Origin of the sequence: Kosakonia oryzendophytica (assembly GCF_027886705.1) — a bacterium.
Lineage (GTDB): Bacteria > Pseudomonadota > Gammaproteobacteria > Enterobacterales > Enterobacteriaceae > Kosakonia > Kosakonia oryzendophytica.
The window spans coordinates 3,730,338-3,961,023 of record NZ_CP115659.1 but is presented as its reverse complement, the minus strand read 5'-3'; the positions used below and the strand labels follow the sequence as shown (position 1 = coordinate 3,961,023).

Here is a 230,686-nt window from a genome sequence, read left to right as displayed (position 1 = left end):
GCCACTGCTGGATCGTATGGAAGTGATCCGTCTTTCCGGTTACACCGAAGACGAAAAACTGAACATTGCCAAACGCCATCTGTTGACAAAACAGATTGAGCGTAACGCTCTGAAAGAAAACGAATTAACGGTGGATGACAGCGCAATCGTCGGCATTATCCGTTACTACACCCGTGAAGCGGGTGTGCGTGGTCTGGAGCGTGAAATCTCTAAACTGTGTCGTAAGGCGGTTAAACAGCTGCTGCTGGATCCGTCCCTCAAACACATCGAGATTAATGGTGACAACCTGCATGACTATCTGGGCGTTCAGCGCTTCGACTATGGTCGCGCTGATGACGAAAACCGCGTGGGTCAGGTCACCGGTCTGGCGTGGACGGAAGTTGGCGGCGACCTGCTGACCATCGAAACCGCGTGTGTACCGGGTAAAGGCAAACTGACTTATACCGGCTCACTGGGCGAAGTGATGCAGGAGTCTATCCAGGCGGCGCTTACGGTCGTGCGCGCGCGTGCGGAGAAACTGGGCATTAACGGTGATTTCTACGAAAAACGTGATATTCACGTTCACGTTCCGGAAGGGGCGACGCCGAAAGATGGCCCGAGCGCAGGTATTGCGATGTGCACCGCACTGGTTTCCTGCCTGACCGGTAACCCGGTTCGTGCGGATGTGGCGATGACGGGTGAAATAACCCTGCGTGGTCAGGTTCTGCCGATCGGCGGTTTGAAGGAAAAACTGCTGGCTGCGCACCGGGGTGGCATTAAGACTGTTCTGATTCCTTACGAAAACAAACGTGACTTGGAAGAGATTCCGGATAATGTCGTCGCTGATTTGGATATTCATCCGGTTAAGCGTATTGAGGAAGTTTTGAGCCTTGCGTTGCAGAATGAACCCTTTGGTATGCAGGTTGCGACGGTAAAATAGTGACCTCGCGCAAAGTGCGTTGATAAAAACAAGGCTGGTGAGTGATTTCGTACTTGCCAGCCTTTTTTTGTATAGCTAATTTAGATTGCTGGTTGGGTGTGTCATCAACAACTGGTGTTGTAAGGGCATGAGAGGCCTGATATAACTGCTGCGCGGTCGCGCTGTGAAGGATGCAGGTGCGATATAAATTATAAAGAGAGGAAGAGAAGAGTGAATAAATCTCAACTGATAGACAAGATTGCCGCAGGTGCTGATATCTCTAAAGCTGCGGCTGGACGTGCGTTAGATGCTTTAATTGCTTCCGTGACCGAATCACTGAAATCCGGGGACGATGTGGCACTGGTAGGTTTTGGTACTTTCGCGGTTAAAGAGCGTGCTGCCCGTACTGGCCGCAACCCTCAGACCGGCAAAGAAATTACCATCGCCGCAGCGAAAGTTCCGGGGTTCCGCGCAGGTAAGGCACTGAAAGACGCGGTAAACTGATCGTTTATCCCTTGAGGGATAGCGGTAAATATCAAGGGCGCATCGCGAGATGTGCCTTTTTTTTTGTCCGAATGTACTTTCTGCGAGTTTATCCGCATTGTGGGCTAACAATTGCCCCGTTTTCTTGTCAGAATACGCGTTCACGCGCAGCGGGCAACTGTGCTGCCTGAGATATAAAGTCACCTACAGCGGAGTGTTGTTACACCATGATGGACAATTTACGCGCGGCGGCGAATCACGTCGTGCTCAAAATCATTCTGGGTTTGATTATCGTGTCATTCATTTTGACTGGCGTGGGTAACTACCTGATTGGCGGTAACAATAATTATGCCGCAGAAGTTAATGGCCAGGAGATTGGCCGCGCACAGTTTGAAAACGCCGTGACCGGTGAACGTAACCGTATGGCACAGCAGTTGGGCGATCGGTTTTCCGAACTGGCTGCTAACGAAAACTACATGAAATCTGTACGTCAGCAGGTGCTTAATCGCATGATTGACGAAGCGCTGCTGGACCAGTACGCCAAAAAATTACACCTTGGTATCAGCGATGAGCAGGTGAAAAAAGCCATTTTCTCGACCCAGGCTTTCCAGTCCAATGGCAAATTTGATAATGCCCGTTTCAACGCTCTGGTAAATCAAATGGGCATGAGCGCCGATCAATACGCGCAAGCATTACGTAACCAGTTAACCTCCCAGCAGTTGATCAATGCGGTCGCAGGCACCGATTTTATGCTGAAAGGTGAAACGGATGAGCTGGCGGCGCTGGTCGCTCAGCAGCGCGTTGTGCGCCAGGCGGTGATTGACGTTAATGCACTGGCGGCCAAACAGACTGCCAGCGATCAGGAAATTGCCAGCTATTACGATCAGAACAAGAGCCGTTTTGTTTCGCCAGAGCAGTTCCGCGTGAGCTACATCAAGCTGGATGCGGCCGCGATGCAGGAAAACGCCAGTGATGCGGAAATTCAGGCTTACTACGATCAGCATCAGGATCAGTTCACTCAGCCACAGCGTAATCGTTACAGCATTATTCAGACCAAAACGGAAGACGAAGCCAGGGCCGTACTGGATGAGCTGAATAAAGGCGCTGATTTCGCAACCGTCGCAAAGGCGAAATCGTCTGACATTATCTCTGCCCGTAATGGCGGTGATATGGGATGGCTGGAAGAGGGTACAACCCCGGATGAGCTGAAAAACGCCGGTCTCAAAGAGAAAGGCCAGCTGTCTGGTGTGATCAAATCTTCTGTCGGTTTCCTTGTTGCGCGTCTTGATGACATTCAGCCCGCGCAGATTAAGCCGCTTAACGATGTGCGCAGCGAACTGGCAGAGAAAGTGAAGCAGGAAAAAGCGCTGGATGCCTGGTATGCACTGCAACAGAAAGTGAGCGAAGCCGCGAGCAATGATAATGAATCTCTGGCCGGCGCAGAGCAGGCAGCAGGTGCTAAAGCCGTGCAGACCGGGTGGTTTGGTCGCGATAATCTGCCGGAAGAGCTGAACTTTAAACCCGTGAGCGACGCTATTTTCAATGGTGGTCTGGTTGGACAGAACGGCGCGCCAGGCAGTAACTCCGATATCATTACTGTTGATGGTGACCGCGCATTCGTGCTGCGTATTACCGACCACAAAGCTGAATCCATCAAACCGCTGGATGATGTAAAAGCGCAGGTTAGCGAGATCGTGAAGCATACCAAAGCAGAGCAGCAGGCGAAGCTGGATGCGGAAAAACTGGTTAGCGACCTGAAAGCGGGTAAAGGTGATGATGCACTGAAAGCGGCAAATCTGAGCTTCAGTCAGGCAAAAACGCTGGGCCGTGTCAGCCAGGATCCGATCAGCCAGGCTGCCTTTAACCTGCCGTTGCCAGCGCAGGATAAACCCTCCTTCGGCACTGCCAGCGATCAGCAGGGCAACGTTGTGATTATCGCGCTGGATGAAGTTAAAGCAGGCAGCATGCCGGATGCGCAGAAGAAAGCGATGGTTCAGGGCATCACGCAGAATAATGCGCAGATCGCTTTTGAAGCACTGATGAGTAATTTGCGTAAAGAAGCCAAAATCAAACTTGGCAGCATGGCTGAGCAGCAGTAAGCCGCAAGAGGTTCGAAGAACCTCTCAAAAATTTGCAACGTTTTGCAATCTTCAAAGGCCGCTTTCGCGGCCTTTTCCATTTTATGATTTTGCCGTTTGTCCGTTCTTACTCTCCTGGGTATCGTTGCCTTGCTTTTGAAAACAAAGGAGAAAACAGGATGAAACATGGAATCAAAGCACTTTTAATTACCCTTACCGTTGCGTGCTCGGCTCTGAGTTATAGCGCCCTTGCCGCACCAGCAGCAGGGGCAAAACCGCCGATTACACAGAGCAAAAGCGATGCCTCTTCTTCACTACAGGCAAAAGCGCAGGATTCAGCAAAAACCACGGAAGAGGAGGGTGGTGCCCGGATCAGCATTAATAGCGCAAGTGCGGAAGAGCTGGCGAGAGTGATGAATGGCGTCGGTCTTAAGAAGGCACAAGCTATTATCAGCTACAGGGATGAATACGGTCCCTTCAAGACGCTGGAGGATCTTAAACAGGTGCCAGGAATGGGGGGCGCGCTGGTTGAACGCAACCTGGCGCACCTGAAACTGTAAGGTGCTTGCGTAGTCGAAAATCTTTGCCAGAATAAAGAGGTCATACCAGTATGACCTCTGTCTCTATAACAATAAACGGTAAAGGTTAACGCGCTATGCAGACTCAAATCAAAGTTCGTGGTTTCCATCTTGATGTGTACCAGCACGTCAATAATGCCCGCTATCTTGAATTCCTCGAAGAAGCACGCTGGGACGGACTGGAAAACAATGACAGTTTTAAGTGGATGACCGCCAACAACATCGCTTTTGTGGTGGTCAATATCAACATTAACTATCGTCGTCCGGCGGTGCTTGGCGATGTGTTAACCGTGACCAGCCACGTTCAGCAGATCAATGGCAAAAGCGGGGTGTTGAGTCAGGTCGTTACGTTAGATCCGGAAGGGCAGGTCGTAGCGGATGCGCTGGTGACATTTGTCTGTATCGATCTGAAAACCCAAAAAGCGCTGGCGCTGGAAGGAGAGCTACGGGAAAAATTGGAAAAGATGATCCGTGAAGGCGACTGAGTAAATACACAAATCGTATTGCCAGTTTGCAGACCGGAACGGTCACCACGAGCCCGGTCTGCATATCCGTATTATTTCAGGCCTGTTTTTTGTTTCATTGTCGCCATCACGCCGGATTTATCCGCCAGGTAGTGTTGCAAGCCGTTTGCGCGCAGATTACAGGCTGCGCAATGGCCGCAGCCATCGCCTTTGATACCGTTATAACAGGTCAACGTTTCGCTACGCACCAGATCCAGTTTGCCCCAGTAATCGGCCAGCGCCCAGGTTTCGGCTTTATCGATCCACATAAGCGGCGTTTCGAAGCGGATATCTTTCGCCAGCCCCAGGTTTACGGCATGGTTAAGCGCTTTGACAAATTCATCCCGGCAGTCCGGATAACCTGAAAAGTCTGTTTCACACACGCCAGTGATCACAGCTTCAGCCTGCACCTGATACGCATACACCGCCGCCAGCGTCAGAAACAGAATATTGCGCCCTGGCACAAAGGTATTCGGGATGCCGGTGGCGTCGGGTTGATAGTCCGGCACAGGAATGCTGTCGCGGGTCAGACTGCTTACCGCCAGTTCATTTAGCAGGGTGACATCCAGCACTTTGTGGGCACGTGCGCCAAGCACCTGCGCCAGTTCCCGCGCCACGTCGATTTCGGCGCGATGACGCTGGCCATAATCAAAGGTGACACAGTGAACTTCATCATATTGCTGCAATGCCTGAACAAGGCAGGTTGTGGAATCCTGTCCGCCACTAAACACAACAACGGCACGTTTCATAATTCTTCCTGGCAATCACAAATAAAACACTATGGTAGCGCGTGCCGCCGACAGCGACCAGCTTCTTCACCGCGCGGGGGCCGGTATCCAGGCTTCGGCAAAATCGAACCAGCCGCGGGTATTCAAATGAATCCCCTCAACACCGGGCGGCGCACTGATACGGTACTGATAATTAAACAGTGGCGTCAGGATCGCATCATTCATTAGCGTGTTGAACACATCCTGTAGCGCCAGATTACGTTCTCGTTCATCGGCTTGACGTTGTACGGCGTCCAGGGTGGTTTGCAGATGAGCAACGTGTGGCGCACTCATCAGGTTTGGCCACAGTGGATCGCAGCGCAGCCATTGTTCAAGGGCATATTCCGGCGCTTCGCCAATTAAGCGGTCTCCCATCATCAGATCGGCAGATGCCAGTTGAGTACACCCATCCCAGTTTTTACCGTCATGGAAGAGAAGCGTCAGTTCGCAGCCGAGCGTGGCGAGATAACGCTTCAACTGTTCTGCCATAGTGTGGAGTTCAACCGGTAAATGGTAGAGCAAAGTGAGTTTTTCGGGCAGAGGTGCGTTTTGTGGCGGCCAGTCCGGCATTTTCCAGCCAGGCAATAATTCACGGGTGGGATTGATCAGGTTTTCATCCAGCGGCAGTGTCTGTAACAGCGACGTATCGTGAATAATTTGCACCAGACGGCGTAATTGCGCCTGACTCAGTCGCGCGCCCGGTCGTTGAGCAAGGTAACAGAATCCCAGGCTGATGCTGTTACTCACGGGTTGTAAATGCTGAAGCTCATCCGGTTCGCCAATAGCAATTTCCACCGGGTGCCGACAACTGGTGCCCAGATCCCGATCAAACAGTTGCGGCGTGATCCAGCACTCGACGGCTTTTAGCAACGGATGACCCAAATGATAGTGATCGTGGCTCTCCAAGCGCACCAGTTCCCGACTAAAGGTCAACAGTCGAAATGGGCCGGTGCCGATGAGGGGGTGCTGCGGATGCGCAAGGCAACTGACATAACTGGCAAGACGATGTGCCAGCCAGTAGTCAGGTCGGTGCAGTGTAAAGGTCAGACACCAGGGATGTGTGATCTCAATGCCGTCGACGCTGGCGAACAACTTACGAAGCGCAGGCAGCTCTAGCAACAGCAGTAATCGTTGCTGTAATTGCCCGGCGGTGACGGCATCGCCATTGTGCCAGTGCAGGGTTGAGTGCAGATGGAAACGCCAGGACAGACCGTCATTGCTGATATCCCAGTGGTGCGCCAGATCGCCCTGCGGCAGCGTGCTGCGTGGCGTAAAGCGGGTCAATCCACTGAAAATTTGCCCGGCAAGATGTTGTTCCGCGCGGCCCGGAAGAAAACCAGGTACCAGAGGATCCAACGGTCGATAGTAGGGAATACGTAACGTAGGTGTTTCGTTTTGCCAGAAACCGCCGAGGAACGGATTGAGCAAAGTGCGCAGGTCGTCGGCATCAAGCTGTGCGAGAGCCAGCGCATTTTGCTGCTGTCCGGTGTTCAGTGCCTGTTCCAGCATTTCGCTTCGCAGCGATTCAGGCGTCACCCGGAAATGCAGCTCACCCCGTTTACCGCGCCCGGACTGCGATTGCCAGCTTAACCATCCTGCCTGCTGCATCTGTCGCAGTAGCGTGCGCATATGACGCTCACTGCAAAAGCAGCGCGCTGCCAGCTCGGCGACGCTCACGGATTGCGCTTCGCCATCTGTGGCGTGCCACAGTCGCTGGTACTGATGGAGTCGATTGAGTTGTCGCATAAACCCGGAACAATAATTTTTATCTATTCAGTATTACTTCCGTATATATCAGGCAATACTGGATAGCAACACAACGGCACCCTATTCGGAGAAATATTTATGGCTCGTCTGGCCGCTTTTGACATGGATGGCACTCTGTTAATGCCCGACCATCGTTTTGGCGAACAAACACTGGCTACGCTCCGTCGCCTGTACGATCGCGAAATCACTCTGGCGTTTGCCACCGGCCGACATGCTCTTGAGATGCAGCGCATCACCCGAAGCCTGGCGCTGGATGCATTTCTGATTACCGGCAATGGTACCCGCATCCACTCCCGGGAAGGTGATGTGCTGTATCGGCAGGATCTGGATCCGGAAGTGGCAGATCGGGTGCTGCACAGCAAATGGGAAACCTCAGCTACCGTTCATGTTTTTAATGACTCGGGCTGGCTGACGGATCGCGTCTTTCCGGAAATGCTGGAAGCGCATATGCAAAGCGGTTTTACCTACCAACTGGCAGATCTCAAGCGGTTATCGGCTTACGATGTCACCAAAATCTGTTTTGTTGGCGAGCATGATGATCTTTGCCGGCTGCGTATTCAGCTTAATGAGGCGCTCGGCGAGCGCGCGCATTTATGCTTCTCCGCAGAATATTGCCTGGAAGTACTGCCGTTAGGCTGCAATAAAGGTGCCGCGCTGGCGGTACTGAGCGCGTCGCTGGGTTATACGTTGCAGGATTGTATGGCGTTTGGCGATGCGATGAATGACCGGGAAATGCTTGAAAGCGTGGGCTACGGCATGATTATGGGCAACGCCATGCCGCAACTGCGGGCGGCATTGCCTCATTTACCGGTTATCGGGCACTGCCGCGATCAGGCGGTGTCTCACTTTTTGACACACTGGCTGGACACACCACATCTTCCTTATTCCCCCGAATGACGACGATTTTTCCAGCAAGCCGGGTAACTGTTACCCGGCTTTTTTTATGCCTGGACCAGACGGGTAATTTCTGCGCTCCAGGGCGTAATATCGCCCATGTTGGCCGCCACCCACTGTGGGTTGTAATAGCTATCGAGGTAGCGGTCGCCGCTGTCGCACAGCAGCGTCACGATAGCCCCACGACGCCCTTCGGCACGCATCCTCACAGCAAGTTGTAATGCGCCCCACATATTGGTGCCGGTAGACGCGCCAACTTTACGGCCCAGTTGCGTTTCCAGCCACTGCGCGGTGGCGACGCTGGCGGCATCCGGTACGCGCAACATTTCATCCACCACATCGGCAATAAATGAAGGCTCCACGCGCGGGCGGCCTATCCCCTCAATTTTACTGCCCACCGGGCTGCGCAAACTGGCGTCGCGCTGTTGCCAGTAATCAAGAAAGACTGAGTTTTCCGGATCCACCACCAGCAACTGTGTGTCATAGCCCTGGCTACGAATATAGCGGCCAAGGGTGGCTGAGGTGCCGCCTGTTCCCGCGCTCATGACGATGTAATCGGGCTGCGGATAGGGTTCGTTTTTCATCTGCCGGAATATGCTGTCGGCGATGTTATTATTGCCTCGCCAATCGGTGGCGCGTTCAGCATAGGTGAACTGATCCATATAGTGACCATTCAACGTTTTCGCCAGCCGTTCAGATTCGGCGTAGATCTCACAGGCGCTATCCACAAAGTGACAACGGCCGCCGTAAAACTCAATCTGTTCAACCTTGCGTTTCGCCGTGCAGTAGGGCATGACTGCGATAAATGGCAAACCCAGCAGGCGGGCGAACCAGGCTTCTGAAACGGCGGTGGAACCGGAAGAGGCTTCTATAATCGTCGTGCCTTCTTTGATCCAACCGTTACACAGACCGTACAGAAACAGTGAGCGTGCCAGACGATGCTTCAGACTGCCGGTAGGATGGGTGCTTTCATCTTTCAGATAGAGATTGATCCCCGGAAAACCCGGCAGCATCAGCCGAATCAGATGCGTATCTGCTGAGCGCTGTGCATCGGCGTTGATCTCGTTAATGGCGTATTTAACCCAGCTATTCATGGTGCGTTTCCGTTTGTCATTTTGTGCCCAGTCTAGCGAAAGCAGAAGAAAAAAAGGTTGCCTTTTAGCCTTTGATATAGACTCTAAGGAGAAATTTTTTCTCCCGGAGTGGGATATGTTAGATAAAGTTGACCGTAAGCTCCTTTCGCTGCTGCAACAGGATTGTTCGCTCTCTTTGCAGGCGCTGGCAGATGCCGTTAATCTGACCACCACGCCCTGCTGGAAACGTCTGAAACGCCTCGAAGACGACGGAATATTGCTCGGTCGTGTGGCGGTACTGGATGCCGAAAAGCTGGGCTTAAACCTGACCGCTTTTGTGCTGATCAAAACCCAGCATCACAGTAGCGAATGGTATTGTCGCTTTGTCAGCGAAGTGACGCAGATGCCTGAAGTGTTGGGTTTCTGGCGTATGGCGGGGGAGTATGATTACCTGCTGCGGGTGCAGGTCGCGGATATGAAACGCTATGATGACTTCTATAAGAAACTGGTCAACAGCGTGCCGGGGCTGTCAGATGTCACTTCTAGCTTCGCCATGGAACAGATAAAATACACCACGGCTTTGCCCATTGAATAACCCTCCCGGTTGTTAACCGACAGCCGGAAAATCACGTTCAGGATGTAACCGCGTGCGATTATTTGCTCAGTTAGGCTGGTATTTTCGCCGGGAATGGCGACGCTATCTCGGCGCAGTAGCCCTACTTATTATCATAGCCATCCTTCAGCTTATTCCGCCGAAAGTGGTGGGCGTTATTGTGGATGGCGTGACCGAACACCATTACACCACGCAACAGGTGTGGATGTGGGTGGGCCTGCTGGTCATCGTCGCGGTGGTCACTTACCTGCTGCGCTATGTCTGGCGCGTCTGGCTGTTTGGTGCGTCTTATCAGCTGGCCGTTGAATTGCGCGAGGATTTTTACCGCCAGCTAAGCCGCCAGCATCCGGAATTCTATTTACGCCATCGTACCGGTGACTTGATGGCTCGCGCGACGAACGATGTGGATCGTGTGGTGTTTGCCGCCGGGGAAGGCGTGCTGACGCTGGTAGATTCACTGGTGATGGGCTGCGTGGTGCTGGTAGTGATGTCAACGCAAATCAGCTGGCAGTTAACACTGCTGTCGTTATTGCCAATGCCAATTATGGCGCTGGTGATTAAGCGCTACGGCGATCAGCTGCATCAGCGCTTTAAACTGGCGCAGGCGGCGTTCTCCGCGCTGAACGATCGCACGCAGGAAAGCATGACCAGCATCCGCATGATCAAGGCGTTTGGTCTGGAAGATCGCCAGTCTGCGCTGTTTGCCAGTGAAGCGGCGGATACCGGCGCGAAAAATATGCGTGTGGCGCGCGTTGACGCCCGTTTCGATCCAACCATTTATATTGCCATTGGTATGGCGAACATGCTGGCCATCGGCGGCGGAAGCTGGATGGTAGTAAATGGCAGCTTAACCCTCGGGCAACTCACCAGTTTTGCCATGTACCTTGGGTTGATGATTTGGCCGATGCTGGCGCTGGCCTGGATGTTTAATATTGTCGAGCGTGGTAGCGCGGCCTATAGCCGTATTCGCGATATGCTGGCAGAGATGCCGGTGGTGAAAGATGGTAGCCAGCCCGTGCCGGAAGGCCGTGGCAACCTGACTATCGCCATTCGCGAATTCCGTTACCCGCAAACGGAACAACCTACGCTGAACAATGTGAGTGCGGTGCTGAACCCAGGGCAGATGCTGGGCATTTGCGGCCCGACAGGCGCAGGGAAAAGTACGTTACTGTCGCTAATTCAGCGCCATTTTGATGTGACTGACGGGGACATCCGTTTTCACGAAGTGCCGCTGCCGCAGCTTAAACTGGATGCCTGGCGCAGTCGTCTGGCAGTGGTGAATCAGACGCCGTTCCTCTTTTCCGATTCCGTCGCCAGTAATATTGCACTGGGTAAACCGGGAGCGACGCAGGAAGAGATCGAGCATGTGGCCCGACTGGCCAGCGTGCATGAGGATATTTTGCGTCTGCCGCAGGGCTACGCCACCGAAGTCGGTGAACGCGGCGTAATGCTCTCCGGTGGTCAGAAACAGCGTATCTCTATTGCCCGCGCGTTGCTGCTTAATGCGGAGATCTTAATTCTTGACGATGCGCTCTCCGCCGTGGACGGGCGCACCGAGCATCAGATTCTGCACAATCTGCGCCAGTGGGGAGAAGGACGAACGGTGATCATCAGTGCCCATCGTCTGTCGGCGCTGACGGAAGCCAGCGAAATTTTAGTAATGCAACATGGGCATATCGCTCAGCGTGGTCAGCATGAGCAACTTTCCCGCCAGCCAGGCTGGTATCGTGACATGTACCGTTATCAACAACTGGAAGCTGCGCTGACGGATGCGCCGGAGGAGGCCATCGATGCGTAATTTTGGTAAACAGTGGCCAACACTGAAACGGCTGCTGAAATATGGCTCGCCATGGCGAAAATCCTTGTTGAAAGCGGTATTAATGCTGTGGGTCGCGGCGGCGGCGGAAGTCTCTGGCCCGGCGTTGATCAGCTACTTTATCGACAATATGGTGGCGAAGAGCTATCTGCCGTTAGGGCTGGTGGTGGGGATGGCGGCAGTGTATGTCGGCCTGCAACTGTTGGCGGCGTTGTTGCATTATTCGCAGTCGCTACTGTTCAACCAGGCGGCGGTGGGGGTAGTGCAACAACTGCGCACCGACGTGATGGACGCCGCGCTACGTCAGCCGTTAAGCGAGTTTGATGTTCAGCCTGTCGGGCAAATTATCTCCCGTGTGACCAACGATACGGAAGTGATCCGCGATCTGTACGTCACAGTAGTGGCAACGGTGTTGCGCAGCGCCGCGCTGATTGGTGCGATGCTGGTGGCGATGTTCAGCCTTGACTGGCGCATGGCGCTGGTGGCGATGGCGATCTTCCCGGCTGTACTGATCGTGATGCTGATCTATCAGCGTTACAGCACGCCGATTGTGCGGCGGATGCGCGCGTACCTGGCGGATATTAATGACGGTTTTAATGAAATCATTAACGGTATGAGCGTGATCCAGCAGTTCCGTCAGCAGACGCGATTTGGCGAGCAACTGGGCGACGCCAGCCGTTCACATTACCTCGCGCGTATGCAAACCCTGCGGCTGGACGGCTTTTTGCTGCGCCCATTGTTGAGCCTTTTCTCTGCGCTGGTGCTGTGCGGCTTGCTGATGCTGTTCGGTTTCTCTTCTCCGGGTACGGTTGAAGTCGGGGTGTTGTACGCCTTTATCAGCTACCTTGGTCGTCTGAATGAACCCTTGATTGAACTGACTACTCAGCAGTCGATGTTGCAGCAGGCGGTGGTCGCGGGTGAGCGCGTATTTGAGCTGATGGACCGACCACGCCAGTCTTACGGTGATGATGATACGCCACTGCACAGCGGCGCCATCGACATTGAAAATGTCTCTTTTGCCTACCGCGAAGATCAGCAGGTGTTGCAGGACATTTCCTTGCACGTTGAACCACGCAGCTTTGTTGCGCTGGTGGGGCACACGGGTAGCGGTAAGAGCACGCTCGCCAGCTTACTGATGGGATACTACCCGTTAACGCAAGGGGAAATCCGTCTCGACGGTCGCCCGCTGTCTACGCTTAGCCATGATGCATTGCGCAAAGGTATCGCAATGGTGCAGCAGGATCCGGTAGTGCTGGCTGACAGCTTTTTCGCTAACGTGACGCTGGGGCGTGATATCAGCGAAGCGCAAGTCTGGCATGCGCTGGAAGTGGTGCAACTGGCGGAGCTGGCACGGGGGATGAGCGAGGGTATTTATACGCGGCTGGGTGAGCAGGGCAATAATCTGTCCGTTGGACAGAAGCAGTTGCTGGCGCTGGCGCGTGTGCTGGTGGATACGCCGCAGATCCTCATCCTGGATGAGGCGACAGCCAATATCGACTCCGGGACTGAACAGGCGATCCAACAGGCGCTGGCCGCTGTCCGGGAACAGACAACGTTAGTGGTGATTGCCCACAGATTGTCGACGATTGTCGAGGCTGAAACCATTTTGGTGCTCCATCGCGGCCAGGCTGTTGAGCGCGGTACGCATCAACAATTGCTTGCGGCGAAAGGACGCTACTGGCAGATGTATCAATTGCAACTGGCGGGTGAAGAGTTGGCGGCCAGCGCGCGCGAAGAGTCGCTTATCGCGTAATGCACCAAAATTAAGCACGCCACTGAGACTCTTCTCTGTTGGTGCAAAAAAGTAACGCACCATGCACTATCGTGGTGCGTTTTTCTTTGCCAGGAACATTCCGAACCATTACCTGCGTTTTGCCTTTTTCACCTTTTCCCCGTCCGCACGCACTAACAAACTGAAATCCTCCCCGTTTTCATTTTTGGCACACCGCTTGCAATATCTCTTATGTATTAGCTGCGGCCATTATCGAATTTCGACTGGAGGGGGATCTATGAAGCTGGTTACCGTGGTGATTAAGCCATTCAAACTCGAAGACGTTCGTGAAGCACTGTCTTCTATTGGTATTCAAGGGCTGACCGTAACAGAAGTAAAAGGTTTCGGACGTCAGAAGGGTCATGCCGAGTTGTACCGCGGTGCGGAATATAGCGTCAATTTCCTGCCGAAAGTGAAAATTGATGTGGCGATTGCTGATGATCAGCTTGATGAAGTGATCGATGTCATCAGCAAAGCGGCCTACACCGGAAAGATTGGCGACGGCAAAATTTTCGTTGCCGAGCTGCAACGCGTCATTCGTATTCGTACCGGCGAAGCCGACGAAGCGGCACTGTAATACCAGGCACACAGTGATAGGGATGGAAAAATGAAGAACACAACATTAAAAACAACGCTCGCTTCCCTGGCACTCCTGCCGGGTCTGGCAATGGCGGCTCCCGCTGTTGCGGACAAAGCGGACAACGGCTTTATGATGATCTGCACCGCGCTGGTGCTGTTCATGTCGATTCCGGGCATTGCGCTGTTTTATGGCGGTCTGATCCGTGGCAAGAACGTCCTCTCCATGCTGACGCAGGTTACCGTAACATTCGCACTGGTGTGCGTTCTGTGGGTGGTTTACGGTTACTCGCTGGCGTTCGGCACCGGCAACGGCTTCTTCGGCAACTTTGACTGGGTGATGCTGAAAAATATTGAGCTGACCGCTGTGATGGGCACCATTTATCAGTACATTCATGTTGCGTTCCAGGGCTCTTTCGCCTGCATCACAGTCGGTCTGATCGTTGGCGCGCTGGCAGAGCGTATTCGTTTCTCTGCGGTGCTGATTTTCGTGGTGGTATGGCTGACGCTTTCCTATGTGCCGATTGCGCACATGGTATGGGGTGGCGGTTTGCTGGCGACTGATGGCGCGCTGGACTTCGCGGGCGGTACCGTTGTACATATCAACGCCGCTATCGCCGGGCTGGTCGGTGCTTACCTGATTGGCAAACGTGTGGGCTTTGGCAAAGAAGCGTTTAAACCCCACAACCTGCCGATGGTCTTCACCGGTACCGCGATCCTGTATGTCGGCTGGTTTGGTTTCAACGCCGGTTCTGCCGCTGCGGCGAATGAAATCGCAGGCCTGGCATTTGTGAACACGGTGGTGGCAACGGCTGCGGCTGTGCTCTCATGGGTATTTGGTGAGTGGGCAATGCGTGGTAAACCGTCTCTGCTGGGGGCTTGTTCTGGTGCTATTGCCGGTCTCGTTGGCGTAACCCCGGCTTGTGGTTACATTGGTGTGGGTGGTGCGCTGATCCTCGGTCTGATTGCTGGTCTGGCAGGTCTGTGGGGCGTTACCGCACTGAAACGTATGCTGCGTGTCGATGATCCATGTGACGTATTTGGTGTGCACGGTGTATGTGGCATCGTCGGTTGTATCCTGACCGGTATCTTCGCCTCCACGTCTCTGGGCGGCGTAGGTTATGCCCAGGGTGTCACCATGGGCCACCAGGTACTGGTGCAGTTAGAAAGTATCGCTATCACTATTGTGTGGTCCGGTGTGGTGGCCTTTATCGGCTACAAACTGGCCGACATGACAGTGGGTCTGCGTGTACCGGAAGATCAAGAGCGTGAAGGTCTGGATGTGAACAGCCATGGCGAAAACGCCTACAACGCCTGATTGAGTGACGTTATCTCCTGAGCATAAAAAAGCCTCCCGATGGGAGGCTTTTCATTGTCACCCCTAAACCACCTCCTGGGGAGGTGGTGATTGATCCTGTAAGGCTATAGCCTGAAGAATGCCCATGCCGGAATATCTCTGCTTACTCACCACAAGTAAAAGGAGACAAACCGACATGGGGCTTTACAGGAGTTCATCACATGTATATTGGCGTTGTAAATACCACATAGTCTGGACGCCTAAGTACCGTTTCAGAATCCTGAAAGATAAGTTGGGCAAGGAACTTTACAGGACAATCTACATTCTCTGCGGAATAAAGGATTGTGAGGTTCTGGAGCTAAATGTTCAGCCAGATCATGTACATCTGGTCGTAATAGTCCCGCCGAAAATCTCGATATCAACTCTAATGGGGCATCTGAAAGGTCGCAGCGCAATCAGACTCTACAATCGTTTCCCACACATAAGAAAGAAGCTATGGGGCAACCACTTTTGGTCACGTGGCTACTTTGTAGATACTGTCGGTGTGAACGAGGAAATTATCAGACGATATGTGAGGCATCAGGAGAAAACGGAACAAATACATGAACAGCAAATGGAATTGCTAGAGTAGTAAGCGGAAAGTGACAATAGCCCCCCTTACAGGGGGCATTCTCAAAAGCCACCTTCTAAGAAGGTGGTCTTTTACTTTCTGGCGATTAACCACGATTACGCATCACGCCTTCCTGCACTGTGGAGGCGACCAGCACACCATCCTGAGTGTAAAACTCGCCGCGAACAAAGCCGCGCGCGCTGGAAGCCGAAGTACTCTCCACGCTGTAGAGCAACCACTCGTTGATATTAAACGGACGGTGGAACCACATAGAGTGATCGATGGTAGCGACCTGCATACCGCGCTCAAGAAAACCCACGCCGTGAGGCTGTAGGGCAACCGGTAGGAAATTGAAGTCAGACGCGTAACCCAGCAGGTACTGATGGACACGAAAATCTTCCGGCACGGGACCATTGGCGCGCACCCATACCTGACGCTCAGGACCGGCAACATGGCCTTTCAGCGGGTTATGAAACTCAACCGGGCGGATCTCCAGTGGTTTGTCGCTGATGAATTTCTCTTTGACCATTGGCGGCAACAGATGGGAGAGATCGCGGGCGATCTCCGTTTCGGACTTCAACGAGTCCGGCGGTGGCGCAGAAGGCATGGTTTTCTGATGTTCATAACCTTGCTCAGGCGCCTGAAACGAGGCGGTCATATAGAAAATCGGCTTGCCATTTTGCACGGCCGCCACCCGACGGGCGCTGAAACTGTTGCCATCTCGCAGGACTTCCACATCATAGACGATAGGTTTTTGACTATCGCCCGGACGTAAAAAGTAGCTGTGAAAGGAGTGAACCAGGCGGTCAACGGGCACGGTCTCTTTGGCAGCATACAGCGCCTGACCGACCACTTGCCCACCAAATACCTGGCGCAGGCCTAAATCTTCGCTCTGTCCACGAAACAGACCTTCTTCAATTTTTTCCAGATTCAATAATGCCAGCAGATTCGTAAGCGCTTGACTCATAGTTTCCTCAGATAAATAACAGCCGACAAAGCGAATGCTCTGTTGATTATAACCTGGAAATGAAAGTGGTCTGATGGGTGCAATAATCTGAATAGTAGGGGGTTTACAGGAAGAAATCGCGGGTATGTGCCACACTTGTTCTCGTTACGATGGTTTAACCACACATCCTGGCGGGCGCGATCCTGCCGGTGCATTGACGATAAGGAGAATTCAATGAAACTCGTGCACATGTTAAGTGGTTTAGCAGTGGCTGTTGCACTGTCCGCCTGCGCCCATAAGGGCGGCGATATTCCAACGCCTGCACCCAACCCGAATGCGCCTGCGGCGACCAATAAACCCGCCATTGCGCAACCTAACGTTTCCGGTACGGTTTGGATCCGCCAGAAAGTGGCGCTGCCGCCGGACGCCGTATTAACCGTCACGGTTTCTGATGCGTCACTGGCTGACGCGCCGTCGAAAGTGATTGCACAAAAAGCTGTGCGTACCGAAGGCAAACAAGCGCCGTTCAGTTTCGTGCTGCCGTTTAACCCGGCGGATGTTCAACCCAATGCGCGTATCCTGCTGAGCGCGGCGATTACCATTAACGACAAAATTGTCTTTATTACCGATACCGTTAAGCCGGTTATCAACCAGGGGGGGACCAAAGTTGATCTGACGCTGGTGCCGGTACAGCAAACCGCCGTACCGTTGCAGCAGAGCGGCGGCGCAGCAACGACGGTGCCGTCAACGTCACCCACGCAGGTGAACCCTTCTTCCGCCACGCCGGCACCGACACAGTATTAATCCGCACCTTTGCTCCTCTCCTTTGGGGAGGAGCCTTCAATAGTTCCAGCGGTAGCGCTGCATATCGATTTGCCCATTCCCGGCGACCACCACCCCCTCTGCCAGCAACGCCTGACGCTGACGTTGTAAATCCGGCCCGGTCAGTGATATTTGGCCATGACGATTTACCACCCGGTGCCACGGCAGCGTACTGCCTTCTGGTAAGCGTTTGAGTACGCCGCCCACTTGCCGTGCGGCGCGTGGTGAGCCTGCCAGTTTTGCCACATCGCCATACGTGGTGACGCAGCCCTCCGGAATAGCAGCGACGATTTGCCAGACGCGCTGCGGAAACGAATCCTCTCTTTCCATAATCAGTTCCTGAAGAGTGAATTGGCAGCATAAACAGCCTTGTGGATGCTGTGAAGAGTGGATTGTGCAAGAAACCAGCATCCGTCCGGGCATGGCTTGCAATTGCCACCCCGGACAGGGATAATGCGCCAGCGCGTTGGTTAACAACGCTCTCAATGGGGGCTCTGTTGGTTCTCCCGCAACGCTACTCTGTTCACCAGGTCAGGTCCGGAAGGAAGCAGCCAGGGCAGAGGACGTGTGTGCCGGGATGTAGCTGGCAGGGCCCCCACCCATTTCTGCACAATACCTTAAATATACCGGGTATCCCGTGCGGCTGCTTCAGCAGCATTGAATCCACGAATAATGATATCTTTCATGACGTTAGTATTTAACTCGCCTGGGTTTGACTGTTCACGTTGTAATGCGTCGGTATAAGCGATACGCCATGTATTACCGATTATTGTTGCCAGTAAATGAGCCGTTGGATCTGTGGCTTCCTCTCCTGCACTTTTCGCCATCATGCGTCCCAGTTTTTTGCTGATCTCATCAAATTGCAATAATGCATAGTTCAGAAGCGACGGGCTTTCTGCTACAACTTGCCAGAACTTCACAACACCCTCATGCCTCATCGTCATTTGATGCTTTTGGTCAAATAACTCCTCTGTTAGTTCCCGTAAAGCAGCAACAGGCGAGCGAGCTTCTCGTTGCCTCAAGGTTTTTTCCAGTAGCTCACACAGTTCATCGAGGCGATCGAAAAAAAGCTCTTCTTTGCGGGAGAAGTAATTCGATACCGTCATTCTGGATACATCGGCTGCAAGCGCCACATCCGCTACCGTGACATTCTCGAAACCGTGTTCGAAGAATAGCTTCGTTGCCATATCGGAAATGTGTTGGCGTGTGAGACGTTTCTTTTTCTCACGCAATCCTTCCGATTTGGATGGTTTCATCGATTCTCTCCTTTCGTTCCGCGGGATCTTTTTCTTGAAATTATACTTGGCATAATTTTATACTCGATATAAATTTTTATCCAATAAACATTTTCTGCAAGTGAACGATAGTCACTGTCCCAAAGCCTGTGTAGTGCAACCGCAGAGATCGGGGGCATCGCAATGCGGTGTTTTGGTTAACTCTATGTTTTTTATAATATATCGGGAGAAAGACGTGTCAACCTCAACACCTGCGTTATCACTTTTAGCACAAGACGATACCGAAAACCTTACCCGTAAAAACATGTCCCTTTGGAAACGGCGCATCGTGCTCGTAGGACTCCCAGTCCTTGCCGGTTGTCTGTGCGCCCTGGCCTGGTGGTGTTTTGTTGGAAGATTCTATGAACAGACCGATGACGCTTACATCAAAGCCGATAGCGTATCCATCTCATCAAAAATAGGGGGATATGTCGAAGATGTGCTCATCAGTGATAACCAGACCGTGCGAAAAGGTGAGCCTCTGCTCCGTCTTGACAGTCGTCAGTATCGCGTCGCTATTGATAAGAGTCTGGCAAATATTGCCAATCTGGAAGCTGGCAAAGTACAGGTTGAAGCACACATGTCGCAACTCGAGGCACAAGTGATTCAGGCTACCGCTCAACAACGCGTTGCCCGGCTTGCCGCTGAGCACGCAGACAGTGAGTTGGCCAGATACCAGCCGTTGGTGAAAGCGGGTGCCAGTACCCGTCAGCAACTTGATGAGCGGGAAAACGCTCGTCAGCAAGCTTATGCACAACTGCAGGCGCTTGATGCCGGAGTGAAAGTTGCCCAGGCTAAGCTCGTGGAAAGTCGGGCACAGCACCAGGCTTATGTCGCGCAACTGGAGGGCGCGAAAGCGGATCTCCAGCGTAATAAGCTCGACCTGGAGGACACCGTGTTACGCAGTACCCAGGATGGGCAGGTAGGTGATTTAGGCGTACGGGCCGGGCAATTTATCCAACCGGGCGGACGTTTAATGTCAATTGTGCCCCTACGCCATGTCTATGTTATTGCCAATTTCAAGGAAACGCAGGTGGGTGGAATGCGAAAAAATCAACCCGTACGTGTCCATATTGACGCGTTTCCAGGTAAGACATTTACAGGTTATGTCGATAGCTTTGCCCCCAGTACCGGGTCTGAATTCGCCTTATTGCCACCGGAAAACGCCACAGGAAATTTCACGAAGATAGTGCAACGTGTACCGGTTCGTATCCGATTAGATAATCTTACTCTGCCTGCGGCCGTTATCCCGGGATTATCAGTCAGTGTCGAAGTCAACACGCATGAAAAACAGGCTGAACATGGTTGAGAAAAATAAACACCTGGTGAATGCCACCCTCACTGACTGGATTGCTGTCGCCGCGGGAGCGACAGGCGCATTAATGGCCACGCTTGATATCTCCATTACGAATTCGGCATTACCACAAATTCAAGGTGCTATTGGTGCAACAGGGACAGAGGGAACCTGGATATCGACAGGATATATGATGTCCGAAATTGTCATGATCCCTATGGTTGCCTGGCTGACCAGACTGCTTGGTCTGCGTAATCTGCTGGTAATAAATGCCTCTCTCTTTATTTTTTTCTCCTTTTTATGTGGGATGTCCACGAGTTTACCGATGTTAATTGCTGCCCGCGTGGGGCAGGGACTCAGCGGTGGCGCGATGATACCGACAGCACAATCTATTGTTCGAACGCGTCTTCCGCTTCATCAATTGCCTACGGGTATGACAGCATTTGGTTTGACGGTGATTATGGGCCCATTACTTGGGCCTGTTGTAGGTGGATGGCTAACAGAAAACGCAAGTTGGAGCTGGTGCTTTTTTATTAATGGCCCGATCTGTCTGGTCATGTTACTGATGCTGATGTGGGGATTACCGTCTGAACCGATCAGACCTAACGCATTTATCGGCACTGACTGGATAGGCATCAGCGGGCTGGCGCTAGGGTTGAGTAGTCTGATTGCTTTCCTCGAAGAAGGGCAGCGGCTGAACTGGTTCGAATCCACACTCATTTGTTGGCTCTTTCTGTTTTCGCTGGCAGGTGCGGGATTAATTTTGCTATCGCAAAAATATGCCAGACAGCCAATATTGCGTCTGTCGTTGCTGAACAATCGCCATTTCTCTTCGGTAATTATCATCATCTTTACCACCGGGATTGTGATGTACGGCATTGCCTATCTGGTTCCTCAGTTTCTCTCTCAAGTCGCGGGATATAATGCTGAGCAGTCCGGGCAGATATTACTATTAGCGGGAATCCCGGCACTGCTTTTAATGCCTGTACTTCCCCGGCTTGTCACAAAGATAGACAGTAAATTAATCATCATTCCCGGATTATTACTGTTCGCGGTAAGTTGTCTGTTGGATACAGGTCTTACATCACAGAGCACGGGTGAAAATTTTATCTTTTCGCAGCTTGTACGTGGCTTTGCGCAGATGCTGTGTATGATGCCACTCAATCAGGCTGCAATGGCCGCAGTATCTAAAGAGGAGTCCGGAGATGCTGCAGGGTTATATAATATGGCGCGTAACCTGGGCGGTGCCGTAGGGTTAGCGTTCATCGGCACTTTTTTAGATCGGAGACAGTTATTACATAATGCGTTGTTACGTCAGTCAGTGCATGCCAGTTCATCCGTTGTTCAATCTCACATGAATGCGCTTTCTGCAGCATGGGGGAATAATGGGAGTGCTGAGGCAAAAGCGATGGCACATTTAGCTGGTCAGATTTCGAAACAATCGTTAGTTATTTCCTATAATGAGACATATCTGTTGTTAATGCTATTTATGTTTCTGTGTGTGCCGTTAGCTTTTTTATTAAGGCGCAGGTGAAATATTTTAAAAATTGCATGGGTATAATAATGATAATGTAATCTTGTGGGCTTAAATATAATCTTGGCAGGAGGATGATAATGAACTTAGCGAACCAGGTTATTGAATCATTGCTTGCCTGGATTGATGATAATCTCGGTCTCCCGTTGAGGATAGAAGATATTGCTGTGCGTTCAGGTTATTCAAAATGGCATATACAGCGCATATTTTTTCTCAATACAGGAACTAGTATGGGACGATATATCCGTAACAGAAAATTGGAAAAAGCTGCACAGGATTTATGTATAAGCAATGACAAGATAGGCGTTATATCAGAGCGTTATGGTTATGATTCTCAACAAACGTTCACGCGCGTTTTTACAAAAAAATATCACCTTTCGCCAGGCAATTACAGAAAGTGGAAACAAGACATTGATTAGTTTGAGAGACGTTATTCAGCGATAGTAATGAGGTGCTCTGACCAAGCGGACTCTTTCTTGTTACTGTACGATTTTTAAATCGTAAGGGTAGAGGCATCCCCTTGTGTAAAACGAACAGTTCCGTTTGCTTAGGTCGTGTTGTTATCCATTTAAATTATAATGAGAAAACTTCATTTTGTTACATTTATAGCGACAAAAAATGACTGGCAGTGTTTAAAAGTCTTGACAAATTTAATCCCATGGCTAAATTTGAGCGACTGCTCTAATTCCAGAGATGTCATGAGAAGAGCGGATTTGTGACGTTTTTTATAAACAATACATGACCAGGGATTTACTCATATGTCCTACTTTAAGCAAGCAGAAAACCATATGAAAACAAAGGCAATAACAATGGTATTGGCTTCTGTTTTTGCCATTTTCTCCACTCCGACTATGGCTAAAGATGACGCGGCAGAAACTTACAATATCGCTGTTTACAGAGGAGCGGCAGGATGCCCGGGTTGCTCTGAAATGGTCGTCAAATCTCTGGTCAATACCGGGCTACGATTGCATATTTCTTATATTGGCGAAAAAGAAAAGCTCAAGCTCAGCAGTCAAACGCTGAAGGATTTTGATCTCTATATTCAACCTGGTGGTGGTCAGGATATACCGGGATCGTATAAAGCTCTTGGCAATGAGGGAGCAGAGGCTATTCGTCAGTTCGTAGAAAACGGGAACGGTTTTCTGGGTATTTGCATGGGGGCATATCTTGCTGATAAAGACTGGATAGGACTAATTGATGCGCCACTGGAGTCTGAGGTGGGTAGACCGGGTTCTCACGTCTACGATCAGGGAGATTATACGCTGCAACTGAAATGGGATAATAAGCGCGAACCGTTTTACTATCAGGACGGTCCCTATCTCAATAGCAGTACTGCAAGCACTGGTTTCCAGCCGGTTGCTTATTACGAGAATGGTGATATAGCCATCGCTAAATATAAATATGGAAAAGGTGTTGTTGTCCTGTCAGGGCCACATCCTGAGGCCGATGAGACATGGATTGATACCACAATGCCAGGCAACACAACAGCGGAGAGTAAAATGCAGCGTCTATTGCGTTATTTTGATGCAAAAAAGCGTCAGGCTCAAACCGATATGTGACAGCTCGCTCAGGGATTGTTTTTAAGTATCTTAAAAGAAAGATGAGATATTTCACTAAGAAAAGATATGCGTTTTTTTTCTGAGTAATCGAGGATCAACATGCTGGAATAGCCATCTATTAACGCATTTATCTGTCTGGCTGCTATAGCGACATCTTTCGTAAGAAATTCGCCATTATTCACGCCAAAGCGGATGATTTCCTCAAGGATAGTGATCCACTGAAGAGACTGATTATGCACTAAATTAGCGTAGTCGGCATCACGTGCAGCCATTGGCCAGAGCTCAAGATAGAGCAACCAGTGTGCTGAAGGCGCATCAGGTAACAGATTCTGGATATAATGATGGACTTTGTCGGTCGCAGTCATATTTTCCTGGGCGCTCAAAGAATCATGGCATTCCTGTATATCGGTATCCAACATATATTGAATAGCCGCTTTTTTCAGCGTTTCCCAGTCCCGATAATAATGGTAGATATGGCTTCTGGAAATATTAAGCTTTTGCGTTAAATCACGGGTTGAGACGTTGCTGACCCCTTTTTCTCTGAAGAGCTGCAGAGCGGCTATCTTTATCAACTCGGAGAAATTTGCCGTTTTCAACCTTTCGCCTTCTTAATACATGAAAGATTTAATCATAACATAGCTTCATATCTCTGCCCACCTGGCGACGGCCTCCCGCCCAGGTCGACAAATCAGCTCGGTTATTGGAGCATATCAGACGATTTTCGCAAAAATGCACAGGATAAACAGGAAGGGAAATGCGTAACTTTTTAATGGTATTAGCGTTATCAATCTCTACGGCATCTTATGCAGCCAGCCTGCAATCGGGGATTTACGAAGGACTGCTACTTGCGGTTTCCCCGACAGGGGATGTCACGGGTTACTATTCTGAAACCCTGGGGCAAGGTGTCACCCGTAACTGCTCTTTTGCGCTGGCGGGAAAAGTGAGCGCAGTGCAGGAAGCGGATATCCGCAGCTGGTCATCAGACGTACTGCCGGGGCATATTGCGGCAACGAAGAACGGCGTCGTGTTGCGTATTCCGCAGGGGCAAAGTCATGACGGCTGCATCAATGTGATGGTGCCGCTGATTGATGAAGGGCTGGAATTGGAACGCACACGCCAGACCCGCTGGTTGTCGATGACGGAAGTCAGCGGTGAGAGGGTCTATTTAAGCAACTCACCGGATGTTGCAACGCGGCGCAAAGCGTGGCTGGTCAAAGGCGACGTGGTCGGCGTGGTCAAAAACCAGTCTGGCTGGACGCAGATCGAGTTTGTTAGCGAAAGCGGCAAAACCACCGCTGGCTGGGTAGAAAGCAGCAAAATCAAACCCTTAACACCGCCCGCAGCATGATTCTCACACCATACTCCTTTTTACCAGCGTGTGGTGCTGATTCAGTGTTCTCCACAGAGGTTTGAGCCGCAGCAGTGCGTGCTCAAGCTCTGCCGAATCCAGCGAGAAGGGCATCCGCAAATAGCGCTCAAACGCACCGGGCAGGCCAAAGCGCGTGCCTGGACCGAGATGGATGCCAATACCCTCTGCCCGGGCGGCAAACAGTGTCGACAGCCTGTCAGGGAGTTCTACCCAGAACGAGAGCCCGCCATCCGGCGTCTGAAAATGCCAGTCGGGAAAGTGCGTCTGCATCAATGCAGCGCAACGATCGCGACGTGTTTTGAGCATCTCCCGACGTGCCGGTAAGAAGGTACGCGCGTTCTCCATTAACCACTGCGTCGCCAGTTGTTCCAGCAGCGGTGACCCCAGTTCCAGGGTATCGCGAGTCTGGGCAAGGGTCGCAATGGTGCGTGATGAGGCGCGGATCCAGCCCAAACGCAGTCCTCCCCAGAAACTTTTACCCGCTGAACCAAGCGTAATGACCGTTCCTTGCGGATCGAATGCCGCCAGCGGTGGTGGCGGTGACGCGTTATACCAGAGGTCCACCATCGTTTCATCCACCACCAGTGTGGTGCGGGTACGTGCGGCAATGGCTGCGATCTCCGCGCGCGTGGCGCTGTCCATGCAACGCCCGGTAGGGTTATGAAAATCAGGCATCAGGTATGCCAACCGCGGCGCGGTCTGCGCCAGCGTGGCGGCAAAGCCGTCGGTGTCCCAGCCGATTTGCGGGAGCGATACGCCAACCGGCCTGCAGGATGCCCCCTGAATTGCGGCAATAGCCAACGGGTAGGTGGGATGATCGACCACCACGCGATCGCCAGGCCCGGTGAGCATCCGTAGCACCAGCGCCAGCCCACTGAGTGCGCCATTAACGATCATCACTTCATCAGCCTGTGTGGGTAAGCCGCGTTCGCTATAGCGCGCGGCAATCGCTTCACGCAGCGACAGCAGGCCGAGCTGACCGTATCCCGTTTGTGACAACCACGGCGTCATAGCGGTCAGCGCATGGGTATAGGCTTGGTGAATTTCCGGGCCAGCGCTGAGGGCGGCGGTGGAGAGATCCAGCGCCATTCCCGCAGTGCTGAGTGTCGGAACGCTGCGATTGTCCGGCAGGATCACGCGTGAACCGCTGCCATGGCGGCTTTCCAGATAACCTTCATCACGCAGGTGCGCCAGCGCACTGGCAATGGTGGTGCGGCTAACATCCAGGGTTAATGCCAGCTCCCGCTCTCCCGGCAGGCGAGTATCCAGCGCCAGTCTGCCATCGAGGATCAGCAAGCGCAGGGCATCGGCAAGCTGACGCCAGAGCGGTGTGCGTGAGGGGGCTTGCTGCCAGCGTCCCAACAGGCGCTGTAGCGATTGACTACCCAATCGGCGGGATGACATATGCAGTCCACTATTTGAAAACTGGACATTAATCATAATGCCATTTCCGGTAAAGATAAAAGCCAGAACAGCCGGAGAACAATGATGCTACGTCGATTACTGCAACTTTATATTGGTTTAAGCTTATACGGTCTTTCCACCGCCATGTTCGTGCGCGCAGATTTGGGCGCCGATCCGTGGAACGTGTTTCACCTTGGGGTAGCGAAGCTACTCACGATGGATATTGGCACGGTGATGATCGTTACCGGCGCGCTGGTGCTGCTCTTCTGGATCCCGATTCGCCAGCGGCCTGGGCTCGGAACCATCAGCAACGTAATTGTGATTGGTCTGGCGGCGGATGCCGCGCTATCGCTGATGCCTACGCTGGAGACATTACCCGCTCGCGGTGTGCTGCTTGTGTTTGCGGTGATCGTAAACGCCCTCGCCACCGGGATGTATATTGGGGCGGGATTTGGCGCAGGGCCGCGCGATGGATTGATGACTGGGATCCACGCCCGCACGGGCTGGTCGGTACGCAGCGTACGCACAGCTATTGAAGTGTCGGTGTTACTGATTGGCTGGTTACTGGGCGGTACGGTTGGCGTCGGCACAGTGCTGTACGCACTGGCGATCGGCCCGTTGATCCAGATTTGTCTGCCGTGGTTTCGCCACAAACCCCAGCAAAAACCTGCATCACCAGCGGAAGTTGTGAGCTAACGGAGGAAGTGGCATGTCGCGTTATCCTCCGTCCATACCCTAAATTTTGTAGTCAGCCTACGGGTTTACTTTACAAAAGGGATGGAGGATTCTGGGGGGAGATAAGCATGTTCTTAGTCCCCATTAAAAGGAACGCGAGCAGCAGCAACAACTTAACCCGTCCATGCAAACGCTATATTGCACGATGCCGACAACCACATACTGCAATAACATTGGCTGGCAGACCGTTTGTAAGACCGATTAAGCCGGCGTACCTTTCATAAAGGAGCAATGGTGTATGGCAACCCCCAGGCTTGAAACAGCACGACTGATCCTTGAACCCCTGGCATCGGAAGATGCCGCGCAAATCCAGCGCATTTTTCCCCGTTGGGAAATCGTCCGGTACCTGATTGCCAGTGTACCCTGGCCCTATCCGGATGATGCCGCACAACAGTATGTTGATAATGTGGCGCTGGCGTCGAGCAGAGAGGGAAAAGGCTGGTACTGGACGCTACGGCGCAAAGCTTCACCGCAGACGTTGATGGGGGTTATCTGTCTTATGGATATTCCGGACAACAACCGCGGCTTCTGGCTGGCGCCGGAGTGGCAGGGGCAAGGATATATGATGGAAGCCTGCCGGGCGGTGACTGATTTCTGGTTCAACGTCCTGGATCGCGATGTCCTGCGCGCGCCTAAAGCCGCAATCAATACCCGTTCACGGCACATCTCCGAGCGTAGTGGTATGCGGCTGGTCCGTCTGCAAAAGGGCGACTATGTGGCGGGGGAACTGGAGACCGAGTTGTGGGAAATCACCCGTGAGGAATGGCGTAATATGCATCGCTGAAACTTGTCAGCCGTGATGGCTGGCGGGTTTATTTCCGCTTTTCGGGGATTTATTTATTCGCTTTGCGTTTGCCTGTCATTTTATTGAAATATTACCTTCATTTTATTGTCATAAAAATAAGGCAGAATTGTTGTGGGAATTTTTTAAGTTGTTATAAATTTGAAATATATTTCTGGATCACTTTCATAAGTTCGTGTATTAATTAGCGTGCTTATTCACACAGAAGGGATAATCATGACCAGTGCCGTATTGAATGTAAAAATTGATGAAGCGCTAAAAGAAAAACTCCGCCATTACGCGGAAGTGAATAGTGAAAATCTCAGCACGGCGACAGAGAAACTGCTGCTGGTGGCATTTCAGGCAGTGGAAGAGGCGGGAGTATCGGAAGAAGATGTTGATAATCAGCATACTGAAGAAGAAAATACCGCTCCGTTAAATCCCAAAGAAATCAAAGCACTACGCAAACTTCTGAAGAAGAAAAAATGACCCAACAACTGCTCGAAACGGCCAGCAACTATAGTGAAGCCTGCGAGATGTTGCGCTCCGGCTTTGTAAAACAAGTTCGCCTGGACTGGAATATCGGAAGCGATGAGTTCTTTCGCATTGCATCTGACTGGTGTGACGCTGGCGCGAAAATAAAAAAAGAGGGAAACAGTTTTATTATTTCCATTAAGGGATTCCCTATTCCACGTCAGCAGTAATCTTTTTGTCATGAAATCGTCACTAAATTTGCATTCAAAAATGTGAGCATGGTCCGACAATAACAATACATAACCATCTCAAAACACATTAAGGACGATGTTTACGGCGGGCCGATTATGGCTCGTCGCTATTTCTTTTTGTCGATTTCGCCACTATTTCCTCCTGTAATGTATTCACCCTGACCGCTCTCACAGGCGCTATCCGGTAAAACGGGTATACTGGCGCAAATTGTTTGCAGCCAGGAAGCATCATGAAAACTATCACCCTTTACGATGTCGCGAGTTTAGCGGGAGTCTCTTATCAGACCGTTTCCCGTGTGATCAACGATGCTGCGCATGTCTCTGCGCGAACCCGTGAGAAGGTGCTGGCGGCCATGGCGGAGCTGCATTACGTTCCTAATCGTGGCGCACAGCAACTGGCTGGCAAACGCAGTAAAACGTTGGGATTGCTGACGACCGATTTGGCGTTGCATGCTCCTTCGCAAATCGCGTCTGCCGTTAAATCCCGCGCCGGGCAGGCCTCCGCCAGCGTGATTATCTCCATGCTTGAACAGCACGACGCCGCCAGTTGCGTGGCAGCATTGCAAGAGTTACTGGCGCAGCGCGTGGAAGGGGTGCTGATCAATGTGCCGTTGGATGATGCATTGGCGCAACAACTGGCGGCACAGGTGCATCCCACGCCCGTGCTGTTCCTCGATGTGGGTGAGACGGCGGGGGTTAATAGTCTGGTGTTCGATGCCAGGCAGGGTGCGCGTCTTGGCGTTGAGCATCTGTTGGCGCTAGGGCATCGCCGCATTGCACTGTTGGGTGGGCCGGAAACCTCGGTCTCCGCGCGGGCGCGTTTTACCGGTTGGGTAGACGCGCTGGCAGACGCGAACCTGACCCCGTGCGCCAGTGCTTGTGGCGACTGGAGCGCGGCGTCCGGCTATGAAAAAGCGCATGGTTTGCTCAGCGCCGCTGCGCAGCCCCCGCAGGCCATTCTGGTCGCGAACGATCAGATGGCCCTTGGTGTGATGCGCGCCTGTGCAGAAAAAGGAATCGCTGTACCCGGGCAGATTTCGGTGGTGGGGTACGATGACACCGCCGACAGCGCGTGGTTTTCTCCGCCGCTAACCACCGTACGGCAGGCGTTTAAAGAGGCAGGTGAGCGGAGCGTTGACTGGCTGCTTAACGCTTCTGAGCAGGACGCAGTAAGCCAGATCTGTTTGCCTGTGACGCTGATTGAACGTTTGTCCACCGCACCGGCGCAAACGCAGGAGGTCAGTGGTGAAGCGCTGGCCCGGCGCTTACATGAGCTGGCGCAACTGGCGGTACTTTTGGATCGTCGCTAACGCTTATGTGATCGCATTCGCTTTCGGTGGATCCATGGCTTTACCTGGGGTGAAAAGTGCGTCATTGTAATCTAGATTGTGAGCGCTTCGCAAAATGAGGTTTCTATGTCTGCTTCCGCATTACGTACGTTGATTTCCCGCCGTGACTGGGAAAACCCGGTCATCACCCACTGGCATCGTTTACCGGCCCATGCCCCAATGCGTAGCTGGCGCGATGAGCAGGCGGCGAGAGATAATGCGCCATCGTCTGCGCACCGTTTGCTTAATGGTGAATGGTACTTCCGCTTTTTCCCCGCGCCGGAGGCGGTGCCGGAGCGCTGGATAACGGAAGAGTACGACGATGCGGTGGCCATGCCGGTTCCGTCTAACTGGCAGATGCAGGGATTTGACACGCCGATCTATACCAACGTGACCTACCCGATTCCGGTTAACCCGCCCTTTGTGCCGCAGCAAAACCCGACGGGTTGTTACTCGCTCACATTTGAGATGACAGCGCAGGCGTTGGCGCAGGGACAAACGCGTATTGTGTTTGACGGTGTTAACTCGGCTTTTTATCTCTGGTGCAATGGTCAGTGGATCGGTTACTCCCAGGATAGCCGCTTACCAGCGGAGTTCGATCTCAGCGATGTTCTGCATGTCGGGCAGAACCGGCTGGCGGTAATGGTGCTGCGCTGGTGTGACGGCAGTTACCTGGAAGACCAGGATATGTGGCGTATGAGCGGTATCTTCCGTGATGTTTCGCTCCAGCATAAACCGGCGACGCACATTGCGGATTTCCACCACACCACCGAGCTGAATGCAGAGTTTACGCACGGGCAGGTAAAGGTGGATCTCCGGCTCGCAGGAGAATATAGCGCGTGTCAGGTTGACGTTGCGCTGTGGCATGGTGAAGAGAAAATCGCCCAGGCGCAGCAGGCACCCGGCAGTGCCATTGTCGATGAACGCGGTGCATGGGCAGAGCGCCTCAGCGTGTCGCTGCCCGTCTCCGATCCACTGCTGTGGAGCGCGGAAACGCCGCACCTTTACCGCCTGACGCTAACGCTGCTTGATGGACTGGGGAATGTACTGGAAGTTGAAGCCTGCAATGTGGGCTTTCGCAAAGTGGAAATCAGCAACGGTTTGCTGAAACTTAACGGTAAACCGCTGCTGATCCGTGGGGTTAACCGCCACGAGCACCATCCGGAAAACGGCCAGGCTATCGATGAAGCGACGATGCGCCGCGATATTGAGCTGATGAAACAGCACAACTTCAATGCGGTGCGCTGCTCTCACTATCCAAATCATCCTCTGTGGTACAGTTTGTGTGATGAGTACGGTCTATATGTGGTGGACGAAGCAAATATTGAAACCCACGGTATGACCCCAATGAGTCGCTTGTCGGACGATCCGCAATGGTTGCCGGCCATGAGCGAGCGCGTTACGCGTATGGTGCTGCGCGATCGCAACCATCCGTCGATCATTATCTGGTCGCTGGGTAATGAATCCGGTCACGGTGCCAGTCATGATGCGCTGTACCGCTGGCTGAAAACCACCGATCCCACCCGCCCGGTGCAGTATGAAGGCGGCGGGGCGAATACCGCCGCGACCGATATCATTTGCCCTATGTATGCTCGCGTCGATGAAGATCAGCCGTTCCCGGCGGTGCCGAAATGGTCAATTAAGAAATGGATCGGCCTGCCGGATGAAACGCGGCCACTGATTTTATGCGAATACGCCCATGCCATGGGCAACAGCTTCGGCGGCTTCGCCAAATACTGGCAGGCATTTCGTGAAACCCCGCGTTTGCAGGGCGGCTTCGTCTGGGACTGGGTTGATCAGGCTCTGACAAAAACCGATACCAACGGGCAATCATTCTGGGCCTACGGCGGCGATTTTGGCGATACGCCGAACGACCGCCAGTTCTGTATGAACGGATTGGTCTTTCCCGATCGGACGCCGCACCCGGCGCTATACGAGGCGCAGCGCGCGCAACAATTTTTCCAGTTCCGACTGCTCAACACCACGCCGTTAGTCATTGAAGTGGAAAGTGAATACCTGTTCCGCACGACCGATAACGAGTATCTCCGCTGGGCTGTTGTCCGTGATGGTCTGGTACTGGCTCAGGGTGAGATCACGCTGGCGATCGCCCCACAGGGCAAACAGCAGATCGCGCTGACCATTCCCGAGCTGGAGAGTGCGCCGGGCGAAGTATGGCTGAATGTTGACGTGTACCAGAAAGCGGCAACGCTCTGGTCGGACGCCGATCATCACTGTGCCTGGGATCAGTGGCGTTTGCCGTCGCCGCTCTTTATTGCGCCGCGTAAGACGGTTTCTTCCCGCCCAATGCTTGTTGTGAGTGAAGATGAGTATGTGATTCATCATCGTAACCAGCGCTGGCAGTTTTGCCGCCGTAGTGGCGACCTGATCCAGTGGTGGCGAGATGAGCAACCCACACTGCTTACACCGCTGAGGGATAGTTTTGCCCGCGCGCCGCTGGATAATGACATCGGCATCAGCGAGGTGACGCGTATCGATCCCAACGCCTGGGTTGAACGCTGGAAAGCGGCGGGTATGTATGATTTGCGCGCTGAATTGCTGGCTTGCGAGGTTGAAGAGCACGCTGCTGATATCGTCGTCACGACCACGCACTGTTGGTCAGGAGCCGGTAAAACCGGGTTTGTCAGCCATAAGCGCTGGCGTATTGATGGCGAAGGGGTTTTACACGGTGAGGTAGACGTACAGGTGGCGACCGATATCCCGCCGCCAGCGCGTATCGGGCTGGTCTGTCAGTTATCCGAGGTGCAGGCGTCGGTTAGCTGGTTGGGACTGGGACCTCACGAAAATTACCCTGACCGTAAACTGGCGGCGCGCCAGGGGCGATGGACGCTGCCGCTTGCCGCGTTGCACACGCCGTATATTTTCCCGGGCGAAAATGGTCTGCGTTGCGAAACCCGCGAGCTGCATTACGGTGCGCATCATCTGAACGGGGATTTCCATTTCTCCCTTGGCCGCTACAGCGACAAACAGTTGCGTGAAACGACACATCACCATTTGTTGCGCGAAGAAGCGGGCTGTTGGCTGCATCTGGATGCGTTCCACATGGGTGTTGGCGGTGATGATTCATGGAGCCCGAGCGTGTCGCCGGAGTTTATTCTACGTAGTGAGAGAGTGCGTTACGCCTTTTGCTGGCGGCAGGACTAAACTTATCGGGCCTGATGCGGCAGGACCCTCCTGCCGTGCAGTCACTTCGGGGGCTGACGCATGAAGTATGTCGATGGTTTTGTGGTTGCGGTTCCGGCGGACAGAAAAGACGCGTACCGCCAACTGGCAGCGAAGGCGGCACCGTTATTTAAGGAGTTTGGTGCCACGCGTATTGTGGAGTGTTGGGCGGAAGATGTGCCTGCCGGGAATATCACTGATTTTCGCATGGCGGTAAAAGCGGAAGACCACGAAGAGGTGGTCTTCAGTTGGATCGAATACCCGTCAAAAGCCGTGCGCGATGCGGCAAACCAGAAAATCATGACCGATCCCAGAATGCGTGAACTGGGTGAGGAGATGCCATTTGATGGTAAGCGTATGATCTACGGCGGCTTTGTCCCCATTCTTGATGAGTGAGCTGGCCCTCAGGACACTTTGGTGAACAGCGCTTTGCGTTCCATCACCTCACCATCGGTACGGAATACGCCCCCGCCCACATAATGCAGCGTTTGTGGCCATTGGGGCTGGGGGTTAACCCGTGCGGCGACCACTTCAAAAATGAAAAAATTATAGTTATCCACCATGGCGTCATCGTAGAGGCGGCATTCAAACTGGCCGTAACACTCGCCAATGGACGGCGCGCTGACCTTTTCGCTCTGTTCTGCCGTCAGGCCAAATTCGGCAAACTTATCGACTTCATCGCCGGTGCAATTACCGATACGGGCTACGGTGTCGATCATCTGCGCATCCGGAAGGTTTATCACACATTCGCCGCTCTGTCGGATGCGCTCAAAGCTGGCGTTGCCCGCCGAAATCATGCAGCCGACTAACGACGGTGAGAACTCCAGAATCGTGTGCCAACCTAAAGTCATTATATTGTTTCGCCCTTGCCAGTGGCTGCTTAAGAGCACCACCGGGCCGGGTTCCAGCCAGTGCCGGACATCATGCAGCGGCCAGGATTGCTTTTTCATCATGCTTCCTCCGCGTGTTTAACCACTGTTAACAGTAGCAAACTCAGCAGGACAGCAGATTATTTTCCGCCCAGTGGATAAATTCTTCGGTCGGTAGCGCTTTGCTGTACAACCATCCCTGACCATATTCCACGCCATACTCCGTGAGCCACTGCAACTGGCCTTCGGTTTCAATCCCTTCGGCGACCATCGCCAGCCTCAACGCTTTTGCCATCTCGATGATATGCGGTGCCACGGTTTTGTACTCCAGCGCATCCACAAAGGACTTGTCGATTTTGATGATATCGACATCCAGGTTTTGCAGATAGCTGAGGCTCGAGTAGCCGGTGCCAAAATCATCAATGTAAATGGCGTGTCCCGCCTGGCGTAATCGCTGTATCGCCGGGTTGCTCACGGCCGGGTCAGCAAAGCCGCGTTCGGTCAGTTCAAACGCCACCTGGGCCGGGGAAAGTTGCCACCGTTCGAGCTGGTGCGCCAGCAGTGCCGGAAGGGCAGGATCCAGCAAATCGGAGGGTTCGAGGTTTATCGAGACATGCTGTTGGGGGTGTTGCTGCAACCAGCGCCCCAGATTGTTAAACACCGTTTCGATAATCAGTTGTGTGAGTTGCGGCATCAAACCGCTGCTGACTGCCAGCGGGATGAAGATATCCGGCGCGAGCAGATTTCCGTCCTGTTGTCGCCAGCGCGCCAGGGCTTCTGCGCCAACGATTCGCCCGCTGTTCAGCGCGACAATCGGTTGATAAACCATGCTGATTTCACGGCTGCGGATGGCATCCTGCAACTGATATTTTGGCGATTGCAACCGGCGCAGTATCCGCAGCAATAGCAGCGCAATCAGCATGCTCATCAGTAAACCAAAGGGCAGCCAGATCACCAGCAACCGATGCCAGTTTTGCGCCAGCGGAGCAAGCGATGCCCAGGTGACAATCGCCAGTCCCATATCCGCATCTCGCAGTATGGCGTAAGCCGATCCATCGACTTGCATTTTCTTTGGTCCATCCGGGGTGATTTGCGTCAGTACTTGCGGATCCAGCGTTGAACTGCCTGCGATGATCTGGTGCGTTTTCGTGCTGATCAACGCCACATTCACCGGCCAGGAGCCAAAAGAGAGCACGTCAATAAACGACAGCGGGTCGGTCATCACTACATAATGGTCGGTGCCAATGGCAATCATATATTGCGACAAACCCAAATCGTTATGACGCGTAAGCCAGGCGCGAAAGCCGTCGTCGGTGATTTTTTCTGGCTGCGGAAACGGCGGAACGTGGCTGTCTATCTCCATCGATGAGCACTCGGGTTGCAGCCCGTTCATGAAGATGACTTCCCGTACATAGCGCCAGGACCAGGAGATGCGACGCATCGCCAGCAGATGCGCTGGGGTGCAGCGCTCGCCCTTGTAGCTTTCCAGCTGCCGGAGCGCGTCCTTACTCTGATTGACGACGCGCTGGGTGCGCATATCTGCCAGTTCTGAGTAAGTGTCCAGCTCATTCATAAACGTTTCTTCAGCCTGACGGTGCGTGAACCAGATGCTCAGCGCCACAGGCAGAAAAAAGGCGAGCACCAGCACGCCTGTAATAAGACTCACCAATCGTCGGTTCGTCATCACCAAAAATCCCTCTTTGATACTGATAAACGTAGAGTATCTTTAACTTGCTGATGTTATAACACGCCGCAGTGATTGTTTTCTTTCAGGATCGGATGGATGAAGAAAAAAGATTTCGTGACGCAGGATTTGCTAAGCAAAATTTATCAAATCAGCGAACCAGGACCGCGCAAATTGCCTCCGGAAAGACAACTGGCGCAGGAGTATGGCGTATCGCGTTTTACCATCCGTCAGGCGATGGAAAAACTGGCCAGTATCGGTGTTGTCCGCATCGTGCAGGGGTCCGGTATCTGGATAAACGAGAAGGCGCGCAATAACCCGATGGTGTACAACTCGATCACCGAAAAGCGTTTTGATCAAATCCGATTCCGCATGATTAGCCTGCATAAAAAACGTCCGAGCCGCGATGAACAACAAATCTTTGGTCTGACTGAAGAGAGCTTTATCTGGCAGTTTTGCCGCCTGCGTTTTGTGGATGACGTGGCGGTGCAAATTGAAATATCCAGCATGCCGGTACGGGATTTCACCGATCTGAATCAGCAAGTGATTGAGCGCTCGCTACAGCAGTATGTGCTCAGTAAGGGCTATCGCATTTCTCACCTGCTGACCACGTACCGCGCGGTAAGCGTGAGCCGTGAACAGGCGGCGCTATTAGGGTGTAAGAAAGGCAGCCCGGCGATGCACATCAATAATCGCGGTATTCTTGAAGGCGGGCAGGTGTACGAAATCAGCGACATTATCGATATCAACTACACCTGCACGTACGTTATTCCTCACAACCGTGAAAATCTGACCTTCCGCCAGGGCGGTGGGGAACGCTAGGGCGTGTGGATCGCGCCATCGGCGATCCGGCTTTGCGTCCACTCATGCGGACGATAACAGCCCGGAAATGCGCGTGCGCGTTCTTCATTAAAGCCCACGCCGATACCCGCTGTTTCCGTGGCGTAAACAAAGCCATCTTTTACCACTGGCGCGCCGGGGAAAACGTCGTCGGTGCTGGCAGAGCGGGGGATAAACTCCTGAATTGCCGCATTATGCAGATGAATATTGAGATGTGTATTCACCGCCACGCCAATGGGTGTCATATCGCCCGGACCATGCCACGCCAGGCGTACGCCGAAGGCCTGGCAAAGGATGGCCAGTTTAACGGCTGGGGTGATGCCGCCAATCTGTGAAATATGGCAGCGGATAAAATCGATGCGGCGATTCACAATCAGATCGTGCCACTCAGCCGGGTTATTAAAGAGCTCCCCCATCGCCAGCGGTACAGTGCTGTGCTGGCGCACCTGATCCAGCCATGCGCTTTGCGCGGGGGGCAAAATATCTTCAATAAAATAGGGTTGCCAGGGCTCCAGTTGCTTCGCCAGTTGCACCGCTTGCTGTGGGAACAGCCGTTCATGAACATCGTGCAGAATGTGCAGGTGATAGCCATATTTTTCGCGCAGCGCTTTAAACATGGCGACGGTGTTGGTCATATATTCCTGCTGATCGTAATACGCGCCGGAGGCCGGGTTTTCCGGTGTATGCATTTTCGCAGGCGTACCGCCGTAAAAACCGAGCTGACAGCGGATATGGCGATAACCTTGTGAGATCAGCGTATCCACCGAAGCGAACAATGCCTCCAGCGTTTCGCCGCTGGCATGACTATAAGCAGCGATGGCATCGCGGGATTTTCCCCCCAGCAATTGATAGAGCGGCATACCCGCCAGTTGGCCTTTGATATCCCATAACGCCATATCCACGCCGGAGATGGCGTTATTCATGATGGGGCCATTACGCCAGTAAGCGTTGACGTTCATCATTTGCCACAGGTCTTCAATGTGGTTGGCGTCACGTCCGATAAGCAACGGTTTCAGGTACTCATCAACCAACGTTTTGACCGCCAGCGGGCGCTGCTGGAAGGTTGCACAGCCGTGCCCCGTCACGCCTTTATCGGTTGTGACCCGTACCGTTACCAGATTATGGCGGTCGGGACGCGTAATAAAACATTCGATATTTTCAATAAGCGTTGGCGTCACGGGATCTCCTTTATTGCGTGAAATAAGCGACTGAACACTATTATCTTCGCCCTAATTTTGCGGAAAGGTAAACCACTTTGTGGAATAAATTTTTTGGTCTGTTATTTATTCTTTTATTAATTAAAAACCGTACCAATTATGGTTATTGAACGTTTTTATTGCCTTATGTATGGTTAATTGTGATGGGGTTCATATTTTATTGGTTTGTTTTACGATGTGGCTTTCTCTACCCTTTAGAGCAATGACTAAAACGACAACATTCCGGCAGGGGTTTTTATGGGGACGCAAGAAGCCATCAGCAATATTATTCGCCTGGTTGGCGGTCGAGATAATATCAACAACGTCTGGCACTGCATGACGCGGTTACGCTTTGACTTGATTGACGATGACAAAGTGGACCAGGGCGAAATCAAAAAACTGCCAGGCGTGCTGGGTGCGCAGTTGCAAAGCGACCAGTTCCAGATAGTGATTGGCCCCAAAGTGAACAGTTGGTACGAACAACTGCTCGCCATGCTGGGGAAAGCGCCGGAGCATGCGGCAGGGCAGGGGAAAGCCCGTAAAAGCCTGGTGTCGATGTTCATGGATACTGTTTCCGGCGTGTTCGGGCCGATTGTGCCCGCGATTGCCGGTGCCGGGATGATCAAAGGCCTGCTTGCCGGATTGATTGCGCTGAAAGTGGTTTCGGCGAAGAGCGATACGGTGGTGATCATCGATTTGATCGCCAGCGGCGTTTTCTATTTTCTGCCCTTTTTCCTGGCCGTATCGGCAGCGAAGATCTTCAAAACCAACGAGTATCTGGCCGCGGCGATTGCCGCTTGCCTGATGTACCCGTCGTTGATTGATGCCGCGAAAGCGCTGGCGGCGCATCAGGACGGCGCAATAAGCGCGTTCTGGTTGCTGAGCGCCGTTCCGGTGTCGGTGTTTAACTATTCGGCCAGCGTGATCCCAGTGATCTTTTCCATACTGGCGCTCAGTTATATTCATCGCTGGGTCGATAGCATCATGCCGGATGTGCTGAAAACGGTCTTTACGCCCACCCTAACGCTGTTTCTCGGTGCGCTGGCTGCGCTGGTGGTGATTGGTCCGATTGGCATTTACCTGGGCAAAGGGCTGGCGCTGTTTATCGAAGGGCTGTTTGGTGTCTCCGCCAGTTTTGCCGGGTTAATTGTTGGGGCGATCCGCCCGGTGGCGATCCTCACCGGCATGCACCATGCAATGACACCGATTGCGCTGCAAAATTTTAGCGAACGCGGCTACGACATGCTGATGCCGATGATGTTTATGGCCAATATGGCGATTGCTGGTGCAACGTTTGCTATCTGGCGCTTGAGCAAAAACCGCCAGGATAAAACAATTACGCTATCAGCAGCCATCTCTGCTCTGTTGGGGATCACCGAGCCGGCGCTGTTTGGCGTACTGACGCGCTACAAAAAAGCGTTTATCGCCGCCACTGTCGCCAGCTCGCTCGCCTCTGCGTTTATTGCTTTCTTTGGCGTGCGGTTGTATGGCTATATTTTGTCGAGCATTTTCAGCCTGCCCGCCTACATTGGACCCTATTTTATCTTTGCCGTTTCCGGGGTGGCGATAGCGCTGGTGCTGTCGTTTATCCTTACCACCCTGCTGGTGGGCAAAGAGACGCAGGCCTAAGTTACCGTCGGTGCGCCAGTCGGCGCACCAGGCGCTCTCCGGTCATTTGCACCCCCTGCACCATGGCAACCAGTATGATCACCGTTCCGGCCATCACCTGATCGTTAAACCGCTGATAGCCATAGCGAATCGCCAGATCGCCCAGACCGCCGCCGCCAATGACCCCGGCCATCGAGGTAAAACCGATCAGCATCACCACGGTTAAGGTGATTGCCGCCAGCAATGTCGGCAAGGCTTCTGGCAATAATGCTTTGCCGATCACATGCCAGATATTGCCACCCATCGACAGAATGGCTTCTATCCGCCCATAATCGACTTCATCCAGCGCGCTTTCTGTCAGGCGGGCAAAAAAGGGAAACGCGCCAATGGTCACTGGAACCACCGCCGCGGTGCTGCCAAGCGTGGTGCCGATCAGCAAACGAGTGAAAGGGATCAAGGCAATCAGCAGTACGATAAACGGCAACGAACGACCAATATTGATCAGCGCACCCAGGATGGTGTTCACTTTTGGCATGGGTGCCAGGCCATTACTGCGGGAAATAAACAACAGAACGCCGACCGGCAGACCGATCAGGATGGTGAAAAACGCCGCCAGACCAACCATATAGAGGGTTTCCAGCGTACCGTTGACCAGTAATGGCCAGAGATCTTCCCAGTTCATGCGACCACGCATAATGGCCTCCCGTCGAAACCATGGCGGGCGAGGAAATCCCGCTCGGCCTGAGGATCATGCAATAACGCCTGACGCAGACGCGACCAGGGGGCGATCAGCAAATCGGCGATCCGCCCGCTTTCAACCACTTCGCCGTTTTCCAGCAATGCGGCGTGATCGCAAAGGGTTTTCACCACCTCCAGCTCATGGGTGATCAGCACAATTGTCAGTTTTAACTGTTGGTTGATATCGGCAAGCAGTTGCAACACTGAGGCGGTAGTTTCCGGATCTAACGCACTGGTGGCTTCGTCGCACAACAGGACATCCGGTCTGGCGGCCAGCGCTCTGGCAATGCCAACGCGCTGCTTCTGGCCCCCGGAGAGCTGAGAAGGAAAAGCCTGTGCTTTTTCGCTCAGACCGACGAGATAAAGCAACTCGTCAACGCGAGCCTGGCGCAACACCTTCGGTACGCCAGCGATTTCCAGCGGCACGGCGACGTTATCGGCTACCGTGCGTGAATGCAGTAAATTGAAGTGCTGGAAAATCATGCCGGTACGCAGACGGTGCTCTCGCAGCCCGGCTTTATCCAGTTGCGTAATGTCGCTGCCATTGACAATAATGCGGCCCGTCGTGGGCCGCTCCAGCAGATTCAGACAGCGGATCAGCGTGCTTTTACCCGCGCCGCTGCGCCCGAGGATGCCGTAAATCGCCCCTTTCGGCACGCTTAACGACACATCTTTTAACGCCGGTCGGCCAGCTCCGGCGTAGATTTTACTCAGCCCTTCAATCTCAATCATGACTGCGGCGCGACCGGGATGACCGAGCCGTTGTACTGTTTACGGATAAACTCCGCCACCTGCGGCGAGGTCAGATCTTTCGCCAACTCCTTGATGCGTGGATCGTTCGCCAGTTGCGGGTTGGTGACCAGAATATTGGCATACGGGTTGTGGCTGGCGCTTTCCAGTCCCAGCGCATCTTTCGACGGCGTTAAACCTGCTTCCAGCGCATAGTTGCCGTTGATCACTGCCAGGTCCACATCATCCAGCGAACGCGGGATTTGCGGTGATTCCACCTCAAGGATCTTCAGGTGTTTCGGGTTTTCGGCAATGTCTTTCGGGGTTGCCAGCGTAGTGGCCGGATCGGTAAATTTCGCCGCCAGTTTAATCAGTCCCTGGCTTTGCAGCAGGAACAGCGCACGGCTTAAGTTGGTGGCGTTGTTGGGAACGGCGACAGTGGCGTTATTTGGCACGGATTTAAAATCTTTGTATTTATGCGAATAGATGCCGAGCGGTTCAATATGCACCGTGGCAGCGACGGCAAAGGTTTTACCCAGTGCTTTTTCCTGATCTTTCAGATAGGGCACATGCTGGAAATAGTTGGCGTCGACATCACCATTTGCCAGCAGCTCGTTGGCGTTGGCGCCGCTGGTCAGTTCCACCACTTTCAGATCCAGCTTCGGATCAATCTTTTTGATGTAGTTAAGAATTTCGGCATGCGGAACCGGATCGGCAGCGACACGCAACGCGTCGGCCTGCGCGGAAGTCCATACCAGTGAAAGAGACAGTGCTACCCCTGCCAGAGTAAAAGCGGCATGTTTCATGATGTGTGTTCCTGTGTTGTTATGGTCAGACGATCAATTGTTCTGTGCGTTCGCGCAGCACATCGCGGTAATAACGTTCTGCAACATCCGGATGGGATCGCAGGCGTCCCTTGAGGTAATTCCATCCCACATCGCGCAACAGTGGATTGTGCGGATCGCTCTCCGGACCGTGGGCTTCCTGTGCCAGGATGGGCGGCAGGGTGTAAACCGGCACGACGGCATCCAGTTGCGCGCCGAGGAAGAACGCAATGGAGAGGCGCTGCTGATTGGCTGGAGGAGAAACAACCCGATGCACCGTGGCGCGCAAATAGCCGTTGGTCGCCAGTTCCAGCAACTCACCAATATTCACCACAAAGCTGCCGGGCAGCGGCGCGGCATCGATCCAACGACCTGGTGCTACTTCGACCTGTAACCCTTTCTGTTGATCCTGCAACAGAAAGCTCAGGAAACCGGAGTCTTTATGCGCGCCCACACCTTGTGCGCTTTGCGTCTCTTGCTGGCCGGGATAGCGAATCAGCTTGATATGCTCATTGGGTTTGTCGCCATACAGTGCGTCAAACGCTGTCGCGGGCAGTTGCAGGGCTTCGGCAAAAGCGCGTAATAAACGGATCGCCATCGTGGTCATGGCACGTTGCCAGTTGAGCAGCGCTGGTTTTAATGTTGGCAGCGCTTGCGGCCACAGGTTGGGGCCTTGCAGGCGTCGCCAGCCGGGATCATCATCGCTAAGCAATAATGCCGGGCGTTCTGCGCCAATATCGAATTGTTCGCGCCAGTCAGGTTGCCCACGGGTCAGTTCAGACGCGGCACGGTTGTAGCCGCGAAAATGGGGTGAGTGGATCATCGCCACCTGCTGTTTTTGCTCATCAGGGAGGGCGAAAAAACGTTGAGCTTCACGCTGGACAGCGTGCTGGAGTGCGTCGTCGACGCCGTGATTAATCAGGTAGAAGAAGCCAATATCGCGCGCGGCGTGGCGCAGGTCGGTAAGAAACGCGTCGCGTTCAGCGCCGTGGTAGCGGGCAAGATCGAGGATCGGTAATGTCGTTGCGTTCATTGTGTTCTCCGAAGGCAATAGATAACGGTTTTGTGTGCAATTTCAGGGTTCGGGGACAACAACAGCGCATTTTTCATTCCTCACAGTGGGTAATGTTCACAGCTTGCCTGATGGCAACGTATTCAACCAATAACGTTCTTTTCTAATTTATGACCAGGCAGGATCATGTGCTTTTGCAAAAAACGCATAACGCGGATCGCTTGAAATGCGAAATTAAGTTGGGTAGACTTTTGTTATGTTATAACAAAACAAAAGAGCCCATAATGAGACCTGATATCCATCCCCACTACCGGACGGTGGTGTTCCACGACACCAGCGCAAATGAATACTTCAAAGTCGGATCCACCATCAGGACGGACCGTGAGATCGAACTCGACGGGGTCACTTACCCGTATGTGACCATTGACGTGTCATCCGCTTCGCATCCGTATTACACCGGCAAACAGAAAGTGATTGCGAACGAAGGCAGCGCGGCACGTTTCCAGCAGCGTTATGGCCGTTTTTTCACGGATAAAAAGGAATAAACCATGCAGGTGCTGAACTCGTTGCGGAGCGCAAAACAACGCCACCCTGACTGCCAAATCGTCAAGCGCAAGGGGCGTTTATATGTGATTTGTAAATCCAATCCGCGTTTTAAAGCGGTGCAGGGCAAAAAGAAAAAACATTAAGCGCGTAATGACGCCAGGGTGAAACGTTGCTTGCCATCGGCGGTGAAGTTGTCGACGGCAAGCCAGCGTTGCAACGCCTGATCAACCTGTGGCCATTCACTGTCTATTATTGAAAACCAGTCAGTGTCGCGGTTATGGCCTTTCGTGACCAGCGCCTGGCGAAAACGACCTTCAAACTGAAAACCGAGCCGGAGCGCTGCCTGGCGTGATGGCTCATTCAGACTATTACATTTCCACTCATAGCGACGATACCCCAGCGTATCGAAGGCGTAGCGCATCAGTAGCCACTGCGCTTCGGTTGACGCAGGAGTGCGTGACAGCAGCGGAGAAAAATGCACGCTGCCTACTTCCATCACACCGTTTTTCTCATCAATACGCATCAGTGACAAGCTGCCCACCGGCGAGTCCGTTCGCTTATCGATAACGGCAAAATGCAGCGGATCGCGCAGTTCACAGACACTGGTTACCCACGCACGAAACGAAGCTTCATCTTTATCCGCTTCACGCAACAGCCACGTCCAGCTACGTTCATCTTCTGCCTGTTGATGCGCCTGAAACAGGGCGCTGGCATGCCGGGGGGCAAGCGGTTCAAGGCGACAATAACGTCCCTCCAGCACAATGCGCTGAGGGAAAGGGCGGGGTTGCCAGTTGGGTAATGCACTGCCGATGGGTTGTTGATAGTGATTTAACGGACTCATGGTGCCTCCTTTTCGCTGAAGGGGCAGCGTAGCGCCGTGCTGGTTCCATAAAAAGAACCATGAGGATATAGTTTTATGGGGCCACGAAGAGACATGAAATGAATATTCCGGAAGAGGGGTTGTACGCGCTGCTGCGTCAGGCTTTGGCTGCACGAGTGGGAGTAACGCGGCAACGAGCGTTATATGTGGCATTGCGTGATGCGGTGCTTAGCGGTGCGCTGAAGGCAAACAGCCAGTTGCCGGGGTCGCGGGTGTTGGCGCAGGCGCTGACGTTGTCGCGCAATACGGTGAATGCGGCGCTGGAGCAACTGGCGATTGAAGGGTATGTGCTGCGTGACAGACAGGGAACGCGAATATTAACGCTGGCGAACACGGACGTCAGGCCTGAGAGCCCGCCGCCGGTGGCGCTGGCCCGGCGTGTGCAGGCGTTGCCCGGTGGTATGCAACGGCACTCACCGGCGTTGGCGCTGACGCCGGGCATTCCTGCGGTGAATTACTTTCCGTTGGCTGTATGGCGGCGCTTGATGGAGCGTGTATGGCGCGGCGAAGGCTGCGCATTGTTGAACTATGGCGAGTCGGCGGGCGAATTACGTTTACGTTCCGCCATCGCCCGTCACCTGGCTATCTCTCGTGGCATCAATTGTGAAGCGGAACAGGTAGTCATTACCGAAGGGGCGCAGGAAGCACTCATGCTCTGCGTGCGTTTACTCTGTGATGAGGGGGATCATGCCTGGGTTGAAGAGCCGGGCTATGGCGGCGTGAAAAGCGCATTTTTGTCTGCTGGCTTACAGATTAGCGGCAGACCCATTGATGACGAAGGCATGGTACTGAGTACTGGCGCGGCAGCTCCGCGTATGATTTATACCTCTCCATCTCACCAGTATCCCCTTGGTCAGGTAATGAGTGCGACGCGGCGTCTTGCGCTGCTGGATTATGCACAGCGAACGGGGAGCTGGATTATCGAAGATGATTATGACAGTGAATTCCGTTATCCCGGCGATCCTATTCCGGCCATGCTTGGCATGCGGTCCCATCCGCCGGTGGTGTATATAGGTACCTTCAGTAAGACGCTGTTTCCGTCGTTGCGTATTGGATTTATGGTGATGCCACCGGCGCTCGCACAGGTGGCCGGACCGGCGATCAGCAGTTTATTGCGGGGTGGTCACCGCGGCGAGCAGCTCACGCTGGCGCGCTTTATTGAGGACGGGCATTATGCGCGCCACCTGGCGGCAATGCGCCGTCTTTACCGCAAGCGGCAGGGGAATCTGCTGGCGGCGCTGCGTCAAGAGATGACGGCTGCGCATCGCGTTTATGGTGGCGGCGGGGGGATGCATTTAACGTTGTCTATCCCGGGAATTGATGATGTAGCGGTGGTGCGTGAAGCGCGGAAAGCACAGCTTGCGCCGCACGCATTAAGCCGCTTCTGGTTGCATCCAGACGCGGCATCCAGCGGGCTGGTGTTGGGTTACGGCAACACATCCGCCAGCCAGTTTGTTTCGGCAGTGCGTACCCTTAACCGCCTGGTTGTACAACAGCTGGGCGGGTGAGGGTGAACACGTCGTAAAACGAGAGTTCGCCTTTGCGCTCTACCATTTGCTGTAACTGATATTTGTGCCCTGCATCAACATGAGGCGAATGCAGGATGGCATCAATCAGCGTGGAGGGCACAAAACGGGTGTTGTACCACTCGCCGTTATAGCAGACGCGAAAATCGAGTACATCGATATCGTCATAATGATAACGGGGATAAACGTCGAAAAAGAAAAAGGCGTTAAAGGCAATAAAGAGAACCACCAACAGCCAGACGGAGCCGGACAGGGTTTCTGATTGCAACATGACCGCAAGCGTTGCCAGCCATGCCACGTACATGCCAATAAACAGGCCCGGATGTTTGCGAATAAAACTGATGCTGAAGCGTGGACGGTTATCCCGTTTCTCACGCTGGTTGATCTCTTCAATCGTTTCGGTGAGCAGCCGTTGTATCTCTGTCATTGTTGGCCTTTACTGATACGGTTTTGCAGGTGGACAAACTATTTTAAGTTGCCACTTTGTGTGAAAAAAGTAACAGTTTTACCCCAAAAAACGATAACAGTTACTGAATCGGGGAGGCCAGCATTTTAATCATGCGGGCTGGATTGCCGCCGACTACTGCATTAGCAGGAACGTCTTTCACCACGACCGCCCCCGATGCAATTACCGCATTATTACCGATCGTTACGCCAGGATTGATCACGGCCCGGCCGCCAATCCACACGTTGTGGCCAATGCTGACAGGCTTGCCATATTCAATACCGCTAATGCGTTCAACTGCATCGAGCGGATGCGTTGCGGTATAGATGTGCACGCCAGGCGCCAGCATGCAATTATCGCCAATATGGATAGGGCAGACATCAAGCATGACGCAGTCAAAATTGGCATAAAATTCTTTGCCGAGAAAAATATTGTAACCATAATCGCAGCGGAAACTGGGTTCAATATAAGCGCCATCGCTTTGCCCGAGGAGTTCCGCCAATATGGCTTTGCGTTCGGCTTTTTCTTCAGGCGCTGAATGGTTATAACGATGAAGCAGTTGGCGGGCGCGGAGTCGGTCTGCACGCAGCGTTTCATCTGCGGGCTGATACGGCAAGCCTGCCACCATTTTCTGTTTTTCTTCATTCATCGGGATCGGATACACCTGTCAATGAGGCTGAACGCTGTGTTACAGAAAAAAACGTAAATAAACAGTACAGAGAATTAGCGAACAAATTTCCACACGGAGGAGGGGATTTTGTCATAAAGCTTATTCATAGTCAGCTCTGCCAGCCGGTGATCGGCTGCAGAATAAAACACCGCAAGTTCATCATCTGAAAGTTCGTATTTATTTTTTTCAATTACGCGTTCTAATGTATCAATTGTCTGACAACGCCGTAACCGCATCAAATAATCAATTTTTGTTAATGGTTTTTCGGACATACTTTCACCTTAGTGTTGAAATATTAACAAGAGTGACTAACAGGATTAGCCTTGCTCACATTGACGAAGCAGCGGAACAGTTTGTTGCCTGTTTTACGCCATTTCTGTAAGTCTTGTGTATTTATGCCATAGCTGCTAAACAACATAAACGTATCATCAAGGTATTCGTCTATCTGTGCAATCAGCTTATTATCTTCATTGTACTTAATTTTATAATTGAGCGCGAAGGTTGCGATGTGCTCGATCAGCTCGTTTAGCTGCAGATTGATTGCTGAAGTAGGATCGTTAACCCAGCCATGATGGCTCTCTTCGAGATTAGCGAGGCAATCATGGTACAAAGTTTCGCAGAGAAATTTGAGCTGTGCGATATCATGCCTTTTCGGCGAGTATTCGTCCATAACGCATCCCCTTCTGAGTGGTAATTTTTTTACTAACCGAACACCGTATCGGGATGGGTACTTCTGCTCTGACCAGAGACTAATGCTGCGCTGTTGATTGATTATAACTATAAGACAGTCCTAATAGAATTTCATTGCGCTATTACGAAAAATTACAATTATTGCCTTTTTCTGCCGGTACGGGATGAAATAATTGCACGATTAGAGGGCGAATTTTGTTGTGTTTATGAGCGTTATTGCCAGAGGTTCCTTAGGATTCATTAAGTTAGCGCTGTTTGAATTATTCCACTGTAGCGAATAATTCAGCCAGGATTATTCTTACTTAAACAGAATGCAGATGATAATTAAGAATAATACCTAAGAGATAAGATGTGCCTCAAATACACAGTAATTATATGCCTTATATCTTTCGCATGAAATAAACAAACTGACAATAAGTTCTTTCCTGGCGTGAACCGTGAAATGAAAAAGGCCGCTACGCGCGGCCTTTTCTAATAATAGATACCTGGAGGGTATCAGTGCTGCTCAACCTTATGGCTGTGCTCAATGTCTTCGCTGCGGCGGCTAAAACGGCGACGCACCACCACAAAGAACACCGGGACAAAGAAAATAGCCAGTACGGTTGCGGTGATCATCCCGCCCATTACGCCAGTACCTACGGCGTTCTGTGCACCGGAACCTGCACCGGAACTGATAACCAACGGCAGTACCCCGAGGATAAACGCCAGTGACGTCATCAGAATGGGGCGCAGACGCATACGGACTGCTTCCAGCGTTGCTTCAATCAGCCCTTTGCCCTCTTTATCCATCAGATCCTTGGCGAATTCGACGATAAGTATCGCGTTCTTCGCCGACAAGCCAATGGTTGTCAGCAGGCCAACCTGGAAGTAGACGTCATTAGTCAGGCCGCGGAACGTCGCGGCGAGTAGTGCACCCACAACCCCCAACGGAACCACCAGCATCACTGAGAACGGAATAGACCAGCTCTCATACAGTGCCGCCAGACACAGGAATACGACAATCAGCGAAATAGCGTACAGCGCAGGCGCCTGGTTACCCGAGAGACGTTCCTGGAAGGACATCCCCGTCCAGTCGTAGCCAATACCGGTCGGCAGTTTGCTGGCCAGTTGCTCCATCATCGCCATCGCCTCACCGGTACTCCTGCCTGGCGCTGCCTGTCCAAGCAGTTCCATGGAGGGCAGACCGTTGTAACGTTCCAGACGCGGCGAACCATATTCCCAGTGCGTGCTGGAGAAGGCCGAGAAGGGAACCATCTTCCCATCGCTTGCACGGACATACCAGTTGCCGATATCGCTTGGCAACATACGGTATTTCGCCTGCGACATAAGGTAGACTTTTTTCACGCGACCACGGTCGATAAAGTCGTTAACGTAACGACCGCCCCAGGCTGCGCCCAACGTTGTGTTGATATCGCTGATGGAAACGCCCAGCGCTGTGGCTTTCTCCTGATCGATGTCGATTTTGAACTGCGGTGTATCTTCCAGACCGTTAGGGCGTACGCCTACCAGTAAGTCAGGATGCTGGGCAATTTCACCGAACAGTTGGTTACGGGCTTGCATCAGCTTATCGTGGCCCAGGTTAGCCTGGTCGATCAGCTGGAAGTCAAAGCCGGTTGCCGTACCCAGTTCCACAATCGCCGGCAGGTTAAAGGCGAACACCATCGCATCTTTAATTTGCGCGAAATGCCCACTTGCACGACCTGCAATCGCCGGAACTTTGTTCTGCTCACCAGGACGTTCATCCCAGTTTTTCAGCGAAACGAACGCCAGACCGGTGTTCTGCCCACGACCTGAGAAGCCAAATCCGTTAACGGTAAACACGGAGTTAACGTTGTCTTTCTCATTTTCCAGATAGTATTTCGTGACTTCATCCAGCACTTTCTGCGTACGCTCTTGCGTTGCGCCCGCAGGCAACTGGGCCATGGTCAAAAATACGCCCTGGTCTTCGTCAGGCAGGAACGAGCTGGGCAGACGAACGAACAGAATCGCCATTCCCGCAACGATGAGAATATACAGCAACAAATAACGACCGGTGCTGCGCAGGATGTTGCCCACGCTGTCGGTGTAGTGATGCGTGCTCTTCTCAAACATGCGGTTGAACCAGCCGAAGAAGCCTTTTTTGCCTTCACCGTGGTCGCCTTTGGCAACCGGCTTGAGCATCGTGGCGCACAGGGCTGGCGTCAGGATCAACGCGACCAGCACCGACAGTACCATCGCGGAAACGATCGTAATGGAGAACTGGCGATAGATTGCCCCGGTCGAACCGCCGAAGAAGGCCATCGGGATAAATACCGCCGACAGCACCAATGCGATACCAACCAGCGCACCCTGAATCTGCCCCATCGAACGACGTGTCGCCTCTTTTGGCGGCAGGCCCTCTTCCATCATCACACGCTCGACGTTTTCCACCACCACGATGGCATCGTCCACCAACAGACCTATCGCCAGCACCATACCGAACATGGTGAGGGTGTTGATGGAGTAGCCAAAGGCGGCGAGTATCGCGAACGTCCCGAGCAGTACCACCGGCACCGCGATCGTCGGGATCAGCGTTGCGCGGAAGTTTTGCAAGAACAGGTACATTACGAGGAACACCAGTACGATCGCTTCAACCAGCGTTTTCACCACTTCGTTAATCGAGATTTTAACGAACGGGGTGGTGTCGTACGGGTAAACCACTTTCAGACCATGCGGGAAGAACGGTTCCAGTTTGGCAATCGTGGCACGCACCGCTTCTGCGGTATCCAGCGCGTTAGCACCGGTCGCCAGTTTGATCCCTAGACCGGCCGCTGGCTGGCCATTGTAACGAGCGACAACGTCATAGCTTTCGCCGCCGAGTTCAATTTTCGCCACGTCGCGCAGGCGAACCTGCGAGCCATCGGTGTTCACTTTCAGCAGGATCTTGCCGAACTCTTCCGTTGAGGTCAGACGGGTCTGCGCGATGATGGAGGCGTTCAACTGCTGCCCTTTCACCGGCGGTGTACCGCCTAACTGACCGGCTGCCACCTGGGCGTTCTGCGCGGTAATGGCGGAGATCACGTCAACAGGCGTCAGTTGGAAATTGTTGAGTTTGTTCGGATCCATCCAGATACGCATTGCATATTGCGCACCGAACAACTGAACGTCACCCACACCAGAGGTACGGCTGACCGGATCTTTAATGGTCGCACCGACGTAGTCAGCGATATCTTCCTGCGTCATGGAACCGTCGGTACTGATCATACCGAGAACCATCAGGAAGCTACTGGATGACTTCTCAACACTCACGCCTTGCTGCTGTACTTCCTGCGGCAGCAACGGCATAGCCAGTTGCAGTTTGTTCTGCACCTGAACCTGCGCGATGTCCGCATTGGTGCCGGAATCAAACGTGATAGTGATTTGCACCGTACCAGAGGAATCACTGGTGGAAGACATATAGAGCAGGTTATCGATACCGTTCATGTTCTGTTCGATAACCTGCGTCACGGTATCCTGCACCGTTTTCGCATCAGCACCCGGGTAAGACGCGGTGATCTGAATTGCAGGCGGCGCAATCGTTGGATATTGCGCTACCGGCAATTTGAGGATCGACAACGCCCCCGCCAGCATGATGATAATCGCGATAACCCATGCAAAAATGGGGCGATCGATAAAAAACTTAGCCATGTCTTAACGGCTCCTGTTTAAGTTAAGACTTCGGTTTCTCTGACTGGCCGCCGGCCTGGGCTTGCTGTTTATTGTCAGATGTCACTTCCTGGGTTTTAACCTGCACGCCCGGTTTGACTTTTTGTAAGCCGGAAATAATCACGCGATCGCCGGTTTTAAGGCCATCAGTAACCAGCCATTTATCGCCAATTGCCTGGCTTGCGACGATGTTCCGGATTTCAACTTTGTTGCCTTCTCCAACCACCATCGCTGTTGCATCGCCACGCGGGGTACGGGCTACGCCCTGTTGCGGCACCAGCAACGCATTAGGGTTAGTGCCTTCTTCCAGTTTGGCGCGGACGAACATGCCTGGCAGCAACGTGTGATCCGGGTTCGGGAACACCGCACGCAGCGTGATTGAACCGGTAGTCTGGTCAACCGTCACACCGGAAAACTCAAGCGTACCGCTTTGTGAATACTGAACACCGTCATTTGTTACCAGCTCCACTTTCGCTTTGCCGTTGTTCTGGGTCAGCGTGCCGTTCGCCATCTCTTGTTTCAGACGCAGGAAATCATTACTGGATTGGGTCACATCCACATAGATAGGATCAAGCTGCTGTACGGTAGTCAGCGCAGTGGCTTGTCCGCTCTGCACCAGCGCGCCTTCCGTTACTGTTGAGGTTCCGGTGCGTCCGCTGATTGGCGAGGTGACTTTTGTATACGCCAGGTTGATACGTGCGGTTTCAACGGCAGCTTTCGCGGCCACAACCGATGCGTCTGCCTGTTGCGCATCTGCCAGCGCAGTATCGTAATCCTGTTGACTGATGTACTTCGTGCCTAACAGTTTTTTATAGCGATTCACCGTCATTTGAGCGATGTTGGCCGCCGCCTGTGCTTTGGCCAGATCGCCTTTCGCACTTTCGTAAGCAGCCTGATACGTTGCGGGATCAATCTGATAGAGCGAGACACCTGCTGCAACGTCACTGCCTTCAGTAAAGTTGCGTTTTAAAATAATGCCACTGACCTGAGGACGCACTTCTGCAATGCGATACGCCGTGGTTCGGCCAGGTAATTCCGTGGTGATTTGCAGAGGTTCTGATTTTAGCGTGACAATGCCAACTTCCGGCATCTGGCCCGCTCCCTGCTGCGCAGGTTTATCATCACATCCTGTAAGCGCTAAGCTGCCCGAAAGCATCAGAACGGCCGCCAGAGGCGTAAACCCTCTGTTTTTGTTCATATGTAAACCTCGAGTGTCCGATTTCAAATTGATCAATGGATCAAATGCCCAAAAACCCATTGCTGCGTTTATATTATCGTCATGCTATGGTACAAACATTCACAAATGTATGTAAATCTGACTCCTGTAAATTCACTAACATATGGCACGAAAAACCAAACAACAGGCGCTGGAGACGCGACAGCATATTCTTGATGTCGCCATGCGGCTCTTTTCCCGGCAGGGTGTTTCCTCTACTTCGCTGGCGGAAATTGCGCAGGCGGCAGGAGTGACTCGCGGCGCGATTTATTGGCACTTCAAAAACAAGTCGGAATTGTTCAGTGAAATCTGGGAGCTGTCAGAGTCCAGTATTGGCGATCTTGAGATTGAGTATCGGGCAAAATTCCCCGACGATCCACTCTCTGTTTTAAGAGAAATATTGGTTTATATCCTTGAAGCGACTGTTGTTGAAGAGCGGCGTCGTTTAATGATGGAGATCATTTTCCACAAATGTGAGTTTGTTGGCGAAATGGCGATTGTGCAGGAAGCGCAGCGTAATTTGAGCCTTGAAAGTTATGATCGTATCGAGCAGACGCTGAGAGAATGTATCCAGGCAAAATTGCTGCCGGCCAACTTACTGACGCGGCGTGTGGCCGTGCTGATGCGCGCGTACATATCCGGGATAATGGAAAACTGGCTCTTTGCACCGCAATCCTTTGATTTAAAAAAAGAAGCGCGTGACTATGTAGCGATCCTGCTGGAGATGTGCCAGCTCTGCCCGACACTACGCAGCGATCGCGAGACGCTAAACGCGTAAACCGTAAGCCGCCAGGATTTTTCCTGGAGGCTTCTCACTGTTCTAGGTTGTTGTCTAACTGCGTGATATTCTTCGCGCGTGGTCATCCCGACCACCTTTCCCGTACAGAAACCGATCACGCAAATTATGTCGCACAACAACCGCACGCGTAATACGTTCGCAGCTTTTGCTGCCGCGTTGTTTCTTGTCATCGCAAGCCTGCTGGGCAATGTTGCCTGGGCGGAGACGAGTAACGACTTACCTTCCCGCACCGATGTGCAAAATCAGCTCAACGCACTGAATAAGCAAAAAGATCACTCGGCGCAGGACAAACGGGTCATTCAGGATTTGACCGAGACGCTGGATGCCCTCGATAAAATTGACCGGGTGAAGCAAGAAACCGCATTGCTCAAGCAGAAAGTCGCCCAGGCGCCGGAGAAAATGCGCCAGGCAACGGATGCGCTGAATGCGCTGGGCGATAAAGACAATGACGACGAAACGCGTAAGACGCTGGCGACGCTCTCTTTGCGTCAGCTTGAATCCCGTATGTCGCAACTGCTTGAAGATTTGCAAACCGCACAGAACGATTTATCCACCTATAACAGTCAACTGGTGTCGCTGCAGACGCAGCCAGAACGTGTGCAAAACGCCATGTACACCGCGTCGCAGCAGTTGCAGCAAATCCGTAACCGCTTGAATGGCACGTCGGCGGGCGAAGGGGCGTTGCGACCTACGCAGCAGGCGCTATTGCAGGTACAGCAGGCGTTATTGAATGCGCAAATTGAACAACTGCGTAAAAGCCTCGAAGGCAACACCACACTCCAGGATACGCTGCAAAAACAACGCGACTATGTCACGGCAAACGGTAACCGTCTTGAGCATCAGTTGCAGTTGTTGCAGGAGGCGGTAAATAACAAGCGTCTGACGCTAACGGAAAAAACCGCGCAACAAGCAGTAACGCCGGATGAAACCGCGCGTATTCAGGAAAACCCGTTGGTGAAGCAAGAGCTGGAGATCAACCATCAGTTGAGCCAGAAGCTGATCACCGCAACGGAAAACGGCAACTCGCTGGTGCAGCAAAATATCAAAGTGAAAAACTGGCTGGACCGCGCGCTGCAGTCTGAACGCAATATCAAAGAGCAAATTGCGGTTCTGAAGGGGAGCCTGCTGCTGTCACGCATTTTGTATCAGCAACAGCAGACGCTGCCGTCGGCGGACGAACTGAAAGATATGACTAACCGCATTGCGGATCTGCGTATCGAACAGTTTGATGTCAACCAACAGCGTGATGCCCTGTTCCAGAGCGATGCCTTTGTTGCCAAACTGGAGGAAGGTCATCAGAGCGACGTCAACGATGAAGTGCATGATGCGCTCCTGCAAGTGGTGGATATGCGCCGTGAGTTGCTGGATCAACTGAACAAGCAACTCGGCAACCAGCTGATGATGGCCATTAACCTGCAGGTTAACCAGCAACAACTGATGAGCGTTTCCAGGAGCTTGCAGGATATCCTGACCCAGCAAATCTTCTGGGTAAACAGCAACAAGCCTATGGACTGGGACTGGTTTAAAGCCTTCCCGCATGCCTTACATGATCAGATTAAATCCACGAAGATCACCGTTAACTGGGAGAAAGCCTGGCCTGCGGTGGCGATTGCCTTCCTGGCCGGTTTACCGCTGTTGCTGATTGCTGGTCTTATCCGCTGGCGTCTGAACTGGCTGAAAGGGTATCAGGCGAAGCTGGCAGACCAGGTCGGGCAGCTACGCACTGACAGCCAGCTCCATACCCCAAAAGCGATTCTGATCGATCTGATCCGTGCGCTGCCGGTCTGTTTGTTGATTCTGGCCATCGGTCTGATTCTGCTTACCATGCAGCTTAATGTCAGCGAGCTGTTATGGGCTTTCAGTAAAAAACTGGCGTTGTTCTGGCTGGTGTTTGGCCTGTGCTGGAAGGTACTGGAAAAGAAAGGCGTGGCGGTCAACCACTTCAATATGCCTGAGCAGCTTACCAGCCACTGGCGTCGGCAGATTGTGCGCATCAGCCTGGCGCTGTTGCCGCTGCATTTCTGGTCAGTGGTGTCGGAGCTCTCTCCGCTGCATCTGATGGATGACGTTGCCGGGCAGTTTGTCATCCTGCTTAACCTGTTGCTGATCACCGCGCTGGTCTGGCCGATGTTCCGCGAAAGCTGGCGCGACAAAGAGTCCCACAGCATACGCCTGGTGACGGTTACCGTGCTGGCGATTGTACCCATCGCGTTAATGGTGCTGACTGCAACGGGCTACTTTTACACCACGTTGCGTCTTGCCGGTCGCTGGATCGAAACGGTCTACCTGGTCATTATCTGGAACCTGCTTTACCAGACGGTATTGCGTGGTTTGAGCGTTGCTGCCCGTCGTATTGCTTATCGCCGCGCGCTGGCGCGTCGCCAGAATATGGTGAAAGAGGGGGCGGAAGGCGCGGAGCCGCAAGAGGAACCGACCATTGCGCTGGAACAGGTGAACCAGCAGACATTGCGTATCACCATGCTGGTGATGGTTGCGCTGTTTGGCGTGGTGTTCTGGGCAATCTGGTCTGATTTGATCTCGGTGTTTGCCTATCTCGACAGCATTACCTTGTGGCACTACAACGGTACGGAAGCGGGCGCGGCAGTAATGAAGAGCGTGACGCTGGGGAGTCTGCTGTTTGCGGTCATTGTCTTTATCGTGGCTTGGGCGCTGATCCGCAACTTACCGGGTTTGCTGGAGGTGTTGATCCTCTCGCGGCTTAATATGCGCCAGGGGTCATCTTATGCGGTGACCACCATCCTCAATTACGCCATTATCGCAGTCGGTGCAGTTACGGTGTTCGGCTCGTTAGGGGTATCGTGGGACAAACTGCAATGGCTGGCAGCAGCGTTATCCGTAGGTCTGGGCTTCGGTTTACAGGAAATCTTCGGTAACTTTGTTTCCGGCCTGATTATTCTGTTCGAACGCCCGGTGCGCATTGGCGATACGGTGACCATTGGTACCTTCTCCGGCACCGTCAGTAAAATCCGTATTCGTGCCACCACCATCACCGACTTTGACCGTAAAGAGGTGATTATCCCGAATAAAGCCTTCGTTACAGAGCGTCTGATCAACTGGTCGCTGTCCGATACCATTACCCGCGTGGTGATTCGTCTCGGTGTCGCTTATGGTTCCGATCTGGATAAAGTGAAAAAAGTTCTGCTGAAGGCGGCGATGGAACATCCGAAAGTGATGCACGATCCAGAACCATCAGTGTTCTTTACCACTTTTGGTCCGAGCACACTGGATCACGAGCTGCGTCTGTATGTCCGTGAACTGCGCGATCGCAGCTACACGGTGGATGAGCTCAATCGCACAATCGACAGACTGTGCCGCGAGAACAACATTGATATCGCCTTTAATCAGCTTGAAGTGCACCTGCGTAATGCAAAAGGTGATGAGTTGACTGAAGTGAAACGCGATCTGAAAGGGGATGACCCGACACCCATACAACAGGCGTGATTTCCTTCCAGGCCTTCTCCCGTCACGGGAGAGGGCCTAACAGGATTCCAGTTTCTTCTCAAAATCCCGCTTCACAATCTCCAGTGCTTTTAACACCAGTTCCGGTGCCATCTCATGCTGTTCCAGCAACATAATCAAATCGACGGCCAGTTTGACTTCATCCGGGGCGTTTTCCAGTGACATGCTTACTCCTTGATTAACGGGTTATCTGCGCCAGTACACGCTCGATGTTATCCAGAGCGCTGCGGCATCGGGCAAGCCTTGCGGCTAACGCGGCCACTTCGTTATGCAATTGTTGCTGCTCGGCAAGCGTTGTCGCCTGACTTAAACGCTGCTCGCGCTGCTGCTGCATTTCCAACAGCCGACGTTCATAGTCTTGATGCTGTAAGCGCTTACGCTGCCAGCGCGCCACTGCGGGAGATGCATGATCCCATTCACGCAGCGACCAGACGGCGCTCTCGCGGGTTAAGGCGGCGATTTGCGCGGTCAGGTGTTCCGCCAGCCAGACGACCTGGGCAAGGCTGTTATTGTCAGCGGCATGGCGCAATGCCTGCATGTTATCCGCAATTTCATCCACATAAGCCTGCATGTGCGTACTGCGGGTACGGAAAAGGTGCCGATCGAAGCGTGGACTTACGGTCGCATGTTGCGCCAGCGGGGCGGCCTGCTGGCGCAGGACTGCCAGTTGCTGTTCCAGCCTCTGTAAAAGCGCGGCACTTTTCATGGATCTTCCCCTGTTAATTGACCTTCCTGTGCTACATTAGCCGTTCGTCTTGATAACGATTCGCATTATGCAACGTACTATTTTAATCATCATTGGCTGGCTGGCGGTAGCGCTTGGTACGCTTGGCGTGGTATTGCCTTTGTTGCCAACGACGCCGTTTATCCTGCTTGCGGCGTGGTGTTTTGCGCGTTCGTCGCCGCGTTTCCACCACTGGCTGCTCTACCGCTCCTGGTTCGGCGGCTATCTGCGTCACTGGCAGCAATACCGCGCAATGCCGCCCGGTGCAAAGCCGCGCGCTGTTGCTGTTATTCTGCTGACGTTCGCTGTTTCATTATACGTAGTGAAGATGATGTGGGTGCGCATTCTGCTGTTGTTTATCCTGGCCTGTTTGCTCATTTTTATGTGGCGTATCCCGGTGATTGATACAAAGCAACAAAAACCGTAAAGCGCAGCGAAGGCAGTTGCAATTGTCGCGCTCAGCCAGTAAATTCGAGCGTTTTCGAGCACGGGTGCGGCTGGTTAAATGTTAATCAGTGGTTACACTAAGCCTTAAAAGCGCGTACCGTGAGTAACACCGTTTCTATCAGGCAAATATCCATGACAGCGACTGCGCAGCAGCTTGAATTTCTTAAAGACAGCATCAAAAGCATTCAGGATTACCCGAAGCCGGGCATCCTGTTCCGTGATGTCACCAGTTTGCTGGAAGACCCGAAAGCGTATGCTCTCAGCATTGAATTGCTGGTTGAACGTTATAAAAACGCCGGGATCACCAAAGTAGTAGGGACTGAGGCGCGTGGTTTTCTGTTTGGCGCACCGGTTGCGCTGGGGCTGGGCGTCGGTTTCGTACCGGTGCGTAAACCGCGTAAACTGCCGCGCGAGACAATTTCCGAAAGCTATGAACTTGAGTACGGTACTGACCAGTTAGAGATCCATGTAGACGCCATTCAGGCCGGCGATAAAGTGCTGGTGGTGGACGATCTGCTGGCGACGGGCGGCACCATTGAAGCCACCGTGAAACTGATCCGTCGTCTGGGCGGTGAAGTGACCGATGCGGCGTTTATTATCAATTTGTTCGACCTTGGCGGCGAGCAGCGTCTGGAAAAACAAGGCGTTACCTCCTACAGCCTGGTGCCGTTCCCGGGGCATTGATTCTTCTGCCCGCGCATTCATCCTTCGGGCTTGCGCCTGAGGGATGAAGTGTATTAACAGCATATGCTGTGTTAGCATTATCCTTTCGTAAATTCACCTTCCAGCGTTTCAGAGCCTGCCAATGAGTTATCAGGTCTTAGCCCGAAAATGGCGACCACAAACTTTTGCTGACGTCGTCGGCCAGGAGCATGTGCTGACTGCACTGGCGAACGGTCTATCTTCAGGACGCATACACCATGCGTACCTGTTTTCCGGCACCCGGGGCGTCGGGAAAACCTCTATTGCCCGTTTGCTGGCGAAGGGGCTGAACTGCGAAACCGGCGTCACCGCAACGCCTTGCGGCGTCTGCGATAACTGTCGGGAAATCGAACAAGGGCGCTTTGTTGATTTAATTGAAATTGACGCCGCGTCACGCACCAAAGTTGAAGACACGCGCGACCTGCTGGACAACGTGCAGTACGCACCGGCGCGCGGTCGTTTCAAAGTCTATCTGATTGACGAAGTGCACATGCTCTCGCGCCACAGCTTTAACGCGCTGTTGAAGACGCTTGAAGAGCCTCCTGAGCACGTCAAATTTCTGCTGGCGACCACCGATCCGCAAAAACTGCCGGTGACTATTCTCTCCCGCTGCCTGCAATTTCATCTTAAGGCGCTGGATGTCGATCAGATCCGCAGCCAGCTTGAACATATTCTTGATGAAGAGAAGATTGAGCATGAGTTGCGCGCGTTACAACTGCTGGCGCGCGCCGCAGACGGCAGCCTGCGCGATGCGCTCAGCCTGACCGATCAGGCGATCGCCAGCGGGGACGGTAAACTCTCTGCGGCGGTGGTCAGCACCATGCTGGGCACGCTGAACGACGATCAGGCGTTATCGCTGATTGAAGCGGTGGTTGCCGCCAATGGCGAACGCGTAATGGCGCTGGTGAATGAGGCAGCCTCCCGTGGAGTCGAGTGGGAAGCGCTACTGCTGGAAATGCAAACGCTGATGCACCGCATTGCAATGGTTCAGTTGACGCCTTCGGCGCTCGGCAGCGACATGGCACCCGTTGAACATCGCGTGCGTGAACTGGCCCGCACGGTGCCGCCAACGGATGTGCAGCTCTATTACCAGACGCTGTTGATTGGCCGCAAAGAGCTGCCTTATGCGCCGGACCGTCGGATGGGCGTTGAGATGACACTGTTGCGCGCGTTGGCGTTCCATCCGCGGACACCGCTGCCTGCGCCTGAAGCCGTGCAACACGCTTTCGCGCCAGTTGCCCCCACTGCGGTGATGACACCGCAACAGGTCGCACCCGTAGCGCCTCCAGCCCCGCCGCACCATGATGCACCGATGCCGGATGCGACCAGCCAGGTGCTGGCAGCACGCAGGCAGTTGCAGCGAGCGCAAGGAACCGACAAAGCAAAAAAGAGTGAACCGGCAGCCGCTTCCCGCGCGCGGCCGGTGAATAACGCCGCGCTGGAACGACTGGCGTCGGTGACTGAGCGCGTACAGTCACGCCCGGCACCGTCGGCGCTCGAGCAGACGCCTGCGAAAAAAGAGGCCTATCGCTGGAAGGCCACGACCGTTGTTGAAGAAGTCAAAGACGTCGTTGCCACGCCAAAGGCGCTGAAAAAAGCGCTGGAGCATGAAAAAACGCCGGAACTGGCGAAGAAGCTGGCGGAAGAAGCCATTGAGCGCGATGCCTGGGCCCGCGAGGTCAGTCAGCTTAAACTGCCCAAACTGGTCGAACAGGTGGCACTCAATGCCTGGAGCGAGCAGGATGGCGAGCGTCTGTGTCTGCATCTGCGCAGTTCACAGCGTCACCTTAATTCGCAGGGTGCGCAGAAGGCCCTTAGCGATGCGCTGAGCGAATTACGCGGTACGGCGATTGAACTGACTATCATTGAAGATGATAATCCGGCGGTGCGTACACCGCTGGAATGGCGTCAGGCGATTTATGAGGAGAAACTTGCGCAGGCGCGTGAGTCGATTATTGCGGATAACAATATCCAGACCCTGCAGCGGTTTTTTGATGCAGATCTGGATGAAGAGAGTATCCGTCCCCTTTGACGGGCAGCTCCGGCTACCCGTTTTCAACCCTGAATGTGACTTATCACTCTGGTTAGTCACCACAGCTAAAGAGAGAAGCCTATGTTTGGAAAAGGCGGTCTGGGCAACCTGATGAAACAGGCCCAGCAGATGCAAGAAAAAATGCAGAAAGTGCAGGAAGAGATCGCGCAGCTGGAAGTGACAGGCGAATCCGGCGCGGGTCTGGTGAAAGTGACCATCAATGGCGCGCATAACTGCCGCCGCGTGGAGATCGATCCGAGCCTGCTCGAAGACGACAAAGAGATGCTGGAAGATCTCGTTGCCGCTGCATTCAACGATGCCGCTCGCCGTATTGAAGAAACGCAGAAAGAGAAGATGGCTTCTGTCTCTTCCGGTATGTCTCTGCCGCCAGGCTTTAAGATGCCGTTCTGATGCAGACCAGTCCGCTGTTAACGCAGCTTATGGAAGCGTTGCGCTGCCTGCCGGGCGTTGGCCCGAAGTCGGCGCAGCGTATGGCGTTTACGCTGCTGCAGCGGGATCGCAGCGGTGGTATGCGCCTGGCGCAGGCGCTTACCCGGGCAATGTCGGAAATTGGTCATTGTGCGGATTGCCGTACCTTTACCGAGCAGGAAGTCTGCAATATTTGCAGTAATCCCCGCCGTCAGGAAAACGGTCAAATCTGTGTGGTGGAAAGCCCGGCGGATATCTACGCCATCGAGCAGACCGGGCAGTTTTCCGGTCGCTATTTTGTGCTGATGGGGCATCTGTCACCGCTGGACGGTATCGGGCCTGATGACATCGGGCTCGACAGACTCGAACAGCGCCTGGCATCGGAAAAGATCCAGGAAGTGATCCTCGCCACCAACCCAACGGTGGAAGGGGAGGCAACCGCCAACTATATTGCGGAGCTGTGTGCGCAATATGGTGTGGAAGCCAGCCGTATCGCCCATGGCGTGCCGGTGGGCGGTGAGCTGGAGATGGTCGATGGCACCACGCTGTCGCATTCGCTGGCCGGTCGCCACAAGATTCGTTTTTAACCAAACGGAGGCAGAAATTTTTGCCTCCGCTTGAAAAGTGTTACGCCTGTCCCCACTTCTCCCTCAACGCATTTTTTTACCTTGTAAATGGCATTGTTGAGGTTTTCCCAATGAAAGGACAAGAAACCCGTGGTTTTCAGTCAGAAGTAAAACAGCTTCTGCACCTGATGATTCATTCTCTCTATTCGAACAAAGAGATCTTCCTGCGAGAGCTTATCTCCAACGCCTCCGATGCGGCGGATAAACTACGTTTCCGCGCGCTGTCCAACGCTTCACTCTATGAAGGCGATGGTGAGCTGCGCGTACGCGTCTCTTTCGATAAAGAGCAACGTACGTTGACGATTGCTGATAACGGCATCGGGATGACCCGTGATGAAGTGATTGACCATCTGGGAACCATCGCTAAATCCGGCACCAAAGCGTTCCTTGAATCTATGGGTTCCGACCAGGCAAAAGACAGCCAGTTGATTGGTCAGTTTGGTGTGGGGTTCTATTCCGCTTTTATCGTTGCCGATAAAGTCACCGTGCGTACCCGTGCGGCAGGAGAGAGCGCAGAAAACGGCGTCTTCTGGGAATCCGCAGGCGAGGGGGAATACACCGTTGCCGATATCACCAAAGCCGATCGCGGTACCGAAATCACCCTGCATCTGCGTGAAGGGGAAGATGATTTCCTCAATGATTGGCGTGTCCGCTCCATCATCAGCAAATATTCCGACCATATTGCGCTGCCGGTAGAGATCGAAAAACAGGAAGAGAAAGACGGCGAAACCCTCGTTAGCTGGGAAAAGATCAACAAAGCGCAGGCGCTGTGGACCCGCAACAAGGCTGAAATCAAAGACGACGAGTACAACGAGTTCTACAAGCATATTGCTCACGACTTTACTGACCCGCTGACCTGGAGCCACAACCGCGTCGAAGGGAAGCAGGAGTACACCAGCCTGTTGTACATCCCGTCGCAGGCACCGTGGGATATGTGGAACCGCGATCATAAGCATGGTCTGAAACTGTATGTGCAGCGCGTATTTATCATGGACGACGCCGAACAGTTTATGCCGAACTATCTGCGCTTCGTGCGGGGGCTGATTGATTCCAACGACCTGCCGCTTAACGTCTCCCGTGAAATTCTGCAGGACAGCAGCGTGACCCGCAATCTGCGTTCAGCGTTGACCAAACGTGTTCTGCAAATGCTGGATAAACTGGCGAAAGATGACGCGGAAAAATACCAAACCTTCTGGCAGCAGTTCGGTCTGGTGCTGAAAGAGGGGGCGGGCGAAGACAGCGGTAATATTGAAGCAATTGCCAAACTGCTGCGCTTTGCTTCTACGCACACCGACTCTTCAGCGCAAACCGTGTCGCTGGAAGAGTATGTGTCGCGCATGAAAGAAGGGCAGGAGAAAATTTACTTTATCACCGCCGACAGCTATGCCGCTGCGAAGAGCAGCCCGCACCTGGAGCTGCTGCGTAAGAAAGGCATCGAAGTGCTGCTGCTTTCGGATCGCATTGATGAGTGGATGATGAGCTACCTGACCGAGTTTGACGGTAAGGCATTCCAGTCTGTGGCGAAAGCCGATGCGTCGCTGGAAAAACTGGCTGATGAAGTGGATGAAAGTGCAAAAGAAGCCGAAAAAGCGCTGGAACCGTTCGTTGAGCGCGTGAAAACGCTGCTGGGCGAGCGCGTCAAAGAGGTGCGTCTGACGCATCGTCTGACCGACACGCCTGCGGTTGTCGTCACCGACGCGGATGAAATGAGCACCCAGATGGCGAAACTCTTCGCCGCTGCGGGCCAGAACGCGCCGGAAGTGAAATACATCTTTGAACTGAACCCGGATCATCCGCTGGTGAAACGTGCGGCGGACACCCAGGATGAGGCGCAGTTTAAGGAGTGGGTCGAGCTGTTACTGGATCAGTCCCTGCTGGCTGAGCGCGGTACGCTGGAAGATCCGAACCTGTTTATCAAACGCGTAAACGCGTTGTTGATGGCGTAAGGTTCTGCGTTACCCTCATCCGCGCGGTGGGGGTAACACTTTATTTCTCTCATTCATTCTCATTAACCGTTTCAGCCGTCCCGCCTTCCTTGAGCCATCCTCGTTCTGGTGGTATCTTTTAGCGCTTTTGAAAAATTGAACCAACATTTGAGGGGATTTCCGCAATGCGTATTATTCTGCTTGGCGCTCCAGGCGCAGGTAAAGGAACTCAGGCGCAGTTCATCATGGAGAAATACGGTATTCCGCAAATCTCCACCGGCGACATGCTGCGTGCGGCTGTGAAATCCGGCAGCGAGCTGGGCAAACAGGCCAAAGACATCATGGACGCGGGTAAACTGGTTACTGACGAACTGGTTATCGCGCTGGTAAAAGAGCGCATTGCTCAGGAAGATTGCCGCAACGGTTTCCTGCTCGATGGCTTCCCGCGTACGATCCCGCAGGCTGATGCCATGAAAGAAGCGGGCATTGCGGTGGATTTCGTACTGGAATTCGCCGTGCCGGACGAACTGATTGTCGACCGTATTATTGGTCGCCGTGTCCACGCTGCCTCTGGCCGCGTTTATCACATCAAATTCAACCCGCCGAAAGTCGAAGGTAAAGATGATGTGACCGGCGAAGATCTGACCACCCGTAAAGACGACCAGGAAGAAACCGTGCGTAAGCGCCTGGTGGAATACCATCAGATGACCGCGCCGCTGATCGGCTACTACCAGAAAGAAGCGCAGGCGGGCAACACCCAATACGCCAAAGTTGACGGCACCAAAGCCGTGAACGAGGTGCGCGCTGAACTGGAAAAAATCCTCGGCTAATGCCTCTCTCCCCGGCTCTCTTGCCGGGGAGTTTCAACAATCACTGCAATTGGTTCCGTTTACGCGCGTTTCGGCTACAATTATCAACCAGTTAAATGGTTAAGAGGCGCGAATGAGTCAGGCGAAAACGGGCATTTTGTTGGCCAATCTTGGCACCCCCGATGCACCCACCCCCGAAGCAGTTAAACGCTATCTGCGGCAATTTTTGAGCGACAGACGCGTTGTGGATACTCCGCGATTGTTGTGGTGGCCGCTGCTGCGCGGCGTGATCCTGCCCCTTCGTTCTCCTCGCGTGGCAAAACTTTATCGCTCCATCTGGATGGAAGAAGGTTCGCCACTGATGGTTTACAGCCGCAGGCAGCAACAGGCGCTGGCGGCGCGACTACCGGATGTGCCGGTTGTGCTCGGCATGAGCTATGGTTCTCCTTCGCTGGAGAGCGCGGTCGATGAGCTGCTGGCGCAGGACGTTGAGCATATTGTGGTGCTGTCGCTCTATCCGCAATACTCCTGCTCCACCGTCGCGGCGGTATGGGATGAACTGGCGCGAATTCTGGCGAAAAAACGCCATATTCCCGGCGTCTCCTTTATTCGCGATTATGCCGATGACACGGACTATATTACGGCGCTGGCAAACAGCGTTCGTGCTTCTTTTGCGCGACATGGCGAGCCAGATTTACTGCTGCTCTCTTATCACGGCATACCTCAGCGCTATGCTGCCGAAGGGGATGATTACCCGCAGCGTTGTCGCGATACCACCCGCGAGCTGGTTTCCGCACTCGACTTGCCGCCGGAAAAAGTGATGATGACCTTCCAGTCCCGCTTTGGTCGCGAACCCTGGTTAACCCCCTATACCGATGAAACGCTGAAAATGCTTGGTGAGAAAGGCGTGAAGCATATTCAGGTGATGTCACCGGGTTTTGCTTCCGACTGCCTGGAGACGCTGGAGGAGATTGCGGTACAAAACCGTGAATTTTTCCTCGAAGCGGGCGGGGAAAAATATGAGTACATTCCGGCGCTTAATGACACGCCGGATCATATCGAGATGATGGTGAATCTAACGGCGAAATATCGTTGATCGCGCGGCGGGCCGTGAGTGTGTTACCATCCACAGCCCGAATGTTGATCCCTTATCGCAACCATGAAATTTCCCGGTAAACGTAAATCCAAACACTATTTCCCCGTCAACGCCCGCGATCCGTTATTGCAGCAAATCCAGCCTGAGAGTGACGTCAGTACCTGCTGGGTGGTTGGCATTGACCAGACGCTGGTGGATATTGAGGCAAAGGTGGATGATGCGTTTATTACGCGTTATGGCCTGAGTGCCGGGCATTCTCTGGTGATCGCGGATGACGTTGCCGAAGCACTGTACCAGGAACTGGTGCAGGAAAACCTGATCACCCACCAGTTTGCTGGTGGCACCATCGGCAATACCATGCACAACTACTCGGTGCTGGCGGATGACCGCTCGGTTCTGCTTGGTGTGATGTGTGAAAACGTGAAGATTGGCAGTTATGCCTACCGTTATCTGTGCAACACCTCCAGCCGTACCGATCTGAACTATCTGCAAGGGGTAGACGGCGCGATTGGTCGTTGTTTCACCCTGATTAACGACAGCGGCGAGCGTACGTTTGCGATAAGCCCGGGCCAGATGAATCAACTGCGTGCCGACAGTATCCCGGAAGCGGTGATTGCAGGGGCTTCTGCGCTGGTGCTCTCCTCTTACCTGGTGCGCTGCAACCCCGGTGAACCGATGCCAGAGGCAACCCTGCAAGCGGTAGCGTATGCCAAAAAGCATAATGTTCCGGTGGTGCTGACGCTGGGTACCAAATATGTGATTGCTGATAACCCGCAGTGGTGGCGCGATTTCCTTAAAGAGAACGTCTCCATTCTGGCGATGAACGAAGAGGAAGGGCATGCCCTGACGGGCGAAAGCGATCCGTTGCTGGCCGCCGATAAGGCGTTGGATTGGGTTGATTTGGTGCTCTGTACCGCCGGGCCTGTCGGTTTGTATATGGCAGGCTTTACGGAAGACGATGCGAAACGCAAAACGCAACACCCCCTGTTACCGGGCGCAATTGCCGAATTCAACCAGTTTGAGTTCAGCCGCGCGCTACGCCACAAAGATTGTGAACACCCGCTGCGTATCTACTCGCACATTGCGCCCTATATGGGCGGCCCGGAAAAAATCATGAATACCAATGGTGCAGGCGATGGTGCATTGGCCGCGTTGCTGCATGATATCACTGCCAATAATTATCACCGTGCCAACGTTCCCAACTCCAGTAAGCACAAATTTAACTGGCTGACCTATTCGTCGCTGGCGCAGGTCTGTAAATACGCCAATCGCGTAAGTTACCAGGTGCTGAATCAGCATTCACCACGCTTAACGCGTGGCTTGCCGGAGCGAGAAGACAGTCTCGAAGAGGCGTACTGGGAACGTTAATTTTCCAACAGTGATTTGATGAAAACCGGTAAAGCGCTGCTTGCCGGTTTTTTTTATGTGCGTGTATCAAAGGGTGGGTTCTATGTAATAAAGAAGCAGGCTATGCGCCTGCTTCTTTGCTTCTTAACCTGTGACCGCCTCTTCAACCGGCGGTTTCTCCAGCAGCGTATACATAGTATTGGCGATCTCGCGCTCACCCATCACGACCTGATTTGCGCCGCGTTCAGTGATGTAATCCACCTCATCGTCATAATGCGCACGGGCAATAATCTCAATGTGCGGGCATTTTTCCCGGGCGCTGGCGACAATTTCTCCGGCCTCATAACCGTTGGGGATGGTCAACAGCAGCCAGCGTGCGCAATCCAGATGCGCCAGGTTCATAATTTCTTCGTTCGCGGCATTCCCCAACACTGCGCGGATACCACGCTCTCGCAGTTCATCCACACGGGTTCGCGAGGTTTCAATCACCACCAGCGGGATGCCCTGCGCCATCAGTTTTTCACCCAGCAGGCTGCCCACGCGACCAAAACCAACCAGTAACGCGTGATTGCAGATGTCCACCGGGATCTGTTTCTCTTCTTCAATCGCTTCTTCCAGCGTTTGCTCTTCCAGCGTCTCGGTTTTATCGAGGTATTTCTCCAGCGTCGCAAACAGTACCGGGTTGAGCATAATGGATAGGATCGCACCCGCCAGCACCAGGTTTTGACCCGCCTGCGGCAGCAGATCCAGCGCCATTCCCAGCCCGGCAAGAATAAAGGCAAACTCACCGATTTGCGCAAGGCTGGCGGCGATGGTCAGCGCGGTGCGCGGCGAGTGGCCGAACAAACGCACCAGGAAGAAGGCGGCAACGGATTTACCGAAAATGATAATCGCCAGTGTACCCAGCACGGCCAGCGGTTGCTCAATCAGGATCAGCGGGTCGAACAACATACCGACGGAGACAAAGAACAGCACCGCGAAGGCATCGCGCAGCGGCAGCGTATCGTGCGCGGCACGGTGGCTCAGTTCGGATTCGTTCAGTACCATTCCGGCAAAAAAGGCCCCGAGCGCGAAAGAGACATCAAACAGTTCGACTGCGCCAAACGCGATGCCCAATGCCAACGCCAGCACGGAAAGGGTAAACAGTTCGCGGGAACCCGTGGCGGCGCTGCGCGCCATAATCCACGGTACCAGACGGCGGCCGACCAGCATCATAATGGCAATAAACGCCACCACTTTGCCGATGGTAATGCTCATATCGAGGGCCAGCGATGCCAACCCGACATCGCCTTTTTCCGTCATGCCGGCGATGGCGGGCAACAGCACCAGCGTTAATACCATCACCAGGTCTTCGACAATCAGCCAACCGATGGCGATTTGCCCGCGCTGGCTATCAATAAGCTGCCGCTCCTCAAGCGCGCGCAGCAGCACAACGGTACTGGCGGTGGAGAGACACAGCCCAAACACAATACCGGTCATTAACGACCAGCCAAGCGTTGCGGAAAGCGCCATACCCAGAAGCGTGGCGACAGCAATTTGCGCGATCGCTCCGGGAATGGCGATGGACTTTACCGCCATCAGATCCTTCAGTGAAAAATGCAGGCCGACGCCAAACATCAGCAATATCACGCCCAGTTCAGCCAGTTCCGGTGCCAGTTGCGTATCTGCCACAAAACCGGGCGTAAAAGGACCGGACAGCACACCCGCGAGTAAATAGCCCACCAGTGGCGAAATCCGGAGTTTGTTGGCAAGCATGCCGAGAATAAAAGCGAGCACAAGGCCGCCGACAATGGTGGTGATTAGCGGGGTGGCGTGATGCATTCCGTCTCCTTTCGTTGATGCGGGGATCCCAGGGCGATAAGGCGTAACTGCGTTACAGTTTATGACAATTTTGGCCAGTATGTTTATGAATAATTGTTGAATTATGAAGAAAATGGCAATTTGGACGAAATAAATCGCCAACCGGGTCTTCCGTAACAGAAATCGTGCGCCAGCGGCATGCCAGCAAGAAGGAAGGCGGCCAAAGAGATATTTTGGCCGCAATGAAATCAGGCTTCGGGGCGGTTATCAGGCAGGAATATCGTCAGGATCCCCAGCAATGGGAGGAAAGCACATATTTTATAGACCAGATCGATACTGGTGTGATCGGCAATCAGCCCCAGCACCGCTGCGCCAAGGCCACCCATGCCGAAGGCAAAGCCAAAAAACAGACCGGAAACCATACCGATACGACCCGGCAGCAGCTCCTGCGCATAGACCAGAATGGCTGAAAACGCCGACGCGAGAACAAAACCAATGATTACCGTCAAAATGCCGGTCCAGAACAGCGTTGCATAGGGTAAAACGAGCGTAAACGGCGCGACGCCGAGGATAGAGCCCCAAATAACATATTTTCGTCCAATTTTGTCGCCCAGCGGCCCGCCAACCACGGTTCCTGCCGCGACGGCAAAGAGAAAAATAAACAGGTGCATCTGCGCGTTTTGCACTGACAAATCGAACTTATGCATCAGATAAAAAGTGAAATAACTGCTGATGCTCGCCATATAGAAGTATTTCGAGAAAATCAGGATCAGTAATACACAAACCGCCAGCACCACCTTGTTTCGCGGCAGCGGATTCATCACTGAAACGGATTTTTTACCTTTATTGACCCGATGTTGCGCGGCATACCAGCGGCTGACCTGCAACAACACAATAATCGCCAGCAGTGCAGCAAGGACAAACCAGGCGACATTACCTTTACCGTACGGAGCAATAATCACCGCCGCCAGCAGCGGGCCGAGAGAACTGCCAAAATTTCCTCCCACCTGGAAAATGGATTGTGCCAGACCGTGGCGCCCGCCAGACGCCATGCGTGCTACACGGGAGGATTCCGGGTGGAAGACCGATGAGCCCGTACCGACCAGAGCGGCAGCGATCAATACCGTACCGAAGCTCCCCGCCAGCGCCAGCAACACCAGCCCACTAAGGGTAAAGCACATACCGATGGGCAGAGACCACGGCATCGGGTGCTTATCGGTCCAGTAGCCCACCACAGGCTGTAACAGCGAAGAAGCAATCTGGAAGGTCAGCGTGATCAGGCCAATCTGCACAAACGACAACGAAAAATCGGCCTGCAATAACGGATAAATGGCCAGCAGCAGGGACTGGATCATATCGTTGAGCAGATGCGAAAGGCTGATCGCGCCAAGAATACCGAACGATGTACGCGCGGCAGGGGGTGTCTGCTGCGTTTCACTTATTGCCATAAATACCACGTATGTTGATAAGAAGAGGTGGAGAGTGTCAGAAAGGTAAATCGTTATCTGGCTAACATACCTGTGCTGAAGGTTTGAAGGAAGTCGCAATGCTGAAAACGTATTTGTCTATTATCCTTAGGCACTGTAATTTCTCAGTTTTATTAATGGGGTCAGGGAGAGAAGCATGCAATTGATAAAGAAGAGTATGGCGCTGGCGTTGCTGGCGGCGATGGGGCTGGCAAGCTGGCAGGTACAGGCTTACGAGCAGGATAAAACCTATAACGTCACCATTTTGCATACCAACGATCATCATGGTCACTTCTGGCGCAGCGATTACGGCGAATATGGACTGTCGGCGCAAAAAACGCTGGTGGACGGCATCCGTAAAGAAGTGGCCGCCCAAGGCGGTAGCGTATTGCTGTTGTCCGGTGGCGACATTAATACGGGGGTTCCGGAGTCCGATTTACAGGATGCGGAGCCCGATTTTCGCGGCATGAATCTGATCGGTTACGATGCGATGGCGGTCGGTAACCATGAGTTTGATAACCCGCTTAGCGTGCTGCGTCAGCAAGAAAAATGGGCCAAATTCCCGTTCCTCTCAGCCAATATTTACCAGAAAAGCACCGGTGAGCGACTGTTTAAACCGTGGATGATCTTCAATCGCCAGGGTCTGAAAATTGCGGTGATCGGCCTGACAACCGACGATACCGCAAAAATCGGCAATCCGGAGTTTTTCACCGATATTGAATTCCGTAAACCCGCGGATGAAGCCAGGCTGGTGATTGATGAGCTGAAGCAGAATGAAAAACCGGATGTGATCATTGCCACCACTCATATGGGGCATTACGACAACGGTGAGCATGGCTCCAATGCGCCGGGCGATGTCGAAATGGCGCGCAGCCTGCCGAAAGGCGCACTGGCAATGATTGTGGGTGGTCACTCACAAGACCCGGTATGTATGGCCTCGGAAAATAAAAAGCAGGTCAATTATGTGCCTGGTACGCCGTGTGCGCCGGATCAGCAAAATGGCATCTGGATTGTGCAAGCGCATGAATGGGGCAAATATGTGGGCCGCGCCGACTTCCAGTTCCGTAATGGCGAGATGAAACTGGTGCGCTACCAGCTTCTCCCGGTCAACCTGAAGAAGAAGGTGACTTACGACAACGGCCAGAGTGAACGCGTACTCTACACCCCGGAAATTGCAGAGAACCCGCAAATGCTCTCCCTGTTGACCCCGTTCCAGAACAAAGGCAAAGCGCAACTGGAGGTCAAAATCGGCAACACTAACGGTCACCTGGAAGGCGATCGCAGCAAAGTGCGTTTTGTGCAAACCAACCTGGCGCGCGTCATCCTGGCAGCACAAATGGCCCGCACCAACGCCGATCTGGCGGTGATGAGCGGTGGCGGCGTTCGTGACTCGATTGAAGCAGGCGACATCACCTATAAAGATGTGCTGAAAGTGCAGCCTTTTGGCAACACGCTGGTGTATGTCGATCTCGACGGTAAGGCATTGACCGACTACCTGACAGCAGTCGCGCAGAAAAAACCGGACTCCGGGGCATATCCGCAGTTCGCTAACGTCAGTTTTGTGGCGAAAAACGGCAAACTGAGTGATGTGAAAATCAAAGGCGAACCGATTGATATGGCAAAAACCTACCGCCTGGCGACCCTGAGCTTTAACGCTACGGGTGGTGATGGTTATCCGCGCCTCGACGATAAAACCGGTTATGTGAATACCGGCTTTATTGATGCCGAAGCGCTGAAAGAGTACATCCAGAAAAATTCACCGCTGGATGTGAATGCTTACGAACCGAAAGGTGAGGTGAGCTGGCAGTAACCCGGCCTCAATCGCGGCGGGCGATATCGGCAAATTTTGCGTCCAGCATCTTTGCCAGATCGCTCGCCGCAAGTTCAATATCCAGCCCCCGTTTGCCGCCGGAAACATAAATCGAGGCAAACTCTTGCGCGGGCGCATCAATCAGCGTCGGCAGCCGTTTTTTCTGCCCCAGCGGGCTAATACCGCCCACCAGATAGCCGGTCGTGCGCTGCGCCACCATCGGGTCGGCCATATCCACTTTTTTTGCGCCGAGCGCTTTGGCGACCTTTTTCAGATCCAGTTGCCCGGCGACAGGCGTCACCGCGACCGCCAGATGTTTCATGTCGCCATTGATCGCCACCAGTAGCGTTTTGTAGACCTGGTCAGCATTCAGTCCCAGTTTACGCACCACTTCGTCACCAAAATTGGTTTCATTGGGGTCGTGATCGTAGGTGTGCACCTGAAACGAGACGTTGTTTTTTTCGAGTAATTTCACGGCGGGAGTCATAGCAATCCTTCTTACCACAGTAATCTGACGCGACCAGCATACGCCTTTGTTGGCGCATGAAAATAGTACCATCTTGCGCTATTGCGCCATTCTCTGTCGCAGCAGTAAGGGTAAATTGCCGTCGCCATACAGATGCAGTGCTCCGGCGGCAACGACATAGCGTCCCGGCGGCAGGGCAAACAACTGCTCGCACCATGCCTGGTTACGCTGTTGCATCAGTACTTCATGCAGCGGCTGGCTAAACGTACCCGGCAGTTCCATTTCGTTTTCCGCTGGCGCGTGTTCCAGCCACCAGCTCATCATGACCTGCAATAAGCGCGCATTATCATGCCAGTGGGTGAGTGTATCCTGTAGCAGTTCATTACCTCCATCCGGTAATGCACGCAGGAGGTCAAGCTGGCTGCTGGTGCCCTCCAGTTCGAGGATCCTGACCTGGTATTGTTGCGCCGCGCGCAATAACTGGTAATCGATGCCGTACTCCGGGCGTAACCCCAGGCGCTGAGCTTGCGTTGCCTGCAACACCAGCGCGATATGCCAGGCGGGACGGTGTTCAAACTCCTCCCGCGAGAGCGACAAGGTTTGCAGCGTCTTATCCAGTTCCTCCAGCAAGGCAGGGGAAAGGCGTTGTTCAAGGGGGGCGACAGGGGGAAGATTATCGAAAGGGGAATCGGAACCCGCGACATCGGCTTCCACGATCAGCGCATCGGCCTCGCGCAATTTTTGCAGCAGGGCATCAGGCAGGGGCGACATACCCTGCGTCCCCATATGGATGCTGCCGACCAGATGCAACAACCGATTACCGGGCAGCGTAATATCCTGAGCGGGCCAGCGATAACGGCGCACCAGCAGCGCACGAAAAAACGTTTTCAAGCGTTGAAACAGGGCCATACGCGCTTCCTGAAAAGAAAACGCCATGCTAACGCGCAGCGCAGGAAGGTGTAAACCCCGCCGGTGACCGGCGGGGGAAAGGTTATTGACGCGGTGTGAAACGCAGCAGGCGGTTGGCGTTGCTCACCACAGTAATGGAGGAAAGCGCCATTGCCGCACCCGCCACCACCGGGTTGAGTAATGTGCCGGTCAGCGGCCAGAGAATGCCTGCCGCCACCGGAATGCCCAGCGAATTATAAATAAACGCCCCCAGCAGGTTCTGCTTCATATTGCGCAGCGTGGCTTTGGCAATCGCCAGTGCATCCGCAACACCCAGAAGGCTGTGGCGCATCAACGTGATTGCCGCCGTCTCAATCGCCACGTCGCTGCCGCCGCCCATGGCGATACCAACATCCGCTTGTGCCAGTGCGGGAGCATCATTGATACCATCGCCAATCATCGCCACCTGGCGACCCTGCTGTTGCAGTTTTTTAATGGCGTCGGCTTTACCGTCCGGCAATACACCGGCAATCACGTCATCAATGCCTGCTTCCTGCGCAATGGCCTTTGCAGTTGTGGGGTTGTCGCCAGTGAGCATCACCAGTCGGTACCCGGCGCGGTGTAAACGTTGCAGCGCGTCAACACTGTCTTCACGCAACGGATCACGAATGGCAAACAGCGCCGCAGCTTCGCCGTCGATTGCCAGCAGCACAGGTGTTGCACCGCGGCTGGCTTGTTCGCTTATCTCAGCCTCAAGCGCGTGCGTATCAACGTTCTGTTCAGCCAGTAGCGCCTGATTACCCAGCAGAACGTTGCGCCCGTCTATCTGGCCGCTGACGCCCAAACCGCGCAGTGTGCGGAATTGATTAACCTGCGGTAGCGTTTCGGCGGCAGCTCTGTCCAGGATCGCCCGCGCCAGCGGGTGGCTGGAGCCCTGTTCCAACGCAGCCGCCAGACGCAGTGCAGTGTTTTCATCGACGGAGAGCGTTTTAATGCTCACCACTTCAGGTTTACCGAGGGTCAGTGTGCCCGTTTTGTCAAACACCAGGGTATCCAGCGTACTGGCGCGTTGCAGCGCATCGGCATCACGGATCAGCACACCAAACTCCGCAGCGCGGCCGACACCGGAAATAATCGACATCGGTGTCGCCAGTCCCAGCGCACAGGGGCAAGCGATGATCAGCACGGTAGTAGCGATCACCAGCGTATAGACAATCTGCGGCGACGGGCCGAAGAAAAACCAGATGGCGCCGCTCAACAGTGCGATTGCCACCACCACCGGCACAAACACGGCAGAGATACGGTCGGCAAGCTGACCTATTTCGGGTTTACTGCTTTGCGCCTGGCGCACCATGCGGATGATGCGTGACAGGGTGGTATGGCTCCCTACGGCGCTGGCGGTAAACAAGACGCTACCGTCTTGCACCACGGTTCCGGCATGAATGGTGTCGCCGTCGCCTTTTTCCTGCGGGATCGGTTCACCGGTGAGCATCGCTTCATCGAACCAGGCCTCTCCCTGGCTGATTTCACCGTCCACCGGAACCCGATCGCCGGTCGTCAGACGCAGCGTCATCCCCGGCTGCACCTCAGCCAGCGGCACGCTTTTCTCACCGTCGGCGGTCACGACACGCGCTGTTGGCGGGGTTAAATCCAGTAAGCGCTCCAGCGCTTTTGATGAACGCTGGCGCGCACGCGCCTCCAGCATATGACCGAGATTAATCAGGCCGATGATCATCGCGCTGGCTTCGTAGTAGAGATGCCGCGCTTCCATCGGGAACCAGTGGGGCCAGATGTTGACGCTCATCGAGTAGAGCCAGGCAGCACCCGTGCCGAGTGCCACCAGCGTATCCATGGTGGCGCTGCCGTTACGCAGGCTTTTCCATGCGCTGGTGTAAAAATGACCACCCGCTACCACCATGACGGCGAGGGTGATAAGACCGATAACCAGCCACAGCGATCGGTTGGCGTCGGTCACCATCATATTGTCGCCCAGCATCCCCCATACCATGATCGGCACGCCAACCAGCAAGGCAACAATGGCCTGCCAGCGAAAGCGTTTCAGGGTGGCGAGGGCGGTTTCTTGCTGACGTTCACGCCGTTTAACGTCATCTTCAATGGCTTCTGCGCCGTAGCCGGCCTGCTCGACGGCGTTGACTAATTCTGTGGCGGGCGCGCTGCCCATGACCAGCGCGGTGCGCTCCGCCAGGTTAACCCGTGCCTGTGTAACGCCGGGGACTGCCTGCAAGGCTTTTTGCACCCGGGAGACACAACTGGCGCAGCTCATGCCGTTGATCAACAGCTGTTGGCTGTCGTCAACGTTATCGGCTGCCGGAAGCTCAGAAGTGGCCGCTGTCAGTGCTTCCGACGGGAGTGATGACTCTGCCAGCGGTTTAGCCTTTGGGTGGCTTACGCTCGCACCGTAGCCGGCTTCCTGTACGGTGGCGATTAACGCGTCAGCGCTGGCGCTACCGGTGACTTCCGCACGTTCAATGGTGACCTCTGCATGTTCGACGTCCGGTCGTTTTTCCAGACTCTCTTTCACGCGTTTAACGCAATGGCCGCAGGAGAGGCCATCAAGGGTTAGCTCTATAGTGTGAGACATACTCGATCTCCTTAATGATGATGCTGAATAGTGACTGTGATGAAGCTTAAACCTTCCATCAAGGGGAAGGTCAAGGGCGATCCGCAAAGAAGGTGGGCGTTGTCCTCTGCTCTGCAGCGCTGCTGCAGAGCATCACCATAAAAAAGCCCCGCGATATGAGCGGGGCTTAGGGCTGATTGGGTTGCGTTAATAGAGCTTCTGCTCGTAATGGTTTCCGGCGTCAACGACTCGCCATATTTTCCATTTGCCCTCTTCCTTACGCGTCCATACCTGAAGATGTTTTGCCTTGTTATTTTCAATACCCAGCGAAACGTCCAGTTTCATGCTGTCTCCGTCTGGTTTGGCGGGGGAGACATTAAGGCGCGCAATCCATGCCGGGTCATAGTCCTGGCAATAGGTGAAATAATCTGAGCCCAATAATTCCTGTTCAGGCATGTCATAAATAACGGCCATTCGCGCCAGTAATTTCTTCGATGCCCATTGCTGCATGGTTTTCGTTTTAATCAGTTCATCCGGCGGCGTTTTGCCAAATTCATTCAGATAATAAGTGTAAAACGCCGTGATCTCTTTCTGTACATCCGTTCCGGTGTTTGCACTTGCGAAAGGAAGGTAAAGCGCCAGCAATAATGACAGTACGTAACGCATCATTTTTTCCTGTAGATAACATACGGTGGGTGGAATCTGCGATAGCCGGGGCCGGGGTACATGTCCCGTTGTTTAAAATCTGAATACCAGTTTTTGCCGTCAAACATCGTCATATGGCCACTGATATTACCGCCTGGATAAGGCTGGATAATGGCAACATCGCCTTTTTCCGGCGCAGCCGAAGCGGGTAATGCTGTAAATCCTGCTTTTAACAGCGAGTCACCATAATCTTTGGCATCGCCTGTTCTGATAAGGTTGATTCCGCCTGCCGATATGGCCTGACGTGTGTAGGTAGCACATTCTGAGCGCGATTTCGCTCCGGCATGTTTCACCAGGTACGCCACCGCTGCATCTTTATCCCATGCCATAAACATCCCTTTAGAGAAAAGAGTAAACATAAGGTATCACAAAGCGCAGCCATGCTACCGAACGCTAACAGGCTGAAAATAAGAGTAATCTTATTTAATGGCAAAGTTCGGCTGCTGATGCAGGAGCGGTTATTTCGCGCGAACGCGCGTTGTTACCGGGAGAGGCCTGTCGGGCGAGAATAAAAAATAAAGCCCCGCATAGTGCGAGGCTTGACGCGTAAAGAGGGCAGATCATTAACCGTATTTACGGGCAAATTCCTGATCGGAATTGCACAGGTAAATAATAAATTCGATAAACGCGATGATGGAAGGAATAAAGGTCCAGCAGAACAGGAGATAAAGAATACCCTGGCCTGTTTTCCCTAAATAAAATTTATGCACGCCAAATCCACCAAAGAAGAAAGCAAGCAGTGCGGCGGTAATGCGGCTTTTGGTTCCCGCCACGGCCTGTGGTGCGCCGCAACTCGGGCAGGCAACCGCTTCTTTATGAATTTCCTTTCCGCAACCACGGCAAAACGCCATATCACTCATAACAACTCCTGTGTGTAAATCATTTATCATTCTTTGAAACATCCGGCCACATGTTATAGCGAAGCGGTAACAGGGGTAAATAAAAAATGTATTGGCAACAATGATATATTTGTTTTGGCATAGTATGCCGCTTACTATTGTGCGCCTGACGTCAGGTCGGGTTAAAGACCCTATACTCTATGTTGTGTCGGGGTAATCATGCGGTATGGTCGGAAACACGGACTGCAAGGGGGAAATGTGAATATCAGCGATGTGGCAAAAAAAACCGGTTTGACCAGCAAAGCGATCCGTTTTTATGAAGAAAAAGGGTTGGTCACGCCGCCGTTACGCAGTGAAAACGGCTATCGCAGCTACACGCAACAGCATTTAAATGAGCTGACCCTGCTACGTCAGGCACGCCAGGTTGGATTTAACCTTGAAGAGTGCGGCGAGCTGGTCACCCTGTTTAACGATCCGGCCCGCCACAGCGCGGATGTGAAAGCGCGCACATTGCAGAAAGTGGCGGAGATCGAACGGCATATCATCGAATTGCAGCAGATGCGTACGCAACTGTTGGCGCTGGCGGATTCCTGCCCCGGAGACGACAGCGCAGACTGCCCGATTATTGATAACCTTTCGGGCTGCTGCCATCACCACGCGAAGGGTTAAGCATAAAGATCACCGTACCGCGATACCATGACGAAGCGGCAATACGCCGCTCTTCGTCACGGTTCCACTGGCCGTTTTGCACCACGCCCAGTTTAAATGGCAAACGCAGTCCGGACAGCGCAGGCAGGTAGGCAGTGTAATTGTCCACCGTGCTGCGCCCCTGGTAGCTTTGCACCACCAGCTCATCCACCGGCAGGGCGTTCAGCGTTTGCACATTGCCGGTTTTCGCCCAGTCCAGTAACCCGGTCACGCCCAACGCATACTGCGAGGGTAGACTCTTTCGCACCCGGCGCAAAAACTGTGCGTAATCCTCAAGCTGATGTGTGGCCGCGTCAAAATCTATTTGTAATCCTACAACAGCATTCCCGGCGTCGTGCCAACGCGCCAGCAGGCGAGTAAGACGCAGCAGGAGAGCGTCCGGGACATCCAGCGTGGTAAAGCGAACGGTTAGCCAGATACGCGGAAACGTCATCCGGTTGATCGGCAAGCCTTTACGTTCAAATACCGCATTGCCCGCCAGGACAACGACATCGCCCTGGTGCAGATAAACGGTATCCGCATTGCGTAATGCTGCTGTGGGACGGACGCCAGACCACAGCCAAAACGCCTGGCTACCCTCTGCCGCGAAGGCAGAGGGAGTAAGAAGCACGGCAAAAAGAGCGATCACCAGTAATATTTGAGATCTCTGGCCCATACGCTTCCAGGATAACGGCTCTTCAACTGTTGGAACCAGGCTTTACGCACCGCTTTATCGACGTCTTTGCCGCCACAATCGTTATAACCGGAGGGGGCATAGCACATGACCGCCCGGTACAGTGCATAGCTTTTATCTTCGGGTTCGGCTTTGGCATCGGCGATAACCTGCTGATATATGGCAAGACGGTGCGGCACGCCGGGGCGTTCTTCTGCGTGCGTCGCGACGTCGAGCACGTCATTACCGCCGCGATCTTTCTCCAGCGTCACGCGGGTTTGCGTAGTCCGGAAGAACTCACCCAGACAATTCAACGCGTGAGCATCGTGCGCTTTCTGGCTCAGGGTAGTGACGGTAGTCTCCAGCGGCGCGCAGAAGTATGCGGTCTCTTTCTCCGTGCCTTTCCAGCCAAAGGTACTCAGCTTCACATCATCAAATGCCTCGTCAGCAACCGGCGGCGTAATGGCAGCCACTAGGGACATATCCTGCAACCAGTCGGCGTAATGACCCTCAGTCAGATCGCGCGTCAGTAACGTGTGCAGGGCGATGGTGCGCTCTTCTTTATTGGGCCCGTGCGTGGCCTGCTGGCGTAGCAACTCCCGCGAGGCCTGCGTTTTCAGCACCAGCGAACGGTAACGCAAATTGGTCACCCGGCTGTCTGCGGCAAAAATCTGCGCCTGCGCATCACTCTCTACCAGCGTGGCCGCCAGTTTTGCTTGCAGAAGCTGTTGTTGTTCAACATCTTTACTCAGATCCAGCAGATGCAGCCAGTGCGCCTGCGCGGCGGGCCACTGTTTTTGCGCCATCAGCGCATCGCCATACAGCACCTGCTCGCTGAAGGCGAGAATATTGTGCGGGGGGAGAGACGGGGCGGGCGTAATAGCGTTCTGCACCGTGGCGTAATCCTGCTTGCTCCAGGCCAGCATCAGGCGCAGGTAATTCCACAGATCCGCATGTTTGTTCTTCTCAAAGTCGGCTTTCAGACTGTCGAGCCATGCCTGATCCACACAATGGGAACGTCCGTCGCAGGTGTTATTACGCATCAGCCGCAGCGTCTGCACAAACGTCAGCAGCGAGGCGTCTGGCGCGGTGAGAAAGGCGTCGCTTCCCCAGGTGAGATCCTGGCTTATCAGCTTGTTGTCGCTCTCGGCGATGATATCCACCAGCGCATCGGCGTTTTCGGTTTGCGCCAGTGCCTGCTCATAGAGCTTCGCCAGCGCATTTCCATCCTGTAAATACCAGTTAATACGGCGCAGCATCCCTTGTGCGGAGTCGGCGTAGCGCCCTGTCGGCCAGGTTTTCAGATAGCTTTCTGCGGCCTCCCGCGCCTGCTGTGCGAGGGCTTTATCCACTTTATGGACATCGAAATCGCCATACTCGCCGTTGGCATTTGCGCTACTGGCATTGAGCGCATTGCGCATCAACATATAACTGGCCGTCTCGGCAAGCCACGGCTGCTGGCTGGTTTTGAGGGTCGTAAATATCTGCCCTGCGGCGTCAAAATCGCCTGCGTAGAACGCATTCGCGCCTTGTAAATAGGCCTGAAATCCCTGTGCTGGCGATCCTTGCGGGAATGAAAGTGCTTTTACCGTTTGCTCGCTGGCTTCTGTGCCGTTTACGGCCATACGCGCTTTTGCCAGAGCCTGACGTTGCTCATGGCTCAGTGAGGTATCAGCGAGCAGTGCGGCGAAAAAGGCGGAAAGCGTTTCGTCATTACGCGAAACAAAGCGATTTTCCAGTTCATCTTGCTGGATCGTTGCATTACTGGCTTCCTGGAGATCGGCACCCTGCGCGGTCATGCGCTGAAGCACGGCATCCGTTGCGGCATCAGGATCCAGCCCCAGCGCCGTCATCTGGTGATGCAGTGTCTCTTCCACCGGTGTTTCTGCGGTAGTCGTGGCTGTCGGCGGCTGGCTGGTCGGGTTATCCATATGGATGCCGAAATAGAAATCCCGGCTACGGGTGATGTCTGCCGGAACGGGTTGGCGTAGCGGCGTAAAGTTTTTCGGTTCATCCACCAGACGCAGCAGATTATCGCGCGTGTCTGTGTTGATGGCGAGTACCGGCGGACTGACGATAAAACAGCCCGCGTGACCCCAGGGGCAGTAATCCATATCAAACGACGCCAGCGCCGGAGCACTGGCGGCAAACGCCAGGCATACGCCCAGCGCAAGATGGCTTTTGGGTGCGATCACGTCGGATCCTTGTGGTGTTATTATTTGCTTACGGCTTTTATGCGCAAGGTGATGCCTTCTACGGCAATCACTTCCACATGCTGGCCGGCGGGTAAGTCTTCCTCGGCGCTGACAGGCCATGAACTGTCGCCGACGCGCATATGACCGCGGCCGTTAACCAGCGCGGTATCCAGTTGAAAACGTCGGCCTGTCAGTTGCTGCCCGCGCAGGTTAAGCGACGCGTCAGCGGGCTGTTGCTGCTTCACCCGGCGCGCCAGCCATTGCCACCATAGCCAGGCAGCCAGCATGGTCAGTACGGCGAACAGCACGCCTTGCCACTCCCAACTAAACGGTAAAACCCACGCCAGTAATCCGGTGAACACGGCTGCTACGCCGCTCCATAACAGGTAGCCATTACCGCCGAGCATTTCGGCGGCAAGCAGCAACCCGCCGAGCGTTAGCCAGGCAAGATAAGTATGTTCGAGCAGCAGCGGGATCATCGTTTATTTCGCTCGCTGGCGCTGTCTTTGATCAGCTCCGTGATCCCGGCGATAGACCCCATCAGGCTGCTGGCATCCAGCGGCATCATCACGACTTTGCTGTTATTCGCCGACCCGATTTGCTGCAATGCTTCGGTGTATTTTTGCGCCACAAAGTAGTTCACTGCCTGAATATCCCCGGCGGCGATGGCTTCCGAAACCATCTGCGTAGCGCGCGCTTCCGCCTCTGCCGAACGTTCGCGGGCTTCTGCTTGCAGGAATGCCGACTGGCGATCACCTTCCGCTTTCAGGATTTGCGACTGTTTTTCCCCTTCCGCTTTGAGGATCTCCGCCTGACGCACCCCTTCGGCCTCGAGAATATAGGCGCGTTTGGTACGCTCTGCCTTCATCTGCGCATTCATTGAGGCAATCAGTTCCGCGGGCGGACGCACGTCGCGAATTTCAATACGCGTCACTTTTACACCCCATGGGTTTGTTGCTTCATCGACGATATGCAGCAAGCGCGTATTAATGCTGTCACGCTGTGAGAGCATTTCGTCCAGCTCCATTGAACCCAGTACGGTACGGATGTTGGTCATGGTCAGGTTGATGATCGCCAACTCCAGATTGCTCACCTCATAGGCGGCACGTGGTGCATCGATCACCTGAATAAAGCACACCGCGTCAATGGTGACATTCGCGTTGTCTTTCGAGATAACTTCCTGAGAGGGGATATCGAGGACTTGTTCCATCATATTGATCTTACGACCAATACGATCCATAAAAGGCACCACCAGGCTCAGACCCGGCTGCAGTGTCCGGGTAAAGCGTCCAAAGCGTTCCACGGTCCACTGGAAGCCTTGCGGTACGATTTTTACGCCAGAGATAACCACCACCAGCGCAACGAAGATAAAAACCAGAATGACGATTGGCATCAAAAAAACCTCCTGTTTAATTTGATGCCATCTTAGCCCGAATTGGCGATCAAAACAGCACGATCGCCAAATTTGGCAGGAAGATTAGTAGAGCAGAGAGTAAAGCTGGCGACGATACTTCGACGCCAGCGCATCACCGGTACCCAGTGCGGCCAGAATTTCCTGCAGCATTTTGCGTGCTTCGCCGTTTGCGGCGGAGAGATCTTTACGCAAATGGCTGAACAGCAGTTCAAGCGCTTCTTCGTTGCGCCCCACCTGGTGCAATTGCAGTGCAAGCTGCGTCGCCAGCAGCGCGTCGGCCGGGTTCTCTTCCACCTGTTTTTGCAACTGTTGGATTTCCGGCGTATCAGCGGCTTTCTTCAGTAGCTCAATTTGCGCGATCAGTCCCTGATAGCGAGTGTCCTGGTCCTGTAGCGGCACGGTTTTGAGAACGTTTTCTGCTTCATCTGCACGGTGTAAAACGATCAGCGTTTCCGCCAACAGCAGGCCGATTTCGCTGTTTTGTTGAGAAAGCTGCCAGGCGTCTTTCAGCAGCGGCAGGGCGTCGGCGTGTTTTCCTTCCTGCATCAGCAGCATAGCTTCCTGAGCTTTCAGCTCTTCTTCGCGCGGCAGGACTTTATCCAGCAGGGCGCGAATGGCCTCTTCCGGTTGCGGCCCCTGGAACCCGTCTACCGGTTGCCCGTTCTGGAACAGGTAGACGGTCGGGATCGCACGCAAGCCAAACTGTGAAGCCACCAACTGTTCGGCGTCGCAATCCACTTTTGCCAGCACAAATTGCCCGTTGTACTGCGCGGCCAGATTTTCCAGCACCGGGGTCAGTTGCTGGCAGTGCTGGCTGCGATCTGACCAGAAATAGAACAGCACCGGCGTCGCAACGGACTGCTCCAGTACCTGTTGCAGATTGGCTTCGGTAATATTGACGATATTCTGTACGGACATGTGGAATTCTCTGTTTTTACTGTTTAGTACTACATGGGGACAGGCAATACGCCTTCAACTCACCTGTGTAAAATTTTATCCATCACGCGTGCGGGCAGCAGGCGCTTCAACAGACTTACAACCCAGGTGACCAGCGTAACCGGATAGCGCATTTTGGGATGATTGCTCTCGAAAGCATGGCGTACTTTTGCCACTACTGCCTCCGGGCCGAGGGTAAAACGTGCGGCAATGCCGGGGTTTTCCACCGGTTTATCGCTTTGTGTCTGATTCACATTGTCGGTAAAGCGCGTACGGATGGGACCGGGTTCAATCAGGCTCACCTTAATGCCGCTATGGCGCAGCTCCATTCTCAGTGCATCCGACCAGGCTTCCAGCGCATATTTACTGGCAGCATAGGCACCGCGCCCGGGGGTAGAGATCAGGCCCATAACCGACGAGGTCATCACAATGCGCCCTTCGCCGTGGGGCAGCATGGCTGGCAGCAGGCGGAGGGTGAGTTGGTGCGTGCCAAAAAAATTGCTGGAAAATTGCTGTTCAAGCTGTTCGCGACTGATCGTCTCCAGCGGGCCATAGACGCCATAACCGGCGTTATTGAAGAGCCCATATAGCCGATTTTCGGTCAGTGCGATCACTTCATCCGCGGCACGATCAACGCTTTGCGGATCATCCAGATCCAGTAACACACCGGTAAATCCTTCCCGGTCCATTCGCGCGACGTCATCCGGTTTGCGACAGGCCGCCAGCACGCGAAAACCCTGGCGTTTCAGTTCGCGTGCGCTTTCCAGACCAATGCCGCTGGAACATCCTGTAATTAAGACCGTTTTTTGCATAACTTTACCTGAGGGCGTCCCTGATTGATCAGGAGTCGTGGTTAACTAAAGGAGCCAACCGTGTCGCCATCCAGTCTGCGATAAACGGCTGGGCGTCACGGTTGGGGTGAATGCCATCATCCTGCATCCACTGCGGTTTCAGATATACCTCTTCCATAAAAAAGGGCAGGAGAGGCACATCCAACTCTTTGGCAAGCTTAGGATAAATGGCGCTGAACGCTTCATTATAGCGGCGACCGTAGTTGGCGGGCAGCCGAATTTGCATCAGCAATGGTTCAGCGTTGGCGGCCTTGACCGTCTGCACTACCTGGCGCAGCGTTTGTTCCGTCTGTTGAGGCGCGAAACCGCGCAAACCATCGTTGCCGCCCAGCTCCACCAGCACCCAGCGAGGTTGGTGCTCTTTCAACAGCGCGGGTAACCGCGCCAGCCCCTGCTGCGATGTGTCGCCGCTGATGCTGGCGTTCACCACGGCGGGCTTTTGCTGCCATTTATCGTTGAGCAGCGCAGGCCAGGCAACATTCGCCGCCATGCGGTATCCGGCGCTCAGACTGTCGCCAAGAATCAACAACGTGTCCGCCGCAGCGGCGCGGAAGGTTAACAAAAGCAAAAAAAGGAAGGGCAAATGCCAGCGGAAAACATTGTTGAAGTTCATCATCTTAAGAAGTCCGTCGGTCAGGGGGAGCATGAACTTTCCATCCTTACCGGAGTTGAGCTCGTTGTCAAACCAGCCGAGACCATTGCCCTGATTGGCGAATCCGGTTCCGGTAAGTCGACGCTGCTGGCGATACTCGCCGGGCTGGATGACGGCAGCAGTGGCGAAGTCAATCTACTGGGGAAACCGCTACACACCATGGACGAAGAGGCGCGGGCGCAGTTGCGCGCGCAGAATGTCGGTTTCGTCTTCCAGTCTTTTATGCTTATTCCCACCCTCAATGCCCTGGAAAACGTCGAGTTACCGGCATTGCTGCGTGGCGAAAACAGTGGCAAAAGCCGCGCCAGTGCCAAAGCATTACTTGATGAGCTGGGGCTCGGTAAACGTCTTGATCACCTTCCGGCGCAGCTTTCCGGCGGCGAGCAGCAGCGTGTCGCGCTGGCGCGCGCCTTTAATGGCCGGCCAGCTGTGCTGTTTGCCGATGAACCCACCGGTAACCTGGATCGACAGACCGGGGACAAGATCGCTGATCTGCTTTTTTCCATGAACCAACAATTCGGCACCACGCTGTTGTTGGTCACGCACGATCTGCAACTGGCGGCGCGCTGCGACAGGCGTTTGCGGCTGGTCAACGGTGAACTGCGGGAGGAAGCATGATTGCCCGTTGGTTCTGGCGCGAATGGCGCTCGCCGTCGCTGCTGATTGTCTGGCTGGCGCTGAGCCTGGCGGTAGCCTGCGTGCTGGCGCTGGGCAATATCAGCGATCGAATGGAGAAAGGGCTGAGCCAGCAGAGCCGGGAGTTTATGGCGGGCGATCGGGCGCTGCGCAGTTCCCGCGAAGTACCGCAGGCCTGGCTGGATGAAGCACGGAAAACCGGGCTCACCGTGAGCGAGCAGATCGGCTTTAATACCATGACCTTTGCTGGAGAGACGCCGCAACTGGCAGATGTGAAAGCGGTTGATGATATCTACCCTATTTATGGCGAGTTACAAACCCAGCCGGCGCATTTGAAGCCGCAGGCAGGCAGCGTGCTATTGGCACCAAGGTTGATGGCGCTGCTGAATCTGAAGGTTGGCGACAGTATTGATGTCGGTGATGCCACCTTGCGTATCGCCGGGGAGGTCCTTCAGGAACCGGATGCCGGCTTTAACCCCTTCCAGATGGCACCGCGGTTGCTAATGAACATCGCGGATGTGCCAAAAACCGGAGCAGTGCAGCCGGGCAGCCGGGTGACCTGGCGTGTGAAGTTTGGCGGTACGCCTGAACAACTGGCGGCGTATGAAAAATGGTTGCTGCCCCAGTTAAAGCCGGAACACCGCTGGTACGGGCTTGAACAGGACGACGGTGCGCTGGGCAAATCTTTGCAACGCTCGCAGCAATTTTTACTGTTATCGGCGCTACTCACGCTGTTGCTGGCGGTTGCGGCAGTGGCGGTGGCAATGGGGCATTACTGCCGCAGCCGCTACGATCTGGTGGCGATCCTCAAAACATTGGGGGCCGGGCGGGCGCAGTTGCGTAAGCTGATCGTCGGCCAGTGGATGCTGGTGCTGGTTCTCGCGGTTGTGACCGGTGGGGCAATAGGGCTGCTGTTTGAAAAGATATTAATGCTGCTGCTCAAACCGGTTCTGCCCGCAGCATTACCGCCAGCCAGCTTGTGGCCGTGGCTATGGGCTGTGGGTGCAGTGGTGGTGATTTCTGTGCTGGTGGGGTTACGCCCGTACCGCTTACTGTTGGCAACGCAACCGCTGCGCGTGCTGCGTCGGGATGCGGTGGCGGATCTCTGGCCGCTGAAATTCTATGTGCCGGTGATGTGTGCTATCGCAGTGGTGTTACTGGCCTGGCTGATGGGCGGCAGTATGCTGCTCTGGTCGGTGCTGGCAGGCGCGGTGGTGCTGGCATTGTTGTGTGGCCTGGTCGGATGGTTGTTGCTTAACGTGCTGAAAAAAATGACGTTAAAAACGCTACCGCTACGTCTTGCGGTCAACCGTTTACTGCGCCAGCCCTGGTCGACGTTAAGTCAGCTATCGGCATTTTCGCTCTCCTTTATGTTGCTGGCGATGCTGCTGGTCTTGCGTGGTGATCTGCTGGATCGCTGGCAGCAGCAGTTACCGCCGGAAAGCCCGAACTATTTCCTGATCAATATCGCGCCGGAGCAGGTGACGCCGTTGAAAGCCTTCCTCTCTGAACATCAGGTGATCCCGGCGTCTTTCTATCCGATTGTGCGGGCGAGGTTGACGCAAATTAACGGTCAGTCAACGGACGGTAACCCGGATGAGGCGCTAAACCGCGAGCTAAATCTGACCTGGCAAACGCAACGTCCGGACCATAACCCCATCACCGCCGGAAGCTGGCCACCGAAAGTGGGCGAAGTCTCGATAGAAGAAGGGCTGGCGGAAAGGCTGGGTCTGAAACTGGGCGACAGCGTGACCTTTACTGGCGATACCCAGTCGTTCAGCGCGAAAATTACTAGTCTGCGCAAGGTCGACTGGGAAAGCATGCGGCCAAACTTCTTCTTTATTTTCCCGGCCGGGGCGCTGGAGGGGCAGCCGCAAAGCTGGCTCACCAGTTTCCGTTGGGAAAACGGCAACGGCATGCTGACGCAGCTTAACCGCGAGTTTCCCACCATCAGCTTGCTGGATATTGGCGCGATCTTAAAACAGGTCGGACAGGTTCTGGAGCAGGTGAGTCGTGCGCTGGAAGTGATGGTGGTGCTGGTAACTGCTTGCGGCGTGCTGCTACTGCTGGCGCAGGTGCAGGTCGGCATGCGTCAGCGTCATCAGGAGTTAGTGGTCTGGCGTACTCTGGGAGCCGGAAAGCGGTTACTCCGTACCACGCTGTGGTGTGAATTTGCTCTGCTGGGACTGGTTTCCGGGCTGGTGGCAACGATTGGCGCCGAGACCGCCCTGGCGGTACTGCAAACACGGGTGTTTGACTTCCCGTGGGCGCCGGATTGGCGTTTGTGGGTCACCTTACCGTTATGCGGCGCGCTGCTCTTGTCGCTGTGCGGCGGCTGGTTGGGGCTCCGATTGCTAAAAGGCAAGGCATTATTCCGTCAGTTCAATAATTAACAGTGATTATCATCACACACCGGTCATGTCTACCGGTGTGTTTGTATTTCTATGTGTAAGCATTTACACATCAAATATTTAGTAGCACAAATCATTAAAAAATCCCTATAAACGTTCCGTTTATTACAGATAGTATCTGCATGCTAAAAATTATTTAGCAGTGTCTATCTCAAGGGAAAAACATGAAAATAAAAACAACTGCCGTGGCGACAGCCATCGGCGCAGCAGTGGCATTGATGTCTTTTGCAAGCCAGGCGGAAATCACCGTCCTGAAACAGGATCCAAAAGCGGGCGATCCGCTGAGTCGTTTGAATTTCACCGTAGGTGGGTCTATCCGCGCGCAGTTTGATAACGCGATGGGTGACATGGACAAAACATCCTACAAACGTAACGGGTATGACGGCGGCACTCGCTTCCGTTTTGCTGCGGATTACTACCTGTTCGATGATATTAGCTGGATCAGCTACTACGAACTGGGCGTGAACGTTCCGGCGGTATTCGACTGGGACAGCCATTATGCTGCTGGTAGCAACTATACGTCTCGCCGCATGCTGTACACCGGTCTGAAAAGTAAGACTTGGGGTACCATGACCTTCGGTCAGCAGAACAGCGTGTACTACGATGTGGTCGGTGCGAAAACTGACGTCTGGGACTACGATATGAAAGCTCAGGCGCCGGGTAACGGTGTGAAAGGCGACTACGACGGTTCTTATCGTTCACGCAAGATGCTGAAATATAAAAACAGCTTCGGCGATGTTGATCTCTACGCATCCTACCTGTTCGAAGATACCGATCTGCTGTTACCGAATAGCATCCGTTACAAACGTAATGGCGGCGGTTCACTGGGTGTTGATTACCATCTGGCCAAAAACCTGTCATGGGGTACGGCGTGGAACTACACCAAAGCCAACGTGCGTAACAGTACGTCGGGTGATACCGATTCTTACAGCCAGAACATCTACGGTACTGCGCTGAGCTGGACGCCGGACAACTGGACTCTCTCCTTCGGTGGCGGTTGGTATGAAAATTTCCTCACCACGGGGCAGAAAAATGTTCACGACTACTTCGCGGGCGACGCGTGGGGTATTGAATATTACGCCGGATATAAAATTCCGGTGGCTCAGTATGGGCTCAAATATGTCCAGCCGTACGTGATGGGCGACCGCCTGAAATACACCACCGGTCGTTACTATGAACGTATCGACAACGGTCTGGGCGTAACCTTCCAGTTGGATTATGGTTTCCGTGTTGATTACGAACACGTGTTCACCAACAGCACCGATAAAAAACTGGGCGATATGAACATCGTTCGTCTGCGTTACGACTTCTGATAAGTTGACGGGTATTTGCCGGATGGCTTCGTTAAAATCCGGCAATGCTTAGCAATAAAAAGCATAACGAGAGTGCCAGCACCCTGCTCCGGGTAGGGCTTTTCGTTATGCTTCATCGCCTTACCTCACCAATATCTCCCCGCCATTCAGTGACATAGTTCACAGCAAGTTGAATTTTTTTCAATTACCGCCGCGTTGCGTTTGTGCCATCTTAGTCGACAGCCTTATTCACAGGGTGAAAATGGAACGCGGCGCATTGCACGGCGCGTCACACAGCAGACCAACTCGTTAGGGAGAATTTATGGGACGTCGTCTCAGTTTGCGCGCCTTCGTCGGCGCATTACTTCTGGTATGTGGTTTACCGTTTGCGCATGCCAGCAGCGATCCGCACACCATTGTGTTCGGTGTGGCGCCGGGGCCGTATGGCGATATGGTCAAACAGGCGATTGCGCCATCGCTGAAAGAGAAGGGCTATAACGTCGTGGTGCGCGAATTCAGCGATTACGTGCAGCCTAACATGGCGCTGTCGAACGGCAGCATCGACGCCAATCTGTTCCAGCATAGCCTCTATTTCGATAAATTCACTGCCGATAAGGGCCTGAAGCTGACCAAACTGTTGTCAGTGCCAACGGCGGGAATGGGCTTTTATTCCCATAAAATCAAGAGCCTGGATGAGCTGAAAAAAGGCGACATTGTGACGCTGTCCAATGACCCGACCAATCTGGCGCGCGGGCTGCGCTTCCTGCAATCACTCAATCTTATTACCCTCAAAGAGAGTATTGACCCGACCAAAGCCTCCGAGCGGGATATTGCCAGTAACCCGAAAGGGCTGGTGTTTAAACCGCTGGAAGCGGCGCAGTTGCCGCGCACGCTGGATAGCGCGACGGCATCACTGGTCAACGGTAACTTCGCCATTGCCGCCGGAATGGATCTCTCTTCAGCGCTGAAACAAGAGCATCTGGATGAGAACCTGAAAAACATTATTGCCGTGCGCACCGACGATGCGGACAAGCCCTTCGCCAAAGACATTGTCGAAGTGGTGAAATCGCCCGCCTATCGCGCAGTCATCGACGATCCGAAAAACATCTTTACCGCCTTCCAGAAACCCGAATGGATGGCCGTCGCCGACAAAAAATAAACATCAGGTTGGGTTCACGGGCAGGCTACGGCCTGCCTTTTGCTGTTTGAGGTTGACATGATTGAAATAGAAAAGGTTTGCGTGGATTTTCCCGCAGGCCGCGGCGCGACGGCAACCACCCGGGCGGTGGATGACGTGACGTTGCGTATTGCGCCGGGTGAGATCTTCGGCATTGTGGGCACCAGCGGCGCGGGCAAAAGTACGTTGCTGCGTACGCTGAATGCGTTACAGCGGCCGAGCCAGGGGAGCGTAAAAATTAATGGCGTGGCGATTTCTACACTTCATGGCGCAACGCTGCGTCAGGCGCGTCAGCGTATTGGTATGATTTTTCAGCATTTTAACCTGATGCATACCCGCACCGTGGCACAGAATGTGGCCTTCAGCCTGAAGGCGGCGGGCTGGGCGCGTGCGAAGATCGCCCCACGCGTGACGGAAATCCTTGAGCTGGTCGGATTGAGCGATAAAGCGAACCGCTATCCCGTGCAGCTTAGTGGTGGGCAGAAACAGCGTGTTGGCATTGCTCGTGCCATTGCCAATCATCCGGATGTACTGCTCTGTGATGAGCCGACTTCGGCGCTGGATCTGGAAACGTCTGCCACCATTCTGGCGTTACTGAAGCAAATCAATCAACAACTGGGCATTACCATCGTGCTGATCACCCATGAGATGAATGTGATCAAATCGATCTGCGATCGGGTGGCGGTCATGTCCGGCGGTAAGGTCGTGGAAGAAGGGGCGGTGTTTGATCTCTTTGCCCATCCGCAACATGCTTTTACACAGCAGCTGGTGTCGCACACGCTCAATTTAACCCTGCCGGAACGCCTGCGGGAGCATCTACCGGGGCAGCTACTGAAGATCCTGTTTATCGGCGATTCCGCCGAGCAGCCGGTGCTCTCCGATGCCGCGGTGAAATTTGGCGTGGCGGTCAATATCCTGCACGGCAAAATTGAGTACATCGGCGAGAAAGCGCTGGGGATTTTGGTGGTTCAATTAACGTCTGCGGACAATCCTGCCGCTGTGAGCGAAGCCGTTGACTATATTCGCAACCGTACCGCACAGGTGGAGGTGATCCGTGGATGATTTAGTGGCCGATCTGAGTCTGGCCTTTGGCGAAACCTTCCAGATGCTGAGCATCTCAACGGTGCTGGCAATCTTTGGTGGCTTGCCGCTTGGTTTCCTGATTTTCGTCACCGACAGGCATCTGTTCTGGCAAAACAGAGCGGTTTACCTGGCGAGCTCCGTGTTGGTGAATGTGATCCGCTCGGTGCCGTTCGTGATCCTGCTGGTACTGCTGCTGCCGTTAACGCAGTTTCTGTTGGGGAATACCATCGGGCCGATTGCGGCGTCGGTACCGCTGTCAGTGGCGGCGATAGCGTTTTATGCCCGGCTGGTAGACAGTGCGCTGCGCGAGGTGGATAAAGGCATTATTGAAGCGGCGGAGGCTTTTGGTGCCAGCCCGTTACGCATTATCTGCACCGTATTGTTGCCGGAAGCCAGCGCCGGGTTGCTGCGTGGCCTGACGATTACGCTGGTCAGCCTGATTGGTTATTCGGCGATGGCGGGGATTGTCGGCGGTGGTGGCGTGGGTGATCTGGCGATTCGCTACGGCTATTACCGCTACGAAACGCAGGTGATGATCGTCACGGTGGTGGCGCTGATTATTCTGGTTCAGGTGGTGCAGGTGCTGGGAGACTGGCTGGCAAAACGCGCCGATAAACGCGATCGCCATTAGTACTGCGTTTTGCATGCAAGCCCGCTAAGCGTAGACGCCAGCGGGCATTTCTGCCGGATGAGCAAACCCGCCGTTACGACAGCATCGACTGTGCCCAGGCAATGCCGCTGGCGTATTCCGGTGGCAGCAGGGGAACCAGCGCTTCCAGCGTCGCGCTCAGGCGGGCGGTATCGGTATCATTCAGATTCAGGTGACCCACTTTGCGCCCCGGCCGCACCTCTTTGTCGTACCAGTGCAAATGCACCAGCGGCAGTTTCAGCCAGTCGTAGTTCAGATCGCTGCCAATCAGATTGATCATCACCGAAGGGCTATTGACTACCGGCGGCGGCAGCGGTAAATCCACCACGGCGCGCAGATGCAGCTCAAACTGACTGATTGATGCGCCGTTTTGCGTCCAGTGCCCGCTGTTATGCACGCGCGGTGCCAGCTCATTGATCAACAAACCTGCTGGCGTGACAAAACACTCCATCGCCATCACGCCGACGTAGTTCAGTTCATGCATAATCGCCGACAGCATGGCTTCTGCCTGTTGCTGCTGCGCTGCGTTAGGCTGCGGGAATGCTACGCTTGCGCGCAGGATCCCATCCTGATGCAGGTTATGCGTTAGCGGGTAAAACACGGTGCTACCATCATGGGCGCGCGCGCCAACCAGCGACACTTCACCGAGGAAATGAATGCCCTGCTCGACGATGCACTCGCCATAGCATTCATCCGGTAACTGGTCGGTCTCTTCCGCACGTAAGCGCCACTGCCCGCGACCGTCGTAACCGCCCACGCGGCGTTTTACAATTGCCAGCTCACCAAGGCGAGCGAAAACCTCTGGCCATTCGCTTTTCTCTGCCAATAGCTGCCATGGTGCTGTCGCCAGCGAGAGTTTATCGAAGAGTTGTTTTTGCGTGAGGCGGTCGGCAATCACCGGAAATACATCACGGTTGACGAACGCCGGGTGGCGTTCCAGTTCTCGGGTCAGGGCCGTTTCCGGCCAGCGCTCGATTTCCGCTGTAATCACGCTGTGCTGAAAGGGTACCGCTTGCGGATCGGCATCCAGCCCGACGGGCCAGACCGCAATACTGAGCGGTTCGCCCGCCTGGCGTAACATGCGCCCGAGCTGACCATTACCTAATACGCAGACCTGTTTCATGCCGCACCTCGCGGGTCCGGGTTATCCAGCACCTCATCAGTCTGTGCGTTACGCCAGTCCGCCAGACGCTGATGCAGCGCGGCGTCGTGCTGCGCCAGAATCTGCGCTGCCAGCAGGGCGGCATTGGCTGCGCCTGCTTTACCAATCGCCAGCGTGCCCACCGGAATGCCGCGCGGCATTTGTACGATGGAGTAGAGGCTGTCCACGCCGCTTAACGCCGCGCTTTGTACCGGCACACCCAGCACGGGCACCAGTGTTTTTGCCGCGATCATTCCCGGCAGATGCGCTGCGCCGCCAGCGCCGGCAATGATCACCTGATAACCGTTGTTCTCCGCGTTTTCGGCGAAGCTGAACAGTTTATCCGGGGTGCGGTGTGCAGAGACGATTTCAACATGGTGCGGGACGTTCAGGGTATCGAGGATTTCTGCGGCGAACTGCATGGTTGCCCAGTCGCTTTTCGAGCCCATAACAATGGCGATGCGCGCCGGTTGGTTGCTTGAAGACATGCGTCTCAAAACTCCTGTGGGTGTGCTTCAGACTACATAAGAGGGCACAGAGAATAGCATGTAAAACGGACAAGGAAAACGGTTGCGTGGCGATGTTTCGCGGATCTATCGCCGTGCTACGCAGCCAAAATCAGAAAGGAAAAGGGATCAACTCCACGTCACTCTCGCTCACCCGCACCATTGACCCTTCGCTGTGCCAGGCACCTAATACCGCGCGAAACGCCGGCGCGTTATTTGCCGTCAGGGTATGAATGTACGGACGATGAGTATGACCATGGATTAGCCACTGAACGCGGTGTTTTTCCATTGTCCCGACGACCGTCTGCGGATTAACATCCATGATCTCCAGCGATTTGCTGCTATTAGCGGCGCGGCTGTTAGCCCGCATTTTCCGGGCAATACGGCGGCGGATAAAGAGCGGCAGGGCGAGAAACAGCGCCTGTAACCAGGGCTGATGGACTTTGGCGCGAAATGCCTGATAGCCCACATCGTCGGTACATAGCGTATCGCCATGCATAATCAACACGTTGCGGCCATACAGCGTCAGCACCTGTTCTTGCGGCAGGAGTTGCATGCCGCTGGCACGGGCAAAACGTTTACCAAGTAAAAAATCACGGTTGCCGTGGATGAAGTAGCAGGGCACACCGCTGTCGACGAGGGATTTAATCGCCTGCGCGATCTGCTGGTGTAGTGGGGTTGGGTCGTCGTCGCCAATCCAGGCTTCAAACAGATCGCCCAGGATATAGAGCGCATCCGCCTTACGTGCTTCTCCCGCCAGAAAACGCAGAAAACCGGCGGTGATCGCCGGTTCTTCTGTTTGCAGGTGTAAATCTGCGATAAAGAGTGTCGCCACGAATTACTCGCTAACGGTCACGCTTTCAATGAGCACGTCTTCTTTTGGTACGTCCTGATGCATACCGCTGCGACCGGTAGCGACCGCTTTGATTTTGTCTACAACGTCCATGCCTTCAACCACTTCAGCAAACACGCAGTAGCCCCAACCTTGCAGGCTTTCGCCGCTGAAGTTCAGGAAGTCGTTGTCGACCACGTTGATGAAGAACTGCGCGGTGGCGGAGTGCGGTGCCTGAGTACGCGCCATTGCCAGCGTACCGCGGGTGTTTTTCAGGCCATTGTTGGCTTCGTTTTTAATGGTGTCTTTTGTGGCTTTCTGATGCATGCCCGGTTCAAAACCGCCACCCTGGATCATAAAGCCATTAATAACACGGTGGAAAATCGTGTTGTTGTAGAAACCTTCACGGCAGTAGTCCAGGAAGTTTTTAACCGTTTCAGGCGCTTTGTCGTCAAACGTTTTGATTACGATGTCGCCGTGATTAGTGTGGAAAGTAACCATTATTGCATCCTGTTCTGATAGTGTGGTGCGTAGACCCGGCAATGGGCCAGAGATAGTCGCTTGTTATAGCATAACCGGCAGGTTGGATCACCTTGCAAAGTGTGCTGCTTCGGGTTTGAATTACAGGTAATATATGCAGCTTTCGCTCCACACACGTCTACATGGAATCTTCGATGTTAAAAATCTTTAATACACTGACGCGCCAAAAAGAGGAATTCAAACCTATTCATGCCGGGGAAGTCGGCATGTACGTGTGTGGTATTACTGTTTACGATCTCTGTCATATCGGGCATGGCCGTACGTTTGTTGCGTTTGACGTGGTCGCCCGCTATTTGCGTTTTCTGGGCTATAAGCTGAAGTACGTGCGCAATATCACTGACATTGATGACAAAATCATTAAGCGTGCTAATGAAAACGGCGAAAGCTTTGTGGCGTTGGTCGATCGCATGATTGTCGAGATGCATAAGGATTTTGACGCGCTGAATATTCTGCGTCCGGATAACGAACCCCGCGCGACGCACCATATCCACGAAATTATTGAGATTACTGAGCGTCTGCTTGAGCGCGGCCACGCGTATGTCGCGGATAACGGTGATGTGATGTTCTCCGTGCCGACCGATCCGACCTATGGTCAGCTTTCCCGTCAGGATCTGGATCAACTGCAGGCCGGCGCGCGCGTTGAAGTGGCAGAAGTGAAGCGCAACCCAATGGATTTCGTGCTGTGGAAAATGTCCAAGCCGGGTGAGCCGAGCTGGCCGTCACCGTGGGGCGAAGGGCGTCCGGGCTGGCATATTGAGTGTTCAGCGATGAACTGCAAACAATTGGGCTCGCACTTTGACATTCACGGCGGCGGTTCTGACCTGATGTTCCCGCACCATGAAAACGAAATTGCCCAGTCGACCTGCGCCCACGATGGCGAATACGTCAATTACTGGATGCACTCCGGCATGGTGATGGTTGACCGTGAGAAGATGTCGAAATCGCTGGGTAACTTCTTTACCGTGCGCGATGTGCTGAAGTACTACGATGCGGAAACCATCCGTTACTTCCTGATGTCGGGTCACTACCGTAGTCAGCTTAACTACAGCGAAGAGAATCTTAAGCAAGCACGTTCTGCGCTGGAGCGTCTGTACACCGCGCTGCGAGGGACGGATACCTCGGTCGCGGCGGAAGGCGGCGAGGCGTTTGAAGCCCGTTTTATCGAAGCGATGAACGATGACTTTAATACGCCGGAAGCCTACTCCGTGCTGTTTGATATGGCGCGTGACGTTAACCGCCTGAAAACGGAAGATGCTCATGCGGCAAACGCACTGGCAGCGCATCTGCGTAAATTATCCGGCGTGCTGGGCTTGCTGGAGCAGGATCCGGATCTGTTCCTGCAAAGCGGTGCACAGGCGGATGATGGCGAAGTTGCGGAAATCGAACAGTTGATTCAGCAACGTCTGGATGCGCGTAAAGCGAAAGACTGGGCGGCGGCGGATGCGGCGCGCGATCGTCTGAATGAGATGGGTATCGTGCTGGAAGATGGTCCGCAAGGGACCACCTGGCGCCGTAAGTAACAGTGAGAATAAACAGGCCGGATAAGCGTTAGCGTCTTATCCGGCCTGTGAATGACTACATGCCGGGCGGTTAACGTCTGCGCCACCACAATAATCCCATCACCACCGCTCCCGGCAGCCATACCCACAGCAGTTCAGAGATAATCACCTGATGCCCGTATGGCGTGTTGTAGCGTGATAACGCGAAAGGTGCCACTTTAATCACCTGCCACGGGGCAAAAAACCGTTCGTCTGACCACGGCCATAACCAGCCAACGCCTTTACCCCCGGTGGTGATAGCATCCAGCAAACTGTGCGACAGCAGCGACACCGTCAGAAATGCCCAACAACGCAACAGACTGGCTTTAAACCATTTTCGCCCCAGCCAGGTCACCAGTAGCGGCACCACGAAAGCAAACAGCAAGGAGTGCGTAAACCCGCGATGACCGAACACATTGCCGTAGGCAATACCGAATTTAAACGCCAGTACGTCGGCGTCCGGTAGCATGGCCAGGCCAATACCCGCCAGTAATAAACCGCGTGGAATAACTTTGCTGCCGAGGCCTAATCCAAGGCAAAGGGGAACAGCAGCATGGGTAACAATCGTTGGCATGGGGTATGTCTCTGAGCAAAAAGGGAATTATAGCGCTGTCGGCAGGCAAAATGAGTGCGGTGTTATCTGAATCTTCTGCCGTTATAACGGTGCCCGCGTTTTCACGCTTTTATGCCGATTCCCGGGCAATTAACTGACCAGAGAGCGTAATTCGTTGCGTTTGCAGTGTCGGCTCTTTCAGCTTGCGCATGATAAGCCCTGCCGCCTGACGCCCGGTTTCCTCGCTGGCTGAAGAAACATAGGTAAACGACGGTGAGGTGAGGTTCACATGCAGCATATCTTCAAAGCCGATCAGCGCCACTTGCTGCGACAGGAACACATCTTTACCGACCGTATGACCGGTCTGGTGAATACCGGAAATAGAGCCAATCATCGCGTCCGGAGAGTGACAAAGCAGGGCCGTAATCGTGCTGTTTTTTTCCAGTAATTCCCGGACAGCATAACCCGCCGCTCGGGTGTCATCGCTGCAGGCCGGGGTGGACTCTTCACGCAGGACCAACCCGTATTGTGCCATAGCACTACGGAACCCTGATAAGCGCTGCTGGCGGATCAGGTCGCCTTCGATACCACCGATATAGGCGATATTACGGTGGCCACGCTCAATCAGATAACGCGTGGCGAGACTGGCGGCCTGGCGGTTATCACGCATCACCAGATCACACGGCTCATCGAGCAGGGATTGGGACACCACGACCAACGGGAGCGGGCATTTACGGATTTGTGCAGGCAGGGTGGCGCTTCGCGTATCGGAAGCGAGATAAATCACTCCCGCGACACCTTGTTGTTTGAAAGAGAGCAGGCAACGTTCCAGGTGTTCGCCGTCATTCAAGGGTTGTCCCAGGAAGACCATATAGCCCTGTTTTTCCAGCTCCTGAACGATGCTGGCCATCACTTTGATGGAGAAGCTGTCGCTGAAATCGCGCAGGATCAGCCCGATAAGATTAGAGGTGTTGGCGCGCAGATTGGCGGCGGCAACATTGTGAACATAACCGAGCGCATCGATAGCCGCATGGACTTTATCGATGGTCGCATTTGAGATTTTCCCTTTCTGGCGTAGCACCAGCGAAACGGTTGAGACCGATACGCCGGCCTGTTTTGCGACATCAATGATGCTGACTTTCTTCAAAACCGCTCCCTGAAATTTCACGATAATCAGCCTGATACTACAACGTCTCCCGGCAATACCAGGAGACGCATCAGGCCGTTATCTTATTATTTGCCGATCATTGTGGACATGGTCTGGGCGATAAATTGTGCCCTCGCGCCGAAAATAACCTGAATACCGCTCTCACCCACGAACACCACGCCGCGCGCCCCCAGTCCGTTCAGACCGTCTTTATCCACCTTGTCACTCTTCGCCACTTCCAGGCGCAGACGAGTGATGCAGGATCCAACAGAGTCGATGTTCTCTGCGCCGCCCAGCATGCTGATGATTTCGGTGGCCAGTTCGCTATCCGTTTTGTCATCCGCAGTGGCTGTGACGTCGGTTCGTCCTGGTGTTTTTACATCAAAACGGCGGATCACGAAGCGGAAGGTGAAGTAGTAAATCAGCGCCATCGGAATGCCGACGATGACCGCATTCAAAAAGTGGGTCTGGTAACCGTTAAACGACGGCAGAATACCGAACGAGAGATAGTCGATAAACCCGGCGGAGAACGATTTGGCGATATGCGCATGCAGCAAATACATGGTCATGTACGCCAGGCCAGCCATGATGGCGTTAAAGACGTAGAGGATCGGTGCCACGAAGATAAAGGTAAATTCGACAGGCTCGGTGATCCCCGTCAGGAAGCAGGTTAACGCCGCAGAGAACAGGATCCCGAAAGCAATTTTCTTATTGCGGGTATGCGCTTCGTGGTACATCGCCAGGCAAGCCGCAGGCAGTGCGAACAGCATCAGCGGAAACTCGCCCTGCATAAATTTACCGGCATTCTGGTAAGTGTCGCTGCTAAAGGTTTTGGTGCCTTCTTCCAACATTTTGAACCAGATAGTCTGGTCGCCGTGGATAACCTGGCCTGCCTGGGTGGTGTAATCGCCAAACGAATACCAGAATGACGGATACCAGATATGGTGCAGACCGAGCGGGATCAGCGCGCGTTCGACGAGCCCGAAGATAAAGGTTGAGGCGGCCTGGTTATCGCCATTGACGATAATCGACAGTGCATCGATGCCCGCCTGGATATGTTGCCAGACATAGGGCAGCAGCAGGCCAAGGACAAACGACAGGAAAGCGGTGGCGATGGCAACAAAGCGCTTACCGGAGAAGAACCCGAGGAACTCCGGCAACTGCATGGTGTGGAAGCGGTTATAGCACCAGGCGGCCAGGATACCGCAGATTAGCCCGCCGAAGACGCCCATTTGCAGCGTCGGGATGCCGACCACCATTGCGTATTTCCCGCCCTGCGAGGCCATTTCCGGCGTGATGCTTAGCATTGTGCCGATAGTGATATTGGTGACAAACACGGACACCGCCGCCGACAGTGCCGCAATGCCGGATTCCGATGCCAGCCCAACAGCAGAGCCGATAGCAAAGAGCATCGGCAGATTGTCAAAAATTACCCCGCCAGCGTTCATCATCAGCGGCAGGTGGAATTTGTCGCCGAAAGCCAGTAACAGGCCAGCAGCGGGTAGCAGCGAGATAGGCAGCATTAAGGCGCGGCCGATCATCGACAATTTAGACAACGATTTAACAAAACCTGATATCAGACTCATGCTGATCTCCCCCGAAAGTGCGCTCTTTTAGCGCTGTTATTGTAAGTAGAACGTTTTAGTAGAACGTTCTACTTATCGTGAGAGAAGCAGGCGTCAGCCGCAACTAAATTTTTACATTCAGCCAAATGAGATCGTGATTCTTTGAGGTTGATCGATAATTAACCGTGATAGGTGAGGGGAAATGACAACACATTCCCCTCACCCAATCTCTTCTTCAGAAGAAGAGGCAGTTTTCGCTCTCACCGAACGGGGAGAGCGGATTACGCGGTAACGGTGATGCTCTGACCTTCAAAACTCACCGTCTGCCCGGCAACGATTTTGCAGCGCTTGCGCGTTTCGACTGCGCCATCCACTTTCACCAGACCGTCGGCGATGGCGATTTTCGCCTGTGCGCCGCTTTCGCTCCAGCCTTCCAGTTTCAGCAGATCGCACAGCTCAACGTGCGGGTGTTTACCAAGGGAAAATGTTGCCATCTTATGCGCCTTCTACATCGTGGTATTCTTCACACGCTTGCAGCGTGTTCTGGATGAGGGTGGCAACGGTCATCGGGCCGACGCCACCCGGAACGGGGGTGATATATGAGGCGCGCGCAGCAGCTTCTTCATAGATCACATCGCCGACGACTTTACCGTTTTCCAGACGGTTAATACCGACATCAATCACGATCGCACCTTCTTTGATCCACTCACCGGGAATAAAACCCGGTTTTCCCACAGCGACGATCAGCAGATCGGCGTTTTCCACATGGTGGCGCAGGTTGCGGGTGAAACGATGCGTAACGGTGGTAGTACAACCCGCTAGCAACAGCTCCATGCTCATTGGGCGACCGACAATGTTGGAGGCGCCAATCACGACCGCATTCAGGCCATAGGTATCGATGTTGTAACGCTCCAGCAGCGTAACGATACCGCGCGGTGTGCACGGACGCAGGCGCGGCGCGCGCTGACACAGGCGACCGACGTTATAAGGGTGAAAACCGTCAACATCTTTGTCTGGCGCAATACGCTCCAGCACTTTCACGTTGTCGATGCCCGCAGGCAGCGGCAGCTGAACCAGAATACCGTCAATGGTGCTATCGGCATTCAGTTTGTCGATAAGCTCCAGCAATTCGGCTTCGCTGGTGGTTTCCGGGAGATCGTAAGAGCGGGAGATGAAACCCACTTCCTCGCAGGCTTTGCGCTTGCTGCCGACATAAATTTGCGACGCAGGATTGCTGCCAACCAGTATGACAGCCAGGCCAGGTGCACGTTTTCCGGCCGCCAGACGCGCCCGAACTTTTTCCGCAACCTCAGAGCGCACCTGCTGCGCAATCGTTTTACCATCAATAATCTTTGCTGCCATCAGAGAGAGGATTCCATCTGTCATTCAACTAAGGGGGATGTGGCTATTTTGTCAGAAGCGCGGCGTGCTGTCAGTTATCGTTTGCGGTTTTCCTCCCCGCCTCCGCCCGAAACGGGGGAGAGCGGGGCGCAGTGGGCGGTTCGCGGTCGGGAAACGTTGTGAAAATGTGCACTGCCGTTCACTAAGCAAGCAACCGGCGGAAAAGTCATTGACTCACCAGGCGCTGACCGTATAATTCCAGGCGTTTCCCCTTGCAGGGAGCATCATCCACGAAATGCGCCCTTAGCTCAGCTGGATAGAGCAACGGCCTTCTAAGCCGTAGGTCACAGGTTCGAACCCTGTAGGGCGTACCATTTCCCAGTAAACAGCCATCACCAGTGCCCGTTTTTGCATCAACCCTGAGAAGACGATTTAAGCTTCACTCCCATAATTCTGGACGCAACCGCTTTTGCTGCTTCAAGCTTTACTTTCCCTGATTCAGACTGTGTACCAGACTCAAATGCTTTGAAGTTGAGTTCGATGTTCTCAATAGCTTTATCTTTGAAAAATTGAGGCAGCTCAGTGAACAGAGACTGAAAAATTATTTCATACGCTAAAGCACGACACTGCAGATCATTAATCACGTCTTCTACTGGCTTCATAACTTCTCCTCAAAAAACACGATGGTGTTCACTGGCAAACAAGAAATGTTCTGTCACGAGTATCTCTGTGATGTGAATATTTAATATCGTTCAGATAGACAAATAAAACCAGGGGATGCCATCACCAAATTGGGCCGTGAATCAATCGGAATCATTTCACTTCTCACAAAACGAATGGAACCGTCACAGGGCAAGTGAATGACATACAGGACGACACCAAAAAGGAGTGCCTTCAGCCGATGTATTGGGGGGAACCTGTGTGCGATAAAAATAAAAACTGGCAGATGCGACATCGCCACCGCCAGTAAATAAGTTGGTACTTGTCATAAGTCATATCCGTTGTACATGTTATAGCTCACGGCGCTAAAACAGACTAATCGCAAATTACCGCATTCCGATTCATAAAATTAATGATCCTGGTAGTAGTGCTGGCAGCGACTTCAAGCTGGCTTATGGTCATAAGCTAAATTTTCAATACGGTGACAGTGTGGCGAACTGAGCATCGGGCTATAAAAGCGGCCGGTTTGCCTGGCCGGATGGTTTATCCTTGCCGCTTCTGAGTCCTGGCCCGCAAGGTTGAAAAATTTTCCCTTTTCCCCCTTGAAAAACGGTTGGCAGGCATTATCTCTACCAGCGGACAAGCAACGCTTGCCTGTAACTTGAGCTTTTGAATCGATTATTCAGGAGGTTAATTTATGGCACTCAGAACCTTGTCAGCACTCCCAGGCTTTTCTGATTCTGCTTTTGCTGACCGTTTTAACCGCATCGACAGACTCTTTAGCCAGTTAACCGGGGACTCCCCTGTGGCATCGTTACCGGCCTATGATCTGAAAAAAGTCGATGCAAACAACTACCTGTTAAATGTCAGCGTGCCGGGCTGGAAGGAAGATGAGCTCGAAATCGAGACCGTCGGCGGTAACCTTAATATCTCGGGTAAACGTGCTGAGAACGAATCTCAGGATGAACAAGGCTGGATATACAAAGGCATCCGTCGTTCAGACTTTCGTTTGAGTTTTTCCTTACCGGAACATGCCCGCGTCAGCAATGCAAAACTTGAAAGCGGTCTTTTACAGCTCTCTATTTATCAGGACATTCCGGAGAGTGAAAAACCGCGCAAAATTGCGATCGAAAACGCCAATAACGTTATCGAACATCATGCCTGATACGTTCACGTTAATGTGATGTCTCTCTGAGGCCCGCGAAAGCGGGCCTTTTTGTCACTGTCATTGGCATAACCAGGGCGAGAGTACAGATAACCGTGATATAAGAAACGTTACCTTAATTTCTTAAGGTTTTGTATCGCGCTGAATAGAATGATTTTTCAGTAGCAAGAGTTGTTTTTTTAATCTTTAATGCAAATTTTCGCAGGCGAAAAAATAAGAATTAGAGAGATAGAAAATTCGCATCTCTATTATAAAATTTAAAACAGTACTCCCACCCTGAAGGAATGATCATGTTTACGCGTCGCAGTATTTCAACCGCTATAGCCGCAGTAATTTCATTGTCTGTGATGGCTACCCCTGTACTGGCAAATCCCGGCAACGGGCATGGTAACGGCAATGGAAATGGTAACGGAGGCGGTCACGGTAATAGTGGTAATCACGGTAACAATAACACTTCTGCACAGCAATCAAATGGGCAGGGTAAAAATAAAGGTAAACCCGATCACGTAGAATCCAATATCAGTTTCTCAACCGCGCGCCAGCTGGCTGTTAACTATGGTCTGGTGGGATATCAGGCTCTTCCTCCTGGCATTGCGAAAAACCTGGCCCGGGGAAAACCGCTCCCTCCGGGCATTGCTAAAAAGACAGTTCCGGCCTCAATGCTGGGTCAACTGCCCTATTATCCGGGCTATGAGTGGCGCATTGTGGGGGATGATTTAGTGCTGGTTGCATTGAGTACGGCAGTTGTGACCGCCATCATCAATGGTGTATTTAATTAAACGTCAGACGTTTAATTCCTTCTTATCTTTATCACCCCAGGATCACACAAGGCTGTCAGCAGTGCTGGCAGCCTTTTTCTTCATGAAATACAACGATACGTATATTCCCGGCTTTAAGCTTTTTGACAATAACCTTACTGATCATGCTGGTTTGCTTTACGGAATTATAGTTGTCTTCTGTTATTATTTTGGGAAATATTACGGAGAGGAATGGGAATTGAATAGGGAATATAAGTATATTGATGCCACTATTTCCGGGCTTAATAAATCATCTGATGCACATTTTAAATGGTTAGTTAACGTTCTGTATTATGTTTCGAAGAAACATGATCATGCTTCAGATATAACAAGCTGTAATGCACATGAGCGTTGTGAATTCGGTATCTGGCTTCAGCAAAAACTTAATGAAGACCGGGATGATAAAAGTTATCTGCAGGATATTTATCATAAACACGTCGGCATACATGAAAAATGTCGGGAGTTGCTGGCGGTCTTGACGTTTAATGAAGCCTCCGCTGACGCATTTGAGGCGTTTGCATCAGCGCTGTTGGCCTTTAATCAGTCGTTGACGCTGTATAAGACGCACCTTCTGCAGCGGCGCACCAGCTTTGATACCTTAACCGGCTTGCCGTTGCGTCGAACGCTTGACGAGTCCTTTGAGAAGACATCAGAAAAGTTTGCGAAAGAAGGCCTCTATTTGCTGCTACTGGATATTGATCATTTCAAGAAAATCAATGACAACTATGGTCATTTGACCGGCGATCTGGTGTTACGCGCGTTGGCTATTCAGTTAGAGGATGAGACGCGCAAGTGTGAATCTGTTTATCGTTACGGTGGCGAAGAGTTTATTATTTTACTCCATGCTTCCAGCGATGAAGATGCCTTTGCTATCGCAGAAAGGATCCGATTATTGGTCGCCAATACGGAAATCGCCGCAGGTGATCACAGCATAAAAATAACCTTTACTGCCGGGTTAACCCAGGTGCATGAAAATGAGAGTTTGCACCGGATACTGGAAAGAGCGGACAAAGCCCTCTATCACGGGAAACATACCGGGCGGAACCGGTGTGTCTATGTAAACCGATACAGTGATATGTATAACATTGCGGTATGAAATGATCGGTACAGCCAACCGTGACGATGGTTACGTATCAGGAAGGCCTCAAGCCACCCCTATATTGGCGGGTGGCTTTTCTCTCTCGCGTGTCAAATGATTATTGCGCGACCCAGCCACCGTCCATATTCCATGCCACGCCCCGCACCTGTACGGCGCTGTCGCTGCATAAAAACAGCGCCAGTTCGCCAAGTTGTTGCGGGGTAACAAACTCACCGGACGGCTGTTTTTCCGCTAACAACTGACTGCGGGCCTGTTCAGGTTCCTCGCCTGCGGCAATGCGTTTATCGATTTGCTGCTGCACCAGCGGGGTCAGTACCCAGCCCGGACAGATGGCATTACAGGTGATGCCGGTATTGGCCGTCTCCAGCGCCAGCGATTTGGTAAAACCAACCACGCCATGTTTGGCTGCCACATAGGCCGATTTTTCTTTTGAGGCCACCAGTCCATGAACTGACGCGATATTGATGATGCGTCCCCAGTTTCGCGCACGCATAGCGGGCAGCGCAAGGCGGCTGGTATGGAAAACAGAAGAGAGATTGATGGCAATAATGTCATCCCATTTTTCAACCGGGAACGCCTCCACTGGCGCGACATGCTGGATCCCGGCGTTATTAATCACAATGTCCACGCCGCCAAACTCCCTTTTCGCGTAGGCCATCATTGCAGCGATTTGCTGAACATCACGCAGATCGGCGTCGTGATAACCGGGAGTTTTCCCAAGACTTGCTATCTGCGCGCGTGCGCTATCACTGTCGCCGAAACCATTGAGGATGAGCTGTGCGCCCGCTTTTGCCAGCACGCTGGCGATCCCCAAACCGATGCCGCTTGTCGAACCAGTGACTAATGCTGTCTTACCGTTCAGATTCACGTTTCTCTCCTTACACAATGCCGGTCAGATAGAACACGGCAATGACAAAAAGTACCGCCATGCTTTTGATGAGGGTGATGGCGAAAATACCGCCATAGGCCTGGCGATGGCTCAGACCGGTGATCGCCAGCAGCGTGATGACCGCACCGTTATGCGGGAGCGTATCCATCCCGCCGCTTGCCATCGAGGCCACACGGTGCAACACCTCAAGCGGGATGTTGGCGGCGTGCGCAGCCGCAACAAAGGTATCAGCCATCGCGGCCAGCGCGATGCTCATTCCCCCGGAGGCGGAACCGGTTATCCCGGCGAGCGCCGTCACGCTTATCGCTTCATTTAATAATGGGTCAGGAATCGCGGATAACGCTTTCGACAGCACCAGAAAACCGGGCAGGGCGGCAATTACGGCACCAAAACCATATTCCGATGCGGTATTCATGGCTGCCAGAATGGCACCGCTTACCGCAGTCCGGCTGCCTTCCGCCAGGCGGCCGCGAATGTTATGAAAACCAAATATCAATACCAGCAGGATCCCGGAAATGAGCGCGGCTTCCACCGCCCAGATGGCGGTAATTTTGCCAACCTCGGTAACGATAGGCTTCGCCAGTCCTGGAAGCCTCAGTTCATGGCTGACGCCATACCACTGCGGGATCCAACGGGTGAACAACAAGTTAAGGATACCCACCAGCAGCAACGGTGAGAGCGCAATCAGCGGGTGGGGCAGACGGACGTCGTCAGGCGTCTCCGGTTCATTTTGCAAATCCGTGCCGTAACCTTCCCCGGCATGTTGCGCCTTCCGGCGCTGGCGCTCCAGCCACAACAGACCAAAAAAGAGGATAAACAGCGACCCGATCAAGCCGAGCCACGGCGCAGCCCAGGCATGCGTGCCAAAAAAGCTGGTGGGAATAATATTCTGGATCTGCGGCGTGCCGGGCAGGGCGTCCATCGTGAACGAGAACGCTCCCAACGCGACGGTCGCCGGGATCAGACGCTTGGGGATCCCGCTCTGGCGGAAGAGCTCTGCGGCAAACGGATAGACCGCAAAAGCCACCACAAACAGCGATACGCCGCCGTACGTCAACAGGGCGCAGACCAGCACAATAACCGGTATCGCGTGGCGACTCCCGAGGAGGCGAATGGCGGCGGCAACAATTGAACGGGAAAAACCCGACAACTCAATCAGCTTGCCAAATACCGCGCCGAGCAGGAACACCGGGAAGTAGAGCTTCACAAAACCAACCATTTTTTCCATAAACAGGCCGGTAAAGGTCGGGCCTACCGCGCCAGGATCGGTCAGCAGCACGGCGCCAAGCGCCGCGAGAGGGGCAAAAAGAATCACGCTGTATCCGCGGTAGGCAGCCAGCATCAGTAATGCCAGTGCCGCCAGGGCTATCAAAACACTCATTATGGCTCCTCACTATCAGTGTTGTATTCGGCTACCGAACGAGACATCAGGGACTAGCGCGCAATGGTCATGGCGATGCCTTGCCCACCGCCGACGCAAAGCGTGACCAGCCCTTTGCGGGCATGTCGGCGTTGCATTTCATGGAGCAATGTCACGAGGATCCGGCAACCCGACGCGCCGATAGGGTGGCCCAGCGCAATCGCACCGCCGTTAACATTGACCTTATTGCTGTCCCAGTTAAGCACGTTGCCAACCGCCAGCGCCTGGACGGCAAATGCTTCGTTGGCTTCGATGAGATCTACCTCATCCAGCGTCCATCCGGCCTGCTCCAGCGCTATCCGGCAGGCGCTCACCGGGCCTATGCCCATCACGGACGGATCGACACCGGTCACCGCGCAACTCACGATCCTGCCCAATACTGGCAGATCCCATTGCTGTACCTGTTCAGCGCTCATTAACAGCACGGCCGCCGCGCCATCGTTGAGGGGAGAAGCATTACCGGCGGTAACGGTGCCATGCTCGCGGCGAAATGCCGGGCGCAGTCGCGCCAGTTGTTCAAGGGTGGTGTCCGGGCGGGGTTGTTCATCGGTATCCACAATCTGCGGGGGGAGCTTGCCCTTAGTGACACTTACCGGCGTGATTTCCGCCCGGAAATGCCCCGCACTGATGGCGGTGGCGGCTTTTTGTTGCGATTGAACCGCAAAGATGTCCTGGCTTTCCCGGTTAATGGCGTACTTTTCCGCGAGGTTTTCCGCTGTGATCCCCATGTGATAGTCATGAAATGCGTCCCACAGCCCGTCGATGATCATACTGTCCTGTAGTGCCGCGTGCCCTAAATGCAGGCCTTCGCGCGCTTTTTTTAACAGGTAAGGGGCATTGCTCATGCTTTCCTGCCCGCCGGCCACAACCACCTGCGCGTCACCGCAGCGAATAGCCTGCGCCGCCAGTTGTACGGCTTTCAGCCCCGCACCGCACACCAGATTGACCGTGGTCGCGGGGGTTGTGATCGGCAGGCCTGCTGTGATGGCAGCCTGGCGCGCCGGGTTTTGCCCGCATCCGGCCGTTAAAACGTGCCCCAAAATGACGTCATCAACCAGAGTGGCCGGAACATGGCTGCGCGCCAGCACACTGCGCACCACGTTCGCGCCCAGCTCGACGGCGGAAAGGGGAGAGAGCATGCCGCGAAACGCGCCGATGGGCGTTCGTGTTGCCCCGACAATCATCACCTCTTTCATGGCTGCGTCTCCGGGAAGCTCATCTCTCGTACATCGTCCGGGACGATAAGACGCCCGGCGGTTTTGCGGGCAATCTCCTCAATGCTGACGCCCGGCGCATACTCCCGCAGGACAAACGCGCCATTCTCAATTTCAAGCAGGGCCAGATCGGTCAGTACGCGGCGGATACACGCCACGCCCGTCAGCGATAATGTACAGCGGGGCAACAGTTTCGATTCACCCCGCTTTGAGGCGTGGGTCATCACGACAATGATGTTTTGCGCCCCGGCCACCAGATCCATCGCGCCCCCCATTCCTTTGACGACTTTGCCGGGGATCATCCAGGAGGCAATGTTGCCTTCAACATCCACTTCAAACGCACCCAGCACGGTGAGATCAACATGACCGCCGCGGATCATGGCGAACGACTGCGCTGAGTCGAAAATTGCCGCACCGGTTCGCGCTGTCACGGTTTGTTTGCCTGCGTTAATCATGTCGGCATCGACGTTGTCCTCATCAGGAAACGCTCCCATGCCCAACAGACCGTTCTCAGACTGCAACATCACATCCATCCCGGCGGGAATATAGTTTGCGACGAGCGTCGGAATACCGATGCCAAGGTTGACGTAATACCCATCGCGCAGCTCCTGCGCTACACGCATCGCCATCTGTTCGCGCGTTAACATAAGCCCGCTCCCTCTTTACGCACTGTGCGCTGCTCAATGCGCTTTTCGAAGCGCCCTTCAATGAGCCGGTCAACGTAGATCCCCGGCGTATGAATGGCGGAGGGCGGAAGCTCACCCGGTGGGACAATTTCCTCAACTTCCACGACGGTGATGCGGCCCGCCGTCGCCATCAGCGGATTGAAGTTTTGCGCGGTATGACGATAGATGACGTTGCCGTACCAGTCGGCTTTCCAGCCCTTAATCAGGGCAAAATCACCGGTGATAGCTGTTTCAAGAATGCAGTGATGATCGCCGAAGCGGCGGCTTTCTTTGCCCTCAGCCACCGGCGTGCCGTAACCAGTCGCGGTATAAAAAGCCGGAATACCGGCACCGCCTGCCCGGACTTTTTCCGCCAGCGTGCCTTGTGGCGTCAGTTCGACGACCAGTTCGCCGCTGAGCACCTGCTGCTCAAACCGATCGTTTTCTCCCACATACGAGGCCACCACTTTTCGTATCTGGCGGCTTTCCAGCAGTAAACCGAGGCCGAAATCATCCACGCCGCAGTTATTAGACACGACAGTCAGTTCCTGCACGTTGCGTGACCTGACTTCAGCGATCAAATTTTCGGGTATGCCGCACAGACCAAAGCCGCCCACCAGCAGCGTCATTCCGTCTGTGAGTCCGTCCAGCGCCTGCGCGTAGCTGGTGACACGTTTATCCAGTCCCGCCATTTTCATCTCCCCTCTATCCGGTGCGGGTATCATTAAAGGCCTCCACTGATTTGTGAATTTTGAATTTGTGACCCATTCATTAGGATTTTTTATTAATTTGTTGTTAACTAATTTTTTTCAATTAGTTAACAGATGAAAAAATGAGAATGAGCGTCAAACAGTTACGCGCGTTTTTAGCGGTAGCTCACACTCTGAATTTCGCGCATGCCAGCGAAAGGTTGGCGCTTTCACAGCCCGCGTTGAGTCTGACGATCAAAGGACTGGAGGAGGCGCTGGGCGGCCCTTTACTGCAACGAAGCACCCGAAAAGTCACGTTGACGCAGGAAGGGGAAACGTTTTTGCCCATCGCCCGGCAGTTGCTGGCTGACTGGGACAGCGCAGAAGAGGCGATGCGCCAGTGCTTTACGCTGCAACGGGGGAAGATATCTGTCGCGGCGATGCCCTCTTTTGCGGCGAACATCCTGCCGGAGGTACTGAAAGCCTTCCGCGATCGCTATGCGGGCATCAACGTAACGGTGCATGATGTGATCAATGAGCAGGTCATTGAAATGGTGCGTGAAGGGAGGGTGGAAATGGGTATTGCGTTTGAACCTGCGCCGACCCACAACCTGCTCTTTACGCCGCTCGGCATTGATCGTTTTGTCGCGATTGTGCCGAAAGAGAGCGCACTGGCAGCCAAAAGCCATCTCTGCTGGCGGGAATTACTGACCATGGATTTTATTACCCTGCAACGCCCTTCTGCGGTGCGCCTGATGCTGGAAGAAGAGTTAGCCCGCAGCGGGCGAAAACTGGATGTGGCGCTGGAGAGCCACCAACTGGTGACGGTGGGCCGGATGGTCGCCAGTGGTCTGGGCGTCAGCGCCGTGCCCGCGCTTTGCCAGAGTCAAATGGCATCGCTTGGCGCGGTGTGTCTCCCACTGGACAATCCGCGCATTGAAAAATGTGTGGGTGTGCTCCATGCCGGGCATATGCAGCTTTCAAAAGCCGCCTGTGCCTTGCTGGAAACCCTGAAAGGTTATTATTGAAGCCTGCGAGAGGGGCTGGCGCCTCTGTTGCAGACGCCAGCACGGAGCGACGGATCAGAACGACTGCATGGCGCTGATATTGCCTTTTTGCCAGTGGCTTTCTGACTGGCGTAGCGCCTGGCTGATATCGGCGAGACGATCGGACGGCAGTGTTTTTGGCAGCAAATCCAGCCCGACGGTCGAGAGGATCTGACCGTAGGTGTTACGCAGTTCTGCATAGGCCAAATCCTGACGCAGAGAGGCATTCAGCGCGTTCAGTTCCCCCTGAATCAGCTGCAACTCCCCGATACTGTTTGCTTTGTAGCGGTTTCGCAACTGCCCGGCAATCTGACCGTCCAGATCGCTCAGCTCCTCGCTGGTTTTGTACTGGCGCTGCGCCTCATTAAAATTCGCACGGGCGACGTACAGTTGTGCCATGATGGCCAGCGACATCGCCTGGCGTTGAACCTCAGAGACGCTCTCATTGGCCTTCGCCGTTTTGTAAGCCGCAGGACCGGATAGCAGATTAAACAGGTTCCAGGTAACCTTTACCCCCACATCTGCCCAGCTCTGGTTCACCATAAACGAGTTGCTGTCATAGTGACCTCCGGCGCTGACCTCCAGTCCCGGCAACATGCGCAGCAGCGATTTACGGGTTTCGGCTGCATGAATACGCACCTGATAATCCTGCTCTTTCAGTTCCGGGCGGCTTAACAGCGCCGTCTGCTCCAGGGTAGCGAAATCGACATTCAGTTGCGGCACCGTCATGTCATCTTTTTCCGGTAACGCCAGCGTATAGGCGGTATCCAGCGGCAGGTTCATTAAGGTCGCCAGCTCGGTTTTCGCCAGTGATAACGCCCGCCGTTGCTCTTCCAGTTGACGCACGGCATCTATCAGCGTGCGGCGATAACTCAGTACTTCAACCGGATCGCCCACCTGCTGCGCGCTCATATGCTCACTCGCTTCACGTGCCTGATTAACCCGGTCAATCAGACTGTCGATACGGCCCAGCAGGCGTTCTGCTGCCACGGCCCGCCAGTAGGCTGAACGCACATCCTGAATAACGGTATGCACGACTTTGCGTTTGCGTTCATCGGCAATCCAGCGTTGATCGGCCCGCTGTTTGGCGCTGACATAACTGACGCCGAAATCCAGTACGTTCCAGACCATTGTCAGGTCGGCGACGTCACGGTTCTGGTCCAGTGAGGTTGAAGGCTCCAGTGATTGTCGCCCGGTTTCAACGCTTCGGCTGCTGGAGGCGCTGGTGTTGCTGCGGCCAACGTAGCCGGCCGACATGGCAATCTGCGGCAGCATGTCATAGCGCGCAAGCTCCAGTTGCTGTTGCGATAATGCCTGCTCCATCACCTTCAGACGGGCTTCCAGGTTGTATTTGAGCGCCCTCGCCATGGCGTCATAGAGCGTAATCGGCGCGGTGACCGGCTCCTGTTTGCTGAACATGGCGATTTTATCCTGCTGAATACGCTGCTCACCTTCCGCTTTGGATACCGGCTGGCTGTTGACGGCGCAGCCGCTCATGGCCACCACGATGAGGCTCAGACTGAAAAGTTTACGACCCTTTAACACGATTCCACCCCTGCTGACTCTTGTTGTTATTGTCACCCACGCCCTGACCCTAAGGCGCGTTTATGTGCGTTGTCTGTCGTCGGTGATTTGTCCGACCTCCCTCAACGCCTGCTCAATGACGACCAGCCGCTGCTGCGCATCGTCCCCAATTTGATGTAATTGCCACTCCAGATCGGGCGCGAAGTGCATCAACGTGGCGATGGGCGTGGTCGCGCCATCACTGGCATTGATGTTGCGCCAGCTTCCGCCGGAGAATACCGCCATGGGCGATAGCGAAGGCAGGCTACTTCCCGAAAACATGCCCGCCAGTGAAGAGGAGCCGCCCAGTGCTCCGCCGCTGTTGAAACTGGGGAATGAACCGAGCGAACTTTCAAACAGGCTGGCGCTGCTGGAAGCGATACCCTGCGCAAACGTGCCCGCTACCTGACTGACCGGTGTGGTGTTGTCTGGTGCTGTCCGTTGGGATGACTGAAAAATCGTCGACGTGACCGTGGCGACGTCTGCTGTTCGGGCGGTATTCAGCGCGCCGAGAGACGGCGGGGAGAACAACGCGCCTAAGGTCACCGGCGCATTAGTCACTACCGAGATCACCGGCGGGGCAGAAGGCGCTGGAGGCTGTGAACCGCCCGCATTCATGCGGAATTCCGGGTCGCCGCCGCTGTCGTTACTGGCTGTAATCGTCAGCGTAAAGGCGGTGCTAACCGAAACGTTACTGCCGTCGGTGGCGGTGATCCGAATAGATAAGCTTCCGGCATCGCCCGTGCCCGGTATTCCTGAGAAGGTGCGGGTCGCCGGGTTAAAGTTCAGCCAGCCTGGCAGTGCAGAACCGTCCGCCAGGGTGGCGCGCAGCGTCAACGTGTCGCCAACATCCGGGTCGGTGAAGAGGCTTGCCGGAACGGTAAAACTGAAGCTGCTGTTTTGTGTCGCGGTTTGCGCATTCAGTGCGCCCGACAGGACCGGCGCGTCGTTAACATTGGTGACGTTCAGCCCGAAGGTAGTGCTAACGGAGGCATTGGCGCTGTCAGTGGCGGTAACCCGAATCGCCAGACTTCCGACATCGCCATTTGCCGGTGTACCGGAGAAGGTGCGGGTCGCCGGGTTAAAGCTCAGCCAGCCTGGTAGCGCGGAACCATCCGCCAGGGTCGCACTCAGCGTCAAAATTTCGCCAGCATCCGGATCGGTGAAGGTGCCCGCTGGCACGGTAAAACTGAAACTGCCGCCTTGCGCAATTGCCTGATCGGCAACAGGCGTGGCAACGACCGGCGGCAAGTTGCTGTTATTGACGGTTAAGCTAAAGGTCGTGCTGACTGATGCGCTGCTGCCGTCCGTTGCGGTGACCCGGATGCTCAGGTTGCCCACATCGCTTCTGGCTGGCGTTCCCGAGAAGGTGCGCGTCGACGGGTTGAAACTCAGCCAGGCGGGCAGCGCCGAGCCGTCGGCCAGCGTCGCGGTCAGCGTCAGCGTGTCACCGGTATCGACGTCGACAAATGCGCCATTAGGAACGGCAAAGCTGAATACAGCATCTTTTGTTGCACTTTGACTGCCGATGGCGCTACCGACGGTGGGCGCGTCATTGACGCTGGTGACCGTCATGGAAGCTTGCGCACTGGCGTTTGAGAACGCGCTGCTGCCGCCAGACGTTGAGGTGTCTGCAAGGCCTGTGCTGGCCCCGGTTGTGGCGGAACCGCTGGTTTGATCCCATGCCTTGAAAGCCAACGTCGCGGTCTCGCCATTCGCCCCGTCCGGCACATAGCGAACCTGCGCGGTTGAGGCCAGTAACAGGGCTGATGAGCCCGACACCGTACCGATATTGAACCAGTTTGCGCCGCTGTCAGTAGAGTATTGCCAGTGACCGTTGCCCGTGGTCAGCGTAATGGCAATACCGCTGGCGGCACCGCTGTCGACATCACCATAGCCCGCATTGCTGAGCAATGAAGAGACAGTGGTGGCGGAGGAGGTATTGTCTTCGTTGGTGGTGGGCAACGTGACGGTCACGCCGTTAGATAAGGTTGGCGCGTCGTTCACTGCCGTGACGTTGAGGGTCATGGTGCCGACGTTGGCAGACGAGGCAGTACCGTCGCTGACGGTCCAGGTGAACGCGGCGTATCCTGCGCCGTTGGCATTCGCCGCCGGGCGGAAGGTCAGTTTGCCGATGTTGGCCGCGCTGACCACCGAGCCGTTGCCAAGCAGCGTGTCGCCACCACCGCGAACGCCATCGCCATTGGCATCAATAAACAGCTCGCCCGCACCCGGCGCCGTCACGATGGTGATCGATTGCAGGGTGTCACCGCTGTCCACATCACTGAAGCCGAAATCTGCAGCGGTAAAGGTCTGCGCGCTGTCCTCGTTGACGGTCTTGCTGACAGGCGTGTTGCTGATCACCGGCGCATCGTTCACCGCCGTGACGTTGAGGGTCATGGTGCCGACGTTAGCAGACGAGGCAGTACCGTCGCTGACGGTCCAGGTGAACGCAGCGTATCCTGCGCCATTGGCATCCGCCGCCGGGCGGAAGGTCAGTTTGCCGATGTTGGCCGCGCTGACTACCGCACCGTTGCCGAGCAGTGTGTCGCCAACACCGCGCACGCCATCGCCATTGGCATCAATAAACAGCTCGCCCGCACCCGGCGCCGTCACGATGGTGATCGATTGCAGGGTGTCGCCGCTGTCCACATCGCTGAAACCGAAATCGGCAGCGGTAAAGGTCTGCGCGCTGTCTTCGTTGACGGTTTTACTGACGGTGGTGTTGCTGATCACTGGCGCATCATTCACCGGCGTAATACTGACTACTGCCTGATTCGTGCCGCTGCTGTTGATGGACCCATCGTTGAAGGTCCAGCCCAGCGTCACGCTGGAGGGCGGATCGTCAGAACTGTTGGTGTAGGTCAGGGATTGCAGCACCGCATCCACAATGGCGGACGTGGCGTTGCTGTTGAAGGTCAGTGTCAGCGTGCCCGCTGAATTGGTGGTGACGCTGCCTACCGTGGTGCCGTTGTAGGTAAAACTTTGGCCTTGCGTGAGCGCTCCCAGCAGACCGCTGTTGCCGAAGAGATCATTACTGTTGGCCCCGCCGTTGCGGGCGACAGTGATCGACGCGCCGTTATAGTTACCCAGCCCACTGTTAAGGGCATCCAGTTCGGTGTCGGCGACGGTGACATCGTTGTCGATGACCACTGCGCTGCCGTTTTCGGTATAGGTCGCGCCGCCGTTCAGGTTGCTGAAGACCGGCGCGGAGTTCGTTGTGGCGGTGATCGACGAACTGTTAACGGCCGTCAAACTGCCCGATGTGGCCCGTAACGCCAGCGTGTTGGTGCTGCCGCTATTGGTATACATAATGACGAGGCCGCTGTAGGTGGCGATACCGCCTGATGGCGTCAGCGTTACCGTGGTGCTGCTGGCGTCCTGATCGCCAGATGTGACCGTAAAGCTGTTAACCGTGCCATCAACCGTTCCGTCGTTAGGGTCTGTGACTGAAAGCACAATATTGGTGGTGTAATCCTGATCCACCATGCCATTTGCATCGACAGCCTGCACGACCGGGACGGTGGTAAAACTGGTGCTTTGCCCATTCTGAATGGCGGTGGGTACGGGCTGTGTGCTGAAGACCAGCTTGGTTGCAACCACATCCGGGTTGATGGAGGCCGAGGTGGCACTCACCAGGCTACCGGCTGCGGCGGTAAGGACAAAGTTGGCGTCAGCGTCGCTGGCTGACGTGTATTTCACGCCGCTAAAGGTGGCTATACCGTTTGACGCGGTGACGGTGGTGGTGCCGGTGAGCGAACCGCTGCCATTTTCGCTCAGCGTGATTGAACCGTTGAAATCGGTATCGATGTTGCCGCGATCGTCCACGGCGATCACCACCGGCTGGGTGGTGAAGTTTATGCCGCTGACCACCGATGTGGACGGCGACTGGCTGTAAATCAGTTTGGTGGCGGCGATGTCAATGCTCGCGCCGCTGCCGTTGGTGACGTTGGCCTGGCTGCTGGCGAAGGTCGATCCGCCGGAGACCGAGGTAAAATTGCTGGCGTTGACCGACAACACCACGGTGTGGTGATCGGTAATATCGTTACTGCTGGTGTTGTCGTTGTAATACGCCTTGATGGTGTAGGTTTCGCTACCACCATCGATAATCGACAGGTTCAGCCCGGAGAAGGTGATTCTGCCCGTGCTGCTGTCGTAAGTGCCGAGCACGTTGGTGGCGTCCGGCCCGTTGAGTAAAAAACTCATCTTCGCCAGTTCCGACGAGGTGGCTGTTCCGCTTACGGTCGCGTAGAACGCGCTGACATTGGTGGCAAGGCCATCGGATGTTCCCGGGTCGGCTATCGTAAAATCCATCAGCGTGGTGGCACTGGCAGCCGATGTCGCGGTGGTGGAAAACGTGGTGGCTTCCGCTGACGGACCGGCGGTGACGGTGGAGGTCGCATTTGACGCCACGATGGCTTTGACGTCGGAAATATCAAAGTTGTTGGTACCGAAGTCGAAGCCCCCCGTCCCGTTCGCGCTGGCGATCACCACTTTGATGACGTCGTTCGCGGAGGTGGACAGGGGATTATTTGACGCGTCGCGGAACACCGAGAAATTCGAGAGGGTGATATTGGCATTCGCGGTGGCGATCAGCGTCCCGGTGACGGTGGTGTTATTGGCATAAGTAAAGGTGACCGTAATGGTGTCATTCAGCGAAGTGTAGTAACTGAAACTGGTCAGATCGAAGGTAAAACCGGAGGCCACCGCAATCGTCAGTTTGGTGGCATCACCAGTCTGGTTACCGGCGCTGTCAGGGAAGACGTTGTAGTTGGTGCCGTAGTTATTGGAAAACGAATACCCGTCCTGGCCGGAAAACGTGAACCCGACCGTGCTGACCGTTTTGTTGTAGATCCCGCTACCGCTATTTAAATCTGCGTTATCAAACACGACGATGGTCAGCAGTTCGTTGTAGTTGTTGAACGCCAGCGCATCCGCCTGGATCCCATCACTGCCAACGCTTTTTTCCAGCGTCCAGTTGCCGCCTTTCGCCACGCTGCCTGTGAGATCGCTGGAGGCTGCCACGTCTGCGCCGGTCGCGCTGGAGAGGGTATTGATAAAATTTACCCCTTCACCGGATGCCACCGAGCAGCCATACAACAGAATGTCACCGCTGTCTGTTAACGACGCGCCAAGCGCGCTCAAATCACTCTGGCGCGAGGCGAGGGTGGTGCTGTCCAGTGTCAAATCACCGAGATAGAGACGACCTTCTGCACCGTGACTGATGATGTGAATCGCGTCATAGCCGCGGTGCGTTTGCGCCCATTGTGCCATTTGCGAGAGGCCATCTTTGCTGCTATCCAGCAACACCACATCCGCGCCGGTGGGCACTTGGTTGAGCAGTGTCTGGTAATTCGCCACCGAGGTGTCAACAAACACCACTTCTTTGTGGGTTTGTCCGCTATCGGCGGCAACCGCCACTTTTGTGTTATCGGTTGTGGTGTCCTGACTGGCGGCCTGGGTCTGAGAGTCGCTATTTTGCGCGTGGCTATCGTCGGCGTGCGTTGCCGTGTCTGCAGTGGGCGTTGGTGTGGGCTCTTGCGCGGCGGCGGTTTGGTCCACGGTCGCGGCAACCGCGCCGTCAAACAGCATTCTGGGCTCAAGCGCATACCCCAGCGGGACGGGCTGCGTCACCTCAACGGGCCGGGGAGAGTGGTTGCGTTGTTGACGGGCAACGCGACGGTTACTGAACAGATCACGCCATAACATAGAGGTACCCCAGCAGACGAATAACATTCCGATCATCATGTCCGCATGCCATGGACTCAGCGACGTCAGGTTGCGGCAAACATGTCAATTTGTTTCTGAAATGTAATTTATGTCTTAATAATGTAATTGAATAGATATATTTGCATTTTGTGCTTTTTTTGTCTTTGTTTCGCCAATGCGTGTGATGGGCAGCAAAAAACTGCCCATCCGCAACGGTGAATCAGCCTGGATTAACCGGATAAAGCCCTGTGACAGCGATACACGCGGTGAGGGGCAGTGACGGATCGCGCACCGGTACCGAGACCGACACCGGCACCGTAACAGGATTTGGCGTGGTGACATTGGCCCCTACATTGACCGTACCGGTTAACGGCAGGGTGACCGTGCCAGCCGCTGAACCTGATAACTGGCCGCCGCTGGCTGTTCCGGCAACTGAACCGCTGGCGGTCCCTGTCACGCTGCCATCTGGCCCCAGTTGCCGGTCATTGGTTGCACCCGCGGGGGCGTAGAGTAGTGCGGCGGGACCGCTAACGGACGTTAACAGGCTTTTGTCCGCCAGGTTAACCGAGCGACCGCTGGTGGTTGATGAGCCGATTTTGGCAATACCGGTGACGCCAAGACTGGCAACGGCATTAAACGGCAGGTTTGTAATGCTGCCGGTAAGGGGCAGAGTGACCGACGTGCTGTTTCCGCTTAGGGAAAGTGTCGCCGGGTGGGTATGTGGCGGAATTTGCGCCGCATTGAGCACGACTGAACTGCTGCCGCTGCCAACGGCGGTTTCCTGACCGATGACTTTTCCGAGCGTATACGTAACGTTACCTGACGGCGTTGCGACCGTACCCGTACCGATTGCGGTTTTGCCGCGCAGATCAGGCAGCGAGAACGTCGTGGGCGCTGTGCCGCCGTAGATGTTGCCAATCAGGGAATAGAGCGCCTGGTAACCATTGACGTTCAGCGTTCTGCCGTCGGCGGGTAAATAGCCCTCCGGGCAGTACCGGATCGCCATATAACACACACTGCCAATAAATTCGTCACCCGCCCCGTTGCAGGCGAAAGCCGACTGCGGTAGCGAAAAAGCGATCCCTAACGTAGCGGCAATGGTGGTTTTTGTAAGCAAATATTGAGCGCGTTTCATACAGATCTCTCCTTGCCAGAAAGCGGCTTCACGGTATAGCTAAGCCCATCGGATAACAGTCATCATGCTGTTTAGCCCCAGAGGTGGGGGAGGTACGGGTATGCCGCGGCAGAACGGTATTGTGATGGAATGTCCGGCCACGATTAAAACATAGCCAGACAATTGAGATTTGTCTTATAGATTCAAGGATATATTCTTTATCTTTTTTTCGGCGACTGCAGACAGCGGTTTCGTCTGTTGACGGGGATCAGAATCCGCTCTCGCGGATCCCCAGCGCTGCGACCCGCCGCCATACGGCGCCCAGGATCGACTCTTTTTCCCCTTGCAGAATGACACTGCCCCGAAGCGGTTGTTGCGGCGGCTGGAATTGATCATCCTGCACCACAAAGCGGACGCGATATTGTGCCTGTACCGGTTGCGGGTTGTGGTCGCGATCGCGACGTACGGCGATGGGGCCGTGACGATCGGAGGCCAGCATCTCTTGCTGTAACCAGGCGGTGCCGGTGGGCGCAATATCGCTTAAGCGAACCGCAAGACGCGGGTAGGCCGGATCGTCAGCAATAAACTCTCCCGTCATGCCGGTTTTCGCGCGCGTGAGGGTGTCTTCAGGCAAATAGCCCTGGACTTTGCCAGCGCCAGGCTCAACCACGCGCAGCAGGGGTAAATCGGTAGGCAGCCAGCGACCTTCTGTCATATCCCGTGCGACGTCTCTCACCTGGCCCGCCTGCGGCGCGGTGATCGATAACCGCTGGCGCTGTGCATCCAATCCGCGGTAACGCGCCAGCGATTCTGCCAGTTGGCGGTCAAGCACCTGCGTTTCGCTGGCGGTTTCCTGCCTCCCTGCACCACGCTGGCGCTGTTGTTGCAGGACACTAATCTGCTGGCGTTCAATGGCAAGGCGATAATCCAGATCGGTCGAGGTCAGCTCCAGCAATACCTCGCCCGCGTTAACCTGTTGACCGTCGCGGACATGCAGTGAGCGCACCTGAGCGGCACTCGGGGCGTAGAGTACGCTGACATTTTCCGCTTCCAGCACTGCCGGAATGCGGATACTGCCGCGCCATGGAAACAGCAGGACAGCAAGGAGCGCCAGCAGGATCAGGCCAGAACGCAGCAGCCTGGCAGGGTGAGCAGTTTTACGCATAGACCACCAGATAGAGGCTTCTTTCAGCACCGGAAGGGCTATAAACCAACCAATTTCTACCAGCATCAACATGATGCCGATGACTTTGATGAAAAAGTGATACACCAGCAGCGCAATGCCAAAAAACAGGAAAAAGCGCCATATCCATGAGGCATACCCCCACAGCAGCAGTTTACGTTGTAAGGCAGGCGACCAGGTGTGCGGCGGTGGGTGACCGTAAGCAAACAGGGCTTCACGTAAGCGCCAACGGCACAAGGCATAGGCGCGATCCTGTAAATTTTCGACTCGCCAGAAATCGCTCAGTAAAAAATAACCGTCAAAACGCATCAGCGGATTGAGGTTGACCACCAGCGTGGTGATCCAGGTCGCGCTGGAGAGCATAAACACGGCTGTGCGCAGTGGACCATCGGGCAGCAGCGCCCACGTCAGCAATGCAATGCAGGCGAGGATCAGCTCCGCCAGAATGCCGCCTGCGCTGATCAATAATCGGGCGCGCCGATCCTTCAGTTTCCAGGCATCGCTGACGTCGGTATAAAACAGGGGGAACAGTACGATAAATGCCACCCCCATGGTTTGCACCCGGCAACCCGCGCGTTTCGCCATAAACGCATGCCCCAGCTCGTGGAAAAATTTGGCGAAGACCAGTGCCATGCCGAAGACCGCCATTCCTTGCAGACTGAACATATGCGGAAAGGTTTGGGTATAGCGCACCCAGTCACGGCTAACGAGAAAGCCCCCCAGCAGCAATATGCACGGTAATACCACGCGCAGCATAGGCAGACCGTAACGTTGCAGCACTGGCCAGCAACGACCGAGCAGCGGATCCGGACGCCATAACGGTATGCGGAAAAAGAGATACTGGTGCAGCAAGGTTTTCCACAAACTGATCCGCTGTGCTGCGGCTTTCAGGGGATACCCCTGGCGTTGCAACGGGTCGCTGGCGGCAATCAGATCGTGACTGCGCAGAAAGCGCAGCAGTTGTTCCAGCTCCTTTTCCTGTAACGGCAGACCGGGCTCCTGGTTCGCTGCTTCCAGCACCTTGTGGGGCTGGCGCAAAGGCCAGTGACGCAGCAGACGTATCGCGGAGGGCGTCAGCGTGAAGTAACGCCCGGTGACCGGATCCGCCAGCACCCATTGGGGAGCGCCGTCCAGCCCTTTCGCGGACTCCACCAGTTGCAGGTCGCGGCGCAGCGCGGGCAGGATGCGGCTCATGGCCTCGTTTGTCATAATCCAACCGACTGACGTAATACTGCGAGTGGGCGCCGGAACAGATACACCGCCAGCGGCACATATTCACCCGAGACTTTAGCCGTACCGCGTAAACCAATGCGCGGCGGCTCTCCGGTGAAACGGGCGTCCAGGCGGTACGCCAGATTGCCGGCGGGTGTCTGCTCTGATTCGTAAGCAATGCGGTCTAACAGCGCACCGTGTGGAGTAAGCGGATCGCTATCGAGAAAGAGGGTGATCGGCGCATCCGGCTTCAGGCGGATAGCATCACCGACATCCAGTTCAATACGCAGCGACACGGAAGCCGGATCGGCCAGATCCATCAACCGTTCTCCGGTACGCACGGGTTTCCCCACCCAGCGCTCAGCATCAGCGAAAACAGCGATGCCATCCCGCTCGGCATGGATTTCGCTGCGGCTCAGAAGCGCGTTGGCATAGTCTCGCTCGGCGCGCTTTTGTGCGACCTGCGCCGCAAGAAAATCGAGCCTTGCTTTGGAGTCGCTATCCTGAAAGGCACGCTGGGCGCTGGCGCGGTATTCCGCTTCCGCAACGTTTAACGCCCGTTCGGCAACATCCGCCTGCGCTTTTAAGGTGGTATCGTCAAAACGCACCAGCAGGTCACCTTTGTGTACGGCCTGATTGGGCTGCACCGCAAAGGCCTGAATCACGCCGTCCAGTGGGGCTGCCACAATGCGACCGTTAAGCGGGATCACTTCCGCTGGCGCCAGCACGGACTGGTGTACGGGAATAAACAGGCATCCGACCAGCAACAGGGCAGGGATCGCCAGCTTCCAGCGCCAGCGAGTGCGTCGCCAGACCGGTTGTGGCTCCAGCGCCAGCCAGGCATGGCTAAAGGCGTGCGCCAACTGCTCTGCCAGCCGTTGTTCTGCCTGTTGCCAGGGGTGCTCTCGCGCATACCAGATACCGCCAAATACGTGCCCCTGGCGATCTTTCAGTGGTACCCACAGCGCTTCCGGGGCGGATAGCGCCAGCCAGTCATCACGGCTTTGTTGATCTAACGCGGTGGCGTCGACAACGGCGCATTGGTCATATTGCGGCTGGCGTTGCAGCCGGGCGTTGGCCCGCTCGATAAAAGCGACGAAGGGGGCATGAGGGGCAGGTTGTGTCACGCCGGTGACGGCACGCACTGTGCCGTTGATCACCAACGCGGCATGGCGAAATCCGAACAGAGACTGGCTGTCGTTGACGATGCAATAAGCCAGTGCTTCGATTGTCTCTGCCGAACGCGCCTGGCGTTCAATGTCCAGAAATTGGGCGAAGACGCGTTCGCCGGAAAGGGGAGGCGTGTTGCTCACGGTTTCTCCTGGAAATGCGCAGTCCCGCTCATACCCGCCATCAGGGTGCTGTCACTGCTGTCGATAGCCCCTGTCAGGCTCAGCGTTTGACTGCTTTCATCAATACGCGCCCCCAGCCGGGAGACGCTGGCGCGCAGCGGCTTGCCGGTTTCATCCGGTGTGAAGGTAAACGTCAGCCCAGGCTTAAGAATGGATAACCAGCTCGACGGCACCAGCAGGTCAATCTCCAGATGCCGGTTATTGACAATATCGATCACCGGCACGCCAGCCGCCACGCTCTCGTAAGGCTGGGCGCGACGTTTGACCACCTGACCGTCAAACGGGGCCAGAATCCGACAGCGGTTAACCTGAATCTGGTAAACCTGGCTTTCCGCCTGCGCCTGCGCCAGGCGCGCAGCAGATAAGGACACGGCATGCCTGCCAACCGATTTCATCTGCGCCAGTTGCTGGTTTTGATTCAATTCGGCTTCTGCTTCCCGCGTTGCTGCCTGAGACGCGCTTAATTGAGCCTGATAGATGGCGCAATCAAAACGCGCCAGCAAATCGCCTTTTTTGAACGGATCGCCTTCCCGAAACGGCATATCGACGATACGCCCCGCCAGATCGCTGGAAATCGTCGCTTGATCGACCGCCACCAGCATGCCGCGGGCCTGATTGTCCGCGGGGTTATCCGGTTGTGTGGAATGTGGCGCGGGGCTCAATAATGGATCAGCAGCCTGCGCCGGAAGATGGAAAAAACAGAGGGAAAGCGTCATCAGGCCAATGGCCCGACGAAAAACAGCGTGTTTAACCTTATTCACACTAACCTGCCTTGAGTCCGCTGGGGTGTGTGCAAACCAGAAGGCGCGGGAGACAACCTTCTGAATCTTCACCGAATAGTCATACTTATTGTGACGAGTATAGTAAACCAGCAAAAAATGAAAGGCGATGAAAGGTAAGAGTAAGGTTACAAATTTGTTGCGATAAGCACGAAAATGAGCATCGGCGAGCCTCTGTGGTTGCGGTGATTTTCAGAGGTTGCTATACGGATTTTATTGACTGAGATGATAAGACAATCAAAAAGGCGAACCAGATTTCTGCGCTGAATTACATTTTTTTGTGATGTATTTAGCATTACATAGATATCGAAAAGAGTTTTATTCTCACTCAAATAAGAGAAATCGTGTTTTATATTATTGTTATAAATTTGCTGAAATAGCCTTAACTTATATTTGCTGTGCTTGCTCTATTGTGAAAAGATTAAAAAAAGTGCATTAACTGTATGAAATTTATCCCGTAATCCTGTGGTGGTGGGGCGTCTGCTGCGGTTTTGCGGTTTATTTATTAAGAAAACCTTAAGGCAAATTCTTTGCTGCATTTTTTTTATTTATATTCAATTAATTCCCCATAATTGAAAATTTGGCTGGAAAAGTTTCATTTAAGATGTATATTCATAAGGATGTTATCACGGCGAAGCCACTTTTTTATTTCCGATATTATGAATAAAAATTTATCATTTGAAATGCAAAAGGTTTCTCTCGCCTTATTACTGATTAATAATGGCAGCGCCTCGCTATTATTAACGGATAAACGTGTCCGGGAAGAAACCCCCCCCTTTTCCTCCGCCTGGTTTTCTGATGCTGGTAACCGGCTGCATGCCCGCTACTTGTGCACCACCTGGCACTATTTAAAAGAAAACCGATGTGGCCAACACCATCAAACTGCGGTTGACGCCTATGTACTCTATATGGCGGATTGTCTGCCTGAACTCGGCTCCGGGCCAGTATTAACGCTTGGGCAGGTCATAGCATTGATTCAGGCTTACGAAAATTGCGCACAGCTCGCTGGCAGTTGCCCACCGGTTTACTGCTTCGGCCAGCAGCAGGAGACCTCTGCTCTTGAGGAGTGGGTTTATTCCTGCTGCATGGGGGGGACGTTTGACGCGTTGCCAGCGCAGTTGACGAACGTCTGCGACTGTCGCGTTTCCTGCCCTCCATTGCAGTTTCATCCATGATTATCATCACAGTTCATGGCCTGAAGGGTTGTGACTGGCGGGGCGATTCGTTATAAGAGTCGCTTAGGGACGTCATCGGAAAACTGAGCGAAACCTGATTCCATTGCTGCCACTGTGGTCGCAATGGAATCAGGTTTTTTTTTGTCTTTTTTTCGTGCGTCGCCGCCTCCGGGAAGGGTCTCAGGACCATACAGTGAGATAGCTGGAATGAAAGTAGAAAAAATACTCAGCAATAACGCTGTCCTGCTCACGAATGAAAAGCAAGAGATCGTGGCAATCGGACGGGGAATCGGTTTCGGCAAAAAGCCGGGTGACCAGGTAGACGAGAGCCAGATAGAGAGTCAGTTTGTTAAAAAATCCGCCGGGCTGGCGGATGTGCTTGCGCAGTTGCTGGCTGAAATCCCGCCGCCGCATTTGGCGGTGACGGAGCAGATTATTGCGCTCGCCCAGCAGCGACTGGCGATCACCGTGCAGGATACGCTGTTCCTGGCGTTAAGCGATCACATCAATTTTGCCCTTCAGCGACACAGCAACGGCCTGACGATCAAAAATTTCCTGCTGTGGGATATCAAGCGTTTCTATGCCCAGGAGTTTGCCGTCGGGCGGGAGGCGCTGGCGCTGATTGAGGACAGGCTTAATATTACTTTGCCGGAGGATGAAGCCGGTTTTATCGCTTTGCATCTGGCGAATGCCAAAAATAACAGCGATATGCACAGCACCATGCAAAGCGCCACCATCATTAAAGATGTGCTGACGATCCTGAAATACGATCTGCACATTACGCTCAATGAAGAATCTCTGGATTATCAGCGCTTTATTACCCATCTGAAGTTTTTTGCCCTGCGTCTGTTGAACCGGGACACGGTGACGCACGGCGATGACAGCATTTATCAGGGTATCACTGGCATGATGCCGGCAGCTTATGCGTGTGCGATGAAGGTCTATGATTATGTTGAGAAAAATTACGACTGCCAGCTAACTACCGATGAGGTTATGTTTCTGACTATCCATATCAACCGATTAAGCGGCGTCTAAACGCCATTTTTACAGGGCGTAACTGAGTGATTCAGGCGAAACCTGCGACAGCACCGACATGCTTTCCTGTCGGTGCTGAGCAGGTTTTTTTATTTCTGATCTGCCGGGCTACAGCGGCAGACAGCCGATGAGAAAGGAGAGAAAACGATGCAAATGGCATTTCCGGACGGTTTTTTGTGGGGGGGCTCGGTAGCCGCTAATCAGGTTGAAGGCGCCTGGAATGAGGGGGGAAAAGGCGTATCGACGTCCGATCTGCAACCCCAGGGCATTCATGGCAGCGTGGTCGCGCGGGACGGGGTGAACAGCTGCATCAAAGATGTGGCGATTGATTTTTATCACCGTTATCCGCAAGACATTAAGCTGTTTGCCGAGATGGGGTTTACCGTGCTGCGTACCTCGATTGCCTGGGCGCGTATTTACCCCAACGGCGATGAGATGCAACCCAATGAAGAGGGGCTGGCGTTTTACGACCGCCTGTTTGATGAAATGGCGCGTTACGGCATTCAGCCGCTGATCACCTTGTCCCATTACGAAATGCCTTATGGCCTGGTAAAACAGTACGATGGCTGGGGTGGTCGGGAAGTGATTGCCCTGTTTGAGCGTTATGCGCGCACCGTGTTTACCCGCTACCGTGACAAAGTGAAATACTGGCTCACCTTTAACGAGATCAACATGGCGCTGCATGCGCCGTTTACCGGAGTGGGGCTGGAAGGTGAAAGAAGCCAGCAGGAGATTTATCAGGCCATTCACCATCAACTGGTTGCCAGTGCCCGGGCAGTTAAAGCCTGCCATGAGATCATTCCGGATGCGAAAATCGGCAGCATGTTGCTGGGCGGCATCCGCTACCCTATCACCTGTAAACCGGAAGATGTGTTAAAGGCGCAGCGCGTGAATCGTGACTGGCTGTTCTTTGGTGATGTGCAGGCGAGAGGGGCGTATCCGGCATGGATCCGGCGTTTTTTCCGTGAAAATGACATTACGCTGAACATCACCGACCAGGATGCTGTGGATCTGCAAGAGACTGTCGATTTTATCTCCTTCAGCTACTACATGAGCGGCTGCGCCGCTGCGCAACCGGAACGGTACCAAAGCTCGCGCACCAACATTATGCGGATGATCCCTAACCCACACCTGGAAAGCTCAGAGTGGGGCTGGCAGATCGATCCGCAGGGGCTGCGTTTTTTGTTGAATGAATTGCATGATCGTTACCAAAAGCCGCTGTTTATTGTGGAAAATGGCCTGGGCGCGAAAGACGTCCCGACGGCGGATGGCACCATTGAAGATGATTATCGCATTCAGTATTTGCAGGCGCATTTGCAGCAGGTCAGAGAGGCGATAGAAGATGGTGTTGAACTGCTGGGTTACACCAGTTGGGGGCCGATTGATCTGGTGAGCGCCGGTACGGCGCAGATGTCGAAACGTTACGGTTTTATCTACGTTGATCGTGATGATGCAGGAAATGGCACGCTGGAGCGTCGTCGTAAGAAGAGCTTCTTCTGGTATCGCGATGTGATTAGCAGTAACGGAGCCAGTCTGAACGATCCGTACTGAGGGCTCGTTTTGTCTGCCGCGTACGGTTTCCAGGGTGATGAAAAACACTCGCGGGGGGATTACCCCCGCTGAATTCACAGCCTGCTTAAGACGTCACCGTCACAATGGCCCGGCGATAAGCGAACAGCGACGGCGTCCGTCATCCTGCACCGGCAGAATGATATGGAATGGCGTCGCGGTTTTCACCGTGGGCGCAACAAACCTGGCGTCCATTGTTTCGCTCTGTTCCAGTTTTAGCTCCGGGGCAAAATGGATGCCCATCGTGGTGGCGGTGGGTTCTTTGTACTGCCACCAGCGGTAGCGCAGGCGATCGTTATCCACGACGCGGGAAATTTAGTGATGATTTTCACAAAACGGGAGGTTTCAGTAGTAATTCCTCACGGAGCTTGTTAGAAAGAGGACGTTCGTCAGGACGTCACCAGAATATTCTGGGCGAGACCTGGATAAAGCAGTGTGTTTTTTCACACTATTTTATCCAGGTTTTTTTTTGCTTTTTTTCTGCTGGCCAGCGGATACAGGCAACGAGCGCATATGAACTGGCAATTTTTGTCGTTTATGAAACGGGAAGTCTCATTATGAATAGCAACGTTCTGGCAGAAAATATTCTGCCGCTGGTGGGTGGGGAAGATAACGTCGCAACGTTAGTGCACTGCGCAACACGGCTGCGTTTTAAAATTATTGACCACAGCAAGGTCAAGCTGGCGGAGCTTGAAGCGCTGGATGGCGTTATTACGGTGGTGAAGGGGTCAGGGCAATTACAGATCGTGATCGGCAATCGTGTCCCGGAAGTGTTTCGCGCGTTTGGCGCCATTTCTGGTTTGCTGGATGATGATAAAGTCAAAAAAGCGCCAGCGGAGGAGAAAAACAACGTCTCGGTGCTGGGACGGCTGATTGATCTGGTCGCGGGCATTTTCACACCACTGCTTGGAGCGATGGCGGCGGCGGGGGTACTGAAGGGCGCACTGGCGATTGTGCTGGCGGCGGGCTGGATGAGTAATAAAGAGACCACCTACATTATTTTGCATGCGGCATCGGACAGCCTGTTCTATTTCCTGCCGTTGCTGCTGGCCATCACCTCCGCGCGGAAATTTGAAACCAATATTTTTGTGGCGGTCTCCATTGCCGGGGCGCTGATCTATCCCAGCATTCAGGGGCTCTTCGATGGCGGCCAGCCGGTGACCTTTTTTGGCTTACCGGTGATGATGATGAAATACACCGGGACGGTGATCCCGATTATTTTCAGCGTCTGGCTGATGTCGATAATCGAACGTTTCCTGAACCGCCATATCCATGAAAGCGTGCGCAATATCCTTACGCCATTTTTCCTGTTAACGCTGATGGTGCCGCTGACACTGATGACCATCGGACCGGTGGGCATCACTATCAGTGAAACGGTCGCCTCGCTGTTTGTGTCGATTTACAGTTTTAACCCGATTATCGCCAGCGCGCTGATGGCGGCGGCGTGGCAAGTGCTGGTTATTTTTGGCGTGCACTGGGGGTTTGTCACCGTCTTCATTAATGATATTTCCGTGATGGGGCACAGCTTCCTCAAAGCTGCTTCCAGCCCCTCGGTGTTTGCTCAGTCCGGTGCATTGCTGGCGGTGATGCTGCGTGCGCAAGACAAAAAAATGAAAGCGCTGGCGGGCAGTTCCTTTATTGCTTCTCTGTTTGGCATTACCGAACCGGGCGTTTATGGCGTTACGCTTAAGCTGAAAAAACCGTTTGTCTGCGCGGTCATTGCCGCCGCTTTCGGCGGTGCGGTCGTGGGTTATGCGAAAAGTTCGGCCATCTCCATGGGAATGCCCGGTTTACTGACATTACCTATCTTCTACGGGGAAGGGTTTGTTGGCTTTATTATCGGTTGCGTTGTGGCGTTTATTGGCAGCTTTGCGTTAACCCTGATCGTCGGGTTTGACGAGCCAAACGCGCAGCCTGTACAGGCCGCTCCGGCGGTAAAAGAGAACAAGCCAATGGCGCGTAAAACCCGCGAATCGGTGTCGCCCTCCGTCTCCTCAGAGCACATTGCTGCCCCGGTTTCCGGTGCCTTGATCCCGCTGAGCGAGGTGGATGATAAGGTCTTTTCGACCGGAATTGTTGGGCCGGGGTTTGCCATCGTGCCGGAGGAGGGCCGGGTTTATTCCCCTGTCGACGGTGAGATTGCCAGTACGTTCGCCAGTGGACACGCGATAGGCATCCACTCGACGGGCGGAGCGGAAATATTAATCCATGTCGGTATTAATACGGTGCAGCTCGAAGGGCAATATTTCCATATGCAGGTAAAAGAGGGCGATACGGTTAAAAAAGGCCAGTTACTGTTGATCTTCGATCTCGATGAAATTAAGCAGGCGGGTTATGACACGGTTACACCCGTGATTATTACCAATGGCGATGCCTGGCGCGAGTTACAGATCAGCGATAAACCGCATTCCCGCTTCGGCGAACCGGTGATAGCACTGTCGGTATAACATTCCCACTTCGCGGGAAATAGCGGCGGTGAGCGTGATTGTCACCGCGATTAATTAAAATAATGTTGATTTGTTAACGTAATTATCCCTTCAGGACGTGACTGATTTAATTCAGGCGAGACCTGCAACTGGCGGAGTAAATACCTGTCAGTTGCGGGTCTTTTTGTTTTTGGGGGATGCCATATTGAGGGGTCATCATGAAGATGAAAAAACAGTCATGCAAAAAAAACATTATCGCCATGGTATTAATGTCGTGCTATGCCGCCAGCGGTGAAGCCATGGCGCAAAATTTAACGCTGGAGCAGCGTATGGAAGCGCTCGAAGCGCAATTACGCGTCACACAGCAAAAATTACAGGCCTACGAAGAAAAAGAGAAAGCGCAACAGCACACCGTTGTAGCCTCTACCGCGTCTCCGCTGACCGTAACAACGCAGACGGCCCACGCTGCTGCTGCACCAACGACTGAGCCTGCGTTGTCGCCGACAACATTAAAGAAAATCAGCCAGTACGTGCAGGACGATACCGGGTTTAAATATTCCGGCTATTTCCGTTCGGGATGGGCGACCACCACCAATGGCGGGCCCAAATCCTGGGCGGTAGGATCGCTGGGGCGTTTTGGTAATGAGTATGACGGCTGGTATAACTTGTCGCTGAAGAAGCGGGCATGGCGCGATGGCGACAAATCCATCTGGGCAAACGTGCAATTTGAAGGTGACCTGGGCTTAACGCAGAGTAATGAATCTTTCGAGAAGGGAATGTCCGGCGGTGGAATGGGCAAACTCAGTAAACTCTATGTGGAAGGTAATGGCCTGCTGCCTTTTGCACCGGAAGCCTCGGTCTGGGTCGGAAAACATACGCTGCCGCAGTATGAAATTCAGCAACTGGACTGGAAGAGCAACCGTACCCTTTCAGGGGCAGGCGTGGGGATCGAAAATATGAAGCTGCCGGTTGGCGCAGTGAGTATGGCGATCACACGTAACGATATTGATAACTACAGTACTGTCTGTGCGGCGGGCGCATCCAGTTGTAGCGATACCACGCAGGTTAACGTGAATATTGCCGAAGTGCGTTACAAAAACCTGCCGATAACCGGTGATATGACGCTGGAGTTAGGGGCGAAATATGCCTTCGCCAACCAAACAGATGAGCAAAAAAAGGCGCAGGCGAACAGTGAATATTATCAGGTGAAATCTTCCTGGTTGGGCCAGGCTATTTTGCGCAACCCGGTGCAGAAGGGGTCTAACGAACTGACGTTGCAGGTGGCGGATAATTCGCTGGCCAGTCAGTTTATGAATATCTCCAGCGCCAACCCGGATTTTGATTACAACAGTGCGTATTACGGTATTCACAGTGGGGGTATCGGTTGGCGGCTGGTGAATCAGGGGGAATTTTATCTGGGTGAGAAAATCATCATGGCGCATGCGCTGGTATATGGTCGTGGTCACGATCTCTACTCCACCTATACCGGTGCGCATACGGATTTTGAAACCGCGCGCGCCGTTATTCGCCCGTCGTGGATCTGGAGCCGCAACATGCAAACGGCATTGGAGTTAGGGTATTTCACGCAGAAAAACCATGTTGACAATGTCACGAGAGATGAGTCGGGTTATAAGGTGACGCTGGCGCAGGTGTACAAAGTTGATACCAGTATTCTTAACTCGCGTCCGGAAATTCGCTTCTATAGTACTTACCTGAAAGCGCTGGAGAATGAGATCGATACCCAGACATTTAACGATGGGAAAGATTATCAAATAAGCGTTGGGGTGCAGGCCGAAGTGGTGTTTTGACAAAAAAAGAGGGCGGTATTGCGCCGCCCTTTTTATTTTCAGATTTCGAAATCTTCGAGTTTCTTGCCGCCTTCAATGGCTTTTGCAATCGCTTTTGGCGTGCGGCCCTGGCCGGTCCAGGTTTTCTCGCTGCCATCTTCATCCACATACTTATATTTTGCCGGGCGAGGTGCGCGGACAGATTTGGATTTTGATACCTGACCTTTCAGAGAGGAAAGAAGCTCAGTCGGATCAATACCTTCATCAATTAATTTTTGACGGAACGCAGCCAGTTTGGCCTCTTTCTCTTCTTGTTCTTTGCGCAAAGAAAGATCTTCTTCACGGCGTTCTTCAACAACCACTGTCAACTTTTCAAGCATCTCTTCAAGTGTTTCAAGAGTAACTTCGCGAGCCTGAACTCTCAGCGTGCGAATGTTATTTAGTGATTTAAGGGCTTCTGACATAACGTCACTCCTTGTGATGGAATTAAAAAGCTTTCCACCTAATTTTTAGTGATATCTTCATAAAGATCAATACAGGGAACGCTGTTTTAGCAAATATATACCCTGCTTTGCAAGTGTACGACTTAATAGATATCTTACTCACCGCAATTCAACCATCAGCGATAGCTGAAAAAAACGCGTTACATTTATGGCGTCACGTCTCAACAAAAGAGATGCTTGCCAATCGATACACGCAGAAATAATGCCGCGTGCAGCCGTTTTCTTCACGCTGCGGCGAACGAATTTCTCGCCTGCTTATTCATGATATATCGCCTGTTTCAGCCGGGAAAAATTATTTCTGAAATCCCGCGTTTTTTCTTTTCGGTCCGTGGTGGCGTGTGCCGCGATTTCAGCGCTGCTAAATGTTTCGTTAAATAATTCCACATATTCATGACGGAGATTTCGGCACAACAGGTAGCTAAGGAATTTGGCGCGCGTCAGGCACTGCCGGGAATATTCCTCGGTTGTTGCCAGAACAGCGCGCTCCAGTTCATATCTGAAGTCGAAAAAATCCACTTTGTTAACACTGACTGGTGATTTTTTCTTCATGTCCGTTTTTCGCAAAGCAAGGGTAAGAGATCGTCCGTTATAACGGTTACCAGGTTTTACCTATATTAAACTGGAACTGCTCTGCTTTATCTCCGTCATATTTTTTAAACGGCTCCGCCCAGGAAAAGACTAGCGGACCCAGCGGTGACATCCATTGCAGAGCAATACCGGCAGAAAAACGAATATTATAGGGGGCGCTGTAGTCGGGAAGTCCCGCCGCCTGGGTTTGTGCGGTATTGCGCCAGGTGGTATTCCAGACCGTACCGGCATCCACAAACAGCGACGTGCGAACGCTGTCGGCATATTTATCGCTAATGAAGGGCGTCGGCACAATAAACTCACTGTTCAACACCACCGTTGCGTTGCCGCCAGATGCATCGGACGAGGTTTTTAACGGGCAGGCGCTGTAGCTGCTTTCCGAACCATTACAGCGATAGTAAGCCGATTTCGGACCGATGGTATTTGACGAGAAACCACGCACCGATGATGAACCGCCCGCGTAGAAATTGTCGTAAAACGGCACTTCTTTGCCATTCAAACCACCGGCATAGCCTGCACGCAGATGCTCCATCCACACCCAGTTTTTGTTTTCGGCTAACGGCACATATTGCGTCGTATCAAACGTCAGCTTGTAGTAGCTGTTATCCGAGCCCGGAACGGTGACTTTCCCGGTTAAGCTGCTTTTGTTCCCCGCTCGTGGAAAATAGCCACGGTCAAGATCGTTATAGCTCCAGCCGAGGCTGGTGAAGAAGTCATTAGCGCTGTACTCCGCATTACTGTCGCCATCTTTGGTGACCACATCCGGGTAAATACCGCGCGAGTTGAGGTAGCGCCAGGTGTTCAGCTCCGGCTCCATATTGGTTATCCGGTTATGCACATAATCGAGCCCCACATTGAGCGTATTATTTTCGCTGATAGGGAAGCCCAAATTGCCGCCCAGCCCGTAACTTTGCTGGTTATAGCTGCCGGTATCGGCATCGGATGCGTCGTAGCTGTTGTAGAAAATTTTCCCGCCAAGGCTAATGCCATCAACGGTATACCAGGGATCGGTGATGCCCAGCTCGATATAGGATTGGTAGCTGCTGCGCGTGCCGTTGAAACTGACGCTGTTGCCCGAACCCAGCCAGTTGTCCTGAGTGACGCCCAGTTGATAGCTAATGCCGCTGTCGGTGCCATAACCAATACCGAAGTTAAAGGAGCCGGTGTTGCGTTCCTTCACCTTATACACCACATCGACCTGGTCCGGGACGCCGGAAACCGGCACCGTCTGGGTGTCGACGGTTTCAAAAAAGCCGGTGCGATCGAGGCGCTCTTTCCCTTGCTGCACTTTGTCGTCGTTCAGCCATGACCCCTCCATTTGACGCATTTGTCGACGTAATACTCTGTCGCGAGACGTATCATTGCCTTCAAAGCGGATCTGGCGCACGGAGTAACGACGACCCGCATTCACGTTAATATGCAGGCGGACGGTTTTTTGACCATCGTCGATTTCAGGCTGCGTTTTCACCTGCGGCCAGGCGTAACCATATTTGCCAAACAGCTTTTTGATATTACTTTCCATGCCGGTAATGGCTGCGCCGCTGTAAGTTTTGCCTTCAAGCGCTTTCGCCAGCGCGTTAACTTCTTCATTGTGCTGCACGAGATCACCGGTTACCGTTGTGCCGGTGACCTGATAACGCTCACCCTCGGAAATAGCGATGGTGATGTATAACGATTTTTTATCCGGGGTCATACTGACCTGGCTTGAGGTGATATCAAAGCGCGCATAACCTCTGTCGAGATAATAACTGCGCAGTGTTTCAATATCGGCTTCTAATTTTTGCTTCTGATATTTTTTATCGGCAATAACATTCCACCACGGCAGCTGGTCACGCAACTGTAACTGATTGAGCAGCGTTTCCTCGCTAAAAGCCTGGTTGCCAATAATATTGATTTGAGCAATTTGTGCTGAAACGCCTTCCTGGAAAACAAATTTTAAATCCACGCGATTGCGCGGTAATGGGGTGACCACCGCATGCACCTGCGCACTGTATTTCCCAACGCTGTAATAAAAATCCTGTAGCGCTTTTTCAATATTCGCCAGGTTATTACGATCGAGGGATCCGCCTTCATCAATTCCGCTGGCGCTTAAGTTCTGCTTCAATAATTCATCTTTAATGGCTTTATTGCCGGAAAAGCTGATTTTGGCGATGGTCGGCCGCTCTTTTACGTTAACCAATAATGTGCTGCCGTCGCGCAGGATCTGCACATTCTCAAAGTTTCCGCTGGCGTACAGCGCGCGTATTGACTCACTGATATCGTCATCGCTCACGTCTTCGCCTGTTCTTACTGGCATGTTTAACAATGCTGCGCCAACGGTGACACGCTGCAACCCGTCGAAACGGATGTCATCTATCCGGTACGTGGTGGCGGCCTGCAAGGCGAAAGGAGAGAGCAAAAGTCCGGCGATGATATTGCGTTTTTTAAACATGAATATGTCGTCTAAGAGATATATAGCGTAGAGAGCCTGCCGAAGTTAACTCTGGGCGATCCCTGAACAACGATCGAATTTACCCAAAACACCCCGAATAAAAACGCAGAATCACATTTAATTATGGTGAAACAATGGAGAAAGAATGGATAATCCCGGTGAGTAAAAAGTTATTTAATGATGGAACTTTTTTGCAACTATTCCATCAAAATGGCGTCGGCGATGAATCTAATGTTGTTTTATTTTGCGTATTAAATGCAAAAAAAGCCCCCTTCTTCAACGGGGGGAAGGGGGAAAAGTTTGTTAGGATTACAGTCCTTTGAATAAAACAAAGAACGCGATAACAATAACCTTTAATACGCCAGATAAAATGGAGTCAGCATGAATAAATTATGGGGCTGGTGTCGACGTTTTATTCATTAAAGAAAACCCTGTCTCTAACGTGGCTATATTCTGGCAAATGAACTGAACAAACGTCTGCGGTAATAGCAGAGAGCTGGATGATACGGGCCGGGAAACGCGTGGGGTTCCCCCCTTCACCGCATTGCTGCGGTTGGGATTTGGAAGGGGGGAAGAGGTACTACATATGAAGGAGCGGCATTGCGCCACTATTGACCCTGACGGAATTCATTTCCAGCAGAACCAACGAGGCAATAATAAACCTACACCGTGAACGGATTATGCAGAAGCGGTGAAGATTTTGTCATCATATATAACAATGCAGGCATACCGCGCGTTGCTGAATAAAAAGCCGGAATATCCTTATATTCCGGCATGGCGATGAGCATCAAAAATGCGTATTGACGCTGACATAGAAGGTACGGCCGGATTCGTTATAGGTCTCCGCGCCTGCGCCATACAGATAAGCGCCCGTGGTGGAGTTACCGGTGGTCTGGGCGTTACCTGCGCGATAATGGCGGACATCAAAGATATTCTCAATGCCGCCGGTCAGGCTCAGGTTTTTATTCACCGTCCAGGTCGAACTCAGGCCAACGATACTGTACGGGCTGACTTCATTCAGCTCGCTACCGGAGACTGCCTCACCTTTGTAGTTAAAGCGTTTCGGTTTCTGGCGTCCGTACCAGGTAAAGGTACTTTGCAAAGAGAGATCGTCACGCACCTGCCAGGAGAGCGCAGAGTTCAGCGTGAATTGCGGGATCACCGACAGACGATCGCCGGTCTTCTTATTTTTACTTTGCAGTATCCAGGTCATGTTGTTGGTCCAGTTAACGGTCTCGCTTACCGGCACATTTAGTGTGCCTTCCAGACCTTCCACCAGCGCTTTGGGAATGTTTTCCCATTGATAGATACTGGTTTTGCCGTTGCTGGCGGTGCCGACGGCGGCGTAACCAGACTCGATCTTATTGTGGTAGTCGTTACGGAACCAGGTAATGCCCGTCTGGAAGCCGTCGTGCTTGTACTCAATACCGATCTCTTTGTTGACGCTGGTTTCGGCTTTCAGATCGTCGTTACCCATCAGGTAACAGGCGGCGCTGCTGTTGTAGCAACCCTGACCGTTGCTGTAGAGAATATAGTTCGGGTTGAGCTGGTAGAGGTTCGGCGCTTTGTAAGCGCGGGCAATCCCCAGTTTCAGCGTCCAGTCTTCCGCCAGCCCCTGCGACAGGTTTAGCGACGGGCTCCAGTTATCGCCCACAATGCTGTGGTGATCAAAGCGCAGCGCCGGGGTCAGCATGGTGCTGTCGGTGAGAGCAAGGTTATCTTCGGTGAACAGAGAGAAAATCTCGGCGCTGGAGTAAGGGCTACGACCCGTGCTGTCGATGCCGGAGATCGAGCCATACGAGAGCGACTGGGTGGTGGATACCCCGTCTTTCATCCTTTGCTGGTTCCACTCGGTACCGACGGTCAGGTTTTGGTCCACACCCAGCGTAAAGGGGATGTTGATCTCACTGTGCAGCAGTACATCCGCCAGGTCGATATCGGAGAATTTATCGCTGGAGAAGATCCCTTCCGTGCCGCCAGCCAGACCTTCATTGATCCTTGAGTTGCGGGTGCGCTCATACTGAGCGTAAGTGTTGGTGGTGACGCCATTGTCCCAACCGCCGGTCCAGGTCACGCCATAGGTCTGTCGGTAGAGGCGGTTGGTCTCTTTGCCGTATTTGCTCTTCACCAGCGTACTGGTGTTGGTGTTCTGCGTGTCGCCCGCATACAGGTTGCCCTGGCGGCTGTAGCCGGATTCAAATTCCAGCGCCTGCATCGGCGCAAACTCCCAGCGCATTTTGCCATGGATATCTTTGTTGATTACCCCTTCGCGACCCGCCGGATAGGAACCCGCATAGGTGCCGGTGCGCGCCGCTTCGTGGCCGGAGTTAATGTCCTGCGCATCGGCCTGGGTTTTACTCAGGTTGCCCCACAGGTTAACGCTGACGGTATCCGAAACCGGGCCGTTAAGACTGAAGTTGGTGCGTTTTGTCGCGCCTTCTTTGCGATGCTGCGGTGCGTTCAGGTAAGTGTTCCAGGAGCCGTGCCATTCGTTCTGGTTCGGTTTGGTGATGATGTTGACGACCCCCCCCATTGCACCGTTGCCATAACGCGCGGCAGCCGGGCCACGGATCACGTCGATATGATCGATCATTTCCGCCGGTACCCAGCTGCTGTCGCCGCGGCTGTCGCGATCGCCGCGCCAGCCATAGCGTACGGCATTACGGCTGGTGACCGGTTTGCCATCAACGAGGATCAGCGTATTTTCCGGTCCCATGCCGCGAATATCGATTTGGCGGTTATTTCCCCGCTGTCCGCTGGTGGAGTTACCCGTCAGGTTTACGCCGGGTTGTGTACGGATAATTTCCGACACATCCCGTGCGGGGGGATGTTTGCTGATTTCATCCGCCGTAATGGTGGAAACGCCGGAGGCCTGTAAGGTCTGTTTAGCGGCCGTCACGACCAGCGTATCTTCATTTTGCGCGGCTGTGCTTGTGCTGTCGGTTTTCTGGGTGGCGTCAGACGTATTGTTGGTGTCAGCGGCGTATGCCGGAAGCGCCAGTCCCCAGAGAGCCATGTGAACCAGCATGGCCAGTGAGTAGTGCGAAGTATGTTTCATGCCATATTCCCTGTTTTCTTCTTGTACGCTCGATTCTCGCTTTCCACTGCCGACGCATTTTGCAGACGTCGTGACGCCTCCTTATGCCGTGGCGTTAAAGATAAGGTAAAGCCGGTACCCGGCCTTTCAGCGCCAGCGAAAAAGGAATAAAGCGAGAGAGGTTAATACATGACGTTATTAGCAAGCTAAATCATGCACTAACGACGGTAGTGGAAACAGCATTGATTATCAAGATAATAATCATTCAAACTTTGCCAAATATAATGTCGTTTATAAACAGTAGGTTAAAATGTTTTTAGGATGAGCTTGCATTATTGAAAATCTATTAAAGATACAAGATTACTTATTTAACACATATTTTATTCATATTTTCTACATGATGTTTTTTTATTCAGCAATGTTTAACGGGATAATATTTTCCGCACGCTATTTTTTTTATTTCATCACGCGACCGCTGATCCGCGCCGGGAAACATTCCAGCAGCCAGTCAATAAAAACGCGCAGGCGGTGCGTGAGGTGGCGGTTTTGCGGGTAGACCACGTGGAAAGGGTACGGTGCCGGGCGCCACGCACTGAGGATCTCCACCAGTGCCCCCTCTTTCAGCGCCGCGCAGGCGGCATAACTGAACGTCTGGATGATGCCGAGTCCCGCCAGCCCGGCGGCGAGATGGGCGTTGCTCTCATTAATACCAATGCGGTGGTCGACTTTGATCTCGGTTTTTTCGCCATCGCGGGCAAAGCGGAAAGGGAACGCTCTGCCTGTTTGCGGGGAGAGATAACTGACCAGCCGGTGACCATTTTTCAGCTCCTGCGGATAAGCCGGCGTGCCGAACGTTTGCAGGTAACCCGGTGTTGCGCAGGTGATCAGCGTCGCCGCGCCAATATGGCGGGCAATCAGCGACGAGTTATCCAGTGGGCCACCACGGATCACACAGTCAATGTTGTCGCTGATCAAATCCACCGCGCGATCTGACACGCCCAGATCGAGACGAATATCCGGGTAACGCGCCATAAAATCGGGCAGGGCGGGGATCAACACCTCTCTGGCTGTCGAACCGCCTACATCAACGCGTAACTGGCCGCGTGGTGTGCTGCGCGCCGCGTTAAAGCCGGTATCAATATCTTCCAGATCGCGCAGAATACGTGACGTTTTCTCATAGTAATCGCGGCCTTCCGGCGTGACGGTGACCCGCCGGGTGGTGCGTTGCAGCAGGCGAACGCCGAGGTGCGCTTCCAGCTCCTGCACCAATTTGCTCAGCGTTGCATTCGGCATCTCCAGCGAATCCGCCGCCCGGGTAAAGTTGCCTGCTTCCACGACGCGGGCAAAAGCCCGAATGGCCATTAACTGATCCATGATCTTCTCCTGCAATGTTCTGCATGATTATACACAGTGGTGAATAGTCATTTTCATTTTTCACTATTTTTCAATAAAAGTCCCGGCGCTACATTACCGCCATGCCTGAGGCGACAAGCGGTGAACGTTCAGGTGAATCCATTAACCCGATACTGAATATGAGGAATACATCATGAACACTGCATTGAGCGGAAAAATTGCGCTGGTAACGGGCGGGACCAGCGGGATCGGTCTGGCAACGGCGAAAGAGCTGGTGGCGCAGGGGGCACGCGTGTTTATTACCGGTCGTCGGCAAAAAGAACTGGACGCCGCCGTTGCGGAGATCGGCCACGACATCACCGGCCTCCGTGCTGATGCATCGGTGCTGTCCTATCTCGACACGGTGTATGCGCATATCGCCAAAAGCGCCGGGCGGCTCGACATCCTGTTTGCCAACGCAGGCGGCGGCGATATGTTGCCATTAGGCGCTATCACGGAAGCGCATTTTGATCGGATTTTTGCCACCAACGTACGCGGATTACTGTTTACTGTACAGAAAGCCCTGCCGCTGTTGGTTGACGGCGCGTCCATTGTGCTGACCGGGTCGACCGTTTCGATCAAAGGCACTGCCAACTTTAGTGTGTACAGCGCCAGTAAAGCGGCCGTGCGTAACTTTGCCCGCTCCTGGTCGCTGGATCTGCAAGGGCGCGGGATCCGCGTGAATGTGGTCAGCCCAGGGCCGGTGCGTACGCCGGGTCTGGGGGACCTGGTGCCGGATGAACATCGCCAGGGATTGTTCGATGCGCTTGCCGCGCAAGTGCCGCTGGGCCGTCTCGGCGAACCGGAAGAGATTGGCAAAGTGGTCGCGTTTCTGGCCTCCGATGCCGCCAGCTTTATTAACGGTGCTGAGCTGTTCGTCGATGGCGGTATGGCGCAGATTTAAGCGCGAGAAACAACACGCCCCCGTCAGCGGCGGGGGTGTGAGATTTTCCGTTTTGTGCAATAGCTAAGTGATTTAAGTACGTTGTCATTTCCAGCTTCCTCTCGCATCGTTGCGCTGAAAAGAGCAAGCAGCGAGCGTGTGCGTGAATGGCGAAAGGGCGTCCGGTTTATTTACATCAACAGCAGCGTGATTTTATCCGCCAGCTATCCCGTAGCTGGGTGTGGCGCAGCGAACTGCCTACCTGGGGCGTGATCATTGCGGTCTACAGCGGCTGGTTCGCCACGCTGGCCTGGTGGAAAACGCTGGGGCTGTTGCCTGCAACGGCGCTACTGGTGGTGCTTACCTGCTGGTATATGTCGGTCCAGCATGAGCTGATCCACGGTCACCCTACGCGTGTTGCCTGGTTCAACCAACTGCTGGGGATCCTGCCGCTGGCGCTCTGGTATCCTTACGGTCTCTACCGGGACTCTCACCTGGCGCATCATCGCAGCCATTTACTGACCCTGCCGGAAGACGATCCGGAGTCCTATTATTTTTCCCCTCATCGCTGGCAACACCTGTCGGGCTGGCGGCAAACGGTTATTCATTTACGTAATACTTTTATTGGCCGTCTGCTGCTGTCGCCGTTACTGGACATCGGGCAACTGCTGGCGGGCATGGTGCGAGCATTCCGCCAGCGACAAGGTAAAACGATAACCATGTGGATTGTCCATATGGCGCTGCTGGCTGTGGTTTTCACCTGGCTGGCCTGTTGCGACTTCCCGGCGCTGTGGTATGTGCTGATGGTGAGTTACCCGGCATTGGCTATCACTAAAATCCGCTCATTTCTTGAACACCAGGCAGCAGACGATCCGCTGGCGCGTTCGGTGATCAACGAAGCGGCGCTGCCGTGGCGCATCCTGTTTCTCAACCTGAATTATCATGCGATCCACCATGATTTGCCCGGTGTGCCCTGGTATGGTTTACGCACGATTTATCTGCGTGACCGGGCCGCCTGGCAGCAGCGTAATCGCGGTTTTCTGGTGCGCGGCTATAGTGAATGGTTACGGCGCTTTTTATTTTCCCCGGTGGACGTGAATGCACACCCTGGTTTCCCACAGCGCGATGAGTAATATTGCGTTGCCGATGTATGACCTGTGTCACCCGCACACGCGTGCACTGCTGGAGGCCTTACAAGCCATACTGGCGGACCACGGTCTGCGGGCGGAGCCCTGTTGGCCCGGCGATGATTTGCTTAACCACTGGCAACGGGATGATCTCTTACTCAGTCAGACCTGCGGCTATCCGCTGATGACCACCCTGAGCGGGGTGCAGACCGTAGGCTGTTTTCACTATCTGGCACCGGGGTGCGAAGGCATCCACTATCGCAGTCTGCTGGTGGCGCGCGAAGCGGATCGCGGAAAAGCGCTGGCGGATTTTCGCGGTCGCCGTGCCGTGTGCAATGCCGTGGACTCCCAATCCGGCTATAACGCCCTGCGCTATAGGGTTGCGCAGTTACCGGGGGCAGCGCATTTCTTTTCCCACATCACCATTAGCGGTAGCCACCGGCAATCGCTGGTTGAACTCCAGCAGGAAAAGGCGGATCTTGCTGCGATTGATTGCGTGACATACGCGCTGTTGCAACGCGACCAGCCCGCGTTACTCACGGGGCTGGCAGTGATAGGGCAAAGCCCGTTATCCCCAGGATTACCGTTGATCACGGCCAGGCAAACGCCCGCGAAGACCGTGGTGCTCTTGCAGTCGGCGTTGCGCCAGTTGGTGAGTGATGTGCGCTATCAGGAGCGCTGTGCGGCTGCGTTGATTGGCGGTTTCTCTCCGGTCACTCGCCAGGCGTATGTTCCCTTGTTGCAGTGGCGGGACGAGGCGGCGACGCGCGGTGTGACACAGTTATAACGACGGGATATTTCAACCGTTTTAGACAGGCTCTGAAAATGAAAAGCCCCAAAAGGGCACGTTCAGCCAACGACACGCCCGGGCATCCGGCGGAGAGTCACAGGCTGATAATGTTGTCTTTTGCTGTCCGGGCGCGTCATTGAACAGCCGGAATAAGGATGATGAATGAGCAAATTGTTTTCACCCGCTAAGCTGGGTCAGGTTGAACTGGATAACCGTATCGTCATAGCCCCGATGTGCCAGTATTCCGCCGTCGATGGGAAAGCCACCGCCTGGCACCGCATCCATTTGGGTAACCTGGCGTTATCTGGCGCGGGGTTGCTGATTATTGAGGCCACGGCGGTAGAGCCTGCTGGTCGCATCTCTCCCCAGGATCTCGGCCTGTGGGATGATGAAACGCAGGCAGCACTGCGTGAAGTTATTGAGGATATTCGCCACTATTCGCCGATAAAAATCGGTATCCAGCTTGGTCACGCCGGGCGTAAAGCTTCTGTCAGCGCCCCGTGGTCAGGCGGTAAGCAGCTCGCAATTGAAGAGGGGGGCTGGCAAACATTTTCTGCATCGAATCTGCCCCACGACCCTGCTGAACGTGCGCCGCGAGAAATGACAGCACAGGATCTGGCGCGGGTGAAACAGGGTTTTGTGGACAGCGCTCTGCGCGCGGTGGCGCTGGGCATTGAGCTTATTGAGATCCATGCCGCTCACGGCTACTTATTGCATCAATTTCTTTCGCCGCTCTCTAATCAGCGCAGTGACGAGTATGGCGGCAGTCTCGACAACCGGATGCGTTTCCCGCTGGAGGTCTTCCGTGCGGTGCGTGACGCGGTGCCTTCAGCGGTGGCGGTGGGGATTCGTATCTCCGCCACCGACTGGGTGGACGGAGGTTGGGATTTAGCTCAGTCAACGGTGCTGACGCAGAACATTGAGGCGGCAGGCGGCGATTATGTTCACGTCTCCAGCGGCGGGCTTTCGCCGTTGCAGAGCATTAAGGTGACGGCGGGGTATCAGGTGCCATTCGCCAAAGCACTGCGTGAGCAGACCCGGATGCCGGTGATTGCCGTTGGGTTGATTACGGAACCGCAGCATGCTGAAAGCATTCTCCAGCAGGGAGAGGCCGATCTGATCGCCCTGGCGCGGGGTGTGCTCTACGATCCCCGCTGGCCGTGGCATGCCGCAGCAGCGCTGCATGGTGCGGTGCAAATCGCGCCGCAATACCGGCGCGCCGAGCCGCATGGCGTGAAAGGTACAGTGAAATAACACACCCATGCCGGTTAAACAATCAGCCCCCGGGCGGGCTGATTGTCACACACCTTTACGCACCAGTTCCGCGGCTTTCAGAAAAATGTCACCTTCAACGCCGTCGCCCCGGTTTCTGCCTTGCCGTTCAATTTCTTCAATAATTGTGTCCCGGCTAATTGACCTGCGTTCTGCAACCAGGCCAATCACTGCTGCACCAATGGCTAATCCAATGAGTCCCGTCTGCTCATCATTGAACTTCATGCTAAGACCCTCTTGTTCTTTTCCGCACCTCAAAAAATTAGCACAAGGTTTATTTTTCGCCATTCTTAATAAATCTATATATATCAATTATATGTTGTAAATTATTCGTGGATTGAAGCCATAAAAAAACGCCTGAGGGGGGCCTCAGGCGCAGAGTCAATTAGGCTGAAAGGGGTCAGAACGACTGCCAGTTATCACCGGATGAGACCAGCGCCAGGTTGGCAGGTTTGCGTAAACTTTTACTGCTCTTCTCAGCGGTGTGTCGGCTCGGGCTTGCCCCGGAATCAAACAGGGCGATGGCTTTGTTTAACCGCTCAGCTTCTTTTTCCAGTGAAACGGCGTTTGCTTTCGCTTCCTGCACCAGCACGGCGTTTTGTTGCGTCGCGCCATCCATTTCGGTCATGGCCTGGCCGATCTGTTCGATCCCGCGGCTCTGCTCTTCGGAAGCAACGGAGATCTCGGTCATTAATTTATTCACCTGCTCAACGGAGGTGATAATTTTTGCCATGGCACCGCCCGCTTCCTGAACCTGACCAGCACCGGTTTGCACACGGGTGACGGATTCCTGAATTAATGTTTCGATCTCTTTCGCAGCCTGCGCGCTTCTTTGCGCCAATGCACGAACCTCGCTGGCGACCACGGCAAAACCGCGACCCTGTTCGCCTGCACGTGCCGCTTCTACTGCTGCGTTCAGTGCCAGCAGGTTGGTCTGGAAGGAGATGCCATTGATCACCGTGGTGATGTCAGCAATTTTCTGCGAGCTTTCGGAAATGCCGTGCATCGTCTTCACCACCGTGGCGGTGATTTCGCCCCCTTTCTGTGCGGTATGTTGCGCTTCTTCTGTCAGTTTGCGTGCGTCGCGGACGTTTTCGGCATTATTGCGCACGGTCGATGTTAACTCTTCCATACTGGCTGCGGTCTGCTGCAGCGCGGCAGCCTGCTGATCGGTACGCCCGGAGAGTTCATCATTACCTTCACGGATCTGGTTAGTGCTGCGATAAATGGCACCTGAACTATCTTGAATCGTTTCAACTGTGGTGCGTAAGCTTTCCTGCATGCTCCGAATATACGGAATCAATTGCCCGGCGCAGTTACGGCCAAACTCATTCAGTTCATGGTTAAGCTTGCCTGCCGTTAACAATTCCAGGTGACGTTTAATCAGGCCAATCGGTTTGACCAGGAAGCCCACCAGATAGCGGTCGGTGAGGAACAGCGTCAAAACACCGGCTATCAGCGCGCTGATCAGGACATATTTATTAAAGACCACCTGAGAACGGGTCTGATCAAGTAAGTCGTTGGACTGAATGGCCTGGGTATATTTTTCCGCAGTGGCGCCAAACTGTACGCTCAGCGGCGGGTATGTTTTACGAAACAGTTCGCGAAACTGATCGGTTTGTTTCGTTTGTGCGGCATTCAGCATCGGTACGATGCCATTATTCAACAGGTTTTCCCAGTCACGAACCATGGTATCAACCACTTCTTTGTCCACGCCGGGGTGCTGCGCCTGGCGAAACTTCGCCAGCATATCTTGTGTGATGGCCAACGCTTTACCGGAGGAGGCAAAGGTCTTTTCTGCGTTAGCTTCGTCGCCAGACTGTTGAAAATCTACTGCGCGTAACATCCGGGTTACTGAGCGGAAATACTGATCATTGCCTTTTACCAGTAATGAGTAGGCATTTTTTTGTTCAGCATTCTGCGTTAATAAATTATCGATTCTTGAGAAGTTCTGAAATGTCAGAAAGGTGGCCATTGCCCAGATAATGCTGAATAACGACAGAATAATCAGCAGCATTTTACGGATAGTTATATCGCGAAGTATTTTCATCATGTTTCCCCCGGTAATAGATATTACCCTTCAGGTTGGTTTGCCCTGCAGTCCGGCTATTTTACCCTCCTGGTTATCGTGACCAGAACGCCTCAGGCGTTTATAAAACGGTCTTTTGGTTTTTTGAAAAAGCGTTTTATGCTATAGAAATTGATTTAAATCAATTTACGGATAATAGAACATAAGAAATGGTAATTTTCCAGTAGTTTCGTCACAGAAAAAAATTATATTTGTAGTGAGTGGATTGATAATTAGCAGACTCAGCGTTTTTCTGTTGCTAATAAATTATTTTCAACGCTAAAATTTGCGTTAAGTTTAATTTTTTCCAGGGTTGTGGGGCGGCTAATAAAATAGCCCTGAACAATATCACATTGATAAGATTTAAGCTGTTCCAGTTGTTCCAGTGTTTCCACACCTTCAGCGGTGACCTCCAGATTATAATCTTTTCCGAGGCCAATGATTTTTTCCACTATTTTGTGTGCGGTTTCAGAATCGTTCATCCCAAAGACAAATGACTTATCAATTTTGATGCCGTCAAAGGGGAAACAGTTCAAATAATGCAGTGAGGCATAACCGGTACCGAAGTCGTCAATAAGTAATTTGACGCCTAATGATTTTAACTCATGCATCACTGATTTTGTGGTATCCGGCCCATTGAGCGTAATATTCTCCGTCAATTCTAACTCCAGCCTTGATGCCGGGAATGCCGCTTTCTGCAACGCATTTTTTACCCGTGAGACCATCGATGGATCCCGGCACTCAACAGGAGAAATATTAACGGAAACAGACATGTTTTCAAAGTGTTGCCCCACTTCTTCGCACGCCTTGCGCAATACCCAATCGGTAAGATCCACAATAATACCGGTCTCCTCCGCCAGCGGTATAAACAGATCCGGCATTAATAAGCCGTAACCCGGATGTTGCCAGCGGACCAGGGCTTCGACAGAGGTAATGCGTGAGCTCCGAAGATCGTAGCGCGGCTGGTATAACAAAAACAGTTGCCCCTCATTAATAGCAACGCGTAATTCTCTTTCAAGTTCACGGCGTTGTACGATTTGTCTCGCCATGTCAGGCTGATAAAAGACATAATTATTTTTGCCGGCGTTTTTAGCTTTATAAAGCGCAATGTCTGAGTAGCGCAGTAAATCTTTTGCGGTCAGTGCATCTTTTGGTAATTGTGCAATACCGATGCTGACACCAAGATGAATGTCATTGCCGTGAATAAATAGCGGCTGGTTAATTTCCGCAATGATCCGCTGACAGAACATCTGAATATCTTGTTCGTTTTCAACATCCGGTAAGATAACAATAAATTCATCACCACCCTGGCGGGCAACCAGGTCGGTGCTGCGTACACACTTACGTAATCTTTCTGAGACTTCGCTCAGTACTTTATCTCCCGCCGCATGACCGTACATGTCATTAATGGCTTTAAAATCATTAATATCAATACTCATCATGACCAGCGTTCCGGCCTGGGAATTGCTCGATAGCAGCTTACCATCCAGAAACTCTTTCATCATTAAGCGGTTCGGGAGCCCGGTTATTTCGTCGTGATGCGACAAATATTGAATCCGCGCATTGGTTTCCACTTCCAGTGTGACATCGGTAGCGGTGCCGCGAAAGCCAAGGCTACCATCCGCCAGCAATACACGCTTGAGCGTTAAGTTACAAAAGCGCGGGTTACCCAGCGCAGAGACATAACCACATTGCGAGAGGGTCAGGCAGTGACCAGGATGTGGTAACTCAAGCCAGGCGGCGAGAGTACTGTTTTCTCCGTCCAGAAAGTCGAGAAAACTGCGCCCCAGCCACTCTTCGATATGATTGCCGGTGACCACCGGAAAACGGGTGGAAATCCAGGTAAGTCGCAATTGTTCATCCGCTTCCCAGATCCAGTCGGTCGTGGTTTCCACCACATCGCGAAAACGGCGTTCGCTGGTGGATAGCGCCTGACGACTCTGCTCCAGCAGGAAGGTTTTTTCGTCGTTCATTCGCGCCCTGACTAATGCTTTACGCGCCAGACTCCAGGCGAAAAGCACGGAGGTTGTCATCAGCAGGACCAGCAGGGGAAGCACCCAGGTTAACAGCGTATCCGCCGGGTTTTTATTGTTCCATTGCAGCTCAAGTGATGTGTCGCCAACGTTAATCGTGGCTTTATTTTTGCCTTTGGCACCCGGTGTGGCGAGCGTAAGCTGATTAATGCCGTACTCTTCCCCCAGCCGCTGCAGTTTCGCGGGCGTTAATGTATCCATAAACACCATGAGCGAACGATCAGTCGGTCTGATAACGTCATCGGTATCGTCAGAGATGATCCAGGCCGCAGAAAGGATTGCTGGCATTCCGTTGCGCGTAACCAGATGCGAAATCGCCTGACCGTTGTTGGCCAGCAGCTCTTTTTTTAACGCATTAATGGGGTTAAAGCCGAGAGCTTGCTCAAGCGAAATGGTCTGCAACTGCCCGTCAACAACGCTGTAAGGTGTGGTGCCTGTCGGCGAGATAACAAATACGCCGTCATAACCAAATTTGGTGTATAGCGATGCCCCCAGATTTTTCTCATCCCACGCCCACTGCGTGTTTATCTGGCGATGCAAATTATCATACGCTTCGTCCCAGTCTGCGTTATCGGCGAGATGCAACCGGATGTTTTCCTGCGTATTTTCAAGCGCTTTGACTAATAAATGGGTGTCACGCTTATAGGTCGTCTGAATTAAGTCATTTTCTGTTTGAATCAGTGCAAACAAGATGGTCAGAAAAATAAAACTCATCAATGAAACCATCAAAATGATGGTTTGTTTCATGATGCTATGTGTGTTGCCGGTCTGAGGATAGGGCGTTTTGCCATCAGCTATACTCATACAATACCCTGTAAAACTGAGATCGTTCTGGTTCTTATCATCATTAACGGCAGATTGATGCATTTATTTAATACATTATGCCTGTTAATTGAGTATGAGCCTGTTTTTATGATGCGGCTGTTTTTTATTTTTGGGCACGGGAGATACTCTCGTTAACATTAATTTAGATTAAGTCAAAATAGTTAGAGTTAATTGAGTAACAACCATAATGGATGCGTTTTTTTTATTGTTTTGAATTTTCTGGTTTTTATTTCTTTTAAGAAAAAACGCAAACCGGAATGTGAAAGCCTTTTTATTATTTTGGGTGCGGTGATGGCACCGGACGATAAGGCAGTAATCCCTCCCACGGCGACGCCGTGAGAGGGTGAAATGGGTTATTTTTTCCCGTTCGGTTTTAGCTGCTCGCCGGGTTTCAGGCTGAACAGTTCATCATCACGCGTTGAGTAACGTACACTGCCATCGTCGAGGCGATAAGCCCCTTCGGTGAAACCCGCGCCATTCAGGAACGGGGCGACAGCATCCGGTTTCCCACGAAACGCGGCTTCCAGCGCCAGCAGGGCGTAAGGCGCGATGTTATCGATGTTGGCGTAGACATAGCCAGGATCGTCAACAAAGAAACCGTTCAGACGTTTGCTGGCGAGGATGTTATTCGCTACTTTATCCGCCAGTTCAAGGTAGCTTTTATTGCCGGTGGATTGCGACAGGTCGATCAGTGCGAAAATGGCGTACGGTTCGCTGTTTTGGGTATTCAGATCCAGCTTGCTGTTTTTACCGCCTGGTTCGCCAATGTCTCCCAGCCCCTGGCCCTGCGCAATGCCGCGCGCCACTTTCCATATCTCCGCGTCCTGCTCCAGCGTCCAGGCGCGGGCGTAAGAGAGCAGAAACTCGTTGCCTGCCGGATAGGGTTTAAGCACCGTTCCTTTTTTACCGTAGTAGCCATCGCGTTTGAGCACGAAGCCCGAAAGATCGGTGCCGTTAGCCAGCATCGGGCGGAAGCTGTTGGTCTGCGCATCATAGGCGTAGTGGGCGAAGGCTTTCAGGCCATCCAGCGTCCATTTTTTAATATCCTCGCCGTCGCGTCCCAGCGATTTTGCCAGCGCCAACTGCATTAATGCATTTTCCGAATAGAGGGTGCTGGTGCGGCCTTTCAGCATCATATTGCCTTCCAGCGCGTCCGGGCCGAATTCCGGGCCAAACTGACGCTGTGCGCGATCGCCATATTTCGAGTGGGTATCCGTGTCGTCGGTGGTTTCAGCGCGTTTCAGCGCCTGGGTGAACTGATAAACGCCCAGTCCGGTCTTTTTATCGCGGGGCAGCACGTACTGTTGCGCCAGTCGCTTCGCCCAGGTCAAGGCACCTTGTTCATGATCGTATTGCCAGAGCAGGGAAGCGGAATAGATCAGGTCGTTCCCGGCATTCAGGAAACTCAGCCCCTTGGTGGCGAAGAACGGTGGCTGTTGTTCAAAATCGCTGGCCCACAGCTTGCCCATTGCTTTGCCGTATTCGCCATGACGACTGGTTTCAAGTATTTTCCAGTCATAAACATGCGCATTCCAAAACGCGCGGATAAAACGTGCGGTGGCGGGTTTATCAACGGCAAACATCAACTCGTAGTACGGGTAGGCATTTTTCAGCTCATGCACTTTCTCTTTTTCGCTGGGCCCTTCCGGTTGCAGCGTCTTTAGATCAATAAAGCGGTGCCCGCCCCAGAGCAGCAAGCCGCTCTTATCCTGATAGTGTTGGAAATAGTAGCGCACGTTGTTTTCGGCGAGTTGCTTGTAGGTCGGATCGCCGGTCAAATTACTCAGCCCCACCAGGACGCGCATCAGGTTCTGCTGCGCCGAAAAGTTTGACAGCACGGCGGTTCTCCCGTCGGGGAAGATCCACACCATCTGCTTGCCGGTGCGCGGATCCACGCCATTTGCCAGCAACGGTACGCCAGGGTGCTGTTTATCGCCAGCTTTATCAATAACCGTATCGGCAAAGGTTTTTACGCTGCTCAGTCGTGCGCTCTCCTGTGCCGCGGCGTGATAAGAGAAGAGGCTTACCAGACTCATTGTGAGCGCCAGTGTTGAACGTTTCATTTTTCATCTCATCCTAAAAAGGGATTTCCACCGAAATCCCTGAATCATTTGGACAACCTGCCCCTCACATCAGAAGTTATATTTCACACCTACACGATAACGGGTCTGACGTTCATCGGTGTATTTACTGCCGGACACGTTGCCTACAGCAACGTAAGGCGACCAGTTTTTATCCAGCTTGTAGGTTAATTTAAAATCATGTGACCAGTCATAGTTTTCGTTGTCGGCAATCAGGACACCCGCAGAAGTGGCGTGTTTGTAATCCAGTTCGTAGTCGAGCTGGTAATCATTAAACAGTTTCCAGGAGATGACAGCAGTCAGGTTGTAGCCGTTTTCGCTGGTCTCTTTTGTGGTGCCGATATTGCCGGAGTTGCGCTTATAGTAAGGGCGGTAGCGCAACGTGGCACCGACATCGCTGGTGATGTTCATTTTTCCGCGCAGATACGGGCGGTAATTGTTAGAGTTGGAACTGGAATCCAGTGAGAACCCCGGCTCAATCTGAAACGTGGGGTTGATTTTATAAACATAGCTGGCAACCACTTCGGTGCCGTTGCTGACCGTTTCGTGATAAGCCTTGTCTTTATTCTGCGAACCTTTCCATTTGCCCTCCAGCGACAAACCAAAACCATTGGCAAAACGGTGTGACATTAATAAACGGTCTTTGTGGTTATTTCCTCCGCTGTCATTAATTTCATGACGATAATCAAATGTCACAGCATGGGCGGCAATGCTTATTAAAGGTACGGTAACGAATAAAAGCGTGCGTAACATAAAAACCCCTATTATTTATAGTCAAAAGGTACAAGGTGTCCTCTGCAAAATTGCAGATGATTTAATTCAATGAGGAGTGGATAATTCACTCTCATTGCAAAGTGATATAATTAGCAAGTCTAATTATTATGCCGAATATAGTTACCGGTTATTGCTAAAGATAACCGCGGCGAGACTGCATATTTAAAGTGGCGTGTGGTGCCGGGTGCCTCCCGGTGAATTGCAGGCCGATCTCCACAATTCGTCCATAAAAATGGAACCTCATTGAGGTTAATTTCCTATCAGCATGACCCCACCGCTTAGGGGGATTCACCACACAGAATATGTTGTTAAGGATCATTGAATCATTACTCAGTAACGGGTTTCTTTGTTTTAATCGATAACGATGAATTAACTGGAATGGACTTTTACACAATTTGAAATGATGTTTTGAGACTAAGATCGAACTTTAAGGAGAGAATAAAAAATAGAAAAATACGGTTATAAAGATAATCTCATTGAAAATAAATAATTTAAAATCAAAAATTTATATGTATTTTGTGTGGAGATTTACATGGCCGTTATAATGATGTTTTGGGGGGTAAATAAATGGCGTGATAAATTTATTCCTGGAATAAAAAGCGAACATTTGACAAAAAATGCAATACACTGGGAACATCGATAAGCGAGACATAAGAGACATCATCACCGCGTTGTTCTCTTTGCCGCATAAACAAAGCCTCAACAAGCCAGTTCTGGCGAGTTGATCTGCCTGACAACATCAAGAACAATCAGGAAAAACAGTAAATGCCTCCGTCTTCGGAGAGCCAAAATAAAAACATTACCTCTGGAGTACCTACATGACAATCTATGGGAAGGATCGCCTTTTCATTTATGGAATTGAAAAAATACTCAGGGAACTGCGTCTGGAAAATCGTCGCCATTCCCGCAACAGCGAATCGGCAATATACGTGACCACGGGTATGGATATTGTGGAAATGTACGCGTTGTTTTTCTCTCATCCCCCCGGTCATTACGCCATTTTTATCTCTTCCGAACGCCATTTTGATTCGCTCACACTGCTTTTCCCCGGACTGGTAAAATTGTGCCTGGCGGAAAATATCCGCCCTGAAGAATTGCGTCAGGCACTAAACGTAATGACACTCCTGTCGGAGCAAAACCGACATCCTGGTTATCACCACCGCACCTTCAAATTCACCCGTGCCGAACAACAGGTCATGCGATTATTGCTGCGTGGGCATTCAGTAGATGATATCGCCCGCATTCGCGGCGTGAGCCCGACTACCGTTAGCGTGCAGCGTAACGGCATGATGAAGCGCACCGGCACCCGTAGCCTGCAGGAGTTGTGCTCGGTGTATGCCGCCATGCGCAGTGGCGCAGAGCGGCCATCGGCTAATAGCGCTGCGGGCGTAAAAGCGTTAAAAAAAGCGCCTTGCGGCGCTTAAAAAAGAACAAACACAATCAACACGGTGTTGCGAAGTACATCAACAGGTTTTCGCTAAAAAGTCACTGACGGTCTTCATGCACAACTGCCGCTCTTCGACATGGGGCATATGGCTGGAGGATTCAAATATCACCCATTGCGCCCCGGTAATATTGTCCATAAACGGTTGAACGACTTCCGGTGTGGCTTCATCGTAGCGCCCGGAAATCAGCAGCGTTGGCGCGCGAACCCGGTGCAGCCTGTCGATAATCGTCCAGTTCTTCATACTGCCGATAACGTGAAATTCCGTCGGGCCATTCATTGCGTGGTACACCGTGGGGTCGGCATCCATCGCCGCGAAGGTGCGTTTTACCTCGTCAGGCCAGGGGGAGAGGCGACAAACGTGGCGCTGATAAAACACCTGACTTGCGGCTTTATAGTCCGGGCTGTCCAGCGTGCCCGCCGCTTCATGTTTCAGCAGTGTTGCCTGTACATCCGGCGGTAGCTCTGCCCGCAGCTTTGCCGCGCCCTCCAGCCATAACGCCATCGACGCCGGGGAGTCAGCAATGATCACGGCTTTTAAGCCCTGCGGTTGATTTACCGCGTGCTCCGCCGCCAGCATGCCGCCCCAGGACTGGCCGAGCAGCGCGTAATCATCGGCAATTGCCAGCGTGTGCAGTAAATTGTTCAGTTCGTCGAGAAACAGCGAAGGGTGCCAGAAATCCGGGCTTTTATGCGGCAGATGGGTCGAGCGACCATTACCCAACTGATCGTAGTGGATCACTGCGCGCCCGGTTTCGGCGATATCTCTGAAGGCGTCGACGTAATCGTGGGTGCAGCCCGGTCCGCCGTGGGCGACAACCAGCGGCGTCTGTCCGTTGTGCAGATCGCCGCAAATGCGAAACCAGGTCTGGTATTCCCGGAAGGGGGCATAGCCTTCGCGAATGGTGTACATGAATGACGTTTACCCTGTTAAGTGAACCGACTTTCAGGTTAGAACGTCGACGGCACGACTGAACACTAGCAAAAATGCTAGTTCTTAACTGTCCAGCAAACGGTAGTGCAATGCGCGGACCACCGCCTGCACGCGGTTTGTCGCGCCGAGTTTTTTGGCGGCCGTGTTCAAATGCAGCGTGACCGTCGCTACCGAACGGTGCAGTTTGCGGGCAATCTCTTTAGCCGTCAGTCCTTCTGCGGACCACGCCAGGCATTCGCGCTCGCGGTTGCTCAGTTTGACATGGCGACAGGTGCGCATTGAGGCGTCGAACAGCGGAAACGCCGACTCCTGAAAGCGGTGCGCGAGAAACGTCAGTTGCGCCAGCGTATCGCTGATATCCCGCTCCTGCTGCTGGCGGGCAACAATACCGGTCAGCGTAACAAACCCGCCATTTGGCAGATGCAACGGCACCGTCGCGCCGCACGGCATATTGTGATCGCGCATATAATGGGTCACTTGCCGTGCGGCGTTATCCAGCCGTCCCTGCAACACGCTGCGATCCGGGCGTTGATAGGACCAGACAAACGGCGCGCAGCTTTCCAGCGCAAAGTGCTGAACCGGGTCCACCTGGTAGTAACCCCGTTCACACCACAGCTGGCGCATGTCTTGCGGTACATTGCGCATTTCCAGCAGCGAGGGCGTGATAAGGTCGCCTTCCAGCGAGCGCGGAACCGGCGTGTAGTCATAAATCACCGCATCAAAACCCAGGGCTTGCGTTTGCGCGAACAGCCCGTCGAAAGCCTCTTCCAGCCTGTTGACGTCCGCAGCGGCAGGACGTTCGATTTCAACCCGCATCATTACCCCCTCACGTTACGTGCCGCCATGCCACGGGCATGGTTTGTGCAAATTCACCGTCACCTCAACGAAGGTATGCAATTCCGGTGCCGCCCGTGAGAGGACGCAAAACTAGTATTTTTGCTAACTACCCAGCTCCCGGCGATGCCGTTAGCGTAAAGAAAACGCCCGGACAACCGGGCAGTACGCAGATCATTCAACGTGTGTTGCACCAACGCAGGGCGCTTTTTCTACCGCTTCCGACATGCTGCACCACAGGAGTTCGCTGATGCATCGTTACCGATTTTTGTTATTCCGCCCGCTGCAACTGCTGCCGGTATTACTGGGGATCAGCATCATTACGTTTGCGATGGTGCGGGCGATCCCCGGCGATCCGGCGCGTATTTTGTTGGGCGTGCGCAGCACCCCGGAGGCACTGGCGCGCATTCGTGCGCAATTCGGGCTGGATGAACCGTTGTGGGTACAGTACGGCTACTTTCTGCGCAATCTGTTACAGGGTGAACTAGGCAAATCCATCGTTTACCGCGTCGATACGCTCAAACTCATCAGCTCGCGCATTGAGCCCACGCTGTGGCTGGTACTCGGCAGCGTCGTGCTGGCCGTGTTGTTGACCGTACCGCTGGCGGCGCTGGCGGCGCGGCAGCGAGGACGAGTCGCCGATCAGTGCATTCGCCTGTTCACCACCGCCGGGCTGGGTTTTCCCGCCTTCTGGCTTGGCATCATGCTGATCATCGTTTTTAGTGTGGTGCTGGGCTGGTTCCCGGTGTCGGGCTACGGCAGCGATTTTACCGACCAATTGCACCATATGGCATTGCCCTGTCTGACCGTGGCGCTGGCGCTGTCAGCGGTGCTGATTCGTAACCTGCGCGCCAGCCTGCTGATGGAGATGAACAGCGATTATGTGATTGCCGCCAGAGCTCGCGGACAGCGCGAAAACCGCATTTTCTGGCGTCATGTCTTTCCCAACTCGCTGGTGCCGACTCTCAACTTACTGGCAGTCAATATTGGCTGGCTGATTGGCAGTACGGTGGTGATTGAAAGCGTGTTTGCCATTCCGGGGCTGGGGCAACTGCTGGTGAAAGCGATTTTCAGCCGCGATTACATGGTGGTGCAAGGGGTGGTGATGGTCTTTGCGCTGGCCACGGTGATGGTCAATCTGCTGGCGGACGTGTTGACGGTGGCGCTGGATCCGAGGGTAACACTATGAATGCGATAGCGGCGATTGCCGGTTTACGGCGTCGGGTTTTGCCCCGTCAGCATGCGCTCAGCGCCGGGATTATCATCGTGGGCTTATGGCTGCTGGCCGCACTGCTGGCACCCTGGCTGGCGCCATTTGATCCCATTGCGCAGGATGCCGCCGCCAGTTTACTGCCTCCGGGCCGTGTTCATCTGCTCGGCACGGACAACTTCGGTCGCGACATCTTTTCCCGCGTGGTATGGGGCGCACGGGTGGATCTGCAAATCTGCCTGTTGGGGGTGCTGTTCCCTTTTATGCTCGGCACCACGCTTGGCGCACTGTCGGGGTATCTCGGTGGCCTGGCGGATGCAACGATCATGCGGGTTATCGATATTGTGCTGGCGTTCCCGTTTCTGGTGCTGATGCTGGCGATCATCGCCATCCTCGGGCCAGGGCTTGGCAGTTTTTATATCGCCATGGCGATGGTGGGTTGGGTCTCTTACGCCCGGTTGGTGCGTGCGCAGGTGCTGACACTAAAACAGCGGGATTTCATTCTGGCGGTACGCAGTCTTGGTTATGGGCATTCGCGTATTCTGTTTCGCCATCTGTTACCGAACGCCCTGACTGGCGCAGTGGTGTTTTCCATGTCGGACTGTGTGCTGGTGCTGCTGAACGGTGCGGCGGTCAGTTACCTCGGCCTGGGTGTCCAACCGCCCACAGCGGAGTGGGGGGTAATGGTGGCGGAAGGGCAGAGCTTTATTACGACCGCATGGTGGATAACCACCTTTCCGGGGCTGGCGATCGTCCTGCTCGCCATGGGGTTCAGCCTGATTGCCGATGGCCTGGGTGACAAACTGGGAGAGCGAGTATGACCTTGCTGAAGGTAACGCAGTTAACCATTTCCCGCACACCAGGTATTGCGCTGGTGGACAAGGTCTCTTTTCAACTGAACGCCGGGGAGATGCTGGGGCTGGTGGGGGAGAGCGGCTCCGGGAAAACGGTCACCTGCCGGGCGTTGATGCGTTTGCTCCCCGGCCAGGGGTTGCAGATCACTGGCGGCGAAGTGGTGCTCGGCGGGCGGGATATTTTGTCGCTCAGTGAAGCGCAGATGTCGGCGGTGCGTGGGCGAGAAATTGGCATGATTTTCCAGAATCCCGCCAGCCACCTTAACCCGGTGATGACAATTGGCGATCAGATCGCGGAGAGCCGCCGCCTGCATTTTGGCGTCAGCCGGGCGCAGGCGCGAGAGGACGCTAAAGCATTGTTGCGCCAGGTGGGCATTCCGGATCCGCAAAATCGGGTCAACAACTATCCCCACGAGTTTTCGGGCGGTATGCGCCAGCGGGCGATGATTGCCGTGGCGCTGGCACCGGAACCGTCGCTGCTGATTGCCGATGAACCGACAACTGCACTCGATGTCACCGTACAGATGCAGATCCTGCGCCTGCTGAGCGATCTGCGTCAGCAACTGGGGGTGGCGATGATCATGATCACCCACGATCTCGGCGTGGTGGCACAAACCTGCGACCGTATTGCAGTGATGTACGGCGGGCGGCTGTGCGAGGTGGGCAGCAAACGCGACGTGCTGGCGCAGCCGCTGCATCCTTACACTCGCGGGCTGATTGATTGCCAGCCGTTAAGCGACGGCGGGAAGGGGCGCTTTGTCACCATTGATGGGCAACCGCCGATGGCCGATCGGTTTCCGGTGGGGTGTCGTTTTCATCCCCGCTGCCAGCGGGCCAGTGCTGATTGCCAACACCAACCTGCGTTGCTGACCAGACGCGACAGTCTGAGCCATGCGGCGGCCTGTCATCACGCTTTACAGCCACTTACACACCGGGAGAGATAATGTCCACTTCTGCCACCTGGCCGCTGCTGGAGGCGGATAACGTCTCAGTGACGTTTCCGGTTTCCGGCGGTCTGCTAAGTAAAAAACGCGTCGTCCAGGCGGTGAGCCAGGTGACATTGGCCCTTCATGCCGGGGAGACCCTCGGTCTGGTGGGCGAGTCCGGTAGCGGCAAAAGCACGCTTGGCCGGGCGTTATTACAGCTTGAACGAGTTTCCGCAGGCGACGTGCGTTTTGATGGACACCGTATTACACACGGCCTGAAGAGCGACGTGGCACGTTTACGTGAGCAAACGGCGATGATTTTTCAGGATCCTTTTGCCTCGCTCAATCCGCGTCAGACGCTGGGCGAAAGCATTGCCGAAGTGCTGCGGGTTCATCAAAAAGTCCCACGCCATGCGGTCGCAGCCAGGGTGGCGGAACTGCTCACGCTGGTAGGGTTACGCCCGGAGCAGGCCAGTGCCAGACCTGGGCAGTTGAGTGGTGGTCAATGTCAGCGTGCAGGGATCGCCCGCGCGTTGGCGATTGAACCCCGATTGATTGTGGCGGATGAGTGCGTTGCCGCGCTGGATGTCTCGATTCAGGGGCAAATTGTCAATTTGCTGATGGATCTGCGCGACAAAATGGGGCTGGCGATTCTGTTTATCGCCCACGATCTGGCGATTGTCCGCCGCTTGTGCGATCGGGTGGCGGTGATGTACCTCGGGCGCATTGTTGAAGAGGGGCCTGCGGAAGCGGTATTTACCCGGCCCCGTCATCCTTATACCGCGGCGCTGGTTGCCGCGATTCCGGAAATCGATCCGGATAAACCGTTACCGGACACGGCGCTGGGTGGCGAGCCGCCGAGTCCGATTGCTGTTCCACAAGGCTGCGCTTTTCATCCGCGCTGCCCTTACGCGCAGGTGCAGTGTCGCACCGACGCTCCTCCCACCCGGCAGATAGCCGATCACGCCTGGACCTGTGTGCTCACGCATGCAGGCGATAAGACGGTTTTTCCTTTAACTGAGGGATCCTTTGATGAAGCACAAGCATGTTAAGTTTTTGACGGCCAGCGTGTTCCTTGCGCTGAGCGTGGTGAGCGAAATGGCGCAGGCGGCCGGGGTGTTAACCATTGGTCGTCGTGAAGACAGTACCACCTTCGATCCGATCAAATCGGCGCAAAACGCCGACAACTGGGTATTTTCCAACGTTTTCGATCCGCTGGTGCGGGTGGATAAAACCGGCACCAAACTGGAGCCCGGCGTCGCGGAAAGCTGGAGCGTTTCACCGGATGGCAAGGTCTATACCTTTAAAATTCGCGATACCCAATTTTCCGATGGCACACCGCTTACCGCCAGCGATGCGGCGTTCAGCTTGTTGCGCATCCGGGATGATGCCGGATCGCTGTGGCGCGACTCTTACAGCATTATCGCCAGCGCCGAAGCGGCGGACCCGCGTACGCTGGTGGTGACACTGAAATCCCCGTCTGCGCCGTTCCTGTCGCAACTGGCGTTGCCAAACGCGTCGGTCATCTCCGAGAAAGCCTTAAAAACAGAAGGGGCGGAAACCTTTGCGGAAAAACCGGTGGGTTCCGGCGCGTTTAGCGTCAAGGAGTGGGTGCGCGGCGAAAAAATCGTGCTGGTGAAGAACCCACACTTCTGGCAGGCGAAAAATGTCAGCCTTGATGAAGTGGACTGGTTAACCATTCCGGATGACAACACCCGCATGCTGAAAGTGCAGGCCGGGGAGCTGGATGCTGCACTGACGGTGCCCTTCTCGCGTATTGCGTCGCTGCAAAAAGACGGCAATCTGAAGGTGGAATTAGATCCCTCAACCCGTGAAGATCATCTGCTGATTAACCACTCACATGGGGCGCTGGGCAACGTGGAGGTGCGTCAGGCGCTGGATTTCGCCATTGATAAAGAGGCCATCGTGAAAACCGTGACCTTTGGTTATGGTCAGGTGGCGAATTCGTATATCCCCGCGGGGGCGGTCTATCACTACAACGATAACCTGCGCCGCGCTTACGATCCGGAAAAAGCCAAACAGATGCTGAAAGCTGCGGGGGCGTCGGATCTGACGCTGAACTATGTGGTGAACGCAGGGGACGAGGTGGACGAACAAATCGCCATCCTGCTGCAACAGCAACTGGCGAAAGCGGGCGTGAAGGCAAATCTGCAGAAAGTCGATCCGAGCCAGAGCTGGGATATGCTGGTGGCGGGTGAGTACGATATTTCGGTGATGTACTGGACCAACGATATTCTCGATCCGGACCAGAAGACCACTTTTGTGCTGGGCCATGACACCAACATGAACTACATGACGCGCTATAAAAACGACACGGTGAAGGCGCTCGTGGCGGCCGCCCGTGTTGAAATGGATGCGAAAAAGCGCGAGCAGATGTATATCGACCTGCAAAAAATGGCGAAAGCGGACGTGAACTGGATCGATCTCTATTACAGCCCGTACCGCAACGTTACCCGGAAAAATATCGACGGTTTCTACCAGAACCCACTGGGGCGTTTCTTCCTGGAAGATACGGTGAAGAAATAAGCGCCAGCCTGAAAGCGCGGCGTGTCCCCGGTTAGCAGGCGTTTGCTAACCGGGGAGAGGCGTTAACGGAAAGCCGCAAGGAAACGTTGCACCAGCGGTTTTGTTTCTTCTTTTCTCCATACCATGTGCAGCGTCACGTCAAGCGGTAGCCACGGCAGCGTAACGACTGTCACATTATCCGATGCAATAGACGCCAGGCTTTGTTGAATGAAGGTAAAACCCAGCCCCGCTTCGACACATGACAGCGCGGCCAGTGGCCCGCACACCTCCAGGCTGATGCGCGGCGTAAAGCCCTTTTTCTGACATGCCTCAAGTAAACGCCGGCGTGCTGCCGGGTTCAGGCTCTCTTGCTCTGCTATCCACGGATGATTATGCAGCCCGTCGGGCGTTGGATCGCGAAGGGCTTTCGCTTTCGGCATCGCCAGCATCACGGGTTCGCTGAAGATCTTTTTCTGACAAAAAGGCGCGTCTGCGGCGGGCGGCGTGTGTAAAAACGCAATATCAATGACCCGATCCTGTAGCTGTTCAAGCTGTTTTTTTGAACGCATGGCATGCAGACGAATGTCGATATCGGGTGATAAATCCAATGCGGCAAGAGTATCGGGCAGGAGGTGGGAGTGAATGGCGGCTTCGACATAGCCGATATCAATCCGTCCGGTATTCGCCCGACCAAGGTGCTTTCCATGTTCTTTCAGACGATCGTAGTGCTGAAGAAAAGGCCCCACTTCATCGAGGAATTTCTCACCTTCGGTCGTCAAATGGAGTCGCTTTTTCTCACGATGAAAGAGCACAACCCCGAGCTCATCTTCAAGGAGTTGAATTTGCCGACTCAGCGGCGATGACGAAATATTCAGCCTTTCTGCCGCCTGTCCTATGTGTTCAAGCTGGGCAACAACGGCAAACGAACGCAGCAGTTTTATGTCCACAACAAATTGGGTCTCAACTGGGTTAAAAATGACACTGGCCAGAGTGGATAGTTAACCTCAATATTATCGGCATGAACACTGAATACGTAACCTATTGAAAATAAACCATTCACACAGAGGAGTACGCTGATGTTTATTGTCATGCTGAAATATAAGACGTCGTTAAATCAGGTGGATGACGTTGTTGCAGCGCACCGCGCGTTTCTCGATGAGGGCTATGAAAAGAACTATTTTCTGGCTTCCGGCCCGATGAATCCGCGCAGCGGCGGCGTGATTTTAACCCGTGCGCTGCCGCGTACGACGCTGGATGCGGTTTTGCAAAACGATCCCTTTTACCGGGAAGGGATCGCCGATTATGAGGTCGTTGAATTCGACCCGGTCAAATGCACCGCCGGGATGACGGCTGCGCTGGCAAAATAGATCTGCACGGTGATAGCTGGGTGAGGGCACATCGCGTGCCCTTGCGTGTTAAAACACCGCCACATGCAAAACGGTGCGGATTAAGATGCCGACAATCGCGCCGGGCAGCGCAAAGCGAAACAGCCGGACAAAGCGGCTGGCGATGCCTAAAAAGATGCCGATGCCGGGTAAATCCAGCGTCTGTACCAGGAACCCCGCAGAGGCGTTGATTTGCTGTGCCGTGAGCTGGCCGTGCTGCACCATTTCAGACGCCACGCCAAAATAGGCGGTACCGCCTGCCATGCACTTAGTGAGTGCCAGCAGCACATACACGCTTGAGATATTGAAAAAGGAGAGTAACGGCGTCAGCAACGAGGTTAACGCTTCTACCGCGCCTGCGGCTTTCAGCAATCCCACCACGGTTAACGACAACAGCAGCATCGGCAAGGAACCCAGCGACAGACGAATCGCATCTGCGCCTGCGCCATTAATCACGGCAATCAACCCTGCGCGCGGTTTATCCCGCTGCCGCTCGCTCTCCTCGTCACGCAGCGTGACCTGTGAGAGTTTTCGCCCGGTCACATAATAGGTCAGGGTGGAGGCGGCCAGACCGCCGACCAGTGAAATGGCGATGGCCATTCCCCAGTGCAGACCAAACGGGGTGAGAGGATAAAAAACGTTCGCCTGACCCATCGCGAAAAGCATCGCCAGCGTTGCCGCCAGATGGCGGTCAGAGGCACCTCTTTTTTCCATCAGCGCCAGCGAGGCGAGGGGGGCAGCAAAACTGACAAAGTTAAGCTGGATCAGCGCAAAAATGCCCATGCCGCTGATGCCAAAGGGTTTCAGAAGTGGTGCAGTAAGGCGAACAATGGCATCCAGCACGCCTTTCTCTTCCAGGTATTTCATCATGATGAGCATCACCACCATGATCGGCAGCAAGGTATATAACGCGACATCTACCGAGACTTTGCCCGCCGCCATGATGACTTCAATGATATTCATTACTGACTCCGGTGACTGTTTTCACCGATATAGTACACCCGGCAACCGGCAGACAGGTCTGTTCAGGCCATTGTATTTACTTATTTTCTGTAAACGGGCGTGGCAGGAAAAAGGGCGCTCAGCGCCCTTGTCTTATAAAAAATGGATATGCTTTTTGCCGTGATCCGGTGAGATCTCAATACGCGCTTTTACCTGGAAAACGTCCGCCAGCATCGCTTCCGTTAACACTTCGTCCGGCGTTCCTCGTGCCACGATTTGCCCTTTTTGCATCACGATCAGCGCATCGCAGAACATGGCGGCATGGTTCAAATCGTGAATCGCGACAATGCTGGTCACCGGCAGTTCGCTGACCAGGCGCATCAGATGGATTTGATGGTGAATATCAAGATGGTTAGTCGGCTCGTCCAGCAAAATCTCACTTGGGGTCTGCGCCAGCGCACGGGCGATATGCACCCGCTGGCGTTCTCCGCCGGACAGACTTTGCCAGCCCTGTTCGCTGTGCTCCAGCATGTCCACCCTCGCCAGCGCCGCACTGACGATCTCGTCATCCTGATGGGACCAGGCGCTGAACGGTGAGTGGTGGGGAATCCGCCCCAGTTTCACCACGTCACGCACGCGGATATTAGCCTCCGTCGCCGCATGTTGCTCAACAAACGCCACGCGTCTGGCCAACGCTTTCTTTTTCAACGCCGCCATATCACTGCCATCAAGCATCACCTTGCCGCTATCCGGACGGCGTAGCCCGGCCAGAATGCGCAACAGTGACGATTTGCCAGAGCCGTTCGGGCCGAGCAGCCCCAGCGTTTGCCCTTTGGGCACCTCAAGGGAGACGTCGTTAACAATGGTTTTTTTACCGACCCGCCAGCAAAGGCGGCTTGCGCTAATGCTCATGCAAACCTCCTTGAACGATAAAGAATAATGGCAAAGAACGGCACACCCACCAGCGCGGTCACCACGCCAACCGGCAGGCTCTGCGGCGCGATAAGCGTGCGCGAGGCGATATCCGCCAGCACCATTAAAATCGCCCCGGCCAGCGCACAGGCCACCAATAGTTTCCGGTGCAGCGGCCCAATGAAGTAGCGCATCACATGCGGCACCACCAGCCCGACAAAGCCAATCGAACCGGCCATACTGACGATTGTCGCGGTAATCAGCGCGGTGACGGAAAAGAGGATCAACCGGACGATACCAACAGGAATACCCAGCGATGCGGCAGCATCATCACCGAAGGTGAAGGCATCCAGCGCTTTGGCGTGATACAAGCAGGCCAGTAATCCCAGGATCACGACCACCAAAACCAGCTGGAACTCCGGCCAGCGAACGCCGCTAAAGCTACCCAATAGCCAGAACATCACATCGCGGGCTTGTTGTGCGCTGGCCGACGTGCTGATGCTGTAAGCGGTTATCGCATTGAACAATTGCGAAGCGGCGACACCGGCGAGAATGGTGCGCTCATTGCCGCCGCGCGCACCGTTCGTCAGCACGGCGACAAACAGAAAGGCAGCAAATGCACCGGCAAATGCGCCTGCCGACAGTGACACCGCACCGGTACCGATGCCCAGCACCACCACCGACACCGCCCCTGTTGATGCCCCGGCGGAAACACCCAGCACATAGGGTTCCGCCAGTGCGTTTTTCAGCAGGCTTTGCAGTACCGCACCGCAAATAGCCAGTCCGGCACCGCAACAGGCGGCAACCAGTGCCCGACTCAGGCGGAAATCCCAGAGCACCGTTTCGTGAATGCGGTTTAACGGCTCGTGGGTGAGACCCAGTTTATTGCTCACCGCGTAAAAGGTGGTTCTGAGCGGAATCGCCAGTTCACCCACACCAACGCTGACGGCAATCACCAGCGCCAGTAATGCCAGCGAGAGCAGCAGTAACAGAATCAGCGGCGCATTTTTCAGCGCCGCCGTGGAGGGCGTGGTCATTTATCCAGCCCCAGCTTCTCCAGTTGGGCGGCAACCTGTTCTGCGCCGTACAGTGTACGAATCGTTGGGTTCATCGCCTGACCGTCCATCACCACAATATGTCCTTTTTTCACCGCCTCAAGCTGGCTGACTGCCGGATCGCTCTTCAGGAATTTGATCTTCTCTTCGGCGTTATCCAGTGCCCAGCGATTGCGATCGAGGCTGGAGACCACAATCACATCCGGGTTGGTGGCGATAATGCTTTCCCAGCCGAGCGTCGGCCATTCGCTTTCGGAGGTGACGGCGCTGTGCCCGCCCAGCAGGTTAGCAATGTAGCCCGAGGCGCTGTTCTTACCGCCGACATAGGCGTCTGCAGACGGGGAGGCGCTGGAGAACCAGAACACGAAGGAGAGATTTTTCTTGCCGTGGCTGAACTGCTTGCGCAGCGCCTCTTCGCGCTGTTTAAACTGCGCGATCAGCGCGTCGCCGCGTGCCTGCACGTCGAAAATTTTCGCCAGATCGTCAATCTCTTTATACAGCAGCGACGGGTTCCACAGGGTGTGCCGGCTACCATAGATGTCGCCGTTATCCTGTTGGGTGGCGCACACGCCAGGAGAGAGATAGCTGTTTGCGCCAATGGCGGCGAAATCTTCACGCTTCGCCACTTTGCTGTCTGGCCCCAGCAGGATCGGCAACTGCGCGGCCACAAAGTCCGGTTCCTGCGCAATGATCGACTCAAGCGTAGGGATCTCAACGGTCAGCACTTTGACTTTTGCATTCTGCGCCGCCAGCTGCGGTAGGACTTTGGTCGGCCAGAACGCGCTGGCGACCATTTTATCTTCCAGCCCCAGCAGCAGCATGATTTCCGCTGTGTTTTGCCCAAGCGCGACCACCCGCTGCGGCGCCTTGTTGAAAGTAACCTGGACACCGCAGTTATCCAGCGTCAGCGGATAATGCGTGGCTTCTGCCAGCGCAGAAGCGGTGAAAAGCATCCCCAGTGCAAACAACGATTTTTTAAACAGTGGCATCAGCATGACCTTTATGATTATTAGCATTGTAAATGAAAATCATTCTAATGCCGGCTCTTATACCGAGCGGCAGAATGCTTGTCAATACGGGGGATGGGGTCGGCGTTCTCTCTTTTTTAAGATGTTGGAAAGGGTTGCCAGTGTCGTGCGAACCCGGTATTAAAGTCACCTTTGCGCCTTCCTGACAGGGTTAACGATTTCTGCATGCATGCTCATTTTTCTGCCCCGACGAAAGGGACATCGCCTTATCTGCTTGCCGGTAGCCAGCTTATTTTCAACATCGGCTTTTATGCCGTGGTGCCGTTTCTGGCGATCTTTCTGCGTGATGATTTATTGCTGTCGGGGTCGCTGATTGGCCTGATCATTGGTTTACGCACATTCTCTCAGCAGGGGATGTTTCTGCTCGGCGGAGCGCTCGCCGATCGTTATGGGGCACGGGTGATTATTCTGTGCGGCTGTCTGGTGAGAATCAGCGGTTATTTGCTGCTGGCGTTGGGTGACGCGCTGACGCCGGTGGTGTTGGGCGCGTGTTTAACCGGTGTGGGCGGCGCGCTGTTCTCCCCGGCGATTGAAGCCTTACTGGCAAAGGCGGGAACGGAAAGCGAAAAAGCGGGAAAACGCAGCCGCGCCGAGTGGTTTGCCTTCTTTGCCATTTGCGGTGAACTGGGCACAGTGCTCGGGCCGCTGCTCGGTTCCTTGCTGGCCGGCTTTGGCTTTCAGCGCGTGGCGCTGGCGGGGGCTGGGGTATTTGTTATCGCCTTGCTGGTGCTGTTTTTCTGCCTGCCGCGTACGCAAGGCAAAGCAGAGACATTGCAGGTGTTGCCGTGGTGGAAAACGTTTCGTAACCCGCGGTTTGTCGCCTTTATGCTGGCCTGGAGCAGTTATCTGTTTAGCTACAATCAGCTCTATCTGGCGTTGCCCGTAGAACTGACCCGCTCCGGCAGTAGTGAAAAAACGCTTGGCCCGCTGTTTATGCTGGCCTCGATATTGATTATTACCTTACAGATGCCGCTGGCGCGTATCGCCCGCCGTATAGGTGCGGCGCGCATATTACCCATCGGATTTGCGCTGCTGGCCGCCTCGTTTGTTAGCGTGTCGCTCTTTGCCGCGTTCCCCGCGACGGATAACTGGCAGCGCCACCTGCCTGCCGCGTGCATGGTCACCTTGCTCACACTTGGGCAGATGTTGATTGTCCCGGTGGGGAAAGATTTGATCCCGCATTTTGCAGGCGATCAGAACCTTGGCGCACATTACGGCGCGTTGTCGTCGATGGGGGGGATCACCGTGCTGCTGGGGAATTTCTTGCTGGGTGGGCAACTGGATAATGCGCTGACGCCTTCCGTTGAGGCCAGCATTGCGTGGCTATGGCTGGCGTTGTTGCCCTTACTCAGCGCGCTGGCGATGGTCGTTATCTGCCGACCATTCCTCCACCGCGCCTGAGTGCGGTATCAGACGCCGGGCGAGGCGTAACCGCCAAGGATAAACCACGCCAGAAAAGCGACCGCGACAATAAAAACCAGAATGGGGAAAGCAATGCCGATTCTCATACACCCTCTTTACGCTGTTGACCGGCATTAAGCCGTGAGAAGCCGCGTCGTCTGCGGCGAGACAACGTTAGCACAACGGCGGGCAAATTTATCGTTTCAGGCTTCAGAAACGGCTGTAATTTGCCTGTTCAACGACAATTTTTAAGAAACTATTCGCGATATTGTCCCGAAAGTATTTCTCCTGATCGTGACTCATCAGAAAGCCTTGCCAGGTTTTTGGCGGTACGCCCAGATACTGCTCGACGCGTCCGTTACTGTGTTCAAGTTCAAGCACGCTGGAATTCGGATCGTACCCGGCTGCTTTTAGCGCACGACAGCTCAAAGGGTGTCTTTTCATGGTCATTCATCCTGCAAACATCACTGTTAAAAATACCTCCCTCCTATCGGCAGGTTGTCGTGAATATTTACAGTCAGCGCAAGGATTTACCCCAACAAGATTTGGTAGGATTGTTTTGTGCAACAATGCGGCAAAAGTTTCGTTAAACGATCGGATGGGCATATGGACAGGGTCATGGCGGTAGTGGTGTTTAATCGTATTTGCGAACTGGGTAGCCTGAGCGCCGCGTCGCGTGCGCTGGGCATTTCGCGGCCTATGGTGAGCCGCTACCTGGACGAGATGGAAAAATGGGCCGGAGCGCGGCTTATCCACCGTTCCTCCCGCCGTCTGACGCTGACCCCGGCAGGGGAAAATACGCTTCTTCGTACGCGGCAACTGACGCCGTTGTTTGAGGATATTGAACAGCAATCCACGCGCGAAACGCCTTCCGGCACGTTACGCATTGCCTGCGCTCACTTTACCGCCAGCCACATTGTCGGGCCGGTGCTGCCTGCATTTCTCGCGCGCTATCCGGCGTTAAAAATTGAAATTGATATTAGCCCTCAACCCGTCAACCTGATCGGTGAACGTATTGATCTGGCGATCCGCATTACCAATAATCCTGAGCCTGGCGCGATTGCGATGCGTCTGGGTGAGTGCCGATCGGTACTGTGCGCCTCTCCGGACTATCTTCGCCTGCATGGCGTACCGCAGCGTGCGGCGGATCTCGAACAGCATAACTGCCTTTATTACAGCGGCTTCGCCGGTCAGACATGGCACTTTACCGACAGCGCACAAACTCGCTTTACGGTGCTGGCAAACGGTAACCTGAGCGCCGGGATTTCGTCGGTATTGTGCGATGCGGCAGTGGCCGGATGCGGCCTGGCGCTGGTGCCGGAACAGGAAGCCCGTGAGGCGCTGGCACGCGGGGCGCTGGTCACGGTGTTGCCGCACCTTGAGCCGCAGCGACTGGGCATTTATGGTTTATATCAATCTCGCGAGCACCAGCACGCGGCATTAACGCTGTTTCTGGCGGCGGTTGCAGACGCATTGCGGCACACCACCTGACCGCGCTAATGCAGAAAACGGGGCAATGTGCCCCGTTTGTTACCACTTCATTTCGCCGGTATTCACTTTGGCGCTCAGTGTCAGCGAACTCTCTTCCGCAAGATGCGGCCAGTGCTGCGTCATGGTTTTGATGACTTCCGCAGACGACCGATGGGTCTGCAATGCTTGTTCAAAGCGTTGCAGGTAATCCGCCGTGAAGCGAATGGCCTCATCTCCCGCCGGGCGCGCGCCCAGATAGTGACCAGGGATCACCTGCTGAGGTTTAAGGCGCTGCATTTCACTCAATACCTGGCGCCATTCGGCACGGGCTGCTGGCGTTTGCGTGTCTGCTGTCCAGACATGGATGCCGCTGGAAACGGCGGTGCCGCCAAGGATCGCGTTATTGGCCGGGATCCAGACATAAGCGGCATAACTGTCCGGATGGCGAAGTTCCAGTGTTTCTCCATCAACCGTGAAGCGCGCAGAAGCAACCGGTTGGGGGACGGTGAGGGTCTGTGGTGCGCCTTCTTTCATTTGTGGCCCCCAGAAGGCCAGCTTCGCGGCTTTGGTCTCCTCAATATGTTTTACCACCTGCGGCGAGGCGACGACGCTCACCTGCGGGAAGGCTTTAACAATCGGTTCAAGACCAAAATAGAAATCCGGATCGCCGGAGGTGATCACGATCTCTTTGAGGGTTTTCCCGCTGGCTTTAATCATCTTCACCAGTTTTTCACCGTCCTGTACGCTGAACTGCGCATCGAACAGGATCGCCTCTGTTGGCCCGGAAACCAGCGTGGATGAGACGGCAAAAATGCCGTTTTCCTGGGGGTTATACATCTCCAGGTGTAAAGGGGCGGCAGCGGCGGAAGTGGCTGCCAGCGTCAGTAGTATGCCGGCCAATGTGCGGTTCATCGGTGATATCCTCAGGTCTTTGTTTTACAGATGCGGCCTATTTTAGGCCGAACGCTGGCGATGAGAATTCCTGAAACGAGATATGCTGGGTTTCATAAATCGATCAGATACAGGCTAATGCGGTTATCTTCGCTTGCGCGGAAATCTCGCTCATTTATAAGCAGAAAGGGTAAAGCGATATACCCACCGGGTTACGGGCTGGTTTATGATGGCGCGGTTGCGATACTTTATGTCTCACAGCACAATTATCTGTCACAGCAACCTGGATTGGCTAAATAATTATGATGGGCTTTGTTTTGATTGGTATGTTATTCGTTTTAATTGTTTGTTCCTTTTATAAGCATACACAAATGTTACGCGCCAGAGAAATGGGAGGCGTACGGCGAACGCGGAAAAAGAGTGGGTAATTATACGTTCATGTATGGTGGTTACGTTGCATAAAAAGCACATGTGACTTTAACATTTGTTGGTCAGAACAGGAAAGGCATCAGCAATCTGCTTGCTGATGCCTTAATGTCGTTCCTGCTGTTGAGTCAAATATCGGTCATAACATTTCTTGAGCCAAATCATGACAGCAAAGGGTGCGGCACGACAGGTGAGAAATGTTAATCCCTATACAAGTTATATTGAAAATTCAGGATACCATTTTATATTTATATTCTGGGAAAAAACCGGACTGCGTGTAGCGTGTTTCATCGTCGCTTGAGGACAGTTCGCAATCTTCAAACGAAAAGATACTGAAAGCATAGAAAATATCAATTTTCGAATTGGCGGAAATTTTCTTTTTGATATTGTCCTTGTGTGAGGAAACGGTTTTTTTGTTGATTTTTAATAGGTTGGATATGTCATCGTCACTTTTTTCAAAAATCATCTCTTTCAGTATTGCAACTTCCTGACGGCCAAGCCTGACCGTTTTAACGTGGCTGCTTACGCGGCCATATATAAACTCAGTAAGTATATCCAGTAATACCTCTACCGGTATTTTATCCGGTATAACTATTACGGGGGAATCGACCAGCGTAAACGGTGTAAAATGGCCTTTGGTGACAGCCAGAATATACCGACTGGAATACGGAGCGGTAAAGTTAATGGCAACCTGTAAACCGCTGCCGTGTCGTATCTCTTTGGCGAGTTGAATAATACCTTTCTTTGTGTATGAGCAGTTTATTTTGCATAATATGACGTCTATTTTTCTTTCCATGTTACACCCTCCCGGAGCGTCTGGAAATTTGCCTGTGTAATTTATAACTTGCCTTTTTAATGGCTATTTTGGCGTTCTTATCTTTCTTCTTTGATCTGTATCATATCGTTTAAATGTTGTTAACTGAGGATATTCTTAAATTTCATTTTGTGACAAATTGTGAAATACCCTCCAGTTGTGAAAGAAACTGAGGAATCTCCCAATTGTTTTCATATTGTCAAGGAATGTCTTAATTTGCGATCCGCTTCGGAAATACCGTTTTAGAGTAATTACGAAATTAATAAAAAGTGAGGCGAGCATTATGTTACCTGTAAAATGCATTATTTTACTTTTCACTTTAACACTGACAGAAATTTGTTACGCCGCGCCGGCAGAAAAAGGCACCGCCGCCGGGAGTCAGGCGTCGGACATTGCAATTGGCAGTTCTGCATTAACCGGCACGGCTATCGTTGTGGGCGTTGCTGGCGTGCTTTTATTATCGATGGGGGGCGGCAACGATGGCAGCACCACCTCGACAAATACCAGTACCACCACCACGACCTCGACCACACCGTAAAAGCGGTGAGTCAGCGCGGTTTATGCGCTCTTTTGTTGTCCTACCAGGGATGACCGTTGGCAGACCGACGTCTGCCTTTTTTATGGTTCCTCCTGCGGGTCAATGCGTGGTTGCGTGCTGTTTCTGTCGGCTACCCATCTTTTATATTGTGCAGGCGTCATGCCCATAAGCTGGACGAATGCTTTTCTGAACGCCGTATCCTCACTGTAACCGCACGCCGCGGCGATATGCCGGATATTGGCGGTGGGGTTTTCCAGCAACAGGCAGGCAGACTCAATGCGAACACGGGTAATAAAATGCCTGGGGCTTTCCTGCGTTAACCCGGCCAGCTTGCGGTGCAGCGTGCGTGGGCTCAGGTTCAGTGCGCTGGCGAGTTGTTCCACCGTGATGGCCGGATTGTCGTAGCGAATCAGTTGTTCCGCCCGCAATAGCATCGGGTCAATGGCATTCAGAAAGCCGCGTGGCGCATAGAGCTGCTGTGAGAGAGGCTGACTGTCAGCGACGGCCATATCAGCGGCAATACGCGCCGCGTCTTTTCCCGCTTGGCGACGAATAATATGCAGCGCCAGATCGGCCCAGGATAATGGCCCGCCAGTGGTAATGATGTTGCCATCTTCAACCAGCGGCTTTCCCCAGACCATTTTCGCGCGCGGGTAACGCTGGCGGAAGGTGGGATACAGCCACCAGGTGGTTGCACAGGCTTTGCCATCCAGTAAACCCGCTTCACCCAGCATATATCCCCCGGCGCAAGCACCGCCAATAATCGCCCCCCGTTGGTACTGCGCACGTAGCCAGTCGGCAGCCGTGTTGATGGGACTGGCGGGAAGCCTGTCCGTCCCCAGCGCCATACCACAGGCGAGGATGATGTCGGGGGCGGGCACGCTGGCAAATGCATGATCCACCGGAATCGTACGCCCTTGCGCATCGCGCACTGGTTTGCCGTCATGGCTGACAATGATGCTGTCAAAGCGCGGATGCGGAAAATCGCCCTCACCGGCAGGTAGTGACTGGTTGGTGATCCAGAACATATCCGCCAGGCCGGTTACCGCGGACATCATGCTGCCCTCCGTGGCGATAATGGCAATCTGCATGACTGTTCTCCTGAATTGGCGGGTTTTGCCTGTTTATTGTCAATTTCGCCATCTTACCATAGCTTTTCGCCGTGCATAAAATAGCGTCATCTTGTTGAAAACGTGACCAGTACAGGTCGGGGGCGGGTATGTTGCATCGTTTACGCGGTTGGGGAAGGGCCATGCTGTCTTGTGCCGTGTTACTGGGGGCGGTTTCGGGTGTGGCGGAGGCGGCAGTGATTAAAAACATCGTTCTGGTGCACGGTGCGTTTGCCGATGGCTCAGGCTGGTCAGCGGTTGTTCAGCGGTTACAGGGCAGGGGTTACCACGTCGCGGTAGTGCAAAACCCGTTAACCTCCCTTGAGGATGACGTCCGGGCGACAGAGCGCGTGCTGGATCGTCAGTCGGGCAACGTCTTGCTTGTCGGACACTCATGGGCAGGCGCAGTGATAAGCCAGGCGGGCAATAGCCGCAACGTGCGCGGGCTGGTCTATTTATCGGCGTTAGCACCGGCGAGCGGAGAGTCGGTTAACGGCTTGCTCGACAGACTTAAAGCACCAATGCGCGGTTTAACGCCCGATGCCAATGGCTGGGTCTGGTTAGACGATCCGCAACAATTCCACACGGTGATGGCGGGCGATATTCCGTTAGCGAAAGCACGCGAACTGGCGGCGGTGCAGCAGCCCATCAATGTGGCCGCCTTTCAGGGAACGGTGAGCCATGCTGCCTGGGAAAATAAGCCCTCCTGGTATCTGATTACGGAAAATGATCGCGCATTAGCGACCCCGGTACAGACACAGATTGCGCAGCAGATGCAGGCCCGCGTCTCGCGACTTTACTCTTCGCATCTGTCGATGATTTCTCACCCCGATGCCGTGGCGGATTTTATTGATGCTGCTGCGCAATCCTTCAAATAAACATGACTGAATGTATAACCGGAGAACATCATGAAGATCCTGCATATCGACTCAAGCATTCTGGCGGAGGATTCCGTTACCCGCCATCTTTCCGCCGAAACCGTGAGGAAAATAAAAGAAAAATACCCCAATGCGCAGGTCACCTATCGCGATGTGGTGCATCAGCCCATTACGCACTTAACTGCGGACATTGCCGCGGGGTTTCGTCCGGTTGGCGGTACAGACGCATCGCAAACGCTGCCCGAACATCAGGTGTCACAGGCGCTGGTGGATGAATTTCTGGCCAACGAGCTGATTGTGATTGGTGCGCCAATGTATAACTTTTCCGTTTCCACCCAATTAAAGGCATGGTTAGACCGCATCGCCCAGCCGGGAAAAACCTTTCAATACACCTCCACAGGCCCGGTAGGGTTGGCGGGGGGAAAGCAGATCATTCTTGTTTCGGCGCGCGGAGGTTTTTACTTACAGCCGCCCTTTGCCGCATTGGATTTTCATGAAAAATACCTGCAAGGCTTTTTTGCCTTCCTGGGTATTCAGGATCTCTTTTATATCCGGGCGGAAGGGATGTCCAAAGGGGAAGAGGTTAAGCGTCAAAACAGGCAAGATGCTCTCGCGTCTATTGATTCGGTTATCGCTGCCCTGCCACCCCAATAATTGCTAAGGATGCCATCATGTTATATGCCATTACTCTGAAATACGGCAGCGATCCCGAGGCATTAGGCCACCATCTCGGTGCGCACAAAATCTGGCTGGCGGAGATGATCAAAAAGGGCAACGTCATTTTTGCCGGGCCGCTACAGAATAAACAAGGTGGGTTTATTCTGGCCTATGCCGATGAACTGACCGCGCTGGAAAAAGAGATACACCGCGATCCTTTTGTGACATTCGGGCTGGTGGATGTCGATATTCTGGTCGTCGATCCCGCTGTCTGTTCGTCTGCCTTCCCTGACGTCTGGGCCACAAACGCGAAAAAAATCTGACTGAGCGGAAAAGAGGGGAGTGCAACGCCCCCTCTTTTCCCGCATTTCAGAGGAATAATGACTGGCAGTGCCCTCGCCTCGTTCGTTTATATTGTCTGTGTGTTTATCCTTTTTCGGTGCTCACTTTTCACGTTTGCTGAGTGCTAACCCATCGCTATTTCATATTTTCCGCGCAGGTTGGGGCTTCGTATAGTGAATCAGCACAGCCTGAACGCTCTTCGTTGGGGAACAGATGAAATAATATGAGGGATATATGCCAACCATGAAACCCATCTCTCTCGGTGCGTTATTGGGCACCGGATTTGCCGCCATTATTATTATTAGTTTTCTGGTCGCTTTTTTTGGTCGTAGCGCCTTATTAAATACCAGCCAGCATATTCAGTATTACGAGAAATACCATCTGACTAACCTGCTGGCGATGCAGGAGCTGAAAGATACGCTCAACAACGCCACCAAGGCGACCTTTATCATGGTGTTTCAGGATGATGCCGATAAGCAGGACGTTGAAGAGAAAGTGACCGCTGCGTCCATCACGCGGATTGAAGCGCTGGTGGCGCAGTTGCAGCAAACGATTCAGGGCGGTGAACTTCAGCAGAGGCTGGAGAAGGTCAAACAGCGCCAGACGGAGTACGTAGCGCTGGTGCGCCAGACCGTCAGTATGGCGAAAAACGGCCAGATGCTGGATTCGCAATCGATGGCCGTGGATAAACTCCAGCCGGCGCAAGCGCGCTTGTTTGATGAGATCTCCGCCATGATCGCCCGTCAGCAGGCCAGCACCACCTCGTCGGCAACCGCCACCACAAGCAGTGCCCGGACATCCGGCGATCTGTTGCTGGTCTGCGCGGCTATTGCGGCGCTGCTTGGCGTGGCGATTGCTTGGTTTGCCACCCGCTACATTAAACGGCAGCTTGGTGGAGAACCGGCCTATGCATTGCGTGTGGTGCGCGATATTGCCGAAGGTAATCTGGCTACCCGTGTGACGCTGGCGCCGGGAGATAGCCGCAGCCTGCTTGCCGGTATGGAGGCGATGCGACAAAGCCTGAGTCGGATTGTGACCGAGGTTCGAGAAAGCAGCGAACTGATCTCCAACGGCGCCAGCGGTGTCGCGCTGGGTAGCGCCGATCTCAGCCAGCGTACGGAACAGCAGGCGGCCAGCCTGCAACAGACGGCAGCCTCAATGGAGCAAATCGGGCAGACCATTCGCCAGAATGCGGACACGGTACGCAGCACAAACCAGCAGGCCACGGCCGCCAGTGCGATTGCTGCCAAAGGTGGTGAAGCGATTACCGATATTGTTCACACCATGGAAGAGATCAGCGACAGTGCGCGCAAAATCAGCGAAATTATTGCAGTTATCGACGGCATTACTTTCCAGACCAACATTCTGGCGCTGAATGCCGCCGTCGAAGCCGCGCGCGCAGGGGAGCACGGGCGAGGGTTTGCGGTGGTGGCCGGGGAAGTGCGCTCGCTGGCACAGCGTTCCGCCACGGCGGCCAAAGAGATCAAAGGGCTTATTCAGGCCAGTCTTGAGCGGGTGGACAACGGTTCCGCGCTGGTGAATAACGCGGGCGAAACCATTGGCGAGCTGGTGCGGCAGTCGTATCAGGTGGCGGAAATGATCAACCAGATTGGTACCACCACTCAGGAGCAGGAACTGGGCGTGGGGCAGGTGAACGACGCCATTGCCCAACTGGATAAAGTGACCCAGCAAAACGCAGCGCTGGTGGGGGCATCCACCATGGCGGTAGACAATCTGCGCGATCAGTCGCAGCATCTGGTTGCGCTGATGAGCGTGTTTCGTACCGATCAACGGGGAACTGACAACACGCCGCCCCGTAATCAACCCACCCGGCTGGTCTCTGCGCTGGCGGATGCCTGACCTCCCGGAGCCTGCGCGGCCAGCGTGTCGCGCAGGTTTAACAATTCTGACAAAATTATCATTTTCTCGTCACTTTTGAGTCAGTATCCCTGCGTTAAGGTGGAAGCTCCTTTTGAAGGAGGCTTCAATCATGGGTATGCAACACACTGTCATACATGAGATCCAGCAGTGGATTGATGACAACCTCGACCGACCGCTGCGAATTGGCGATGTCGCCATGCGATCGGGCTATTCAAAATGGCACCTGCAACGCCTTTTCCAGCAAGTGATGCAGGTGCCGTTAGGCATCTACATTCGCAATAAGAAGCTGGAAAGCGCCGCACAGGAACTGCTCAGCACCGAAGCGTCGATCATGACCATCTCAACGAAATACGGTTATGACTCACAGCAGACGTTTACCCGGACGTTTGCCCGCAAATACCATATGCCGCCCGGCGTATGGCGGCGGCATCATCAGCAGTAACCTCCTGAACCGTGCGACAGGTGATTAATCACTGGCTTATGTCCTTGCGTTAAAACACGAAAAAAATGTCAGCAAATTGTCAGTCCCCAGGCGCTAGAATCAGGCCTGGGGTTGTGCTTACGGCAGGTGCCGAAAAGTTGAAGGAGGCACGCAGATGAAGCTGCTGTTAATTGAAGATGAGGAGAAAACCTCCTCCTATATCAATCGGGCGTTAAGTGAACAAGGGTTCACGCTGGATGTGGTGGCTCACGGGGGCGAAGGGCTGCATATGGCGTTGGAGTACGATTATGATGCCATCGTGCTGGATGTGATGTTACCCGGCATGGACGGTTACCAGATCCTTGAACGCTTGCGCGCCAGCAAACAGACGCCAGTGTTAATGCTCTCCGCCAGGGGTTCGGTGGAAGAGCGGGTTAAAGGGCTGCGTCATGGCGCAGATGACTACCTTCCCAAACCGTTCTCCCTGATTGAACTGGTGGCGCGTATTCAGGCGCTGTTACGTCGTCGCCCCGGCGATGGCGCCGATATCACCCAATTACATATTCACGATCTGCATCTCGACCTGCTGGCCAGGCGTGTAACACGTGGCGGCGAGCGGTTGGAACTGACGGCGAAAGAGTATGCGCTGTTAAGTCTGCTGGCTCGCCATCAGGGCGAAATCTTGTCGAAGATGATGATTGCCGAACAGGTGTGGGACATGAACTTCGACAGCGACGCCAACGTGGTTGAAGTGGCGATCAAACGCTTGCGCGCGAAAGTCGATAACCCTTACCCGATTAAACTGTTACACACCGTGCGCGGCATGGGCTATGTGCTGGAAACCCGTCAGGAGAGTAAAGCAAGTTGATCTCTTTCTCGGTATTGAAACGATCGATTGCCGGGCGGATGGCGTTACTGTTCGCCGTGGCCTATATCTTTGTGGTCATCACCTTCGGTGTGGTACTGCGAAGTTCGCTGTATGAATCCCTGCAAAGCCAGATGCACAACGAATTGTTGTTTCGCGAGTCGCTCATGACGCCGTGGATTGAAAATCGCCACAACCTTGAGGGCTGGCCGACGCTGGAAGCGAAATTTACCACGCTCTCCACCTCGGAAGGCGGGCGGGTAAAATACTGGCTGTTGAGTAAAGACGCGCGCTTTGATATGGGCGGCCCGCCGCCAACCGGTGTGAACTGGGCATCGCTGAAAGACGGTTTTAGCACCGCACCGGGTAAGACGGAGCTTTCCTGTTTGCTGTTCCTTTACTCGCGCGAAATTCCGGCTAATGGCGAACGCCCGGCGCTACGCTATGTGGTGGCGATAGACTCCACGCCCTATATGGGTACGCTGTATGAATTTACCTGCACGCTGGTGATCATCAGCATTGTCGGGGTGATGTTTATTGCCCTGCTCGGGTATCTGATTGCCCGCAACGGCATGCGCCCGGTCAATATGCTGAGCGAACAGGCGCAGCACCTGGCACCGGGAAATCACGGGCAGCGCTTGCAAACCTGTACACTGCCGGATGAACTGCAAGCGCTGGCGGTCTCCTTTAATGGTGCGCTGGAGCGCCAGGAAGTCGCCTGGCGGCAACTGGAAAGTTTTAACGCTGATGTCGCGCACGAACTGCGTACGCCGCTCACCAATCTGATTGGGCAAACACAACTGGGGCTGTCGCGCCCACGTTCCGTTGCCGAGCTACAGGATTTGTTGGAATCCAATCTTGAAGAGCTGGAGCGCATGACCTCGATTGTTAATGACATGCTGTTTTTGTCGCATGCTCAGGCCGGGGAACATGCGACCCAGTTAACGACCGTTTCTCTGCGGGAAGAGACTTATAAAACCTTCGAATATGTGGAACCCTCATTTGCGGAGAAAAACCTGTGTGTACAGGTCGAAGGGGACGTGACGGCCTCTATCGATCGGCGCTTATTCCACCGTTCGCTGGCGAATCTGCTGGAAAACAGCGCCCGCCATGCACCGCCGGACAGTACGGTGATCGTCCGGTTGAACAGTGTCGAGCACCATGCACAGGTGGCGGTATCCAACGTCGGCGAGGCGATTGCCAGCGAGCATCTGGAGCGTTTATTTGAGCGTTTCTACCGTGTGGATGCATCCCGTACGCACAGCGATACCCACCACGGACTGGGGCTGTCGATTGTCAGAGCGGTTGCCAATATGCACCGTGGCGATGTGTTTGCCAGTAGCCAGAATGGTATGAATACATTTGGTTTTACCCTGTCGCTGGGCTAAGGCGCTAATGACGCTTTGCCCGTCAACAAAAAGGCCGTAACGGGTTGCGTCACGGCCTTTTTTTCCGTTTGTCCGTCGGTTATTTATACAGTTCAGCCACGCCGAAATATTTGTCATCACCGCCAGCGGAAATGATTTTATAGCTGCTGGCACCTTGTTGAGCGGCTTTTTTCGCCAGTTGATGTTGCACATCATGCAGCGTGTCGACACCGGCAACGGAAACGCTGCCAATCGCGGTTAAACCCGTATCGGTGGTCACTTCGCTGGCAGCCCACGATGCTGTCGAGAAAATAACCATCAGTGTTGCGAAAACCTGTGCGTGTACTTTTTTCATGTTACCACCTCATTATTTAATCGGGCCAGAACAGGCTCTGACGGAAGTCATTTTACCCCCCGAGGCTGACAATTCTCTGACGTGAAAATAACGAAGCTGTCAGATAACAAAACTAAACAATTCTTTGAATAAACAGAAATTATGCGCAAGAAAAAGGCGGCTTGCGCCGCCTGTTTTTTAGAACTGATACACCATCCCGACCGCGACAACGTCATCGGTGTTGATACCCGCAGCCTGGGTGAATGCACTGTCGTCAATCAGGTTGATTTTATAATCAACGAACATATTGAAGTTTTTGTTGAAATAGTACGTCGCACCTAAATCAACATACTTTTCGATATCCTGATCGCCATAATTCGCTCCGGCGGAATTAGAACCAATATTTTTACCTTTCAGTGCGTTATACGCCACAAAAGGTTGGAGGCCAAAGTCAAACTGATAGCTGGCATACGCCTCAAAAATCTGCGATTCGTTAGCATAACCATAAGCGCTGGTGGTATCAGAGGAGCTACCAAAGCGTGAGGCGTTATAGGCCTGAGTAAACATCGCCGCTAAATAAATATTATTGGCATCGTATTTCAGTGCGCCGGAATAGGCCTCGGCACGATCGCCGTCACCCAGAATATTCGTGGCGGTATTCTGTTCCTGCGTGCGTTTCGCACTGGTCATAGCACCCACAACGCTGACGCCTGCGCCAATTTTATATTCCAGCGACATACCATAACCGTCGCCATTCTGGCGCAGTACATTACGTCCGGCACCGGATTCACCATTGCCGTCATTTTTACCCTGATATTGCAGGGAGAAGTTCAGACCGTCTACCAGACCGAAAAAGTCGGTATTGCGGTAGGTCAGCATGCCGTTGCCGCGGCTAAACATAAACTGATCGGAGCCGTAGGTCATGCCGTCAAATTCTGGCTGCATGTCGGTATAACCCAGTGAGTCATACAAAATACCTTTGTTACGGCCATAATCGATGGAACCATAATTGGCGAATTTTAAACCGGCGAATCCATAACGGGTGCGCGGTGTGTTGGTGTCGCCTTCGGATTTATTGGCGTCAATATGCATCTGCCATTGGCCATAACCCGTTAATTGATCATTAATTTGCGTTTCACCACGGAAGCCCAAACGCATATAAGTTTGGTCTCCATTCCAGCTGCTATTATCAGAAAAATAATGTTCGGCGGAGACTAAGCCATATAAGTCTAACTTATTACCATCTTTATTGTATATTTCCGCGGCCTGTACTGACGAGCACAGCACGGCAGCAGAGATCAACAGACTCAGTTGAGAAATTTTCATTTTAATAAACCCTTAGAGATTGCCACTGTTTTTTAATAGCAACAGAAATACGCCACCATTGATGAAAATGGTTCATGGCTAATTCATGTTGTATGGCATTGTTTAGCACCTGAAATTGTGTTCTGTAAATCTTTAAATTATTTTTAGCACAGATTGATAAATATCCGCTGTGATTTTTATGAACTTATTCAAAGCGCACAGATCGCTAATTTTTTTGTGAGGTGGATCGGGTAATTTGAAGCGGCTTTATTAACCTCATTGCATTTTTTTGCTGTTTGTTGCCCGCTTTGTACCTTTGTTCGGGGGTAATTCCCCGGTTTTTATTGGTAGAATGTGCGATTGAATTTGCAGGGTTGGTTGATGATTTTTGTTAAATGAAAAGAGTGGATTTTTAATTATTAAATATCCACCGCTGCTGCATGGGTATTTTAATGGGTACTGATCGGCTGGCAGATATGAAAAGGGTCAGAAATGGGTCTGGATATATCAATAACTCGACGATGTTATCGTCACTGCGCGTTCGCGAAGTTAATGGTGACGTTGACAAGTGCGACGATTACGCAGTTTTGTTAATTAACTCTATGAGTGTGATTCATTAATGGGAAGGAAAAATTGGGTGTTATTCTGAAAATAAGAGGGAGACGCCAGAACAGGCATGCTTTCATTCCCGGACTAGTGAATTTTATACATATATTTAATGCCAGTTGGTGTGTAGCATAACGCGTATTGCCGTTGTCTGAAAAAGAGACCGCCATGCTAAAAGATAATTTTAACGATCTGTTTTATTTAATTATGGTGGCGCGGGAGCGTAGCTTTACCCGGGCTGCGGCAAAATTAGGTGTATCGCAGTCGGCGTTAAGCCATGCTATTCGCGGTCTGGAAGAACGTCTGCAAGTCAGATTACTGACGCGCACCACCCGCAGCGTTGCCCCCACAGAAGCGGGCGAGACGTTAATTAATAGTATCAGCCCGCGTTTTCGGGAAATTGAGGAACAACTGATTAGGCTGACCGACCACAGCGATCGTGTTGCGGGTAATATTCGTATTACCCTCGGTGAGCATGCACTTCATTCTACGGTGTGGCCTGCGCTGAAACCGTTTTTAACCACCTACCCGGACGTCAAGGTGGAATTCACCATCGACAATACGCTTACGGATATTGTCAGCGGGCGTTTTGACGCTGGCATCAGGCTGGGCGAACAAGTGGCCAAAGACATGGTGGCGGTGCGAATCGGCCCTGACTGGCGCATGGTGGTGGTCGGGGCACCGGACTATTTCGCGCGTCACGGTAAGCCACAAACCCCGCATGAACTACAGCATCACAACTGTATTAATATGCGACTCCCCACGCTTGGCGGACTGTATGCATGGGAGTTTTCCAAAAACGGGCAACCCCTTCGCGTGCGGGTAGAGGGGCAGCTAACGTTTAACGACCTGGCATCAAGGGTGGATGCCGCTATCAGTGGTATGGGGCTGGCGTTGGTGCCAGAAGATTGCGTCGCTGTGGCGCTGTCACAAGGCCAACTGGAGAAGGTATTGGAGGCCTGGTGCGAACCCTTTCAGGGCTATTTTCTCTATTACCCGAGCCGCAGACAGCACACTGCCGCATTTGCCCATCTGATTGAGGCACTTCGCTATCCAGTGCGTTGATTATGCTGCGTTAGTCGGGATATCGTTGGTCCACTTGGTGGCGAGTTTGATCAGTTCTGCCACCACGCTGCGGTTGAAGCCCAGGCGGTGACCCAGGGCGCTGACCTCTTCCCAATTGTGGTTTTCATACAGCTCGACCAGATGCAGGTAGGGGTAAAGCGGGCCTTTTTTCTCTTTCAGCGCCATCGTTACGTTCACGGAAATGTCTATCTGGCCTATCAGGTCCGCCATCGGCATTTCAAAGATACTGTCGAGTTGGGAAAATAGCCCGACGATGAACGCATCATCGGAAGAGTGACGGCCAACGGAACGTGCAGACGCCAGTTCGCAGAACTTCGCCCGGATCAGGCTTTGATGGTAAATATCGTCGGTTTTTTCTTTGTTGACAGAAGTCAGGCAGGAGACCAGCACAAAACGACGCAACTCGTTTGCGCCAAGATAAAAAATAACGTCTTTTAGCGACTGACTGCGGAAATTTTTCACCCCACGGGCGTTAAAGACGATATTTTGCGCATAGCGCATGATTTTGAATGACAGTGCCAGATCCTGCTTGAGCAACGCTTCAATTTTGCCAAAATCCGGTGAATCTGCATTCACCTCTTTCATCAACTTTAAGGTGATCGACTGGTTCTGAATCAGTCTGTTCGCGGAGTGGATCACCGGCTTGCTGAAAAAATGCCCCTGAAACAAGGTGCAGCCCATATTGCGGAAACACGCATACTCTTCCTGTGTTTCCACTTTTTCCGCCAGAAATACCGTGTCTTTGAGCAGCTCGCCTTTGCTGGCGATATAAGTGCGAATTTCTTCCGGCGTATTCAGCCGAACGTCGAATTTAATAATGCTGACATAGGGCAAAAAGGCATTCCAGGTTTCGCCCAATTCAAAATCATCCAGCGCAATGCGAAAGCCGTGGGCATAAAGCTTTTTTACCGTACTCAGTAGCAGAGGCGTAGGCTCGGCGGTTTCCAGAATTTCGACAATCACGCGATCTTTTGGCAGTGTTTCCGCCATACCCTGCACCAGCAGCTCATAGGGAAAGTTAACAAAGATGGCGCTGTACTCTTTCAGGCGACCCAATGGTGCGCCAAGAAACTGTTCGACAATGATTTGGGCAGTCGCGTACTCCGGAGTAACGTCAGGGAACCGGTTTGTCATGCTATCTCTGAACAACAGTTCATAGCCGACTGTGTTCATATTTTCATCAAAAATCGCCTGACGCGCGACAAACGAGAACATTCTCTACTCCACTCCACACATGCCTGCAAAGCTAAAAACCCGGGTAATGCGCTAACCTGAACCGGTCAACCTTCGTTATTTTTATTCAGGGTCAAATGGAAGCCTGGACGAAAATAACGAAGACGCAAGTCGGACTTAGGGAAGGCAGTATCTTTTGTAAACTTCTGAAGAATTTAAGTCAAATTCCGCAGGTGAGAATAATACATATTTAGGCTGTTTTTTGGTAACTTTTGACAATGTGCGCAAAAAAATAACCCGGCTGCATGCAACCGGGTTCGGGTGAGGTGAAACGGTTATTTTAGCGTGTGGCCACGCCCGCACTTTCCAGCATGGCGTGGAGCAGAACATTCGCCCCGGCGGCGACCTGTTCCGGCGACGAATACTCAATCTCGTTATGGCTGATGCCGTCTTTGCATGGAATGAAAATCATACCGGTGGGGGCCAGCATACTCATATACACTGCGTCATGCCCGGCACCGGAAACAATGTCCATGTGCGAATAACCCAACTGCTGTGCAGCCAGACGCACTGCCTCTTTACACTCCGGGTGGAAGGGGGCCGCGGGGTAGTGCGACACCAGCTTCAGTTCTATGTTCAGCCCGGTTTCTCCGGCAACTTGTTGGATATAGGTTTTCAGGGCGGCATCCATCTCATCTACCGCGGCATCGGTCATATTGCGAAAATCAATGGAGAACTTCACGCTGCCGGGCACCACGTTACGGCTGTTGGGATGGACCTGCACCATGCCCACCGTACCGCGTCCGTGCGGTGCGAAAGCGTTAGCGATGGCGATGACTTCCTGCATGATGCGCGTAGAGACTTGCAGCGCATCCTGGCGCATTGCCATCGGGGTCGGCCCGGCGTGAGACTCCATGCCGGTAACGATGCAGTCGTACCAGCGGATCCCCAGTACCGCCTGCACCACGCCGATGGCGATATCCTGATCTTCGAGAATCGGCCCCTGTTCAATATGCGCCTCAAAATACGCGCCAATCGGGTGTTGCCCCGGTCGGGCCTCACCCGCGTAGCCAATCCGCAACAACTCCTCTTCGACCGTTTTACCTTCGGTATCCGTCGCGGCATAGGCGACTTCCAGCGGAAAGATCCCGGCAAAGACGCCGGAGCCCATCATTACCGGTACAAAGCGCGATCCCTCTTCGTTGGTCCAGAACACCATTTCTACCGGTGCTTCTGTTTCAATGGCGTTATCGTTAAGGGTGCGGATCACTTCCAGCGCGGATAACACGCCAAAGTTGCCGTCGAATTTCCCACCTGTGGGTTGGGTATCGATGTGGCTGCCCGCCACGATCGGCGGCAGGGTATTGTTGCGTCCGGGGCGACGCATAAAGACGTTGCCGATTTGGTCAATCTCAACCGACAGCCCGGCGGCTTTGCCCCAACTGATGACCAAATCGCGGCCCTGTTTGTCGAGATCGGTCAGCGTCAGGCGGCAACAACCGCCTTTCGGCGTTGCGCCAATTTGCGCCAGATCCATCAGCGATTGCCACAGGCGCTCGCCATTAATGCGTAGATCGCGGGTATCCGTTTTATAAGGTGTTGTGGAGATCACTTCGCTGCTCATCGTCTTCCTCCTCGCTTTACATCGATTAACGGGCTACGGCCTGCGGGGCGCGCTGGCGCTCCCATGCTGCAGCGGCGCTGAAGTCCGGGCCAAAGGGGGGCCTTTTGATATAGCGCCCGGTGCCTTCGCGGGCGCGCAACTCACCGTCTGCCCACACCACCACGCCCTGGCTGATGGTATACGCGGGCACGCCGGTGACCACGCGGCCTTCAAAGATATTGAAATCGTTACGTGAATGGTGGCTGCTGGCGGACAGGGTCTTACTGCCTTGCGGATCCCACAGCACCAGATCGGCATCCGCCCCCGGTGCAACACATCCCTTGCGGGGATAGATATTGAACAGCCGGGCGGTATTGGCCGAGGTGATGGCGACAAATTCGCTGGGGGTCAGGCGACCGCTGTTGACGCCGGCATCCCACAATACGGCCATACGTTCCTCCACGCCGCCGCAGCCGTTAGGAATTTTGGTGAAGTTGTCGAGGCCGGCGGCTTTCTGGCTGGCGCAGAAGGTACAGTGGTCGGTAGCGGTGGTGTGTAACTGGCCGGATTGCAAACCGTGCCACAGTGCAGCCTGGTGCGATTTATCGCGGAACGGCGGGCTCATCACGTGTGCCGCGGCGAATGAAAAATCCGGGTGACGATAGACGCTGTCGTCAATCACCAGATGCCCGGCCAGCACTTCACCATAAACCCGTTGGCCGCGGCCGCGTGCGCGGGCGATCGCCTCGGCGGATTCCCGGCAGGAAACATGCACCACATAAATCGGTACGCCCATAATACTGGCGACGGTGATGGCGCGGTTGGCGGCTTCCCCTTCCACTTCTGGTGGGCGCGAGAGCGGGTGCGCTTCCGGGCCGCTGATCCCCTGTTTCAGCATCTCCTGTTGCAGTAACCAGACCATTTCACCGTTTTCCGCATGCACCGTGGGCATCGCTCCCAGCTCCAGGCAGCGGCGGAAACTGTTCATCAGCGTTTCGTCATCGCACATGATGGCGTTTTTATAGGCCATAAAGTGCTTAAAACTGTTTACGCCTTCTTGCTGCACCAGCGTGCCCATATCCTGGCGTACGCTCTCATCCCACCAGGTGATAGCAACATGGAAGCTGTAGTCGGCGGCAGCGTTTTCCGCCCAGCCGCGCCACTGCTGGTAGGCCTCCATTAGCGGCTGTTGTGGATTGGGGATCACAAAATCGATGATCGTGGTGGTGCCGCCCGCCAGTGCAGCGGCCGTTCCGCTGTAGAAGTCATCTACAGTGGTGGTGCCCATAAACGGGAAATTCATATGGGTGTGCGGGTCAATGCCGCCGGGCATCACATACAGGCCTCCGGCATCGACGGTCTCAGTCATTGCAGGCAACGCCCAGAGTGAAGCATCGCCCACAGCCGCTACCACACCGTCAACGCACAACACATCCGCACGGCGCTGGTGATCGGCATTGACCACCGTGCCACCTCTAATCAACAGATTACGCATTCTTGTCTCCTTATCGCTTCACCCCGGTTTTACGCGGTGGTTGCCATCGGGTTGTTGGGATGGGTTGTCCAGTTGGCATACTGGTCGGATACGATATGGCCGGTACGGCTGTCCACTTCGCCGGGTTGCAGGTGGCGCAACGAGATGCAGTTTTCCACCGGGCAGATTGAGGCGCAGAGGTTGCAGCCGACACAATCTTCCTCACGCACTTCAAAGTGGCGCTCGCCGTTCTTCTGCGTCGAAATGGCCTGGTGCGAGGTGTCCTCACACACCAGGTGACAGCGCCCGCATTTGATGCAACTGGCCTGATCGATAACCGCTTTATCGACATGATTGAGATTCAGATAGCGCCAGTCGGTGACGCTGGGCAGCGCCATACCGCGAAAATCCTCCAGTGTGTGAAACCCTTTCTCATCCATGTAGTTTTCGAGGCCACTTATCATGTCGCGCACAATCTGGAAGCCGTGCACCATCACCGCCGTGCAGACCTGCACTGTGCCGCAGCCCAGCGCAATAAACTCCGCTGCATCACGCCAGGTGGAAATGCCGCCAATACCGGAAATCGGCAGCCCGCGTGTGGCGGCATCGCGGCCAATTTCTGACACCATATTCAGCGCGATAGGTTTGACCGCCGGGCCGCAGTACCCGCCGTGCGATCCCTGGTTGCCGGTGTGCGGGGTCATCAACATCTGGTCGAGATCGACCCCCATGACCGAACTGATGGTATTGATCAGCGACACCGCATCCGCGCCGCCAGCTTTCGCGGCTCGTGCCGGATAGCGTATATCAGTGATATTGGGCGTCAGTTTGACGATCACCGGCAGACGGCAATAGTGTTTGCACCAGCGGGTGACCATTTCGATATACTCCGGCACCTGGCCTACCGCCGCGCCCATCCCGCGCTCACTCATGCCGTGCGGGCAACCAAAATTCAGCTCAATGCCGTCTGCGCCGGTGGCTTCGACCTGCGGCAGGATCCATTTCCACGCCTCCTCTTCGCAGGGCACCATGATGGAGACCACCACTGCGCGATCGGGCCAACGCTGTTTGATACGGGTGATCTCTTCGAGGTTGATGGCCAGCGTGCGGTCGGTGATCAACTCAATATTATTGAGGCCCAGGACGCGGCGATCGGGACCGCGCAGGGTGCTGTAACGCGGCCCGCTGACGTTAACCACATGCGGATCGATCCCGAGGGTTTTCCAGACCACGCCACCCCAGCCAGCCTGGAAGGCGCGCTCCACGTTGTATTCTTTGTCCGTGGGCGGAGCAGAGGCCAGCCAGAACGGATTGGGACTCTGGATACCGAGAAAATTAATGTGTAAATCAGCCATGGGAAGACTCCTGAAACAGTGTGGCGTTAGCGGCGTCGCTCTGTGGAATAGCCAGCGCCAGGGTGATCGAACGGGCAGCGGCCTTGCCCTGTTTAACGGCATCCACGGTCAGATCCAGCCCCCCTGCACAGCAGTCGCCGCCTGCCCATACGCCGGGAAGAGACGTGCGACCGCTTTCGTCGGTGGCAATGCGTCCATGAAGAAGTTGGATCCCGGCGGTGGGCTGCGGATCGTAGTGCTGGCCGATAGCTTTCAGCGCCATATCGGCGGCGAGGGTGAAGGTTTCACCGCTGGCGATCACGCCCTGCGCGGTGGGAGTCATGACCGAGAAAGTCACACCGGTAAGCCGGTTTTCAGTCTGTTCGAAACGCAGCGGTGCTGCCCAGTGACGCAGCGTCACCCCGCACTGTCTGGCCCACTGCTGCTCTTTGTCGGACGCTTTCATGTCCGTTTCGCCCCGGCGGTAGACCAGCGTGACTTCGCGCGCACCGAGTTTTTTCGCCTGTACGGCAGCATCCACAGCGGTCATGCCGCCGCCAATCACCACCACGCTGCGGCCGATCGGGAACTGGCTGAGATCCGCGCACTGGCGCAGTTCGGCAATAAAATCCACCGCCTCGCGTACGCCTTGCGGTTCTGGCGCGTCGCCGTCGAGCGCATTGACGCCCGCCAGCCCGAGACCGAGAAACACCGCATCATAGCGATCCCGCAACTGAGACAAGGTGAGGTCCTGCCCGAGGCGGACGCCAGGGTGCAGCGTAATGCCACCCACTGACAGCAGCCAGGCCACTTCCTGCGCCGGAAAATCATCCGCCACCTTGTAACGCGCCAGACCGTACTCGTTAAGGCCACCGGCTTTGGGGCGGGCATCGAACAGATCTATTTCATGCCCGGCCAGCGCGAGGTGGTGAGCGACGGTCAGCCCGGCGGGTCCTGCGCCGACAATAGCAACGCGTTTACCGCTACTGGCGGCGCGACTGAACAGCGGTTTGCCGGGCGCGGCGAAGTAGCGGTCGGTGGCGTGACGCTGTAGTCGGGCAATTTCCAGTGGGCGGCCATCCTGCACATTGCGCACGCAGGCCTGTTCGCACAGTGTTTCCGTTGGGCAGACGCGGGAGCAGGTGCCGCCAAGGACATTGGCCCGCAGGATCACCTCTGCCGCGCCGCGATCGTTACCCTGCGCAATGCGCTGGATAAAGCTCGGCACGTCGATCTCCGCCGGGCAGGCACGCGTGCAAGGGGCGTCAAAACAGTAGTAGCAACGTTCAGCTTCAATCACCGCCTGAACGGGCGAGAGCGGCGGGGTGCAGTCGGCGAACGCCCGGGTGAATTCTGCGGGTGTCTGTCGCCCAGAGCAGATTCCCGGCGTATCGAGTGTAGTCATCATGCCTCCTGAATAATCCTGACCAGATGGTTAAGTTTTCCCAAGTAACCATGCTATTTGTGTGCCATTCTGGCGAAGCCGGAAAATCAGCGTGTTGAGGTGCTGTGCACGCAATTGATCGTTACTTTTTGGTGCATATTGCCCATTTTTGGACGATGTTTGCTACATTTGGCAGCAAGATTAACCTTAGGGAAACACCACCTCATGTCCGTTCAGGGGGGCGAATTATTCGAGGCCGCACATCCGCCAGACGCTGCTTAATACGTGCGCCGTGGCGCGTGCTTGTGCAGCTTCGCTTGTTGGATCTTCACCGGAGACGGCGGCGATTTGGATATCGAAATCGGCGTAGGTTTGCGTCATCGACCAGACGGTAAAGAAGAAGTGGGTGGTATCCAGCGCGCGCAGTTGCCCTTGCGCGATCCAGCCATCCAGGATGCGAGCCTTCTCCGCCACCAACTGGCGTAAGTCGGTTTTCAGTAACGGGTGGACCACGGGTGCACCCTGCAGGATTTCATTGGCAAACAGTTTTGACGCGGCCGGGCGGTTAAAGCTAAAGCTGATTTTCCGCCTGACGTATCCGGCAATGGCGGTTTTCGGATCGGCCTGGGCGCTGATCCCCTCCAGCGGCGAGAGCCAGTCATCAAGGATATTTTCCAGCACCCGTAAATAGAGGTTTTGTTTGTTGCCGAAGTAGTAGTGCAAATTGGCTTTCGGCAGTGCAGCGGCATCCGCAATTTGTTGCATGGTTGCGCCGCGAAAACCGAAACGGGCGAACACTCGCTCAGCGGCGGGCAGAATAATGGCTTCGTTATCCTGGCGGATCCGCCCCTTTTCCGTGGTGTCTGCCACGTTGGCAGACTGAACGTGATTCATGAGGTGCGTCCTTCAATAGGCCGCCATCCCTGGCGGAACGGATTATTTCAGTTTTGCCGCCGCATCCCAGACGGCATGGGTCATACCGGCATCGCCGGGATCTTTCTTAATGACTGGCGTATCGCCACCGCTGTGCAGCAGAACGTCGATGGTGCGACGATAAGCAGCCGGATCGAGATAGCCGATTTTTGCCGTGCCGGCGTTGGTGATAAGCTTCGCCACGTTTTCCATCTGGCGGGTTTGCACCGCTTCGGTCGCCGCGCCGGAAGCATCCTGCTCAACGACGATTTTTGCTGCTTCTTGCGGGTGTTTCACCGCGTAGTCCCAGCCCTTAAATGACGCTTTCAGGAACTTCGCCATTTTGTTCACGAACGCCGGATCTTTCAGCTCAGAACCCAGCACGTACAAACCATCTTCCAGCGTGGAGACACCCTGGTCTTCATAGGGGAAGTTGATGAGCTCCTCCTGTTTCAACCCGGCGTCGATCAACTGCCAGTACTCGTTGTAGTTCATGGTGGAGATACAGGCAGCCTGATCCTGCAACAACGGATCGACATTGAAGCCCTGTTTCAGAATGGTGATATCTTTTCCGGGCTTGAAGCCGAGCTTGTTCATCCAGTTAAAGAACGGGGACTCGTTACCGCCGTACCAGACGCCAAGCGTTTTCCCTTTCAGATCGGCCGGGGTTTTGATGCCGGTGGATTTTTTACAGGTCAGCATCATCCCGGAGCGATCGTACACCTGGGCGATGTTCACCAGCGGTACACCTGCCTCGCGCGAGGCCAGCGCATCCGGTAGCCAGTCGACGATCACATCCGCTGATTTACCGGCAATCACCTGGACGGGGGAAATGTCGGTGCCGCCGGGTTTAATGGTGACATCCAGCCCCTCTTCCTGATAGAACCCTTTCTGCTGTGCAACGTAATAACCGGCGAATTGCGACTGTGGCAACCACTTCAGTTGCAGCGTCACTTTCTCTGCGGCCGTTGCCTGCAACGCCAGAACAGACAGTGCCGCCAGCAACACACCCCGGCGAAAAGCGAAACCTTTTATCATTAGATAACTCCTCGGGTTAATGAGCCTGTAAACGTGCTAATCATCATGTTGTTTTTACTTTTCCAACGCGTTCCCACGCAGAGTGGGGTGCCAGAAATTGACGCGGCGGTCGAGGCGCACCAGCAGGCTGTAAAACAGCGAACCGGCGACGGACGCCACCACAATTGCCGACCACACCACCGGCATATGCATACGCGCCGATTCGGTGGAGATACGAAAACCCAGTCCGGCGGTGGGCGAACCGAAAAACTCAGCCACAATGGCGGTAATCAGCGACAAGGTGGCGTTCACTTTCAGGGCGCTGAAAATAAACGGCATCGCTGCAGGCAGACGCAATGCCAGCAGGCGCTGACGGGGCGTGGCGGCATAGCAGTACATCAGCTCCTGCTCCATCTTGCCGCTGGCCTTTAATCCGGCAAGGGTGCTGACCAGCGCCGGAAAGAAGGTCACCAGCACCACCACGGCGGCTTTTGACGGCCAGTCAAAACCAAACCACATCACCGCAATCGGCGCGACGCCCACCAGCGGCACGGTGCTGGTGAGGTTAGCAACCGGCAGCAAACCACGTTGTAAGAACGGCAATCTGTCGATCAACAGTGCCACGCCGATCCCCAGGCCGCTGCCGAGCAGATAACCCGCCAGTACTGACTTAATGACGGTTTGCAGCACATCGCCCGCCAACAGCGAAGCGCTGTCCACGAGTGCGGCGAGAATATCGAGTGGGGCAGGCAGGATCACCTGCGGCACGGCATAACCGGTGACGAGGATTTGCCAGAACCACAGTAACCATACGCCGAGCAGTGCCGCTACCGCGCCAGCGGGTACCGGCGCTCGCGCCAGTCGCTGTACGCTGACTACAGCCAGCAATGCCAGCGCACAGAGGGTGAGCGCGTGAAGCGGCTGCCACGCCAGCCACAGTGCGCTGATACTCAGTGTGGCGATAAACGCGCCAGTGCGCAGTGCGCTAAACGTCAATGAACACGCTGACAGCGCGCTCAGCACCAGTAAGGCGTTAATCGTGACCAGCGGCACAGACATTACTGTGGTACAGGTAAGTTGGATCAGCGACAGCATCAGTAACAGCAGTGCGCCAACCAGCAATACGGTTCCCGGGATTGCGCGACGTTTCATCATCCCCCCTTGCGCTGGCGCATCACCAGCCGTTCTGTCAGCGTTACCAACCCGGTTAACGCCAACCCAAGCAGCGACGCCATTACCAGCGCCGACCAGATTTGCAGGGTATTGCCGTAATACGAACCGGTTAGCAGCCGCGCGCCCAGCCCTGCCTGCGCGCCGGTGGGCAATTCCGCCACCATCGTGCCAACCAGGCCGCTGGCAATCGCGACGCGAAACGCAGGAAACAGATACGGCAACGAGGAGGGGAGGCGCACCATCCAGAAAATATCCAGCCGTCTTGCCGCGTAAGTGTGCACCAGCTCCATCTCCATTTTTTGTGGCGAGCGCAGCCCTTGCACCGTGGCGATGGTGACCGGAAAAAAGCACAGGTACATGGCGATAGTGGCCTTCGGCAACAGACCGGTAATGCCCACGCTGCCGAGGATAATCAGCACAATAGGGGCAATGGCCAGCACTGGAATGGTTTGCGAGGCGACGATCCAGGGCAGCAGGGCTTTATCCAGGGTGCGGGAATGCACAATGCAAATCGCCAGCAGCACACCCAGCACGATGCCCATCGCAAACCCTGTCAGCGCGGCGCTGGCGGTAACCCAGGTATGCAATAGCAGGTTGCGCGGCGAGGTCAGCGACCATTGCGTAATGCTGTTCCAGATGTCGATCACAATCTGGTGTGGCGCGGGTAACAGCGGGCGTGAGGCATTGAGTGCAGCGGCGAGCAGATCGCCGCTGGTCCATGCGCCGCGTGGTGCCAGCACCCGATCAATCACCCCTGGTGCATTGAGCGCAAAGGCCAGCAGATACCACAGCGCCAGGGCAGCCAGCATAACGCTGCCGACCGGCAGTGCGCTTTGCAGTAGGCGTCGGTGAACAGCGCTGGCGTTAATGTTCATGATGGCCCTCCACCAGCGCTTCACGCACCTCCTGCGCCAGTTGCAAAAAGGCGGGTGTATTGCGAATGTCCAGGTCGCGCCGGGCGGGCAGCGGGGAGTCGATCACTTTTACAATGCGGCCCGGGCGCGGCGACATCACCACAATTTTGGTCGACAGGTAAACGGCTTCCGAAATGGAGTGGGTAACAAACACCATGGTGCGCTGCTCGTTAAACCACAATTGTTGAAGCTGCTGGTTAAGGTTGTCGCGGGTGAGTTCGTCCAGTGCGCCAAAGGGTTCGTCCATCATCAGGATTTTCGGCTCGAAACCCAGTGCACGGGCAATAGAAACCCGTTGCTGCATGCCGCCGGAGAGCTGCCACGGGTATTTTTTTTCAAACCCTTTCAGTCCCACTCTGGCGAGTTGCTCACGGGCGATCTCATCGCAACGTTCGGGCGGCACGCCGTGGATCTGCAATGGCAATTTCACATTTGCCAGCACGGTGCGCCATGGCAGTAGCACCGGAGCCTGAAACACATAACCGTAGGCACCCGCCTGACGCGCCTCTGAAGGCGACATATCATTTACCCGCAACTCACCGGAGGTGATCGGTTCCAGATCGGCAATGGTGCGCAGTAGGGTTGTCTTGCCGCAGCCGGACGGACCGATAAAGGAGACGAACTCCCCCTGGCGGATGGTCAGGTTAATATCGCTTAACGCGTGTACCGGCTGGTCGGCCGCCGGATAGATCACATTGGCCTGGCTGACCGTAATGACTGGTCGCGCCGTGGCGCTGGTGGGTTTTAACGACACCAGCACCGATTCTTCAGCAAACATCGACTGGCTCATCCTGCTCCCCTGTTTTTTGACTAACTGGTTAGGTTTCTTTTCTCCATGCCATTTTTGTGCCAGGGGTGGGATTTATGTGTTTTTGCGGTTTTTAGCTGCATTTTTATCAACGAATTTGATCGGTTTGGTGCAGATGGCGACATGTTTGCTTTGTGATGGGGCAACGGGAGAGAAGAGGCGGAGAAGTGCAGCATAAAAAGCCTGTTCGCGGGGCGTTAGTGACAGAACGCACACACCGCTGTGGCAGTAAAAGGGAAAGCATGATCCCTATCATAAATCTCGAAAAGGACTGTCTCCGCCTGTTGTCAGGAATATTCTGATGGACTATCGTGGTGTTGCCTCAACAAAGAGCTAACGCCACATCAAAGTGAGTGCCGGAGATAAGCGCCGGGCGGGGTAAGAAGTTTTGAACACTTTGGGAAAAAAATAAAACATCAGGCCCTGGCATTTTGCCGGGGCGTTTTATTTTGGCCCCTCCTGAACGCAAAAGGGGCAAAGGCAACTCAATCCCTGTCAATGGCAAAGGGCTGCCAGGCCTGACGCACCGGCATCACTTCCACACGGTTGATATTCATATGGTCCGGCAGGGTGGCGATGTAGAACATCTGCTCTGCAATATCCAGCGCGCTGAGCGGCGTGGTGCCGCGGTATAAATTATCTGACGCCGCCTGATCGCCTTTGGTGCGCACCAGCGTAAATTCCGTTTCCGCAATGCCTGGCGCAAGATCGGTTACCCGCACACCGGTTCCCAGTAAATCGCAGCGCAGGTTATAGCTAAATTGCTTCACAAACGCTTTGGTGGCGCCATACACATGGCTACCGGGGTAGGGCCATTGCCCGGCAATCGAACCGATATTGATGATCGAGGCACCCGCGCCATGTTTAATCAGCGTCGGCAGCAGCGCATGGGTTACATTCACCAGCCCGGTGACGTTGGTATCAATCATCGTCTGCCAGTCTTCCAGATCGACACGTTGTGCCGGTTGTGGGGAGAGTGCTAACCCGGCGTTATTAATCAGCGTAGTGATATCCGCAAACGCCGCAGGCAGGGAGGCAACGGCGTCTTTCACCGCATCTTTGTCGCGAACGTCCAGTTCAATAATGTGCACCGGTACTTTGCTGTGTAACTGCTCTTTTAAACGCGCAAGACGCGCCAGGCGACGCCCGCTCAGCACCAGTGACCAGCCCGCGTCGGCAAAGACCTGTGCTGCCGCTTCGCCAAATCCGGATGTTGCGCCGGTAATAAACACCACTTTCGTTGCTTCAGTCATCTTCATCTCCTGTGCCGGTTGTTGCGCCACTATAAAAACCCCGGCCCGCGCCAGACAGAGCCAGTTACCGGCAAACGGTGTGACACCTGTGTCACATACCGCCAGCACGACTGGCTCTACCCGCGAAAGAAGGGCGCGCCGCATGATGTTGTCAACAACAACGGCATGAAAGGAGCAGGATATGAAACTGGCACTTCAGAGCGAGATAGCGATAACCAATGATGACGTGCGTCAACTGGACCGGTCGTATGTGTTTCATTCATGGTCGATGCAGGGCAACCTCAATCCGATGGTGATCGCCGGTGCGAAAGGCTGTGAATTGTGGGATTACGATGGCAACACCTACCTCGATTTCAGCAGCCAGTTGGTGAACGTCAATATTGGTTACCAGCATCCCCGCGTGCTGGCGGCGATGAAAGCGCAGCTCGATGAACTGGTGACCATTGCGCCCGCCACGGCCAACCTGGCGCGTGGCGAAGCGGCGAAACGCATTGTTGAACTGGCGCCGGAAGGCTTCAGTAAAGTTTTTTTTACCAATGCCGGAGCAGATGCCAATGAAAACGCCATCCGTATGGCGCGGATGTACACGGGACGCGACAAAGTCTTCTCCGCTTATCGTTCCTATCACGGTAATACCGGCAGTGCGATTGCCGCAACCGGTGACTGGCGTCGTGTGCCCAATGAATATTCGCGTGGACATGTACACTTTTTTAACCCCTATCTCTATCGCAGCGAGTTTAATGCCACCAGCGAAGCAGAAGAGTGCGAACGCGCACTGGCGCACCTGCGCCGGATGATTGAGTGCGAGGGGCCAACGTCTATCGCCGCCATTCTGCTGGAGTCCATTCCGGGGACGGCAGGGATTCTGGTGCCACCAGCGGGCTATATGCAGGGTGTCCGCGCGCTGGCTGATGAGTTTGGCATTGTGCTGATCCTCGATGAAGTGATGGCCGGTTTTGGTCGCACCGGTAGCTGGTTTGCTTTTGAGCAGGACGGCGTAGTACCGGATCTGATCACCTTCGCCAAAGGGGTCAACGCCGGTTACGTTCCTGCGGGGGGAGTACTGATTTCCGCACCGATTTCACACTACTTTGACGATCACTTCTTTGCCGGGGGATTGACCTATTCCGGCCATCCGCTGGCAATGGCGGCGATTGTCGCCACGCTGGATGCAATGAAAGAGGAAAAAGTGGTGGAGAACGCCGCCGCCGTGGGTAACGGTGTTCTGCGACCCGGACTGGACGCGCTGGCGGCGAAACATCCGCTGATTGGCAATGTGCGCGGCCGCGGTATGTTCCAGGCGATGGAACTGGTCAGCGACAGGAAACATAAGACGCCGCTGGCAGCTACGGATATGGCGGCGATCAAAACGGCGCTGACCCAGGCTGGGGTGTTAAGTTTTGTGGTAGAAAATCGCATTCACGTGGTTCCGCCCTGTACGATGAGTGCGGAAGAAGTGACACGCGGTTTGGCCATTTTTGACCGGGTTTTGTCTCAATTTGGTTATCTTTCGCGTTAATTTTGTTGGCGTCAGGTGTTCCTGACGCCTTTTCTGGTCAGTCCTCTGATTTCAAAAGCCTTTTTTAAAGAAAAACCATAATTTTTAGCACTGTTTTTCGCCGCGTTCTCCTGATAAAACATCTTTTTTGGTTTATCTTTTTTGCCTGGGAGAGAAACGTGCCGGAACTGAATCACTATGGTCAACATGTCGGCAATCTGCTGACTCACTGGAGCGGTGTTCAACCGTTACCGCATAGCGTATTACAAGGGCGTTATTGTCGGCTGGAGCCGCTGGATGTCAGAGTGCATACCCCGCACCTGCTGCACGCTTATTCTCAGGCGGAGGATGACAGCGACTGGACCTGGCTGGCCAGTGACCGTCCGGATGACGTAGACAGCATGGCGCGTTGGGTGATTGGCAAGATGATCGACAAATCCGTGCACCCTTTCGCGGTGGTGGATGCCGCGACGAACCGTGCCGTTGGGGTGATTGCCTGGCTGGCGAACAATACGCAACATGGCACGGTGGAGATAGGTCATGTGACCTGGTCGCCATTGATGAAAAAGAGTGTGCTGGGCACCGAAGCCGTGTGGCTGATGCTGCGCCACGCCTTCGTCTGCGATTACCGCCGCGTAGAGTGGAAATGCGATACGCTGAATGTGGCGTCACGCCGCGCCGCAGAACGCCTGGGCTTCACCTGGGAAGGGTGTTTCCGCCAGCACATGGTGCGAAAAGGGCGTAACCGCGACACGGACTATTTGTCGATGCTTGATAGCGAATGGCCGCAACGCGATGCCGCGATTTCCGCCTGGCTCAGCGCCAGTAATTTCGATAGTCAGGGTCAGCAGAAACAGACTCTCGCCACCTTCTTTGCGAACGTGTCTCCCTGACACCAACGGCATCGGCCTGTTCCGGTGCCGTTTCTCTACGCCATGCGATGTTCGCCGCGTCGCAGCGCATCCCGGTCAAAAAAACGGGCAATCGCGCCTCCCGCCATCAACGCCGCCCGGTCTGACATATGGGCAATGACATCCGCATCATGACTGACCAGCAGGTAACTCATCCCGTGCTGCTGTTTGAGACGGTTCAGCAGGTTGAGGATCTCCGCCTGTACCGACATATCCAGCGCTGACGTGGGTTCATCAAGCAGCAGAATTTTCGGCTGTAGCAACAACGCGCGGGCGATGGCCACGCGCTGGCGTTGCCCACCGGAAAGCTGATGCGGGTAACGGCGGGCGGCATCCGCAGGTAGCCCCACCTGCTCAAGGGCGCTGCTCACCCGTGTCTCCACGTCTTTCTCGCCGTGGATTGTCAGCGGCTCCGCCAGGGTGCGGTAGAGTGTGTGATTGGGGTGCAGCGAGGCCCAGGGATCCTGAAACACCATCTGCACATTACGCCGCAGCGCCCCCTGATAACGTGAACCGGCTTTGACAGGCTCGCCAAACAGCGACATCGTGCCTTGCCACTCGCGCTGTAAGCCGGCCAGGACACGCAGTAAGGTAGATTTACCGCAGCCCGATGCGCCAATCAGGCTGAATGTTTCCCCCTGAGTGACCTGAAAACTGGCCCCCGAGACCACCGTTTTGTCGCCAAAGGCAACCTGCACATTGTGCATCTCAATAACGGTCATGCTTCACCCCGTAAATGACTGGCTGCGATCGAGCGTAGGCAGCATCTGACCATAGGTTTCCGCGCCGGGACGACAGCGCCACAGCGTACGGGTATAAGGGTGTTGCGCACCGGGCAGCGCCTGTGCAGGCATGGCATCGACGCACTCGCCTTGGTACATCACCATCACGCGGTGGCAGTGTTGCGCCACCAGCGGTAAGTCGTGGCTGATAAGCAGCATCGCCATTTGTCGCTGTTCACACTGCGCTACCAGCAGTTCAAGGATCTGGTTTCGTAACCTGGCGTCCAGCGCTGAGGTGGGTTCATCGGCGATCAGCACTTTCGGATCGTTGACCAGTGCCATGGCGATCATCACCCGTTGTCCCATGCCGCCGGAGAGTTCGCCGGGATACCGTTGCAGCACTGCGGGCTCCAGTTCAACGGCGTGCAGTGCGTCGAGGATCTTCTCGGTCCGCTCTGTGCGGCTCAACCGCTGGTGCAGCGTTAACGCTTCATCAATCTGCGCCAGCACGGTTTTGACCGGATTGAGGGCGTAACGGGGATCCTGCAATACCATGGCGATACTGTTACCGCGCAGGTGACGCCAGCTCCGTGGTGTGAGGCTGCGAAGATCGTGGCCCAGCACCTCCAGTTGTTGAGCGTTAACGTTACCCGGTTTGCGCACCAGCCCCATCAGGGCGCGGGCGGTCATGGATTTACCCGAACCAGATTCCCCCACCAGCGCCAGCCGCTCGTTGCCGAGGGTAAAACTGAGGTTATTCACCACCCGTGCGCCGGGGTAGTCAATGGTCAGGCCGCTGACGGCAACGCGGATATCAGTCATGTTGTGGCTCCAGAATGTCGCGCAGGCCATCGCCCAGCAAGTTAAACGCCAGGCTTGCCAGCAGGATCAGTGCGCCAGGCGCAGCGGCAATCCACCACTGGTCAAAAATCACCTGCATACCCTCGGCAATCATCGCGCCCCATTCCGCCATGGGCGGACGAGCACCGAGTCCTAAGAAACCCAGCCCGGCGGCGGCCAGAATAATACCTGCTAAATCAAGCGCCAGGCGCACAATCGCCGACGGTAAACAGAGCGGTAAAAGATGGCCCAGCAGTAAGCGCCCGCCGCGAATCCCCATCATCTCCGCTGCCGCCAGATAATCGCTGTGGCGCAGACGCTGGATTTCGCTGCGCGCCTGGCGCGCATAGGCGGGCCAGGTGGTGAGCGCCAGCGCCAGTGCGCCGTTGACCAGCCCAGGCCCCAACATGGCGACAAAGGCGAAAGCGAGGATCAGACGCGGCATCGACATCACCACGTCGGTGAAACGCATCAGGACGCGTTCAACCCAACTGCCGTAATACCCGGAAAGGATGCCGATCAACAACCCGACGGGCAGCGTGATAAGCGTCACCAGCGCTACCAGCCCGAACGCCGGGCGGGTACCGAAAATCAGCCTTGAGAGCAGGTCACGACCGTAGCTGTCGGTACCAAGCCAGTGTTGTGAACCCGGCGCTTGCAGGCGCGAGGCGGCATCCTGCCAGTTGGGATCAAGCGGTGCCAGCCACGGCGCGAATAACGCCACCAGCAGCAGGAGTACGACAATGATTAACCCGCTAAAGGCGGCAGGGGAGTGGCGAAGACGGAGCAAAAAGAGTGTGGTCGGCATCAGCGCACCCTCGGATCGGTGAGCCGCACCAGCAGGTCGGTCAGGTTATTAATCAGCACAAAGCAGACGCCAATCACCAGCGTGCCGCCCATAATGGCAGTGGTGTCCCCGGCAAACAGCGCGGTGGTCAGGTAGCGGCCAATGCCCGGCCATGAGAATACCGTTTCCGTGAGCACCGCGCCTTCGAGCATGCTGGTATAAGCCAGCGCGATAACCGTGAGCAGCGTCCCGCGAATATTCGGCAGAACATGGCGCAACAAAATGGTCATCTCCCCCGCGCCTTTGGCGCGCGCCAGCAGGATGTACTCTTTGTTCATTTCGCTCAGGCAGGCTGAACGGGTAAGCCGGGTTATGCTTGCCAGCGAGTAATAGGCCAGCAGTGACACCGGCAGCAACAAATGGCTGAGGGCATTTTTAAAGGCGGCGCTATCGCCGGAAAGCCAGGTATCCACCAGTGCAAAACCGGTTTGCGGCGTGACCGTATATTGATAGATATCATCCAGCCGGCCAGGTCCGGCGCTCCATTGCAGTCGGGCATAAAACAGCGCCAGCATTAACAAGCCGAGCCAGAAGATGGGCACGGAGTTGCCGAGTAGCGTAAAGGTGCGCACGGCTAAATCCCACGGCGAACCGGCAAAGCGCGCGCACAACACCCCGGCCATCACTCCAAGCAGCGAGCCCATGATCAACGCCAGTGTCGCCAGCTCCAGCGTGGCGGGAAATGCCGACAGCAGATCCTGCAAGACCGGTTGTCCGGTGGCGCTGGCAATACCGAGATCGCCGTGCGCCAGGTTCAACAGGTAGTGCCAGAACTGAAGCGGCAGCGGTTGATCCAACCCGAGCTGATGGCGCACCTGATCGTACGTGGCCTGGCTGGCGTGATCGCCGACAATTTGCAGCACCCGATCCACCGGTGAAAACGCCGAGAGCGAGAAGGTGACCAGCAGCAGACCCAACAGGGTCAGCAGCAGTGTGAAGAGCGCCTGAGCGACGCGAGAGATGTCAGACATGGAAAACTCGTCATTAAGGTAAAACGGATAATCACCCTCACCCCGGCCCTCTCCCTGGAAGGGAGAGGGGGAAAATCGCCACCGCTTAACTCCCCTGCGAGTGTGGGAGGTATTTCAGAGGCGAATCCTGCGCCGATCGGTTCCTTCTCCCCATGGGGGAGAGGGTTAGGGTGAGGGGACAAACCTGCACCGAGCGGTTCCCTCTCCCCACGGGGAAGAGGGCTAGGGTGAGGGGATAAACCTGCACCGAACGGTTTCCTCTCCCCATGGGAGAAAGGATTAGGGTGAGGGGATAAACCTGCACCGAACGGTTCCCTCTCCCCATGGGGGAAAGGATTAGGGTGAGGGGATAAAACCGCGCCGAACGGTTCCCTCTCCCCACGGGGAAGAGGGTTAGGGTGAGGGGACAAACCCGCGCCAATCGGTTCCCTCTCCCCCTGGGGGAGAGGGTTAGGGTGAGGGGACAAACCCGCTCCAATCGGTTCCCTCTCCCCACGGGGAAGAGGGGTAGGGTGAGGGGACAAACCTGCACCGAATGGTTCCCTTTCCCCCTGGGGGAGAGGGTTAGGGTGAGGGGATATCATCATTTAGTTACACGGTCATACCACACCATATCCGCATTCAGACCTTGCTGATAGCCTTTGACATTATCGCGCACGACGATCTGTGTTTTGCCTTGATCAACAAACACATACGGCGATGCATGTTGCAACTCCTGCTGCATCTTTTTGTACAGATCCCGACGCTTAGCCGCATCCGGTTCTGCGACCGCCGCCAGCGTCGCTTTGTTCAGTTCCGGGATCTGCCAGCCATTTAGCCCGGCAACCGTACTGGATTTCCCATCGTTCCAGGCAAAGGCGCTGGCGTTGGAGTGTGCGTCGAAGTAGTCGGGGATCCACAGACGAATCGCTGCCTGGTGCTGTTTAGCGCGTACGCGGGCATACACCTGGCTACCCGCAGCGGGCAGCAGATCCACCTTCACGCCGCCCTGGGCAAAGCTGGCCTGCATTGACTGCGCGAGGGTAATAAACGGTGGTTTGTTCTCCACATCCAACGTGAAGTGCGCGTCTTTAATGCCCGCTTTGGCAAGGATCGCTTTGGCTTTTGCCGGGTCGAAGGTAAACGGGTTGTCTTCCAGCGCCCCAGGCAGACCCACCGGCAGGAAACTCTGGTGGACAAAGTACTGGCCTTTCAGCAGGTCTTTAGTAATGCCATTATAATCCACCAGCCAACGCGCCGCTTCCCAGAACGCCGGGTTATTCAGCAACGGGTTGGCGCTATTACCGGTGTTAAATACCAGATAGTTCTGCTCCGCGGAGGGGATGCTCAGCACTTTCACACCTTTTTTATCACTCAGCGCGCTGATTTGATCCGCGCCGAGATCGCGTGCCACATCCGCATCCCCCTGGAGGATCAACAGACGGCGGGAGGCCGGGTCCGGCACGTTTTTAATAATGATATTTTTCAGGGCTGGCGCGCCGCCCGGAGAGGTGGGGTTAGCCTCCAGCACGATGGCCTGATGCGGCTGGTAGACGCGCATCTTAAACGCGCCGCTGCCCGCAGAGTGCATTTTCAGCCATGCGTTGCCGAAATCACCGGCGTTTACATTCGCGCTGACCTGCTTTTCATCAACGATAGAGGCAATCGGCGTAGAGAGGATATTCAGCGCTACCGCCGGGCTAACGTCTGCCGTCCAGTGCAGTTGCAGGGTGTGGTCATCCACTTTTTTCAACTGGCTGGCGATGTTATCCGGCTGCCAGCCGAGCACGTTGAGGATAAAAGCCGGAGACTTGTTCAGCGTCACTGCGCGGGTATAGGAGAAAATCACATCTTCCGGGCGCACCGGGTTACCGGAAGCAAACTTCGCATCGCTTTTTAGCGTAATGGTCAGGGTTTTTGCCGCCGCATCTGCCTGCCAGCTTTCCGCCAGCACCGGCGTTATCTTTTCCGGATTTTCACGATCTGGCTGCACCAGACGCTGATACAGACTTGGCACGGTCTGAATGCTGGATAATTCGTTGGCTTCCGCCGGATCGAGACTCACAATATCATCCAGACCTTGCGCTACTACCAGTGTGTCCGGAGGCGTGGCCGCGTGGCTGGCAGCCGAAAGGAGGGTCAGTATGACGAGGGGCAGCAGTTTTTTGGTCATCAGAAAATCCCTGAAAAGTTAACATCATGTGATTATTTTGTACCGCTACGTTAGGCCGCTTCTGAATTTTCTTAAAGTTTAAATTCGTCTTTCTATATGCGCCATTCGCATAAACCAGACGTTTTTGGCATTAACCCGCAACAGGGAAAATGACTTTTGCGCGCGGGCAAGCTGAACGGCGTTTTGCCAGACGAACCCGCGTTTTTGTAGCCGACCGTGGCGCGTCATATCCGGCTGAAAAGTGGTGTGCTTCGGCAGAAACTGGCGTAGTTGTTCGCTACCAACTTGCATTAACGCTTTACTTATCAGCCTGATCACGCGCGGGGGGCGCGGGCATGATGTCGTGCTCTGTCACCGTATCTGAAAAATATATTCCCTAAATCTATTGCATTCCATGTGTTATCACTATTTTAAATAAAAGTTATTGCCTTACTTCTTTTTAATCTTAATTAACCCCCACACCGCGCCGATGGGATCTCTGACAGGTGTGTTTTTTACTGTCTTTTAACGCTTTTATTTCACAGCAATGATCGGGGTTTATATGGAATTTATACATAACGTTAAGATTAAGTTCGTGATGCTTGCGATCTTAATCATTTTCACTCTTCTTTGGGGCGGTGTGTCGTTTTTCTCACTGCATGCGCTGAGCGGGTTGACGGAAGAAGTCGCGCTCACCAACGTGCAACAAGTTAACGGCGACATCATTAACAATGCCAGCGATCGCTATTACCAGGTTAAGTTATTAATGGATCGCGCATTGGTTTTTAAAACGAATAACGATACGCAAAATTACCAACAAACCATTGACCGTATCGGCAAAGATATCGATTTTCTGCAAGGCGGGTTAAACCAATTCAAAGTCACCGACCACGCCAATATTAGCAACAACTCGACCGACAATATTTATAACAGTTCGCTGACGTTGTTTAATCAGGCCATAAAACCGATGTTTGAAGCGGTGAAAGCCGACAACGTCGACAGCTACACGCAGTTGTCAAAAGAGCAATTCAGCCCGCTGCGCAGCGGCTTCTCTCAGGCGATCGTTGCCTACAATCAGGAGATCCATGATCTTAAAGCCGCCGCTAACGACCGAATTGCCAGTTGGGTTTCGCAGACGCGCGCCATTATCATTGTTGCAATGATCATTGGCCTTGCCATGCTGGTTATGTCTGAGCGCTATCTGGCGCTGTGTATGGCGCGTTCTCTGGAGTGGGTGAAACAGCATTTGCAGGTGCTGTCGGAGGGGAACCTCGACAGGCCGACAAAAAACCTGGGTAGCAACGAAGTGGGGCAGTTGATCCCGTTCCTTGAGACAATGCAGCAAAACTGGGTGAAAACCGTAACGCAGATTCGTAATAGCGCCGGTGAGATTTACCAGGGCGCTAGCGAGATTGCCTCCGGGAATACCGATCTCTCTTCCCGCACCGAAGAACAGGCTGCTGCGTTGACGCAGACCGCTGCCAGCATGGAAGAACTGAGTGCGGTGGTGAAACAGAACGCCGATAACGCCAGCGAAGCCAGTACCCTGGCGAAAACCGCCTCGGCGGCGGTGAATAAAGGTGAAGAGCGTGTGCAGGCGGTCATTGCCAGCATGAAGAACATTACCGAAAGTTCGCAGAAAATTACCGATATCATCAACGTTATCGACAGCATTGCGTTCCAGACGAATATCCTGGCGCTCAACGCTGCGGTGGAAGCGGCACGTGCCGGTGAGCAGGGGCGTGGTTTTGCCGTGGTTGCCAGCGAAGTACGCAACCTGGCGCAGCGTAGCGCCGGAGCCGCCAAAGAGATCAAAACGCTGATTGATGAGTCTGTGGCTAACGTCAACAACGGTTTTGACCAGGTTACCCTCACCAGTGAATCGATGGACAACATTCTGCGCTCGGTCACCAGCGTGACGGACATTATGGGGGAAATCGCTACGGCGTCTACCGAGCAGAGCAAAGGCATCGGTCAGGTTGGCACGGCGATTTCGCAGATGGACAGCGTCACCCAGCAGAACGCCGCGCTGGTGGAAGAGTCCTCTGCCACTTCCAGTTCTCTGGAGCAACAGGCCTTCCAGTTAACGGAAATTGTCTCGGTGTTCCGCTTGCCCGGCGATGCGGCGCAAAAAAACGTCGCCGCACGCCCGGTAGCGACAAAAACGGGTAAATCCGCATCGCGCACACCCGCAACTGCGAAGAGCCACAACCAGGAACATGAGTGGGAATCCTTCTGATAACGCAGTAAAAAATGCCCGGGGGTAACGCCCCGGGCAAGCTGGGTTTATTTTCCTTCCATAATGGCTCAGGTTGAACATGTTCAGTTTGTTGGCATTGCTGTCATCGAACAGCATGCCATCCATCAGCAGTTTCTCCTCCTTCTGCGCCCGCATTATCAAGGATGATGGCTTTCGTTTTACGGGCGATGACGGCTTTGATCCACTGACTCTGTTTGTTCACGTAACTGCCTGCGGTTTGCACAGCTAATTTCTTAAAAAGAGAAAAGGATCACGACCTGCGGCTTAACTGACAGCCAGCGTTACCACCTTTGCGTTATCGGTTTGCCAGTACACAGTGGCTTGTTGATCAACAAGTTGCGGAGAAAACGTCGCCCGAAAACGCAGCGTCAAGTAGCGGGGATCAAGGTGAGTGATTGCTGCACTGGTGAAGCCCGGAAGCGGCAGCGCACGATGAGAAAACGCTTTATAAAGGCTCTCTTTCGCGCTGAACGCCAGTGTGAGCGCCAGAGGATATGGCAAACCGCTGGCTTCCAGCACCGCTCGTTCGGCGGAGGTGATAATGCTCTCTGTGAGCTCTGCACATAACTCGCTGCTAAAAAGCGATTCACTGTCTACGCCGATCGGATGACGAGCAACCACCGCCAGCGCGTGATTTTCACAGTGCGTGATACTGCCAAACAGACCCGGCGGCCAGCAGGGCTGGCGCTGCGCGCCAATAACCGGCGCGGCGGTGCTGCCAAAGGGTTGTAAAGCGTGGACGGCGGCAATGCGCCCGGCGAGATGTTCAGCCTGGCGTTTGCGCCCGGCAGCGGCCAGTTCGGCGTGATGGGGAAGCCAGAGTAAATCACCGGGGGTAAGGGTTGCAGGGTCGAAATCGATACGGTGCAGGGTGTGTCTGGCAAGTGAAATGGTGTGATGTGTGATGTGCATGTTGGACCTTGCCTGGTATGTTTACCCTCACCCTAGCCCTCTCCCTGGAAGGGAGAGGGGACAAAATGTTGCAGACCTGCGGTTTTCTTCCTCTCCCATAAAGGACGATAGCAGAGCGTTACAGGCCTGTTGTTTTCCCCTCGCCCATAAAGGACGAGAGCAGAGCGTTACAAAGCTGTGGTTTTCCCCCTCGCCCCTTTGGGGAGAGGGCCGGGGTGAGGGGGACCGAAATCCCCCTGTGTGGACCGGGATCAGAAGTGTGTGTTCACACTCATAAACCAGGTGCGGCCGGATTCGTTATACGTTTCCGCGCCTGCGCCATACATATAACCCGTACTGCCGCCCGTCGTCTGGGCGTTACCTGCACGCCAGTGACGTTTGTCGAACAGGTTGTCAACACCGCCGGTCAGGCTCACGTTTTTCATCACATCCCAGGTCGCGCTCAGGCCAACAATGCTGTACGGACTGACTTCGTTGGTCGCTGAACCGGTCACACGTTTACCCTGATAATCATACTTTTTCGGTTCCTGTTTGCCGTACCAGGTAAAAGTCGACTGCACAGAAACATCCGGCACAATCTGCCAGCTCAGGGTGGAATTTAACGTGTATTCCGGAATGATCGACAAACGCTCGCCGGTTTCTTTGTTTTTGCTCTGCAGCATATAGGTGAAGTTGTTGCTCCAGGTGACCACATCGGTTACCGGCACATTCAACGTTCCTTCCAGACCTTCTACGACCGCTTTTGGCACATTCTCCCATTGATAGAGGTCGGTTTTGGTTTTGCCCACGGCCGTCTGGCTCAGCGGTGAATAACCGGCTTCAATCTTGTTGCGGTAATCGTTGCGGAACCAGGTTACACCGGCCAGCCAGCCTTCGTGTTTGAACTCCAGACCAATCTCTTTGTTGATGCTGGTTTCCGCTTTCAGGTCATCGTTACCCATCATGTAGCAACCCACGCCGCTACCGCTGGCGTAGCAACCCTGGCCTTTACTGTAAAGAATGTAGTTCGGGTTGGTTTGATACAGGCTTGGCGCTTTGTAGGCCCGGCCAATGCCCATTTTCAGGGTAAAGTCATCGCCCAGCCCCTGAGACAGGTTCAGCGATGGGCTCCAGTTATTACCCACGATGGTGTGATGGTCGAAACGCAGCGCTGGCGTCAGCATGGTGCTGTCAGTCAACTCCATGTTGTCTTCGGCAAACACCGAGTAAATATCGGCATCAGAATAAGGGCTGCGACCGGTACTGTTCAGACCGGCAATCGGGCCGCCCATGAACGTTTGGGTGTTGGACGCCAGGTCTTTCATACGCTGCTGGTTCCATTCGGTGCCCAGTGTCAGGGTCTGGTTCACCAGCAGTTCCAGCGGCAGGTTGATTTCGTTATGCAGCATCACGTCGGAGAGGTCGATATCCGTAAACTGATTGCTGTTGAACAAACCTTCGGTGCCCCCGGCCAGCCCCTCGCCAAGACGCGAGTTGCGGGTATGTTCATACTGTACCCAGTTACTGGTTGTGACACCGTTATCCCAGCCGCCATTCCAGGTGATGGAGTAGTTCTGACGATAGAGACGGTTGGTCTCTTTGCCATAGTTCTCTTTCACGTAGTTATTGGTACTGCTGTCGTTATTGGTGTTTTGCGTGTCGCCTGCGTACAGGTTGCCCTGACGGCTATAGCCCGCCTGGAACTCAAGAGATTGCTGCGGCGCAAAGTCCCAGCGTACTACACCGTTAAGATCTTTATTGATTGACCCTTCGCGACCTGCTGCCATCGTGTCTGCGTAAATGCCGGTGCGTTCAGACTGGTGATTCTGGTTGATGTCCCATGCGTCGGCCTGGGTTTTCGCCAGATTGCCGTACAGGCGGAAACTGACATCGCCACCCAGCGGGCCGCTCAGGCTGAAATCTGTCCGCTTGGTCGCGCCTTCGTCTTTATGTTCCGGGGCGTTGAAGTAGCTGTTCCATGCACCGTGCCACTCCTGCGAGCTCTCTTTTTTAGTGATGATATTCACCACACCGCCCGCTGCGCCATTTCCGTAACGTACTGCTGCCGGGCCGCGGATAACTTCGATGCGTTCGATCATCTCTGCCGGTACCCAACTGGTATCGCCACGGCTATCACGTTCACCGCGCCAGCCCAGACGTACGGAATTACGGCTGGTAACAGGTTTGCCGTCGATCAGAATCAGGGTGTTTTCCGGGCCCATACCGCGAATATCAATCTGACGGTTATTCCCGCGCTGACCGCTGGTGGCGTTACCGGTTAAGTTCACGCCCGGCATGGTGCGAATGATCTCAGAGACATCGCGGGCGGGCGGGTTTTTGCGGATCTCTTCGGCCGTAATGGTGGAAACACCCGGCGCCTGAAGGTTTTGCTGTGCTGCCGTGACGACGATAGTGTCATCGTGTGCATCGGCGTCGCTGGTGGTGCTGTCTGCGGCTATTGCGGGCAACGCAACACCGTAGATCCCCAGATTGACCAATAAGGCCAGGGACGTGATTTTGTTCTTCATTGTATTACCTGCTTTTCGTCGCCGCTTCCTTGGCTAATCCATTCCCAGGGGGAGAGGAGGCGGCATGATGAAGCCAACACGCAGCGAGGTGCTCAGTCCTGAGAAAATTCGCCCACGGTGGCCATTTTTAAAAGAAAGACGCGCTTCCCACAGCGCGCCATTACGCTATTGCAAATGAAAATAGTTATCAATAATATTATCGATATTTTTTGATCTGCAAGCAAAAATTTCCATAGCCAATTTGAGGTTAAAGTCGTGACGTCAACAACGGGAAGTGATGCCTGGTGGAAGTCGAAACAGGGGCCGGAATGGGTCAAAGCGACACCGGAAGAATACAGTGTGACCTTCTGGTGGCGGGACCCGGCAGGAACGGAAGCGACATCAAACGTGCGCCGGGTATGGATTTACATTACCGGCGTCACCGATCACCATCAAAAGGCGTTGCCGCAATCGCTGACGCGCATTGCCGGTACGGATGTCTGGTACTGGACAACGCGGCTGGAAGCGGGCTGGCGTGGCAGTTATTGTCTGATCCCGTCTGAAAATAACGACGATTTCTCTGCGGACGTGTTTAACACTACGCCGCCGGACCGCCAGGCGCTGCGTGAGGGCTGGCGCAGGTTACTCTCCCATGCGATTGCCGATCCGCTGAACCCGCAAAGCTGGCGCGGCGGGCGCGGTCATCCGGTGTCGGCGCTGGAGATGCCTGATGCGCCATTACAACCCGGCTGGCGCGATGCCGAAACGCCGTTTACCGAACCGCAGCGTCTGCAATGGCGCAGTCAGCGGTTGAACAACGCGCGAACTGTCTGGGTGTATACGACTGGCGACAGCGACCCGACGCAACGCCCGCTGGCGATCCTGCTGGACGGTCAGTTCTGGGCGAAAAGCATGCCGGTGTGGCCAGCGCTGGCATCGCTCACCCGTACGGGGCAACTGCCTGATGCGGTCTATGTGCTGATTGACGTGATTGATAATGCGCATCGCAGCGAGGAGTTACCTTGCAACGCCGCATTCTGGGAAGCGGTACAAGAAGAGCTGTTACCGCAGGTGCGGGCACTTGCTCCGTTCAGCGATCGCGCCGATCGCACCGTCGTCGCCGGGCAGAGTTTTGGCGGTCTTTCGGCGTTGTATGCCGCGCTGCACTGGCCGCAACGTTTTGGCTGTGTGCTCAGCCAGTCCGGTTCGTACTGGTGGCCGCACCGGGGCGGGGAGCAGGACGGCATCCTCATTGAACAACTTAAAAACGGCGAGCTTCAACCGCACGGCCTGCGCATTGTGCTGGAGGCGGGTGTACGTGAGCCGGTCATTTTTCGGGCCAATCAGGCTCTCTTTTCTCTGTTGCAACACACACAGCAGCCGGTTTTCTGGCGTCAGGTAGACGGCGGACATGATGCGCTTTGCTGGCGGGGCGGGCTGACGTCCGGGCTTATGACGCTCTGGCAGCCGCTGACCCGCCCGCGCTAAAGCGCCTTTCCACGACAGGAGTTTGCTATGGAATTCACCAACCCCTTCGATAATCCGCAAGGGCGATTTTACATTCTGCAAAATTCGCAGCAGCAGTTCAGTCTGTGGCCTGCGCAGTGCAGCTTACCCACCGGCTGGCGTGTTCTGTGCGAGCCGCAGCCGCAGGCGGAATGCAACGCCTGGCTTGCGGCGAACTGGCGGACATTAACCCCGGCGCACTACGCGCAATCAGGGAGCGACCAATGAGCACACGTTTACCGTTGGTGGCCGCCCAGCCAGGGATCTGGATGGCGGAACAACTCTCATCACTGCCTAATGCCTGGAGCGTAGCGCACTATGTCGAGTTGCAGGGAGAGATAGATGCGGCGTTGCTGGCACAAGCGATTGTCGCCGGAATGATGCAAGCGGATACGCTGCGCATGCGCTTTACGGAAGATAACGGTGATGTGTGGCAATGGGTGGACGACGCGCAGACCTTTGCCCTCCCGGCGATTGTCGATCTTCGTCGCGAGTCCGACCCGCACGCCGCCGCCCTCAGTACGATGCAGACCGATCTCGGGCAAAACCTGCGTGTAGAGAGCGGCAAACCGTTGGTGTTCCATCAGTTGCTGCGCGTGGGCGAACAACGTTGGTACTGGTATCAGCGTTATCATCATTTGGTGGTGGATGGCTTCAGTTTCCCGGCCATTACCCGCCAGATTGCTGCCATTTACAGCGCCTGGCGCCGTGGTGAACCCACTCCCTCTTCGTCATTCACGCCGTTTGCTGAGGTCGTGGATGAGTATCAGCGTTACCGGGACAGTGAAAGCTGGCAGCGGGACAGTGCCTTCTGGGCGAAACAGCGCAGCGAACTGCCGCCGCCGGTATCGCTTTCCGCCATGCCATTGCCCGGACGCGCGGCGACCACCGACATCCTGCGGCTGAATGTGGCGATGGATGCGCAGGCGTTTCGCCGCTTAACCCAGGCCGCGCCGCAGAATGCCCCGGCAGACCTGGCACTGGCACTGGTGGCATTGTGGCTGGGAAGACTTTGCGGACGCACTGATTATGCGGCGGGCTTTATTTTTATGCGGCGCATGGGATCGGCTGCGCTGACTGCCACCGGTCCGGTATTGAATGTGTTGCCGCTGGGTGTTCGCCTGGATGCCACGCAAACTCTGCCAGCGCTGGCGACACAGCTTGCCACGTCGCTGAAAGCGATGCGCCGCCATCAGCGGTATGATGCCGAGCAAATCGTGCGTGATGCCGGGCGCGCTGCCGGAGACGAGCCGCTGTTTGGCCCGGTCTTCAACGTCAAAATGTTCGATTATTTGCTGGATGTTGATGGCATCAACGGCGTCACGCACACGCTGGCGACCGGGCCGGTGAACGATCTGGAGATTGCCCTGTTCCCGCACGAAGAGGGCGGCCTGACGCTGGAAGTGCTGGCGAACCGTAGCCGTTATGATAGGCAGACACTGACCGCGCACATTGCGCGTCTGCCGGAATTGCTGCGCCAGTTTGCCGACAATCCGGCGCTGCGCTGTGGCGATGCGGAGTTGATTGCGCCACACGAAGCCGAACAACTGGCGACGATCAACGCGACGCAGGTTGCGCTGCCCGCGACCACGCTAAGCGCGCTGGTGGCGGCACAGGCGGCGAAAACGCCAGACGCGCCCGCGCTGGCGGATGCCCGCTGGCAGTTCAGCTACCGCGAATTGCGTGAGCAGGTGATCGCGCTGGCAAACCAGTTGCGCCAGCTTGGTGTACAGCCCGGCGATAGCGTAGCAGTGGCGTTGCCGCGATCGGTGTTTCTGACGCTGGCACTGCACGGTATTGTGGAAGCGGGTGCTGCCTGGTTGCCGCTGGATACCGGTTATCCGGACGATCGCCTGCGCATGATGCTGGAAGATGCGCAACCGCGGTTGTTGATCACCTCGGAAGATCAACGGGCGCGTTTTAGCGATATCCCAGGCCTTGCCCATTTCTGTTATCAGCAGCCGTTGGCAACAGGCAGTTGCGAACCGCTTAACCTGACGCGCCCCGATCACACCGCGTATATCATTTTCACCTCGGGTTCTACCGGGCGACCGAAAGGGGTGATGGTTGGTCAAACCGCCATCGTTAACCGCCTGCTGTGGATGCAGGATCATTACCCACTGAAGGGTGATGATGTGGTCGCGCAAAAAACGCCATGCAGCTTTGACGTCTCGGTGTGGGAGTTCTGGTGGCCGTTTATTGCCGGTAGTCAACTGGTGATGGCAGAGCCGGAAGCGCACCGCGATCCGCAGGCGTTGCAGGCATTCTTTGCCCGTTATGGCGTGACCACCACCCACTTTGTCCCGTCGATGCTGGCGGCGTTTGTCGCCTCACTGACGCCGGAAAGTGCGCAGCAGAGCTGCCGGACGTTGAAACAGGTGTTTTGTAGCGGTGAAGCGCTGCCTGCCGATTTGTGCCGTGAGTGGCAGCAACTGACGGGCGTACCACTGCACAATCTGTATGGCCCGACCGAAGCGGCGGTGGACGTGAGCTGGTACCCGGCGTACGGCGAGGCGCTGGCACGCGTACAAGGCAACAGCGTGCCCATTGGCTACCCGGTGTGGAATACCGGCTTACGCATTCTGGATGCCATGATGCGCCCGGTTCCGCCAGGCGTGGCGGGGGATCTCTATCTCACCGGCATTCAACTGGCGCAAGGGTATCTGGGGCGTCCGGACCTGACCGCCAGCCGTTTTATCGCCGATCCGTTTGTTGCTGGCGAGCGGATGTACCGCACCGGGGATGTGGCGCGCTGGCTGGATAACGGCGCGGTGGAGTACCTCGGGCGCAGCGACGATCAACTAAAAATTCGCGGTCAGCGTATTGAACTGGGCGAAATTGATCGCGCCATGTTGACCTTACCGGATGTCGCGCAGGCGGTTGCTCATGCGTGTGTCTTCAACCAGGCAGCAGCCAGCGGCGGCGATGCGCGTCAACTGGTGGGGTATGTGGTGTCGGCGTCCGGCTTACCGCTGGATACCGCCGCGTTGCAGGCGCAACTGCGTGAACAGTTACCGCCGCACATGGTGCCGGTGTTATTGCTACAACTGGCGGAACTGCCGCTGAGCGCCAACGGTAAACGCGATCGTAAAGCGCTGCCGTTGCCAACGCTGACCACAAAACGCGGCGGTCGTCCACTGCGTGAGGGCAGTGAAACGCAGGTAGCGCAGGCCTTTGCCGCGCTATTGGGCTGCGAGGTGAACGATGCGGAAGCCGACTTCTTTGCCCTTGGTGGCCACTCACTGCTGGCGATGCGCCTGGCGGCACAGTTGAGCCGTGAATGCGAGCGCCAGGTGACGCCGGGACAGATTATGGTGGCGTCGACGGTGGAAAAACTGGCTGCGCTGCTGGAACAGAGTCTGTCGGCAGAAGAGGCGCAACGTCTGGGGCTGGAAACGCGGTTACCGCTGCGTGAAAGCGATGGCCCCACGCTGTTTTGCTTCCATCCGGCTTCCGGCTTTGCCTGGCAGTTCAGCGTGCTGGCACGCTACTTAGCGCCGCGCTGGTCAATTATTGGGATTCAGTCACCGCGCCCGACCGGGCCGTTGCAGCAGGCCGCTACGCTGGATGATGCCTGCGAACAACATCTGGCGACGCTGTTGGCACAGCAACCGCATGGGCCTTACTACCTGTTCGGGTATTCGCTGGGTGGCACGCTGGCGCAGGGCATTGCCGCACGCTTGCGCCAGCGTGGCGAAGACGTGGCGTTCCTCGGGCTGCTTGATACCTGGCCGCCGGAAACGCAAAACTGGGCGGAGAAAGAGGCTAACGGGCTGGATCCTGACGTGCTGGCAGAAATTGAGCGCGAGCGGCAAGCCTTCCTGGCGGCGCAACAGGGGCAAACTTCCGGCGAGCTGTTCCGCCACATTGAAGGCAACTATGCGGATGCCGTGCGCCTGTTAACCACCGCACATAGCATGCCGTTTGACGGTAAAGCCACGTTGTTTGTCGCCGAACGGACGCTGCAACCAGGAACGGATCCGCATAAAGCCTGGGCACCGTGGGTGAAAGAACTGGCGGTGTATCGCCAGGATTGCGCCCACGTGGATATCATCTCACCGCAGGCCTTTGAACGTATCGGCCCGGTATTGCGGGAAGTGTTAGGGGCGTAATGTTTATCCCCCATCCGGTGCAGGGTGGGGGAGAATCGGTTAGCTCAGATTCGCGAATGCCATGTTCTGCTGCCCGGCATGCTCATGGCGATCGTTTCCGGATGTACGACCAGCGTCAGCAAGCTGGAAGCGCGTCACCGATTGTTGCAAATGCGCCACCTGCTGTTGCAGGGAACCGGCAGCGGTTGCCACTTCTGCGACCAGTGAGGCATTCTGCTGAGTCACGCCGTCCATTTGATGGATCGCAATGTGAATCTGTGAAATGCCCCGCGTCTGCTCGCCGGATGCCATCATCACCTCATCCATAATATCCGCCACCTTTTTGACATCGAGCATCACGTCGTTCATGGTCGCGCCCGCCTCTTTCACCAGCCCTGACCCCTGTTTAATACGGCTGAGAGAGTCATTGATCATCGTACCAATCTCTTTCGCCGCCGTGGCGCTGCGCTGCGCGAGGACGCGCACTTCAGAGGCTACCACGGCAAAACCGCGACCGGCTTCTCCGGCGCGCGCCGCTTCCACCGCCGCATTAAGCGCCAGCAGATTGGTCTGGAAGGCAATACCGTCAATCACCCCCACAATGTCGCCAATTTTGGCGGAGCTTTTTTCAATCGCATCCATGGTGGAAACCACATGAGACACTACGTTAGCGCCGCGAGACGCCGTCGATGCTGCCTTCTGCGACAGATCGTTTGCCTTGCGCGTGTTCTCTTCGTTGTTTTTCACCGTCGCCATGATCTGCTCCATGCTGGAGGCGGTTTCATCCAGTGAGGCAGCCTGCTGCTCTGTCCGGCTGGAGAGATCGATATTCCCGGACGCGATCTCTTCCACCCCCGAGCCGATAGCATCCGTGCCGCTACGTACCCTCTGCACAATGTTTTCCAGTCCATCACGCATACGCTGGACGGCAGCAAAGAGCTGGGCTATCTCGTTTTTACCGCTGATATCGATGCGTGCCCGTAGATCACCTTCGGCAATACGGTCGAACACGGTAATCACATGATTGAGCGGTTTGACGATCAGATTGGTCATCACTGACCAGGCCAGCCCGGCCAGCACCAACGCACAGGCGATAGAGAAATAGAGAGCGAACGACATCCGCGTAACGCGGTTATTGGAGTCGTCGTAGGCGTTATCAATGCTTTTCAGCTTCCAGGCGACCAGCGCTTTCGAGGCTTTATCAAAATCGGCGTACAGTGCGGTGGATTTCCCGGCGTACTGGCGATATTCATCCAGTTTGCCGGCTTCCAGCGCGGTAAACGCCGGGCCAATAAATGTTTTCATCAGCGTCTCGCGCGATGCCGCCATTTCTGCGGCAATTGCCTGCTCTTCAGCGGATTGTGGGTATTTCAGGTACTCCTGCCATTTTGCACCGGCACTATCGATTTTACTTTTGGCGCGATCCAGCGCTACTTTTGCTTTTTCCGTTTCGCCACTGCCCATCAGGGATTCGTAAAGACGTAAATCCAGGCGGCCGCGCAGTAATAATTCAGAGCTTTCATTCAGTGCGACCAGCCCCGGTAATACTTCTGTATCGACGTGGGCAAAAGATTTATTTCCCGATTGTACGGCGACTGAACCCAAAATTCCCACGAAAAGTAATAATGCCGTCAGCGAGAAAATCATTATGCTGAGTGCGGTGCGGATCTTTATTTTACGAAACATTGAATATTCCCTGTCTGCTACGAAGATTAATGTTTGGCGTGTTCGTTAGCCGTACTGGCTAAAAACGTTTTTAGCTTTTCATTATAAAATTTGGCGGACATTGTGGTGCCGTGCCCGCTGGTCTCAGTGCTTGCCGGAATAAGGAACAGTTCAGCCTGTTTTATCTGCTTTAATGTTTCGCTGAACGTGCTGGTTTCTGGTGGATTACGCTCGTCATCTGCTGAATTAATGATCAGCATGGGGGCGGTAATATTCTTTAAAGCGGGCAGAGCGTTATAATTTGCGGACGAGCCCCAGAGATAAATAAAATCGTTGGCATCGGCAGTGACAGGCGCAGCGAGTCGCTCATCCACCACTTTATCTGCCTGCGCGCGGGTTGGTGCTTTATGTTGTAAGGCCTGCGTGCCGCCCGTTGTGGCAATACTGAACATAATATTGGCTGTTTTTAACGCGGGTGGCTGTTGGCGGTAATGGCCTTCAGCCCAGGCAGGATCGTTTTTGATCGACTCAATCAACATCCGTCGCAGCATCCAGTTACGTCCGGATAATTCATTGGGTTGTGATGCCATCGGCACCAGCGCATCCATCATCGACGGGTATTTTTCACCCCATAGCCAGGTTTGCATGCCCCCCATTGAATACCCCATGACCAGGCGTAAATGCGAAATGCCCAGACCTTCTTTCACTAAGCGATATTGCGCGGTCACCATGTCGTCATAATCATAGTGCGGAAATGCCATACGTAAGCCATCTGATGGTTTGGATGATTTTCCTGAACCGATGCTTTCCGGCATGATAATAAAGTAGTTACGGCTATCCAGCGCCTGACCCGGACCAAACAGCTCGCCGGCAAATCCCTGGGCTAATAAGGCCTTAATGGGTTGATTGGTGCCGTGTAGCACTAATACGGCAGGTTTACTTTTGTCCCCCAGCGTGAAGTAATGAATGCGCAGGTCGTTCAGTTTTTCGCCGTTATTAAAGGTGAACGCTTTAGCAATCCACTCCTTTTCTTCCGGTTCGGGAGGTGAATGGGCTGCGTGAGTCGAAAGTGACAGCGTTAACAGAATGGCACCAGCCACCCCTGTTATTATACGGATAAACATAAAATAACCTTTTGGATATATGCAGGTTTTGGAAACCTGATGTTAGTTTTTATTGAGATAAATCCCAATAGACATTAATGGTGGGGACGCAAAAAAGCATGACGTTCTTGGTTTTTGCGTTTCTGCGGGATATTTTTCAGGCGGTTTTTCTTACGCTAAAATATCTGAAAGGGGTGTATCGTCTGAGGGATTAATATTGATTAAGGTTTTTGATAGTTATATTGCCGTCAGTATTAGTATTCCTTAATAATAACGTTATTGCCGCTTAAGAATAAAGAGGGCGGAAAATAGCATAAAGAATATCATTTATTGATTACAGTAAAATGTTGTACGGCGGCGAAAAAAATGCGCAGGTATGTCGATATACCTGCGCATCATAAATAACGTTTTTCTGGCGGGTCCGGGTGCGGAAAGTAAACCTGTTATCTGCTGCGCCCCAGCGGCACTACCAGTGGGGTATGTGCCACCGGATCGTCAATGATTATACAACGTAAACCGTATACCGCCTCAATCAGTGCCGGGGTGACAATCTCTTTCGGTGCCCCCTGTGCCACGATCCTGCCATCCCGCAGGGCAATCAGGTGGGTTGCGTAGCGGCAGGCCTGGTTCAAATCGTGCAGTACCGCGGCCAGCGTGTAACCCTGTTCGCGGTTGAGTTCACTTAACAGTTCTAGCAGATCGATCTGGTAACTGATATCCAGCCAGGTGGTCGGCTCGTCGAGTAGCATGATCGCCGTTTCCTGCGCCAGCACCATGGCGATCCATGCCCGTTGACGCTGTCCTCCCGAGAGCGTATCCACACTCTGGCTGGCCAGCGCATCGACACCCGTGGCTTTCATCGCCCGCGTAACCGCCTCTTCATCCTCTCTACGCCAGCGGGTAAACAGAGGCTGGTGCGGGTAACGACCGCGCGCCACCAACTCCTGTACCGTGATGTCTCCCGGTGTAGTGGCATTTTGTGCCAGCAGGCCAATGCGCCGCGCCACCTCTTTGCTGGCGAAACGCTGAATCTCCTCGCCATCCAGATAAACATGCCCCTGCGCGGGGGGCATCAGGCGGCTTAAGGTGCGTAACAGCGTCGATTTGCCGCAGCCGTTGGGGCCAATAATGGCGGTGAAATGGCCGTCGGGAATGGCGACGTTTAACTGCTCGGCGACAATCTTTTTGCCGTAACCCAGGGTTAACGCTTCGCCGCGCAAACGGGTTTGTGTGTCGATCATTTTTTGCGGGACTCCTGAATTAACAAGGCGATAAGGTAAATACCGCCGAGGCTGACGGTGACGACGCCCACCGGCAACTGGTACGGCGTAAAGCCTTGCTGGGCAAACATGTCTGCCAGGAGCAATACCAGGGCGCCGCACAGTGCAGACTGGACCAGTCCCCAACGGGCAGTAGCGCTCAGACGGCGGGCGATGTGCGGCGCCACCAGCGCGATAAACGAAATCGGCCCTGCCAGCGCCGTGGCGGCGGCGGTGAGCGCCACGGCGACCAGCATCAACATCAGCCGGGAGCGTTCGACGCTGACGCCGAGCGCGCAAGCACTGTCATCGCCCATCTCCAGTAAGCGCATACGCCGGGCGAGCAGGGCGGCAAAAATAAACATCAGCGCAATCAGCGGCGCGGAGGGAAGGGTCTTCGCCCAGGTTAGCCCGTTCAGCGAACCGGCATTCCACAGCCCGGCAGAGAGCGCCGTTTCCAGCGAGGCATGCAACAGCAGCCAGGTGTTAAACGCCATCAGCATCGCGCGGACACCAATGCCGACGATGATCAAACGGAAGGTTTCAATCCCGTTGCGCCAGGCCAGCAGCCAGACCAGCAGCGATGTCACCATACCGCCCGCCATCGCCGCCAGGGCAATGGCGGTCATATGCTGGCCAAACAGCACCATGGCCACCAGCACGCCGCTCCAGGCACCGGTATTAAATCCCATCACATCCGGACTGCCCAAGGGATTGCGCAACAGGGACTGGAAAATCGCCCCACTGACGCCGAGAGCCGCGCCCACCAGTAACGCCATCAACACACGCGGTAAACGCCATTCCGTCACCACAAGCTGGATGGCACGGGGTGCATCGCCGGTCAGCGCAGCAATAACCTGCGAGAACGCCAGGGGGACAGTGCCGCTGCGCAGGCTCCATACGGCCAGCAGCAGTGCGATGAGCGCCATCAGCAGGCAACTGGCGACCAGGCGACGGGAAGGCGCCATCATAAGCCGCCTCCGCGCGCGCGGCGCACCAGCACAATCAACACTGGTGCACCGATAAAGGCGCTGACCACGGAGACGCGTAATTCACCCGGTACAATCACCCGGCCAATCATATCGGCGAACAGCAGCAATGTCGGGGTGGCGATCAGCGTGACCGGCAGCGACCAGCGGTGATCGGCTCCCACCAGCCAGCGTGCGATATGCGGCATCATCAGGCCGATAAAGGCAATCGGGCCGACCAGCGCCGTGGCGCTACCGCACAGGACGGTAATGATCAACAGACCGAGCAACTGTGTGCGCGCCACTTTGCTGCCCAGCGCGGTGGCCGTATCGCTGCCGAGGCTCAGGCTGTTAAGCGATCGGCTTAGCAGCAACGCGGCTACGGCAGCCAGCAGTACCGGCAGCGCGACAATCTTCAGGGTATGCAGGGTGCGAATATCCAGCGAGCCTGCCTGCCAGAATCGCAGTTGATCGTAGACATCGGCATTCAGCAGCGAGATGCCGCTGGACAACCCTTCCAGCACGGCGGCCAGCGCAACACCCGCCAGCGTGAGGCGCACCGGGCTAAGCTGTCCGCCGCCCTGGCTGCCAGTAAACGCCACCAGCAGCGATGCTGCCAGCGCACCACAAAATGCCAGCAGCAGTTGTTCCGTGGGGGAGGTGATACCGATCAGCGCCGCGCCGAGCACAATGGCGAAGCTGGCTCCCGCATTAACGCCCAGCAGGCCGGGGTCGGCCAGCGGGTTACGGGTCAGCGTTTGCATTAACGCCCCGGCCAGCCCGAGCGCGCCACCCGCGAGCAATCCCGCCAGCGTACGCGGCAGGCGAGCGTCTTTGATGATGGTGCAGTCCGCACTCTGGCAGGCGCCGGTAAGGGCATCTAGCACCACGGTGGCGGGCAGGTTTTTTGCGCCAATAAACAGGCTGAGTGTTGCGGCTGCTAACAGCAGTATCAATAACCCGGCGAGGGCGACGGGGCGCGCCGGGAAAGCAGAAAACGACATAAAGCATCCCAAACGTGATAATGATAGTAATTATCGTTATCGATCTTGTTTTGATATGTTAACATGCATAGCCTGCGAATGGACACAAAAAGTGCGTATTTAAGGCGTTGTAATGAAGCAACAATCCTGGCTGTTGAACCTGAGCCTGCTGCAAACGCATCCGGCTTTCCGCGCGGTATTTCTGGCGCGTTTTATCTCGATTTTATCGCTCGGGCTGTTGGGCGTGGCGGTGCCGGTGCAAATCCAGACCATGACCCACTCCAGCTGGCAGGTGGGTCTGGCGGTGACGCTGACCGGCGGCGCGATGTTCGTTGGGCTGATGCTTGGTGGGGTGCTGGCGGATCGCTACGAACGTAAGAAACTGATTTTACTGGCGCGCTCTACCTGTGGCGTGGGTTTCATCGGCCTGTGCCTGAATGCGCTCTTGCCGGAACCGTCGCTGGTGGCCATTTATCTGCTCGGGGTGTGGGATGGTTTTTTCGGCGCGCTGGGCGTCACGGCGCTGCTGGCGGCGACGCCTGCGCTGGTCGGGCGGGAAAATCTGATGCAGGCGGGCGCGATCACCATGCTGACGGTTCGCTTCGGCTCGGTGATTTCGCCTATGTGCGGCGGGTTGCTGTTGGCGTCCGGCGGGGTGGTGTGGAATTACGGTCTGGCCGCGGCAGGCACGTTTATTACCTTGCTGCCGTTACTCAGTTTGCCTGCGTTGCCGCCTCCTCCCCAACCGCGCGAGCACCCGTTGAAATCGCTGCTGACGGCGCTGCAATTTTTACTGTGTAATCCGCTGATCGGCGGTATTGCGCTGCTTGGCGGATTGCTGACGATGGCAAGCGCAGTACGCGTGCTGTACCCGGCGCTGGCCATTGGCTGGAATATGTCGGCGGCGGAGATCGGGTTGCTGTATGCCGCACTGCCGCTGGGGGCGGCTATTGGTGCATTGACCAGCGGTAAGCTGGCGCACAGCGAGCGTCCCGGGGTGATTATGCTGATCACCGCCGTCGGGGCGTTTATTGCTATTGGCTTATTCAGCCTGATGCCTTTCTGGGCGCTGGGCGTGGTATTTCTGGCGCTGTGCGGCTGGCTGACGGCGGTAAGTTCGCTACTGCAATACACACTGCTGCAAACCCAGACCCCGGAAGCGATGCTCGGGCGCATAAATGGTTTGTGGACGGCGCAAAACGTCACCGGCGATGCCATTGGCGCGGCGTTGTTGGGGGCGATGGGGTCGATGATGACGCCGGTCTCTTCCGCCAGTCTCAGTGGGCTGGTGCTGGCGGTCGTTGGGTTGGCGCTGGTGGGCGGGCTCAGCGAGCTGCGACGTTTTCGTCAGACGCAGCCCGCGGCGTAATCACTGCCAGCCCAACGGAATTAACCAAACAGTGCCGACAGACGCTGCAACACGCGGGTGGCGCTGTAATAGTCGAGACGGAACGTCTCGGCGCCCAGGGCGTAAACGCGTTTGTGTTGCACGGCGGGCAGATGCGCCAGCAGCGGGTTTGCGCTCAGGGCGTCGGCATCCTGTTGGTCGCTGGCGAACAGGAACAGCGCTTCACCGTTCAGCCCGGCGGCCAGGTTTTCACCGCCCAGTTGCACGATATCGTGGCGTTTGCCCTGGCTCTGGCTGGTTTGCAACCCGGCGGGCAGGTCAGCAAGGGTAAAGCCGAGCTGTTGCATCAGCTTTCCCTGCGCGGAATCGCGGGTCCACAGGTTGGCGCCGTGTGCAGCCGGGGTATAGACCAGCGCGCTGACCGGCTGCGGCGGCAGGGTGATATGCGCTTTTACATCCGCCAGTTGCTGATTGAACGCGGCAATACGCGCTTCGGCCTGTTTTTCCTGACCGGTGATGTGGCCAAGTTGCGTCAGCAGCGCCTGCCAGCTTTTGTCGTCGTAGTTGATGATCAGCGTCGGCGCGATGGCGGAAAGTTGATCGTACAACGCCAGTGCGGAGTCGCCGCCAGTGGCGCTTATCAGGATCAGATCCGGCATTTGCGCGGCGACGGCTTCGGCATTCGGTTCGCCGATGTAAATCCGCGCGACCTTACGCTGTTTCGCTACGTCACCCCACTGGCGTAAAAAGCCCTGATCGTCGGCAAAACGGTTATTCGGCGTCGTTGCGCCGCTGGCAATGACCGGTGCGTCTATCGCCAGCAATGAACCGGTAAGGGTTACGCTGGTGGAAACAATGCGCAGCGGCTTGCTGTCGAGCTGGTGTGTGCCGCGGCTGTCGTTTACCTGACGGGGCCAGTCGGCAGCCAGCGCTGAGGATAGTCCTAAAACGAAAATACTTAATAACAATAATGGCTTACGGAAATGCGAAAGGGCTCTCACGAGATGCGTCCTGTTTTTATTGAAGTTAATGCTTCTCATTTTCAATGTTGCATGAGGCAGATGCAAGCGGAGGCGTACAGGAAGTCGATTCTTATATTGACATGGCCAATAGGAAATTTTTATCCTATCCATTCACAAAATACAAATGATAATCATTATTAGTTAATTTATCATTTTGGAGAATGATATGGATACGTCCCTGGCTGAGGAAACCCAGCAGTCTGTGCAAACGCTGGCCGCGGATCAGTTTTTCTTTATGTCGCCGTACCGCAGTTTTACCACGTCCGGCTGCTTCGCCCGTTTCTCTGAGCCCGCCGCAGGTGGCGACGCTCAGGACAGCATTTTCCAGCAAAAACTGGCGCAGGCTTTTGCCAGCGCAAAAGCGAAGGGCATTGCCAGACCGGTGATGGTCGGTGCAATTCCTTTTGATACCACGCAGCCTTCCGCGTTGTTTATTCCGCAATCCTGGCAGACATTCTCCCGCCCGGCGAAACAGCGATCGGCTCGCTATTTCAACGCCGGCGAGATGCCAAACGTGACGACGCAGACATTTATCCCGGAGCAAGATCACTTTATGCAGATGGTTGAGCGCGGTGCGGCGAAAACCGCCACGCCGGAAGTGGATAAGGTGGTGCTCTCCCGTTTGATTGATATTGCCACCGACAGCGATATCAACAGCGGCGTGCTGCTGGAACGTCTGATAGCGCAAAATCCGGCCAGCTTCAATTTCCATGTCCCGCTGCCCGATGGCGGCGCGTTGCTGGGTGCCAGCCCCGAACTGCTGCTGCGCAAAGAGGAAAACCGCTTCAGTTCACTGCCGCTGGCAGGCTCTGCACGCCGCCAGCCGGACGATATGCTCGATCGCGAAGCAGGCAATAAGCTGCTCGCGTCGGAAAAAGATCGCCACGAGCATGAACTGGTGACCCAGGCGATGAAAGCGGTACTCGAACCACGCAGCCGTTCCCTGACGCTGCCCGACTCTCCGCAACTGGTGACGACGCCAACGTTATGGCACCTGGCGACGCCGATTGACGGTGTCGCGCACGACGATGAAAACGCTTTAAGCCTTGCCTGCCTGTTGCACCCAACGCCCGCGCTGAGCGGCTTCCCGCACCAGGTGGCGAAGACACTGATCGCTGAGCTGGAACCGTTCAACCGCGAACTGTTTGGCGGCATTGTCGGCTGGTGTGACGCCGAAGGAAACGGCGAGTGGGTGGTGACTATTCGCTGCGCCCGTATTCACCGTAACACCGTCCGGCTGTTTGCCGGTGCCGGGATTGTTCCTGCCTCGTCTCCGCTGTCGGAGTGGCGTGAAACCGGCGTGAAACTGACCACCATGCTGAATGCCTTTGGCTTGCATTAAGGAACTGAGATGGCCCTTCCTTTTACCCGTTGGCCGGATGAGTTTGCCCGCCGTTACCGCGAAAAAGGCTACTGGCAGGACTTACCGTTGACCGACATTCTCACCCGTCACGCGCACAGTGATGCCACGGCGGTGATCGACGGCGATCGTACGTACAGTTACCGCCAGGTGAATCAGCTCTCGGATAACCTGGCCTGTTCGCTCCAGACGCTGGGCATCAAACGCGGGGAAACCGCGCTGGTGCAACTGGGAAATGTGGCGGAGTTTTACATCACTTTTTTTGCGTTGCTGAAAATCGGTGTCGCGCCGGTGAATGCTTTGTTTAGCCACCAGCGCAACGAACTGAATGCCTATGCCACGCAACTCAAGCCGGTATTACTGATTGCCGATCGTGAACATTCGCTGTTTGCCAGCGATGACTTTGTCACCACCTTTATGGCGGAACACCACACGGTGCGTGTTGTGTTGTTGCGCGGCGATAGGGGGGAACACGCGCTGGACGCGGCGATCGACCGCCCGGCGGAGAACGTTATTACCACACCGACGCCTGCTGATGAGGTGGCATTCTTCCAGCTTTCTGGTGGTAGTACCGGTACGCCGAAGCTGATCCCCCGTACCCATAACGATTACTACTACAGCATTGTGCGCAGCAACGAGGTGTGCGGGTTTACCGCTGACACCCGCTATTTGTGCGCATTGCCCGCAGCGCATAACTACCCGATGAGTTCTCCTGGTGCGCTGGGCGTTTTCCTGGCGCAAGGGTGCGTGGTGCTGGCCGCCGATCCCAGTGCGACGCTGTGCTTCCCGCTGATTGAAAAACACCGCATTAACGTGACCGCACTGGTGCCGCCCGCGGTCAGCCTGTGGCTACAGGCGATTCAGGAATGGAGCAGTAATGCTTCACTGGCGTCGTTACGACTGTTGCAGGTGGGCGGCGCACGGCTGTCAACTACGCTGGCTGCGCGGATCCCGGCGGAGATGGGTTGCCAGTTGCAGCAAGTGTTCGGTATGGCGGAGGGGCTGGTGAACTATACCCGGCTGGATGATCCCATTGAGCGGATTATCCATACCCAGGGGCGCCCGATGTGCCCGGATGACGAAGTCTGGGTGGCGGATGAAAACGGCAACCCGCTGCCTGCAGGGCAGGTGGGGCGTCTGATGACGCGCGGGCCCTACACCTTCCGCGGCTACTTTAACAGCCCGGAACATAATGCCAGTGCCTTTGATGAACACGGCTTTTACAGCTCCGGCGATCTGATTGCCATTGATGAGCAGGGTTATATCACCGTGCAGGGGCGTGAAAAAGATCAGATCAACCGCGGCGGCGAGAAGATTGCCGCCGAGGAGATCGAAAACCTGCTGTTGCGCCATGAGGCTGTGATCCACGCGGCGTTGGTCAGCATGGAAGACAGCCTGCTTGGCGAAAAGAGCTGCGCCTGGCTGGTGACGAAAACGCCATTGCGCGCGGTGGCGGTTCGTCGCTTCCTGCGTGAGCAAGGGGTAGCGGAATTCAAACTGCCGGATCGCGTGGAGTGCCTTGAGGCGCTGCCGCTGACGCCGGTCGGTAAAGTGGATAAAAAACAATTACGCCAGTGGTTAGCACAGCGTACGTCGGCGTAAAGGAGAGAAGATGGCGATTCCAACATTACAGGGCTACACACTGCCAGCGGCAGCTGACATCCCGGAAAACAAAGTCAACTGGGCGTTTGAGCCTGAACGTGCCGCGCTGTTGATCCACGATATGCAGGAGTATTTTGTTAACTTCTGGGGCGAGAATTGCCCGATGATGCAACAGGTGGTGGCGAATATTGCCGCCCTGCGTCGCTACTGCAAACAGCACCATATTCCGGTCTATTACACGGCGCAGCCGAAAGAGCAGAGTGATGAAGATCGTGCGCTGCTGAACGACATGTGGGGACCGGGACTGACCCGTTCACCGGAACAACAGCGAATCGTGGCGGAACTGACGCCCGATGATGCCGATACCGTACTGGTTAAATGGCGCTACAGCGCGTTTCACCGCTCGCCACTGGAGCAGGCGCTGAAAGAGACCGGCCGCAACCAGTTGCTCATCACCGGCGTCTATTCGCACATTGGCTGTATGACCACCGCCACCGATGCGTTTATGCGCGATATCAAACCGTTTATGGTTGCGGATGCGCTGGCAGACTTCAGCCGCGAGGATCACCTGATGTCGCTCAAGTACGTGGCCGGGCGTGCCGGGCGCGTAGTGATGACCCAGGATCTGTTACCCGTTCCGGGAAGCAAAGCTGCACTGCGGGCGCTGATCCTGCCGCTGCTGGATGAGTCCGACGAGCCGCTGGATGATGAAAACCTTATCGACTACGGTCTGGATTCCGTACGCATGATGGCGCTGGCGGCCCGCTGGCGCAAAGCGCACGGCGATATCGACTTTGTGATGCTGGCGAAGAACCCGACGATTGATGCCTGGTGGGCGTTGCTCTCTCGCGAGGTGAAATGATGGCCCAGCTGGATTTTACCGGTAAAACGGTATGGGTGACCGGCGCCGGGAAGGGGATTGGTTACGCTACAGCGCTGGCCTTTGTGGAGGCTGGTGCGCAGGTGACCGGTTTTGATCGGGTGTTTGCCGGTCGCGATTATCCTTTCTCCTGCGAGGTGATGGATATCGCCAATGCGCAACAGACAGAAGCCGTCTGTCAACGTCTGCTGGCACAATGCGAACGGTTAGATGTGCTGGTCAATGCCGCCGGGATTTTGCATATGGGGGCAACGGATGAACTCTCCAGCGATGCCTGGCAGCAGACTTTCGCCGTTAACGTTGGCGGCGCGTTCAATCTGTTTCGCCAGACAATGGCGCAGTTTCGCCGTCAGCAGGGCGGGGCCATTGTCACTGTCGCTTCCGATGCGGCGCATACACCGCGCATCGGCATGAGCGCCTATGGCGCGTCGAAAGCTGCACTAAAAAGCCTGGCGCTGAGCGTCGGGCTGGAACTGGCGGCAAGCCATGTACGCTGCAACGTTGTCTCGCCAGGTTCAACGGATACGGACATGCAACGCTCGCTATGGGTCAGCGATGACGCAGAACAACAGCGCATTCGCGGCTTTGGCGAGCAGTTCAAACTGGGCATTCCACTGGGCAAGATTGCCCGTCCACAGGAAGTGGCGAACACCATCCTGTTCCTTGCTTCCGATCTGGCCAGCCATATCACCCTGCAGGATATTGTGGTGGATGGCGGTTCAACACTGGGGGCGTAAATGATCTGGAAACGCCATTTAACGCTGGAGGAGCTGAACGGCACCAGTGATAACACGCTGGTGGCGCACCTGGGCATTGTCTACACGCGCCTTGGCGATGATCTACTGGAAGCGGAAATGCCGGTGGATACCCGCACGCATCAGCCTTTTGGTTTACTGCATGGCGGCGCGTCGGCGGCACTGGCGGAAACGTTGGGGTCGATGGCCGGTTATCTGATGACCCGCGATGGCCAGTGCGTGGTGGGGACGGAGTTAAACGCATCGCACCATCGCCCTGTCTCACAAGGCAAAGTGCGCGGCGTTTGCCAGCCGCTGCACCTTGGCCGCCAGAGTCAAAGCTGGGAGATTGTGGTGTTTGATGAGCAGGGGCGCCGCTGCTGTACCTGCCGCCTGAGTACGGCCATCCTCGGCTAACGTTTTCCTCCTCTCTGTGTCCGGAGAGGGGATCCTCTCCCCCTATAAGTGATCCTGGTAACACAATGAGGTAAATGCCTGCTGTCAGGACGAACTTTCCCTGTTTCAAAGTTGTTAAAAACCGCGAGTTGATATAGAAACAAAATGTAACATCTCTTTATCTCTCAACGGATAACCGCTATGAACAACTCAGGGAAATACCTTATTTGGGGCGTGCTCTCCCTTGTTGGAGCGTTTGCTCTTGGTTATATCGCACTGAATCGCGGCGAACAGATCAATGCACTGTGGATTGTGGTGGCTGCGGTCTGTATCTATCTTATCGCTTACCGTTTTTATGGTCTTTATATCGCCAAAAATGTGCTGCAGGTGGATCCGACGCGCATGACACCGGCGGTACGGCACAACGATGGTCTCGACTATGTGCCGACAGACAAGAAAGTATTGTTTGGTCACCACTTTGCGGCAATTGCCGGGGCAGGCCCACTGGTGGGGCCGGTGCTGGCAGCGCAAATGGGCTATCTGCCGGGAATGATCTGGATCCTGGCAGGTGTAGTGCTGGCCGGTGCGGTGCAGGACTTTATGGTGCTGTTTGTCTCCACCCGCCGCGACGGGCGTTCGCTTGGCGAACTGGTGAAAGCGGAGATGGGCGCGACCGTTGGGGTGATTGCGCTGGTGGCGACCTTTATGATCATGGTGATCATCCTCGCGGTGCTGGCGATGATTGTGGTGAAAGCGCTGACCCACAGCCCGTGGGGAACCTACACCGTGGCCTTTACCATCCCGCTGGCGATTTTTATGGGCATCTATATTCGCTATTTGCGTCCGGGACGCATTGGCGAGGTGTCGGTGATTGGCCTGGTGCTGCTGGTGTTCGCCATTATTTCCGGCGGTTGGGTGGCGGCAAACCCGGCGCTGGCCCCGTATTTTGATTTTACCGGCGTACAATTAACATGGATGCTGGTGGGGTACGGTTTTGTGGCCTCCGTGTTGCCGGTGTGGCTGCTCCTTGCACCACGTGACTATCTCTCTACCTTCCTGAAAATCGGTACCATTATCGGGCTGGCGATCGGCATTTTGATTATGCGCCCAACGCTGACCATGCCTGCGCTGACGAAGTTTGTTGATGGCACCGGTCCGGTGTGGAGTGGGAGCCTGTTCCCGTTCCTGTTTATCACTATTGCCTGCGGCGCGGTGTCTGGCTTCCATGCGCTGATCTCCTCCGGTACCACGCCGAAAATGCTCGCCAGCGAAGGGCAAGCCTGCTTTATCGGCTACGGCGGTATGCTGATGGAGTCGTTCGTGGCGATCATGGCGCTGGTTTCAGCCTGTATTATCGATCCGGGCGTTTACTTCGCGATGAACAGCCCCATGGCCGTGCTGGCACCGGCAGGAACCGCCGATGTGGTGGCGTCTGCTGCGCAGGTGGTGAGCGGTTGGGGCTTTAGTATCACGCCGGATACTCTGCGGCAGATTGCAGAAGAAGTGGGCGAACAGTCGATTATTTCCCGTGCAGGCGGCGCACCTACGCTTGCGGTCGGCATGGCCTATATTCTGCACGGTGCGCTTGGCGGTTTAATGGGCGTTTCGTTCTGGTATCACTTCGCGATTCTGTTTGAGGCACTGTTTATCCTGACGGCGGTGGATGCCGGGACGCGCGCGGCGCGCTTTATGTTGCAGGATCTGTTGGGGGTGATTTCCCCGAACCTGAAACGTACCGAGTCGCTGCCCGCCAACCTGCTGGCGACGGGGTTGTGCGTGCTGGCGTGGGGCTACTTCCTGCATCAGGGTGTGGTGGATCCTCTTGGCGGTATTAACACCTTGTGGCCACTGTTCGGCATTGCCAACCAGATGCTGGCCGGTATGGCGCTGATGCTGTGCGCAGTGGTGCTGTTTAAGATGAAACGCCAGCGTTATGCATGGGTTGCATTGCTGCCTACCGCCTGGCTGCTGGTCTGTACGCTCACCGCAGGCTGGCAAAAAGCCTTCAGCCCGGACAATAAAGTTGGCTTCCTTGCCATTGCCAATAAGTTCCAGGCGATGATCGACAGCGGGACGATTCCGGCGCAGTATACCCAGTCACAACTGGCGCAACTGGTGTTTAATAACCGTCTCGATGCCGGTCTGACCATCTTCTTTATGGTGGTGGTGGTAGTTCTGGCGTTCTACTCGCTGAAAACCGCGCTGGCGGCGCTGAAAGTGGATCACCCAACGGCAAAAGAGACGCCGTATGAGGCGATGCCGGAAGATGTTGGCCAGATTGTGGGTCACGCGAAAGGCGTTCATTAATCATGTTTCCCTCTCTCTTGTGGGGAGAGGGTGGATGAGGGGATAACATGTTCGACACGCTCTCTAAAGCCGGTAAGTACTTAGGCCAGGCGGCGAAAATGATGATTGGTGTTCCGGATTATGACAACTACGTTGAGCATATGCGCGTGACACACCCGGATCAGACGCCAATGACCTACGAGGAGTTTTTCCGCGAGCGTCAGGATGCGCGCTACGGTGGCAAAGGCGGCGCGCGCTGCTGTTGATCCCCGGTTTTGCTATCAGGCGGCGCTTTGCGCCGCTTTTTTTTTGCATATCACTCAGGCGTTTGTGCCGCCGTCTACCACAATATCCGTACCGGTGATCTGTTTTGCCGCCGGGCTGGCAAGGAAGGCCACGGCTTCGGCGATATCCTGCGCCTCACCATAATGCCCCAGTGCCGTTAACCGACGCTGCTCTTCAGCGCCTTCGCCATCCGCCGGATTCATATCGCTGTCGGTTGAGCCGGGTTTCACCATATTGACGGTAATACCGCGCGGCCCGAGATCCCGCGCCAACCCGCGCGTTAACGAGTTCAGCGCCGATTTGGTCATGGAATAGATGGCAACGTCAGTGAACGGTACGCGATCGGACAGGCAACTGCCGATGTTGATAATGCGTCCGCCCCGAGGCAAATGCGCGATTGCTGCCTGCGTGGTGTAAACGACACCGCGAATGTTGACGTTGATCTGTGCGTCGATGTCCTCCTGCGACATCGTTTCCAGTTGCCCGGCACGTGCAATACCGGCGTTATTCACCAGAATATCCAGCCCGCCTAACGCGTCTACCGCCTGTGTAACGGCGGCGCGTGCGGCTTGTGGGTTGCCGCTGTCGGCCTGAATCGCCACGGCGTTACGCCCCAGCGCGCGGATCGATTCGGCAACGGCCTCGGCTTTGTCTGCGGATTTTTCCCAAGTTATGGCGACATCGGCGCCTGCCTGAGCCAGCGTGAGTGCAATGGCTTTACCCAGACCGCGACTGGCGCCCGTGACCAGCGCGCGTTTACCTGCAAGTGAGTGTGACATGGTGGCTCCTAATTATGTGTCGATTGATACATAATTAAAGTAAACAGGCTTTCACCTCGCCGTCAATAGTATTAATATACCGATCAGCACAAAATGTGAGGAGGCACTGTGAGCCGGGGAAGACCACGGGAATTTGACCGTACCGATGCGCTGGACAAAGCGATGAAACTCTTCTGGCAGAAGGGATACACCGCCACGTCGATGAACGATCTCTACCAGGCGATGGGTATTAAGTCCCCGAGCCTGTATGCGGCGTTCGGCAGCAAAGAGGATCTTTATGATGAGGTTTTACAGCACTACGAACAGACCGTTGCGCCGCTGATTTGGGGTGGGATGGACAGCGAACCGTCGCCGAAAACGGCCATCGCGCAATGGCTGGTGCATTCGGCGCAGACGCTGACG

209 protein-coding genes, 1 tRNA gene, 1 other RNA gene and 1 other annotated feature (2 of these 212 only partly in view) are annotated in these 230,686 nt (G+C 54.5%); of the genes, 100 read left to right on the top strand and 111 right to left on the bottom strand.

Features of this window, described 5'->3' with window-relative positions; translation table 11 throughout:
* The 5 genes from lon to O9K67_RS19185 form a co-directional block, all read left to right on the top strand.
* Positions 1 to 919, top strand: the final stretch of a protein-coding gene (gene lon / locus O9K67_RS19205; protein WP_061497177.1) for an endopeptidase La. Its footprint begins 1,436 nt before the window's first position; only the last 919 of its 2,355 coding nucleotides appear in the window; its start codon lies beyond the left edge, outside the window; the stop codon is at positions 917 to 919.
* A gap of 210 nt (positions 920 to 1,129) precedes the next feature.
* Positions 1,130 to 1,402 (top strand): nucleoid-associated protein HU-beta, encoded by a 273-nt coding sequence (gene hupB / locus O9K67_RS19200; protein ID WP_007373541.1) that lies wholly within the window; start codon positions 1,130 to 1,132, stop codon positions 1,400 to 1,402.
* Between the two features lie 206 nt (positions 1,403 to 1,608).
* Positions 1,609 to 3,480, top strand: a complete 1,872-nt coding sequence (gene ppiD, locus O9K67_RS19195) for a peptidylprolyl isomerase (RefSeq protein ID WP_061497175.1) — start codon at positions 1,609 to 1,611, stop codon at positions 3,478 to 3,480.
* A 158-nt stretch (positions 3,481 to 3,638) separates the two neighbouring features.
* On the top strand, positions 3,639 to 4,019 hold the full coding sequence (locus O9K67_RS19190) for a helix-hairpin-helix domain-containing protein (RefSeq protein ID WP_061497174.1): 381 nt from the start codon (positions 3,639 to 3,641) through the stop codon (positions 4,017 to 4,019).
* 95 nt (positions 4,020 to 4,114) lie between these two features.
* Entirely contained in the window at positions 4,115 to 4,522 is a 408-nt protein-coding gene (locus tag O9K67_RS19185) for a YbgC/FadM family acyl-CoA thioesterase (RefSeq protein WP_061497173.1), read from the top strand.
* A gap of 71 nt (positions 4,523 to 4,593) precedes the next feature.
* On the opposite strand, the gene queC is transcribed toward O9K67_RS19185, so the two are convergent.
* Both queC and O9K67_RS19175 read right to left on the bottom strand, forming a co-directional pair.
* Positions 4,594 to 5,289 carry a 7-cyano-7-deazaguanine synthase QueC gene (gene queC / locus O9K67_RS19180; RefSeq protein ID WP_061497172.1) on the bottom strand — a complete coding sequence of 232 codons (696 nt, stop codon included), beginning with the start codon at positions 5,287 to 5,289 and terminating at the stop codon, positions 4,594 to 4,596.
* 66 nt (positions 5,290 to 5,355) lie between these two features.
* Complete coding sequence (locus tag O9K67_RS19175) at positions 5,356 to 7,053, bottom strand: SgrR family transcriptional regulator (protein ID WP_061497171.1); 1,698 nt, start codon at positions 7,051 to 7,053, stop codon at positions 5,356 to 5,358.
* A gap of 99 nt (positions 7,054 to 7,152) precedes the next feature.
* On the opposite strand from O9K67_RS19175, the gene cof reads away from it, so the two are divergent.
* Complete coding sequence (gene cof / locus O9K67_RS19170) at positions 7,153 to 7,971, top strand: HMP-PP phosphatase (RefSeq protein WP_061497170.1); 819 nt, start codon at positions 7,153 to 7,155, stop codon at positions 7,969 to 7,971.
* Between the two features lie 44 nt (positions 7,972 to 8,015).
* On the opposite strand, the gene O9K67_RS19165 is transcribed toward cof, so the two are convergent.
* Positions 8,016 to 9,062, bottom strand: coding sequence for a PLP-dependent cysteine synthase family protein (locus O9K67_RS19165; protein WP_061497167.1), 1,047 nt, complete (start codon positions 9,060 to 9,062; stop codon positions 8,016 to 8,018).
* Positions 9,063 to 9,177: 115 nt separating this feature from the next.
* Between O9K67_RS19165 and O9K67_RS19160 the strand changes: the two genes are divergently transcribed.
* From O9K67_RS19160 to tnpA, 6 genes are all read left to right on the top strand, one after another.
* On the top strand, positions 9,178 to 9,636 hold the full coding sequence (locus tag O9K67_RS19160; RefSeq protein ID WP_061497166.1) for an Lrp/AsnC family transcriptional regulator: 459 nt from the start codon (positions 9,178 to 9,180) through the stop codon (positions 9,634 to 9,636).
* Positions 9,637 to 9,688: 52 nt separating this feature from the next.
* Positions 9,689 to 11,452, top strand: coding sequence for a SmdA family multidrug ABC transporter permease/ATP-binding protein (locus O9K67_RS19155; RefSeq protein WP_061497164.1), 1,764 nt, complete (start codon positions 9,689 to 9,691; stop codon positions 11,450 to 11,452).
* Positions 11,445 to 13,223: a SmdB family multidrug efflux ABC transporter permease/ATP-binding protein gene (locus O9K67_RS19150; protein ID WP_061497162.1), complete on the top strand. Its 1,779-nt coding sequence runs from the start codon at positions 11,445 to 11,447 to the stop codon at positions 13,221 to 13,223. Before O9K67_RS19155 ends, O9K67_RS19150 begins: the two co-directional genes overlap by 8 nt.
* Before the next feature lie 256 nt (positions 13,224 to 13,479).
* Entirely contained in the window at positions 13,480 to 13,818 is a 339-nt protein-coding gene (glnK, locus tag O9K67_RS19145; protein ID WP_002891893.1) for a P-II family nitrogen regulator, read from the top strand.
* 30 nt (positions 13,819 to 13,848) lie between these two features.
* Entirely contained in the window at positions 13,849 to 15,135 is a 1,287-nt protein-coding gene (gene amtB, locus O9K67_RS19140) for an ammonium transporter AmtB (RefSeq protein ID WP_061497160.1), read from the top strand.
* A 175-nt stretch (positions 15,136 to 15,310) separates the two neighbouring features.
* Complete coding sequence (gene tnpA / locus O9K67_RS19135; protein WP_007369221.1) at positions 15,311 to 15,745, top strand: IS200/IS605 family transposase; 435 nt, start codon at positions 15,311 to 15,313, stop codon at positions 15,743 to 15,745.
* A gap of 85 nt (positions 15,746 to 15,830) precedes the next feature.
* On the opposite strand, the gene tesB is transcribed toward tnpA, so the two are convergent.
* On the bottom strand, positions 15,831 to 16,691 hold the full coding sequence (gene tesB, locus O9K67_RS19130) for an acyl-CoA thioesterase II (protein WP_061497158.1): 861 nt from the start codon (positions 16,689 to 16,691) through the stop codon (positions 15,831 to 15,833).
* A 213-nt stretch (positions 16,692 to 16,904) separates the two neighbouring features.
* Between tesB and O9K67_RS19125 the strand changes: the two genes are divergently transcribed.
* Positions 16,905 to 17,474 (top strand): YbaY family lipoprotein, encoded by a 570-nt coding sequence (locus O9K67_RS19125; RefSeq protein WP_061497156.1) that lies wholly within the window; start codon positions 16,905 to 16,907, stop codon positions 17,472 to 17,474.
* A gap of 36 nt (positions 17,475 to 17,510) precedes the next feature.
* Here the strand turns inward: O9K67_RS19125 and O9K67_RS19120 are convergent, their stop codons facing one another.
* Complete coding sequence (locus O9K67_RS19120; RefSeq protein WP_061497155.1) at positions 17,511 to 17,822, bottom strand: MGMT family protein; 312 nt, start codon at positions 17,820 to 17,822, stop codon at positions 17,511 to 17,513.
* A gap of 165 nt (positions 17,823 to 17,987) precedes the next feature.
* Here O9K67_RS19120 and ffs point away from each other — a divergent pair.
* Positions 17,988 to 18,084, top strand: an RNA gene (ffs, locus tag O9K67_RS19115) — signal recognition particle sRNA small type.
* 25 nt (positions 18,085 to 18,109) lie between these two features.
* Here ffs and O9K67_RS19110 read toward each other — a convergent pair.
* On the bottom strand, positions 18,110 to 18,748 hold the full coding sequence (locus O9K67_RS19110) for a TetR/AcrR family transcriptional regulator (protein WP_061497152.1): 639 nt from the start codon (positions 18,746 to 18,748) through the stop codon (positions 18,110 to 18,112).
* Between the two features lie 307 nt (positions 18,749 to 19,055).
* Here O9K67_RS19110 and O9K67_RS19105 point away from each other — a divergent pair, with 307 nt between their 5' ends.
* From O9K67_RS19105 to O9K67_RS19090, 4 genes are all read left to right on the top strand, one after another.
* A complete protein-coding gene (locus O9K67_RS19105) occupies positions 19,056 to 20,075 on the top strand; it encodes an HlyD family secretion protein (protein WP_061500127.1) in 1,020 nt (339 codons plus the stop codon).
* Entirely contained in the window at positions 20,068 to 21,594 is a 1,527-nt protein-coding gene (locus O9K67_RS19100; protein WP_061497150.1) for an MDR family MFS transporter, read from the top strand. The genes O9K67_RS19105 and O9K67_RS19100 overlap by 8 nt, the downstream gene beginning before the upstream one ends.
* An 80-nt stretch (positions 21,595 to 21,674) precedes the next feature.
* The gene (locus tag O9K67_RS19095) at positions 21,675 to 22,013 is read left to right on the top strand and encodes a helix-turn-helix domain-containing protein (RefSeq protein ID WP_061497148.1); all 339 of its coding nucleotides are present in this window, start codon (positions 21,675 to 21,677) and stop codon (positions 22,011 to 22,013) included.
* A 339-nt stretch (positions 22,014 to 22,352) separates the two neighbouring features.
* On the top strand, positions 22,353 to 23,153 hold the full coding sequence (locus O9K67_RS19090; protein ID WP_061497146.1) for a BPL-N domain-containing protein: 801 nt from the start codon (positions 22,353 to 22,355) through the stop codon (positions 23,151 to 23,153).
* Between the two features lie 8 nt (positions 23,154 to 23,161).
* Here the strand turns inward: O9K67_RS19090 and O9K67_RS19085 are convergent, their stop codons facing one another.
* Positions 23,162 to 23,749, bottom strand: coding sequence for a TetR/AcrR family transcriptional regulator (locus O9K67_RS19085; protein ID WP_061497144.1), 588 nt, complete (start codon positions 23,747 to 23,749; stop codon positions 23,162 to 23,164).
* 158 nt (positions 23,750 to 23,907) lie between these two features.
* Between O9K67_RS19085 and O9K67_RS19080 the strand changes: the two genes are divergently transcribed.
* Entirely contained in the window at positions 23,908 to 24,501 is a 594-nt protein-coding gene (locus tag O9K67_RS19080) for a hypothetical protein (RefSeq protein ID WP_061497142.1), read from the top strand.
* Positions 24,502 to 24,504: 3 nt separating this feature from the next.
* On the opposite strand, the gene yczR is transcribed toward O9K67_RS19080, so the two are convergent.
* A complete protein-coding gene (gene yczR, locus O9K67_RS19075) occupies positions 24,505 to 25,926 on the bottom strand; it encodes a MocR-like transcription factor YczR (protein WP_061500124.1) in 1,422 nt (473 codons plus the stop codon).
* Between the two features lie 84 nt (positions 25,927 to 26,010).
* On the opposite strand from yczR, the gene yczE reads away from it, so the two are divergent.
* From yczE to O9K67_RS19040, 7 genes are all read left to right on the top strand, one after another.
* The gene (yczE, locus tag O9K67_RS19070; protein ID WP_061497140.1) at positions 26,011 to 26,622 is read left to right on the top strand and encodes a membrane protein YczE; all 612 of its coding nucleotides are present in this window, start codon (positions 26,011 to 26,013) and stop codon (positions 26,620 to 26,622) included.
* Between the two features lie 277 nt (positions 26,623 to 26,899).
* Positions 26,900 to 27,445 (top strand): GNAT family N-acetyltransferase, encoded by a 546-nt coding sequence (locus tag O9K67_RS19065; RefSeq protein ID WP_061497137.1) that lies wholly within the window; start codon positions 26,900 to 26,902, stop codon positions 27,443 to 27,445.
* A 234-nt stretch (positions 27,446 to 27,679) separates the two neighbouring features.
* The gene (locus tag O9K67_RS19060) at positions 27,680 to 27,931 is read left to right on the top strand and encodes a hypothetical protein (protein WP_061497135.1); all 252 of its coding nucleotides are present in this window, start codon (positions 27,680 to 27,682) and stop codon (positions 27,929 to 27,931) included.
* Positions 27,928 to 28,146, top strand: a complete 219-nt coding sequence (locus tag O9K67_RS19055) for a hypothetical protein (RefSeq protein ID WP_061497133.1) — start codon at positions 27,928 to 27,930, stop codon at positions 28,144 to 28,146. Before O9K67_RS19060 ends, O9K67_RS19055 begins: the two co-directional genes overlap by 4 nt.
* Positions 28,147 to 28,397: 251 nt before the next feature.
* Positions 28,398 to 29,477, top strand: coding sequence for a LacI family DNA-binding transcriptional regulator (locus O9K67_RS19050; RefSeq protein ID WP_061497131.1), 1,080 nt, complete (start codon positions 28,398 to 28,400; stop codon positions 29,475 to 29,477).
* Between the two features lie 105 nt (positions 29,478 to 29,582).
* Positions 29,583 to 32,657, top strand: coding sequence for a beta-galactosidase (locus tag O9K67_RS19045; RefSeq protein WP_061497129.1), 3,075 nt, complete (start codon positions 29,583 to 29,585; stop codon positions 32,655 to 32,657).
* A gap of 60 nt (positions 32,658 to 32,717) precedes the next feature.
* Positions 32,718 to 33,071, top strand: a complete 354-nt coding sequence (locus O9K67_RS19040) for a DUF1428 domain-containing protein (RefSeq protein ID WP_061497127.1) — start codon at positions 32,718 to 32,720, stop codon at positions 33,069 to 33,071.
* An 8-nt stretch (positions 33,072 to 33,079) separates the two neighbouring features.
* On the opposite strand, the gene O9K67_RS19035 is transcribed toward O9K67_RS19040, so the two are convergent.
* Both O9K67_RS19035 and O9K67_RS19030 read right to left on the bottom strand, forming a co-directional pair.
* A complete protein-coding gene (locus O9K67_RS19035) occupies positions 33,080 to 33,625 on the bottom strand; it encodes a flavin reductase family protein (RefSeq protein WP_082794182.1) in 546 nt (181 codons plus the stop codon).
* A 43-nt stretch (positions 33,626 to 33,668) separates the two neighbouring features.
* Positions 33,669 to 35,228: an EAL domain-containing protein gene (locus tag O9K67_RS19030; protein WP_061497123.1), complete on the bottom strand. Its 1,560-nt coding sequence runs from the start codon at positions 35,226 to 35,228 to the stop codon at positions 33,669 to 33,671.
* 99 nt (positions 35,229 to 35,327) lie between these two features.
* Between O9K67_RS19030 and O9K67_RS19025 the strand changes: the two genes are divergently transcribed.
* Positions 35,328 to 36,050, top strand: a complete 723-nt coding sequence (locus O9K67_RS19025) for a GntR family transcriptional regulator (protein WP_061497121.1) — start codon at positions 35,328 to 35,330, stop codon at positions 36,048 to 36,050.
* Here the strand turns inward: O9K67_RS19025 and O9K67_RS19020 are convergent.
* Positions 36,047 to 37,246: an enolase C-terminal domain-like protein gene (locus O9K67_RS19020; protein ID WP_061497119.1), complete on the bottom strand. Its 1,200-nt coding sequence runs from the start codon at positions 37,244 to 37,246 to the stop codon at positions 36,047 to 36,049. The genes O9K67_RS19025 and O9K67_RS19020 overlap by 4 nt on opposite strands.
* Before the next feature lie 276 nt (positions 37,247 to 37,522).
* Between O9K67_RS19020 and O9K67_RS19015 the strand changes: the two genes are divergently transcribed.
* Positions 37,523 to 38,893, top strand: a complete 1,371-nt coding sequence (locus O9K67_RS19015; RefSeq protein WP_061497117.1) for a PTS transporter subunit EIIC — start codon at positions 37,523 to 37,525, stop codon at positions 38,891 to 38,893.
* Between the two features lies 1 nt (position 38,894).
* Here O9K67_RS19015 and O9K67_RS19010 read toward each other — a convergent pair whose 3' ends face one another.
* Genes O9K67_RS19010 through O9K67_RS18995 form a run of 4 tightly spaced genes read right to left on the bottom strand, consistent with a single transcriptional unit; the run spans position 38,895 to position 42,196 of the window.
* Complete coding sequence (locus O9K67_RS19010) at positions 38,895 to 39,554, bottom strand: methionine ABC transporter permease (protein WP_271044683.1); 660 nt, start codon at positions 39,552 to 39,554, stop codon at positions 38,895 to 38,897.
* Positions 39,551 to 40,342 carry a methionine ABC transporter ATP-binding protein gene (locus tag O9K67_RS19005; protein ID WP_082794181.1) on the bottom strand — a complete coding sequence of 264 codons (792 nt, stop codon included), beginning with the start codon at positions 40,340 to 40,342 and terminating at the stop codon, positions 39,551 to 39,553. The genes O9K67_RS19010 and O9K67_RS19005 overlap by 4 nt, the downstream gene beginning before the upstream one ends.
* On the bottom strand, positions 40,339 to 41,145 hold the full coding sequence (locus tag O9K67_RS19000; RefSeq protein WP_061497113.1) for a MetQ/NlpA family ABC transporter substrate-binding protein: 807 nt from the start codon (positions 41,143 to 41,145) through the stop codon (positions 40,339 to 40,341). Before O9K67_RS19000 ends, O9K67_RS19005 begins: the two co-directional genes overlap by 4 nt.
* Before the next feature lie 25 nt (positions 41,146 to 41,170).
* Positions 41,171 to 42,196 (bottom strand): isopenicillin N synthase family dioxygenase, encoded by a 1,026-nt coding sequence (locus tag O9K67_RS18995; RefSeq protein ID WP_061497111.1) that lies wholly within the window; start codon positions 42,194 to 42,196, stop codon positions 41,171 to 41,173.
* Between the two features lie 263 nt (positions 42,197 to 42,459).
* Between O9K67_RS18995 and O9K67_RS18990 the strand changes: the two genes are divergently transcribed.
* A complete protein-coding gene (locus O9K67_RS18990; RefSeq protein WP_061497109.1) occupies positions 42,460 to 42,720 on the top strand; it encodes a type B 50S ribosomal protein L31 in 261 nt (86 codons plus the stop codon).
* 3 nt (positions 42,721 to 42,723) lie between these two features.
* On the top strand, positions 42,724 to 42,864 hold the full coding sequence (gene ykgO, locus O9K67_RS18985; RefSeq protein WP_061497107.1) for a type B 50S ribosomal protein L36: 141 nt from the start codon (positions 42,724 to 42,726) through the stop codon (positions 42,862 to 42,864).
* Here the strand turns inward: ykgO and O9K67_RS18980 are convergent.
* Positions 42,861 to 43,562, bottom strand: a complete 702-nt coding sequence (locus tag O9K67_RS18980; RefSeq protein WP_061497105.1) for a GNAT family N-acetyltransferase — start codon at positions 43,560 to 43,562, stop codon at positions 42,861 to 42,863. The two genes, ykgO and O9K67_RS18980, sit on opposite strands and share 4 nt — an antisense overlap.
* Before the next feature lie 98 nt (positions 43,563 to 43,660).
* Here O9K67_RS18980 and pdxR point away from each other — a divergent pair, with 98 nt between their 5' ends.
* Positions 43,661 to 45,109: a MocR-like pyridoxine biosynthesis transcription factor PdxR gene (gene pdxR / locus O9K67_RS18975; protein WP_061497103.1), complete on the top strand. Its 1,449-nt coding sequence runs from the start codon at positions 43,661 to 43,663 to the stop codon at positions 45,107 to 45,109.
* Here the strand turns inward: pdxR and O9K67_RS18970 are convergent.
* The 6 genes from O9K67_RS18970 to acrA all read right to left on the bottom strand — a co-directional run bounded on the left by O9K67_RS18970 (position 45,075) and on the right by acrA (position 51,793).
* Positions 45,075 to 45,554 carry a YlaC family protein gene (locus O9K67_RS18970; RefSeq protein ID WP_061497101.1) on the bottom strand — a complete coding sequence of 160 codons (480 nt, stop codon included), beginning with the start codon at positions 45,552 to 45,554 and terminating at the stop codon, positions 45,075 to 45,077. The two genes, pdxR and O9K67_RS18970, sit on opposite strands and share 35 nt — an antisense overlap.
* A 100-nt stretch (positions 45,555 to 45,654) precedes the next feature.
* A complete protein-coding gene (maa, locus tag O9K67_RS18965) occupies positions 45,655 to 46,221 on the bottom strand; it encodes a maltose O-acetyltransferase (RefSeq protein ID WP_061497099.1) in 567 nt (188 codons plus the stop codon).
* Between the two features lie 74 nt (positions 46,222 to 46,295).
* Positions 46,296 to 46,514, bottom strand: coding sequence for an HHA domain-containing protein (locus O9K67_RS18960; protein ID WP_061497097.1), 219 nt, complete (start codon positions 46,512 to 46,514; stop codon positions 46,296 to 46,298).
* A gap of 23 nt (positions 46,515 to 46,537) precedes the next feature.
* Positions 46,538 to 46,912 carry an Hha toxicity modulator TomB gene (gene tomB, locus O9K67_RS18955; protein ID WP_061497094.1) on the bottom strand — a complete coding sequence of 125 codons (375 nt, stop codon included), beginning with the start codon at positions 46,910 to 46,912 and terminating at the stop codon, positions 46,538 to 46,540.
* Between the two features lie 515 nt (positions 46,913 to 47,427).
* Positions 47,428 to 50,577, bottom strand: a complete 3,150-nt coding sequence (gene acrB, locus O9K67_RS18950; RefSeq protein WP_061497092.1) for a multidrug efflux RND transporter permease subunit AcrB — start codon at positions 50,575 to 50,577, stop codon at positions 47,428 to 47,430.
* A 22-nt stretch (positions 50,578 to 50,599) separates the two neighbouring features.
* Positions 50,600 to 51,793 carry a multidrug efflux RND transporter periplasmic adaptor subunit AcrA gene (gene acrA, locus O9K67_RS18945; protein ID WP_061497090.1) on the bottom strand — a complete coding sequence of 398 codons (1,194 nt, stop codon included), beginning with the start codon at positions 51,791 to 51,793 and terminating at the stop codon, positions 50,600 to 50,602.
* 142 nt (positions 51,794 to 51,935) lie between these two features.
* Between acrA and acrR the strand changes: the two genes are divergently transcribed.
* Positions 51,936 to 52,589 (top strand): multidrug efflux transporter transcriptional repressor AcrR, encoded by a 654-nt coding sequence (acrR, locus tag O9K67_RS18940; RefSeq protein WP_061497088.1) that lies wholly within the window; start codon positions 51,936 to 51,938, stop codon positions 52,587 to 52,589.
* 126 nt (positions 52,590 to 52,715) lie between these two features.
* The gene (mscK, locus tag O9K67_RS18935) at positions 52,716 to 56,072 is read left to right on the top strand and encodes a mechanosensitive channel MscK (RefSeq protein ID WP_061497085.1); all 3,357 of its coding nucleotides are present in this window, start codon (positions 52,716 to 52,718) and stop codon (positions 56,070 to 56,072) included.
* Positions 56,073 to 56,108: 36 nt separating this feature from the next.
* Here the strand turns inward: mscK and rsmS are convergent, their stop codons facing one another.
* Entirely contained in the window at positions 56,109 to 56,255 is a 147-nt protein-coding gene (rsmS, locus tag O9K67_RS18930) for a pleiotropic regulatory protein RsmS (RefSeq protein ID WP_071890056.1), read from the bottom strand.
* 13 nt (positions 56,256 to 56,268) lie between these two features.
* A complete protein-coding gene (gene priC, locus O9K67_RS18925; protein ID WP_061497083.1) occupies positions 56,269 to 56,796 on the bottom strand; it encodes a primosomal replication protein N'' in 528 nt (175 codons plus the stop codon).
* Between the two features lie 67 nt (positions 56,797 to 56,863).
* Between priC and O9K67_RS18920 the strand changes: the two genes are divergently transcribed.
* The 9 genes from O9K67_RS18920 to O9K67_RS18880 all read left to right on the top strand — a co-directional run bounded on the left by O9K67_RS18920 (position 56,864) and on the right by O9K67_RS18880 (position 66,248).
* A complete protein-coding gene (locus O9K67_RS18920) occupies positions 56,864 to 57,241 on the top strand; it encodes a DUF454 family protein (RefSeq protein ID WP_061497082.1) in 378 nt (125 codons plus the stop codon).
* Positions 57,242 to 57,393: 152 nt separating this feature from the next.
* Positions 57,394 to 57,945 carry an adenine phosphoribosyltransferase gene (gene apt / locus O9K67_RS18915; RefSeq protein WP_061497080.1) on the top strand — a complete coding sequence of 184 codons (552 nt, stop codon included), beginning with the start codon at positions 57,394 to 57,396 and terminating at the stop codon, positions 57,943 to 57,945.
* A 121-nt stretch (positions 57,946 to 58,066) separates the two neighbouring features.
* A complete protein-coding gene (gene dnaX / locus O9K67_RS18910; RefSeq protein ID WP_061497078.1) occupies positions 58,067 to 59,995 on the top strand; it encodes a DNA polymerase III subunit gamma/tau in 1,929 nt (642 codons plus the stop codon).
* Positions 59,328 to 59,392 (top strand) — a sequence feature (DnaX frameshifting element). Its footprint overlaps the gene before it by 65 nt.
* Before the next feature lie 81 nt (positions 59,996 to 60,076).
* Entirely contained in the window at positions 60,077 to 60,406 is a 330-nt protein-coding gene (locus tag O9K67_RS18905; RefSeq protein WP_023478246.1) for a YbaB/EbfC family nucleoid-associated protein, read from the top strand.
* Entirely contained in the window at positions 60,406 to 61,011 is a 606-nt protein-coding gene (gene recR, locus O9K67_RS18900) for a recombination mediator RecR (protein WP_061497075.1), read from the top strand. The genes O9K67_RS18905 and recR overlap by 1 nt, the downstream gene beginning before the upstream one ends.
* A gap of 110 nt (positions 61,012 to 61,121) precedes the next feature.
* Positions 61,122 to 62,996, top strand: a complete 1,875-nt coding sequence (gene htpG / locus O9K67_RS18895) for a molecular chaperone HtpG (RefSeq protein ID WP_061497073.1) — start codon at positions 61,122 to 61,124, stop codon at positions 62,994 to 62,996.
* Positions 62,997 to 63,160: 164 nt separating this feature from the next.
* The gene (gene adk, locus O9K67_RS18890) at positions 63,161 to 63,805 is read left to right on the top strand and encodes an adenylate kinase (RefSeq protein WP_061497071.1); all 645 of its coding nucleotides are present in this window, start codon (positions 63,161 to 63,163) and stop codon (positions 63,803 to 63,805) included.
* Between the two features lie 112 nt (positions 63,806 to 63,917).
* On the top strand, positions 63,918 to 64,880 hold the full coding sequence (gene hemH, locus O9K67_RS18885) for a ferrochelatase (RefSeq protein ID WP_061497069.1): 963 nt from the start codon (positions 63,918 to 63,920) through the stop codon (positions 64,878 to 64,880).
* Positions 64,881 to 64,943: 63 nt separating this feature from the next.
* Positions 64,944 to 66,248 carry an inosine/guanosine kinase gene (locus O9K67_RS18880; protein ID WP_061497067.1) on the top strand — a complete coding sequence of 435 codons (1,305 nt, stop codon included), beginning with the start codon at positions 64,944 to 64,946 and terminating at the stop codon, positions 66,246 to 66,248.
* A 123-nt stretch (positions 66,249 to 66,371) separates the two neighbouring features.
* On the opposite strand, the gene ybaL is transcribed toward O9K67_RS18880, so the two are convergent.
* Positions 66,372 to 68,048: a YbaL family putative K(+) efflux transporter gene (gene ybaL / locus O9K67_RS18875; protein WP_061497065.1), complete on the bottom strand. Its 1,677-nt coding sequence runs from the start codon at positions 68,046 to 68,048 to the stop codon at positions 66,372 to 66,374.
* A gap of 227 nt (positions 68,049 to 68,275) precedes the next feature.
* Positions 68,276 to 69,475, bottom strand: a complete 1,200-nt coding sequence (locus tag O9K67_RS18870) for an MFS transporter (protein ID WP_061497063.1) — start codon at positions 69,473 to 69,475, stop codon at positions 68,276 to 68,278.
* Positions 69,476 to 69,650: 175 nt separating this feature from the next.
* Between O9K67_RS18870 and ushA the strand changes: the two genes are divergently transcribed.
* Positions 69,651 to 71,303 carry a bifunctional UDP-sugar hydrolase/5'-nucleotidase UshA gene (gene ushA / locus O9K67_RS18865; RefSeq protein ID WP_061497061.1) on the top strand — a complete coding sequence of 551 codons (1,653 nt, stop codon included), beginning with the start codon at positions 69,651 to 69,653 and terminating at the stop codon, positions 71,301 to 71,303.
* A gap of 7 nt (positions 71,304 to 71,310) precedes the next feature.
* Here the strand turns inward: ushA and ybaK are convergent, their stop codons facing one another.
* The 6 genes from ybaK to O9K67_RS18835 form a co-directional block, all read right to left on the bottom strand.
* Positions 71,311 to 71,790: a Cys-tRNA(Pro)/Cys-tRNA(Cys) deacylase YbaK gene (gene ybaK, locus O9K67_RS18860; protein WP_061497059.1), complete on the bottom strand. Its 480-nt coding sequence runs from the start codon at positions 71,788 to 71,790 to the stop codon at positions 71,311 to 71,313.
* Between the two features lie 78 nt (positions 71,791 to 71,868).
* Positions 71,869 to 72,678, bottom strand: coding sequence for a TraB/GumN family protein (locus O9K67_RS18855; RefSeq protein ID WP_061497057.1), 810 nt, complete (start codon positions 72,676 to 72,678; stop codon positions 71,869 to 71,871).
* Between the two features lie 82 nt (positions 72,679 to 72,760).
* On the bottom strand, positions 72,761 to 75,259 hold the full coding sequence (gene copA / locus O9K67_RS18850; RefSeq protein ID WP_061497055.1) for a copper-exporting P-type ATPase CopA: 2,499 nt from the start codon (positions 75,257 to 75,259) through the stop codon (positions 72,761 to 72,763).
* Between the two features lie 186 nt (positions 75,260 to 75,445).
* Positions 75,446 to 75,907: a YbjP/YqhG family protein gene (locus tag O9K67_RS18845; RefSeq protein ID WP_245191404.1), complete on the bottom strand. Its 462-nt coding sequence runs from the start codon at positions 75,905 to 75,907 to the stop codon at positions 75,446 to 75,448.
* The gene (locus tag O9K67_RS18840) at positions 75,904 to 76,272 is read right to left on the bottom strand and encodes a hypothetical protein (protein WP_061497051.1); all 369 of its coding nucleotides are present in this window, start codon (positions 76,270 to 76,272) and stop codon (positions 75,904 to 75,906) included. The genes O9K67_RS18845 and O9K67_RS18840 overlap by 4 nt, the downstream gene beginning before the upstream one ends.
* 234 nt (positions 76,273 to 76,506) lie before the next feature.
* Complete coding sequence (locus tag O9K67_RS18835; protein ID WP_061497049.1) at positions 76,507 to 76,803, bottom strand: TM2 domain-containing protein; 297 nt, start codon at positions 76,801 to 76,803, stop codon at positions 76,507 to 76,509.
* A 237-nt stretch (positions 76,804 to 77,040) separates the two neighbouring features.
* Between O9K67_RS18835 and cueR the strand changes: the two genes are divergently transcribed.
* On the top strand, positions 77,041 to 77,451 hold the full coding sequence (gene cueR / locus O9K67_RS18830) for a Cu(I)-responsive transcriptional regulator (RefSeq protein WP_061497047.1): 411 nt from the start codon (positions 77,041 to 77,043) through the stop codon (positions 77,449 to 77,451).
* Here cueR and O9K67_RS18825 read toward each other — a convergent pair.
* The 7 genes from O9K67_RS18825 to tesA all read right to left on the bottom strand — a co-directional run bounded on the left by O9K67_RS18825 (position 77,405) and on the right by tesA (position 84,151).
* Positions 77,405 to 78,145: a DUF3142 domain-containing protein gene (locus tag O9K67_RS18825; protein WP_061497045.1), complete on the bottom strand. Its 741-nt coding sequence runs from the start codon at positions 78,143 to 78,145 to the stop codon at positions 77,405 to 77,407. The genes cueR and O9K67_RS18825 overlap by 47 nt on opposite strands.
* Positions 78,115 to 80,334 carry a hypothetical protein gene (locus O9K67_RS18820; protein ID WP_061500121.1) on the bottom strand — a complete coding sequence of 740 codons (2,220 nt, stop codon included), beginning with the start codon at positions 80,332 to 80,334 and terminating at the stop codon, positions 78,115 to 78,117. The genes O9K67_RS18825 and O9K67_RS18820 overlap by 31 nt, the downstream gene beginning before the upstream one ends.
* Before the next feature lie 23 nt (positions 80,335 to 80,357).
* The gene (locus O9K67_RS18815) at positions 80,358 to 80,816 is read right to left on the bottom strand and encodes an NfeD family protein (RefSeq protein WP_061497043.1); all 459 of its coding nucleotides are present in this window, start codon (positions 80,814 to 80,816) and stop codon (positions 80,358 to 80,360) included.
* The gene (locus O9K67_RS18810; RefSeq protein ID WP_061497042.1) at positions 80,813 to 81,730 is read right to left on the bottom strand and encodes an SPFH domain-containing protein; all 918 of its coding nucleotides are present in this window, start codon (positions 81,728 to 81,730) and stop codon (positions 80,813 to 80,815) included. Before O9K67_RS18810 ends, O9K67_RS18815 begins: the two co-directional genes overlap by 4 nt.
* An 84-nt stretch (positions 81,731 to 81,814) precedes the next feature.
* Positions 81,815 to 82,669, bottom strand: coding sequence for a co-chaperone YbbN (locus O9K67_RS18805; protein ID WP_061497040.1), 855 nt, complete (start codon positions 82,667 to 82,669; stop codon positions 81,815 to 81,817).
* A 59-nt stretch (positions 82,670 to 82,728) separates the two neighbouring features.
* The gene (locus O9K67_RS18800) at positions 82,729 to 83,499 is read right to left on the bottom strand and encodes an SDR family oxidoreductase (protein WP_061497038.1); all 771 of its coding nucleotides are present in this window, start codon (positions 83,497 to 83,499) and stop codon (positions 82,729 to 82,731) included.
* A 28-nt stretch (positions 83,500 to 83,527) separates the two neighbouring features.
* Positions 83,528 to 84,151, bottom strand: coding sequence for a multifunctional acyl-CoA thioesterase I/protease I/lysophospholipase L1 (gene tesA, locus O9K67_RS18795; protein WP_061500119.1), 624 nt, complete (start codon positions 84,149 to 84,151; stop codon positions 83,528 to 83,530).
* Between tesA and ybbA the strand changes: the two genes are divergently transcribed.
* The 6 genes from ybbA to O9K67_RS18765 all read left to right on the top strand — a co-directional run bounded on the left by ybbA (position 84,122) and on the right by O9K67_RS18765 (position 91,420).
* Entirely contained in the window at positions 84,122 to 84,808 is a 687-nt protein-coding gene (gene ybbA, locus O9K67_RS18790; RefSeq protein WP_061497036.1) for a putative ABC transporter ATP-binding protein YbbA, read from the top strand. The genes tesA and ybbA overlap by 30 nt on opposite strands.
* Positions 84,805 to 87,219, top strand: coding sequence for a putative ABC transporter permease subunit YbbP (gene ybbP, locus O9K67_RS18785; RefSeq protein ID WP_061497034.1), 2,415 nt, complete (start codon positions 84,805 to 84,807; stop codon positions 87,217 to 87,219). The genes ybbA and ybbP overlap by 4 nt, the downstream gene beginning before the upstream one ends.
* Before the next feature lie 182 nt (positions 87,220 to 87,401).
* Entirely contained in the window at positions 87,402 to 88,550 is a 1,149-nt protein-coding gene (locus O9K67_RS18780) for a porin (protein ID WP_061497032.1), read from the top strand.
* Between the two features lie 301 nt (positions 88,551 to 88,851).
* Positions 88,852 to 89,688, top strand: coding sequence for a MetQ/NlpA family ABC transporter substrate-binding protein (locus O9K67_RS18775; protein ID WP_061497030.1), 837 nt, complete (start codon positions 88,852 to 88,854; stop codon positions 89,686 to 89,688).
* A gap of 57 nt (positions 89,689 to 89,745) precedes the next feature.
* On the top strand, positions 89,746 to 90,768 hold the full coding sequence (gene sfbB, locus O9K67_RS18770) for a virulence-associated ABC transporter ATP-binding protein SfbB (protein WP_061497028.1): 1,023 nt from the start codon (positions 89,746 to 89,748) through the stop codon (positions 90,766 to 90,768).
* Positions 90,761 to 91,420, top strand: a complete 660-nt coding sequence (locus O9K67_RS18765; RefSeq protein WP_061497026.1) for a methionine ABC transporter permease — start codon at positions 90,761 to 90,763, stop codon at positions 91,418 to 91,420. The genes sfbB and O9K67_RS18765 overlap by 8 nt, the downstream gene beginning before the upstream one ends.
* Before the next feature lie 73 nt (positions 91,421 to 91,493).
* Here O9K67_RS18765 and purK read toward each other — a convergent pair whose 3' ends face one another.
* The 4 genes from purK to ppiB form a co-directional block, all read right to left on the bottom strand.
* Positions 91,494 to 92,561: a 5-(carboxyamino)imidazole ribonucleotide synthase gene (gene purK, locus O9K67_RS18760; protein WP_061497025.1), complete on the bottom strand. Its 1,068-nt coding sequence runs from the start codon at positions 92,559 to 92,561 to the stop codon at positions 91,494 to 91,496.
* Complete coding sequence (gene purE, locus O9K67_RS18755; RefSeq protein WP_061497023.1) at positions 92,558 to 93,067, bottom strand: 5-(carboxyamino)imidazole ribonucleotide mutase; 510 nt, start codon at positions 93,065 to 93,067, stop codon at positions 92,558 to 92,560. Before purE ends, purK begins: the two co-directional genes overlap by 4 nt.
* 130 nt (positions 93,068 to 93,197) lie before the next feature.
* Positions 93,198 to 93,920, bottom strand: a complete 723-nt coding sequence (gene lpxH / locus O9K67_RS18750; protein WP_061497021.1) for a UDP-2,3-diacylglucosamine diphosphatase — start codon at positions 93,918 to 93,920, stop codon at positions 93,198 to 93,200.
* Positions 93,921 to 93,923: 3 nt separating this feature from the next.
* A complete protein-coding gene (ppiB, locus tag O9K67_RS18745; RefSeq protein ID WP_061497019.1) occupies positions 93,924 to 94,418 on the bottom strand; it encodes a peptidylprolyl isomerase B in 495 nt (164 codons plus the stop codon).
* 173 nt (positions 94,419 to 94,591) lie between these two features.
* Between ppiB and cysS the strand changes: the two genes are divergently transcribed.
* Positions 94,592 to 95,977, top strand: coding sequence for a cysteine--tRNA ligase (gene cysS, locus O9K67_RS18740; RefSeq protein WP_061497017.1), 1,386 nt, complete (start codon positions 94,592 to 94,594; stop codon positions 95,975 to 95,977).
* A 70-nt stretch (positions 95,978 to 96,047) separates the two neighbouring features.
* On the opposite strand, the gene O9K67_RS18735 is transcribed toward cysS, so the two are convergent.
* The 5 genes from O9K67_RS18735 to folD all read right to left on the bottom strand — a co-directional run bounded on the left by O9K67_RS18735 (position 96,048) and on the right by folD (position 100,622).
* A complete protein-coding gene (locus tag O9K67_RS18735; protein WP_061497015.1) occupies positions 96,048 to 96,569 on the bottom strand; it encodes a metal-dependent hydrolase in 522 nt (173 codons plus the stop codon).
* A gap of 109 nt (positions 96,570 to 96,678) precedes the next feature.
* Positions 96,679 to 97,695, bottom strand: a complete 1,017-nt coding sequence (malI, locus tag O9K67_RS18730) for a Mal regulon transcriptional regulator MalI (RefSeq protein WP_061500116.1) — start codon at positions 97,693 to 97,695, stop codon at positions 96,679 to 96,681.
* An 86-nt stretch (positions 97,696 to 97,781) separates the two neighbouring features.
* Entirely contained in the window at positions 97,782 to 99,281 is a 1,500-nt protein-coding gene (locus O9K67_RS18725; protein WP_061497013.1) for a PTS transporter subunit EIIC, read from the bottom strand.
* Positions 99,282 to 99,541: 260 nt separating this feature from the next.
* Positions 99,542 to 99,754 (bottom strand): ribosome-associated protein YbcJ, encoded by a 213-nt coding sequence (gene ybcJ, locus O9K67_RS18720; RefSeq protein WP_061497011.1) that lies wholly within the window; start codon positions 99,752 to 99,754, stop codon positions 99,542 to 99,544.
* A 1-nt stretch (position 99,755) separates the two neighbouring features.
* A complete protein-coding gene (gene folD / locus O9K67_RS18715) occupies positions 99,756 to 100,622 on the bottom strand; it encodes a bifunctional methylenetetrahydrofolate dehydrogenase/methenyltetrahydrofolate cyclohydrolase FolD (protein WP_061497009.1) in 867 nt (288 codons plus the stop codon).
* 276 nt (positions 100,623 to 100,898) lie between these two features.
* Here folD and O9K67_RS18710 point away from each other — a divergent pair.
* Positions 100,899 to 100,975: transfer RNA gene (locus O9K67_RS18710), tRNA-Arg, on the top strand.
* Between the two features lie 39 nt (positions 100,976 to 101,014).
* Here O9K67_RS18710 and O9K67_RS18705 read toward each other — a convergent pair.
* Positions 101,015 to 101,263, bottom strand: coding sequence for a hypothetical protein (locus tag O9K67_RS18705; RefSeq protein ID WP_061497007.1), 249 nt, complete (start codon positions 101,261 to 101,263; stop codon positions 101,015 to 101,017).
* Positions 101,264 to 101,958: 695 nt separating this feature from the next.
* Here O9K67_RS18705 and O9K67_RS18700 point away from each other — a divergent pair.
* The 3 genes from O9K67_RS18700 to O9K67_RS18690 all read left to right on the top strand — a co-directional run bounded on the left by O9K67_RS18700 (position 101,959) and on the right by O9K67_RS18690 (position 104,319).
* The gene (locus tag O9K67_RS18700) at positions 101,959 to 102,426 is read left to right on the top strand and encodes an Hsp20 family protein (protein WP_061497005.1); all 468 of its coding nucleotides are present in this window, start codon (positions 101,959 to 101,961) and stop codon (positions 102,424 to 102,426) included.
* A 290-nt stretch (positions 102,427 to 102,716) separates the two neighbouring features.
* Positions 102,717 to 103,205, top strand: a complete 489-nt coding sequence (locus O9K67_RS18695; protein WP_061497003.1) for an anti-virulence regulator CigR family protein — start codon at positions 102,717 to 102,719, stop codon at positions 103,203 to 103,205.
* Positions 103,206 to 103,266: 61 nt separating this feature from the next.
* On the top strand, positions 103,267 to 104,319 hold the full coding sequence (locus O9K67_RS18690) for a diguanylate cyclase (RefSeq protein ID WP_271044618.1): 1,053 nt from the start codon (positions 103,267 to 103,269) through the stop codon (positions 104,317 to 104,319).
* A gap of 100 nt (positions 104,320 to 104,419) precedes the next feature.
* Here the strand turns inward: O9K67_RS18690 and O9K67_RS18685 are convergent, their stop codons facing one another.
* The 5 genes from O9K67_RS18685 to O9K67_RS18665 are packed head-to-tail and all read right to left on the bottom strand — an operon-like array spanning position 104,420 to position 109,202.
* Positions 104,420 to 105,190: a 3-hydroxybutyrate dehydrogenase gene (locus O9K67_RS18685; protein ID WP_061497001.1), complete on the bottom strand. Its 771-nt coding sequence runs from the start codon at positions 105,188 to 105,190 to the stop codon at positions 104,420 to 104,422.
* Positions 105,191 to 105,200: 10 nt separating this feature from the next.
* The gene (locus tag O9K67_RS18680; RefSeq protein WP_271044682.1) at positions 105,201 to 106,595 is read right to left on the bottom strand and encodes a GntP family permease; all 1,395 of its coding nucleotides are present in this window, start codon (positions 106,593 to 106,595) and stop codon (positions 105,201 to 105,203) included.
* Between the two features lie 50 nt (positions 106,596 to 106,645).
* Positions 106,646 to 107,827 carry an acetyl-CoA C-acetyltransferase gene (locus tag O9K67_RS18675; RefSeq protein WP_061496997.1) on the bottom strand — a complete coding sequence of 394 codons (1,182 nt, stop codon included), beginning with the start codon at positions 107,825 to 107,827 and terminating at the stop codon, positions 106,646 to 106,648.
* Positions 107,824 to 108,492 (bottom strand): CoA transferase subunit B, encoded by a 669-nt coding sequence (locus tag O9K67_RS18670; RefSeq protein WP_061496995.1) that lies wholly within the window; start codon positions 108,490 to 108,492, stop codon positions 107,824 to 107,826. Before O9K67_RS18670 ends, O9K67_RS18675 begins: the two co-directional genes overlap by 4 nt.
* Positions 108,486 to 109,202, bottom strand: a complete 717-nt coding sequence (locus O9K67_RS18665; RefSeq protein WP_061500110.1) for a CoA transferase subunit A — start codon at positions 109,200 to 109,202, stop codon at positions 108,486 to 108,488. Before O9K67_RS18665 ends, O9K67_RS18670 begins: the two co-directional genes overlap by 7 nt.
* Positions 109,203 to 109,342: 140 nt before the next feature.
* On the opposite strand from O9K67_RS18665, the gene O9K67_RS18660 reads away from it, so the two are divergent.
* The gene (locus tag O9K67_RS18660; protein WP_061496993.1) at positions 109,343 to 110,227 is read left to right on the top strand and encodes a LysR family transcriptional regulator; all 885 of its coding nucleotides are present in this window, start codon (positions 109,343 to 109,345) and stop codon (positions 110,225 to 110,227) included.
* A 54-nt stretch (positions 110,228 to 110,281) separates the two neighbouring features.
* Here O9K67_RS18660 and O9K67_RS18655 read toward each other — a convergent pair whose 3' ends face one another.
* The 6 genes from O9K67_RS18655 to O9K67_RS18630 all read right to left on the bottom strand — a co-directional run bounded on the left by O9K67_RS18655 (position 110,282) and on the right by O9K67_RS18630 (position 123,139).
* Complete coding sequence (locus tag O9K67_RS18655; RefSeq protein ID WP_061496992.1) at positions 110,282 to 111,790, bottom strand: TolC family protein; 1,509 nt, start codon at positions 111,788 to 111,790, stop codon at positions 110,282 to 110,284.
* Positions 111,791 to 111,850: 60 nt separating this feature from the next.
* The gene (locus O9K67_RS18650; RefSeq protein WP_061500107.1) at positions 111,851 to 117,517 is read right to left on the bottom strand and encodes a putative Ig domain-containing protein; all 5,667 of its coding nucleotides are present in this window, start codon (positions 117,515 to 117,517) and stop codon (positions 111,851 to 111,853) included.
* Positions 117,518 to 117,737: 220 nt separating this feature from the next.
* Entirely contained in the window at positions 117,738 to 118,652 is a 915-nt protein-coding gene (locus tag O9K67_RS18645; protein WP_061496990.1) for a phage tail protein, read from the bottom strand.
* Between the two features lie 247 nt (positions 118,653 to 118,899).
* The gene (locus O9K67_RS18640) at positions 118,900 to 121,008 is read right to left on the bottom strand and encodes an HlyD family efflux transporter periplasmic adaptor subunit (RefSeq protein WP_061500098.1); all 2,109 of its coding nucleotides are present in this window, start codon (positions 121,006 to 121,008) and stop codon (positions 118,900 to 118,902) included.
* Positions 121,009 to 121,019: 11 nt separating this feature from the next.
* The gene (locus tag O9K67_RS18635) at positions 121,020 to 122,339 is read right to left on the bottom strand and encodes an efflux RND transporter periplasmic adaptor subunit (RefSeq protein WP_061496989.1); all 1,320 of its coding nucleotides are present in this window, start codon (positions 122,337 to 122,339) and stop codon (positions 121,020 to 121,022) included.
* On the bottom strand, positions 122,336 to 123,139 hold the full coding sequence (locus tag O9K67_RS18630) for an efflux RND transporter periplasmic adaptor subunit (RefSeq protein ID WP_271044617.1): 804 nt from the start codon (positions 123,137 to 123,139) through the stop codon (positions 122,336 to 122,338). Before O9K67_RS18630 ends, O9K67_RS18635 begins: the two co-directional genes overlap by 4 nt.
* 701 nt (positions 123,140 to 123,840) lie before the next feature.
* Here O9K67_RS18630 and O9K67_RS18625 point away from each other — a divergent pair.
* From O9K67_RS18625 to O9K67_RS18615, 3 genes are all read left to right on the top strand, one after another.
* Positions 123,841 to 124,332, top strand: coding sequence for a FlhC family transcriptional regulator (locus O9K67_RS18625; RefSeq protein WP_271044616.1), 492 nt, complete (start codon positions 123,841 to 123,843; stop codon positions 124,330 to 124,332).
* 207 nt (positions 124,333 to 124,539) lie between these two features.
* Complete coding sequence (gene licT, locus O9K67_RS18620) at positions 124,540 to 125,367, top strand: BglG family transcription antiterminator LicT (RefSeq protein WP_061496987.1); 828 nt, start codon at positions 124,540 to 124,542, stop codon at positions 125,365 to 125,367.
* A gap of 147 nt (positions 125,368 to 125,514) precedes the next feature.
* Positions 125,515 to 126,918: a glycoside hydrolase family 1 protein gene (locus O9K67_RS18615; RefSeq protein ID WP_061496985.1), complete on the top strand. Its 1,404-nt coding sequence runs from the start codon at positions 125,515 to 125,517 to the stop codon at positions 126,916 to 126,918.
* Between the two features lie 99 nt (positions 126,919 to 127,017).
* On the opposite strand, the gene O9K67_RS18610 is transcribed toward O9K67_RS18615, so the two are convergent.
* Positions 127,018 to 127,239 (bottom strand): hypothetical protein, encoded by a 222-nt coding sequence (locus O9K67_RS18610; protein WP_061496983.1) that lies wholly within the window; start codon positions 127,237 to 127,239, stop codon positions 127,018 to 127,020.
* Between the two features lie 254 nt (positions 127,240 to 127,493).
* On the opposite strand from O9K67_RS18610, the gene O9K67_RS18605 reads away from it, so the two are divergent.
* Positions 127,494 to 129,383, top strand: a complete 1,890-nt coding sequence (locus O9K67_RS18605; RefSeq protein WP_061496981.1) for a beta-glucoside-specific PTS transporter subunit IIABC — start codon at positions 127,494 to 127,496, stop codon at positions 129,381 to 129,383.
* 197 nt (positions 129,384 to 129,580) lie between these two features.
* Entirely contained in the window at positions 129,581 to 131,170 is a 1,590-nt protein-coding gene (locus O9K67_RS18600; RefSeq protein ID WP_061496979.1) for a carbohydrate porin, read from the top strand.
* Between the two features lie 38 nt (positions 131,171 to 131,208).
* On the opposite strand, the gene O9K67_RS18595 is transcribed toward O9K67_RS18600, so the two are convergent.
* The 3 genes from O9K67_RS18595 to bamA form a co-directional block, all read right to left on the bottom strand.
* Positions 131,209 to 131,613 carry an H-NS family histone-like protein gene (locus O9K67_RS18595; protein WP_061496976.1) on the bottom strand — a complete coding sequence of 135 codons (405 nt, stop codon included), beginning with the start codon at positions 131,611 to 131,613 and terminating at the stop codon, positions 131,209 to 131,211.
* A gap of 294 nt (positions 131,614 to 131,907) precedes the next feature.
* Positions 131,908 to 132,201 (bottom strand): hypothetical protein, encoded by a 294-nt coding sequence (locus O9K67_RS18590; protein ID WP_061496974.1) that lies wholly within the window; start codon positions 132,199 to 132,201, stop codon positions 131,908 to 131,910.
* A gap of 46 nt (positions 132,202 to 132,247) precedes the next feature.
* Positions 132,248 to 134,671: an outer membrane protein assembly factor BamA gene (gene bamA / locus O9K67_RS18585; RefSeq protein ID WP_061496972.1), complete on the bottom strand. Its 2,424-nt coding sequence runs from the start codon at positions 134,669 to 134,671 to the stop codon at positions 132,248 to 132,250.
* A 134-nt stretch (positions 134,672 to 134,805) separates the two neighbouring features.
* Between bamA and O9K67_RS18580 the strand changes: the two genes are divergently transcribed.
* Complete coding sequence (locus O9K67_RS18580; protein ID WP_061496970.1) at positions 134,806 to 134,994, top strand: hypothetical protein; 189 nt, start codon at positions 134,806 to 134,808, stop codon at positions 134,992 to 134,994.
* A 464-nt stretch (positions 134,995 to 135,458) separates the two neighbouring features.
* Here the strand turns inward: O9K67_RS18580 and O9K67_RS18575 are convergent, their stop codons facing one another.
* Together O9K67_RS18575 and O9K67_RS18570 are read right to left on the bottom strand one after the other, a co-directional pair.
* On the bottom strand, positions 135,459 to 137,729 hold the full coding sequence (locus tag O9K67_RS18575) for a TonB-dependent siderophore receptor (RefSeq protein WP_061496968.1): 2,271 nt from the start codon (positions 137,727 to 137,729) through the stop codon (positions 135,459 to 135,461).
* A gap of 435 nt (positions 137,730 to 138,164) precedes the next feature.
* Entirely contained in the window at positions 138,165 to 139,082 is a 918-nt protein-coding gene (locus O9K67_RS18570; protein ID WP_061496966.1) for a LysR family transcriptional regulator, read from the bottom strand.
* Between the two features lie 172 nt (positions 139,083 to 139,254).
* Here O9K67_RS18570 and O9K67_RS18565 point away from each other — a divergent pair, with 172 nt between their 5' ends.
* The 4 genes from O9K67_RS18565 to O9K67_RS18550 all read left to right on the top strand — a co-directional run bounded on the left by O9K67_RS18565 (position 139,255) and on the right by O9K67_RS18550 (position 143,154).
* Positions 139,255 to 140,004, top strand: coding sequence for an SDR family oxidoreductase (locus O9K67_RS18565; protein ID WP_061496964.1), 750 nt, complete (start codon positions 139,255 to 139,257; stop codon positions 140,002 to 140,004).
* A gap of 146 nt (positions 140,005 to 140,150) precedes the next feature.
* On the top strand, positions 140,151 to 141,116 hold the full coding sequence (locus O9K67_RS18560) for a fatty acid desaturase (protein WP_061496962.1): 966 nt from the start codon (positions 140,151 to 140,153) through the stop codon (positions 141,114 to 141,116).
* Positions 141,082 to 141,897 (top strand): phosphate/phosphite/phosphonate ABC transporter substrate-binding protein, encoded by an 816-nt coding sequence (locus O9K67_RS18555; protein WP_061496960.1) that lies wholly within the window; start codon positions 141,082 to 141,084, stop codon positions 141,895 to 141,897. Before O9K67_RS18560 ends, O9K67_RS18555 begins: the two co-directional genes overlap by 35 nt.
* Positions 141,898 to 142,062: 165 nt before the next feature.
* Complete coding sequence (locus tag O9K67_RS18550; RefSeq protein ID WP_061496958.1) at positions 142,063 to 143,154, top strand: NADH:flavin oxidoreductase/NADH oxidase; 1,092 nt, start codon at positions 142,063 to 142,065, stop codon at positions 143,152 to 143,154.
* 45 nt (positions 143,155 to 143,199) lie between these two features.
* Here the strand turns inward: O9K67_RS18550 and O9K67_RS18545 are convergent, their stop codons facing one another.
* From O9K67_RS18545 to O9K67_RS18525, 5 genes are all read right to left on the bottom strand, one after another.
* Positions 143,200 to 143,397, bottom strand: coding sequence for a hypothetical protein (locus tag O9K67_RS18545; RefSeq protein WP_061496956.1), 198 nt, complete (start codon positions 143,395 to 143,397; stop codon positions 143,200 to 143,202).
* A 175-nt stretch (positions 143,398 to 143,572) separates the two neighbouring features.
* The gene (locus O9K67_RS18540; protein WP_061500096.1) at positions 143,573 to 145,222 is read right to left on the bottom strand and encodes a methyl-accepting chemotaxis protein; all 1,650 of its coding nucleotides are present in this window, start codon (positions 145,220 to 145,222) and stop codon (positions 143,573 to 143,575) included.
* Positions 145,223 to 145,482: 260 nt separating this feature from the next.
* A complete protein-coding gene (locus O9K67_RS18535) occupies positions 145,483 to 148,077 on the bottom strand; it encodes a bifunctional diguanylate cyclase/phosphodiesterase (RefSeq protein WP_061496954.1) in 2,595 nt (864 codons plus the stop codon).
* Between the two features lie 374 nt (positions 148,078 to 148,451).
* Positions 148,452 to 150,161, bottom strand: a complete 1,710-nt coding sequence (locus O9K67_RS18530; RefSeq protein WP_061496952.1) for a pectate lyase — start codon at positions 150,159 to 150,161, stop codon at positions 148,452 to 148,454.
* A 69-nt stretch (positions 150,162 to 150,230) separates the two neighbouring features.
* Complete coding sequence (locus O9K67_RS18525) at positions 150,231 to 150,932, bottom strand: oligogalacturonate-specific porin KdgM family protein (RefSeq protein ID WP_061496950.1); 702 nt, start codon at positions 150,930 to 150,932, stop codon at positions 150,231 to 150,233.
* A gap of 839 nt (positions 150,933 to 151,771) precedes the next feature.
* Between O9K67_RS18525 and O9K67_RS18520 the strand changes: the two genes are divergently transcribed.
* Entirely contained in the window at positions 151,772 to 152,377 is a 606-nt protein-coding gene (locus tag O9K67_RS18520; protein WP_061496949.1) for a helix-turn-helix transcriptional regulator, read from the top strand.
* 39 nt (positions 152,378 to 152,416) lie between these two features.
* Here the strand turns inward: O9K67_RS18520 and O9K67_RS18515 are convergent, their stop codons facing one another.
* Both O9K67_RS18515 and O9K67_RS18510 read right to left on the bottom strand, forming a co-directional pair.
* On the bottom strand, positions 152,417 to 153,310 hold the full coding sequence (locus O9K67_RS18515) for a proline iminopeptidase-family hydrolase (RefSeq protein WP_061496946.1): 894 nt from the start codon (positions 153,308 to 153,310) through the stop codon (positions 152,417 to 152,419).
* Positions 153,311 to 153,394: 84 nt separating this feature from the next.
* The gene (locus tag O9K67_RS18510; protein WP_061496944.1) at positions 153,395 to 154,150 is read right to left on the bottom strand and encodes a LuxR family transcriptional regulator; all 756 of its coding nucleotides are present in this window, start codon (positions 154,148 to 154,150) and stop codon (positions 153,395 to 153,397) included.
* Positions 154,151 to 154,415: 265 nt separating this feature from the next.
* On the opposite strand from O9K67_RS18510, the gene O9K67_RS18505 reads away from it, so the two are divergent.
* From O9K67_RS18505 to O9K67_RS18485, 5 genes are read left to right on the top strand one after another with little or no spacing between them, the layout of a single operon-like run.
* Positions 154,416 to 155,354: an ABC transporter permease gene (locus O9K67_RS18505; protein ID WP_061496942.1), complete on the top strand. Its 939-nt coding sequence runs from the start codon at positions 154,416 to 154,418 to the stop codon at positions 155,352 to 155,354.
* Entirely contained in the window at positions 155,351 to 156,196 is an 846-nt protein-coding gene (locus O9K67_RS18500; protein WP_061496940.1) for an ABC transporter permease, read from the top strand. Before O9K67_RS18505 ends, O9K67_RS18500 begins: the two co-directional genes overlap by 4 nt.
* Positions 156,193 to 157,173 (top strand): ABC transporter ATP-binding protein, encoded by a 981-nt coding sequence (locus O9K67_RS18495; protein WP_061496938.1) that lies wholly within the window; start codon positions 156,193 to 156,195, stop codon positions 157,171 to 157,173. Before O9K67_RS18500 ends, O9K67_RS18495 begins: the two co-directional genes overlap by 4 nt.
* The gene (locus O9K67_RS18490) at positions 157,173 to 158,207 is read left to right on the top strand and encodes an ABC transporter ATP-binding protein (protein ID WP_061496936.1); all 1,035 of its coding nucleotides are present in this window, start codon (positions 157,173 to 157,175) and stop codon (positions 158,205 to 158,207) included. The genes O9K67_RS18495 and O9K67_RS18490 overlap by 1 nt, the downstream gene beginning before the upstream one ends.
* Positions 158,188 to 159,702, top strand: coding sequence for an ABC transporter substrate-binding protein (locus O9K67_RS18485; protein ID WP_061496934.1), 1,515 nt, complete (start codon positions 158,188 to 158,190; stop codon positions 159,700 to 159,702). The genes O9K67_RS18490 and O9K67_RS18485 overlap by 20 nt, the downstream gene beginning before the upstream one ends.
* Positions 159,703 to 159,764: 62 nt before the next feature.
* Here the strand turns inward: O9K67_RS18485 and O9K67_RS18480 are convergent, their stop codons facing one another.
* Positions 159,765 to 160,628, bottom strand: a complete 864-nt coding sequence (locus tag O9K67_RS18480) for a LysR family transcriptional regulator (RefSeq protein WP_061496932.1) — start codon at positions 160,626 to 160,628, stop codon at positions 159,765 to 159,767.
* Between the two features lie 129 nt (positions 160,629 to 160,757).
* Between O9K67_RS18480 and O9K67_RS18475 the strand changes: the two genes are divergently transcribed.
* Complete coding sequence (locus O9K67_RS18475; RefSeq protein WP_061496931.1) at positions 160,758 to 161,048, top strand: YciI family protein; 291 nt, start codon at positions 160,758 to 160,760, stop codon at positions 161,046 to 161,048.
* Between the two features lie 48 nt (positions 161,049 to 161,096).
* Here the strand turns inward: O9K67_RS18475 and O9K67_RS18470 are convergent, their stop codons facing one another.
* The 4 genes from O9K67_RS18470 to eitA form a co-directional block, all read right to left on the bottom strand.
* Positions 161,097 to 162,029: a nucleoside recognition domain-containing protein gene (locus tag O9K67_RS18470; RefSeq protein ID WP_061496929.1), complete on the bottom strand. Its 933-nt coding sequence runs from the start codon at positions 162,027 to 162,029 to the stop codon at positions 161,097 to 161,099.
* A gap of 132 nt (positions 162,030 to 162,161) precedes the next feature.
* On the bottom strand, positions 162,162 to 162,920 hold the full coding sequence (gene eitC, locus O9K67_RS18465) for a siderophore ABC transporter ATP-binding protein EitC (RefSeq protein WP_061496927.1): 759 nt from the start codon (positions 162,918 to 162,920) through the stop codon (positions 162,162 to 162,164).
* The gene (locus O9K67_RS18460) at positions 162,917 to 163,957 is read right to left on the bottom strand and encodes a FecCD family ABC transporter permease (protein WP_061496925.1); all 1,041 of its coding nucleotides are present in this window, start codon (positions 163,955 to 163,957) and stop codon (positions 162,917 to 162,919) included. The genes eitC and O9K67_RS18460 overlap by 4 nt, the downstream gene beginning before the upstream one ends.
* Entirely contained in the window at positions 163,954 to 164,964 is a 1,011-nt protein-coding gene (eitA, locus tag O9K67_RS18455; RefSeq protein ID WP_061500094.1) for a siderophore ABC transporter substrate-binding protein EitA, read from the bottom strand. The genes O9K67_RS18460 and eitA overlap by 4 nt, the downstream gene beginning before the upstream one ends.
* 204 nt (positions 164,965 to 165,168) lie before the next feature.
* Between eitA and O9K67_RS18450 the strand changes: the two genes are divergently transcribed.
* Positions 165,169 to 166,404 carry an MFS transporter gene (locus O9K67_RS18450; protein WP_061496923.1) on the top strand — a complete coding sequence of 412 codons (1,236 nt, stop codon included), beginning with the start codon at positions 165,169 to 165,171 and terminating at the stop codon, positions 166,402 to 166,404.
* Between the two features lie 8 nt (positions 166,405 to 166,412).
* Here the strand turns inward: O9K67_RS18450 and O9K67_RS18445 are convergent, their stop codons facing one another.
* Together O9K67_RS18445 and O9K67_RS18440 are read right to left on the bottom strand one after the other, a co-directional pair.
* On the bottom strand, positions 166,413 to 166,511 hold the full coding sequence (locus O9K67_RS18445) for a YoaK family small membrane protein (protein WP_139109644.1): 99 nt from the start codon (positions 166,509 to 166,511) through the stop codon (positions 166,413 to 166,415).
* A gap of 103 nt (positions 166,512 to 166,614) precedes the next feature.
* Positions 166,615 to 166,848, bottom strand: a complete 234-nt coding sequence (locus O9K67_RS18440; RefSeq protein ID WP_061496922.1) for a KTSC domain-containing protein — start codon at positions 166,846 to 166,848, stop codon at positions 166,615 to 166,617.
* Between the two features lie 162 nt (positions 166,849 to 167,010).
* Here O9K67_RS18440 and O9K67_RS18435 point away from each other — a divergent pair, with 162 nt between their 5' ends.
* The gene (locus O9K67_RS18435; RefSeq protein WP_061500091.1) at positions 167,011 to 167,895 is read left to right on the top strand and encodes a LysR family transcriptional regulator; all 885 of its coding nucleotides are present in this window, start codon (positions 167,011 to 167,013) and stop codon (positions 167,893 to 167,895) included.
* Positions 167,896 to 167,934: 39 nt separating this feature from the next.
* Here O9K67_RS18435 and O9K67_RS18430 read toward each other — a convergent pair whose 3' ends face one another.
* Positions 167,935 to 168,786: a Vmh family MBL fold metallo-hydrolase gene (locus O9K67_RS18430; RefSeq protein WP_061496920.1), complete on the bottom strand. Its 852-nt coding sequence runs from the start codon at positions 168,784 to 168,786 to the stop codon at positions 167,935 to 167,937.
* Between the two features lie 634 nt (positions 168,787 to 169,420).
* Entirely contained in the window at positions 169,421 to 169,987 is a 567-nt protein-coding gene (locus O9K67_RS18425) for a LuxR C-terminal-related transcriptional regulator (protein WP_061496918.1), read from the bottom strand.
* A 301-nt stretch (positions 169,988 to 170,288) separates the two neighbouring features.
* Between O9K67_RS18425 and yjbE the strand changes: the two genes are divergently transcribed.
* Complete coding sequence (gene yjbE, locus O9K67_RS18420) at positions 170,289 to 170,543, top strand: exopolysaccharide production protein YjbE (protein WP_061496916.1); 255 nt, start codon at positions 170,289 to 170,291, stop codon at positions 170,541 to 170,543.
* Between the two features lie 80 nt (positions 170,544 to 170,623).
* Here the strand turns inward: yjbE and O9K67_RS18415 are convergent, their stop codons facing one another.
* Positions 170,624 to 171,634 carry a GlxA family transcriptional regulator gene (locus tag O9K67_RS18415; protein ID WP_061496914.1) on the bottom strand — a complete coding sequence of 337 codons (1,011 nt, stop codon included), beginning with the start codon at positions 171,632 to 171,634 and terminating at the stop codon, positions 170,624 to 170,626.
* A gap of 128 nt (positions 171,635 to 171,762) precedes the next feature.
* On the opposite strand from O9K67_RS18415, the gene O9K67_RS18410 reads away from it, so the two are divergent.
* From O9K67_RS18410 to O9K67_RS18380, 7 genes are all read left to right on the top strand, one after another.
* Positions 171,763 to 172,530 carry an alpha/beta hydrolase gene (locus O9K67_RS18410; RefSeq protein WP_061496912.1) on the top strand — a complete coding sequence of 256 codons (768 nt, stop codon included), beginning with the start codon at positions 171,763 to 171,765 and terminating at the stop codon, positions 172,528 to 172,530.
* A 30-nt stretch (positions 172,531 to 172,560) separates the two neighbouring features.
* Positions 172,561 to 173,184, top strand: a complete 624-nt coding sequence (locus tag O9K67_RS18405) for an FMN-dependent NADH-azoreductase (protein WP_061496910.1) — start codon at positions 172,561 to 172,563, stop codon at positions 173,182 to 173,184.
* A gap of 17 nt (positions 173,185 to 173,201) precedes the next feature.
* Positions 173,202 to 173,510, top strand: coding sequence for a YciI family protein (locus O9K67_RS18400; protein WP_061496908.1), 309 nt, complete (start codon positions 173,202 to 173,204; stop codon positions 173,508 to 173,510).
* Between the two features lie 262 nt (positions 173,511 to 173,772).
* The gene (locus O9K67_RS18395) at positions 173,773 to 175,389 is read left to right on the top strand and encodes a methyl-accepting chemotaxis protein (protein WP_271044615.1); all 1,617 of its coding nucleotides are present in this window, start codon (positions 173,773 to 173,775) and stop codon (positions 175,387 to 175,389) included.
* A gap of 130 nt (positions 175,390 to 175,519) precedes the next feature.
* A complete protein-coding gene (locus tag O9K67_RS18390) occupies positions 175,520 to 175,852 on the top strand; it encodes a helix-turn-helix domain-containing protein (RefSeq protein WP_061496904.1) in 333 nt (110 codons plus the stop codon).
* Between the two features lie 154 nt (positions 175,853 to 176,006).
* On the top strand, positions 176,007 to 176,699 hold the full coding sequence (locus O9K67_RS18385) for a heavy metal response regulator transcription factor (RefSeq protein ID WP_061496902.1): 693 nt from the start codon (positions 176,007 to 176,009) through the stop codon (positions 176,697 to 176,699).
* A gap of 38 nt (positions 176,700 to 176,737) precedes the next feature.
* On the top strand, positions 176,738 to 178,084 hold the full coding sequence (locus tag O9K67_RS18380) for a heavy metal sensor histidine kinase (RefSeq protein WP_061500087.1): 1,347 nt from the start codon (positions 176,738 to 176,740) through the stop codon (positions 178,082 to 178,084).
* A 79-nt stretch (positions 178,085 to 178,163) separates the two neighbouring features.
* Here the strand turns inward: O9K67_RS18380 and O9K67_RS18375 are convergent, their stop codons facing one another.
* Both O9K67_RS18375 and ompC read right to left on the bottom strand, forming a co-directional pair.
* The gene (locus O9K67_RS18375) at positions 178,164 to 178,418 is read right to left on the bottom strand and encodes a YdgH/BhsA/McbA family protein (RefSeq protein ID WP_061496900.1); all 255 of its coding nucleotides are present in this window, start codon (positions 178,416 to 178,418) and stop codon (positions 178,164 to 178,166) included.
* 177 nt (positions 178,419 to 178,595) lie between these two features.
* Positions 178,596 to 179,723 carry a porin OmpC gene (gene ompC, locus O9K67_RS18370; protein ID WP_061496898.1) on the bottom strand — a complete coding sequence of 376 codons (1,128 nt, stop codon included), beginning with the start codon at positions 179,721 to 179,723 and terminating at the stop codon, positions 178,596 to 178,598.
* A gap of 753 nt (positions 179,724 to 180,476) precedes the next feature.
* On the opposite strand from ompC, the gene O9K67_RS18365 reads away from it, so the two are divergent.
* Entirely contained in the window at positions 180,477 to 181,373 is an 897-nt protein-coding gene (locus O9K67_RS18365; protein ID WP_061496896.1) for a LysR family transcriptional regulator, read from the top strand.
* On the opposite strand, the gene O9K67_RS18360 is transcribed toward O9K67_RS18365, so the two are convergent.
* The 11 genes from O9K67_RS18360 to O9K67_RS18310 form a co-directional block, all read right to left on the bottom strand.
* A complete protein-coding gene (locus O9K67_RS18360; protein WP_061496894.1) occupies positions 181,374 to 182,609 on the bottom strand; it encodes an EAL and HDOD domain-containing protein in 1,236 nt (411 codons plus the stop codon).
* A gap of 298 nt (positions 182,610 to 182,907) precedes the next feature.
* Positions 182,908 to 184,191 carry a Zn-dependent hydrolase gene (locus O9K67_RS18355; RefSeq protein WP_061496892.1) on the bottom strand — a complete coding sequence of 428 codons (1,284 nt, stop codon included), beginning with the start codon at positions 184,189 to 184,191 and terminating at the stop codon, positions 182,908 to 182,910.
* 25 nt (positions 184,192 to 184,216) lie between these two features.
* On the bottom strand, positions 184,217 to 185,665 hold the full coding sequence (hydA, locus tag O9K67_RS18350; RefSeq protein WP_061496890.1) for a dihydropyrimidinase: 1,449 nt from the start codon (positions 185,663 to 185,665) through the stop codon (positions 184,217 to 184,219).
* A 29-nt stretch (positions 185,666 to 185,694) separates the two neighbouring features.
* Entirely contained in the window at positions 185,695 to 186,999 is a 1,305-nt protein-coding gene (preA, locus tag O9K67_RS18345; RefSeq protein ID WP_061496888.1) for an NAD-dependent dihydropyrimidine dehydrogenase subunit PreA, read from the bottom strand.
* Entirely contained in the window at positions 186,992 to 188,386 is a 1,395-nt protein-coding gene (locus O9K67_RS18340) for an NAD(P)-dependent oxidoreductase (RefSeq protein WP_061496886.1), read from the bottom strand. The genes preA and O9K67_RS18340 overlap by 8 nt, the downstream gene beginning before the upstream one ends.
* A gap of 222 nt (positions 188,387 to 188,608) precedes the next feature.
* On the bottom strand, positions 188,609 to 189,256 hold the full coding sequence (locus O9K67_RS18335; RefSeq protein ID WP_061496883.1) for a TetR family transcriptional regulator C-terminal domain-containing protein: 648 nt from the start codon (positions 189,254 to 189,256) through the stop codon (positions 188,609 to 188,611).
* Positions 189,257 to 189,298: 42 nt separating this feature from the next.
* On the bottom strand, positions 189,299 to 190,312 hold the full coding sequence (locus tag O9K67_RS18330; protein ID WP_061496881.1) for an ABC transporter substrate-binding protein: 1,014 nt from the start codon (positions 190,310 to 190,312) through the stop codon (positions 189,299 to 189,301).
* Between the two features lie 54 nt (positions 190,313 to 190,366).
* The gene (locus O9K67_RS18325) at positions 190,367 to 191,446 is read right to left on the bottom strand and encodes an ABC transporter permease (RefSeq protein ID WP_061496879.1); all 1,080 of its coding nucleotides are present in this window, start codon (positions 191,444 to 191,446) and stop codon (positions 190,367 to 190,369) included.
* Positions 191,443 to 192,339 (bottom strand): ABC transporter permease, encoded by an 897-nt coding sequence (locus O9K67_RS18320; RefSeq protein WP_061496877.1) that lies wholly within the window; start codon positions 192,337 to 192,339, stop codon positions 191,443 to 191,445. The genes O9K67_RS18325 and O9K67_RS18320 overlap by 4 nt, the downstream gene beginning before the upstream one ends.
* Complete coding sequence (locus tag O9K67_RS18315) at positions 192,329 to 193,168, bottom strand: ABC transporter ATP-binding protein (RefSeq protein ID WP_082794178.1); 840 nt, start codon at positions 193,166 to 193,168, stop codon at positions 192,329 to 192,331. Before O9K67_RS18315 ends, O9K67_RS18320 begins: the two co-directional genes overlap by 11 nt.
* Positions 193,169 to 193,671: 503 nt before the next feature.
* Positions 193,672 to 194,439, bottom strand: coding sequence for an SDR family NAD(P)-dependent oxidoreductase (locus tag O9K67_RS18310; protein ID WP_061496875.1), 768 nt, complete (start codon positions 194,437 to 194,439; stop codon positions 193,672 to 193,674).
* 181 nt (positions 194,440 to 194,620) lie between these two features.
* Here O9K67_RS18310 and O9K67_RS18305 point away from each other — a divergent pair, with 181 nt between their 5' ends.
* Together O9K67_RS18305 and O9K67_RS18300 are read left to right on the top strand one after the other, a co-directional pair.
* Positions 194,621 to 195,958: an aspartate aminotransferase family protein gene (locus tag O9K67_RS18305; protein ID WP_061496873.1), complete on the top strand. Its 1,338-nt coding sequence runs from the start codon at positions 194,621 to 194,623 to the stop codon at positions 195,956 to 195,958.
* A 158-nt stretch (positions 195,959 to 196,116) separates the two neighbouring features.
* Positions 196,117 to 196,830 carry a GNAT family N-acetyltransferase gene (locus tag O9K67_RS18300; protein ID WP_061496871.1) on the top strand — a complete coding sequence of 238 codons (714 nt, stop codon included), beginning with the start codon at positions 196,117 to 196,119 and terminating at the stop codon, positions 196,828 to 196,830.
* 35 nt (positions 196,831 to 196,865) lie between these two features.
* Here the strand turns inward: O9K67_RS18300 and O9K67_RS18295 are convergent, their stop codons facing one another.
* From O9K67_RS18295 to O9K67_RS18270, 6 genes are all read right to left on the bottom strand, one after another.
* Positions 196,866 to 197,570, bottom strand: a complete 705-nt coding sequence (locus O9K67_RS18295; protein ID WP_061496869.1) for an ABC transporter ATP-binding protein — start codon at positions 197,568 to 197,570, stop codon at positions 196,866 to 196,868.
* Positions 197,571 to 197,573: 3 nt separating this feature from the next.
* A complete protein-coding gene (locus O9K67_RS18290; protein ID WP_061496867.1) occupies positions 197,574 to 198,392 on the bottom strand; it encodes an ABC transporter ATP-binding protein in 819 nt (272 codons plus the stop codon).
* Positions 198,385 to 199,218, bottom strand: coding sequence for an ABC transporter permease (locus O9K67_RS18285; RefSeq protein WP_061496865.1), 834 nt, complete (start codon positions 199,216 to 199,218; stop codon positions 198,385 to 198,387). The genes O9K67_RS18290 and O9K67_RS18285 overlap by 8 nt, the downstream gene beginning before the upstream one ends.
* Entirely contained in the window at positions 199,218 to 200,228 is a 1,011-nt protein-coding gene (locus O9K67_RS18280) for an ABC transporter permease (protein ID WP_061496863.1), read from the bottom strand. Before O9K67_RS18280 ends, O9K67_RS18285 begins: the two co-directional genes overlap by 1 nt.
* A 583-nt stretch (positions 200,229 to 200,811) precedes the next feature.
* Positions 200,812 to 202,380: an ABC transporter substrate-binding protein gene (locus O9K67_RS18275; RefSeq protein ID WP_061496861.1), complete on the bottom strand. Its 1,569-nt coding sequence runs from the start codon at positions 202,378 to 202,380 to the stop codon at positions 200,812 to 200,814.
* Positions 202,381 to 202,458: 78 nt separating this feature from the next.
* On the bottom strand, positions 202,459 to 202,671 hold the full coding sequence (locus O9K67_RS18270; protein WP_061496859.1) for a hypothetical protein: 213 nt from the start codon (positions 202,669 to 202,671) through the stop codon (positions 202,459 to 202,461).
* A gap of 250 nt (positions 202,672 to 202,921) precedes the next feature.
* Between O9K67_RS18270 and O9K67_RS18265 the strand changes: the two genes are divergently transcribed.
* Positions 202,922 to 204,598: a methyl-accepting chemotaxis protein gene (locus O9K67_RS18265; protein WP_061496857.1), complete on the top strand. Its 1,677-nt coding sequence runs from the start codon at positions 202,922 to 202,924 to the stop codon at positions 204,596 to 204,598.
* Between the two features lie 79 nt (positions 204,599 to 204,677).
* Entirely contained in the window at positions 204,678 to 204,848 is a 171-nt protein-coding gene (locus O9K67_RS18260; RefSeq protein WP_271044614.1) for a hypothetical protein, read from the top strand.
* A 35-nt stretch (positions 204,849 to 204,883) separates the two neighbouring features.
* Here the strand turns inward: O9K67_RS18260 and entD are convergent, their stop codons facing one another.
* Both entD and O9K67_RS18250 read right to left on the bottom strand, forming a co-directional pair.
* Entirely contained in the window at positions 204,884 to 205,531 is a 648-nt protein-coding gene (gene entD, locus O9K67_RS18255; protein ID WP_061496855.1) for an enterobactin synthase subunit EntD, read from the bottom strand.
* Between the two features lie 251 nt (positions 205,532 to 205,782).
* Positions 205,783 to 208,038 (bottom strand): TonB-dependent siderophore receptor, encoded by a 2,256-nt coding sequence (locus O9K67_RS18250; protein ID WP_061496853.1) that lies wholly within the window; start codon positions 208,036 to 208,038, stop codon positions 205,783 to 205,785.
* Between the two features lie 255 nt (positions 208,039 to 208,293).
* Between O9K67_RS18250 and fes the strand changes: the two genes are divergently transcribed.
* Genes fes through entF form a run of 3 tightly spaced genes read left to right on the top strand, consistent with a single transcriptional unit; the run spans position 208,294 to position 213,635 of the window.
* Positions 208,294 to 209,505, top strand: a complete 1,212-nt coding sequence (gene fes / locus O9K67_RS18245) for an enterochelin esterase (RefSeq protein ID WP_061496850.1) — start codon at positions 208,294 to 208,296, stop codon at positions 209,503 to 209,505.
* Between the two features lie 27 nt (positions 209,506 to 209,532).
* Positions 209,533 to 209,751, top strand: a complete 219-nt coding sequence (locus tag O9K67_RS18240; RefSeq protein ID WP_061496848.1) for an MbtH family protein — start codon at positions 209,533 to 209,535, stop codon at positions 209,749 to 209,751.
* Positions 209,748 to 213,635 (top strand): enterobactin non-ribosomal peptide synthetase EntF, encoded by a 3,888-nt coding sequence (entF, locus tag O9K67_RS18235; protein ID WP_061496846.1) that lies wholly within the window; start codon positions 209,748 to 209,750, stop codon positions 213,633 to 213,635. The genes O9K67_RS18240 and entF overlap by 4 nt, the downstream gene beginning before the upstream one ends.
* A 39-nt stretch (positions 213,636 to 213,674) precedes the next feature.
* Here the strand turns inward: entF and O9K67_RS18230 are convergent, their stop codons facing one another.
* The 5 genes from O9K67_RS18230 to fepD all read right to left on the bottom strand — a co-directional run bounded on the left by O9K67_RS18230 (position 213,675) and on the right by fepD (position 219,613).
* A complete protein-coding gene (locus O9K67_RS18230) occupies positions 213,675 to 215,300 on the bottom strand; it encodes a methyl-accepting chemotaxis protein (protein ID WP_061496844.1) in 1,626 nt (541 codons plus the stop codon).
* Between the two features lie 26 nt (positions 215,301 to 215,326).
* Entirely contained in the window at positions 215,327 to 216,403 is a 1,077-nt protein-coding gene (locus tag O9K67_RS18225) for an alpha/beta fold hydrolase (protein WP_061496841.1), read from the bottom strand.
* A gap of 422 nt (positions 216,404 to 216,825) precedes the next feature.
* Positions 216,826 to 217,623 carry an iron-enterobactin ABC transporter ATP-binding protein gene (gene fepC, locus O9K67_RS18220; RefSeq protein WP_061496839.1) on the bottom strand — a complete coding sequence of 266 codons (798 nt, stop codon included), beginning with the start codon at positions 217,621 to 217,623 and terminating at the stop codon, positions 216,826 to 216,828.
* Entirely contained in the window at positions 217,620 to 218,609 is a 990-nt protein-coding gene (gene fepG / locus O9K67_RS18215; RefSeq protein WP_088236831.1) for an iron-enterobactin ABC transporter permease, read from the bottom strand. Before fepG ends, fepC begins: the two co-directional genes overlap by 4 nt.
* Positions 218,609 to 219,613 (bottom strand): Fe(3+)-siderophore ABC transporter permease, encoded by a 1,005-nt coding sequence (gene fepD, locus O9K67_RS18210; RefSeq protein ID WP_061496836.1) that lies wholly within the window; start codon positions 219,611 to 219,613, stop codon positions 218,609 to 218,611. The genes fepG and fepD overlap by 1 nt, the downstream gene beginning before the upstream one ends.
* A gap of 112 nt (positions 219,614 to 219,725) precedes the next feature.
* Here fepD and entS point away from each other — a divergent pair, with 112 nt between their 5' ends.
* The gene (gene entS, locus O9K67_RS18205) at positions 219,726 to 220,961 is read left to right on the top strand and encodes an enterobactin transporter EntS (RefSeq protein WP_061496833.1); all 1,236 of its coding nucleotides are present in this window, start codon (positions 219,726 to 219,728) and stop codon (positions 220,959 to 220,961) included.
* Between the two features lie 20 nt (positions 220,962 to 220,981).
* Here the strand turns inward: entS and fepB are convergent, their stop codons facing one another.
* Positions 220,982 to 221,941: a Fe2+-enterobactin ABC transporter substrate-binding protein gene (gene fepB / locus O9K67_RS18200; protein ID WP_061496831.1), complete on the bottom strand. Its 960-nt coding sequence runs from the start codon at positions 221,939 to 221,941 to the stop codon at positions 220,982 to 220,984.
* 187 nt (positions 221,942 to 222,128) lie between these two features.
* Between fepB and entC the strand changes: the two genes are divergently transcribed.
* The 7 genes from entC (at position 222,129) to O9K67_RS18165 (ending at position 229,486) form a co-directional block, all read left to right on the top strand.
* Positions 222,129 to 223,304, top strand: coding sequence for an isochorismate synthase EntC (gene entC, locus O9K67_RS18195; RefSeq protein WP_061496829.1), 1,176 nt, complete (start codon positions 222,129 to 222,131; stop codon positions 223,302 to 223,304).
* A gap of 9 nt (positions 223,305 to 223,313) precedes the next feature.
* Positions 223,314 to 224,924 carry a (2,3-dihydroxybenzoyl)adenylate synthase EntE gene (entE, locus tag O9K67_RS18190; protein ID WP_061496827.1) on the top strand — a complete coding sequence of 537 codons (1,611 nt, stop codon included), beginning with the start codon at positions 223,314 to 223,316 and terminating at the stop codon, positions 224,922 to 224,924.
* Positions 224,925 to 224,934: 10 nt separating this feature from the next.
* Positions 224,935 to 225,786, top strand: coding sequence for an isochorismatase (locus O9K67_RS18185; RefSeq protein ID WP_061496825.1), 852 nt, complete (start codon positions 224,935 to 224,937; stop codon positions 225,784 to 225,786).
* A gap of 8 nt (positions 225,787 to 225,794) precedes the next feature.
* A complete protein-coding gene (entA, locus tag O9K67_RS18180) occupies positions 225,795 to 226,541 on the top strand; it encodes a 2,3-dihydro-2,3-dihydroxybenzoate dehydrogenase EntA (RefSeq protein ID WP_088236830.1) in 747 nt (248 codons plus the stop codon).
* The gene (gene entH / locus O9K67_RS18175; RefSeq protein WP_061496821.1) at positions 226,542 to 226,955 is read left to right on the top strand and encodes a proofreading thioesterase EntH; all 414 of its coding nucleotides are present in this window, start codon (positions 226,542 to 226,544) and stop codon (positions 226,953 to 226,955) included. It abuts the gene before it with no gap.
* 180 nt (positions 226,956 to 227,135) lie between these two features.
* A complete protein-coding gene (gene cstA / locus O9K67_RS18170) occupies positions 227,136 to 229,241 on the top strand; it encodes a pyruvate/proton symporter CstA (RefSeq protein WP_061496819.1) in 2,106 nt (701 codons plus the stop codon).
* Between the two features lie 47 nt (positions 229,242 to 229,288).
* Positions 229,289 to 229,486, top strand: a complete 198-nt coding sequence (locus O9K67_RS18165) for a YbdD/YjiX family protein (RefSeq protein WP_000460621.1) — start codon at positions 229,289 to 229,291, stop codon at positions 229,484 to 229,486.
* 54 nt (positions 229,487 to 229,540) lie between these two features.
* Here O9K67_RS18165 and O9K67_RS18160 read toward each other — a convergent pair whose 3' ends face one another.
* A complete protein-coding gene (locus tag O9K67_RS18160; protein WP_061496817.1) occupies positions 229,541 to 230,284 on the bottom strand; it encodes an SDR family NAD(P)-dependent oxidoreductase in 744 nt (247 codons plus the stop codon).
* 108 nt (positions 230,285 to 230,392) lie between these two features.
* Here O9K67_RS18160 and O9K67_RS18155 point away from each other — a divergent pair, with 108 nt between their 5' ends.
* Positions 230,393 to 230,686, top strand: the 5' portion of a protein-coding gene (locus tag O9K67_RS18155) for a TetR/AcrR family transcriptional regulator (RefSeq protein WP_061496815.1). The gene runs 294 nt beyond the window's last position; 294 of the gene's 588 nt are visible here — the first part of the coding sequence; its start codon is at positions 230,393 to 230,395; the stop codon falls past the right edge of the window.

Excerpts from the sequence above, each read along its gene's own strand:
- ppiD (WP_061497175.1), top strand. The coding sequence starts at position 1,609 with ATGATGGACAATTTACGCGCGGCGGCGAATCACGTCGTGCTCAAAATC.
- O9K67_RS19190 (WP_061497174.1), top strand. The coding sequence starts at position 3,639 with ATGAAACATGGAATCAAAGCACTTTTAATTACCCTTACCGTTGCGTGC.
- O9K67_RS19185 (WP_061497173.1), top strand. The coding sequence starts at position 4,115 with ATGCAGACTCAAATCAAAGTTCGTGGTTTCCATCTTGATGTGTACCAG.
- queC (WP_061497172.1), bottom strand. The coding sequence starts at position 5,289 with ATGAAACGTGCCGTTGTTGTGTTTAGTGGCGGACAGGATTCCACAACC.
- O9K67_RS19175 (WP_061497171.1), bottom strand. The coding sequence starts at position 7,053 with ATGCGACAACTCAATCGACTCCATCAGTACCAGCGACTGTGGCACGCC.
- cof (WP_061497170.1), top strand. The coding sequence starts at position 7,153 with ATGGCTCGTCTGGCCGCTTTTGACATGGATGGCACTCTGTTAATGCCC.
- O9K67_RS19165 (WP_061497167.1), bottom strand. The coding sequence starts at position 9,062 with ATGAATAGCTGGGTTAAATACGCCATTAACGAGATCAACGCCGATGCA.
- O9K67_RS19160 (WP_061497166.1), top strand. The coding sequence starts at position 9,178 with ATGTTAGATAAAGTTGACCGTAAGCTCCTTTCGCTGCTGCAACAGGAT.
- O9K67_RS19150 (WP_061497162.1), top strand. The coding sequence starts at position 11,445 with ATGCGTAATTTTGGTAAACAGTGGCCAACACTGAAACGGCTGCTGAAA.
- glnK (WP_002891893.1), top strand. The coding sequence starts at position 13,480 with ATGAAGCTGGTTACCGTGGTGATTAAGCCATTCAAACTCGAAGACGTT.
- amtB (WP_061497160.1), top strand. The coding sequence starts at position 13,849 with ATGAAGAACACAACATTAAAAACAACGCTCGCTTCCCTGGCACTCCTG.
- tnpA (WP_007369221.1), top strand. The coding sequence starts at position 15,311 with ATGGGGCTTTACAGGAGTTCATCACATGTATATTGGCGTTGTAAATAC.
- tesB (WP_061497158.1), bottom strand. The coding sequence starts at position 16,691 with ATGAGTCAAGCGCTTACGAATCTGCTGGCATTATTGAATCTGGAAAAA.
- O9K67_RS19125 (WP_061497156.1), top strand. The coding sequence starts at position 16,905 with ATGAAACTCGTGCACATGTTAAGTGGTTTAGCAGTGGCTGTTGCACTG.
- O9K67_RS19120 (WP_061497155.1), bottom strand. The coding sequence starts at position 17,822 with ATGGAAAGAGAGGATTCGTTTCCGCAGCGCGTCTGGCAAATCGTCGCT.
- O9K67_RS19110 (WP_061497152.1), bottom strand. The coding sequence starts at position 18,748 with ATGAAACCATCCAAATCGGAAGGATTGCGTGAGAAAAAGAAACGTCTC.
- O9K67_RS19100 (WP_061497150.1), top strand. The coding sequence starts at position 20,068 with ATGGTTGAGAAAAATAAACACCTGGTGAATGCCACCCTCACTGACTGG.
- O9K67_RS19095 (WP_061497148.1), top strand. The coding sequence starts at position 21,675 with ATGAACTTAGCGAACCAGGTTATTGAATCATTGCTTGCCTGGATTGAT.
- O9K67_RS19090 (WP_061497146.1), top strand. The coding sequence starts at position 22,353 with ATGTCCTACTTTAAGCAAGCAGAAAACCATATGAAAACAAAGGCAATA.
- O9K67_RS19080 (WP_061497142.1), top strand. The coding sequence starts at position 23,908 with ATGCGTAACTTTTTAATGGTATTAGCGTTATCAATCTCTACGGCATCT.
- yczR (WP_061500124.1), bottom strand. The coding sequence starts at position 25,926 with ATGTCATCCCGCCGATTGGGTAGTCAATCGCTACAGCGCCTGTTGGGA.
- yczE (WP_061497140.1), top strand. The coding sequence starts at position 26,011 with ATGCTACGTCGATTACTGCAACTTTATATTGGTTTAAGCTTATACGGT.
- O9K67_RS19065 (WP_061497137.1), top strand. The coding sequence starts at position 26,900 with ATGGCAACCCCCAGGCTTGAAACAGCACGACTGATCCTTGAACCCCTG.
- O9K67_RS19060 (WP_061497135.1), top strand. The coding sequence starts at position 27,680 with ATGACCAGTGCCGTATTGAATGTAAAAATTGATGAAGCGCTAAAAGAA.
- O9K67_RS19055 (WP_061497133.1), top strand. The coding sequence starts at position 27,928 with ATGACCCAACAACTGCTCGAAACGGCCAGCAACTATAGTGAAGCCTGC.
- O9K67_RS19050 (WP_061497131.1), top strand. The coding sequence starts at position 28,398 with ATGAAAACTATCACCCTTTACGATGTCGCGAGTTTAGCGGGAGTCTCT.
- O9K67_RS19045 (WP_061497129.1), top strand. The coding sequence starts at position 29,583 with ATGTCTGCTTCCGCATTACGTACGTTGATTTCCCGCCGTGACTGGGAA.
- O9K67_RS19040 (WP_061497127.1), top strand. The coding sequence starts at position 32,718 with ATGAAGTATGTCGATGGTTTTGTGGTTGCGGTTCCGGCGGACAGAAAA.
- O9K67_RS19035 (WP_082794182.1), bottom strand. The coding sequence starts at position 33,625 with ATGAAAAAGCAATCCTGGCCGCTGCATGATGTCCGGCACTGGCTGGAA.
- O9K67_RS19030 (WP_061497123.1), bottom strand. The coding sequence starts at position 35,228 with ATGACGAACCGACGATTGGTGAGTCTTATTACAGGCGTGCTGGTGCTC.
- O9K67_RS19025 (WP_061497121.1), top strand. The coding sequence starts at position 35,328 with ATGAAGAAAAAAGATTTCGTGACGCAGGATTTGCTAAGCAAAATTTAT.
- O9K67_RS19015 (WP_061497117.1), top strand. The coding sequence starts at position 37,523 with ATGGGGACGCAAGAAGCCATCAGCAATATTATTCGCCTGGTTGGCGGT.
- O9K67_RS19010 (WP_271044683.1), bottom strand. The coding sequence starts at position 39,554 with ATGAACTGGGAAGATCTCTGGCCATTACTGGTCAACGGTACGCTGGAA.
- O9K67_RS19005 (WP_082794181.1), bottom strand. The coding sequence starts at position 40,342 with ATGATTGAGATTGAAGGGCTGAGTAAAATCTACGCCGGAGCTGGCCGA.
- O9K67_RS19000 (WP_061497113.1), bottom strand. The coding sequence starts at position 41,145 with ATGAAACATGCCGCTTTTACTCTGGCAGGGGTAGCACTGTCTCTTTCA.
- O9K67_RS18995 (WP_061497111.1), bottom strand. The coding sequence starts at position 42,196 with ATGAACGCAACGACATTACCGATCCTCGATCTTGCCCGCTACCACGGC.
- O9K67_RS18990 (WP_061497109.1), top strand. The coding sequence starts at position 42,460 with ATGAGACCTGATATCCATCCCCACTACCGGACGGTGGTGTTCCACGAC.
- ykgO (WP_061497107.1), top strand. The coding sequence starts at position 42,724 with ATGCAGGTGCTGAACTCGTTGCGGAGCGCAAAACAACGCCACCCTGAC.
- O9K67_RS18980 (WP_061497105.1), bottom strand. The coding sequence starts at position 43,562 with ATGAGTCCGTTAAATCACTATCAACAACCCATCGGCAGTGCATTACCC.
- pdxR (WP_061497103.1), top strand. The coding sequence starts at position 43,661 with ATGAATATTCCGGAAGAGGGGTTGTACGCGCTGCTGCGTCAGGCTTTG.
- O9K67_RS18970 (WP_061497101.1), bottom strand. The coding sequence starts at position 45,554 with ATGACAGAGATACAACGGCTGCTCACCGAAACGATTGAAGAGATCAAC.
- maa (WP_061497099.1), bottom strand. The coding sequence starts at position 46,221 with ATGAATGAAGAAAAACAGAAAATGGTGGCAGGCTTGCCGTATCAGCCC.
- O9K67_RS18960 (WP_061497097.1), bottom strand. The coding sequence starts at position 46,514 with ATGTCCGAAAAACCATTAACAAAAATTGATTATTTGATGCGGTTACGG.
- tomB (WP_061497094.1), bottom strand. The coding sequence starts at position 46,912 with ATGGACGAATACTCGCCGAAAAGGCATGATATCGCACAGCTCAAATTT.
- acrB (WP_061497092.1), bottom strand. The coding sequence starts at position 50,577 with ATGGCTAAGTTTTTTATCGATCGCCCCATTTTTGCATGGGTTATCGCG.
- acrA (WP_061497090.1), bottom strand. The coding sequence starts at position 51,793 with ATGAACAAAAACAGAGGGTTTACGCCTCTGGCGGCCGTTCTGATGCTT.
- acrR (WP_061497088.1), top strand. The coding sequence starts at position 51,936 with ATGGCACGAAAAACCAAACAACAGGCGCTGGAGACGCGACAGCATATT.
- mscK (WP_061497085.1), top strand. The coding sequence starts at position 52,716 with ATGTCGCACAACAACCGCACGCGTAATACGTTCGCAGCTTTTGCTGCC.
- rsmS (WP_071890056.1), bottom strand. The coding sequence starts at position 56,255 with ATGTCACTGGAAAACGCCCCGGATGAAGTCAAACTGGCCGTCGATTTG.
- priC (WP_061497083.1), bottom strand. The coding sequence starts at position 56,796 with ATGAAAAGTGCCGCGCTTTTACAGAGGCTGGAACAGCAACTGGCAGTC.
- O9K67_RS18920 (WP_061497082.1), top strand. The coding sequence starts at position 56,864 with ATGCAACGTACTATTTTAATCATCATTGGCTGGCTGGCGGTAGCGCTT.
- apt (WP_061497080.1), top strand. The coding sequence starts at position 57,394 with ATGACAGCGACTGCGCAGCAGCTTGAATTTCTTAAAGACAGCATCAAA.
- dnaX (WP_061497078.1), top strand. The coding sequence starts at position 58,067 with ATGAGTTATCAGGTCTTAGCCCGAAAATGGCGACCACAAACTTTTGCT.
- O9K67_RS18905 (WP_023478246.1), top strand. The coding sequence starts at position 60,077 with ATGTTTGGAAAAGGCGGTCTGGGCAACCTGATGAAACAGGCCCAGCAG.
- recR (WP_061497075.1), top strand. The coding sequence starts at position 60,406 with ATGCAGACCAGTCCGCTGTTAACGCAGCTTATGGAAGCGTTGCGCTGC.
- htpG (WP_061497073.1), top strand. The coding sequence starts at position 61,122 with ATGAAAGGACAAGAAACCCGTGGTTTTCAGTCAGAAGTAAAACAGCTT.
- adk (WP_061497071.1), top strand. The coding sequence starts at position 63,161 with ATGCGTATTATTCTGCTTGGCGCTCCAGGCGCAGGTAAAGGAACTCAG.
- hemH (WP_061497069.1), top strand. The coding sequence starts at position 63,918 with ATGAGTCAGGCGAAAACGGGCATTTTGTTGGCCAATCTTGGCACCCCC.
- O9K67_RS18880 (WP_061497067.1), top strand. The coding sequence starts at position 64,944 with ATGAAATTTCCCGGTAAACGTAAATCCAAACACTATTTCCCCGTCAAC.
- ybaL (WP_061497065.1), bottom strand. The coding sequence starts at position 68,048 with ATGCATCACGCCACCCCGCTAATCACCACCATTGTCGGCGGCCTTGTG.
- O9K67_RS18870 (WP_061497063.1), bottom strand. The coding sequence starts at position 69,475 with ATGGCAATAAGTGAAACGCAGCAGACACCCCCTGCCGCGCGTACATCG.
- ushA (WP_061497061.1), top strand. The coding sequence starts at position 69,651 with ATGCAATTGATAAAGAAGAGTATGGCGCTGGCGTTGCTGGCGGCGATG.
- ybaK (WP_061497059.1), bottom strand. The coding sequence starts at position 71,790 with ATGACTCCCGCCGTGAAATTACTCGAAAAAAACAACGTCTCGTTTCAG.
- O9K67_RS18855 (WP_061497057.1), bottom strand. The coding sequence starts at position 72,678 with ATGGCCCTGTTTCAACGCTTGAAAACGTTTTTTCGTGCGCTGCTGGTG.
- copA (WP_061497055.1), bottom strand. The coding sequence starts at position 75,259 with ATGTCTCACACTATAGAGCTAACCCTTGATGGCCTCTCCTGCGGCCAT.
- O9K67_RS18845 (WP_245191404.1), bottom strand. The coding sequence starts at position 75,907 with ATGATGCGTTACGTACTGTCATTATTGCTGGCGCTTTACCTTCCTTTC.
- O9K67_RS18840 (WP_061497051.1), bottom strand. The coding sequence starts at position 76,272 with ATGGCATGGGATAAAGATGCAGCGGTGGCGTACCTGGTGAAACATGCC.
- O9K67_RS18835 (WP_061497049.1), bottom strand. The coding sequence starts at position 76,803 with ATGAGTGATATGGCGTTTTGCCGTGGTTGCGGAAAGGAAATTCATAAA.
- O9K67_RS18825 (WP_061497045.1), bottom strand. The coding sequence starts at position 78,145 with ATGGGCCAGAGATCTCAAATATTACTGGTGATCGCTCTTTTTGCCGTG.
- O9K67_RS18815 (WP_061497043.1), bottom strand. The coding sequence starts at position 80,816 with ATGATCCCGCTGCTGCTCGAACATACTTATCTTGCCTGGCTAACGCTC.
- O9K67_RS18810 (WP_061497042.1), bottom strand. The coding sequence starts at position 81,730 with ATGCCAATCGTCATTCTGGTTTTTATCTTCGTTGCGCTGGTGGTGGTT.
- O9K67_RS18805 (WP_061497040.1), bottom strand. The coding sequence starts at position 82,669 with ATGTCCGTACAGAATATCGTCAATATTACCGAAGCCAATCTGCAACAG.
- O9K67_RS18800 (WP_061497038.1), bottom strand. The coding sequence starts at position 83,499 with ATGCAAAAAACGGTCTTAATTACAGGATGTTCCAGCGGCATTGGTCTG.
- ybbA (WP_061497036.1), top strand. The coding sequence starts at position 84,122 with ATGCCAGCGGAAAACATTGTTGAAGTTCATCATCTTAAGAAGTCCGTC.
- tesA (WP_061500119.1), bottom strand. The coding sequence starts at position 84,151 with ATGAACTTCAACAATGTTTTCCGCTGGCATTTGCCCTTCCTTTTTTTG.
- ybbP (WP_061497034.1), top strand. The coding sequence starts at position 84,805 with ATGATTGCCCGTTGGTTCTGGCGCGAATGGCGCTCGCCGTCGCTGCTG.
- O9K67_RS18780 (WP_061497032.1), top strand. The coding sequence starts at position 87,402 with ATGAAAATAAAAACAACTGCCGTGGCGACAGCCATCGGCGCAGCAGTG.
- O9K67_RS18775 (WP_061497030.1), top strand. The coding sequence starts at position 88,852 with ATGGGACGTCGTCTCAGTTTGCGCGCCTTCGTCGGCGCATTACTTCTG.
- sfbB (WP_061497028.1), top strand. The coding sequence starts at position 89,746 with ATGATTGAAATAGAAAAGGTTTGCGTGGATTTTCCCGCAGGCCGCGGC.
- purK (WP_061497025.1), bottom strand. The coding sequence starts at position 92,561 with ATGAAACAGGTCTGCGTATTAGGTAATGGTCAGCTCGGGCGCATGTTA.
- purE (WP_061497023.1), bottom strand. The coding sequence starts at position 93,067 with ATGTCTTCAAGCAACCAACCGGCGCGCATCGCCATTGTTATGGGCTCG.
- ppiB (WP_061497019.1), bottom strand. The coding sequence starts at position 94,418 with ATGGTTACTTTCCACACTAATCACGGCGACATCGTAATCAAAACGTTT.
- cysS (WP_061497017.1), top strand. The coding sequence starts at position 94,592 with ATGTTAAAAATCTTTAATACACTGACGCGCCAAAAAGAGGAATTCAAA.
- O9K67_RS18735 (WP_061497015.1), bottom strand. The coding sequence starts at position 96,569 with ATGCCAACGATTGTTACCCATGCTGCTGTTCCCCTTTGCCTTGGATTA.
- O9K67_RS18725 (WP_061497013.1), bottom strand. The coding sequence starts at position 99,281 with ATGAGTCTGATATCAGGTTTTGTTAAATCGTTGTCTAAATTGTCGATG.
- ybcJ (WP_061497011.1), bottom strand. The coding sequence starts at position 99,754 with ATGGCAACATTTTCCCTTGGTAAACACCCGCACGTTGAGCTGTGCGAT.
- folD (WP_061497009.1), bottom strand. The coding sequence starts at position 100,622 with ATGGCAGCAAAGATTATTGATGGTAAAACGATTGCGCAGCAGGTGCGC.
- O9K67_RS18705 (WP_061497007.1), bottom strand. The coding sequence starts at position 101,263 with ATGAAGCCAGTAGAAGACGTGATTAATGATCTGCAGTGTCGTGCTTTA.
- O9K67_RS18700 (WP_061497005.1), top strand. The coding sequence starts at position 101,959 with ATGGCACTCAGAACCTTGTCAGCACTCCCAGGCTTTTCTGATTCTGCT.
- O9K67_RS18695 (WP_061497003.1), top strand. The coding sequence starts at position 102,717 with ATGTTTACGCGTCGCAGTATTTCAACCGCTATAGCCGCAGTAATTTCA.
- O9K67_RS18675 (WP_061496997.1), bottom strand. The coding sequence starts at position 107,827 with ATGAAAGAGGTGATGATTGTCGGGGCAACACGAACGCCCATCGGCGCG.
- O9K67_RS18670 (WP_061496995.1), bottom strand. The coding sequence starts at position 108,492 with ATGTTAACGCGCGAACAGATGGCGATGCGTGTAGCGCAGGAGCTGCGC.
- O9K67_RS18665 (WP_061500110.1), bottom strand. The coding sequence starts at position 109,202 with ATGGCGGGACTGGATAAACGTGTCACCAGCTACGCGCAGGCGCTGGAC.
- O9K67_RS18660 (WP_061496993.1), top strand. The coding sequence starts at position 109,343 with ATGAGAATGAGCGTCAAACAGTTACGCGCGTTTTTAGCGGTAGCTCAC.
- O9K67_RS18650 (WP_061500107.1), bottom strand. The coding sequence starts at position 117,517 with ATGTTATGGCGTGATCTGTTCAGTAACCGTCGCGTTGCCCGTCAACAA.
- O9K67_RS18645 (WP_061496990.1), bottom strand. The coding sequence starts at position 118,652 with ATGAAACGCGCTCAATATTTGCTTACAAAAACCACCATTGCCGCTACG.
- O9K67_RS18640 (WP_061500098.1), bottom strand. The coding sequence starts at position 121,008 with ATGAGCCGCATCCTGCCCGCGCTGCGCCGCGACCTGCAACTGGTGGAG.
- O9K67_RS18625 (WP_271044616.1), top strand. The coding sequence starts at position 123,841 with ATGCAAAAGGTTTCTCTCGCCTTATTACTGATTAATAATGGCAGCGCC.
- licT (WP_061496987.1), top strand. The coding sequence starts at position 124,540 with ATGAAAGTAGAAAAAATACTCAGCAATAACGCTGTCCTGCTCACGAAT.
- O9K67_RS18615 (WP_061496985.1), top strand. The coding sequence starts at position 125,515 with ATGCAAATGGCATTTCCGGACGGTTTTTTGTGGGGGGGCTCGGTAGCC.
- O9K67_RS18605 (WP_061496981.1), top strand. The coding sequence starts at position 127,494 with ATGAATAGCAACGTTCTGGCAGAAAATATTCTGCCGCTGGTGGGTGGG.
- O9K67_RS18600 (WP_061496979.1), top strand. The coding sequence starts at position 129,581 with ATGAAGATGAAAAAACAGTCATGCAAAAAAAACATTATCGCCATGGTA.
- O9K67_RS18595 (WP_061496976.1), bottom strand. The coding sequence starts at position 131,613 with ATGTCAGAAGCCCTTAAATCACTAAATAACATTCGCACGCTGAGAGTT.
- O9K67_RS18590 (WP_061496974.1), bottom strand. The coding sequence starts at position 132,201 with ATGAAGAAAAAATCACCAGTCAGTGTTAACAAAGTGGATTTTTTCGAC.
- bamA (WP_061496972.1), bottom strand. The coding sequence starts at position 134,671 with ATGTTTAAAAAACGCAATATCATCGCCGGACTTTTGCTCTCTCCTTTC.
- O9K67_RS18580 (WP_061496970.1), top strand. The coding sequence starts at position 134,806 with ATGGAGAAAGAATGGATAATCCCGGTGAGTAAAAAGTTATTTAATGAT.
- O9K67_RS18575 (WP_061496968.1), bottom strand. The coding sequence starts at position 137,729 with ATGAAACATACTTCGCACTACTCACTGGCCATGCTGGTTCACATGGCT.
- O9K67_RS18570 (WP_061496966.1), bottom strand. The coding sequence starts at position 139,082 with ATGGATCAGTTAATGGCCATTCGGGCTTTTGCCCGCGTCGTGGAAGCA.
- O9K67_RS18565 (WP_061496964.1), top strand. The coding sequence starts at position 139,255 with ATGAACACTGCATTGAGCGGAAAAATTGCGCTGGTAACGGGCGGGACC.
- O9K67_RS18560 (WP_061496962.1), top strand. The coding sequence starts at position 140,151 with ATGGCGAAAGGGCGTCCGGTTTATTTACATCAACAGCAGCGTGATTTT.
- O9K67_RS18555 (WP_061496960.1), top strand. The coding sequence starts at position 141,082 with ATGCACACCCTGGTTTCCCACAGCGCGATGAGTAATATTGCGTTGCCG.
- O9K67_RS18550 (WP_061496958.1), top strand. The coding sequence starts at position 142,063 with ATGAGCAAATTGTTTTCACCCGCTAAGCTGGGTCAGGTTGAACTGGAT.
- O9K67_RS18545 (WP_061496956.1), bottom strand. The coding sequence starts at position 143,397 with ATGAAGTTCAATGATGAGCAGACGGGACTCATTGGATTAGCCATTGGT.
- O9K67_RS18540 (WP_061500096.1), bottom strand. The coding sequence starts at position 145,222 with ATGAAAATACTTCGCGATATAACTATCCGTAAAATGCTGCTGATTATT.
- O9K67_RS18535 (WP_061496954.1), bottom strand. The coding sequence starts at position 148,077 with ATGAGTATAGCTGATGGCAAAACGCCCTATCCTCAGACCGGCAACACA.
- O9K67_RS18530 (WP_061496952.1), bottom strand. The coding sequence starts at position 150,161 with ATGAAACGTTCAACACTGGCGCTCACAATGAGTCTGGTAAGCCTCTTC.
- O9K67_RS18525 (WP_061496950.1), bottom strand. The coding sequence starts at position 150,932 with ATGTTACGCACGCTTTTATTCGTTACCGTACCTTTAATAAGCATTGCC.
- O9K67_RS18520 (WP_061496949.1), top strand. The coding sequence starts at position 151,772 with ATGACAATCTATGGGAAGGATCGCCTTTTCATTTATGGAATTGAAAAA.
- O9K67_RS18515 (WP_061496946.1), bottom strand. The coding sequence starts at position 153,310 with ATGTACACCATTCGCGAAGGCTATGCCCCCTTCCGGGAATACCAGACC.
- O9K67_RS18510 (WP_061496944.1), bottom strand. The coding sequence starts at position 154,150 with ATGATGCGGGTTGAAATCGAACGTCCTGCCGCTGCGGACGTCAACAGG.
- O9K67_RS18505 (WP_061496942.1), top strand. The coding sequence starts at position 154,416 with ATGCATCGTTACCGATTTTTGTTATTCCGCCCGCTGCAACTGCTGCCG.
- O9K67_RS18500 (WP_061496940.1), top strand. The coding sequence starts at position 155,351 with ATGAATGCGATAGCGGCGATTGCCGGTTTACGGCGTCGGGTTTTGCCC.
- O9K67_RS18495 (WP_061496938.1), top strand. The coding sequence starts at position 156,193 with ATGACCTTGCTGAAGGTAACGCAGTTAACCATTTCCCGCACACCAGGT.
- O9K67_RS18490 (WP_061496936.1), top strand. The coding sequence starts at position 157,173 with ATGTCCACTTCTGCCACCTGGCCGCTGCTGGAGGCGGATAACGTCTCA.
- O9K67_RS18485 (WP_061496934.1), top strand. The coding sequence starts at position 158,188 with ATGAAGCACAAGCATGTTAAGTTTTTGACGGCCAGCGTGTTCCTTGCG.
- O9K67_RS18475 (WP_061496931.1), top strand. The coding sequence starts at position 160,758 with ATGTTTATTGTCATGCTGAAATATAAGACGTCGTTAAATCAGGTGGAT.
- O9K67_RS18470 (WP_061496929.1), bottom strand. The coding sequence starts at position 162,029 with ATGAATATCATTGAAGTCATCATGGCGGCGGGCAAAGTCTCGGTAGAT.
- eitC (WP_061496927.1), bottom strand. The coding sequence starts at position 162,920 with ATGAGCATTAGCGCAAGCCGCCTTTGCTGGCGGGTCGGTAAAAAAACC.
- O9K67_RS18460 (WP_061496925.1), bottom strand. The coding sequence starts at position 163,957 with ATGACCACGCCCTCCACGGCGGCGCTGAAAAATGCGCCGCTGATTCTG.
- eitA (WP_061500094.1), bottom strand. The coding sequence starts at position 164,964 with ATGCCACTGTTTAAAAAATCGTTGTTTGCACTGGGGATGCTTTTCACC.
- O9K67_RS18450 (WP_061496923.1), top strand. The coding sequence starts at position 165,169 with ATGCATGCTCATTTTTCTGCCCCGACGAAAGGGACATCGCCTTATCTG.
- O9K67_RS18445 (WP_139109644.1), bottom strand. The coding sequence starts at position 166,511 with ATGAGAATCGGCATTGCTTTCCCCATTCTGGTTTTTATTGTCGCGGTC.
- O9K67_RS18440 (WP_061496922.1), bottom strand. The coding sequence starts at position 166,848 with ATGAAAAGACACCCTTTGAGCTGTCGTGCGCTAAAAGCAGCCGGGTAC.
- O9K67_RS18435 (WP_061500091.1), top strand. The coding sequence starts at position 167,011 with ATGGACAGGGTCATGGCGGTAGTGGTGTTTAATCGTATTTGCGAACTG.
- O9K67_RS18430 (WP_061496920.1), bottom strand. The coding sequence starts at position 168,786 with ATGAACCGCACATTGGCCGGCATACTACTGACGCTGGCAGCCACTTCC.
- O9K67_RS18425 (WP_061496918.1), bottom strand. The coding sequence starts at position 169,987 with ATGGAAAGAAAAATAGACGTCATATTATGCAAAATAAACTGCTCATAC.
- yjbE (WP_061496916.1), top strand. The coding sequence starts at position 170,289 with ATGTTACCTGTAAAATGCATTATTTTACTTTTCACTTTAACACTGACA.
- O9K67_RS18415 (WP_061496914.1), bottom strand. The coding sequence starts at position 171,634 with ATGCAGATTGCCATTATCGCCACGGAGGGCAGCATGATGTCCGCGGTA.
- O9K67_RS18410 (WP_061496912.1), top strand. The coding sequence starts at position 171,763 with ATGTTGCATCGTTTACGCGGTTGGGGAAGGGCCATGCTGTCTTGTGCC.
- O9K67_RS18405 (WP_061496910.1), top strand. The coding sequence starts at position 172,561 with ATGAAGATCCTGCATATCGACTCAAGCATTCTGGCGGAGGATTCCGTT.
- O9K67_RS18400 (WP_061496908.1), top strand. The coding sequence starts at position 173,202 with ATGTTATATGCCATTACTCTGAAATACGGCAGCGATCCCGAGGCATTA.
- O9K67_RS18395 (WP_271044615.1), top strand. The coding sequence starts at position 173,773 with ATGAAACCCATCTCTCTCGGTGCGTTATTGGGCACCGGATTTGCCGCC.
- O9K67_RS18390 (WP_061496904.1), top strand. The coding sequence starts at position 175,520 with ATGGGTATGCAACACACTGTCATACATGAGATCCAGCAGTGGATTGAT.
- O9K67_RS18385 (WP_061496902.1), top strand. The coding sequence starts at position 176,007 with ATGAAGCTGCTGTTAATTGAAGATGAGGAGAAAACCTCCTCCTATATC.
- O9K67_RS18380 (WP_061500087.1), top strand. The coding sequence starts at position 176,738 with ATGGCGTTACTGTTCGCCGTGGCCTATATCTTTGTGGTCATCACCTTC.
- O9K67_RS18375 (WP_061496900.1), bottom strand. The coding sequence starts at position 178,418 with ATGAAAAAAGTACACGCACAGGTTTTCGCAACACTGATGGTTATTTTC.
- ompC (WP_061496898.1), bottom strand. The coding sequence starts at position 179,723 with ATGAAAATTTCTCAACTGAGTCTGTTGATCTCTGCTGCCGTGCTGTGC.
- O9K67_RS18365 (WP_061496896.1), top strand. The coding sequence starts at position 180,477 with ATGCTAAAAGATAATTTTAACGATCTGTTTTATTTAATTATGGTGGCG.
- O9K67_RS18360 (WP_061496894.1), bottom strand. The coding sequence starts at position 182,609 with ATGTTCTCGTTTGTCGCGCGTCAGGCGATTTTTGATGAAAATATGAAC.
- O9K67_RS18355 (WP_061496892.1), bottom strand. The coding sequence starts at position 184,191 with ATGAGCAGCGAAGTGATCTCCACAACACCTTATAAAACGGATACCCGC.
- hydA (WP_061496890.1), bottom strand. The coding sequence starts at position 185,665 with ATGCGTAATCTGTTGATTAGAGGTGGCACGGTGGTCAATGCCGATCAC.
- preA (WP_061496888.1), bottom strand. The coding sequence starts at position 186,999 with ATGGCTGATTTACACATTAATTTTCTCGGTATCCAGAGTCCCAATCCG.
- O9K67_RS18340 (WP_061496886.1), bottom strand. The coding sequence starts at position 188,386 with ATGATGACTACACTCGATACGCCGGGAATCTGCTCTGGGCGACAGACA.
- O9K67_RS18335 (WP_061496883.1), bottom strand. The coding sequence starts at position 189,256 with ATGAATCACGTTCAGTCTGCCAACGTGGCAGACACCACGGAAAAGGGG.
- O9K67_RS18330 (WP_061496881.1), bottom strand. The coding sequence starts at position 190,312 with ATGATAAAAGGTTTCGCTTTTCGCCGGGGTGTGTTGCTGGCGGCACTG.
- O9K67_RS18325 (WP_061496879.1), bottom strand. The coding sequence starts at position 191,446 with ATGATGAAACGTCGCGCAATCCCGGGAACCGTATTGCTGGTTGGCGCA.
- O9K67_RS18320 (WP_061496877.1), bottom strand. The coding sequence starts at position 192,339 with ATGAACATTAACGCCAGCGCTGTTCACCGACGCCTACTGCAAAGCGCA.
- O9K67_RS18315 (WP_082794178.1), bottom strand. The coding sequence starts at position 193,168 with ATGAGCCAGTCGATGTTTGCTGAAGAATCGGTGCTGGTGTCGTTAAAA.
- O9K67_RS18310 (WP_061496875.1), bottom strand. The coding sequence starts at position 194,439 with ATGACTGAAGCAACGAAAGTGGTGTTTATTACCGGCGCAACATCCGGA.
- O9K67_RS18305 (WP_061496873.1), top strand. The coding sequence starts at position 194,621 with ATGAAACTGGCACTTCAGAGCGAGATAGCGATAACCAATGATGACGTG.
- O9K67_RS18295 (WP_061496869.1), bottom strand. The coding sequence starts at position 197,570 with ATGACCGTTATTGAGATGCACAATGTGCAGGTTGCCTTTGGCGACAAA.
- O9K67_RS18290 (WP_061496867.1), bottom strand. The coding sequence starts at position 198,392 with ATGACTGATATCCGCGTTGCCGTCAGCGGCCTGACCATTGACTACCCC.
- O9K67_RS18285 (WP_061496865.1), bottom strand. The coding sequence starts at position 199,218 with ATGCCGACCACACTCTTTTTGCTCCGTCTTCGCCACTCCCCTGCCGCC.
- O9K67_RS18280 (WP_061496863.1), bottom strand. The coding sequence starts at position 200,228 with ATGTCTGACATCTCTCGCGTCGCTCAGGCGCTCTTCACACTGCTGCTG.
- O9K67_RS18275 (WP_061496861.1), bottom strand. The coding sequence starts at position 202,380 with ATGACCAAAAAACTGCTGCCCCTCGTCATACTGACCCTCCTTTCGGCT.
- O9K67_RS18270 (WP_061496859.1), bottom strand. The coding sequence starts at position 202,671 with ATGCAAGTTGGTAGCGAACAACTACGCCAGTTTCTGCCGAAGCACACC.
- O9K67_RS18265 (WP_061496857.1), top strand. The coding sequence starts at position 202,922 with ATGGAATTTATACATAACGTTAAGATTAAGTTCGTGATGCTTGCGATC.
- O9K67_RS18260 (WP_271044614.1), top strand. The coding sequence starts at position 204,678 with ATGTTCAGTTTGTTGGCATTGCTGTCATCGAACAGCATGCCATCCATC.
- entD (WP_061496855.1), bottom strand. The coding sequence starts at position 205,531 with ATGCACATCACACATCACACCATTTCACTTGCCAGACACACCCTGCAC.
- O9K67_RS18250 (WP_061496853.1), bottom strand. The coding sequence starts at position 208,038 with ATGAAGAACAAAATCACGTCCCTGGCCTTATTGGTCAATCTGGGGATC.
- O9K67_RS18240 (WP_061496848.1), top strand. The coding sequence starts at position 209,533 with ATGGAATTCACCAACCCCTTCGATAATCCGCAAGGGCGATTTTACATT.
- entF (WP_061496846.1), top strand. The coding sequence starts at position 209,748 with ATGAGCACACGTTTACCGTTGGTGGCCGCCCAGCCAGGGATCTGGATG.
- O9K67_RS18230 (WP_061496844.1), bottom strand. The coding sequence starts at position 215,300 with ATGTTTCGTAAAATAAAGATCCGCACCGCACTCAGCATAATGATTTTC.
- O9K67_RS18225 (WP_061496841.1), bottom strand. The coding sequence starts at position 216,403 with ATGTTTATCCGTATAATAACAGGGGTGGCTGGTGCCATTCTGTTAACG.
- fepC (WP_061496839.1), bottom strand. The coding sequence starts at position 217,623 with ATGATCGACACACAAACCCGTTTGCGCGGCGAAGCGTTAACCCTGGGT.
- fepG (WP_088236831.1), bottom strand. The coding sequence starts at position 218,609 with ATGGCGCCTTCCCGTCGCCTGGTCGCCAGTTGCCTGCTGATGGCGCTC.
- fepD (WP_061496836.1), bottom strand. The coding sequence starts at position 219,613 with ATGTCGTTTTCTGCTTTCCCGGCGCGCCCCGTCGCCCTCGCCGGGTTA.
- entS (WP_061496833.1), top strand. The coding sequence starts at position 219,726 with ATGAAGCAACAATCCTGGCTGTTGAACCTGAGCCTGCTGCAAACGCAT.
- entC (WP_061496829.1), top strand. The coding sequence starts at position 222,129 with ATGGATACGTCCCTGGCTGAGGAAACCCAGCAGTCTGTGCAAACGCTG.
- entE (WP_061496827.1), top strand. The coding sequence starts at position 223,314 with ATGGCCCTTCCTTTTACCCGTTGGCCGGATGAGTTTGCCCGCCGTTAC.
- O9K67_RS18185 (WP_061496825.1), top strand. The coding sequence starts at position 224,935 with ATGGCGATTCCAACATTACAGGGCTACACACTGCCAGCGGCAGCTGAC.
- entH (WP_061496821.1), top strand. The coding sequence starts at position 226,542 with ATGATCTGGAAACGCCATTTAACGCTGGAGGAGCTGAACGGCACCAGT.
- cstA (WP_061496819.1), top strand. The coding sequence starts at position 227,136 with ATGAACAACTCAGGGAAATACCTTATTTGGGGCGTGCTCTCCCTTGTT.
- O9K67_RS18165 (WP_000460621.1), top strand. The coding sequence starts at position 229,289 with ATGTTCGACACGCTCTCTAAAGCCGGTAAGTACTTAGGCCAGGCGGCG.
- O9K67_RS18160 (WP_061496817.1), bottom strand. The coding sequence starts at position 230,284 with ATGTCACACTCACTTGCAGGTAAACGCGCGCTGGTCACGGGCGCCAGT.